Here is a 169,897-nt window from a genome sequence, read left to right as displayed (position 1 = left end):
CAATGTGCAGCACTTCGGCGATGCGCCGGCTGACGAGATCGACCAGTGGTCCGGCTTCGGTAAAGCGGCGTGCCTGCTCGGAGAGTTCGCTTAGCACCAGCTCCGCGTCGTAAGCCTCGCGAAAAAAAGCGCCGGTCCAGCGAGCGCTGGACCCGATAGCTGATGGAATCGTGAGCCGCGAACAGCCGGAGGCACCCAGCGCCGGCCAGGATCGTTGCGCCAATAGCGAGCGGCAGGTTCTGGCGATGCAGAAACAGGGGCAGCAGCAGGCGAAAGAAGATGAAGGCGATCAGCGCAATTTCTACGATCACGAGAGTCGCGCGGGCCAAGGCGTACTTCGTCCCCATGCGCAGCAGGATGCGCACGTCCAGCGCACGCTGCACCAGAACGACGTAGGCAAACGAGAACGGCGCAGCGAAGAAGAGGACGAAGCCGACCGAGGTGAGCCAAAGGTGCTTCTCCGGCTGTACACCCAGACTGGGCAGCAGGACGAAGATCACGAGCAGCGCACCGATGCCGACGAGCGAGCCCGCGGTAAGCACCTGCAACCGGCGACGCGCGTCCGCAGTCGTGGCGGAGCGAAGCTTGTCGAGCAGCGCGACGATGTACGCCGCCACGCAGACCAGGCTGAGCGGCCGGAGGATCAGGTCCAGCCAGTGGCTGAGCGCCGCCACCGTTTGACCGAATTGCACCGCCCGTTCATATTCCATCCAGATCAGCGTGCCGATTAGCACGCAACCGCTCGCGAGCGGAATCAGGACCAGCCACTTGGCCCAGGGCGCCCGCTGATCGAGGCGCCAGCGCTCCGGAAAGTAAATGCCGAAGACCATCAGGGCGGGCGCGGCGAGAAACTGCAGCAGGCTGTACCAGCCAAGCTGCCAGTAGAACAGCGGGCCGCTCCACCAGAACGGCGACGTGCTGATGCCGGACGGCACAGCAAACAGCAGCAGCAACAACCAGGCATTGGGGTCACGGATGCGCGCTGCCGCCACCCAGTAGCCGATCAGCAGGCAGGCGAGTGGAAATACCGTGGAGCTGACGATGGCTACAACGGCGACTTGAGTGGCCAGGCGCTCGGCTGCTGTTGTGTGCACGAGAAGGCGAGCGAGCGCACCGTTACGGTGGCGCACCGTCAGGTCCAGCGGGTCGCCGGGGTGCAGGTGGGCTGCGCCGCCGCCCTGGATGGCGACAAGCTGGCGGCGATTGCGATACGGCTGACCGCGCAACTCCACCAGCTTGTCGCCTTCTACCAGGCCAGCGCTGCGAGCCTCGGGTCTCAGGTTCTGAAGCGTGAGGAGATCGTCATCCACGGTGAACGGCATGCGGATGTGTTCATCGTTATGCAGGACTCGCTGCACCAAGGAAGTGGACTGGAGCACGTAGAACGTCAGGCTCCAGGCGATGAACAGGCCAAGCGCGACATACAGCAGTTTTGTGGCGGTCTTGCTGGTCATCGTTCGCTCTAGACCATCTCTCCACATTCGGCGTTGTTCAGCGCAGCGCGATCAGGTTAGCCGAACACGCATCGAGCCTTGCTCCCGCTCAGCAATACGCAACCGCGGCGAGAGCGGTTCCCGCCCCGGTTTGCCTCAGGACTGGCGAAGCAGGTCGAGAGCCATGGCCGTCATCGCGGTGACGCCGGTGCTGATGGTCGGCTCCGCCACCGGAGCGAAGAGCGCAGAGTGCGCCCCGGGGAGTGCGACTCCGGACTTCTCCGATGCTGCCAGCTTCGCCGGATCGGATGCGCCGACCCAGAACATTGCGCCGGGAATCGTGTTCGCCATGCGGAACTGCCCGAAGTCCTCCGAGCCCATGATCGCGTGTGCCTCGAGCACGTGGTCCGTCCCCAGCGCCTGCTTTGCCGCGGACTCCAGCTGTGCTTCGAAGGCGGAATCGTTCAGCGTCGCCGGCGTGATCTCGCTCTGGCTGACTTCGACCAGCGGCATCCGGTCAGGCGCAACGCCGTAGCCCGTCGCCACGCCGTTCGCGGTGCGACGCACGGCTTCGATCATCTTCAGTCGCGTGGGCTCGTCGTAGGCACGCATGGTGAGCCCCATCCGCACTTCGTCGGGAATGATGTTGCGTTTGGTGCCGCCGTGGATCTGCCCAACCGTGATCACGGCCGGCTGCTGCGGATTGATCTGCCGGCTCACGATGGTCTGCATCTGGAGGATGAACTCGGCTGCCATCACGACCGGATCGATGCTGAGCTGCGGGGCCGCGCCGTGGCTGCCCTTGCCGCGCATCACCACGTCGATACTGCTGGAGCTCGCGAGCAGTGGTCCGGGCTTCAGCGCGATGCTACCGGCCGGGTACTCGGCCGAGTCGTGTTCGGCCAGCACAAAGTCCGGCTTACCGAAGCGCTCGTAGAGGTGATCGTCGAGCATCGCGCGTGCGCCGTCGATGGTCTCTTCCGACGGCTGACCGATCAACATCAGGGTGCCGTGCCAATGGCTCTTCTCCGCTGCCATGCGCGTTGCGAAGCCGAGAAGTACGGTCATATGCACGTCGTGCCCGCAGGCATGCATCACACCGACGTCTGCGCCTTCTGCATTCGTGGAGCGTGCATGGCTGGCGAAGTCGAGGCCAGTCTTCTCCTCGACAGGCAGCGCGTCCATGTCGCTGCGGACCAGGAGCTGCTTGCCGGCGCCGTTCTTCAGAATGGCAACGATGCCGTAGGCCTGGGAGCCGTCCTTGTAGCGGCCCACGTGCTCCGTGACTTCGTAACCGAGCTTGCGCAGATCGGCCGCGAGCTTCGCCGAGGTCTGCTGCTCCTTGTGAGAGAGCTCAGGATGGCGGTGGAAGTCCTTGTAGGTGTCGAGGAGCGAGGGCATCAGCGCCGCGACGGCTGCCTGGTCCTCCGAGGACGATTGCGTTTGACCAGCAGCAGCGAAGGACGACAGCAGGCAGGCAAGTGCGCAGAGTACTGGAGCGCTGGGTAACGGAGGACGGGTCATCTGCGCCCACTCTAACCCGCAAGCCGCCCGGATTGGCAGCGAAATCCGGGCGGCTCAAAGTGAGCGGTCCGGCTTAACGACCGCCGTGAGTGGTCAAGGTGACATCGATGTTGCCGCGCGTCGCGTTGGAGTATGGACAGGTGCGGTGTGCGTCGGTCACCAGCTTCTCTGCCGCGGCCTGATCGAGATCGGCGACGTGCACATCCATCTGGACGGCGACGATGAAGCCTTCAATGCCCTGGCCTGGACCGAGCGAGACCTTGCTATCGATGCGGATGTCGCCTGGGTGGAGCTTCTGCTGGGCGGCCTGGTACTGCATCGCCCCGATGAAGCAGGCCGCGTAGCCTGCGGCGAAGAGTTGCTCCGGATTGGCGCCGGGCTTGCCGCTGCCGCCGAGCACGGGCGGCGCCGATAGGGCGAGATCGACATTGCCGTCGGAGCTGCGCACGTGGCCATTGCGGCCATTCGTGGCGGTCACTTCCGCGGTGTAGAGCGATTGGGCGAGCGCGGGCATCTTCTGGGGTTCTCCTGACAGACGTGCGTTTACGAGCACTGATAGATTCGCACAGAGACGGCATGCCTACGGTGAACCAGAGCTTTCCTGCAGCATGGAGTGCGGAGATCCTGCGCGCCCGGCCACCCATTCTGCCGCGGCGCCACCTCACCTATCCGGCAATCGTCGAGGAGGTGGAGCGAGGCGCACTCGAAGTGATGGTGCGTCCCGCGGCGGCTGAGCCGTTCCTCGCGACGTGCGCGCTCGGCTTCGCCAGCCAGTCTGTGCCGACCGGCGTCTGGACGTGTCCTGATCCCGCGGTGCTCTGCGCCGTGGCCGGGGGCTATGCGTACATGATCGACACGGCAGCGCCAGAGCGCTTTGAGCAGATCGCCTATCGCCCGGTCACGGAGGTGCGGCCGCTGGCCGATGTGGGTCTGCTGTTGTTCTCGAGCTTCCACTCGCTCGAAGCGTGGGGACCGCAGGGGCGTACGTGGCAGACGGACCGGCTCTCCTGGGAGGGCGTGCGGCTCGGCGACCTGCAGGGTGATCAACTCGAAGGCTGGGGATGGGACCTGCGCAGCGATCGCGAGGTGCCGTTCACGCTCAACCTGCGGACAGGCAAGCATCGCGGTGGTCCCTCGTTCGTTTAGACCGGCTGCTTCTGCCGGTAGAAGCTGAGTGCGGCATCGCCCTGCTCGAGCACGCGATAACGCTGCAATGCGCCATACTCCTCGCGCGGTGGCGCGCTGGTGCGCTTTGCATGCTCCGCGATGACGAGTGCACCGGCGGCCAGCAGTTCGCCATCGGGGTCGCCCAGCAGAGAAAGGCATTGCTGGTAGGCAGCGCTGTCTTCCCACGGTGGGTCGAGGTAGACCAGGGTGAATGCCGGGTTTCGTCGAGCGGGCGTGCGCAGCACCACAGGTACGCTCCGCTGTTCGAGCGTGTAGCCGCTGCGGATGCCGAGCGTCTGCAGGTTGGCCCGCAGCGCGGCGAGCGCGTCGGAAGCACTCTCCACAAATGTGACCGATGCGGCGCCACGGCTGATCGCCTCGATGCCGACTGCGCCAGTTCCGGCGTAGAGATCCGCAAAGTGCGCCCCTTCTGTTACTGCGGCGAGCACGTTGAAGAGGCTCTCGCGCAGACGATCGCTGGTCGGCCGGGTGCTGTGGCCGCGCGGAGCGATCAGGGGGCGGCTGCGATAGGTTCCGGCGATGACGCGCATACCAGACCCAAGCTACAGATCGGTCGCGACAGAGGAAAGAGCGACCGGAAAGGCCGGTCCACTACAATTCGGAAAGAACGGCGGCTCCGCGGAAGGCGCCCCGAAATTCAGCGAGGGTCATCGTCAGCATGCGGGGTTGGTCGATAGCGCTGGGCCGCTGGTGGGGTGTGGATCTGCGGGTCCATACATTCTTCATCCTGCTGCTCGGTGTCTGCATGGGCTACGCGCGCATACTGCAGCTCTCCCAGTGGGAAGGCTTTCTGCTGTGGCTGCTGGTGCTGGCGGCCGTGCTCTTTCGCGAGCTGGGGCGCGCCGTTGCGGCGACCTATCACGGGCTACAGATTCGCAGCGTGCTGCTGCTGCCCATTGGCGGACTCTTCTCGTTCAGCAATGCACAAAGTTTGGATCGAGCCAACGAGTTGCGCACGCAACTGCGCCTGGCGGTGGTCGGTCCCCTGACCAGTCTGTCGCTGGCGCTGCTCTGTGTGCTGACGATCGCGGGCGAGGTGCCCGGATTTGCGTTCCTGGCGCATCCGCTGATCACGCCGCAGCACTTGGTGCGCTCCTTCGTGTGGCTGAATATTTCGCTTGGGGTTCTGCACTTCGTGCCGGCGTACCCGCTCGATGCGGGGCGCGTGCTGCGCAGCCTGTTCTCGCGCGCGCACGGCCGCGTGCAGGCGGCCCGGGCAGCGGCCGGCCTCGGCCAGATGATCGCGTTCCTCGCGTTCCTGCTCGGCATTTACCTGCAGAATCCATGGCTCGCGACGGCCGGCTTTTTCATCTTCATCGGTTCGCAGCTCGAAGACCAGGGCGCGCTCTTCCAATCGGTCGTGGATACGGTCTATATGCGCGACATCATGCTGACGGACTTTGCGTTGCTCTCGCCTTCCGACACGCTCGACGATGCGCTCAGCAAGGCCGTCCACTCGCTGCAGGACGACTTCCCCGTGGTCCGGGGACGCAACGTTGTCGGCGTGATCAGCCGGCAGGTGATGGCAGAGGCGCTGCGCGCGGAGGGCAACGGCTACGTCCAGGGCGTGATGCAGAAGAGCTTCCACGTCGCGCGGCCGGACGACACCCTCGGGACCACCATCAGCCGCTTCAGCGGTCGTGGCATGTCGCTGGTGCCGGTCACCGACGGTGAGCGCGTGGTCGGCATTGTCACGCTGCAAAACCTGATGCACTCCATGTCGCTGTTCGCCGAGCAGCGCAAGCGCGTCGCGCAGGCGGAGTAGCGTGGCCGACGCGCCACTTGCCCCCGGGCTCTACCTGGTGGGTACGCCGATCGGCAATCTGGAAGACATCACACTCCGCGCGCTGCGCGTGCTGCGCACCGTCGACCGCGTGCTGTGCGAGGACACGCGTGAGACGGCGCACCTGCTCACCCACTTCGGCATCGCGGTCCCCACGCAAAGCTGCGATGAGCACAAGGAGCATCACTGCGCCGAAGACGCCGTGCGCCGCATCCAGGCGGGTGAGCGGCTGGCACTGGTGACGGACGCGGGGCTGCCCGGCATCTCCGACCCGGGCACGCGGGTTGCGTCTGCCGTGATTGCGGCGGGCCTGGACGTCATCCCCATCCCGGGCGCAAACGCCGCGCTGACCGCGCTAGTCGGCTCCGGACTCGATACAGCGCGATTCCTGTTCTGCGGATTTCTGCCGGCCAAGGGTGGCCCGCGGCGGACAGAATTGGAGCGGCTGCGCGCGATGGTGAACGCCGGCGGCGAGCCGCTGACGCTTGTCTTTTATGAGGCACCGCATCGCATTCTGGAAATGCTCGAAGATGTGGCCGCCGTCCTGGGCGTCGGGACACGCGTGGCGCTTGGCCGCGAACTGACGAAGCTGCACGAGGAGTTTCTCCGTGGCAGCGTGACGGATGTCCGCGGTGCTCTCGAGCAGCGGGAGCGCATCCGTGGCGAGATGGTCGTGGTGGTGGAAGCGCGTCCAGCGACGGCTTTGGGCGATGCCGAAGAGCCGGTCGCCGTCCTCATCCGCCGCTTGATTACGGACGAGGGGCTGAGCGAGAAAGAAGCACTGAAACGCGCTGCGCGCGAGCGTGGCCTGGGGAAGAGTGAGCTCTACCGGGAGTGGCAGCGCTCGAGATAGCGCTGTCTAGTGACTGGCAGGCTCTGTCGGGTCCGACGATCCGGGCCGTCCCTTAACGCGGTCGTAGACATACAGGTTGCTGACAGTGCCGAGCGACTGGTTGTACAGGCTGGGCTCGCCGATCGCCTCACGCAGCTCTTCGCCGAAGCGGTGAATGGCCTTCAGTGCGTCTGCGGTCGCGGCGACCCGCGCAGTCGGTGTTTCGAAGAGCTTTTGGTTCCCGTGATCGACCAGCTTGGCGATTGTGCCGCGCAGCAACAGGCCGGGCGACTCCGCCCAGCGGACCGGGTGCTGTGACTCGCGGGTCTTGGGGCCGTACTCCGGGTTGCGGGTCAGGATGGCTGCCGCGCCGTACTTGCTGACTGCGAACTGGCCGGCCGATCCGCCTGCGACCGCGGGCATCTCACGAACATCAAACTGAGTGTTGCGGAGGATCTGGATCACTTCCTCGAAGCTGCGGACGATCACCTTGGTGCGCATAGACGGCGGAACTTTCCTCGCTGGGCTGCCCACGGGCCGGGCTCGTGCCCTGCGGACCGACCGCATACACTAGAGAGACGCGTAGCGAGCGGCGCGGGCCTGCTGCCAGTGTCGCATACCGCACGGGAGAGAAAGCACGTTGGCCACAGTGGCACAGACAGAGCGGGGCACTTCGAAGGAGACGTATCGCCTGGGCACGACCCTTGCCGGGCGCATCGGCAATACGCCGCTGGTGCGGCTGGACCGCCTGACCGCGGCGATGCCCGGCATCACCCTGCTGGGCAAGGCGGAGTGGGCGAACCCGGGCGGGTCAGTGAAGGATCGCGCGGCCTCGGGCATCGTTGGTGCGGCGCTCGATCGCGGACTGCTGCGTCGGGATGACCCTGCGGGGCGCCGGCTGCTGGACGCGACCAGCGGCAACACCGGCATCGCCTACGCCATGCTGGGTGCGGCCTGGGGCTTCCCTGTCACGCTGTGCATGCCCTCGAACGTATCGATCGAGCGGAAACGCATCCTCCACGCTTACGGCGCCGAAGTAATCTGGACCGATCCCGCGGATGGCTCGGACGGGGCGATCCGCAAGGCGCGCGAGCTGGCAACGCAGATGGCGACGTACTATTACGCCGACCAGTACGGCAACGACGAGAACTGGCGCGCGCACTACTGCGGCACGGCAGGCAATCCGGGGACCGCGAACGAGATCTGGCAGCAGACCAAGGGCCGGATCACACACTTCGTCGCAGGTCTGGGCACCAGTGGCACCTTCGTCGGCACAACACGCCGTCTGCGCGAGTTGAATCCATCGCTTCGCGCCATCAGCATGCAGCCGGACTCGCCATTCAATGGGCTGGAAGGGCTGAAGCACATGGCGACCGCCATCGTGCCGCGGATCTATGATCCCACCCTGGCGGACAGCAACATCGATCTCGAAACCGAGGCCGCCTATGCTATGGCCAAGCGGCTGGGCCGCACCGAGGGCATGCTGGTCGGGGTGTCCTCCGCGGGCAACGTCGCGGCGGCGCTCCGCGTGGCGGAAGAGGAACACGCACATGGGCGCGAGGCGGTGATTGTGACGATCCTTTGCGACGGCGCGGATAAGTATCTGAGCGAGCGGTTCTGGAATGAGTGACGCCGTATGAGTGATAGCGAGCGAGTGATGGCGGCCGCCATCCTAACCATGCCGGGCGCGGTGTACGACGCGATCCGCACGCATGGCGAGCGTGCCTACCCGCATGAGTGCTGTGGCGTGCTGCTTGGCCGCAGCGACGATACGGGCAATGTCGTCGAGCAGGCTGTTGAGGCCGGCAATACGCGCACGGACTCCGCGCACAATCGCTATCACATTGCGCCGCAGGAGCTGGTTCGCATTCAGCGCGAGGGACGCGCTGCCGGGCTGGACATCGTCGGCTTCTACCACTCGCACCCGGATCATCCGGCGCAGTGGTCAAAAACGGACTTCGAAGAGGCGCACTGGATCGGCTGCTCCTACGTGATCACGAGCGTTGAAAAGGGAGCGTCGAAGGTGACGAATAGCTTTCTGCTGGCCGGCGTCACCGAAGAGGACAAGCGCTTCGAAGATCAGCAGGTAGTGGTGAGTGGCGCCGCCGCCCGATGTTAGCTGGTCGCGAGACATAGCTTCCTTCCCCCGAACAGAAATTCCCCTGGAATTCAGATCAAAGGAAATGTGCTGACGATGAAGATCTTCATCCCCACGCCCCTGCGGGCGTACACGGGCAAGCAGGACACAGTGGAAGTGACGGGCTCAACGGTGGGCGATGCGCTCCATGCGCTCACGACTCGCTACCCCGACCTGCGCAAGCACCTGTTTACGGACGAGGGCAAGTTGCGCTCGTTCGTGAACCTCTACCTCAACGACGAAGACATTCGCTATCTCGAGCAGAAAGATCAGACGCCGGTCACGGATGGAGATTCACTCTCGATCATTCCGTCGATCGCTGGCGGCCGTTGATCACACTGCGAGATCGCAGAGGAGGCAATCGATGCCAACCCTGACAGAAGACAAGACCACTGCACTGCCGGCGCTGACGCATGAAGAGATCGCGCGCTACTCGCGCCACCTCATCCTGCCCGAGGTGGGGATGGAAGGGCAGCAGCGGCTGAAGGCGGCCAAGGTGCTGCTGGTGGGCACGGGCGGCCTGGGCGCGCCCATGGCGCTCTATCTCTCCGCGGCCGGCGTCGGCACGCTTGGCCTGGTCGACTTCGACGTGGTGGATGCGAGCAATCTGCACCGGCAGGTCATCCACAGCACGCCCGATGTCGGTCGCAAGAAGCTCGACTCCGCGGCAGACAAACTGCAGGCGATCAATCCCAACGTGAAGGTCGTGAAGCACGAGACGATGCTCACCTCGGCCAATGCGCTCGAGATCTTTGCGGACTACGACATCATCGCGGACGGTACGGATAACTTCCAGACGCGCTATCTCGTGAACGACGCGTGCGTGCTCAGCGGCAAGCCGAATGTCTACGGTTCGATCTTCCGCTTCGAGGGGCAGGCGAGCGTATTCGCCACCAAGGACGGCCCGTGCTATCGCTGCCTGTACCCGGAGCCGCCACCACCCGGGCTCGTGCCATCGTGCGCGGAAGGCGGCGTGCTGGGTATTCTGCCTGGCCTGGTCGGCATTATCCAGGCGACCGAGGTGATCAAGCTCATCCTCGGTGCTGGCGAACCACTGATCGGCAGGCTGTTGCTGATCGATTCGCTCGGCATGCGCTTCCGCGAGCTGAAGCTGCGCAAGAATCCCGAGTGCCCCGTCTGTGGCACGCACCCGACCGTCACGGCGCTGATTGACTACGACCAGTTCTGCGGCATCGCGCCGCCATCCAAGGAGACCACCACAGTGTCCAATGTCCAAAACGGCATCTCCCAGATCGGCCCCGAGGAACTGAAGCGTCGCCGCACGGCAGGCGAGGACTTCACCTTGCTTGATGTGCGCGAACCTCACGAATACCAGATCGCGAACCTCGGTGGCCAACTTATCCCCCTCAACGATCTGCCGCAGCGCGTCGGCGAGCTCGATCGCAACAAGGAGATCGTTGTGCACTGCAAAATGGGGGGCCGCAGCCAGAAGGCAGCCGAGTTTTTGCAGCAGCAGGGCTTCAAAGTAGAGAACCTGGCTGGCGGCATCACGGCGTGGTCGGACAAGGTGGATCCCTCGGTCCCGAAGTACTAATTTCGTCGAAGAACGGGCAAGCAGCGCGGGCGGAGGCACAGGCCTCCGCCCACGCTGCGTTCACCCGTGCAGGCTGTCTCTTCGAGACGAGTCACTTGATTTAATGGAGTGAAGCGAACGTTCCTTGATGCATGGTGTGTCACTCCGATCCGTATTGACATGAGGCTTATGCGATCCGGCGACCACGGCGAGCAGCGGCTACTGCTAGGCTATGGGCCATGATGCTCACTGCTCGTCTGCATGCGCTTCGGGTACAGATCAGGGTGATTGGATCTCTCGGGTGCTGCGTGCTGAGCGGCTGCACCGTTTATTCGGCGCAGTCGAAGCCTTCGCTCGCGATGACCACCAGCGCCGAGCAGGTGCAGCGCATCTTCTGGAACGATGTTGCAGCCGGGCGCTGGGCGGAAGTGACCTCGCTGCTGGCGCCGAATGCCGTGTGGCGGGTGAACGGGCAAGTGATTCCGACGGCGCAGATTGTGCCCTGGCTCAGGGGTGTTGAGGTACACGCAGCAAATGTCAGCAACGTGACGCTGACGCCGGCGGTAAACGACATGACCGTCGTTTCCACGCTACAGATCCAGGCGCAGCGGTCGCTTCGTACTGAAACTGCCGATCCAGCGCACCAGTCGTGCGTCGGGAAGACCCAAACCCTCGCCTCTCTTGCCGTTTGGCAGCAGCCTCAGCCTACCGGGACAGCTTCTAAAGACAAGAGCTACCGCGGGTATCTGCTGACGGTTCAGGACCTGAGTCCTCCGTCGGCAGCTCAGGGTGGAGCTCCACCGACCGATGCCTGCGAATGACCCAGCCACGCTAGACCCGGAGCCGATGCGCAGTGCGCTGCTCGCCTGGTACCGTGCGCATCGACGCGATCTGCCGTGGCGTCGTACACGCGATCCCTATCGCATCTGGGTCTCGGAAGTGATGCTGCAGCAGACACGCGTAGCTGCGGCAGTCGATCACTATCAGCGGTTTCTCGAAGCCTTTCCGGATGTGCGCGCGCTGGCTGCAGCCGAGGAGCCGGCGGTGCTTGCCGTCTGGAGCGGACTCGGCTACTACCGGCGCGCCCGCATGCTGCACCAGGCAGCGCGCGTAGTGGTGACCGAGCACAGCGGTGTCGTGCCCGACAAGGGCGCGAAACTACTCTCATTGCCCGGCGTGGGCACCTACACAGCGGCCGCCGTGGCGAGCATCGCCTTCGGGGAAGCGATGGCGGTGGTCGATGGCAACGTGCAGCGTGTGCTGGCGCGGGTGGCCGGATGGTCGGCCGATGAGCGCGGATTCGACAGTCGCGTGCGCAACCTGGCGGACCGTCTCCTCGATCCAGAGCAACCGGGAGATTACAACCAGGCAATTATGGAACTCGGCGCGACGGTGTGCCTGCCGCGTGGGCCGCTCTGCCTATCTTGCGTTTGGCAGCCGTGCTGTCAGACGCGTGGCGAGCATCCCATGCCGGCGCGGCCGGCTGCGAAGCTCGAACGCAGTGCTCGGGCAGTCTGGCTGCGTCGTGCCGGGTCGCGGCAGGAGGTACTGCTGGTGCAACGGTCGGCCTCAGCATCGCTCATGGCGGGTATGTGGGAGCTGCCCTTCTACACGCCGCTTCCGCAGGAGAGCGCTGCTTTCACGCTGCGCCACGCCATCACGGTGACGAATCACACGGTGGACATCTACACGCCGCGCATGGGCTACGGGATGCGTCCTACGCGCAATGCGACAGCGTTGTCTGCCAACGGGGCTGCCGCGGCTGCTGAACAGACGACGGCGTGGGTCGCCATTCCAGAGCTCACAAAACTCGCGCTCACCGGGCTCACGCGCAAGGCTCTTGCGCGCCTGGGACTGTTGCACAACAGCATCACAGAAGCGGCTGCACCCGACACTTCGGGGGGCGAGAATGAGGCCGCCGCCAAGTGATAGGCTCGGTGTGCTGCAGATTTGCTGACGTGGGGTGAGAGTCAATAATGAAGTCACGCGGAGTGCTTTGGGTCATCGCCGGGTTGCTGGCAGGCGTGGTATCGGGTGCAGCTGGGGTGCAGAGTGCCTCGTCCGCGTTGCCGCCTCTGCCTGACGTAAGCGGCGTGCCTGCCGCGGCCCAGAAGGCGGCGCAGGGCATCGATCCGGAGCGCATTCGCGCGGCCGTCAAGTACCTGGCGGATGACAAGCTCGAGGGCCGTGGCCCGGGCACAGAAGGCGACCACATGGCCGCCAAGTACATCGCGGATCAGTTCGCCGCGGACGGGTTGTCGCCGGCCGGCGACAACGGCTCCTGGTATCAGAAGGTGCCGCTCTATTCGGTCAAGACCACGGCGGACAAGAGCACGTTCCAACTGGTGCCGAAGAGCGGCGAACCGCTGACGTTGAAATATGGCGCCGACTTTGTGACGAATAACCAGAGCGGCGCTCCTGTGGCAGATATCGATGCGCCCATTGTGTTCGTCGGGTACGGCATCAACGCGCCCGAGTACAACTGGAACGACTACAAGGGCGTGGACGTGCGCGGCAAGGTCGTGATGGTGATCGTGAACGAGCCGCCATCCGATCGCGACTCGTTCTTCAAGGGCAAAGCCCTGACCTACTACGGACGCTGGACATACAAGTTCGAAGAGGCCGCGCGCCAGGGTGCGATCGGCGCACTCATCGTTCATCGCGAGGACCTCGCCAGCTATCCATGGCAGGTGGTGCGCACGTCGTGGTCGGGGGAGAAGAGCTACCTCGTTGGCGACCCGCTCGCGAAGCTCGAGGCAGCGAGCTGGATTCAGAAGGACATCGCCGACAAGATAGCGCAGTCGCAGGGCTATGACATAGATACAGTGATCTCCGAGGCGGGGCAGAGGCACATCTCGCGTCAGCTTGACTGGCGGCTGAAGGCGCACATTGTCAGCGAGAAGCGCACCTTCGACTCCGAGAACGTGATTGGCATGGTGGCGGGCAAGTCCGCAGCGCCCGATCAGTCGGTGCTCTACACGGCACATTTCGACCACCTGGGTATGGACAAGAACGCGACGGGCGACAAGATCTACAACGGTGCGGCAGACAACGCGACGGGCTGCGCAATTCTGCTCGAGATGGCGCGCGCCTTTACGACCGCGGCGAAGAGCGGAGCACCGCCGCCGCATCGCGTGTACTTCGCCTCCGTCACCGCGGAGGAGCAGGGGCTGCTCGGTTCCGATTACCTGGGGATGCATCCGCCGGTGCCACAGAAGGATGTCACGCTCGACCTCAACTACGACATGCTGCTGCCGGTCGGGCTGCCCACATCAGCCGAAGTCTCAGGTGCCGAGCGGACCTCGTTCTATCCGACCGTTGAGCGGGTCGCCAAGGCATTTCAGCTCACGATCCAGCCGGACCAGTTCCCGATGGCGGGCCACTACTACCGGTCCGACCATTTCTCACTCGCGCGTTACGGTATTCCGGCGTTCTCAGTCGGGCAGGGCACGTTGTTTGCCGGCCACGATGAGAGCTGGGGCGAGAACCAGATGAAGGACTACACATCGGAGCGCTATCACCAGCCGAGCGATGAGTACCGGCCGGAGATGGATTTCCGCGGCAATGCGCGGATGGCGCAGTTCGGTTTCGACCTGGGCTGGCTGGCGTCGAGCGCGACCAGCGAGCAGGGCTGGCAGGCGGGAGATGAGTTCGAAACGCCGCGGAAGAAGAGCCTGTCCGGTCAGTGATCCGATGCGCGTACCAATCATCCGTAGCTCGTGCATCGCCCTCAGCCTGCTTCTGACGGTCGCGTCTGCAACGGCACAGCAGCGGCAGACTGAGCCGCAGTTGTTGCGCCGCACCAGCGACACCGCCGACCCGGATGAGTCGGGAGTCTATCGGGCAGGGCGGAGCAATCTTTCGCCGGATGCCTCCGGCTCCTACGCACTGAATCCAGATGGCAACGAGACGATCGAGCTCATTCTGAGCGGCGATGGCGGCCAACTGCGGTTGCAGGGCTATGTGACGCGACTCGGCGATGGTCCATCGGACGGCGGCACGCCACTGACTTATTTCTTCACGCGTACGGCGGTCTCACTTGCCGGCATTACCTTTGTGACGCGCCAGGTGCATGGAGCCTGGTGGAGCTTCTCCGGCACCATCGATCAGGGCACCGCGCAGATGAGCACACAGAAGGGCTTCTACTTTCTGAATGGCACATTGACAGAGCACTTCGACAGCGGCGCGGAGCAGCAACAGCGGATCAGTCTGCCTTCGCTCCCGGAAGGCCACTCCCAGCCATAGCTGGAGCAGCGTGGTGCGCCGGTTCGGGCGCTGGCTGGTGCAGGTACCAGGGAACATTCACGACCAGCACGCGCTGACTGCCCTTCACCAGCAGCAACACCTTGAGCACCTGGGCGCGCTGGTTGTGCAGGAAGTTCTGCCACCACTTCGCGACCACTAGTTCCGGCACCAGTACGGCGATCTGCCGGTCCGGGTTTTCAGCTTCGAGCTTCAGAATGTGGTCCACCAGCGGCGCCACGATGAAGCGATATGGGGAGCGCAGGATGACCAGCCGCGGTAGCTTTCGTCCTGCTGCGAGCAGCGGGGTGGCGACCATCGTCTTCCAGACGGGTATCAGCTCGTCGTCCTGATCCTTCACATCCTGGTCGTCTCCGGTGTGCACGTGCACAGCTTCGATCTCGGAGGAGAGCATCAGGGCAAAGCGCATGCCCTTCTCAGCGATGCGACTCCAGCGATCCATCGGGAGAACGACGATCGGTTCCTGGATGTGCGCAAGCGAGAGCGGCTGCTCACAGGTCACCTCCGCTTCGACGCGATCATAGTGAGCACGGACGCGCAGCATGAGGAAGATCAGCAGCGGGATGAGGACCGCAGTGATCCACGCGCCCTCGACGAACTTGGTGATCAGCACCACGACCACCGTAGTCCCGGTGGCGACAGCACCCAGCCCGTTGACGAAGATGTGCCACGCGCGGCCGCGCTCGCGGCTGCGTCGCCAGTGCACCACCATGCCGGCCTGTGACAACGTGAAGGCCAGGAATGCGCCGATGGCAAACAGCGGAATCAGACGGTCGGTGACGCCACGGAACAAGACCAGCAGGATCGCGGTGAACAGCGCCAGCAGGTAGATGCCGTGCGAGAAGAGCAGGCGACGTCCGCGGATGATGAGAATGCCGGGAAGGTATTTATTCAGCGCGATCGTGCGTGCCAGGCGCGGGAAACCGGCGAAGGCCGTGTTAGCTGAGAACGAGAGCACCAGCAGGATCGAGCCGATGGTGACGTAGTAGAAGATGCCGCGGCCCATCACTGCCGCGGTGAGTTCAGAGAGCACGCTCTGGTAGTGCGGCGATCCGGGGTCGACGGCGCCGATACCGTACGCGCGGCAAAGCAGTGCGATGCCGGCCAAGAGAACGACCAGCAAGAAGACGATGATGGTGAGCGTGCGCTTGGCCTGTTTCTCGCGTGGATCGCTGAATGCGGTCACGCCGTTCGACACGGCCTCGACTCCGGTCATCGCCGTGCAGCCACTGGAGAAGACCTTCAGCAGCAGCCACAGTGAGATGGCCGTCGCGGCCGGTGGAAGCTGCGGTGGGGCGACCACCGGGTGTGGATGACCTCCGCTCATGGCGGCTCTGGTCAGCCCGACTCCGAGCACGATGAGCAAAGTGCCGACGAACAGGTACGTGGGGATCAGGAAGGCGACGCCGCTTTCACGCATGCCACGCATGTTGATCAACGTGAGCACCGCGAGGATGCCGAGGCACATGCCGAGCGTGTGCTTCTGCAGCAGCCCGGGGTTCACGGAGACGAGTGCGCCGACACCGGCGGAGATACCCACGGCCGCCGTGAGCACGTAATCGATCATCAGGCGGCGGCTGCGAGCAGTCCGGGATAAGTGCCCAGATTTTCCGAAGCAACCGTGTACGAACCGCCGCCGCCGGGGTAGGCCTCAATGGTCTGCCGATACGAGAAGAAGACGATCAGCAGCAGAATCAGGATCGCGGCGGAGATGGGCACGATGTAGTGCACACCAGCAAGGCCGAGCGGGATCAGCAGGGTGAGCGCGGCTTCAGGACCGTACGCGGCCGAGGAGAGCGCATCCAGGCCGAAGATCGGGACGCCGGCTGTGGGTCCGATGTGTTCTTCCCGCTCTTCAACATTGGCCAGCGGGCGGCCGATGAGTAGATCTGTCAGTGACATGCAGGCTCAGGTAGCTCAGCAGCTACTCTGGCTGTGATGCGTGCTTGTCGCCTGGCAGGTAGATAGGTCAGCAGGCTTGTTTCAGGGGTGCCCCGGCTCCCTTGAGGCGAGCTCGTTGCGCTGCAGGCAGCGCATCACGGCGATCAAACGCTGGTAGATGTAGACCAGCTCACTGTCGGGCAGCGGCCCGCGGTTGTGCGAGCGTACGTTGTTGAAGATGACCTCTTCGCGGGCGGGCTCATAGACCGGCATTTCGGTCGCTTCCTTCAGCTTGCCGATGGCACGGGCTGCCTCGGCGCGCTGGTTCAGCAGCTCAACAATTTCGAGATCGAGCCGATCGATGCGGGTGCGCCAGTCGCTGATGTCCATGCGTGTGCTCGTACCTGATGAGAGTGAGTGTCAGTCTACGTGGTGCCCGCGACTATCGAACGGAGGCTGCGGGAGTGGGGCGCAGGCCGGCGATAAAGTGCGCAACCGCTGCCGGCGCCTCTGCGGGAGCGGTCTTCTCGATCAGCCCGACAACAGCGCTGCCGATGACCGCCGCATCGGCAAACTCACCCAGAGCGGCCACGTGATCGGCATTCGAGACGCCGAAACCGAGCGCAATGGGAAGCTGGGTGTAGCGGCGTAGTCGCTCGACCAGGTGTTGCGCGTCTGCTGCGAGCGAGTGCTGGGTGCCCGTGATGCCGACCCTCGAGATCGCGTAGACAAAGCCGTCACTCACCGCTGCGATGCGGCGCAGGCGCTCGTCGGTGCTGGTGGGCGCGGTGAGGAAGATGGGCGCCAGCCCGGCTGCGCGCATGGAGGTCAGGTACGCGCCGCTCTCTGCCTCTTCGACCGTGAGGTCCGTGGCGAGCACGCCATCCACACCCGCCGCACGCGCATCCCTGCAGAAGCGCTCAAGCGCTGCCGCCTGTGATCCGCCTGCCTCGCGTCCATAGCGCAGGATGGGGTTCAGATACGAGAAGAGAACCAGCCCCGCCTGCGGCCTCGCCGCGCGTAGCTCCCGGGCCAGCGCCAGCACGTCCGCCATGCTGGTGCCGCGGGCGACTGCACGGTGACTGGCGCGCTCGATCACGGGCCCGTCAGCCAGCGGATCGCTGAAGGGCACGCCCAGTTCCAGCACATCCGCGCCGGCGTCGATAGCGGCAAGCGCGATGGCGCGCGTGGTCGCAACATCGGGATCACCGACCGTGAGATAGATCACCAGGCCCGGTCGCTGCGAGAATTGAATCGGCATGAACCGACATTGTACGTCGCACACGGGTGGGCGACTGCATCCCATCATCGGCCGGAGGAGAACGCATTGAGATCGCGCGAGCGGCGTGGGCATTGGCCGCCATGGCGATGGATGGTGCGCATGGGTGGCCTGCTGCTGCTGGTCGTGCTGTGCAGCACGCCGGAGAATGGCAACGCGTACTCCGTCCTGACGCACGAGGCGATCATCGACCTGAGCTGGAACGAGGTCATCCAGCCCCTGCTGCTCAGCCGTTATCCTCGCGCCACTCGGGAGCAGCTTGAGGAGGCACACGCCTATGCGTACGGCGGCTGCGCGATCCAGGACGCGGGCTACTACCCCTTCAGTCACGAGTTCTTCAGCGATCTGACGCACTATGTGCGCAGCGGGGAGTTCGTCGAGGCGCTGCTCCGCGATGCACGCAACTTGAACGAGTACGCATTCGCCCTGGGTGCGCTGTCGCACTACATCGGCGACTCGGTCGGCCACCGTGACGCGATCAATCCCGCGACTGCGATCGAGTATCCGAAACTCGCCAGGAAGTACGGACGCATCGTGACGTTCGAGGATGCGCCACACCCGTATGTCGCGACGGAGTTCTCATTCGATATTGCGCAGCTCTCCCGCCGTCGTCTGGCCCCGGAGGCCTACCAGCGCTTTCTCGGACTGTATGTCCCGCGTCACCTGCTGGAGCGCGCGTTTTATGAGACCTATGGGCTGACCGTGCCGGAGGTTCTGGGAAAGACCGGGCGCGCGGCCATTCGCAGCTACCGCACATCCATCCGCTCGTTCATCCCGATCTTCGCGCGTGCGGAGGAGTCTATCCATGCGAAGGATTTTCCGAAGCAGGATCCGCCGGCCTTCCTTCGCATTGCGCCATATCTTCGTCGCGCGCCGTATCTGCCGGTTTGGGCTGGCGAGTATCGCGCCCCCGGCTTTGGCGATCGGCTGCTGGGGCTGCTGATTCGCGTGTTGCCGCCCATCGGGCCCATTCAAGTTGTGAAGATCCGCGGACCGCGCGCCGACACCGAGCAGCTCTACTACCTGAGTCTGCAGCGGACGCTGCTCCTCTATCGCCATCGGCTCGACACGCTGCGCCTCCTGCCGGGGATGTCACTGGAGTTGCCGAATCGTGATCTCGACACCGGCGATTGGACGAGGCCCGGGGCCTATGGGCTGACAGACCGCACCTATGCGCGGCTGCTGCACGAGATTGTCGACGAGAAGAAGCACCCGGTGCCACCCGGACTGAAGCAGGACATCCTGGATTACTACGCAGATCCAAATGCGCCGATCACCACAAAGCGGGACCGCGGCGCATGGAAGCGCGTCCAGCAGGACCTGCAGAAGCTGCATGACATTCCCGCGCGTGCTGTGCCGGCTGCCGAAGTGGGACTGGACTGATTACGCTCCTCTGAAGACAGGTTGAACTCGAAACCGCGACTGTCACCATACTGGAACCCATCGGCTTCCGTGGTTGCAGGTTTTGCCTCAAGTCAGGGCATACTCGTTCCTATTTTGGTACCGTGCAAACCTCTTTCGCGGGGAACGCATCGATTGCCTACAGTCCCGGAGCTCTTTCCACGCCGAAGGAGCTAACTGATCTCTTCCGAGATCCCGTCTCCCCCGACGGAACGGATCCTGTTCTGAACAGGGTTCCGGCCGCAATTGTGTCACCAGGTAGTGGAGCGTGTATGTCGACCAAGGGATCTCAACTCTTCCAACGAACAGCGGCAGCGATTCTGGGCTGCGGGCTGTTCTGTGCAACGGCTCAGGCGCAACTTGCGTTCCAGTCGCACCAGGTATTGCAGTCACAGACTCAACCGCAATCCACGAGCAGCCTGGAGACGCGAGTTACTGGTGACTTCAACAACGATGGCCGGCAAGATCTGATCGTCAGGGCCTATCCTTCCCAGTCGGGGATGCTCTACCTGTCCAACGCGGACGGGACCTACCAGGGCCCCTACGCTCTGCCTGTCTCGGGGATCGTCGCGGTCGGTGACTTTAATCACGATGGCAAGCTGGATGTGGCGGGATACACGTCACCAAACTCCTCCCCGCAGAGCATTGTTGTCTCGCTCGGCAACGGAGATGGCACGTTTCAGGCCCCAAAGGTGATCGCCGGCAGCGCTGTCGAGTTCCAGCTTGCAATTGTCGCGGCCGACATGAACCACGACAGCAAGACCGACCTTGTGCAACTACAGTCGGGGACCCTTACCATCTGGCAGAGCAATGGGGATGGCACGTTCACCAAGGGACAGACGGTCACGACGTACAACCCTCCGTCCAGCGGCAACCAGGATGGAGCGCTGCTCGGCGATTTCGATGGTGACGGCAATCCTGACATTGCGGTGACCTACTCCGCTGAAGGACCGACCCGGGTGCAGGTCTGGTATGGCGATGGGGCCGGGCACATCGGCAGTGCCGTCGTGGCTGCGGATCCGAATGGGTACGAAGACTCGCTCGCGGTTGCCGACCTGAATAATGATGGACATAGTGACCTGGTTGGTTCTGCCTTCATCTATGGCGCAAGCGGGACCAGCCAATCGGTTCCGAAGATCTCAATCTTCACCGGCAATGCCAACCGTACGTTGACCTATAGTGCGCTGACGACTGACCAATGTCCGTACTCTGTCGGGGTCGCCGACTTCAATGGGGACGGGCTCAACGATCTGAGTTACATGGAGGGCTCCTGCACAACAGGGGACACTGGCGTGACGCTGGTGGTGAAGCCCGGCACGGGCGGGGGTGCCTTCGGTGCCGCGCAAACCATCGCGCAAGCCCCTTACACCGCATCCGGACTACAGGTGTTGCGGAGCACGGTCGGCACCAAGCCTGATCTGCTCTACGTGGCGACCACGGCCCCGTATGACGGCTACGGGAACGGGGCGGCTGCGCAGCTCGTGCTGCTGACCAACGACAGCACCGGGAGCTTCCCAGGTTGCGGGCTGAGCGGGATGGCAGAGGGGATCAGCATCTGCACACCGCCAGCAACGGCTGACTCACCAGTAAAGTTCTCGATCGGCGCCGCGGGTCCCACCCCGATGCGCACGGCCGCTGTCTGGGTCGACGGGAAGAAGGTCGCGGAACAACTCACGCATGCCTTTTCAAACTACTCCTTCCTCGATGCGTCCGTCCCGCTCACGGCGGGCACTCACGCTGTCACGTTGTACGGCACGGGCGTGGATAACACGCTGCAGCAGAAGTCATTCACGCTGACTGTGGGTGCAGGTTCGACAAGCGGCTGCTCTGCGCCATCTTCGCCGAGCGTTCACATCTGTTCGCCGACCAACTACTCAACAGTGAACTCCCCTGTGAACGTAACGGCCACGGCCACGATTACCGGCACGCTCGCGCGCATGGAGATCTGGGTCGATGGCGTCAAGAAGTACACGGAAACCACCAGCACGTCTCTTAACCAGTCGCTTGCGCTCGCTCCTGGATCGCACGTCATCGACATCTATGCGGCGAACACCGGGGGCGGTCTGTGGAAGAGCACGGCCAACGTGACCGTGAACGGCGTTGCGTGCGCGGCTCCGTCGTCGCCGGGTGTCAACGTCTGCGCCCCAACCAGTGGCTCCACGGTGCACTCGCCTGCGACTGTCACCGCTTCAGCTACGATCGCGGGAGCGCTGGCGCGGATGGAGGTGTGGGTCGATGGCTCGAAGAAGTTCACCGAGACCACCAGCACCACCCTCAGCACCGGCGTGCCACTGTCGACCGGCTACCACCGCTTCGACATCTACGCGGTGAACACAGCGGGAACGAAGTACGAGGCGACGGTATACGCTACGGTGCAGTAGCCTTTGGTGCTCCGGTAAACGAGAGGGCCTCCATAAGGAGGCCCTCTCGTCGTTGTATCCAGCACCAGGCCTAGTGTGCGCCGTCCAGGTGCAGCTCTCGGGAGAGGATGCCCATGTCCTTATCGCCGCGGCCGGAGACGTTGATCACTAGCAGATCTTCGCTCGACATGGTGGGCGCAAGACGGATGGCTTCGGCCACTGCGTGTGCACTTTCGAGCGCGGGCACGATGCCTTCCGTCCGCGACAGCAGCACGGTTGCGTCGAGCGCCTGCTCGTCGGTGGCCGAGGTGTACTCGGCGCGGCCCGAGTCATGCAGGGCGGCGTGCTCCGGTCCGATCGAGGCGTAGTCCAGGCCGGCGGAGACGGAGTGGGTCAGCGACACTTGGCCATGATCGTCCTGCAGCACGTAGGAAAAGGTACCCTGCAGCACACCCGGTGTGCCACCCGCGAAGCGTGCCGCGTGTGCACCGAGTTCGGTCGAGCGGCCACCAGCCTCGACACCGATGAGCCGGACCTGCGGATCGCGTACGAAGTCGAAAAACGCGCCCATGGCATTCGAGCCGCCACCGACGCACGCGATGATCGCGGTGGGCAGGCGGTCTTCCTTCTCGAGGAGCTGTCGCCGAATCTCCTCCCCTGTGATGCGGTGGAAGTCGCGCACCATGGTCGGGTACGGGTGCGCGCCGAGCACGCTGCCGAGCAGATAGTGTGTCGTGCGGACGTGCGTGACCCAATCGCGCATAGCTTCGTTGATCGCGTCCTTCAGCGTCTTCGAGCCGGAGGAAACACCGCGCACTTCGGCGCCAAGCAGGCGCATGCGGTAGACGTTCAACTCCTGCCGCCGCATGTCTTCTTCGCCCATGTAGACGACGCACTCGAGTCCGAGCAGGGCGCACACCGTGGCGGTGGCGACGCCGTGCTGGCCCGCCCCTGTTTCGGCGATGATGCGGCGCTTGCCCATGCGCTGCGCGAGCAGTCCCTGGCCGAGGCAGTTATTGATCTTGTGCGCACCGGTGTGCAGCAGGTCTTCGCGCTTGAGGTAGATCTTGGCGCCGCCCAGCTTTTCCGTAAGCCGCGGGGCGAAGTAGAGCGGTGTGGGGCGCCCGGCGTAGTCGCGCAGCAGCGCGTCCAGCTCGGCGCGGAAGATGGCATCGCGGCTGGCCGAGGCGTAGGCAGCCTCCAGCTCTTCGAGCGCGGCCATCAGTGTCTCTGGCACGTAGCGGCCGCCGTAGTCGCCGAAGCGGCCGGGGCGCGAGGTGGTCTGGGGGAGTGGTTGCGACGCGGTCTGCGAGTCCATGCGCGATCCTCTGTCCTGCTAGAGTACCGCCCTGTCAGCCGTTCTGCCGGCCGGTCCGCATCGGCGCTTCGAGCGCGGCAAAGGCCTGACGTGCGTTGCGAATGAACGCGGTGACCCGCATGGGGTCTTTGCGGCCAGGCGCGCCCTCGACGCCGCTCACCACGTCCACACCCCAGGGTTCGAGTGTCTGGATAGCCTCGCCAATGCTCTCCGGGGTCATGCCGCCCGCGGCGATCATGCGGGTGCGCTGGCTCAGCTTCAGGAAGGTCGGGCGTGCGGCCTCCCAGTCATAGCGTGTGCCGGTGCCGCCGTAAGCGGTCGCCGTGCGCGAGTCGATCAGTACCGCGTCGACTGCCGGACTGCTGACAACGTTGGCAAGCTGCTGGTCGATATTGCCGGTGAAGTGGACGACGGCGACGATGCTGATCGGCTCCGGATGGCGTTGCGCGGTGTAGTGCGCGCGCAGGCGATTGGGGAGCTCTGGATCGTGGTTGCGATGGAGCTGGATGCCGTTCAATCCAGCCAGATCCACGCTGGTGATGATCTCTTCAAAGCTGGCATCGCTGAAGACGCCAAAGCGCTCCACATTGCGCGGAAGGTGCGGCGTGATCGCACGGACCTGGTCGACGCTGACGCGACGCGGGCTGGGAGCGAAGATGAAGCCGAGTGCACTGGCACCGGCACTGGCTGCCTGCTGTGCGTCCGCGAGGCTAGTGTTTCCGCAGATCTTGATCCACATGGCGAATTAGGCGGGTACGGTGCTGCCGGAGGCGAGGTGCGCTGCGGCGATCCAGTCGGCAAGCGCCTGGCCGGGTGCAGGTTGGCGCATGAAGGTTTCTCCGATGAGAAAGGCGGTGTAGCCCGCAGAATGCAACCGGCGGTAATCGTCAGGGTGCGCGATGCCACTCTCCGAGACGAGCACTGTCTGGCTGGGGAGCTCCGAGACGAGCTCGAGCGATGTCTCGAGCCGTACTTCGAAGGTGCGCAGGTCACGATTGTTCACGCCCACCAGATCACAGCCAAGGTGCCGAACCCGGCGCGCCTCCTCCGCGCTGTGAACCTCGCAGAGCACGTCGAGCAGGAGAGCATGGGCGCGCGCGGTCAGCTGTTCCAGCTCCGGATCGGTCAGCGCCGCCGCAATCAGCAGCACGGCATCCGCCCGGCTGGCTCGTGCTTCCACCAACTGGTACTCGTCCACGATGAAGTCCTTGCGCAGGCAGGGAAGGGCCGTTGCGCTTGAGGCAGCCTCGAGATTCGCGAGACCGCCCTGAAAGAACGGTTCATCTGTGAGGACGGACAGGGCGGCGGCTCCGCCCGCCTCCATTTCAGCGGCGAGCGCGGCCGGTTTGAAGTCTGCACGGATCAGTCCCTTCGAAGGCGAGGCCTTCTTGAGTTCGGCGATCACGGCGGGTCCCCGCGTCGCGCGGGTGCGCAGCGCTGCGGCGAAGCCCCGCGGCCAATGCGTCGCCGCGCGGCTCTCAAGCGTGGCCAGCGGCACCTGCTGCTTGCGTATCGCCACATCGGCGCGGGTTCGCTGAAGAATCTGGTCGAGGTGCGTAGACATAATGGGGCTACCAAGTATAGCCACTGGCGCGGGGGTGAGTGTACCTCGGGATAACCCTGGAACTTAGCTCGATCGGGAGGTCTGTTATACGATCTCGGCACACGATTCCCCTCAAATCAGGAGACCTGGTGGCCCGAAGAGAACCCTCGATCCATGTTCCACGCCGCTTGCGCGCGCTGCTCGCCGCTGCGACCGCATGTCTGGCTGCTCCGTTGCTTGTGGCGCAACCAACGACTTCGCCCGCCAGCGATGTCGTCATCTCCCATGCCACTGTGATGACCGTGACCCACGGCACGCTCGAGCATGCGAGTGTGTGGCTGCACGACGGCAAGATTGCCGGCGTAGGCGACGCCGTGAAGGCTCCGGCTGGTGCGATCGTGATCGATGGAACGGGCAAGTTTGTCACCCCCGGGATCATCGATCCGCACTCGCACTCCGCGCTCGACAACGATGTCAACGAGGCGACCAGCCCGGTGACGCCGTCGATGATGATGATCGACGCCTTCGACAATCGCGATAAGGCGCTTTACCAGGCGCTCGCGGGCGGTGTCACGACAGAGTTGCTGCTGCACGGCTCCGCCAACATGATCGGCGGCCAGGCAGTGGTGATCAAAAATAAGTTCGGGCTCGATCGTGAGGCGATGCTGTTTCCGAATGCGCCGCGCTCGATCAAGTTTGCCAGCGGCGAGAACCCGAAGCGCGTCTACGGAAGCCGCAACGAACTGCCCTCCACTCGCATGGGCAACTTCGAGGTGATGCGCCAGGCATTCGAGGATGCAAAGGCCTATTAGGCCGAGTGGGACGCCTACAACGCAAAGGTGAAGTCCGGCGAAAAGAACCTTGTGGCGCCGCGCCGCGACCTCAAACTCGAGGCGCTCTCCGAGGTACTGCAGGGCAAGATCTACGTGCAGATCCACTGCTACCGCTCGGACGAGATGCTGACCGAGGAAGCGCTGGCGCATGAGTACGGCTACAAGCTGCGCGCGTTCCATCACGCGCTCGAAGCCTACAAGGTGGCGCCGCAGCTCGCGGAAGATGGAACTGCCATTGCAACGTTTGCAGACTGGTGGGGCTTCAAAGACGAAGCGTGGGACGCGATTCCGTGGAACGCCGTGATGTCCCTGCGGCAAGGCGTGCGCGTCGCCTTGAAGAGCGACAGCAATGACCTGGTGCGCCGGCTCAACCAGGAAGCGGGCAAGATGGTCCACTACGGCGGCGCAACGGAAGAAGAGGCGCTGGGCATGGTGACGCTCGCCCCGGCGTGGATCATCGGTGTCGATGATCGTGTCGGCTCGCTCGACGTGGGCAAGGATGCGGATGTGGTCGTCTGGAGCGCCGATCCGCTCTCCACCTACGCGCACGCGGAGAAGGTCTACATCGATGGCGACTTGTTCTTCGACAGCACACTGCCTGGGTTCGGCACGCCGCATTTCGCGGGTGCCATGCACGGCGACACGGAGGGCTTCGGCTCCGAGGATGGAGACGCGCAATGAAGCAGAACCTGACCAGGCGTAAGCGCAGACTCACCGCATTGGCCGCAGCAGCGGTGCTCGCATCGATGTCGACGTGCCTCCATGCCGCCGACAAGAAGCCTACTCACGCGGACGCAGCGCATGCCATTGTGCTGACCGGCGGCAAACTGCTGACGGTTTCGCACGGAACCATCGAGCACGGCGTCGTTGTGATGAGCGGCGGCAGGATCACGGCGGTGGGCGCGGTCGGCAAGGTGAATGTGCCGAAAGGCGCAGAGGTTGTCGACACCACCGGGATGACGGTCTACCCCGGGTTGATCGACTCCGAGACCGCGCTGGGGCTGGTGGAGGTCGAGAGCGATCCGTCCAACCGTGACCTGGTCGAGCGCTCGGACGAGATCTTTCCCAACATGCACGTTTACGACGCGTTCCATGCAGAAACGGCGCGCATTCCGATCACGCGCCTCAACGGCATCACGAATGCGATCGTCGCGCCGGCTTCGGACGACACGCTGCCCGGGCAGGACATCTTCATTCAACTCGCCGGCGCCAACCGGGACGAGATGATCCTGCGCCGTGACTGCGCGCTGCCGTTGAACTTCGGCGGGGAACAGCGGCGCAATCAGCGCGGGCAGACGAAGTTCCCGGAGACCCGGATGGGGCTCGCTTCGCAACTGCGGCAAGCGTTTCTCGACGCGCAGGCCTACGGCGAAAAGCAGCGCACGTGGCAGGGCAAGCATGCCGATTGGGAGAAGGGCGGCCGCAAAGGGGAGGAGCCCTCATCCAAGCGCGACCTGAAGCAGGAGGCATTGCTGCCGTATCTCGCCGGTGAGCGGCCGGTGGTGCTTGGCGCCACGGAGGGACATGATCTCGAGGTGGCGATGGGCATTGCGCGCGAGTTTCACCTCAACGTCGTGCTGAACCATGCGAGCCATTCGCAGCAAATCCTCGATGAGATCGCGTCGTGGAAGGTGCCGGTCGTCTTCAGCTCGATCTACGACTTCCCCATGGCGAACGAGCGTTATGACTCCGTCTACACGACACCGGCAGAGATGGCGAAGCGCGGCATCCGTGTTGCGTTCTCGTCCGCGTCGGCCGGGGGCGAGCCGGGCGCGCAATTCACCCGCAACCTGCCGTACGTGGCGGGAATGGCGGTGGCGTACGGGATGCCGTATGACGAGGCGCTGCGCGCAATCACGCTCACACCTGCCGAAATCTGGGGCGTGGACAAGGAGCTCGGCTCGCTCGACGAGGGGAAGACAGCGAACGTGGTGGTCGCGAACGGCGATCCGCTCGACGTGCGCACGGACGTGAAGCAGGTCTACATCGAGGGCGTCGCTACGCCGATGGTGAGCCGTCAGACAATCCTGCGCGATGAGTACACACGCCCTGCCGTGAAGAAGTAGCCATGATTACACGAACAGAAGAGGCCGCCCCGCGGGGCGGCCTCTTCATGCTTCGTTAGCTTCGCTACCAGCGATAGACGGTGAGCTTGTGGATGTACGCATTCACTGAGCCACTGCCCCAGTTGGCGCCATCCAGCTGCACGTTTGAGGTCAGGCTGCCCGATGCCCAGCCTAGCCAGAGCCCGGCGGAACCGGCCGCGCCGGAGAACGTGCTGTGGCCGCCATCGAAGTTGACCCAGTCATGCACAACATAGCCGTTGTTATCGCGGTGCATGCCGATCTGGATGTGGTGCCAGGTCTTGGCCGACCAGCCCTTCGGATTGCAGTAGATGTTCGAATTGTGCCAGTGCGGTCTGTTGCCGCTCTGGTACGTCCACTCCCAGGAGTGGGAGTAGCTGGAGCACTGCGTGGCCAGCAGCACGGTCTCGCCGTTGCCCATCACCTGGTTGATGTCGAGCTCAAGGTTTGCGAGCTGATCCGGGTTCACCACGTAAACGTACGTGTCGAGCACGAAGTGGGTGGCGCTCGCATCGCGGCCCCAGGAAAGGTGCCAGCGCTCGCCGCCGTGGTCCGAGTAGGTCATGTAGAGCTGACGGGAGTCATCGTAGCCGGTGTAGGCAGGGAACGACGTCGAACCGTGTGAGCTGCCCGGCGTGCCCCCGTCATGCTCCCAGGCCCAGTTGCCGGCCGTGTCCAGATCGGAGCTGGCTCGGGCATAGGAGGGGACCCCGTAGCTGCTGCTGACCGAAGCCGGGGCAGGGCTGGTGTTGGTTGGCGCAGGCGCCGAACCGCCGCCGCCGACGTTGAATGTGGTGCTCACCACAGGGCAGATGCCGGCGCTGGTCCAAGACTTAAAGTGCAGCGTGTGCGTGCCGCCGCCGATGCCCTGATTCGTCAGATCGACGTCAAACGCGTTGACGCCGCGGATGAGAGTGGAACTGCCATCGATGGAGTAGCCGAATGCCGTGGGCGGCAGACCGTTGCAGCCCACGTTGTGGGCGCGTACCCACATGGGCGAACTGATCGTGGTGCCATTGACCGGACTGGCGATCGTGATATTGGAGGCGAAGGCTGCGGGTGCGCAGAGCAGTGCGACGAGCGGAGCAAAGAAACGAAGAACGAGGGAGGATGCGGTACGAGCGGGAAACAAGTGAACTTCTCCTGCAAGGCCTTTGGCCGGTTTGTAACTGTCCTTGTCCGCCGACGCAAGAAACGCATTGAGCGGAGCGAAGCGATCAGCGCAGCTGTCTCGCTTCTGTATCTGGGGCGGTGTCAAGGCGTTACAAAAACCAGCTTCGCGCAGGCGCAGGACTGGTTAAAACACTTCGGACGCAGTGGCCCAAAGTACTAAGGAGCGGTGCGTACCGGATCCCGCTTAAAGCTGGCCCGATCTGGTAAGCCCACTCTTCTTTTCTAGCCCGGGGTTGCCTCGTTACGGGCAGAACATGCGAATGACTTAGTCAGATAGTACACATCGCAATGCCCTCGGAAAGCCTTTTTCTTCAGTAATTTGGCAACGCTTTTTCGAGTGTGAAGATTGTGCTCTGTGTTGGTAACAAGGGTACGGCGGCAAAGACGGATTTACCTGTTTTCTGGACTTCTGGGGCATATCTCATCCAGATTGGTTTCGAATCGGGACAGACCAGCCTCGGGGAGACCCCGGGTGCAGTTCCGAGCACAAGCAGCGAACGCGACCCTCGGAGCCGTTTAGCATGGGGGGCGTGAACCTGCCGGTCCAGTCTCCTGTCCCGCCCATGCTGGCGAAACGTGTCGAAGAGCTGCCCAAAGGCGGCGACTGGTTCTTCGAGCCCAAGTGGGATGGCTTCCGCGCTCTCGTGTTTCGCGATCGCGATGACATCCTGATTCAGAGCCGGGATGAGAAGCCGCTGAATCGCTATTTTCCGGACCTGCTCAAGCCGCTGGAGCAGCTCCCATCGCGGTGTGTGGTGGATGGCGAGATCGTCATCGCACGGAACGGCGCGCTCGATTTCGACGCATTACAGCTACGTATTCATCCGGCGGCCTCTCGCGTGAAGCTGCTTGCAGCCGAAACTCCTGCGTCCTTCGTTCTGTTCGATCTATTGTGCGAAGGCGATGAGGACCTCCGCGCTGCTCCCTTCGCGGAGCGGCACGCACGGCTCGCGAAGCTGTACGCAAGCTTCGCCCCACCACTGCACCTCACTCCCTCGACACGCGAGCGTGGTGTCGCTGCGGACTGGTTTGGCCGCTTCGAAGGCGCAGGCTTGGACGGCGTGATCGCAAAGCCCGCGGACGGGCTCTACGAGCCTGGCAAGCGCACCATGCTGAAGGTGAAGCACGAGCGCGACTGCGACTGCGTGGTCGCAGGGTTCCGCTGGTACAAGGAAGGCGAAGGCAAGGAGATCGGATCGCTACTGCTCGGTTTGTACAACGATGCGGGAGCGCTGCAGCATGTCGGCGTGTGTGCGTCGTTCACCCGGGAAAAGCGTCGCGAGCTGCTCGAGATGCTCGCGCCTTACCGGGAGAATGCACTGAAGGGTCACCCGTGGGCTTCGTGGGCGGACGAGGCCTCCGCGGCTGCAGCTGAAGGGCACCGTATGCCCGGCGGTCAGAGCCGCTGGTCGCAGGGCAAGGACCTCTCGTGGGAGCCGCTGCGACCGGAGCTGGTGGTCGAGGTCGCGTATGAGCATATGCAGGGTGCGCGCTTTCGCCACATGGCGCATTTTCGTCGCTGGCGTGGTGACAGATCGCCGGCCGAGTGCACGTACGCCCAGCTCGAGGTGGTTCCGCCACACGAGCTGAGCCGCATCTTCGCGCACGGCCGCTAGCGGCGCGTCGGGTCGTCGTCCGGGTCGGGAGTCTCCTGCGCCGGCCGCATCCCTTCCGGCACGTGGCGCAGGTTAACGCGAATGCGCGTCCACGTCGTCGAGCGGCCACGCATGCGATCGACCAGCACATCATCGACCGCGAGGTGAGCCGCCGCATCGGGATGGCGCTGCTTCCAGCGTTCGAGCCCGGCTCGCGCGGCCTCTTCGCTGGGCGAGAGCGCAATCACCAGCAACGGCATCCTGCTGCGCGGTGCGCGCTTGGCCGGGGCCTCGGACGTGGATGTCTCTGCGGCGCTCGGGACTTCGGCTGTCGCGCCTCTGGCTTTCCCCGCGGCGCTTTTGGACCTGCGTGCGCGTGACGGCGCTACCCGTGCTGACTCGCCCTCCATTTTGCGGAAGTGCGGTGGCCACGGCGCATCACCCAGGCCGGAGGCCTCGTCACGCGCTGCGAGGTCGAGCAGGCTCTCAAGCGAGCCAACTGCGTCGTCGATGCCGGCGTGGGGATCGCCGATGGCGGCGAAGCGCGCAGGCATGGTCAACACCGTGAAGTCGGCCGGCTCACAGTCCGGCACCTCCTCCCACAGCAGTGGCGCAGACACGCGCGCGTCGGGCAGCGGCCGTACGGAGTAAGCCGAAGCGGTGGTGCGATCCTTCGCGTTCTGGTTGTAGTCGAGGAACACGCCGTGGCGCTCCTCCTTCCACCACTTGGAGCTGGCGAGCTGCGGCAGCCTTCGCTCCACCTCGCGGGACAGCGCCAGCGCGGCGCGTCGCACCTCGGTGAAGCTCCAGCGCGGCTCGATGCGAACGATGACGTGCATGCCGCGTGAGCCGCTGGTCTTGGGCCAGCCGCGCAACCCGTTCTGTTCGAGCAGCTCCTTCACGGTGAGCGAGACGGTGCGCACATCGCTCCACGTCACCCCCGGGCCGGGATCGAGATCGATGCGCAGCTCGTCGGGATGTTCGAGGTCGCCAGTGCGTACCGGATGTGGATGCAGTTCGATGCAGCCCAGGTTGACGATCCAGGCGAGACCCGCTGCGCTGTCCACGACGCACTCTTCCGCCGTGCGCCCCGACGGAAACGAGAGCGTTACGGTACGCATCCAGTCGGGGCGCTCGTTCGGAGCACGCTTCTGATAGAAAGCTTCTTCGTGCGCTCCGTTAACGAAGCGCTTCAGCACGATGGGCCGGTCGCGGATTCCGCGCAGCGCGCCGTCCGCCACATCCAGGTAGTAACGCACCAGCGCCAGCTTCGTGAGCTGCACTTCTTTCGAGAAGTACAGCTTCTCGGGATGGGTGACGCGCACCGGGTGGTCGCCTACGGTGAGTACTTCGGCATGGTCAGCCTTCGGCACGGCACCAGAGTAACGCTTCGCGATGCGGTCTGTTCTCCGTATGGAAGGCTGGGCGTGACATTCGCGTGTCCGGCACATCCCGAAGGAGCGAGAGGAATGAGGTTTGAAGCGTTTGTTGCGGGTCCCGCGTGCCACATTCGGGGCATGGCGACATGGATGCAAACACACCTTCGTGGCCTTGCACCCCCCGGGGGTATCGGCTAGATTTCTTGCCAGCGAACACTTGCTGTTCGATCTCGATCTGGGCTCTCTACGCTGTACAGGATCGGCCTCATGAATTCGAACGGACTTGTTCCCCACGCTGTGTGTTGGGCTGCATCGCCCCGGCTGATCTGGACGATGGTGGTCGCCAACTCCGTGATCTTCCTCAGCTACGCGAGTAACTGCGGCACACTTCTGTTCATTGCAAAGCGCACCTTTCGTGCCATGCTGCGCGACTGGGTGTGGTTTGTCGTGGGCTTCGCGATTTTCATCGTGGCATGCGGCTCGACGCACTTGATGGACGTGATCACCACGTGGATTCCGGTGTTCTGGATCGATGCGTGGGCCACGATCATCACGGCTGCTGCATCAGCACTTGTTGCCATCATGCTGATTCGCCGCGCATCCTCGATCAGCTTTGCGATCAATGACTACGCGCGCCGCCTGAGCGAGACGGAACAGGAGCGGCAGAACCTGCGCGACCGGCTGCTGGCCGCCCGAAAGGTTGAGGACTGGAGCCGCATGTCCGCAGCGATCACGCACGAGATCTCGAATCCGCTGGAAGCGATCCAAAACGTGCTGCACCTGATCCAGAAGGACCCGGGCCTCTCGCCAGAGACGCTGAAACTCGCCGAGATGGGTCGGGACGAGATTCAACGTGTCATCACCATTTCGCATGCAACGCTGGCGTTCCATCGCGAAACGCGATCACCGGAGCGGGTGAATCTGCGCTCGGTTGCAGACTCGGTCCTGTTCCTGCTGCGTGGAGTCATTCTGGATCGCAGCATTCATTTCGAGGTGACATCGGAAGGCGACCTGGAGGTCGAGGCGTTTCCGGGAGAGACGCGGCAGGTGATTCTCAACCTGGCGCGGAACGCCTGCGAAGCTACGACCGAGCCCGGGCGTGTGGTGCGCCTTCACCTGGACGGCACCGCGCAAGGCGTTCAACTGACGGTGACGGATCAGGGGCATGGGATCTCCCCCGAGCGGGTCGCCTCGCTGTTTGAATTTGGCCACTCCACCAAGGGCGAGCAAGGCAATGGGATGGGGTTATGGACCGTGCGGCAGATCGTGCTGCGCCACGGGGGCACCATCCGGCTCGACACCAGCTACCGTGAGGGCGCCCGGTTCATCGTGTGGTGGCCGAAGCAGTATCGGCCGGCCGCTGACTTCGACCCAGTCGCTGACTCCGCCGTGGCCCTGCGCGCTTAGCTCAACGCGCGGACGCCGGAGAAACGCGTCAGCAGTCGGCGACCCGCGGCTGCAGGAGCTTGAGGCTTGCGAGCAGGTCCGTGATCTTCTGAATCAGGATGGTCGGTCCTTCGAGCTTTGAGATGAACATGTCGGTCAGTTCAATGCCTTCGGGCATTTCGTTGACCCCGGACACCAGCACAAACGGGATGTTCGGATACCGCGCCTTGACGGTACGGGCCAACTCTGTGCCCGTAATGCCCGGCATCAACTGATCCGAGAGGATGATGTCCACGCTCCGCTGTGCGAGCACGTTCTGCGCCTCCAGGGCGGAGTTGGCGGTGACTACTTCGAAGCCTGACTTCTCCAGTACCAGCCGACGCAGCATCAGCGCGTTCTCTTCATCATCCACGCACAAGACGATCGTCTTCTGTCCCAAAACCTGCACTCCTGTGATCACTTACTGTCTGCTGTCCTTGCGTAGTCGAGCACTTCGGGTGTTCGCAAGGCAGCCATCGTCCCGGGAATGAAGATCTGGAAGCAGGTCACATTCCCAGTCGACAGCTTGAGGCTGCGGAAATCAATCGTGCCTTCGTATTTCTGAATGATGCCCTTGCTGATCCAGAGCCCGAGGCCGGTCCCCTTCGCAGCTTTGGTGGTGTAAAAGGGCTCGAACAGCCGTCGAGCGTGCTCTGGCGAGATCCCGGAGCCGGTGTCGCAGATAGTGATGGCGGTGCCCGCATGGCGGCCCTGCCAGCGTGGGTCGATCGCCCGCACGCGAATGCGACCGCCCGGGGGCGTGGCCTGGATCGCGTTCCCGATCAGGTTGAGGAAGACCTGCTTCAGCTCGCCGGGGAACCCGTGCATCATGCCGCGAGTGCGGTAGTCCTTCGCGAGCCGGATGCCGTTCAACTGCATGGGGCGGGACTGCAGCTCCAGCACGTCGTCGATCACGTCCGTAAGCGAGAGCAGCACGGGTTCCTGGCTCTCGCGATAGAACGAAAGCGTCTGTTTCGTGATGTGCGCAATGCGGGCCAGCTCCTGCTCGCCGATGCGTGCCAGGTAGCGGCCGTCCTCGTCGAGCGAAGGATGATCGCGCAGCAGGAAGAACGTATTGGTGACGGCGTCGAGCGGGTTGTTGATCTCGTGCGCCACAATGCCCGCGACCCGTCCCATGGCGGCCAGCTTTTCGGCGCGCCGCAGCGTCTCTTCCACCTGCTTCTGGTGGGTGATGTCTCGGTTGATCTCGAGCACGGCCTTGCCGTTCTTGTCGAGCGCCTTGCGGCTGGCCACGATCACTTCGTGCCCGTCGCGCGTGCGCTGACTCACATTGCCGGACCAGGTGTGCGTCTGCTTGAGCTGCCGCTCGATGTGGTCGAGCGCGTCTGGGAATTCCGTCTGCAGCAGGTCGTGCAGCTTCTGGCCAAGCGCCTCCTGGCGCGTCCAGCCATAGAGCATCTCGGCTCCGGAGTTCCAGAAACTGATGCAGCCTTCGAGATCGCGCACGATGATGGCTTCGGAGGCGAGCTCAAGCAGGTCCGCACGCTCGCGCAACGTGTCCTCCATGCGCTTGCGGCTGGTCACGTCGTAGAACGCGCCGACCGCGCCGCGCACGGAACCGTCCTCATCGAAGAGAGGGTCCGCACTGCTCAGCAGCCAGGTGGAGCTGCCGTCTGCATCCCGCACCTCGAGTTCCAGGCTCTCGACGGGCCGCCCGGTCGCGGCGGCGCGCTGCAACGGAAGCTGGTCCGGCGGAAGAGCCTCGCCATTACTGAATACGTTTTCGAACACAGCTGCGCGACGGCCCTCTTCGGTGTGGGGCTCGGCGCCGCGGAGAAAGCCCTGCAACTCAGACAGCGCGGCATTTCCCGTAACGACACCGCACTCCGGGTCCTGAGCCACGGCCACCCCGACTGGCAGCACCTGCATGATGGTTTCAAGCTCGGTGACGCGCTGACGAAGCTTCTGGTTCAGCAACCGCAACTCCTCGTTGCGGCTGGCCACGCGCGCTTCGAGCTCTTCGTTCAGCATCTCGAGCTGCCGGGTCTTGCGGTGCAGCTCGGCGAAGACCGTCACCTTGGCGCGCAGCAACTCCGGCACGACCGGCACGGAGATGTAATCCACGGCGCCGCGCTCGTAGCCGCGGATCCGGTCCATGTCCGACATGTGCACGCCGGAGATGAAGATGATCGCTGTTTTCTGGAACCGGGGATGCTGACGGATCATGTCCGCCAGCTCGAAGCCGTCGATATCGGGCATGCTGACGTCCATCAGGACCACAGCGATGTCGTTTTTGAGCAGGGCATCGAGCGCCTCCCGGCCGGAAGAGGCACTGATCAGGTTCTCTCCCAGATCGGACAGGATGACCTCATAGCTGAGCAGCTTCGCTGGCTGGTCGTCGACCATCAGGATGTTGACTTTGTCACTGCTGTTCATCGGCCGCCCTCTTGGTTGTCCTGCCCCCGCCTTGTTCCGGCGGGGGCGCCTGCATTCGCGTTCCTGCTTACCGGTGCAGCCACATCCGCAGCCCCGCGAGAAGCTGGTCCGTATTCACCGGCTTGGCCATGTACTCGGATGCGCCGGCTTCAAGGCACTTCTCGCGGTCGCCCTTCATCGCCTTTGCCGTGAGCGCGATGATCGGTAGCCGCCTGAACTGGGGCTGCCGGCGAATCACCTGCATCGTCTCGTAGCCATCCATCTCCGGCATCATGATATCCATCAGCACGATCGCGACGTCCTGCGTGGTTTCGAGGATATCGATCGCCTCCCGCCCGGTTCCAGCTGTCATCACAGTCATCCCACGCCGCTCGAGCACGCTCGAGAGCGCAAAGATGTTGCGGATGTCGTCGTCCACCACCAGCACTTTCTTGCCGACCAGCGCCTCGTCGGAGCTGTGCAGCCGGTCCAGCATCTTCCGCTTTTCGTCGGGAAGGTGCTCAATCACCCGGTGGAGGAACAGCGCCGTTTCGTCGAGCAGACGCTCCGGCGATTCGACATTCTTCACAACCACGCTGCGCGCCAGGGTATGGAGCCGAGCATCCTCTTCGAATGTTAGCTCCTTGCCCGTGAACACGACCACTGGGAGCTGCGCGAGGGTGGCGCTCTCGCTCAGCCGCTCCAGGACCTCGAAGCCAGTCATATCCGGCAGTTTGAGGTCGAGCACGACGCAATCGAAGCTGCCATCCTGCACCAGTTCGAGCGCGTCCGCCCCGGTGCTCGCGAGCGTGACATCGATGTCGTCAGAGCCCAGCAGCGTGCTGATGCTGAGCTGCTCGGCTGGATTGTCTTCGACCACGAGCAGACGCTTGCGACGCGGTGTGACATAGGTGCGGATACGGTTGAGCGCCTGGTTGAGCCCATCCGCGGTGTTCGGCTTGGTGACAAAGGAGAAGGCGCCGCGCGACAGACCGTGACGCCAGTCCTCGTCCAGCGTCAGCATCTGGACGGGGATGTGGCGGGTGCGCGGGTCCTGCTTGAGGTGGTTCAGCACCGTCCAGCCCAGCATGTCGGGCAGGAAGACGTCGAGCGACACCGCCGAGGGTAGAAACTCACGGGCCAGCGCCAATGCTTCCGCACCGCGGTGCGCGATCAGTGTTTTGAAGCCCTTTTCACGCGAGAGATCAAGCAGCACACGCGCGTAGCTCGGATCATCCTCGACGATCAGCAGCACGCTGTCGCCTTCCACGATCAACTCGCGGTCGTCTTCGATGCGCTCGACGACCTGTTCTGAAGCGCCGCTCACCAGTTGAAGCGTCTGCACAACCTTCAGCTCTGTGTGCGTCGGCCGCATCGTCGGGTTGGAGGCGCCAGCGTAGATGTTGGGCAGATACAGGGTGAACGAGCTGCCCTGACCGGGCACGCTGCGCAACTGAATCTCGCCGCCCAGCAGGCTGGCGAGTTCGCGGCTGATAGCCAGCCCCAGACCCGTGCCGCCGTACTTCCGGCTGGTGCCGGCGTCCGCCTGCTGGAACGCCTCGAAGATGATCTTCTGCTTCTCCTGCGGGATGCCGATGCCCGTATCGCTGACCTCAAATGCGATTACCGAGCTTGCCTTGCTTAACACCGGATGGTTCTCGCTCCAGCCGCTGCGTACACTGCTGACCGAAAGTGTGACGCGGCCCTGTTCAGTGAACTTGAAGGCATTCGAGAGCAGGTTTTTGAGGACCTGCTGTAGACGCTTCGAGTCCGTCGTGAGGCTGCGCCCGAGCGAATGATCCGTCCGCACCTCGAAAGAGAGCTTCTTGCGCTCTGCTTCATGGGTGAAGGGACGCCGGATCATATCGAGCAGGCTGGCGTAGAAGACCTCCTCGGCCTCGACCGAAACCGTGCCGGATTCGATCTTCGAGAGATCGAGGATGTCCGAGATCAGGGTGAGCAGGTCGGTGCCGGCGCCGTGGATGGTGCGCGCGAACTCGACCTGCCGCGGCGTGAGATTGCCGTCCGGGTTGTCGGTGAGCTGCTGGCCGAGCACCAGAATGCTGTTGAGCGGCGTGCGCAGCTCGTGCGACATGTTGGCCAGGAACTCGGATTTGTACTTCGAGGTGAGGGCCAGCTCCTTGGCCTTCTCTTCGAGCGCCATGCGGGCCTGCTCGATCTCCTGATTCTTGAGCTCGACCTCGCGGTTCTGCTCGGCCAGCTCCTGCGCCTTCTGCGCCAGCTGTTCGTTGGTCTGCTGCAGCTCTTTCTGCTGCGACTGCAGCTCGGTCGCCAACTGCTGCGACTGCTTCAGCAGCGATTCGGTCTGCATGGTGGCTTCGATCGAGTTGAGTACGATGCCGATGCTGTCCGTGAGCTGCTCGAGGAAGGCGAGGTGCGAGGCGGTGAAGTTGTTCAGCGTGGCCAGTTCGATGACAGCCTTAACGCGATCTTCGAAGAGTACCGGCAGCACGATGACGTTCTGCGGCACGGCTTCAAAAAGGCCGGAGCGGATGGGAACTGCGGTCGATGGCACTTCAGAGAGGAAGATCTGGCGCTTGTCCGCGGCGCACTGGCCGACCAGCCCCTCGCCGATGTCCACACGCTGCATGTGGCCGTCGGGCGTGTTGGCGTAGGCAGAGAGCAGCACCATTGTGCCCTCGTGCTCTGAGTCGGTCTGGTAGATGAGGCCTTGCTGCGCGTTGACCAGCGGCGCCAGTTCGGTGAGCAGCATGCGACCCACCGAGGTGAGCTCGCGCTGCCCCTGCAGCATGCCGGTAAAGCGGGCAAGGTTGGTCTTCAGCCAGTCCTGCTCCGTGTTGCGCTCCGTTGTGAGACGGAGGTTGTTGATCATCGTGTTGATGTTGTCCTTCAGCTCAGAGACCTCGCCCGACGCTTCCACCTGGATGGATCGGGTCAGATCGCCCTTGGTCACGGCGGTCGCCACTTCGGCGATGGCGCGCACCTGGTTGGTCAGGTTATCGGCCAGCAGGTTGACGTTTGCGACCAGATCGCGCCAGGTGCCGGCGGCGCCGGGCACGTTGGCCTGACCACCGAGGCGGCCTTCGACGCCTACCTCGCGAGCCACGGTCGTCACCTGATCGGCAAAGGTGGCGAGTGTGTCAGTCATGTTGTTGATCGTGTCAGCGAGCGCGGCGACCTCGCCCTTCGCGTTCACGGTCAGCTTCTGCGTCAGCACGCCGTTGGCGACCGCGGTCACGACCTTCACAATGCCGCGCACCTGCTCTGTGAGGTTAGCGGCCATGACGTTGACGTTGTCGGTGAGATCTTTCCACGTGCCGGCCACGCCAGACACCTTGGCCTGGCCGCCGAGCTTGCCTTCCGTACCGACCTCGCGGGCGACGCGGGTGACTTCGGCAGCGAAGGCGTTGAGCTGATCGACCATCGTGTTGATGGTGTTCTTCAGCTCGAGGATTTCGCCCTTCACGTCGACAGTGATCTTGCGTGAGAGATCGCCGCGGGCCACAGCGGTGGTCACCTCGGCGATGTTGCGGACTTGGGCGGTCAGGTTGCCGGCCATGGCGTTGACCGAGTCGGTGAGATCCTTCCACGTGCCGGCGACGTCGGGCACATTCGCCTGCCCACCGAGGCGTCCTTCGATGGCGACCTCGCGAGCGACGCGGGTGACCTCAGCCGCAAACGAGCGGAGCTGATCTACCATCGTGTTCAGCGTCTCCTTGAGCTGCAGGATTTCGCCGCGCACGTCCACCGTGATCTTCTTCGAAAGATCGCCGTTCGCGATGGCCGTCGCGACCTCGGCGATGTTACGTACCTGGCCTGTAAGGTTCGAGGCCATGAAGTTCACGGAGTCGGTGAGGTCCTTCCACGTTCCGGCGACACCGGGCACGTTGGCCTGACCGCCAAGGCGGCCTTCCGTACCGACTTCGCGGGCGACGCGGGTGACTTCTCCAGCGAAGGCGTTGAGCTGATCGACCATCGTGTTGATGGTGTTCTTCAGCTCGAGGATTTCGCCCTTCACGTCGACGGTGATCTTGCGTGAGAGATCGCCGCGAGCCACGGCCGTGGTCACCTCGGCGATGTTGCGGACCTGGCCGGTCAGATTGCCGGCCATCGAGTTCACGGAGTCGGTGAGATCCTTCCACGTTCCGGCGACGCCAGGCACGTTCGCCTGACCGCCGAGCCGTCCTTCGGTGCCGACCTCGCGGGCCACGCGCGTGACTTCCCCGGCGAACGCGTTGAGCTGGTCGACCATCGTGTTGATGGTGTTCTTCAGCAGCAGGATTTCACCGCTGACGTTCACTGTGATTTTGCGCGAGAGATCGCCGCTGGCGATCGCGGTTGCCACCTCGGCGATGTTGCGGACTTGGCCAGTGAGGTTCGAGGCCATCGAATTGACGTTGTCGGTGAGATCCTTCCACGTACCGGCCACACCAGGCACGCTTGCCTGACCGCCGAGTTTGCCTTCCGTGCCGACCTCGCGGGCCACGCGCGTCACTTCGCCGGCGAACGAGCGAAGCTGATCCACCATCGTGTTGATGGTGTCCTTCAACTCGAGGATTTCGCCCTTCACATCGACGGTGATCTTGCGGGAGAGATCGCCGCGAGCCACGGCGGTCGCCACTTCGGCGATGTTGCGGACCTGACCGGTCAGGTTGCCGGCCATGAAGTTGACGTTGTCCGTCAAATCCTTCCACGTGCCGGCTACGCCGGGCACGCGCGCCTGTCCGCCCAGCTTGCCGTCGGTGCCGACTTCGCGGGCCACGCGGGTGACTTCTCCGGCGAAGGCGTTGAGCTGATCGACCATCGTGTTGATGGTGTTCTTCAGCTCGAGGATTTCGCCCTTTACGTCCACGGTGATCTTGCGGGAGAGATCGCCGCGGGCCACAGCGGTGGTCACCTCCGCGATGTTGCGGACCTGCCCCGTAAGATTGCCGGCCATGAAGTTGACGTTATCGGTGAGATCCTTCCACGTTCCGGCGACGCCGGGCACGTTGGCCTGACCGCCGAGTCGTCCTTCGGTGCCGACCTCGCGGGCGACACGGGTGACTTCGCCCGCGAAGCGGTTCAGCTGGTCGACCATCGTGTTCAGCGTTTCCTTGAGCTGCAGGATTTCGCCGCGCACGTCCACCGTGATCTTGCGCGAGAGATCGCCGCTGGCGATGGCAGTGGCCACTTCGGCGATGTTGCGAACCTGACCCGTCAGGTTCGAGGCCATGAAGTTGACGTTGTCGGTGAGATCCTTCCAAGTGCCGGCGACGCCGGGCACGCTGGCCTGTCCGCCGAGCTTGCCTTCAGTTCCCACTTCGCGGGCGACGCGGGTGACCTCGCCAGCGAAGCCGTTCAACTGATCGACCATCGTGTTGATGGTCTCCTTCAGCTCGAGGATTTCACCCTTCACGTCGACGGTGATCTTGCGGGAGAGATCGCCGCGGGCCACAGCGGTGGTCACCTCGGCGATGTTGCGGACCTGTGCGGTCAGGTTGCCGGCCATGGCGTTGACCGAGTCGGTGAGATCCTTCCAGGTGCCGGCCACGCCGGGCACCACGGCCTGGCCGCCGAGCTTGCCGTCCGTACCGACCTCGCGGGCCACGCGCGTCACTTCGGAGGCGAAGGAGCGCAGCTGGTCCACCATGGAATTGATAGCGTCCTTGAGCTGCAGAATCTCGCCGCGGACGTCGACCGTGATCTTGCGAGAGAGATCGCCGCTGGCGACGGCGGTGGCTACTTCGGCGATGTTGCGGACCTGGCCGGTGAGGTTCGAGGCCATCGAGTTGACGGAGTCGGTCAGGTCCTTCCAAGTGCCGGCGACGCCGGGCACCGTGGCCTGTCCGCCCAGCCGGCCTTCCGTACCGACCTCGCGGGCCACGCGCGTCACCTCGGAGGTGAACACGCTCAGCTGCTGAATCATAGTGTTGACGATGTTGGCCGAGCGCAGGAACTCGCCTTCAAGCGGCCGTCCGTCCACGTCGAGCCGCACTGTCTGTGTCAGGTTGCCGCGTGCGACGGCGGCGATAGCCTGGGTCACTTCCGTGGTCGGGCGCAGCAGATCGTCGACGAGCGCGTTGACCGAGCTCTCCATCTCGCCCCAGGAGCCGCTGGTGCCGCGGAACTTGGTGCGCTCGCGAATGCGGCCCTTCTTGCCGACCGCGTCGCCCACCCGGCGCAGTTCCTTCGCCATCTGCTCATTGGCCGCAATGATGTCGTTGAAGGTGTCGGCAATCTTGCCGTGCAGGCCGGTCCACGTGCCGGGCAGGCGTACGGAGAAGTCGCCCTCCTGCATCCGTTGCAGGTTCGCAAGGATCAGGTCGAGCTCAGCGCCTTGCGGCGGCCCGCCATTGCCCAGGTGCGTCCCCGTGCCGTTGCCATTGCCATTTCCGTCGGGCTGCGCCGCGGGTATGCCGTCCAGGACGGTTGCGCGCGCTCGGGTTCGCTTCATGGGTGTCTCCTTCAACAGCTACCTGCCTGCATGTATGTTGCTACCTGCGCATTGCGCTGAGGAGGCAACGAAGGTGTGGCTCTTCATAGTCCTAACGGTTGGGCAAGACGCGTGCAACAACCTGGTCTCTTCCCCTGGGGAGAGGCGATGGCTGACATGCCTGCTGCGTGCCACGCTGAGATGCGCGAGGTCAGACATATGGTTGCGTGCACCGCCGCACTCCGCCTGCACCTCTCGTCACAGTGCTGGCTACCTCCGGTCCGACTGCCCAGGCCAGCCAGGCCGCCGGCTGGATCGCCGGCAGACCTTTTCGCTGCCATGTGGGGCTCTTCAGGCACACACACTGTAGCGCGTGTCAGGCCTCGCGACCGTGGCATCGTCCGAACACTCTTTACGGACGTAACCCCGCGGGCGCACAAGTTCCGATCGATTCTATGCCGGGTTCGTGAAACGGCTGATTCAAGAAGGTGGGGCGTATGAAACGTCGAAAAGAGCAGCTCTTGGCAGCCGCGACCGATTACTTCCTCGAACATGGAATTGCTGGTGTCTCACTACGCCCGCTGGGCAGCGCCATCGGCAGCAGTGCACGTCTGTTGATCTTCCATTTCAAGTCGAAGGAGCGGCTGATCGCGGAGGCACTCGACGAGCTTGAGCGGCGCCTGGAGACCTCTTTCAAGGCCATGGCCGAGGCCCATCGCCGGGAGCGCGGTGTCAGCCTGTTCGAAGAGCTATGGCTGTGGGCGACGCAGCCGAAGAACCTGCGCTGTCTACGCCTCGCCTACGAGGTGCAGGCGCTGGCCAATCGCGACGGCGTGCTCTCGAAACATCTGCAGAGCATGACGACAAGCTGGATCAAGGTGGTGATGGACTCGCTGCCGATGGACCAGAGGGATCCGGCTACACGCACCCTCTATACCGCGTTCTTTGATGGCTTGGTGCTGGACCTGTTGACCACCGGCGACCGGCGGCGTACGTCGGCTGCCTTGCGGCGCTTCGTGAGCCTGACCGGAGAAGGGAAGCAGGCGCTCCCGCGGGCAAACGGGGCCGATCCGAATGGAGAGCACCGTCGCACCGCGCGGGTGCAGACCATGCCGTCACCGAGGCAGCCCGCGGTTTGACCCGGAGCCCCGACATGAGGATGGCTCCGGGTCACGTGGCGTAGCATCGGTTGCCATGCCGGAGCTGCCGGATATCTCTGCTTATCTTGCCGCGCTCGAGCCTCGCGTACTGGGCCAGACGCTCGAGCATGTGCGCGTCGCGAGCCCATTCCTGCTGCGCACGGCTGAGCCGCGGCTCGAGAGCGCCGAAGGGCGAGTGGTGCAGGCTTTGCGTCGTGTGGGCAAGCGCATCGCCTTCGGCCTCGACGGTGACCTGTGGCTGGTGCTCCACCTGATGATTGCCGGCCGCCTGCACTGGCGCACCCCAGGAGCCAGGCTCGCGGGGCGCAATCAGCTTGCGGCCTTCGATTTTGCCACTGGCTCGCTCGTGCTCACCGAGGCCGGAAGCAAGCGTCGGGCATCGCTCTCGGTCGTGAGCGGAGAGGCGGGGCTATCCGCTCTTGATCCGGGCGGCATCGATATCTTCGCTGCCAACCTCGACGAGTTCCGTGAGGCACTGCTCGCTGAGAACCGCACCCTCAAGCGCGCTCTGACCGACCCACGCATTCTGAGCGGGATTGGCAATGCGTATTCGGACGAGATATTGCATGAGGCGCGGCTCTCTCCGATTCAGCAGACGCATCGCCTCACGCCGGAAGAGTGGGAGCGGCTCTACCGTGCGACACGCGAGACGATGCAGATCTGGATCGATCGGCTGACGAGCGAGGCAGCCGGCAGCTTCCCGGAGAAGGTGACGGCGTTTCGGCCCGACATGGCCGTGCATGGTCGTTATGGCAAGCCTTGTCCGCGCTGCGCCGCCCCGGTGCAGCGCATCCGCTACGCAGATAACGAGACGAACTACTGTCCGCAGTGCCAGACAGAAGGCCGTGTTCTTGCGGATCGAAGCCTGTCGCGACTGCTGGGAAAAGACTGGCCGCGCACGCTCGACGAGTTAGAGACGCTGACGAGTTCGCGGCGAGAGCCGCAGGCAGGTATAGGGGCTGAGCCGGCATCGCAACCGCCTACTCAATCGATTGCGAAGGCACGGCGGCGATAAATTTCCTGGCCCACCGCAACGCCGCGATGGCTATGATGGTGGCCGGATGAAAGGGTCCACATCGAACAATGAAGCACGTCTGTCTTCTTCTTGCTGCTACTCTCGCGCTCTCCTCTGGTAACGCTCTCTTCGCACAGCACAGTCACACGGCACCGGCCGATGCGCAGCCAGAACGCGCTTGGATGAAGGCGGGCCTCTCCCCCGATGACCGTGCGGCTCTCGTCCTGCAGCAGATGACGCTCGACGAAAAGATCGAACTGCTGCACGGCAATGGCATGCCCGGATGGGGCAAGCCGCGGCCGAATGCGTATCTCGGTAACGGCGGTGCTGGCTTCACGCTTGGCAGCACGCGGCTTGGTGTGCCGACGATCCAGATGAGCGACGCTGCGTATGGCGTGCGCAGCAGTGCAGAGAACGGACGCTACTCGACCGCGCTGCCGTCGAACCTGGGCTCGGCTGCCAGCTGGAATCCCGACGCGGCCTGCGACTATGGTGCGCTGATCGGCCGCGAACTGCGCGCGCAGGGCTACAACATGACGCTCGGTGGCGGCGTGAACATCACGCGCGAGCCGCGCAACGGCCGCACCTTTGAATACATGGGTGAGGACCCGGTGCTGGCTGGCACGCTGGTTGGCAATCGCATCCGCTGCGAAGGCGCGCAGCACGTCATCAGCGACATCAAGCACTACGCGATGAACGACCAGGAGAACGGCCGCACAGAGGTGGACGCGATCATCTCGAAGCGAGCCATGCGCGAGAGTGACCTGCTGGCCTTCGAGATCGGCGTGCACGTCGGCCAGCCCGGCGCCGTGATGTGCAGCTATAACTCGGTCAACGGTGATTACGCGTGCGAGAACAAGTACCTGCTCACCAATGTGCTGAAGGATGACTGGAAGTTCCCCGGCTTCGTCATCTCCGATTGGGGTGCAACGCACAGCACGGTGAAGGCCTCGGCTGCCGGACTCGATAATGAACAGCCGCTCGATGATTTCTATGGCGACAAGCTGAAGCAGGCCGCCCAGAGCGGCCAGGTGCCGATGGCGGAGATCGACGACCATGCGCGGCGCGTGCTGCGGTCGGAGTTTGCTGCCGGTCTCTTCGACTTTCCCGCGCAGAAGAGTGTCGTGGATATCGAAGGCGGCCTGAAGACGGCGCAGCGCATCGAGGAGCAGAGCATCGTGCTGCTCCGGAATCAGCAGAACATCCTTCCGCTCGACGCTGCGAAGGTGCGGTCGATCGCGGTGATCGGACTCAACGCGGATAGCGGCATGATCTCGGGCGGCGGCTCAGCCCAGGTCGACCCGCCGGGACGTCCTGCTGCCAAGTGGCAGGCGCATGTGTGGTTCCCCACGTCGCCGCTTGAGACGATCAGGGCGAAGGTGCCGAACGCGAGCGTGAACTACGGCGGCAGCGATCCGGCGAGCGCAGCCACGGCCGCGAAGTCGGCGGATGTGGCGATCGTCTTCGCATACCAATGGGAGAGCGAAGGTATGGACCTGCCGGACCTCGCGCTGCCCGACCAGCAGGAGGCGCTGATCGAGGCTGTCGCCGAGGCCAATCCGCACACCATCGTTGTGCTCGAGACGGGCACGGCCGTGACCATGCCTTGGGCGGACAAAGTCGCGGGCATTGCCGAGGCCTGGTATGGCGGCAGCCGCGGTGCTGAAGCGGTGGCGAATGTGCTGTTCGGCGATGTGAACCCCAGCGGCAAGCTGCCCATGACGTTCCCCCGCAGCGTGGCCGATCTGCCCCATCCGCAACTTGTGACGCCGCCGCCGGGGGGCCGCAGCAATCAGGCGGCGCAGGAGTCGAAGGCCGCCAAGGCATCGTTCGAGGTGCATTACGACGAGGGGCTCAAGGTCGGCTACAAGTGGTACGACGCCGAGCACAAGCCGGTGCTGTTCCCCTTCGGCTTCGGACTGTCCTACACCACCTTCCGCTACTCCGGGTTGCGGCTCGGCGAGGGGCCAGATCACAATGCCACCTTCACGGTGACAAATGCAGGTCAACGCGCAGGCGTCGAGATCGCCGAGGTCTACGCGGCGCTTCCCGCAGGTGCCGAGGAGCCGCCCAAGCGCCTGGTCGGCTGGGCGCGGGTGGACCTCAAGCCCGGCGAGAGCCGCGAGGTGAAGGTCACGATCGAGTCCAAGTACCTCTCCGTCTGGGACGAGCAGAAGGGCTGGCACCTGGTCCCGGGGCAGTACACGCTTATGGTCGGTGGCTCCTCGGCCGACCTGCCGCTGCACCGGGAGACCGCCATTCAGTAGCCCTGCATGTGGTGAAGGTCGCGCGTTGCGGATTCGCGCGGCCTTCATCGACTGCTGGCACAATACGAAGGCATACCCGAGAAGGAGCCAACCATGGCGAAGTCCCCCACGCCCGGCCACGCGAAGACGCCTAAGCATCCTCAGCCACCGAAGCAAAGGCATCCAGGTGCAACGCCCAGTAGCGGCGACCCTTCCTTCGCGCAGCCTTCGCCGTCGCCCGATCCGACCAGCTTCCGCGATCCTGTCACAGATCAGAAGCTGCGCCAGATTGCTACCGTCGAGCCATTTCCGAAGTCGCGCGGCAACACAGCAGAGCCGATTCTTCAGCTGGCCGACGCGCTGGGATCGAACGGGGCGTCGCGCGTCGCCGCGATTCAGAAGTCCGGACAGATCGTCTTCCATGCCGTGGGTGACACAGGCAGCGTCAAGGGACCGGATACGCAGTCGCTGGTCGCGGACAAGATGGTCGCCGACTTCGGCGAGGATAACGCCGCTGATGTGCCGTCGTTCTTCTACCACCTCGGAGATGTCGTCTACTTCTTTGGCGAAGCCGAGTATTACTACGATCAGTTCTACGATCCCTACCGGAACTACCCCGCACCGATCTTCGCAATTGCCGGCAATCACGATGGTGTCATCTACGCAAAGGATCCGGAGCCGACGCTCGACGCTTACCTGCGCAACTTCTGCTCTGAGCAAGCAGTGCACACGGCAGAAGCGGCGAATCTTGTTCGGACTGCGATGATCCAGCCCGGTGTGTACTTCACGCTCGAGGCGCCTTTCGTGCGGCTAATCGGGCTCTATAGTAATGCGCTCGAAGATCCCGGCGTGATCTCGACCGAAGGCGGCGCGTACCCCACTCTCAACGACGACCAGCTCACTTTTCTTGAGGCGGCACTTGCGCGCTGCAAGAGCGAGAACTACAGCGGCGCAGTATTTGTCGCGGTGCATCATCCGCCGTTCACGGGCGGCGTGAATCACGGCGGCAGCCCGCGCATGCTGAAAGACATGGACGACGCGGCGACGCGTGCCGGCTTCTGGCCCCATGTCGTGCTGTCCGCGCACTCGCACAATTACCAGCGCTACACGCGCGTGGTGAACGGCACGACGATCCCGTACATCGTCGCCGGCATGGGCGGACACAACGTGGTGAAGATGCGTCCTGCCCCGAGTGGCGCCACCATCCGGACGCCGATGGCGGCTGGCAACGACCTGACGCTGGCCAGCTACGACGACACGCACTTCGGCTACCTGCGCGTGATCGTGAGTGCGACCACGCTGCGGATCGAGTTCCATCCCGCAGAAGATGGTTCCACGACCAAGACACCGGATGACGCGTTCACGCTCAATCTGAAGACGCGCGTCATCTCGTAACTATAAAGCGTACAAACTAAGGGTCAGAGATTCAGACCTGGAGATGGTGGGCGGCTGCCACACGGCCATACCAAAGGCCAGAGTCTTTGATCGTGCGCTGCTGCGTGCCGAAGTCGACGTATGTGAGTCCGTAGCGTTGGCTATAGCCGTCCGCCCACTCGAAGTTATCGAGCAGGCTCCACGCGTGGTATGAGCGCACACGTGCGCCGTCCCGCATAGCACGCGCGAGTTCAGCAAGCACCTGGCTGAAGAATGCCGTGCGCCGCGCATCCGGCACGCGGCCGTGCACGTCCGGTCCGTCAAGGTAGCTACAGCCGCTTTCGGTGATCTCGATCATCGGGTGGTTGTACTCACGCGAGATCTGCATCACGAGATCGTAGATACCGGACGGCCATACCTCGAGTCCGGCGTCGGTGAGTGGACCTTCTGTCGGCATCTCGGCATGGAAGCGCGTATACGGGTCGCGCCCCTCACCGCCGTCGAGCTCCGTCTCGGTACCGAACTGTCCACGGCCAAACGCAGCGTCTGCATCGGACACGATGCGACGCGTGTAGTAGTGGAAGCCAACCCAATCGAGCGGTGCCTTGAGCCGCCGCTCGTCGCCACTCTGGAAGCCCATCCGGTCGAGCGGCGTCTCGCCCGCGAACGCCCTTGGGTACTCGCCGGTCATGGCAGCGTGCAGGAAGAAGACGTTGTTCATGGCGTGATAGCGCGCAGTCGCGGCGATGTCAGCGACGCTTTGCGTCTTCGGATAGGCGGGTGCCATGCCGTAGGCGCTGCCCACTGTGGCGTGCGGGCTTGCCGCCTTGATCGAGCGGAGTGCATCGCTCTGCGCGAGAGCAACCGTGTGGGCCGCTCGGAGGAACAGCCCATAGTCGGAGCGTGCCGGCGGGAACACGCCGACACCGTAGCCGAGGTAGCAGAAGGTCCATGGCATATTGAACGGTGCCCAGACGGTGATGCGATCGCCAAGGTGCTTCGCGAGCAGGCCCGCGTACTCTGCAAAGTAGCCCGCCAGATCGCGGTTCGGCCAACCGCCGCGATCTTCGAGCGCCTGCGGCAGATCCCAGTGGTAAAGCGTGCAGAACGGCCGCAGATTCGCTTCGAGCAGTGCATCCACGACGCGGCTGTAGTGATCGAGCCCCTTCATGTTCGGCGCGCCCGTGCCCGTCGGCTGAATGCGCGGCCAGGAGATCGAGAAGCGGTAGCCACGCTGATTCAGCCGACGCAGGATGCCGATGTCTTCGCGATACCAATGGTACTGGTCACACGCGATGTCAGCTGTTGCCGCGCCGCGGATCTTGCCCGTCGTGTGCGCGAAGCGATCCCAGATCGACTCGCCTTTGCCGTCCTCATTCCAGGCGCCCTCTACCTGGAACGCAGAAGTAGCCAGGCCGAAAATGAAGTCAGCGGGAAAGCGTGCCGGCGCGATCCGCTCGGCACTGACCTCGCCGGGAACGGTGGCCACCTCTGCCGCGCGGGCAAGCGAGCGTGGCAGGAGCGATGCGGCGGTGGTGCGGAGAGCGCCATCGAGAAAGCTGCGACGATTCACGGCGGGACTCCTGAGCAGCACTTTGGGGCAGCGCTGGCAGCACTGGTGTAACAACCGGGCATGTCCTTAGTCAATCGGTTGCGTAAAGCTCAGCAAAAGGCCCGGCGCCAAAGCGACTCCGGGCCTGCTGTAGTGATGGTGTGCGTTTAGAGCCGGTAACCGCCCGCGTCGAGCTGCCGCTGCGCAACCTGCCGGCCAAGCGCGATGGTGTCCTCGGGGGTGTGCTTCAGCAGGCGGCGCAGGATGGCCAACTGGGTGCGCAGCATGTCACCTTCTGCGACTGCGGCGAGGACGCGACGTGCCGCCTTCTCCGTGGTCGTCAGCGCGTCCGCCGCGAATAGTTTCACCATGGACTGCGCGGTCTTCGAGCCGGCCGCGCGGCCCAGCTTGCGTGCTCGCAGCAAGGCGGACTCCAGCGCAAACACCGCCATTGTGATGTCGGCCAGGTCGCCCATGGCCTCCTGCTGATCCGCAAGCGCCTGCATGTATTTCTGGCTGGCAGAACCAGAACAGAAGAGTGCCGCCTTTTTCAGGTTGGCAAGCAGAGCTGCTTCGGTTGCCAGCGGATCGTTCGTGTCGTCGTCACCATCGAAGGAAGGCGGCTCCATGACGTCAGCCATCAGCTTCTTGATCGCGCTCAGCAGCGGCAGTTGGCCGGTGGCCGCGCGCTTCATCAGCCAGCCGGTGATGATCAGCCGGTTGATCTCGTTGGTGCCCTCGAAGATGCGATTGATGCGAGAGTCGCGGTAGGCGCGTTCGGCCGGATACTCCTCGACATAGCCGTAGCCGCCATAGATTTGCAGCGTGTGATCGACGACCAGGTCGAGCATCTCCGATCCCCAGACCTTGAGGATGGAGCACTCGACGGCGTACTCCTCGACCTTCTTCTGGATCTCGCGCGCATTCGTGGCTTCATCGCCTTCGAGCGAGCCGAGCGCCGCGTCGACCATGCCGATGGTGCGGTAGCACATGCTCTCAGCGACGTAGATGCCGGTCGCGCTCTCGGCCAGCTTCTGCTGAATCAGCCCAAACTCACCGATGCTCTTGCCGAAGGCCTTGCGCTCTTTCGCATAGCGGACAGCGTTGGCGAGCGAGTTCTTCGCACCGCCAATTGCGCTGGCGCCCAGCTTGAAGCGGCCAATGTTCAGAATGTTGAACGCGATGTGGTGGCCTTTGCCGATCTCGCCGAGCACGTTGCCGACCGGCACCTTGCAATCCGACAGGATCAGCGGGCACGTGGAGGAGCCTCGGATGCCGAGCTTGTGCTCCTCTGCGCCGATCGAGAAGCCGGGCGTGTTGCGCTCGATCAGGAAGGCGGTGAACTTCTCACCATCGATCTTCGCGAACACGGTGTAGACATCGGCGAAGCCCGCGTTGGTGATCCACATCTTTTCGCCATTCAGCACGTAGTGCTGGCCATCCGGCGAGAGCACACCGCGCGTGCGCAGGCTCATCGCATCGGAGCCGGAGGAGGCCTCGGAGAGCGCATACGCACCCACCCATTCGCCAGTCACCAGCTTGGGCAGATACTTCGCCTTCTGCGCTGCCGTGCCGTACCAGATGATCGGCAGCGTGCCGATGCCGACGTGCGCACTGAAGGTCGTCGCGAAGCTGCCCAGGACGGAGATCTTCTCCGCCACGATGGCGGAGGTGACCTTGTCCATCGCCAGCCCGCCGTACTCTTCCGGCGCATCGGTCGCCATCAGGCCGAGCTCGCCGGCCTTCGCCAGCAAGCTGCGGATCAACTTGTAGTCCTTCGCCTCGATCTCGTCGGCGACGGGCAGGACCTCCTTCTGCGCGAACTCGGAGGCCGTCTCGGCGATCTGCCGCTGTTCATCGGTGAAATCTTCCGGGGTGAAGACCTCAGCCGGTGTTCGCTCTTCGATCAGGAAGCTGCCGCCTGCCGCTGCCTTCACTGTTGTCTCGGGATGTGCTGCCAGTGTCGCCATCATGTCGCTCCCTTGGTGACGTATCTTGTTGCGGATCCTTAATTCAGGTTCTCGAAGATGCCTGCAGCGCCCATACCGCCGCCGACGCACATGGTCACGAGCCCGTAGCGAACCTTGCGCCGTTGCATCTCGTGCAGCAGGGTAGCGGTGAGCTTTGCGCCGGTGCAGCCCAGCGGATGGCCGAGTGCGATCGCGCCGCCGTTGACGTTGACCCGCGCAGGATCGATGCCGAGTTCACGGATGACCGCGAGCGACTGCGCCGCGAAGGCCTCGTTCAGTTCGACCAGCCCGATGTCGTCCAGCGTCAAGCCGGCGAGCTTCAGCGCCTTAGGCACCGCGTGTACCGGCCCGATGCCCATCACCTCCGGCGAGCAGCCCGCCGTGGCAAAGGCGACAAAGCGCGCCATGGGCTTCAGGCCGAGCTCCTCCGCGCGCGTTGCACTCATAACGATCGCGGCTGCTGCGCCATCCGAAGTCTGCGACGAGTTGCCCGCCGTGACCGTGCCCTTGGTGTGAAAGGCGGGCTTTAGTTTGGCGAGTGCTTCGGCCGACGTGTCCGCGCGGGGCCCTTCGTCAACGCGGAAGCTGCGCGCCTCCTCCTTTGGCTTGGCCGAGCCCGGCCTCGGCGTCCGCTCGGTCCACTCGAACGGCACGATCTCTTCAGCGAAGTGGCCGTCCGCGATGGCCTGCAGTGCCTTCCGATGGCTGCTCAGCGCGAACGCATCGGCATCTTCGCGGGAGACGCTGTAGCGTTCGCCGACACGCTCCGCGGTGAGGCCCATCGAGAGATACGTGGCGGGCAGATGATCGACCAGCCAGGGGTTCGCGCTGATCTTGTGGCCGCCCATGGGAATCATGCTCATCGATTCGGTGCCGCCCGCAACCACAACCGATGCGCCACCGCCGCGGATACGATCGGCGGCTTGTGCGATCGCCTGCAGGCCAGAGGCGCAGAAGCGGTTGACTGTCATGGCGGACGTTTCGACCGGCAGACCGGCGCGAAGGCTCGCGATGCGGGCTACGTTCATGCCCTGCTCCGCCTCCGGGTGCGCACAGCCAATGATGACGTCCTCCACCTCGCGCTTGTCGAGCGCGGGAACGCGCGCAAACGCGCCCTCGATAGCTGTTGCTGCCAGGTCATCGGGGCGGGCTGCTGCCAAACTGCCACGGCCTGCCTTGCCGACGGCGGTACGAACGCTGCTGACGATCACTGCTTCCTGCATGGGGTCCTCGTTAGTTGCGCAGCGGCTTGCCGCTGTTCAGCGTGTAGGCGATGCGCTCCTGCGTTTTGCGCTCGCCGCAGAGCGAGAGGAAGGCCTCGCGCTCGAGATCGAGATAGTACTGCTCGGTGACGCGTGTGCCAGGCGCCACGCGGCCGCCACACAGAATGTGCGCGACGTGGCCAGCGACCTTGATGTCGTGCGCGCTGGCATAGCCGGATTGCTCGAGGATGTACGCGCCCAGCTTGAGCGTCGCGAGTACGCTCTCGCCCGCTGCTGGAATGTCCATCCGCCACGCGGGCGCGCTGTAGCCTGCGTCGGCCAGCGCGAGCGCCGCGGCTTTGGCCTCGAGCAGCAGCCGCTCGCGGTTGAGTGTGACGCCATCCTCCGGCGTGAGCAGGTTCAGTGTGCGCGCCTCCTCGGCAGAGGTTGAAACCTTCGCCATCGCGATGGTTTCAAATGCCTGCTTCATGGTGTCGACCAGCTCGGTCGAGATCGCAACGCGCGCCGCATCTCCGAAGGCACGAGCCGCGGCATCAGTCGCCTTCAGCGCAAATTCCTTCGTGCCGCCGCCGCCCGGAATGAGCCCCACACCTGTCTCGACCAGCCCCATGTAGAGCTCTGCGTGCGCCTGCCGGTGCGCTCCGTGCAGCGAGATCTCTGTGCCACCGCCGAGGCAGAGCGCGTACGGTGCGACAACGACGGGACGCGGGCAGAACTTGATCGACTGAGTCATGCGCTGGAAGGCGCGGATGGTCAGGTCGACGTCGTCCCACTCGCCCTCCTGCGCAGCCAGCAGCAGTTGCATCAGGTTCGCGCCGACGGAGAAGTTCTCCCCATCGCTGCCGATGACGAATGCGCGGAAGTCGCGCACCGTCTCAGACGCGGGGTCGAGCGACTTCGTGATCATGCGGATGATGTCGTCGCCGATCGCACTCTTCTTTGAGTGCAGCTCGATTGCGGCCACGCCGTCGCCGAGATCGATGAGCGACGCGCCGGGGTTCGAGCGGACCACACCGTGGCTGACGCGGAAGGCGGCGATGCGGGCCAGGCCTGCCGGGCGTGTGATGGAGTCGTAACTGCGCGTAGTGGTGTTGTACACGCGCGTGTCGTGGTCGGTGTACCAGGAGCGTGCCCCCGAGGCAAGCATCTGCTCAACTACCGGGCTGACGTGTTCACCGGCCTGCTGCATGCGGGCGACGGTCTCCGGCACACCGGCTGCATCCCACATTGCGAACGGGCCAAGCTGCCAATTGTAGCCGGCGCGCATGGCTGCATCGATGCTCGCGGCCGAGTCGGCGATCTCGGGCAGGCAATCGGCAGTGTAGTTCCACAGCCGCGTCAGCAGCTTCCAGTGAAAGCGCGCGGCTTTGTCCTTCTTCTGATCACCGGATAACAGCAGGCGCAGGCGCTCTGGCAGCGACTCGATTGTCTTCGCCATGTCGAGCGCGGGCAGCTTCGGCTTCGCGGACGGCTGATACGTGAGCGTCTTCAGGTCGAGCACTGTGCGAACATCCTTGCCATCCGCGCCGCGTTCCTTCTTGTAGAAGCCGCCGCCTGTCTTGTCACCCAGCCACTTGCGTTCGAGCATCGTCTCGAGGAACGCGGGCAGCGCGGCCTGTCCTCCAGCGTCGGTGCTGGCGGCACGTGCGAAGTTCCGCGCTACGTGCGCCAGGATGTCGAGCCCGACCATGTCGGCCAGCCGGAATGTACCCGTGCGCGGTAGCCCGATCGCTGTCCCGGTCAGCGCATCGACCTCTTCGACAGCCAGTCCCTCCTCCTCCATCACGCGCAGCGTTTCGAGGATGAAGAAGGTGCCGATGCGGTTGGCGATGAAGTTGGGCGTGTCCCGTGCGCGCACCACCTCTTTGCCGAGGTTCTGATCGAGAAACGCGGAGAGGGAAGCGAGCGATGCGGGATCGCTGTCAGGCCCAGGGATGACCTCGACCAGCCGCATGTAGCGTGGCGGGTTGAAGAAGTGCGTGCCAAACCACCGGCGCCGCAGCTCGGCCGGCAGCACGCTGGCGATCGAGCCGACCGGGATGCCGCTGGTGTTGGTCGTCAGGAACGCGTGCGGCGCGACATGCGGCGCCACTCGCTCAAGCAGCTTATGCTTGATGTCGAGGTTTTCCGTAACGGCTTCGACGATCCAGTCGCAGCCGGTGAGCGAGGCAAGGTCGTCATCGAAATTACCGGTGCGGATGCGAGCCGCAGCCGCTGGTGCGTAGAACGCAGCAGGCTTGCTCTTCTTCAGTGCATCGACCGCTGTGTCGGCGATCTGGTTGCGGGCTCCATCTGTCGACGGCAGATCGAGCAGCAGCACGTCGATACCAGCGTTCGCCAAATGCGCAGCGATGCGTGCGCCCATCGTGCCTGCTCCCAGCACCCCGGTCCGGCGCAGCAGCAGTGGCGCACTGCGGCCAGGGGAGGCGGGCGTTTGCTTCGAGGCCTGCGGTTCGTTGTTCCGACGTTCGGCGACGGCTTCCATGCCTCTGCTCCTGTATCGGTGGTGAGTGCTCTACTCGACGCGCGGCGAGGTGCGGGCTGCGGCTGATTGCGAGAGCAGGGAACCTGTTGCCAGTCCCGAGCTGTGCATGCGCAGGTACTGGTCGATGATTGCGGTCAACTCCATAGGCCCGGCCGGCTCATACCAGCTCGCCAGTCCGTGGATGGAGCCCGCCAGGATAAAGGCGGAGATCTTCGCGTCACAGGGAGCAATGGAGCCGTCCTCGATGCCGCGCTCGATCAGTGCACGCACGCGGTGATCGATCTCGCGTTTGCGTGAGCGGACCAGCTTGCGGCCGCTGCGCGACAGCTCGCCGTCATCCAGGCGAATCACTGCGCGGCCAAAATCACCAGCGATGATGCGTATGTAGCCCGCGATGAAGTCTGCTACCTTGTCCAGTCCGGTCTTCTGCTCCTGCTCGATTCCGTCCAGCATGCGATCGATCAGGTCCGTGCCCAGCCGGAAGATCTCGACCAGGATCTCTTCCTTGTTGCGGAAGTAGTGGTAGAGCGCCGGCTTGGTGATGTTCAACTGCGTGGCCACGTCGTTCATCGACGTGCGGGCATAGGAGCGCTCGAGAAACATGAGCACAGCGGTACGTAGTACGGCTTCGCGTTTGCCATCCGGATTGCGCTTGCGGTCGGCGAACAGCCGCCGGTGCGGCTGCAGGGCCGCGGACTGCCTGGCCATCGGTGCGCTCCGGCAGTGTTTGACACTGCCACTCCCGGTTGATATCTTACTCGCCGGTAGGATTTGCAGTACCCGTTCTACGCGCACCCGGCGCCATCGCGCAAGCGAATTTTCGAGCGGGCGACACCAAGGTCAGCTGCATCGCAGTGAAAGCAGCCGCCGATCCGGTGCGCTTGAGGTCAGGCCATGATGAACCCCGCAGTCGCCGCGCTCGTGCTTCCGCTTCACTATGCGGAGCCGCCCTCGTTCACCGGGCTCGAGAAGCTGCTGCTGGCGCTCGCCATCCTGCTCTCGGTGGGCGGCTTCTTCGCCCGTTTCAGTCGCGTGCTGCGCAACATCCTGACGGCTCGCAAGGACCCGGACTTTCACCTCTCGCACGTCGGCCGACGCGTGTGGGACTTCTTCTGGGAGGTGCTGTGCCAGGCGAAGGTGATCAAGGAGCGGCCGCTGCCCGGGCTCGCGCACGCCTTCGTGTTCTGGGGCTTCCTCGCGTTCGCGCTGGTCTCGCTCAATCATTTCGCGGCCGGCTTCGGACTGGGCTTCCTGCCGCCGGAGAGTGTTGTCGGCCGCTTCTACTTCTGGTTTGCTGCGATCTTCGCGCTGCTCGTGGCGGTCTCGATCGCGGGCCTGTTTGTGCGCCGCTTCTTTGTTCGGCCCATCTGGCTGGGCAAGAAGGTGTCCTATGAGTCGGGCGTGATCGCGTTTCTGATCTTTGCCCTGATGGTCACCTATCTGGCCGCCTTTACCGTAGACCCGGCATCGGTAACAGCGCGCGGCCTGTGGTGGGCGCACGCGCTCTGCATCCTCTCGTTCCTCCCGCTGATCCCGCACACGAAGCACCTGCATCTCGTGCTCAGCCCAGTGACGATCTTCCTGTCGCGCGGCGAGTTCAGCCGAATCCCGCCGCTTGCGGGCGATGAAGACTTCGGTCTGGTCAGCGGTAAGGACATCACGCAGCTGGTCTCGCTGCAGGCCTACTCCTGCGTGGAGTGCGGCCGCTGCACCGAGCACTGCCCGGCCACGAACACGGGCAAGATTCTCAACCCGAAGCAGATCATTCTGGGTGTACGCGGCTACCTCAACGACCTGGGGCCGCATGCAGAGGAGCCGCTGCTCGGCACCTACAACTCGCAGGAGGCGGCCTTCCAGTGCACCACCTGCGGCGCGTGCGAATACCAGTGCCCGGTCGGCATCGAGCATCTGCCGATCATCATCGGCCTGCGCCGCGGGGCTGTAAACACGGGCTCCTATGAGGACGATCACGGCACCAAGCTCTTCCTGAATCTCGAGCGCAATGGCAATGCGCTGGGCATGGGCGCCTCCGAGCGCGACAAGTTCATCAAGAAGCAGGAGCTGCCCATCTTCGACGGCTCGCAGGAGTACTGCCTGTGGCTCGGCTGCATGGGAGCCTACGATCCGCAGGGGCGCGAGATCATCGCGTCATTCGCACGTGTGATGCAGTACCTCGGAACCAGCTATGGCGTGCTCAAGAAGGAGAAGTGCACTGGCGATCCGGTGCGTCGCCTGGGCAACGATCTGGTGTTCCAGCAGCTCGCGGAGCAGAACCTGGAGATCATGAAGCAGCAAAAGGTCACACGCATTGTGACGATCTGCCCGCACTGCGTGCGCACGATTGCGAAGGATTGGCGCGAGTTCGGTGCGTCGCCCGAGATCGAGCATCACAGCGAGTTCATGGCGCGCTACCAAGACAAGTTGCCGAAGCTGGACGAGGGTGCCGACGCGCCAAGCATCGTCTATCACGATCCCTGCTACCTGGGCCGCTATCGTGGGACCTACGATCAGCCGCGCGAGGTGCTCGCGCGCGCCGGCAAGGTGATCGATCCGCCCCGCGCACGCGAGCGCTCCTTCTGCTGTGGCGCTGGTGGCGGCCTGGCCTTCCTCGGTGAAGAAGGCGGCGATGCCCGCATCAGCCATGTGCGCGCGCAAGAGCTCGCCGCGACCGGCGCCAGCATCGTCGGCGCTGCGTGCCCCTTCTGCAACACCATGTTCCGCGACGCGCTCGCTGCCACCAGCGATGCGCCACCGCAGTTGCTCGACATCGCGCAGATCACGGCGCAGGCCATCGCTGCGCAAACCCAGTCCGCTGCGGCGGCATCCACCGGAGCACAGAACGCATGAAAATCATCGTCGCCATCAAGCAGGTGCCGGTCCGCGACTCCACCCTGCACATCGATGGGAGCGCGCACTGGATCGAAGAGGACGATCTCAGTTTTGAGATCAACGAGCCGGACGCATACGCGCTCGAAGAGGCGCTGCAGCTCAAGGAGAAGCACGGCGGGGAAGTGGTCGCCCTGCTCGCCGGCCCGGAGCGTGGCGCGCAGACCATCCGTGAAGCCCTCGCCAAGGGCGCTGACCGTGCCATCCACATCGAGTGCGATGACCTGGCCACGCTCGACACGCTGGGCATCGCGCACCGCCTTGCCGACGCCATTCGCGAGGAGAAGGCAGACCTGATCCTGACCGGCCTGCAATCCGACGACCTCGGTCTCGGGCAGACTGGCGTCGTGCTCGCAGAACTGCTCGGCATTCCGCACGCCACCATCATCATGAAGGTCGACGTGGATGGCAGCTCGATGACCGTCAAGCGCGAGCTCGAAGACGGCTGGTACCAGAACGTCCACATGCCCTTGCCCGCGCTGCTCACCATTCAGTCCGGTATCAGCAAGCTGCGCTACGCGACCTTGATGGGCATCAAGAAGGCAAAGACCAAGGAGGTGAAGCGCATCTCCGCGAGCGATCTGCCCACGGCTGCGGCCGCAACAGCGGTGCTCGAACGCGTCTACATGCCGGAGAAGAAGAAAGAGACGCAGCTGCTCGAAGGGTCGCCGAGTGAGGCCGCGGGCAAGTTGGTCGAGAAGCTGAAGTTTGAGGTGCGAGTCCTATGAGTGGCGTTCTGGTTATGCTGGAGCATCGTGGCGGCAAAGAGTTCAACCGCATGTCGTGGGAGGCGCTCGCGGCCGGGCAGGAGATCGCAGCCGCGTCTGGCGAGCCGCTAATCGCTGCTGTGATGGGCGATGGTCTCGACACGCTCGCAGGCGAGCTCGCAACAAAGAAACTCGAGCACGGCTGGCGCGTAGAGCATCCGCTGGTCAAGGAATACACCGCAGACGGTTACGTGAACGCAGCCGAGCAGCTCATCCGCAAGCTCGAGCCCAGCTTTGTCGTCTTCCCGCACACCTACCAAGTGCGCGACTACGCGCCCCGGCTCGCCACCCGATTCGGGCAGGTGCTGCTGGCGGATCTGGTGGGACTCGCGCGCAAGGGTGACGGCTTCGTGTTTGTCCGCCAGCTCTTCCAGGGCAAGCTGAATGCCGACTATCGGCACACCGGCAGCGGTCCGTGCTTCGTCTCCGTGCAGGCCGGCGCCTTTCGCGCTGATGCGCTCGAAGCCGGTAGCACCACGGTCGAAACCTTCGCACCGCAACTCGATACATCCTCCATCCGGCAGAACCCAGAGGCGCCGTATCGCGAGGCTGCGCAGACGGTCGATCTGAACGCAGCGCCAATCATTGTGTCGGTCGGCCGCGGTATCAAGGAACAGGACAATCTGCCGATGATGGAAGAGCTGGCTGCGGCGCTGGGCGGGGAGCTCGCAGCGTCACGACCGATCTGCGACAACGGCTGGCTGCCCATGGAGCGGCAGGTCGGCAGCTCCGGCCAGACGGTCTCGCCAAAGCTCTACCTCGCGGTCGGCATCTCGGGCGCGATCCAGCACCTGGTCGGCATGAAGGGCTCGAAGACGGTCGTCGCCATCAACAAGGACGAGAACGCGCCCATCTTCGAAGTGGCGGACTACGGCATCGTCGGCGATTTGTTCGAAGTGGTGCCTGCCCTGACAGAGGCCATTAAGAAAGCGAAGGGCATGTCGTAAGCTGCTCTCCGGGACCGTCGCGGCGCGGACGCACGCGGCACCCCATGCACAATCACGGCGTTGGGGGCGAGCTCGATGGCGCAATGGAGTGACGATCTGCTACCGCTGGGCCGCGCGTACCACTGGGAGCGCGCCCGAGCCGGCGAGACTTATTTGGTACAGCCGCTGCCCGATGGCAGCGTGCGCCAGTGGACGTGGCGTGAAGCCATGGACGAGGCCCGTCGGATCGCGACGTTTCTGCGCTCGCGCGGTTGCGAGCCCGGCTCTCGCATCGCCATCCTGTCGCGCAACAGTGCGTGGTGGATCCTGGCAGAACTCGGCTCTTGGATGGCTGGCATGGTCACGGTGCCACTCTATCCGTCGCTGCGCGCGGCCTCGCTTCGTGAACTGCTGACGCATGCGGAGGTGAGCGCGTGCTTCCTCGGCGCAATGGACGATCGCGAGGCCATGCAGCAGGGCGTGCCCATGGGCGTGCTGCGTATCGGCATGCCGAACGCCTCACGCGACGTGCTCCGCGGTTGCGACCGGCGCTGGGATGAGATCCTCGCGGACTGCGAGCCGCTCCGTGAATCGCCGGTGCGCGCCGCCGACGAGTTGGCCACCATCGTCTACACCTCCGGCACCACGGGCCGCCCCAAGGGGGTGATGCACCGTTTCTCAGTCTTTCCGCAGATGGGCGACAGCATCGCCAGGCTGGTCAACATGGACAGCAATGAGCGGTTCATATCGTACCTCCCGTTGGCACATATAGCCGAGCGCGGCATCATCGAAGCCACCAGCTTGCACATTGGCTGCACCGTGTACTTCACCGCTGGGCAGGAGAGCTTTCTTCGAGATCTCAAGCGTGCGCGGCCCACGCTCTTCTTCTCCGTGCCCCGACTCTGGCTGCGCTTCCGCCAGGGCGTGCTTGAGAAGGTGCCGCAGCCGAAGCTCGATCGACTACTGCGCATCCCGCTCCTCGGCAGCTACGTGAAGCGCAAGATCCTGCGCCAGCTTGGTCTTGCGCACGTGCGCTTCGCCGCGTCCGGCGCGGCGCCGCTGCCGCTCGAAGTGCTTAAGTGGTACCGGCGGCTCGGGCTAGGGTTGGTCGAAGGCTACGGGCTGACCGAGACCGGCATCCCGACGCATGCGCCACGGCCAGAAGACTTCCAGCTCGGCTACGTGGGGCCGGCCATGCCCGGGGTCGAGGTGCGGCTGGCCGAAGAGGATGAAGTGCAGATGCGCAGCGCGATGAACATGCTGGGCTACTACAAGGATGATGAGCAGACCCGCGCCTGCTTCACAGCCGACGGCTTCCTGCGCACGGGTGACAAGGGAGAGCTCGCGCCCGACGGCCAGCTCAAGATCATCGGTCGCGTGAAGGAGCAATTCAAAACCAGCAAGGGAAAGTACGTCTCGCCCGTACCGATCGAGAAGGCGCTGAGCATTCATCCCGCGCTCGAAGCGATCTGCGTGATGGGCAGCGGCTGTCCGCGCCCCTTTGCTCTCGCGGTGCTCTCCGCTGAGGCGCGTCAGCGCTGCGAGGGCGGCGCTCTCGACGGCCAGTTCGGTACGGAGATGCATCAACTGCTCGATCGCGTGAACGCAGAGCTCGATCCGCATGAGCGACTCGGCTTCCTTGCCTTGGTGGACGGGCCGTGGGATATGGAGAGCGGCTTGATCACGCCCACCATGAAGCTGCGCCGCAGCGCTCTCGAAACGCGCTACTCGAAGCAGGTCGAGGCCTGGTTTGCGGAAGAAAAGACGGTGCTCTGGGCTAGGGGGCTGTGAGCGGCAGCATCGAGCGCGTGCGCATTGCCGGGCGCGAGCTCGAAGCGCGTTATCTCGCAACGCCGCACGTCACCGAAGCACGCGAGCCGATCGTGCTGCTGCATGAGGCGCTGGGCTCTATCTCGCACTGGCGCGATCTCCCGGAGCGGCTTGCTGCCGCGACGGGCCGCGAGGTGCTCGTCTATTCGCGCCCCGGGCATGGCTGGTCCGAGGGGCCGCCAGAGCCGCGCACGCGCCGCTACTACGAACAGCAGGCGCTTGAGGTGCTGCCGGCCATGCTGCAGCATTTCGGAATCACGCATCCGGTGCTGCTGGGTCACAGCGAAGGCGCGGCGATCGCACTGATCTATGCAGCACAGAGCGAAGCTGCACAGAGCCAGGATGCGGAGGGCCACGCTGCTCAACACCATCACGCCGCGCGTGCGCTGATCCTCGAGTCGCCAATCCTGGTGGGCGAGCCCGCAGCCGCGGCGGGAATGGCGATTGCGGAGCGTGCCTGGCACGAGACAGACTTCCGCTCGCGGCTGGCGCGTCATCATCGCGATCCGGACAGCGTGTTTGCCGCGTGGCTCAGCATCCGCGGGTCGGAAAGCCTCTTGCGAGCGCCGCTCGCGGCCGTGCTGCCCGTAATCGAGACGCCCATCCTGCTGCTCCAGGGCGAGCGCGATGAGTACGCGACGGCACTGCAGGTTGAGGCGCTGCGGCCGATCGCGCCGCACCTCGAGGCGGTCATCCTTCCCGGCCTGGGACACACGCCGCATCGCGAGCAGCGGGAGCTCTTCCTCGAGCACGTGATGGCGTTTCTCTCGCGCCTCGGGCCGCAGCTGACTATCTGACCAGTCGGTAAGATTTTAATTGCCAAGTGTCACTGTGGCTGATTAGTCTTCCCGCTGTCCTGAAATGGATATACCGCTGCGCCGCCTCGGCCGCAGCCCTCTCCCGGAGGCCCAATCCCCATGCGCACCAATTCTTTCTTGTCGGCGCACCTGTCGCGCTATGTACTCGTGCTCATGTCCGCGCTGTTCGCACTGCCCACGCTGCGCGCACAGCAGTACGTTGGCCGATACGAACTCTACAGCGGCTTCACCACGCTCGAGACGCCCCATCGCAATCTCGAGCAGCGCGGCTACCATTTCCAGGCGGGTTACAACTGGCGCACCTGGTCCTCGCTGGGATTCGATTACTCGATCAGCAGCGGGCACAACACCATCACCCCACAATACCTGCCCACCAACCTGCAGCAGGCGCTCAAGTTCGAACTCGGCCCCGCTTACGGGCTGGTGGCGGTGCCGGTGGACAGCACGACCCAGACCTTCGCCGCGGGCCCGCAGTATGTCTATCGACGCTTCGAGCGCGCCACATTCTTCGTGCGTCCGGCGCTGGGCGCGGTGCGAGAGTCTGCCACCCCAAAGCCGCACGATCCGCTCAACACTGCGGTTGTGGCTGCGCTGGCTCCCTCCGGCCACAAGGGGGACTGGCAGGGCTTCTACGGGTTCGGCGGCGGCCTCGACCTGAATGCGACGAAGCACATCTCGCTCCGGATGCAGACCGATGTCGTCTACTACCACATCTTCAATGACCTCCTGCGCGATGGCAGTTGGACGATACGCTGGTCCATCGGTCCGTCCTTCCACTTTGGACATAACGTTCGCGCCCAAACGAGCGTCCAACCGTCCAGCGGAAGCACGTTCAACCGTCCGTAGGAGACTCTCATTGAACATTCACTACACGCGGCGCGCAGCGCTGCTCGGCTGCGCGTTGCTCGCGTCGTGTTTCTCCGCTCTGGCTGCGGATGCGGGCACGGGGAACTGCTCGCTCACCATCCACGTCAGCGGATTTCGTAACACCACCGGTGATCTGGGTGTGGCGCTCTTCCGAACGCCGGACGGCTGGCCGGAGAACGTGGACAAGTCGTACCGGCATGGTCCGTTTCCAATCGAAGGGGACCACGGCACCGCCCGCTTCGACCATCTGCCGCCTGGCCGCTACGGCGTCGTGGTGCTGCACGATGAGAACGGGAACAAGAAGCTCGATCGCAACTTCCTGCTGGTGCCCAAGGAGGGGTTTGGCTTCGCCAACAATCCTCGCATCGCTTTGGTCGCTCCCGGCTTCGAGAAAGCAACGATTCCGGTTACTTGCCCGTCGACATCGATCGATGTACGCCTGATCTATAAGTAGAGTTCCGCAATAAAGCCTGCTCGTCGAGAGATAGATCTCACGTCCGCGGAAGAGTACCGCGCAACGGTGCGCCCGGGCTCTTTCGGGTGTAACTGTCGTCACAGCGCTTCCCGCGGAGAAGACCTCTCCGATAACAGTGCTCCCGGTAAAAACGGTTTCCGGGTAACCCCGCCGCTCCAGCGCTTCATACTTTCCAGGTGCGCAGACGCATCGCGCCGGATAGTATCTCCATCACGCAAGAGAGGCCGGGCGAAACAGGAATGGCACCTAAGAAAAAAGAAACTCAGTACGGAGAGAAGCCGGTCAGTCTGAAGATCTTGGCTGAGCACCTTGGACTCAGCCCCGCCACTATCTCGGTCGTGCTCAACGATGTCCCGGGCCGCTCCATCCCCCAGGTCACACGGGATCGCATCAAGGCTGCCGCCAAAAAGCTGAACTACCAGCCAAGCCTGCTGGCGCGCTCGCTGCGCAATCGCCAGACGCACACCATCGGCATCCTCGTGCCCGAGCTCGGTGAGGGCTACCACACGCAGGTGCTCAGCGGGATCGGCGATCACCTGGTGCAGGAGGGCTACTTCTACTTCACCGCTCACCACCGCCACAAACCGGAGCTGGTGGAGGAGTATGCCCGCCTGCTGGTCGGGCGCGGCGCCGAGGCTCTGATCCTGGTGGATACCAGCTTCACGCACAACTTCCCGGTACCCGCAGTAGGCGTGGCCGCGCACCGGCGCATCCCCGGGGTTACCAATGTGATCGTCGACCAGGCGCGCGCAGCAGAGCTGGCCCTCGAGCACCTGCACACGCTGGGCCACCGCACCATCGCGTTCATGCGCGGGCAGCCCTTCAGCTCGGACTCGGAGGATCGCTGGCGTGGCATCGAGCGCGCAGCCAAACGCCTGAGCCTGCGCATCGATCCGTCGCTCGTTGTGCAGCTCGACAAGGACCTCACCACGCCCGAGCTGGGCTACCCCGTGGTGAAGCAGCTTCTGACAGCTGGCAAGCGCTTTACGGCGCTCTTCTCCTTCAACGACATCGCCGCCATCGGCGCGATCCGCGCGCTGCGCGACGCCGGGCTGCGTGTGCCCGACGACGTCTCCGTCCTCGGCTTCGATGACATCCACGCCGCCGCATTCATCACGCCTAGCCTGACCACCATCCGTCAGCCGCTCGACGAGCTGGGCCGCACCGCTGCCCGGGTCATCCTGAGCCGGATACGCGGAGAAAAGGAGTATGGTGACCAGGTAGCGGTCGAGCCCACACTGATCGTACGGGAGTCGACGCGTCCCCTGGCGTGAGTGCTGTCTCCCGAACCTCCGTGTCCGCCTCTTCCTACTCGCCCGGCCCGATTGTCGGCTTGCAGGCGATCGAGGCGCTGACGGGTATTGGCCTGACTCTACCCGGCGCCGCCCTCCTCGCATTTGCCGGCACCTGGCACCTCGATGACGCCGCCTCCGGCCGTCTTCTGCTGGCGTTTTTCGCCGGCGCATCGATCGCCCCGCTGTTCATCGGGAACTCCCGTTTCCCACGATCCATGGCAACGGGACTGGCCCTCATGGCCGCGACCGCAGCAGCGCTCGCATTCGGCCATGGGCATCTGCTTTTTTTGCTGGGGCTGCTGTTCGGCATCGGGCTTGGCATCGCGATGACCGCGAACAGCCTGCTCACCGGTGAACGCTATCCGGAGCGTCGCGCCGCTATGCTCACCCTGCTCAACTTTTCCTGGAGCGCCGGCGCCGCGCTCTCGCCGTTCGTGGTCCGGTTCATCCTGCTGCGCGGCGGTGTGCGTGCTCTCTTCACTAGCGTGGCCGTGTGCTCGCTCATCGGCAGTCTGGGCGCACTGCGCTTTTCCCCAGGCGTACAGAGGATCGGCGCCGCTGCCGAGCGTTCGCCCTCCCGGATGGCCGGTTCCTCGCGGGTGGTCGTCTTCTTCTGCGTCTTCGTCCTGCTCTACTGCGGGTCAGAGGCCGTGCTTAGCGGCTGGGTGCTGACGTACGTGCATCGGCTCGGCTACCGCGCCGCTGCCCCCGCTCTCGCTGCGTCCTGCTTCTGGCTGGCACTTTTGGTCGGTCGCGCGGTCGCGCCCGCCTTGCTGCTGCGGGTCCGCGAAGAGCGCCTGCTCGTGCTGGCTCTGCCGGGCGGCCTCGCCGGCATTGGCGGACTATTGCTCCTGCGCCCGTTTCCGGCGGTGATGGCCTCGGCCGCGCTGGCCGGACTCTGCTTCGCACCGATCTTTCCCATCTGCGTCTCCATCCTGATGGCGCTGGCGGCCGACGCACGCCAGGCGCGCTGGATGTTTGCCGTGGCCGGGGTCGGCAGTGCGCTGTTCCCCTGGATCACGGGCCGCATCTCTGCGTCCACAGGCTCGCTGCAAACCGGGCTGCTGGTGCCGCTGGTCGCGCTTGGCATCATGCTGGTGATGCTGCGCTGGCCTGGCGGCGGCATGGATCTGTTTCGCCAGCTGGCGCACGATCCGAATGCGGAGCTGGCCGGGGAAGCGACCGTGCTGCCCTCAATCTGAGCGCCCCGCCGTTTGCCCCGCATCGAACCACTGGGCGCTCCGCAGAGCTTAGGCGAAGCCTCAGGAGGCACCATGAGTCGTCTCGCAGGTCGCACGGCCGTCATCACCGGTTCCAGTTCGGGCATCGGGCAGGGCATCGCCATTCGCTACGCCCAGGAGGGCGCGCGTGTCGTGATCGACTATGTTGGCCACCCGGAGGGTGCGGACGAGACGCGCGACCGGATCGTCAAGGCGGGTGGTCAGGCGGTCGTCTGCAAGGCGGATGTGACCCGTATGGACGACCTGCGCAACCTGATCGATACCGCCTGGAAGAGCTTCGGTGCCTGCGACGTCCTGGTGAACAACGCTGGGATGGAAAAGAAGGCCGACTTCTGGGAGGTCACCGAGGCCGACTATGACAAGGTGCTGGCTGTGAACCTAAAAGGGCCGTTCTTTCTGACCCAGTACTTCGTCCAGCGTCTGCTTGGCGCAAAGCAGCCTGGGCGCGTCATCAACATCTCCTCCGTGCACGAGGACATGGTCTTTCCCGGCTTCGCGAGCTATTGCGCCAGCAAGGGCGGCCTGCGTATGCTGACGCGCGATCTTGCTGTCGAGCTCGGACCGAAGCAGATCACGGTCAACAACATCGCCCCCGGTGCCATCGCGACGCCGATCAACAAGAACCTGCTCGACAACAAGCAGGAGATGAGTGCGCTGCTCGAGAACATTCCGCTTGGCCGCATGGGCACGGTCGAGGATGTCGCAGGGCTGGCAGTGTTTCTCGCATCGGATGAAGCGGCCTACGTCACCGGCTCCACGTACGTGATTGACGGCGGCCTGATGCGCAGTTATCACGAGCAGTAGCCCCGGGCCCGGGGTGCTCTGTTTGTGGTAGCTTTCGTTTCGGGGTCGGCACGGCCTCCGATGCGGGACCGTGCGCAGATTCGTCAGTTCGCAGGCACAGTTCGGGGAGATCGATGGCTTTAGGCAGCGCTTCAGGACAGGCAGTCTCCGTATCAGAGAGCGGCACCGCGAATTTCAGTCGGGCCCTCATGATTGTGACCTCGCTGTTCTTCATGTGGGGCTTTCTCACCACACTGAATGACACACTCATCCCGCAGTTGAAGCAGATCTTCACCCTGAACTACACCCAGGCCATGCTGGTGCAGTTCTCCTTCTTCGGCAGCTACTTCATCTTTGCCCAACCGGCGGGCAAGCTGATCGAGATGATCGGCTACAAGCGCACCATGGTGGTCGGCCTCGCCGTGATGGCAGTCGGCGTGTTCCTGTTCCTGCCCGCCGCCAGTGCGCAGTCTTATGGCTTCTTTCTCGCGGCGGAGATCGTGCTCGCTGCCGGGATCACGGCGCTTCAGGTCGCGGCCAATCCGTACGTCACGGTGCTCGGTCCGCAGCAGACTGCGTCGAGCCGCCTCAATCTGACGCAAGCCTTCAACTCGCTGGGTACTGTGATCGCGCCCCTGTTCGGCAGCGCCTTTCTGCTGGCGAGTGCGGAAAAGCTTGCCCACATGTCCAAGGTGGAGCAGGCAGCATCCGTCAAGATGCCGTATGCGGGCATCGGCGTTCTGCTGATCCTGCTCGCCATCGCGATCGCCCTGATCCGGCTGCCCCGGATCCAGACCACGCGCGAGTTCCGCACCACAGGCGACGCTGCAAACCCGATGGGCACCGTGTGGTCACACCGGCACGTGTGGCTCGGCGCAATTGGCATCTTCACCTACGTCGGCGCTGAGGTGGCGATCGGCAGCAGCCTGGTGAACTACATGGAGCAGCACGCGATCGGCGGCTTCTCCGCGCAGCGCGCAAACGCGTACCTCATCTTTTACTGGGGCGGACTGATGGTCGGCCGCTTCATCGGCTCTGCCGTTCTGCAGCGCGTCAGCACGGGGCCGCTGGTCGGGGCCTTTGCCGTCGCGGCCGGCCTGCTGGTCACGCTCTCTATGCTCACCTCCGGCCACTTCGCCATGTGGTCCATCCTGCTGGTCGGTCTCTTCAACTCGATCATGTTCCCCAGCATCTTTACGCTGGGTACGGCGCACATGGGCCCGCTCACTGGCAAGGCCTCCGGCCTGCTGGTGCAGGCAATCGTGGGTGGCGCGCTGATCCCGCTCGGGCAGGGCGCGATTATGGACAAGATCGGCATCCACCACGGCTTCATCCTGCCGGTGCTCTGCTACGTCTTCATCGCGTACTACGGATTCGTCGGTTCGCGTCCGACCGGCGCCTCCATGGACCTGGTCGCAGCCGAGTAGGTAATCCAGACGCAGCAAAGGGCCGGCTCCAGAGCCGGCCCTTTCTATTTGGTGCGGGACTTTTTAAGCGGCGCTGCTCTTCTCAAAAGTGAGCGCGGCGATCTGCTCCGCAGAGAACATCAGCTTACTGCCATCAGTCCGATCGACCACCTGCATCGGCACACCGGCCTGCAAGGTGCGGTGCATCGCCTTGCGGTGGAAGGGCGAACTGCTGAGCAGGGTGCACAGGCGATCGAACACGGGCAGCCACTGCCGCGCACGCGCGCGGATCGGCTGGCCGGGACCTTCCGGCTCGGCGAAGATTTCGAGCTCCATGGAGCCATCTTCTGTCGTTTGCGTTACCGGGATCGGGCGGAACTGGAGAGAGTACCGGGTCGTTTTCGTGTTCATGGCCTTTTCGTCCTGCCTCTTCGGGTCGGGTGCACTGCTTGGTACAACAGCAGTAAGACTCCGTTTCAGCCTTCTATGTTGCTTGCTCGCTGGGTTGCCTCTGTTGTATGACTCGACCCGGCAGCAAGCCCGGTTCACATCAGTTGCTCGCACGAATCGTGCGAACGTAGCAGCCAACCCGAGTATGGCATGCGGACCGCGAGCGGCCGGTGAAATTTGCCTCACTTATGCGCGCGATAGAAATCCTCCCTGCGGTATGCGTAACCATTTGCGTAACCCATGTCAGGCTGTCGGACAGGTCTGCATGCCACATCTGGTACCCTCAAGCCCGATGAATCCTCGCCGCCTCGCTACTGCCGCCTGTGCTCTCGCGTTCGTCTGCTGTTCTCTCCACGCCCAATCCGCTGCCGCGTCGGCCAAAAGCTCCGAGGACACGCACAAAGAGGCGGTTGACGTCTTCCGCCAGTTGATCGAGATCAACACGACCGACTCGGTCGGCAGCGTCACGGCTGCCGCGAAAGCCATGCAGCAGCGCTTTCTTGATGCTGGTTTTCCGGCTTCCGATATGCAACTGCTCGGGCCGAACGACCGCAAGCAGAACCTGGTCCTCCGCTATCGTGGCGCGAGCGGGCCAAAGCCGATCCTGCTGATCGGCCACCTGGACGTCGTCGAGGCACGCCGCGAGGACTGGACCACCGACCCCTTCCAATTCGTCACCAAGGACGGCTACTACTACGGTCGCGGCACGCAGGACATGAAGAACTCCGACGCCATCCTGGTCGAGACGCTGCTTCGCTTCCACCGGGAAGGCTTCAAGCCCAGCCGCGACATCATCCTTGCGCTGACCGCGGATGAAGAGGGCGGCAAGTCGAACGGCGTCGAGTGGCTGGTCAGGAACCACCGTGACCTGGTCGATGCCGAGTACGTTCTGAACCCCGATGGCGGCGGGGTGGAGTTGCGCAACGGCAAGCCGACCATCTTCTCCGTCGACGCGAGCGAGAAGCTCTACGCCGACTACCAGTTGCTCGTCACGAACCCCGGCGGCCACAGCTCACTGCCGGTGCCGGACAACGCGATCTATCAGTTGGCGGATGGGCTCGAGAGCATCCAGCACTACACCTTTCCCCTGGAGCTGAACGGCGTCACCCGCGCCTATTTCGAGGCAGAGTCGAAGATCCTCGCCGGGCAGACGGCCGACGACATGCGCGCTCTGCTGCGCACGCCGCCCGATGCCGAAGCAGCGCGACGCCTCAGCCAGGTGCCCGAGTACAACTCCACCCTGCACACCACCTGCGTAGCCACGCGCCTGGATGCAGGTCACGCGAACAACGCGCTACCGCAGCGCGCGGCAGCGAACATCAACTGCCGCATCGTGCCCGGCCACTCACAGGAAGACATCCGGCAGGACCTGATCCGCGTGCTGAATAATCCGAAGATCACGGTCAGCTACGTCGATGATGGCGGCGGCGTGCACGAACGCGGCACCGATCGCCGCGCCTTCGCTCCCGCAGCTGTCAATCCCGAGGTGATGCATGCCCTCAACCAGATCGTGCCGCGCATGTGGCCGGACACGCCGATTGTGCCGACCATGGCGGACGGCGCGTCCGACGGCGTGTACACCATGGCGGCGGGCATGCCGACGTACCAGATCTCCGGCATCGCGCTTGAGACAAGCGACGCCCGCGCGCACGGGCGCGACGAGCGGTTGCCCATCGAGTCGTTCGCACGCGGCGTGGACTTCTACTACGACTTCCTGAAGACGCTGACCACGCCGCACTAGACGGCCGGAACGACACGGCAGCCGAGGAGAAACCTGCGTGGAGCTGCACTCGATCGATGTCGTCGCGATCACGCTCTACCTCCTCGGCATTACGCTGTTCGGCCTCCGCTTTCGCGGCGGCGATCGTTCACTGCGCTCCTACTTCCTCGCGGACAGCAACATTCCGTGGTGGGCGATCGCACTCTCGATCGTCGCCGCGGAGACCAGCACGCTCACCATCATCAGCGTGCCAGGGCTCGCCTTCACCGGTGACTTCGGCTTTCTGCAGATCGCGCTCGGCTATCTGCTGGGGCGCGTCGTCATCTGCGTGTTGCTCTTGCCGCGCTACTTCGAAGGCCAGCTCATGACGGCGTATCAGTTGATGGGTACGCGCTTCGGCCCCGTGATGCACCGCTTCACCGCGGGACTGTTTCTTGCGACACGCGCCGCCGCTGAAGGCGTCCGCATCTTCGCCGTATCCATTGTTGTCACCGTTGCGTTCGGCACGGGCACCACATGGTCCATCCTGCTGCTCACTGCGCTCACGCTGGTCTACACGTTTGAGGGCGGCTTCGCGGCGGTGATCTGGACCGACGTCGTGCAGATGCTGATCTACTTCGCGGGAACTGTTCTTGCGCTATGGACGCTCGGCGCCAAAACACCGGGTGGCTGGGCCGCCATTCACCATGCAGCCGCCGCTGCGCACAAGATGACGATGTTCCACTTCGCGCTCTCCATTACGCAGACCTACACCTTCTGGGGCGGGCTGCTCGGCGGATGTTTCCTGACAATGGCGAGCCACGGCACCGACCAGCTTGTGGTGCAGCGGCTCCTCGCGGCGCGGAGTCTGCGGGCAGCACGCGCTGCGCTGCTGGTCAGCGGTGGCATCGTGTTCGTGCAGTTCACGCTGTTCCTGCTGATCGGCGCAGGCCTGTGGCGCTTCTACCCCGCAAGCATTCTCGCCACCGCCCATACATCGGACCGGCTGTTTCCGCTCTTTATCGTGCGCGAGATGCCGCGCGGTCTCGCCGGGCTGGTGATCGCCGCGATTCTCGCCGCGGCGATGTCGAACCTCAGCGCTGCGCTGAATGCGCTCTCGTCCACGACGATCGTCGACTTCTGGCTCCCGCTCCGTCCGGACACGAATGAGCGGACGCTCACGCGCCTCTCCCGCATTCTCACCGCGGTGTGGGCCGCAATTCTCTTCGGACTTGCTTTGCTCTCGCGCACTGGTGGACATGTCGTCGAGATTGGTCTCTCCATCGCCTCCGTCACCTGGGGCGAACTGCTGGGAGCATTCCTGCTGGGCACATTGACGCGGCGCGCAACCGAGCGCGCCACGATCATCGCTATGATCATCGGGCTCGCCGTGAATCTGTTGCTGTGGCGACGACCTGGTCCCTTCGCTGCACTGCCTGCGGTCGCGTACATCTGGTATGTGCTGATTGGCGCATTGCTCACGAGCGGCCTGGGTTACACGCTCAGCCTGCTGCTTCCCCCACCGCATGAGGAGCTCGCTGCATGAAGGTGCTCTCGCCTCTGCTCGCGTTGCTGCTTGCGCTGCCCCTCTCGGCACAGGCGCCTCCGCTGCCGCCTGCGTCGACGGCAGCGATCGATCAGCTGATGAACGACGCGATCGCCCACCACGAACTGCCCGGTGGTGTGGTCGTGATCGGTCACGCCGGCCACATCGTTCTTCATCGCGCGTACGGCATGCGCTCACTCGAGCCCACTCAGGAACGGATGACCGAGGGCACCATTTTCGACATGGCCTCGCTCACCAAGGTGCTCGCCACCGCCACTGCGGTCATGCAGCTTTACGAGCAGGGACGCGTACGCATCGACGATCCCGTCGCGCACTACGTCCCGGAGTTTGCGGCCGCCGGCAAGCAGGACATCACACTCCGGCAGTGCCTCACGCATTATTCCGGGCTTGCGCCGGATCTCGATCTCTCGACACCGTGGCAGGGGCGCGACGAAGGACTGCGCCGGCTCTATACATCGCCGCCCGCCGGGCCTGCCGGTGTCGCGTTCCGCTACAGCGACGAGAACTACCTCGCGCTCGCAGCAGTGGTCGAGCGTGTCTCTGGCTTACCGCTCGAGGTCTATGCGGAGCGCAACATCTTCGCCCCGCTCCGCATGACGGAGACGCGCTTCCTGCCGCCCGCCGCGTGGCGCGCGCGCATCGCACCCACGCAATACGTCGCTGACGACGAAACGTTAGCCAGTCGCGGCGCGATGCTCCGCGGCCTCGTGCACGACCCGACGGCGCGGCGGATGGAGGGCGTGGCCGGCGATGCGGGTGTGTTCAGCACAGCCCACGACGTCTCCCTCTTCGCGCAGGCGCTGCTCGACCGCCTGGCTGGCCGGCCCAGCCGCTTCCCACTAACGCAGCTTACGCTCAGGAAGATGACGCAGCCGGAGCAGCCCGCCACCGGCACGTCTCTCCGCGGCTTCGGCTGGGACATCGATTCGCCTTTCTCTTCGAACCGCGGCACGCTGTTTCCCGTCGGCTCGTTTGGCCACACCGGATTTACCGGTACATCGCTGTGGATCGATCCGACCAGCGACAGTTACGTGATTCTGCTCGCGAATGCCGTCCATCCAGATGGCGGACACGGCATCGTGGCACTGCGCGCGCGGCTGGCCGATGTTGCGGCCGAGGCCATCGGCATCAAGCCGCACCAGCCCGCGCTCGCCCTCACTGGCTACAACGAATCGCTCACCGGCGCACGCCGCTGGCCTGCTCGGAATGGTGACGTGTTTACCGGTATCGATGTGCTCGAAGCCGAGCGCTTCGCCCCGCTCGCCGGGCTGGCCCAGAAGCACGGTGGCCGCCTGCGGATGGGCCTGCTCACGAACCAGACCGGGCTCGACCGGGCAGGTCGGCGCACCATCGATGTGCTTGCGCGCGATGCCCACGCCGCCGATCCCCGCCTCACCCTGACCACGCTGTGGAGCCCGGAGCACGGCATCGCCGGTGTACAGGACATCGCAGCGATTGCAAACAGCACCGACACAGCGACAAATCTACCTGTCATCAGCCTCTACGGCGCCGCCGATGCGCAGCGCCGGCCGTCGCAGGCGTCACTCCACCAGCTCGACGCCGTCATCATTGACCTGGCCGACGCGGGTGTTCGCTACTGGACCTACGAATCCGCAATGGGCGCCATGCTCGAGGAGGCCACCAAGGCTGGCGTGGACGTTGTCGTGCTTGATCGCCCCGATCCGGTGACCGGCAGCTTCGTGCAGGGGCCGGTCAGCGACGCGGGTCGCGAGAGCTACACCGACCTTCTGCCGATGCCCGTTCGCCACGGCATGACAATCGGTGAACTGGCGCGCCTCTACGATGGCGAGCGCTCGTTGCACGCGGCACTCACCGTAGTTGCAATGCGCGGCTGGCAGCGTGGCGACTGGTTCGACTCGACCGGCCTGACGTGGGTCAATCCATCCCCCAACCTGCGCAGCCTGCGCGCCGCGACACTCTACCCCGGCATGGGCCTGATCGAGACGTCGAACATCTCCGTCGGCCGCGGCACGGACACGCCGTTCGAAGTCATCGGTGCGCCCTGGATCGCCGAGGCGGAGCTTGCGCGCACCCTCAATGCGCGGCTCCTGCCAGGCGTGCGCTTTGTGCCAGTCACGTTCACGCCCGTCGCGCCTTATCCGTATGCCGGCACATTGTGTCATGGCGTTTCGCTCGTCGTCACAGACCGCAATGCGCTTGATGCCCCGGAGCTCGGCCTTGAAATTGCTGCCGGACTCTGGCAACTCTATCCCACGCAATACAAGCTGGATCAGATCGATCGCCTGCTGGTGAATCGCGCCGTGTTGGACGCGCTTCGCTCGGGTGAAGATCCGCAGCGCATTGCGGGGGACTGGCGCGCGGATATTGACCGCTTTATCGAGCGGCGCTCGCACTATCTGCTTTACTAGCGCGCAGCGCGGTACACTCCTCGCGTGCGAATCCTCCTCGCTGCTCTTCTCCTCTCATCTGTCCTACCCGCTGTTGCGCAGAAGCCGATGCCCTTGTGGCCCGGCCGTCCGCCTGGCGCGCCGAACGTGCCCGCCAACCAGCAGGAGCACGACACAACAAAGCCAACGGATGAGCAGATCGCGGGTCGTCCGCTGCAGCGGCTCGGCTTCGTCAGCCAGCCCACGCTGACGCTTTACCCAGCGCCGTCCGGCAAGAACACTGGTGCCACCGTCGTCGTCTTCCCCGGGGGCGGCTACAACATCCTCGCCTACGATCTCGAAGGAACCGAGGTCTGCGCTTGGCTGAACAGCGTCGGCGTGAACTGCGCGCTTGTGAAATACCGTGTGCCCAACGGCGGTGCCTTTCCGAGGCGCACGCAGGATTTGGCCGACGCGCAGCGTGCGGTGCGGCTGGTCCGCCAGAATGCGGACAAGTGGCAGCTCAATTCGAAGCGTGTCGGCGTGCTCGGCTTCTCTGCTGGTGGCCACCTTGTCGCAGTGCTCGATGCGCATGCTGCGGACAAGATCTACCCGGAGCAGGATGCCGCAGACCGCCAGAGTGCGCGGCCAGACTTCGCGATTCTCATCTACCCCGGCTATCTGTCGGAGGGCACGCATGTGATCCACCCCGAGGTGAAGCCGGTGCCCCTGACGCCGCCAACCTTTCTCGTGCAGGCCGAGGATGACCCAGTAAAGGTTGAGAATGCGTGGGCCTATTACGAAGCGCTGAAGCAGGCGAAGGTGCCGGCGGAGATGCACCTGTACGCGGAGGGCGGCCACGGCTTCGGCCTGCGCCCGACCAAGCTGCCGATCACCCACTGGCCGGAGCTCGCCACCCTCTGGATGCGCCATCTCGGCGTTACGACGCCGTAGGTGCGGCGCGCATGAAGTTCAACATCCTCACCACACTGCTGCTGGCTATCGGGTTCATCTTCTTCGCCGTGCGGTATGGCGGCGGACCGTGGCCTCCGCTGCGCATTGCTGGCGCCGTGCTGATCGTGATCTCTCTGCTGGGCGTGATCGCAGCGCGCGTGCAACTGGGCGGCGCATTCTCCGTGCGGGCAAAGGCGACGCGCCTGGTTACGACGGGACTCTACAGCCGCGTGCGCAATCCGATCTACTGCTTTGGCATGCTGCTCTTTGTCGGCATGGCGCTCTTCACCCGGACATGGGCGATCCTGCTGGTGCTGCTGGTTCTCATCCCGATGCAGGTGAAGCGCGCGCGACGCGAAGCAGCGGTGCTCGAAGCAGAATTCGGCGACGACTACCGCCGCTACCGCGCGCAGACGTGGTTCTAGATCGTGGCTACTCGGCCGGGCTCTCTGCCGTGAACGACGAGCAGCACGGCTTGATCACCGGCTGGAACTCCATCAACTCCACGCGCGTGCCGTCCGGGTCATAAAGGTTCGCCTGCCACTTGCCGTCCTTGCCCATCTGCGGCCCATCGTGGCGCGGGCTGAAGCGGATGCGGTCGTCAGCGTAGAGCGCCGTCACCGCCTTCTCCATGTTGGGCACGCCGAGCGACACGTGATCGAGCACCCCGAGCTGGCGCGCATCCACCTTCGCGGCGTCCGGCGTGTCGGAGCCCGGACCCGCCATCATGTACTCGAGCCAGTCGTGTCCATCCGGCACCTGCTCCGACACCCAGTCCACCTTGTCCGGCTTCATCGCGCCATACCAGTACGGCCGGAAGCCGAGCAGCTCGCGGTAGAAACGGTCTTCCGCCGCGCGGTTCTTCACCATGTAACCGACGTGAATAATGCGCGGGCTCACCAGCTCTGCCAACGCCTGCACCGTGTGCGGCGCAGGCTGCACGAACTCGACGCGATTGTCTTCGGGGTCACGGGTGAAGAAGTGCTTCGTGCCGTCCGTCTCCGTAGTGACGGCTTCCGTGGCCTTGTAGCCGTGCGCGCCGAGATAGTCGTGCAGCGCCGCTGCATTCGCGGTCAGGAAGGCGACATGGTCCATACGCTGGATGCCTGCACCCGATGGCAGCGGCAGCACTTCCACATACTGCTGCTCGCTCAGCCGGTACACCGTGCCCTGCGGGTTTTCCGGGTCGGACTCTTTCGCCGCGCCCAGTTCCCCGGCATAGAAGTGTTCTGCTGCGGCCGGGTCGCTGGCGTAAACAGCGATGTGCGAGATGCCGGTGATCGCCGGCCGTGACTGCGCGGCAAGTGGAGCGGCGACGGCAAGGGCGGCGACTGCAATGTGTATCCGTGTTGGTGTCATGTTTAAGCGGGCCTCAGGCTGCGTGGATGCGGCACACCGACATCATCGCTGAAAGTGCTCATCCGTGCATCCGCTGCTTCCAGAGCGCCCGGACCTCCTCTGGATGCAGGCCGCGTTCTCGCAGCGCCCGCAGGCTCAGGGCGTCCGTGCGCTTGGCCAGCCGCTGTCCCCGCGCGTCGCGTAGCAGCGCGCAGTGGTGCCATGCCGGTGGCGTGAGCCCTAGCGCGCGGTAGAGCAGCAATTGCCGCGCGGTCGACTTCAGCAGGTCCGCGCCGCGCACCACCTCTGTGATGCGCATCGCGGCGTCGTCCACCACGCAGGCCAACTGGTAGGCGGGCACATCGTCCCGCCGCCACACGGCGAAATCGCCGAAGTCCATCCCTGCCGTGTAGCAGCGGCGTCCTGAGCCGCTGTCCTCGAACGCGATCGACTCGCCATCCGGCACACGAAACCGCCAGGTCACGCCAGCGCGGGCTTCGGTCAAAACCGCACCCTCTGGCGTGCTGCATGTGCCCGGCCTGCAGGTACCCGGTCTGCATGTTCCCGGATATATGGGCTCGTCATCCTCGTCCTCATGCGGCGCGCTCACGGCCGCCATCAGCTCGCGACGGGAGCAGCGGCACGGATAGATCCAGCCGCGGGCGCGCAACTGCTCCCACGCCGCGCGGTAATGCTGCGGGCGCTCGCTCTGGCGATACGGCCCGTACGCACCGCCGCCTGGCAACGCGCTCACATCCGGTCCTTCTTGCCACGCGATACCCAGCCAGCGCAGGTCCTCGATCATCGCCCGGGCAAACTCCGGCCGTGCCCGCTGCGTGTCCAGATCTTCATCGCGCAGCACCAGCGTGCCGTTGGCCGCACGCGCTCGCTCAGAAGCAATCCAGAATGTGCGAGCGTGGCCAAGGTGCAGCAGCCCGGTCGGCGACGGCGCCAGCCGTCCTCGATACGCAGCGCTCATGCGCCGAATTGCCGCAGGTGGTGGTCGCAATGCAGATAGCCCCAGCGCTGCCAATCCTTCGCGCTCATCGCCCCGAAGATCGGGTGCGGCCGGCTGGCCAGTTCGCTGAAGGAGGCGAACTCCTCAATGAGGCTGAGCAAACGCGCATGCTCCTCGGCAAAGCTGCCCGTCTTCGCCCCGGGGCGGTTTGCGTCCACCTCCGGCAACGTCTTCAATGCGTGCGGCCAGCGCATCGGCGACCACAGCGCCATCTGCTTGACGAGGCGCGCACCGGGCACGGGTGCCGGCTCCGCAGCGCGCTGGCCCAGCGCAATCTCATAGCTGTCAGCAAGGTGACACAGCATCTGGATCACGCTCATCGAGCCCCAGAGTCGTTCTGACGCAGGCGTGAGCGAAGCAAGGCGCGCGCGGATCTCCTGCTGATCTGGAGGATGAGCAAGCGTCTTCATGCGGCCAGAATACCGCTGCGTGCCGACTAGAACAGGTCGGGAATGCTGGTGAACGCGATGCGGGTGGGCGCTGCCGTGCCCGCCGGCAGCATGCTTGCGAAGAACAGCTTGGTCGTTCCGTGCTTCTTGTTGATCCGGTCCATCGTGCTCGAGACAGCGGTGCGCCGTGCCTCGGTCTCGAGCCCGGCGAACAGGTCCAACGTGTGCAGGTGATCCGGCACCAGGTTGTGCAGTGACACGCCCACGTAGAACGGCTTCTGGTAGTTGCGCCCCTTCGGCATCGCGGCCCACAGCTTGCGCAGGCCTTCGGTCAGCGTCTGGTTGTCCTGGCACTCGACCAGCGACGTGCTCTGCGACCAGGAGAGCTGCGGAATGCCGGAGTAGTGCTGCCTCGCCGCCTCGTCCTTTGACACGGCAAACTTCGCGCTCAGTCGCAGGTTGCTGGTCCACAACCGCGCCGTGCGCAGCCGCATGGCGGTCTTGTGCAGCAGCTTGCTGACCACGGCATATGCGCCGTCCAGCGTGCGCAGCTCCGGCGACAGCACGTGGCTGTTGCCGATCGACTTGGCATGCTCGAGCTCCGGGTCCTCGAAGTCTTCGCCGCGCAGCCAATGCCATAGCTTCTCTCCGCCCATCCCGCCCCACAGGTGGTTCATGCCCTCCCGATCCAGCGCCCAGAGCTGCGCCATCGTCCGAATCCCGGCCTCGTGCAGCCGCTTCTCCATGCGCGGTCCGATCCCGGGAAGATCGCGCGGTGTCAGGCGGAGCAGCGCGGGCTCCAGAATGTCGGGCGTCAGCGCCACCAGACCATCGGGCTTCTCCATGTCGCTGGCCACCTTTGACAGGTAGCGATTGGGCGCCAAGCCGACCGAGCACCGCAACGTGCTGCCGACCGCAGTGCGGATCTCCTGCTTTACCCGTTGCGCCAGGTCGAGCGCCGCGAGGAGCGGCTGCTCGCGCCCGATCAGCCGGCACGCCATCTCGTCGATCGACATTACGGACGTGACTGGCACCATCCGCTCGACCGCTTCAACGATTCGGTTGTGGTACTCGACATAGAGCTCGTGCCGCGCCTCCACCAGCACGATTCCGGGGCACATGCGTTTGGCCTCGCCCACCTGCGTGCCCGTCTTGACGCCAAAAGCCTTGGCCTCGTAGCTGGCCGCGATGCAGCAGGTCGTGTCCGCCACCACCGGCACAACGGCGACCGGGCGCCCGCGAAGAGCGGGCTCGAGCTCCTGCTCGACCGAGGCGAAATACGAGTTCAGGTCGAGAAACAACCAGCGCAGCCGCGGTTCTCCGGACTCCGGCGCGGATGGCCCGTTCGGCATGGAAGGCGGAGGTGACATCTTCGCCTTTGATTCTCCTCCTCTGCTGGCAGAGGAGCAATGGCCGTTTTGCTCATCCGAAAAGGGAGCAGCGGCGCGGAACAGCGGGGGAGCCACGCAGTTCCCAAACCGGGCTTCCACCCGTTACTCTCGCGTGCAACCTAGGGAGATCGCCGGACCACCCGTTCAGGGGGTGCTGTCAAGTGGCGAATCGGGTTATGTTTGTTTTCCCGGAAAACCACTTGAGCGCCGCTGATGTCTAAGGGTGTGCGGAGATTCATTATGTTCACAACTAATTTCTCGTTTGTGGCCCACTTCCTTCATCAAGCGCTCGCCTATCTACCGGCCGCGGTGGTCACGCTCGGAGCTGCGCTGCTGTGCGGCTGCGGCGTCAGCGCGCTGTGCTCCCCTTGCCGGGAGAAGGACGACATCTTCCAGCCCCACGTGCGCTAGGCTGCTGCGTACTCCCCCGCGCTAGCGCCGTTTGTCCGGTCCCTGCCCAGCCAGTCCCTTCCCACGTGTCCGCGCGAGTCTCTATGATGGCCCTTCCCATGGACCAGACGCTCGCCGCTCATCCGCACGCTGAATCCCTTGCAGAACTGGAACGTCGTCACGCGCAGGCCGAAGATGCCGGCGGCAAAGACCGGCGTGAGCGCCAGCACAAATCGGGCAAGCTCTCTGCCCGCGAGCGCATTGAGCTGCTGCTCGATCCCGGCTCCTTCGAAGAGACCGACGAGTTCGTTGCACATCGCGCGACGGACTTCGAGATGGACAAGCAGCGCATCCCGGGCGACGGAATCGTCACCGGCTACGGCACAATTGACGGCCGCACAGTCTTCGTCTACGCGCAGGATTTTACTGTCTTCGGCGGCTCGCTCTCCGAGGCAAATGCAGCCAAGATCGTCAAGATCATGGACGCTGCCATGCGCGTGGGTGCCCCCATACTCGGGCTAAACGACTCGGGCGGAGCGCGCATCCAGGAGGGCGTCGTCTCGCTCGCGGGCTATGCCGACATCTTCTTACGCAACACGCTGGCGTCGGGTCTCGTGCCGCAGCTCTCGGCCATCATGGGGCCCTGCGCCGGCGGAGCCGTCTACTCGCCCGCGATCACCGACTTCATCCTCATGGTCGACAAGACCGCGCACATGTTCGTCACCGGGCCCGATGTCATCCGCACTGTGACGCATGAGGAGGTCTCGAAGGAGGACCTGGGCGGTGCGATGACGCACAACGAGGTCTCGGGTGTCGCTCACTTTCTGGCGCATGATGACCAGGAGTGCCTCGCCATGCTGCGCGAGCTGTTCAGCTTTCTGCCCTCGAACAACCTCGACCCTGCGCCACGCCGCGCGACCGACGATCGCGCCGACCGCGAGGATGAATCGCTCGACACCATTGTGCCCGCCGACCCGCAGCAGCCCTACGACATCAAGCAGGTCATAACCACGCTGGTCGACGACGGCTACTTCTTCGAAGTCCAGGAGCACTTCGCGCGCAACATCGTGATCGGCTTCGCGCGCCTCGATGGCCGCAGTGTCGGCGTGGTTGCGAATCAACCCGCATTCCTTGCCGGCGTGCTCGATATCAACGCATCGGTGAAGGCCGCGCGCTTCGTGCGTTTCTGCGACGCATTCAATATCCCGCTGGTCACGCTGGAGGATGTGCCCGGCTTTCTCCCCGGCACCGACCAGGAGCACAACGGCATCATCCGACACGGCGCGAAGCTGCTCTATGCCTTTGCTGAGGCGACCGTCCCCAAGCTGCTGGTCATCACGCGCAAGGCCTATGGCGGCGCGTACTGCGTGATGAGCTCAAAGCACCTGCGCACGGATGCGAACTTCGCGTGGCCCACAGCGGAGATCGCCGTGATGGGGGCCGAGGGCGCAGTGAACATCGTCTACGGCCGCGAACTCGCGCAGGCTCTGAAGGATGCGGAAGCTCGTGAGGGGCCGCTCAGTGAAGAGCGCAAAGCCACCGTGCTGGCCGACGCCCGCAAGGAGCGCGTTGCCGAGTTCCGCGGCCGCTTCGCCAACCCGTACGTCGCAGCCGAGCGTGGCTACGTCGACGCGGTCATCCGTCCGCGCGAAACGCGCCGGCGACTGATCCGCGCGCTCGCGATGCTCGACGGCAAGCGCGAGAAAAACCCGCCGAAGAAGCACGGCAACATCCCGCTCTAACCCGCTTGCTGCCAGCAAAGGAGTCGTCACTGATGCCCAACTTCCTGCAGACGACCGGCTTCCTGCATGTGCCGCTCGCCGGATTCGAAGCAGCCGTCGCGTTCTTTCGCGACCTGCTTGGCTTTGCGGAGCTGGTGCATGGGGACGACTACGCCTACCTCGAGCGGGAGGGTTGCGGCATACGGATCTGGGGTCGCAGCGACCCGGCAGAGTCGCCGCGCGGCATTCGCAACTTTCGCTATTACTTTGACGTCCGCGATCTCGATGCGCTCTACCGTGAACTGAAGCCGAAGCTGGACCGGCTGCCGTCCGGCGATGTGCACGGGCCGGCGGACAAGCCCTACGGCCAACGTGAGCTGTTGATCCTGGCGCCCGATGGCGACCTGGTCTGCTTCGGACAGGCCATTGATCGCGCCGGGTAGCTCGCAGGCCGCGATCCGCATCTCTGCTAGCGAACCAACGCACCGAGAGAAGGAGCCCCATGTCCCCCGACCGTCCCTCGTCCTCTGCCCGTCTTGTCCCGCTGCCTTCGAGCGCACACCCGGAGCCGCGCAACTGCCGTGAACTCGGCAGAACCGCACCAGACCAGCGCATCACTGTCACGGTCGTGCTCAAGCGCGCGCAGCCGCTCGATGTGAACGGCCTTGAGGGCCGCCAGCTGAGCCGGCAGGAATATCTCAACCAGCATGGCGCGCCCGAGTCGGCACTTGAGCAGGTGCGCACGCTCGCCGCGCGCCACGGGCTCACCTTGGTGCAGGAAGACCGCGCAGCGCGCCGCGTCTGGCTGCGTGGCACCGCGTCGCAATTGGAGCAGACCTTCGGTGTGCAACTGGTCGACTTCGAGCACACCGCGCCGCCCGCACAAGGGCGCCGCTTCCACGCCTTCCGCGGGCCGCTGTCGCTGCCAGAGCCGGAGCTGGGCGTGATCGAAACAGTGCTGGGCCTCGACACGCGACCGATCGCGCGATCCCACATGCGCCGTCTGGATCAGATCGTTGCTGGCCCGTCGGCCGCGACGGCCAGCTTTACGCCACCGCAGGTCGCCCGCGCCTACGACTACCCGCAGGGCACGGGGGCGGGGGAATGCATCGCTCTCATTGAACTCGGTGGCGGCTATCAGGATTCCGATATCCAGACCTACTTCGGTCAGCTCGGCCTCACCCCGCCAACCGTCGTCGCGGTGCCGGTCGATGGTGGCAGCAATGCCCCCGGCGATCCGAACGGCGCGGATGGTGAGGTTGCGCTCGACATCCAGGTAGCCGGCGCGATCGCCCCGGGAGCCCGCATCGCCGTCTACTTCGCGCCCAACACCAATCAGGGCTTCCAGGACGCGATCTCGGCCGCTATCCACGACACCAGCAACAATCCTTCGGTGATCTCCATCTCTTGGGGCGGTCCGGAGTCGACCTGGGACGCTGCCGCGATCTCGTCGTTCGACAACACGCTGCAAACGGCAGCCGCGCTCGGCGTGACCATCACCGTCGCCTCCGGCGATTCAGGGTCGACGGACGGCGTCACCGACGGCGCCAATCACGTCGACTTCCCGGCATCCAGCCCGCATGTGCTCGCGTGCGGGGGCACCAGCCTGACCTTAAGCGGCGGCGCCCGTTCGAAAGAGACCGTCTGGAACGACCAGCAGCAGGGCGGGGGAGCGACCGGGGGCGGTGTCTCGGCGGCGTTTCCACGACCCACCTGGCAGGCCAACGCCAACGTTCCTGCGCCCGCAAACGGGCAGGGTGGCCGCGGTGTGCCGGACGTTGCCGGAGATGCCGCGCCTTCGACCGGCTACCAGATCCTGGTCGATGGGCAGCAGTCCGTGGTCGGCGGCACCAGTGCAGTCGCGCCGCTGTGGGCGGCCCTTGTCGCCTTGGTCAACCAGCAGTCTGGCCGCAAGGCGGGCTTCCTCAACCCAACACTCTATGGAAGCGGAGAGCAGGGCTTCTTCGACGTGACGAGCGGCTCGAACGGTGCCTTCCAGGCCGGCCCGGGGTGGGACGCGTGTACAGGGCTGGGTTCGCCCGATGGCGCGAAGATCGCGACCCTGCTCGGCAGCTCATAACCGAGCAGGCTATTCGTCCGACGGTTTGCGATCGTGACCGCGACGAACCCAATGCCAGAGCTTGCCGATCCCCAGCAAGTCGCGGCGGTGGTGCGAGCGGGAGGCTCCCGCTCGCAATCCGTCGGGCCGGGGCTTGAGGAGCGGAGTGCGACTTGCTGCGCGCGGCTTGAGCAGAGGGCGTGTCCCAAGCTCCGAAGAACTGGTTGCCGGCTCTGTTTCCGCTTCGACCGGTGGCAGCTCGAGCGCCGGTGAATCCGGCGGCGCGGGCACCCCAGCTTCCGGCGCGGCTGCTGCGGGTGCGGGCGGCTGGTAGTTCCACTGGCCGCCATCTTCGGGGCGGACGGGCGAGTGCGGCCAGAAGGCCCAAAGCAGCAGGCAGACAAAGCCCACCGTCAGCCCACCGCCGAGCACCTGCATCGGCCAGCCATGCCCCACCCGGGGTGCGTCGGAGTCTGTCTTGCGCGCACCCTCCGCACGAGACCTGTACGGGCGCCGGAAGACGCTGCCGTCGGCGATCCCCGCTGACGCCGCAGGGCCAGGGGCTTGCGGGTCTGTACGCCTCTCGCGCCTTCTCAGCCGCACCTTCATGCCGGCGACCCGGCGCATCTGCTCGCGCCATCCGGGCCTCCGCTCAGCGCTGGCGTCGCTCTGCTCTGCGCTCCCGGTAAAGCGGACAAACAGCGGCTGGGCGGCCATCCCGCTAACCTCGACCGATGCGGACGCAGTCTGCGCAGGGGCTGTCGGAGCCGTTCCGGTAGTCGTCGCTGCTTCCGGCGCGTTCTCACGCTCACGTAGCTCAGCAAAGCGCAGCCGCAGTGCTTCGAGATCCTTCAGCCCGCGGCGCAGCCGAACCTGACGCAAGCTCAGCCCGGCGAGCTTCACTTCAAGCTCAGTCACCGACTCGACTTCTTCGAAGGCCTCGCCAATCGTGGCACGCACCTGCGCAAGCCAGCGTTGGCGGCCGCGGTCCACCAGGCTTGCCTGCAGGTCTGCGACTGCAGACGACTCTGCCTGCGGCCCCCCGCCGTCGAGCGGCGTCAACCTGGCTTCGCCCAGACCGCAGTCGGCGAGCCTCTTCGCCAGTGACTCGCGCGCGGCCACAGCAGCGGCAGCGTTGATCGCGCCACCCTCCTCGATGAGGATCGCCAGCCGGGCGCCCCGATCGGGAAGCGTGCGGAGCAGCGCCTCCGTCCCGGGCTGCAGCGTGCACTCGGGCGCGACGATCAGCAGCCATGCATCGGCCTGTTCGAGCAGCGGCGCTAAGCTCTCCGCATTCATGGCGGCGAGCGGGGGCGTATCCACAACCGCCAGCCCGCGTTCGAGCGCCGGGCTGGGCAGGTGGGCCAGCCGGGTTGCGTTCGCCGGCAGATCCGCGCCCCGGCGCTCCAGGAACTCGCGCACCTGGTGCAGCGGCAGCACCGCCGTCAGCCCCTCGGGCAATTGCACGACGCACTCCGGTTCGCGGCCATACTCAAGCCGGCACACCGCATCGATGCACTCCGGCAACTCGGGGACGGGCCCCAGCAGTCGCTCAAGAAAGCGCCGCTTGAGATCGGCGCGCTCGGCGAGCAGGAGCGCGACCGCGCGTGGTCCGGCAAGCTGGTCCTGCGCCGCTTTGAGCGTCTGAGACAGCCCGCGGCTCTGCTCCTTCAGCCCGAGCCGCTCCACCAGCCACTGCAGGTCGCTGAGGAGCAGGCGCAGATCCGCCGCTGGATCCGCGGAAGCCTCGGCCGGGTGTCTGGGTGCGATCAGCGACGTGCTCATGCTCGTTCTTGGCGGCTTCCGGCGCTCGGGTGAACAGCGGTCAGAGGTTGGGGGAGGCGGGAGCGGTGCCCTCGCAAGCCAGTCGAGAGATCGCCGTCAGTGTAACGGCACCGGACGAGCCCGTCGTCGCCAATCATTCGCGCACTTGACCACGGCACAAGCCGAATGCCGGCTCGGAGGCGACCCAGGAGAGCTTTCCTGAGCACGTTTCCGCTCCGTTTGGAGTCCCCAGGTGGGGTTAGCGATCAGCTCTCAAGCGGGCGGAACGTCGGCTTTCCCTTTTCGTTCCAATGCACAAAGCCCATCGGCGTGTGGTGGTCGTGGGTGAACAGGACCAGCCATTGCTCCGGGATAGCGCGGCTGTAGAAGCGCTTTCGCTCCTCGATGCAGCGCAGCGGGTCCAGGTCGTAGCCCATTACCCACGTAACGTCGAGGTGCGCGCTGGTCGGCAGCAGGTCGCTGATGTAGCAGGCATGCCGGCCGCCGGAGTCGACATGCACCGCCATCAGCTGGTGCGTGTGCCCGGGGAAGAGCTCCACCGTGATGCCGGGTACGATCTCCTGCGCTTCGCCGGCCCGCAGATCGAGCAGCGTCATCTGCCCGCTCTCGATCAGCGGATCGTAGTTCGCGCTGATGTAGCTGACCGCATCCCGCTCGAGCTGCCGGTGGCCGTGCTCCACTTCGCCACGATGCGCGAAGTAGCGAGCGTTCGGAAAGGTCGGCACGATGCGGCCATCGTCGAGCCGCGTCGTGTTCCAGCCGCAGTGGTCGAAGTGGAGATGGCTGTTGATGACGACATCGACCTCGTCGGGCCGAATGCCCGCGGCCGCGAAGCTCTCCGGTAGCAGCGCCTTCGCCTCGTAGATGCCGCGCAGCTTCTCGGGCAGCTTGTTGCCGATGCCGGTCTCGATCGCGACGGTGTGCTTCCCGGTGCGCACGATGACAGCATTGGTGCCGAGCAGGATGCGGTTCTGCGCATCCGCCGGCGCACGCTTCTCCCATAGCGGCTTGGGCACGACGCCGAACATCGCGCCCCCATCGAGGTAGTAGCTTCCGTCCGTCAGCACGGTGAGCTCAAAATCCCCAAGGGCGGTGCGACCGCGGATCAGATCCGCGGTGCGGTCGTTCTCTGCTGGATGGCTCATGCGATGGCCTCTCTCGCGCGAACTACTGCCCGTGACTGGGCGCAGGCGGCTCGCCGAGATAAGCGGAAAACTGCGCCAGGATGCGGGTGAACAGATGGATGCGCGCATCTGTGCCGGCGATTGAGTGCGTCTTGCGCGGATAGACCTGCAGGTCGTAGGGCATGTGAGCGTCAATCAGCTTCTGTACGAACTGCACGGTGTTCGCGATGTGGACGTTGTCATCGCCGGTGCCATGCACCAGCAGCAGCCGTCCGCTGAGCTTGTCGGCATAGTTGACGACCGACAGGTCTTTGTAGAGATCGCCATTCTGCGCCGGCAGCCCGAGATAGCGCTCCGTGTAGATGGAATCGTAGTTGCGCCAGTCCGTCACCGGTGCCACCGCGACCCCCGCCTTGAAGCGCTCCGTGTGTGTCATCGCGTAGAGCGTGAAGGTGCCGCCCCAGCTCCAGCCCCACCAGCCCTGGCGCTGCGGGTCGAGCTGCGGATACTGGGCCAGCACCTGGTCCATGGCGCTGAGCTGATCCTTGAGCTGCACCGGGCCGAAGTCATGCCAGCAGGCCTGCGCGAAGTCGCGCCCACGGCCGGCCATGCCGCGATTGTCCACGTGCAGAACAGCGAAGCCGTGTTCCGCCAGCAACTGGTCAAAGAGCGACGTGCGCGGTGACCAGGCGTTCTCCACCGTCTGCGCACCGGGGCCGCCGTACGGGTTATTGATCAGCGGCACCGACGCCTTTGCGTCGTGCCCGGCAGGCAGCACCAGGCTTGCGTAGAGCGGTGTGCCATCCTCCGCCTTCAGCGTCAGCTCGACTGGTTTCACGTAGGTGTACTTCGTGTTTGGCGTCGTCTTCGAGAAGGTCTGGCAATCGCCATCGGCCATGCGGCACATCGCGACCGATGGCGGAGTCTGCGCATTCGAATACACATCCGCGTAGAGCAGCGAGTTGGGCGAGAACAGCGGCTTGTGCGCACCGCTCGTCTTGGACAACTGCTGCTGCCCGGTGCCGTCCAGATGGATGCTCCAGAGCTGCCGGTCGCGCGGTGCGCCCTCGTTGCTGACGTAGTAGACCAGCTTGTTCTTCTCGTCCACGCTGGCGATGGCGAAGACCTCGCCCGTGCCCTTTGTGAGCTGGCGCTCCAGCGTAAGCTCGCCCGCGAATGGCTCCTGCGGGTTGAAGCGGTAGACATAGATCTGCCGATGACCATCGCGCCAGCTTGTCCAAAGCAGGTTCGACCCGCTGATCTGAACCTCGTAGTCCTGGTCGAGGAACTTATCGTCCGACTCTTCCAGCACTTTGTGCGCTGCGCCCGTCGCGACATCGACGAAGTAGATGCGGCGATGCTTGTGATCGCGCGTGAGCGTCTCTACCCAAAGAGCGCGGCGGTCCAGCCATCCGAATCGCGGGATGTAGTCGTTGCCGGCATCGAGCGGAACCTTCATCCACGCGGTGTGACCCGACCCGGTGCTGACGACGCCGATCCGCACGTTGGGATTGGGATCACCCGCCTGCGGGTAGCGCTGCATCTCGACGCTCGCATGCGTCGGTATCCAGTCCGTGATCGGGTACTGCGTCACGGCAGTGTCGTTCATCTGCAGATAGGCGATGCTTTTTGAATCGGGCGACCAGAAGTAGTTCGAGCGCGTCTCGAGCTCTTCAAGGTAGACCCAGTCCACCTCGCCATTCAGGACGGCGGGATCGTGCGTCGTGGTCAGCCGCACCGCCGACTGCGAATAAGGCAACCGGCGCAGATACAGATCGTGGTCGTGGATGTAACTCACAGCGGAGCCGTCCGGCGCGAACTTGGGGTCGGCCCCGCTGGGCGAGCTATGCCCGAGCGAAACGCCGATGCCGTCCTTCAGCGTGTAAAGGTAGAGTTCGCCGTTCGAATCGAAGAGCAGGTGCTGTGAGTCGGGCGCCCAGAAGTACGCGCCCATGTCGTACCGGCTGCGGTGATCCTTGTCCTGCTCGCCCAGCCCCGCCGGCTGCATGCCGCCCAGCTTCTCCCGCGTGAGCAACACGCTGCTTGTGCCGGTGGCGTTGACGGACGCCAGGTTCCCGTCCCGGTCGATGTAGGTCAGGCGCGTGCCGTCCGGCGCCCAGCTCAGCCCCGTGGGAGCCTCGGCTGTTAGCGTCGGGTCGCTGAAGATGGCCGAAACCGTGAGGGGCTCAGGCGCGGACTGCGCAGCCGCCGAGATCGCAGCGACACCGAAGAGAAGGAGCAAGGCGACGTGGGAACGTCGGGGAGACAGGACGAAACAGTCGGACACGAACTGAGTGCTCCGGGGCTTGAGATGGGTAGGGGGTCGAAATGACGCCCCAGTGTACAGGAGCAGAACGCGGCTGATTGGCGCCCGTGGTGGCTTGTGTTGACGCGCTCAGCCGGGCCGCCGGGCGCGCGCTGGATGAGGTAGACTCCAGCCACGCGCAGCGTCTTTTGCACGCTCGCCGGATGGGGTCCCAACGATGGACGCGGCGCTCGAAAACCTGATTCGTTTGCAGCAGTTGGACGGAGAGATCCGGCAACTGCGCACCTCGCTCGAGGCCACGCCGCGGCGCCTGCGTCAGCTCGACGACGAGCTCGCGGCGCAGCAGCGCATCGTGACCGCGCTCGAGCAGCAGCAGCGCGAAGAAGAGGCGTTGCGCCGCCGCGCGGAGAGCGACCTGAAGGATCAGCAGGCGAAGATTGCGAAGTCTCGCCAGCAGCTCAACGTGGTGCAGAACCAGGCGCAGGCCACCGCCCTGGAGCACCAGATCAGCTTTGCCGAGCAGGAGATCCTGCGCATCGAGGATGGCGAACTGGAGAGCATGGAGCGCTCCGACGAGATCGAGCGCAAGCTCGTCGCCGCCCGCGCACTGCATGCGCAGAAGACCGCAGGCCTGGAGCACGAGCGCACCGCCGCCGTGCGCAGCACCGCGCTCGAGCAGGCGGATCTCGCGAAGTGGCAGGATGAGCGCATGGCGCTGCGCCCGCTGATCGAGGAGTCGACCCTGGCTGAGTACGACCGCATCGCCGCCTCGCGCGGCACCGCACTGGCCCGCGCGCGCGATGAGCGCTGCACCGGCTGCCAGATGGGGATTCGCCCGCAGTTGTGGAACCAGTTGCGCGATGGCCAGCGGATGAAATGCGAGAGCTGTGGCCGCATCCTTTATGTGGACAATCGCCGCGAGCCGCAGATCGAGACCGGCCGCCCCGCCGGCGTGCCGCCGCATTCGCAGACCGCATGAAGCGCAAGTCCCCGGCGCACGGCGCGCGTATCGCAGTGGACATGGATGAGGTGCTGGCCGACGCGCTCGGCGAGCTCATCCGGCGCTACAACGCCGAGTTCGGTGAGTCGCTCACCGTGGCCGAGATGTGGGGCCACTGGATGGTTGAGATGCTGCCGCCCAGCCGCCAGGATCGCGTGATGGCGTACCTACAGACGGACGACTTCTTCGACGACCTCGAGGTGATCCGGGACAGCCAGCGCGTGCTCGAACGGCTCTCCCGGCATCACGAGATCTTCATCGCGACCGCGGCCATGGAGTTTCCCCGCTCCTTCGGCCCCAAGTATCAGTGGCTGCTGCGCCACTTTCCGTTCCTGCATCCGACGCGCTTTGTCTTCTGCGGCGACAAGAGCATTCTGCATGCCGACTACCTGATCGATGACATGCCGCGACACTTCCAACGCTTCCAGGGCACCGGACTCCTCTTCACCGCGGCGCACAACGCGAAGCTCGCCGCACCGCTGCGGGTCGCGAACTGGCTGGCGGTGGAGGAATACTTTTTCCCGGACTGAGCTTTCACTGACGTTCGGCTGAACGCCAAACAGAAGACCCGCCTTGCGGCGGGTCTTCTGTTGTTGCAAGTGAATCGGAGTGGCTACAGCTTTTCGGCGGCCGCTGCGGGCGCCGAGGCGCGAACGGCTGCGCCGGGCACCGACGGACGCAGTCCGACGGGTTTGAGCGCCGGCCGCATACCAAGCGGCGCGCCCATCGGCCGCAGATTGTAGGCCGGCTGTGCTGCGGGCTGCTGGTGCATGGTCACGATGATTGCCGTCGAGGGCGTCTTGCTGACGCACCGATAGCTGTGCGGCGTGCTGGCGTCGAAGTAGACACCGTCGCCGTTAGTCAGCACCTGGCAGACCTCGCCGTGCTTCACTTCGAGCTCACCGTCGAGCACGTACAGGAACTCGTACCCCGGATGTACGTGAGGGCGGATGTCCTGTGCCCGCTTTTGGGGCAGGAACTCGGCGTAGTAGGGGTCCAGCTGCCGGTCCGGCACCTGGTAGCCCATGCTCTCGAAGAAGTAGGTTGGGTCGTCGACACCGGTCTGTGGCAGGCGGACGCGCTCGCTCTTGCGGTGCACCCGGAACAGCGAAACCGGCTCCGACTCGAAGAAGTAGGACAGGTCCTTGCTGAACACCATGGCGATGCGCGCCAGGTTGCGCAGCGTCGGCACCACGCGGCCGGTCTCGAGCTGCGACAGGAAGCTCGCGGACAATCCGGTGTGCTTGCCCAGCTCGACCAGGCCCATCGATTTTTTCAGGCGCAGCCGTTTGATGCGTTCGCCGATGCGTTTCTCGACGATCACGGCTTCGGCACTGGGGCCGTCCACCTCGGAGGGAGCGAGCTCGGCTCCCGTTGCCTCACTGGCAGTCTCGATCGGCTTGACTGCCTTCTCTTTGCGCTGTGCTGCTGTCTGCATGGTGAAATTTCCGCCTCTCGGGACGTACTATTCGCGTTGTTGATAGTTCGTTAGAGCTAAGTTTGCGCCAGGGCGTGGGAGCGCTCAGCCACGTAATCACAACATTCCATAGGTCCTGGAAGTGTCATCAACACCGCAGGGCTGGTTCTGATGAGCGCATCCAACGACTTTGTAAGGGGAAAACGGGCAAACAACGCCGACTCTAAATATTGATGACAGTGAAAGTCTTGTTGAGCGGAGGAACAGGTTTGATCGGCCGGGCGCTGACGCAGGCGCTCGTCCGGGACGGCTACCAAGTGGCTCTGCTGGTCCGCCGGGCCGCAAAATCGCGCCCCGAGGATCCCGTCCAGGAGATCGAGTGGCACCCCGAAGCCGCGGAGCCCGTCAGCGACCGCGGCGCCATCGAAGGCTGCGCTGCAGCTGTGCATCTCTCGGGTGCGAACGTCGCCGGGCATCGCTGGACTCCTTCCTACAAGAGAACGATTCTCGCCAGCCGCGTGGATTCGTCTGCGGCACTCGGCCGTGTCTTCGCGGGGCTCGCCGATCCGCCCTCTATCGTCGTGGCCGCATCCGCAACGGGCTATTACGGCGACCGCCGCAACGAGGAGCTGACGGAGAACTCTCCGCCCGGGCAGGGGTTCCTCGCGGAGGTGTGCCAGGCATGGGAGGCAGCCACTGCACCGCTGGCTCCGCGCGTGGTGCAGATGCGATTCAGCGTGGTGCTGACGGCCCGCGGCGGCGCACTGCCGCGCATGCTCCCGGTCTTTCGCGTCGGCCTTGGTGGGCGGCTGGGCAGCGGACACCAGTGGATGAGCTGGGTGTCGCTGGACGACGTCGTCGCGGCCATCCAGTTCGCCATCGTCGAGTCGTCGCTCTCCGGTCCCTGCAATGCGACGTCGCCCTTCCCGGTCACCAATGCGGAGTTCACCTACACACTGGGGCGCGTGCTGCACCGGCCCGCCTTTCTGCACGTCCCGGCCTTCGCCTTGCGCGCCGCCTTCGGCGAGATGGCCAGCGAATCCGTACTCGCCAGCACGCGTGCGATTCCGGAGCGTTTGCGTGCCGCAGGCTTTCAGTTCAGCCACGAGCGGCTGGAACAGGCGATCGCCGAGATGATCTAAGCGAGACGATCTAGCCTGCCGCTCTGCTACCCTAAGCCTCGATGAGGGAGTGCGAGGCGGCGGAGACGAGCAGGACGCCACACCTCTGCGCAGCCTCCTTCGCGCTGCTGCTCCTGCTGCTTGTTCAGGGCTGTGGCGCCCCCGCTGCACCCCAGCCACCCACGCTCAATCTGCCGCAGCCCTTGCGCTCGCTCACCGCCGAGCGGGTCGGCGACCGTGTCCGGCTGAGCTTCGACCTGCCTGAGAAGACGACTGACCGGCTGCCGATCGTGGGAGCGATCCGTGCCCAGGTCTGCCGCACCGTCGCCGCTGCACCGTGCCAGGCTGTGCTGACCGTGCCGCTTGCCCTCCAGCAAAAGACAGCAGAGATTGAAGATCCGCTGCCCGCGGCTCTCGCGCAGGGTCCCGTGCAGCTTCTTACTTATCGCGTGGACATCCTGAACAGTGCCGGCAGGGCCGCTCCGGACGCGGTCGTGGCCTATGCCGCGGCCGGCTCCGGACCGGCGCCGGTCCAGGGCTTCGCTGTCGTTCCGCAGGGCGCTGGCGTCGTGCTTCGCTGGCAGTCGATCAACTCGCCTGTGCCGACCTTCGTACGCTTCGATCGCGTGCGCGCCGGCGCTCCGGAGGCTCCCAGCTCGGATCGCACGACAGTTCCCGAATCCCCGGAGCAGAAGCTCGAGGTGCGCGAGGGTGTGTCCGCCGCGGCGCTGGACCGTACCGTGCACTTCGGCTCGAGCTACCGCTACACCGCCCAGCGCTTCACGACGGTGACGCTGGCCGAGCACACGCTCGAGATGTTTACTGCGCCCACGCCGGCGATCTTGATTGACTACAAGGATGTCTTTCCACCGCCCGTGCCCTCTGGTCTCGTGTCGGCTGTCGACACTCCGGCACACGCCATCGACCTGTCGTGGAGCGCCGAAGCAGACCCTGGCCTAGCGGGTTACATCGTGTACCGCCGCAGTGAGAGCGGCACGCCTGCGCGCATCAGCCCGGCAGGGAAGCCGGTCCCCACGCCGTCTTGGCGCGATGACACGGGGACGCCGGGCGCGCGCTACTTCTACTCAGTCAGCGCGGTCGACCAGGCCGGCAACGAGAGCGCGCGCTCCGCAGAGATTGAAGAGCAGCTCCAGCCCTAGCCTCACCAGGAGATACCCAGCATGCGTTACTGCCGCCTCCAGACATCGAATGGACCCCGCTATGCCGCCGTTGCCGAGCGTGAGGGTGCGCTCTGGGCCACGGAGCTGATCCCGCCGCCTACGGAATCGCAGGTCGCCTATGACCATGCGGAGCCGTTCTCCGCGATCTCGCTCGAGCGCGCGACGCTGCTGCCGCCAGTGGAGCCCTCGAAGATCATCTGCATCGGCCGCAACTATCGCGACCATGCGGCCGAGCTTGGCAACGAGCCGCCGCCGGAGCCGCTGATCTTCTTCAAGCCGCCGTCGTCGCTGCTCGCGCCGGGAGCCACCATTCTGCTGCCGCCGCAGTCCAGCCGCGTCGACTTCGAAGGCGAGCTCGCAATCGTGATCGGACGAGAGTCGCGCCATCTGCACTCTGCAGCCGAGGTGCGTTCGGCCATCCGCGGGTACACGATCGTGAATGACGTAACCGCGCGCGATCTGCAGAAGAAGGACGACCAGTGGGCGCGCGCGAAGGGGTTCGACACCTTCTGCCCGTGCGGGCCACTGGTTTCGGATGAAATCGATCCGTTCGCGGGTGTGCAGCTTGAGACGCGGCTTCGAGGAGAGAAGCGTCAGTCCGGCGCGACCCGGGACTTCCTCTTCGGTATCGAGCGGCTACTCACCTACATCACATCTGTGATGACGCTCTTTCCCGGCGACCTCATACCGACTGGCACCCCCGCTGGCGTGGGTCCCATGGCGCCAGGGGAGACCGTGGAAGTCGCGATTGAGGGACTGGCTGTGCTGAGCAATCCAGTCGCTGCGGCCGTCGCCGCCGGTTGATAGAATGGAAAGAGAGTCGAGGAGTTTCCCCATGGCAAAGACAGTGCTAGAGCAGCTTCGCAGCATGACCACTGTGGTGGCCGATACCGGCGATTTTCACTCCATCGAGAAGTTCAAGCCGACGGATTCGACGACCAACCCCTCGCTGATCACCGCTGCGGCGCAGATGCCGGGCTACTCCGAGATTGTCGACCAGGTGCTGAAGAACGCGCGCAATCAGCTTGGTGAGAGCGCGAACGAGAAGGACGTTGCGAACCTCGCGTTCAAGCAGCTTGCGGTGCAGTTTGGCATTCGCATCCTGAAGATCGTTCCCGGCCGCGTCTCGACTGAAGTGGACGCGCGCGCCTCCTACGACACCGAAAAGACGCTCGAGATAGCGCGGGGCATCATTGCCGATTACGAGAAGGAAGGCGTGAAGCGCGATCGCATTCTGATCAAGATCGCGTCCACGTGGGAAGGTATCAAGGCAGCCGAGCAGCTTGAGAAGGACGGCATCCACTGCAACCTGACGCTGCTATTCGGCCTGCACCAGGCGATTGCGTGCGCCGAGGCAAAGGTCACGCTGATCTCGCCGTTCGTGGGCCGCATCCTCGACTGGTACAAGAAGGACACCGGCAAGGACTACCAGGGCGCCGACGACCCCGGCGTGCAGTCGGTCACGAAGATCTACAACTACTACAAGAAGTTCGGCTACAACACACAGGTGATGGGCGCGAGCTTCCGCAATACGAGTGAGATCAAGGAGCTGGCCGGCTGCGACCTGCTGACGATTGCGCCGAAGCTGCTGGCGGAACTTGACAGCGATAACAGCGAGCTGCCGCGCAAGCTCGATCCTGAGAAGGCGAAGCAGTCCGACGTGCAGAAGATCCAGATGGACAAGGCGACCTTCGACAAGATGCACCAGGAAGACCGCATGGCCCACGACAAGCTGAAGGAGGGCATCGAGGGCTTCTCCGAAGCGCTCGAAAACCTCGAGAAGCTACTGGCAGAGCGGCTGTCGCAACTCGAGCAGAAGGAACTAGCCGCGAAGTAACGCGAGCTAACGCACAACGAAGAGGGCCGCCCGCGAGGGCGGCCCTTCTTGCGTAGCGGCTACTTTGCGACGAGCTGCCTTGTGCCGTCGTGAAGCGCGAGAAAGTGCTCGACGACCCGCGTGTACTTGTCCGGCTCTTCGTAGTACGGCAGATGGCCGCTCTTCTCGAACCAGACCAGTTGCGCACCGGGGATCATGTGCGCGACCGACCATGCCACATCGGGTGTGACGTTCATGTCGTAGCGGCCTTCGAGGACCAGCGTCGGGAAGTGAAACTGCTTCATCTGCGGCGTCAGGTCGAGCTTCTCGATCGCCTTCGACACAGCGTCGCCGGTGCCCTGCGCGAGCCCGAGGTCGTGCGCGTTCGCGAGGTAGCGATCGCATAGCTCCTGCGAGTAGAAGATCATCCGGAAGTGTGCCACCAACTCAAGCTCATCGATGCGTGCCTGCGCATGCGGCTGGCCCTTCAGCTTGCCGGTCTGCTCCTTGGTGCGCGCGATCACGTCGGGGAAGACCTCGTCGAGCCGCGGATGCAGCTTGCTGAACCCCGGCGCGGCCGAGTCCGACAGAATAAGCGCGTGCACGTGCTCGGGATGCGCTGCGGCATAGGCGGCGGCGAGCAGGCCGCCATAGGAGTCGCCGGCCACGTCGACCTTGTCCACGCGCAGCGACGCACGCACTGCGTCAAGGTCGGCCACCTGCGCGTCCATCGCTTGCGACGCCCCAGCCTTCACCGGCTGCGATGCGCCGGTGCCGCGCTGGTCATAGAAGACGACTAACCGGTGCTGCGCGATGCGCCGCGTCCAGACATCGTTCTGGAGCAGGTAGACATGCGAGAGCCCCGGCCCGCCATTGACGACGATGACGGGCGTGACACCGGATCGGGCTGTGCCGTAGCCGAACGTCGCCAGCTCAACGTCGGCAGTGTGGACGCGAGCGAGGTGGGGCTGTGCCTGCAGGGTACGGGGCTGCGGAGTCTGTGCGTGGGAGATCGCAATAGCTGTGCACATGAGAGCTGCAAGGACGATGGAGCGCATGACCCGTAGTCTATGGGGCCAAATTGGGAAGCTCCAGGCGCCACCTTCGCACTCGCTTCCCCGGAGTGCCAGAAAACTGATCTGCCGCCCTTTCGGTGCTATTGGATTTACACAACTGTCACGCTACATTCGCGTTCAAACCAGCAGAAACTCCGCGGTGTTTGCACTCCTGACGAGGAGGTCAGCCGACCGGGGTCGTACTTCTGGATACCGGACGCGGTCCATTGCTTGTCTGTCTGTGTCGCTGAAAGGATGCTGCCATGGTTCCGCAGGAACACATGCTTCGCGCACTCTTCCACGAGCTTGTAGGGGACTGCTACAACCGAGGCGCCGGAGTAGACGACGCCGAGATCACCAGCTACGTCGCCGACCTGCTCACCGATTTCACAGAGAGCGAACGCATCTACTCGCTGCGGGACGAAGTGGGCCGGCCGCTGCGGGATCTGGATGCCATGCTGGTGGCCGCGGATCCGGTGAACGGCACCGCTGCCTCGTTCGACGCCGAGCGCTCTGCACGCAAACAGATCGGCGACTATGCGCTGTTCTTCGCCGGCATGTACCCGGAGGCGATCGGAGTGAGCGCTCGCCCCATCAGCTTCGAACGCCTGGTTGCGGCAGGACGCGACTCCTACTCGATCGTGGCTGCCTTCAACCTGTTCGAGTACGCGCAGGAGGCGCCGCTGTTCGGGCGGATGTCGAACCAGTTTGAAACTTGTATCTATGGACTCAACCTGGTGCGCAAGGAGCTGGATCGCCGCCGTGCGTTGACGCCGGGTAAGCCCACACAGCAGTACCTGATGTAAGACTGGCGCCCCGGGAGGCTCACTGCCTCCCAGGGCCGCGTTCAGAGCTTGCGCAAGAATGTAACCGGACGCTCACACGTGAATGCTAGATTCCTCCCCGTCGTTCTATTTGGAGGAGTTCACGTCCATGTCACAGAGCAGCCGTTTGGTCCAGGCCACCGCCGTCCTGGCAGTCACCGCGTTGTGTTCGCTTGTGCCGGCACACGCTGAGGGTCCGAACCAGGACAAAGATGGAGTCCGGCTGCATCCGGGAAACCTTGTGGTCAGCCGCTCGGTGTATGACAACGATCCGGCCAACATCAAGGTAGGCACCGTGCTTCCTCCGGGCTGTGCCGCCACCCAGGGCGGCTGCGCCGGACCGGGTGGCGCCATCAACGACGGCACTTACCCATACGTCTTCAACAACGCAGCGTATGACGGCTCCTTCGGCATCACCTCGCGCATTTATCTGGACCAGATCACGCCTGAGGGTCGGTGGGTCGGCAGCCTGGAGGTGCCGAACAGCCTGGAGCGGGGTATCACGCCGCAGCGCGACCAGATGGTCACCAGCTTCCCATCGAAGTCCGAGCTGGCCCTGCACCTCTCGACAGACCGCCGACACCTGAGCTTCATGGGCTATCGCGCGCCGGTGAACGCGATCGACGTGTCGAATTCGAACACGCCCGGCGCGGTGGATGCGACCAATCCGGTGGGCGAGTCCTACTACCGCGTGGTGGCCGACATCAATGAGCGCGGCCAGATCCACTTCACCGAGACGAACGCATACAGCGGCAACAATGGCCGCGCCGCCATTTTGAACAACACGACAGGCGATCTCTTCTACACCGCTGGAAATGCGGGCAATGGGGCGAATCCTCAGCCAGCCGGTGTCGTGCTGGGGGCAGGTGCTCAGTTCATCGATCGTCTGCGGCTGCCCGAAGTAGCGCAGGATCCGGGAACACCGACGCCGCTTGCAAGCTTCAACGTGACACAGCTTGGCGACAAGGCCGACAAGCTCGGCAAGGACGATAACTTCCGCGGCATCACGGTGCACGATGGAGTCGTCCACTACACGAAGGGAAGCGGAGGGAACGGAGTGAACACCGTGTACTTCGTGGACACGACCGGCACTGCGTGCCCGACCGGAGTTGGGCTGCCAGTGCAGGGAGCAGCGCTGCCGACGTCGCCGCTGGTCTACGATCCCGCAACGCTGGCCACGACCGGTCTGCCTTCGAACATGTGCATCCTGGCCGGCTTTCCGACCACGCTCGCCAAGAAGGCGACCGCGTTTCCGTTCGCCTTGTGGTTCGCGGATGCGAAGACTCTGTATGTAACCGATGAGGGCGACGGCTACGCCGGCGGTGCAGACCTGTACACCCACGCCGCCGCGCAGACAACAGCAGGGCTGCAGAAGTGGGTGTTCGACAGCACGAGCAAGACCTGGAAGCTGGCCTACACGCTACAGACCGGCTTGCAGCTTGGCGCGCCGTACACGGTGCCTGGCTATCCGACTGCAAGCAACACTGCGACGAACCTGCCCTGGTCTCCCGCGACAGCAGGTCTGCGCAACCTGGAGGGAACGGTCGAGCATGGCCACGTCACTCTGTGGGCGATCACCTCCACGGTGAGCGGCAGTGGCGATCAGGGTGCCGACCCAAACCGTCTGGTTCGGATCGACGACGACCTGGAGAACACCGACGCAACCGTGGCGCTTAGCGAGCGCTTCCAGACGGTGAAGCAGGCTGGGTTTGCCGAGGTTCTGCGGGGTGTCTCCTTCACGCCCGGGACAGGCGTTGACGATCGCGACTGATTCCTCGGACGAGAACCGCCGTGCAAGAGCACTGTCGCTGTAGCAAGTGCTCAGCTGGCGCGCCTCGTGCGCGCTAGCTGAACGCGGCGGCGATGCCGACCTTCACGAGCACGTAGAGGAACCAGACGCCCAGCACCACGACGATGCCGCGCATCGGCTTCACGCGTGCGACGATCGCGCCGCCGTACCCAGCCAGCACCAACGCCCAGAGATAGAACACATCCAGCGAACTCGCCAGAGACCGCAGCCACGCGGCGCTGTCCAGATCCAGGAAGTAGCCGAGATTGGTCGGCGCGGGCATGGAGAGGTTGAAAGCCTGCGGGTCGGCCACGAGCACGGTGACGATTCCCAAAATCGAGACGAAGGCAGTCGGGAGCCACGCGTACATCGCGACCGCGAACATGCTGCGAAAGTCGGTGCTGCCGCCCAGCACGAAGCTGAAGCCGCACCACAGCAGCAGGGCAAAGAACGCGCTCGATAGCAGGATGATCGCCGGGCTGGCGACGGTGGCCACCTGCATGGACGTCCGCGTCATGCTCATGGCGCGCTCGCGCTGCTCTGGCGTGTTCTGGGCCATCTGCTCTTCGGCCTTCGGATTGTTCTTGATGACGTTTGACGCCAGCGTCGGCCAGCCCACGCGCGTCACCGTCACGCCCATGAAGCAGTAGCTCAGCAGCGAGAGAATCAGAAATGGCAGCCACCAGCTCCGGTTGCGCCGGATGTCATGAAAGGTCTTCGACGGCTCGATGAATGTGTCGACAACCCGCTCCACTTGCGAGAGCGCGGGCGATTCAGTCACTGGGAGAGACGGGGTCGCTGCCATGTACCTGACCTCCAGATGAGCGGAGTGTAATGCGCCTTGTTCGGTGTGCAACCGAAATGTGGACGAGATCGCCCCATTGCTGAGCCGGAGATGCAACTTCTGCTTTCACGGCACTATGAAGTCCTGGCGGTCTGTACCGTGCCGCCAAGCAGCGCGACCCCTGTCAGTCCGCCTTATGCCCGTTCAACCGGGGAACCACGCCGTTCGCCCCTGCTGTAACTCACTCGGCACTCGATGGTTCCAACCGGGCCGCCTGGCACGGTATTCTTAACTATCAAGCGAGATTGCTGATTGAAGGAGTAAGTGTGCCAACGACTCTCGAACAGACTGCCCCGCAGACCGCGGTTTCCGACTACAAGGTTGCTGATATCAACCTGGCCGACTGGGGCCGCAAAGAGATCACGATCGCCGAGCAGGAGATGCCCGGCCTGATGTCGATCCGTGCGCAGTACGCGGCGTCGAAGCCGCTGAGCGGTGTGCGCATCACGGGCTCGCTGCACATGACGATCCAGACGGCCGTGCTGATTGAGACGCTGGTCGATCTGGGCGCCTCCGTGCGCTGGGCGTCCTGCAACATCTTCTCCACGCAGGATCATGCCGCCGCTGCGATCGCTGCCGCCGGAGTGCCGGTCTTTGCCTGGAAGGGCGAGACGCTCGAAGAGTACTGGTGGTGCACCGCGCAGGCGCTCGATCACAAGGGCGGCCTCGGGCCGCAGTTGATCGTGGACGACGGTGGCGATGCAACGCTGCTGATCCACAACGGCGTGGAGTTCGAGAAGGGTGACCGTAGCTGGGTCGATGCGCCCGCCGACTCCGAAGAGGAGCAGGTGATCAAGAACCTGCTGAAGGAGACGCTGAAGCAGGATCCGCAGCGTTGGACGCGCGTGGCCAAGGACTGGCGCGGTGTGTCCGAAGAGACGACGACTGGCGTGCATCGCCTCTACAAGATGCTCGAGCAGGGCAAGCTGCTAGTGCCTGCCATCAACGTCAATGACTCGGTGACGAAATCGAAGTTCGACAACCTGTACGGCTGCCGCGAGTCGCTGGCGGACGGCATCAAGCGCGCGACGGATGTCATGCTCGCCGGCAAGGTCGCAGTCATCTGCGGTTACGGCGATGTGGGCAAGGGCTCTGCGCACTCGCTGCGTGGCATGGGCGCTCGCATCGTGGTCACCGAAGTCGATCCCATCAACGCGCTGCAGGCAGCGATGGAAGGCTTCGAAGTCACCACCATCGAGGACACGCTGGGCCGCGGCGACATCTACGTCACCACGACCGGCAACGTGGATATCATCACCTACGAGCACATGGCGCACATGAAGGATCAGGCGATCGTGTGCAACATCGGCCACTTCGACAACGAGATCCAGATGGATCGTCTGAACACGGCGAAGGGTGTCGAGCGGTTGAATATCAAACCGCAGGTAGACAAGTACACCTTCCCGACCGGCAATGCGATCTTCGTGCTCGCCGAGGGCCGCCTGGTGAACCTGGGTTGCGCGACCGGCCATCCGAGCTTCGTGATGTCGGCCAGCTTCTCCAACCAGACACTGGCGCAGCTCGACCTCTGGCAAAACCGCGACACCTACAAGGTCGGCGTCTACACGCTGCCCAAAAAGCTGGACGAGGAAGTCGCGCGGCTGCACCTCGAGAAGATCGGCGTGAAGCTCACGAAGCTCTCGAAGAAGCAGGCCGACTACATCGGCGTGCCAGTCGAGGGTCCGTACAAGCCCGAGCACTACCGCTACTAAACGCAGCTTCGTCGCATGCGGCGAGAACGGTCACTCCCTTTGGAGTGGCCGTTCTTGCTTTGACGGCCGGGGTAGGTCTAGGGCCCGCTTGTGATGCTGTGGAAAGGTGACAAGGTTGGACGCGCTGTAAACACGGTCGCGCGCCTGAACCGAACCTGTAAACAGCCGGCGACACACGCGTCCAGTCCGAGGGGCAGAGCGCGTTGAATCTAAACCGGATGGCCGTCGGAGCATTGGCCCCGTATTTGCAATTGAGGCACCGGACGCGCCCCGCCAGAGGCGCAGGAGCCGGTCTGTCTTGAGGCTCCTGTGTGCACCTCGCGTGGTCAGGAGACCTCCATGTTCGTTCGTTCCTATGTTCGCGCAGCATTGGTGCTGTGCCTTGGCATTGCGATGGTCGGGTGCGGTAACCCGTCGGGCCTGGACTCAATCCAGATTTCACCTGGCAGCCAGTAGCTGGCAGTCGGTCAGACGACGCAGTTCGCCGTCACGGGTACGTTCGGCAACGCCAAGCACCCCACGACGGGACTCGTAACGGCGGGTGTCAGCTGGACCTCAAGCAATCCGGCCGTCGCGACCGTGAGCAGCACCGGGCTCGTGACCGCTGCCACTGCGGGCACCACGACCATCACGGCAGAGGCCAGTGCTTTCAATGGGCCGGTGACGTCCGGCGCGCAGTTGACGGTGACGGGCACCGTTGGTGGCACAGGCGGAGGAAGCGGGGGCGGCAGTCTCGTCTCGGTCACGATCATTCCGAGTGATATCTCAGTCGGCAATCTTCAAGCCACAGGCCAATTTCTCGCGATCGGTACCTACAGTGCTGCACCTTACGTCCGTGATATTACTAACTCGCCGGGGACGACCTGGATCTCTTCTTTCCCGAATGACTTTCCTGTAAGCACAAACAGCGGCGGCAATTTAGGAGCGACTGCCGGAGTGGTGAGTGCTTACGCGAGCGGCTCGACGGTAATCACAGTAGAGGCGAAAAGCCCCACAGACGGAACACTCCAAACGTCTACTGCGAAGTTCGAGTGTCCATACGTGATGCCGACCGCGACAGTTCAGGGCTCCTGCTTTGAGGGCTCTCAGGCGACCTCACTCATCTCGACCCTCACCGTTTACCACGAAGGCTTAGGGTCCGGCGATTGGCGAGTAACTACACCCTCAGCCACGGGCACAGCGAACGTGCTCGACTGCGGGAGCAATCCGGTGGGCGGAAGCTCCGTATGCACAGCGAGCTATCCCGCATTTACCAATGGCCGAGCTACACAGGTCACTCTTACGGCTACAGGCGCCAACTTTGGGGGCTGGTCGGTCAATTGCACACAGATTTCCCCTGTAACTGCGAATGGCCCGAACACGTGTACTGTTTCGCTGGTCTCGGATGAGACAGTGGGCGTCATTTTCAACTAAGTTTCTGGTCGGAACACGAAGGCCGCTCCTTCGGAGCGGCCTTCGTCTTGCTCAAAGCGCGACTTACAGAATGTAGCGCGACAGGTCCTGATTTTTCACGATGCCCGCGACCATCTGCTGCACGTACGATGGGTCAACCACGACGACCTTCTCGACGCCGTGCTCGGTCGTGCGCTCGACTACCGGCAGCGGTACTGTGGTCTCGTTCGTCGCCGCACCCAGGTCGAGCACGCCCTCGGCGGTCTTCTGACCCTTCTGCAGGTCAGGCGCCAGGAAGCTGATCTCGTCCAGCACGCGCTCCATGATGGTGTGCAGGCGACGCGCGCCGATGTTCTCTGTCGTCTCGTTGACGCGGAAGGCGAACTGTGCCATCTCTTCCAGCGCCTCGCGCGTGAACTCGAGCTTCAGCCCCTCGGTTTCGAGCAACGCCGCGTACTGCTTGGTCAGCGACGACTTCGGCTCGGTGAGAATGCGGATGAAGTCTTCGACGGTGAGCGACTGCAGTTCCACGCGAATGGGGAAGCGGCCCTGCAGTTCGGGGATGAGGTCGCTCGGCTTGGACACATGGAACGCGCCGGCTGCGATGAACAGGATGTGATCCGTGCTCACCATGCCGTAGCGTGTGTTGACCGTCGTGCCTTCGACGATCGGCAGAATGTCGCGCTGCACACCCTCGCGGCTGATGTCCGGTCCGTGACCGCCCTCGCGACCGGCGACCTTGTCGATCTCGTCGAGGAAGATGATGCCCGAGTTCTCGACGCGCTCGACCGCGACCCGGTTCACCTGATCCATGTCGATGAGCCGCTGCTCCTCTTCCTGAACGAGGTACTCGAAGGCTTCGCTGACCTTCATCTTGCGCTTCTTGGTGCGCTGCCCGAACAGGCCGGGCAGGATGTCCTTGAGGCTGACATCCATGTCTTCCGTGTTCTGGTTGGAGATGATCTCGAAGCTTGGCGCATTGCGCTCGCGCACGTCGATCTCGACGGAGCGGTCGTCCAGCTTGCCCTCCCGGAACTGCTGGCGCAGCTTCTCTCGCGTGCGCTGCAGGCCCTCGGTGGTGGGGCGGCTCGCCTCCGCTTCCTCTGTATGCGCGGGCGTCCCCGCCGGGCTCAGCAGCTCGACCACCTTCGCGTCGGACTTGGTGTCGGTGCGCGCAGCCGGTGCGGGCGGCAGCAACAGGTCGAGCAGCCGCTCCTCTGCATTCAGCTCCGCTTTGTCCTCAACTTCTTCGAGCCGCTCCTCGCGCACCATATCGATCGCGATCTCGACCAGGTCGCGGATCATCGACTCGACATCGCGACCCACATAGCCGACCTCTGTGAACTTCGAGGCTTCAACCTTCAGGAAGGGCGAGTTGGTCAGCTTCGCCAGACGTCGCGCGATCTCGGTCTTGCCCACGCCTGTGGGTCCGATCATGATGATGTTCTTCGGCATGATCTCTTCGGCGACATCGGGCGGCAGCTTCTGCCGCCGCATGCGGTTGCGCAGCGCGATCGCAACCGCGCGCTTCGCCGCATGCTGGCCGACGACATACTTGTCCAGCTCCGCGACGATCTGCCGCGGGGTCAAATCATCGAGCGCGAGCTCCTGGTCTTCTGCAGTGCCGGGTAAATAGATGGCCATCAGCCCTCCGTAACTCCTTGGGGCGTTCGCGCGCTAGGCGCTTAGTTCTTCAATTGTGATCTGGTCGTTGGTGTAAATGCAGATCTGGCCGGCGATGCGCAGGCTCTTCTCCGCGATCTCGCGTGCGTTCAGCTCGGTGTTCTGCATCAGGGCGCGAGCGGCCGCAAGAGCGTAGGAGCCGCCGGACCCGATGGTGGCGATGCCCTCGTCCGGCTCGATCACGTCGCCTGAGCCGCTGATCAGGAAGGTCTGTGTCGGGTCGGCGACCACCAGCAGGGCCTCGAGCGAGCGCAGCATCTTGTCGGTGCGCCAGTCCTTCGCCAGCTCGACGGCAGAGCGGCCGAGATTGCCCGCGTACTGCTCGAGCTTGCCCTCGAACCGGCCGAACAGGGAAAAGGCGTCCGCAGTCGAGCCGGCAAACCCGGCCAGAATCTTGTCCTGGTAAAGTCGCCGAATCTTGCGAGCGGAGTGCTTGATGACGCTGTCGCCCAGCGTGACCTGGCCGTCCGCTGCCATGACGACGCTTTTGTCGCGCCGCACGCAAATGACGGTGGTCGACCGGATGCGCCGGCCATCGGAGAGCGAGAGGGAAGAGGAGTCGGCGGCAGCGCGCCCGGATGTGGAAAAGCGCCGCGCAGGGCCGTTCGGCGGCGTCGCAACGAACTGAGTCATGCTTTCCCCACTATACTCTTTGCCGGTCACTCCCCCATTCTCGCCATCCCAGGAACACTGTTTCGTAACGCGCTCCCGGGGGCCACTGAGCTATCCTTTGCTAGGCACAAGGGAGGCGAACTTCCTCCCGCTTTTGGGTCCCCCGAGGCATCGATGTTCGGCATTACTGTTCGTGAAACCCAGGTCGTCAGCGGCGTTGCTGTTCTAAGCGCCATGGCCGCAGCCAGCGCGGTCTACTGGATGTCGCGCAAGCGGCCGAGCCCCGATGAGTTGGAGCGTGACCGCCGCGATGCGCTGGTCCAGACGGGCCGCATCATCGACGCTACCGTGCTCGATATCGCCGAGCTCTCGCCGGAGGAGTGCGACCGGCCGCTCGGTATGCAACTGATCCTGTATCAATATGACGTGGCCGGCGTGACCTACGAGTGCTCGCAGGATGTCACCCTGCTGCAGCACCTGGTGGACATCCATAAGATCCGGCTCAGCTTTCCGGCGTCGGTCCGCTACGATCCGCACAACCCCGGCAACAGCCTGATCGTGGCGGAACGCTGGTCGGGGCTGCGCGATACGGCGAACTCCGTGCCGATCCATCCGTTGCACCGGCCGCGCCAGGCAGTCGTGTAGAGGATGCGGTTGGCTCTTGCAGCCACACGCAACCCGCCGTCCGCGGCTCTCATACAATAAATACATGCACGTCCACGGCGCGCCCGGTCCGCGCACGCAGCGCATTCTCCGCCTCTCGCTGGTGGCGACGCTGATCTATGTGCTCGTCACGTTTGTTGCTGGAGTGCGTGCACACTCACTAGCTCTCATTTCCGAGGCCGGCCACAACGTCTCGGACGCGCTGGCCCTGCTGCTCTCGTTTGTCGCGGTGTACTTCCAGGCTCGTCCCGCCTCCGATGAGAAGACCTTCGGCTATCAGCGGGCGGGGGTGTTGGCCGCGTTTCTGAATGCGCTCACGCTGATCGTGATCTCGGTGTGGATCGGCTTCGAAGCCGTCCATCGCCTGGCCAGCCCGCAACTGGTGCAGCCGCGGCTCATGATGCTGGTGGCGGCTGCCGGCGTGGTGATGAATGGCACGATCGCCGCGTTCCTGTTTCGCGGCAGCGATGACATCAATATCCGCTCGACGCTCATTCACATGCTCGGCGACACGCTGTCGACCGCGGCAGTGATCGTCGGCGGCCTCGTCATTCTGCTGACCGGCATTCGCTGGATCGATCCGGTGCTGTCGCTGCTGATTGCGGCCTTGATCCTTTCAAGCTCCATCGCGATCGTCCGCGAGACGCTGAACATTCTGCTCGAGGGCACACCGCGCGGCCTTTCCATTCCGGAGATTCGAAGCACGCTGGCGAGCATTGAAGGCGTCAACGATGTGCACGACCTGCACGTCTGGAGCCTCGGTTCGCAGACGCGCGCGCTGGCGACGCACGTCACCATCGAGGACATTCCGCCGTCCGAGAGCAATCGAATCCTTGCCGAAATTCGCGAGCACCTGCTGCATCGCTACGGCATCTATCACACCACCGTGCAGTTTGAGCATGCCGCATGCGGCGATCCGCACGGCTGCGTTGAGGTGGTCGAGCTCGCACACGATCACTCGCACGCGGGCCACCATCATCACTAAGCGCGCACCTTACAATCCAGTATGGCTGAGCCCACCCCGGACGTTCTTGAGCGCGCCAAGCGCATTCGCCTTTTCCTGATGGATATCGACGGCACGCTCTCCAGCGGCGTGTGCCTGATCTCCCTGCCCAACGATGGCGGCATCGCCGAGATGAAGATCTTCGACGCGCAGGATGGCCTCGGCCTGAAGCTGGCGCACACCATGGGTATCAAGACCGGCTTTATCACCGGCCGTAAATCACCCGCCGTGGCGCAGCGCGCCAGTGAGTTGTCGGTGGACTATGTGTATCTCGGACAAGCTACGAAGACCCAGGCTTACGAAGAGTGCCTGCAGCGCGCGGGCGTGACGGATGAGCAGACCGCGTACATGGGCGACGACCTGCCCGACATGCCGCTGAGCCGCCGCGCGGGGCTGGCCATCGCCGTTGCCAATGCAGCGCCTGAGCTGAAGGCCATCAGCCACTTCGTCACGAGCCGCCGCGGTGGTGAGGGCGCGGCGCGCGAAGTTGTTGAGCTGCTGCTGAAGGCGCAGGGCATCTGGGAGACAGCCATCCCGCAAGCGCTTGCCTGAGCGGCTCTCTCGAGGGTGCTCCGGAAGTGTGCTGAGAAACACGAGGCTCGCCGAAAGGTAACTGCTGGAGCCTAAATTCGCCATCGATTCAATCCATAGTCAACGGTTGCGTGTGCTAAGGTCACAACGCAAGTCACGAATCCGTTCCTATGGAGTCCCCCATGCGCTCTTTCTCGATCGCTATGCGGGCAGCCTTGTTGCTGCTCGTTAGTTCCGTCGCTGCATTTGCACAGATTTCTCCGACTAACCAGACTCCGCGCCCGCAGTTTGCCGTCACGAGCAGCACATTCCAGAACGAGACGGCGCTCCCTCCGTCGACGCTGTTCAATAACATCAGCAACGGGGTGAACACCTGCTCCGCCGATGGCGCGCCCGGCGGCAACGCGTCCCCGCAACTGACATGGACGCCGGTGCAGAATGCGCGCACGTATGCGGTGCTTATCTTCGATCAGACAGCCAGTTTCACGCACTGGGGCTTGTACAACATCGCGCCGAGTGTGACGTCACTGGCCGCCGGCACGGGTGTGGCAGGTACGTCGTATGGCATCCAAATCACCAACGACTTCGGCAACCCGGAATATGACGGACCCTGCCCACCGCCTGGTACGACGCATCAGTACGTCGTGACGGTGTATGCGCTGGATGGACCGATCAACCTGCCGCAAACGCCGGGGTTCGCCAACTACAGCGAGGCGCTCTATCGCGCGATGATCGGCCACGTGCTCGCGCAGACCAGCATCACGGGGCTGTCGAACTCGACCCCGTAGTAGCCGTTGCACTCCGCGGATCTTCCGGAATGTCAGCCGGCAGATGGCAGGGAGATCCGCGGTGTCGCGCGCAGCAGCGCTTCGGTATACGGCTCGCGCGGAGACGCGCAGAGCGATACGGACTCACCCTCCTCCACTACGCGGCCGCGCTGCATCACGACAATCCGATCGGCAAGATAGCGGACCAGCGGCATCGAGTGCGTGATGAACAGATAGGTCATGCCGTACTCGCGTTGTAGCCCGCGCAGCAGGTTGACGATCTGCGCCGCCACGCTCACATCGAGCGCTGACACCGGCTCGTCCAGGACCAGCAGCTCCGGCCGCAACGTGAGCGCGCGTGCGATGTTGATGCGTTGCCGCTGACCGCCCGAGAATTCATGCGGGTAGCGCAGCAGTGCCGAGTCATCGAGGCCGACCTGCTTCAGCAGCTCGGAAATGCGCGCGCGCTGCGCTGCTTCCCCTTGTGGCAGGTCGTCGTCGCTGCCGAGCGAACGAGCGTGAATCTCGAAGGGTTCGCGCAGGATCTGCTCGATGCGCATGCGCGGGTTCAGCGCGGCATAGGGATCCTGGAAGACAGGCTGCATGCGCCGTCGGATCGCTCGCATGGCTGCTCCACGCGCCTGCGCAATAACCTGGCTATCGAAGCGAACCGTGCCGGAGGTCGCCTCGACCAATCCGAGTGCAATGCGCGCCACCGTGCTCTTGCCGGAGCCCGATTCACCGACCACGCCCAGCGTTTCACCGCGCGCGATGCTGAACGAAACACGGTCCACGACCAGCGCTGCGTGTGGTGGTAAGCCATAACTCTTCGAGACGGAATCGACCTCGAGTAGCGCCATGGCGAATGCTACCATCCACAGCATTCCCGTTCGGAGATCTATGCCCAGCTCATCACTTCTGGACCGCCGCCGCTTCCTTGGTATCTGCTCCACTGCTGGTTTCGCCGGTACGCTACTGCCGGGCGCGCTCTACACGATCGCTGCGCAGGCACAGGCATCGTCGGCTTCGTCCGATGCACACGCAGCGCCCAAGCCGGTCACTGCCGAGATGATTGACGCTGCGGCTGCGATCGCGGGTGTTTCGATCACTGCCGAACAACGCAAGGACCTGCTCGAAGGTCTGAATCAGCAGCGCGCTGCCTATGCGGCGATCCGTGCACTGCACATCCCCAACGCAATCGCGCCGGCGCTCGTGTTCGATCCGGTGCCGCCCGGGATGAAGCTGCCAGCGGCAGACAATCGGCCGCCACGGCTGAGCAAGGCGCCGGCGATTGCCACAGTGCCGGCCAATCTCGAAGAGCTCGCGTTCCTGTCCGTGCGCGAGCTGGCTGAGTATGTGCGTCGGAAGAAGGTCTCCTCAGCAGCACTGACGGAGATGTATCTCACGCGGCTGAAGCGCTACGATCCGCTGCTGCACTTCGTCGTCACGCTGACGGTAGAACGCGCGATGACGAAGGCGCGTGAAGCGGATCGCGAGATTGCGGCGGGAAAGTATCGCGGACCGCTCCATGGTCTGCCGTGGGGCGCGAAGGATCTGCTCGCGGTGAAGGGCTATCCCACGACCTGGGGCGCGGGCGGGTTTGAGCACCAGAGCTTTGATGAAGACGCGACCGTGGTGCAGCGGCTCGATGCGGCGGGCGCCGTGCTGGTGGCGAAGACGACGCTGGGCGCGCTCGCCATGGGCGACAAGTGGTTTGGTGGGCGCACGCGCAATCCGTGGAATCCGAAGCAGGGCTCGAGCGGCTCCTCTGCCGGTTCCGCATCGAGCGTGGCCGCCGGGTGCGTTGCGTTCGCGATCGGGTCAGAGACGCTGGGTTCGATCTCGTCGCCTTCGACGCGCTGCGGAGTGACAGGTCTGCGGCCAACGTTTGGCTTTGTGCCGCGCACCGGGGCGATGGCGCTGAGCTGGTCGATGGACAAGCTCGGTCCTATCTGTCGTGCGGTCGAGGACTGCGCGCTCGTGATGAGCGCGATCCACGGACCCGACGGACACGATATTGCAACGCGCGACGCAGGCTTTGCGTGGGATGCGGACTACGATTGGCGCTCGCTGCGCGTCGGCTATCTGAAAGATGAGTTCGAGGCGCGTGTGGAGGAGCAGGGCCCCAAGCCGCCGGCCAGTGAGAGCGACGACGAGCGCAAGAAGCGGCTGCAGTCTGAGCAGCGTCGGGAGGCGGCGCACGCACGGCGTGCGTATGACCGGCACTATGACGATGCGGCGCTCGCGAAGCTGCGGGCAATGGGCGTGACGCTCAAGGAAGTCACGCTGCCGAAGCTGCCCTACGGTGACATGACCCCGCTGCTCACAGCTGAAGCTGCCGCAGCGTTCGATGAGCTGACGATGACAGGCCGCGATCGCCTGCTGACTGAGCAAGGCCCCTACGACTGGCCGAACCAGTTCCGCACCGCACGGTTCTACCCCGCGATCGAGTACATCCAGGCCAATCGCGCTCGTTCGCTCGCGATCCAGCAGTTCGCAAAGCTGTTTGAGTCAGTGGACGTGATCGTTGCACCGAGCAACGGTGAGCAGCTTGTCGCGACCAACCTCACTGGGCATCCAGCAGTGATTGTGCCGAACGGGCTCCGCGGCAATGACGCGCCCATGCCGCCAACGAGTGACAACGGCGATGACGATTCCATCGGCGGCCCGGGCACGCCGGTGAGCCTCACGTTTCTGGGCGGCCTTTACCAGGATGCGAAGCTCTGCGCCTGCGCGCGTGCGTATCAGGACGCTACCGGCTTCCAAAAGCTGCACCCGAAGCTCGGTTCATGAAGAGGAAGGGGCGACGAATCTCGCCGCCCCTTCTGTCCACAGGCTTTGACTTACTGCTTCCGCCAGATCTCCGTGTAGGTGACCTTGTCCTTCGAAGGTGTCACCACGTTGGTGATCGTCTTGCCGTCGGGGGACAGTGTCATGGTGTTGCGCGAGACGACCTCCCCGCTCATTTTGTCTGTCTCCTTCAGCACGGTGGGTGAAACCTTCAGCAGGGCCACAGTCAACGCCTTCGGCACCGTCGGACCATCCGGCGTGATGTCCTTGCCATCGAGCGTCGCATGGAGAGTAGCCTTCAGCGCCGGGATGTCCCAATCGACTGCGTTCGGACCGGCGTCCTTAATGCTGTAGCTCTGCGGGGAGCCCGCCTCTTCCTTCGTGGTTTTCCAGGTGCCCACCAACCCCTTGCCGCTTCCGACGCGCGCCGCTTCGCCAGTGTTGCTGAAGGTGGAGCCGTCCGGATTGGTGCCCTTACTCTCCGTCTTCAGCATCTTTCCGTCGGCTGATACCGTCCACGTTACGTTTTCGAGGTCAACACTCCCCAGCTTGTAGTTCGATTCATACGTGTTCTCATCGACCTTCTTCCAGGTGGCGTCTTCTCCGGACCAGGTCTTGTACGGCTGCCCATCGGTCTTGAACTTCGAGCTGTGGCCGTTGCCGATAAAGGCCATCTCGCCGTCAGGAGCGCCTGTGAACCGGAATGTTCCGCCGGTCAGCTTGCTTTGGGACTGGTCCATCGTCCAGGTGCCGACCCAAGGATTCGCGGCGCTATCCGCACCGTACGCAACGCCGGCCGTTGCCAGCAAGAGGCTCGCGATCGCCGCAGCCGACTGCACACTTACACGTGTTTTCATAGGGAACTCCTCATATCGAATGTGTTGCGGTGTCGACTTCGATCGGGAGGGAGCCGATTCAGAGGACGTCACAACGCCCGTCAGGCCCGCGAGGAGGATGCGCCGGCGCTGCCGGGCAACGCAAGCAAATTCGAGCTGCCCACAAGAAAACGGCCGCTGCGGTGGATCAGCAGCGGCCGTTTGCAACTTGCGATGGCGGGTTAGATATCGAGGTTCTTCACGTCCAGCGCGTTCTCTTCGATGAACTTGCGGCGCGCTTCGACGTCTTCACCCATCAGCGTGGTGAAGATCTCTTCGGTGCCGGCGAGATCTTCGAGTTTCACGGAGAGCAGCGTCCGCCGATCGGGATCCATCGTTGTCTCCCAGAGCTGCGGCGCGGTCATCTCGCCCAGGCCCTTGTAGCGCTGCACCTGGTACTCCCGGCGGCCCTGCTCGATGACGTAATCGAACAGCTCACGCGCGGTGCGCTTCTCGACCGGCTCCTGTGGCGTGCGCGGGGCCTTGCGCACAGCCTTCTCGGTCAGCGCCTTACCGGTTTCTGTGTCGGAGCCATCCTCGGCCACGGCCTCTTCGACCGCTTCCTCGGTAGTGCTTGCAGCAGCCTTGCCCTTCGCGGCGTACTCGATCAGGAACGGCGGCTGCAGCTCTTCGCGAATCTGCGCATGCTTGGCCATCATCTGCCGGTACTCCGGCGCCGAAGCCAGGGCCCAATCGATGTTGCGGACCGCACCCTGCGCATCCGCGAACGCAACGGACCAGGTCTGGTGCTCTTCATCGAGCACCGGATCGGTGACGTTCTTGAACTGATAGCTCTTGCGCATGTCGAGCAGTGCCTTGTGCAGCTCGAGCACCTTCGCGGGCGGCTTGCCGTTTTCGGATTCGAAGTCGCTTCGCTTGACCATCTCGAGCCGCGCCAGCAGCGTCGTGACCTCTTCGTTGCGGAGGCGCTTGTCCACCTTGTCGAAGAAGCCGAGGTAGTCGTTGAGCTGGCCCATGAAGCGGGTCAGTGCGCTCCCTTCGAGCTGCTTGCGATCGTTGGCGTCGGCGCCGTAGCGGATCACCATGCCGTCGGACGCGCGCTTGACCATCACCTTCACAAATTCGCGATCGTCCTTGATGTACTGCTCGAACTTGCCCTTCTTGATGCGATAGAGCGGCGGCTGCGCGATGTACACATGCCCGCGCTTGATGAGCTCCTGCATATGGCGGAAGAAGAAGGTAAGCAGCAGGGTGCGAATGTGCGAGCCGTCCACGTCGGCGTCGGTCATCAGGATGACCTTGCCGTAGCGCAGCTTGCTGGGATCGAAGTCATCCTTGCCGATGCCGCAGCCGAGTGCGGTGATCATGGCGCGGATTTCTTCGTGGCCCAGCATCTTGTCGTAGCGGGCCTTCTCGACGTTCAGGATCTTGCCCTTGAGCGGCAGGATGGCCTGGAACTTGCGGTCGCGGCCCTGGCGTGAGGTGCCGCCTGCGGACTCACCCTCGACCAGGTAGAGCTCGCAGCGATCCGGATTGCGCTCGGAGCAGTCCGAGAGCTTGCCGGGCAGGCCGCCGCCATCGAGCGCGCCCTTGCGCCGCGTCAGGTCGCGTGCCTTGCGCGCGGCTTCGCGGGCGCGGGAGGCCTCGATCGCCTTGTTGATGATGCGCTTCGCCACCGGCGGGTTCTGCTCGAGGAACATGCCCAGCCGCTCGTTGATGAAGGCCTGCACCGTGCCGGCGATATCCGAGTTCAGCTTGCCCTTGGTCTGGCCTTCAAACTGCGGCTGCGACAATTTGACGCTGATGACGGCGACCAAACCCTCGCGCACGTCGTCGCCCGAGAGGTTCTCCTTCATGTCCTTGAACAGCCCGAGCGACTGGCCCGCGCTGTTGATGGTGCGCGTCAGCGCCGTGCGAAAGCCGGAGAGGTGCGTGCCGCCATCGACCGTGTTGATGTTGTTGGCGAATGAGAAGACCGTCTCGGAGTAGCCGTCGTTGTACTGCAGCGCGATATCGATCTCGATGTTGTCGCGCGCCGCTTCCATGTGGATCGGCTTGTCGTGCAGCACCTGCTTGCCTTTGTTCAGGTGCTTGATGAACTCGGCGATGCCCCCGGCATAGCGGAACTCGGCGCGCTTCGCTTCGCCGGTCTTCGCATCGGTCACACGCTCATCGGTCAGGGTGATCATCAGGCCTTTGTTCAGAAAGGCCAGTTCGCGCAGTCGCTGCGCCAGGGTGTCGTAGTTGTACTCAGTGACAGTGAAGATGCTCTTGTCAGGCAAGAAGTGGACTTTGGTGCCCCGGCGCTTCGTCGTGCCGGTCTGCCGCAGCTTACTGATGGGTAGGCCCTTTGAGTACTCCTGCTCGTACGTGTTGTCGCGCCAGATCTCGACATCAAACGCCTGGCTGAGTGCATTCACGCACGAGACGCCAACGCCGTGCAGGCCGCCGGAGACTTTGTAGTTGGACGAATCGAATTTGCCGCCAGCGTGCAGCTTGGTAAGCACTACCTGGACCGCGGGCATCTTCTCGCCGTCCGGCAGCGTCATCTCGTCGACCGGAATCCCGCGTCCGTCGTCGATGACAGTGATGGAATTGTCGAAATGGATGACGACTTCAATGCGCGTGGCATGCCCCGCCAGCGCTTCGTCGACCGAGTTATCGACGACCTCGTAAACCAGGTGGTGCAGCCCCATCTCGCCAGTCGAGCCGATGTACATCGCCGGGCGCAGCCGAACCGCCTCCAGCCCCTCGAGTACTTTGATATTGCTTCCGGTGTAGCTGCCGTCGGACGCGGGTTTCGCGTCCCCGGTCCCGGTGGGAAGAATGGCTCGAGCGATCTCTTGAGTGGACATGAAACTCCGTGGTGAACCGGGGCCCCGGTATCCACCCTTGCAGTGGACTAAGTGCAAGTCAAATGTGAGACTTGCGAGCACCCCGTGTGTAGGTTTATTGTACCACGCCAGGGCTCGTTTTCGGGGTTTCCCAGCCGGGTGCCCGGGCCCTCGTTGCAGGGCCATCGCCGCCTCTCGCCGGCGCTCCTCCCGATTGTTCGTGTTACCGAACAACAGGCGAAAAATCCCCCTTTGGGAACCCACCAGTAATAGCCCATCGTTACTTCAAAAGGTTCAGGGAACGTTGAGACTGTCCCGCTCCGGGAGATATCTTCGAAGGAGTTCATGTTTGCGCTCTCTCATCCTTCGGTGCACGGCTGGCTGACCATCGTCACGGCTATCCAGACACTGCTCCTCGCTGCGGGCCTCATCCTCGCGTGGACCAGCGAGCGCACCTACCCGGCGATGCGCCTCTACCTGCTGGCCAGCACTGCTGCCAGCCTGATGTTCTGCGCGCTGCAGGCGAACTGGGCAAACCTCGGGCCGCACCGCACGGAGATCGCCAGCATTCTCTTCTGGTCGGGCTACGGCATCTGCGGCCTGCTTACGTACGTCGCCGCGGAGCAGATCTTCCGCGATGCGCTCACGCCTCTGCCGGGGCTTCGCCGTCTCGCTTTGGTGGCGTTCCGCTGGGTTGCGCTGATCTCGGTGGCGTTCGCGATCGTGCCCGCCATTGTGCCACTCTTCTTCCGCGCTCACTCGCTCGAGGTCAGCACGCTACAGGCGATGCGCTGCGTCAGCGTGCTCGAGTTCTGTCTCGCCGCCTTCATCCTGCTCTCCGCCCAGGCGCTTGGCATCACGCTGCGCAGCCGCATCGTGGGCATCACGCTGGGCTTCGGCGTACTCGCTGTCGTGGACACCGTTTGCTTCCTTTTCCTGTTGCGCGAGGGAACGCTGCTGTTGCCCTGGCTGCTGGTGCGGGAGAGCGGAGCCACCGTCGCTGCGCTGATCTGGCTGGTGTCACTGATGCGGCCAGAGCCGCTGCGTGTGCCGGTGCTCCTGCGCAATCAGTCCCAGCTGCACAAGTGGAATGAGATCGCGATGGCCCTGGGCAAACCGGCGCCCCATATCGTGATCGGACAGCCGGAGCCGAGCGCGTTCTTCCTGCGCGACGTCGAAGGCGTGGTCGACCGGGTGCTCAGCCGCAACAACCAGCCCCCCGCCGCCAGTTAAGCCGCACCACGCCAGCATCCAAACAGGGTATGGGCCGGCCATTCCTCACAGCACCACTCGAACGCCACGTGCGTTCCATCTGGAGCAACTTCAGCCTTTCGGTATTGCTTCTGTCACTGCTCACGCCTCTAACCGGCTGCCTCTTCGTCGCTGGACGGCGCAGCAATGGAAGCTGGTTCTTCTGGCCGTTCGGTCTGCTGCTCCTGCTGCCACTGTGGTTTGGCATGCGGCGCCGGCGCTAACGACCGTCAAAATAGGAAGGGGCCAGAGCGGATGCTCTGGCCCCTTCGGGTCTATGGTCTATGGTCGGTTCTTCGGGGAACTCGTGGTGAGCTCGTCCTAGGCGGTCGGAAGCTCTTGAGCCTCGACGGCGACGAAGCGGCCGCTCTTGCCCTTGTCCAGAAACTTCACCTTGCCGGTGATCTTGGCAAAGAGCGTGTCGTCGCTGCCACGGCCTACGTTCAGGCCCGGCTTGATCTTGGTGCCACGCTGCCGCACGATGATGGAGCCGCCGGGAACGACCTCACCCGCGAACACCTTCACCCCAAGCCGCTGTGCATTGGAGTCGCGGCCGTTTTTCGAACTGCCTAATCCCTTTTTATGTGCCATCTCAGATCCTCAAAAACTCTCGGTCGGGAGTGTGGGTCGCGCTTACTGCTGTGCGCGGAAGGTCGTCCCGTCGACCTCGATCTCGTTGATGCGCACGGAAGTGAAGGCCTGACGATGGCCCTGCATCTTCTTGTACTGCTTCTTGCGCTTGTAGTGGAAGACGAGGATCTTGTCGCCGCGTCCGTCACCGAGCACGGTCGCCGTCACCTTGGCGGTCTGCGGCTTGGCCAGTGAGCCTTCGCTGGTCAGTGTGGCGAGCACGTCGCTGAACTCGATGGTCTCGTTCGGCTCGACGCCGGTCTTTTCGATGCGCAGCACGTCGCCGGGCGCGACGCGATACTGCTTGCCACCAGTGCGGATCACCGCGTACATAAAACCTCCAAGCCTTGCCATGCAGGCCGGTCTCTTCAGATCAGTTAGCCGGATAAACGCTTCGAAAGCCCGTGACTCGAATCGCGCTCGAAAAAGCCGGATGAGCCGGTACTCGCGGGCCGTGCTCACTCGCTACCTCACTCAGGCATGCAGAGACGCACAGGCAGAATCGCCGGAACCTAGCTAGTCTATCGTCAGTGTCCGGACGGGTCAACCGCGCGCTGCGGGTCATTTGAGCGCCGCGGCTCCGCACTTTGGAACAGGAACACACTCAGGAGCGCAATCAGCGGCTCGAGCGGGTGGCGGAAGCGCGCGTGCACGGTCACGAAGTAGTAGACCAGCGGCAGGGTCAAAAACGCCCAGGCGACCAGCCAGGCACCGGGAACCCGCCGCCAGAGCGCCAGCGCGAGCCCCAGCAGGCCCGCCGTGCTGAGAAATCCGTAGTTGAGCGCTCGCGGCAGCCCCGTCCAGAGCGACCGATCGCTGCCCGAGGGCACGCCGTACCAGTAAAAGAACACCCTTTTCAGTGTGTTGCGAGCGAACAGACCGCGATCGGCCCGGATCGTCGCCATGGCCTCGGCCCCACGCACCTTTGCGTACTGGTACTCGCCGAGTTCGGCATACGCCCGGTATTGGATGGGGTCTTCGTGCGGATGCTCGTATTCCATAAGCAGACCGCGTGCCCCGGGCCCATTGCCGAGGTAGAGCTCTGCCCCGAAGTTGGCGCGCAGCGGGACGAAGTGACTGAAGACGCGCAGGTTGCGCAGCATCCAGGGTGCCAGCACGGCAAAGAAGACAATCCCGCCAAAGACAGCCGCTGGCAGCACACGCGTGCCCTGCGCAGTCCAGACGACCCACAGCCCGGCGAACGGCAGCAGGATGACCAAAGCCGGGTTCGACAGCGCGATCAGCCCCCAGACCAGCCCAAACAGCCCCCAGTCGCGCAGCAGGCGGCCCGGCGTGTAGGTCTGCTGCCGGAGCCGCATGGCGAGCGCAAGGGCACAGGTAAAAAGGAGCGTGCTGAGCGAGGTCTCCCAGATCCAGCGCACGGCGTACTGCATTGCCGCCGGGTAGAGCGCCCACAACCAGACCGACCACCGCAGGATCTGCGGGCGCCCGGCAAACATGCGCCGCGCAATCGCTGCCATGGGAAAGACGGTCAGCGCGCTGGCGAGTGAGTTCAGCGTCAGCAGCAGCCACGCAGAGAGCGGGGAGTACACCCCGGCGACCCGGAAGACCCCTGAAATCAACAGCGGATAGAGCGGCCCCACCCAGGCCGTGGGTCCGGTATGGCCGTGGAATGGATCGGCAAAGCCGTAGCCCGTGGCCAGCGCGCGGCCGATGCGGCCCATCTCCCACCCGAACTCGAAGTGATCGGGAAATGGCCGGGTGCGGTAGGTGTGGGCCAGCGTCAGGTAGGCAACGCGCACGAGAAAACCTGCCCAGAAGGCGAGCCGGACGGTGTTGCGTGACCCCACATCCTCGGCAGGGGACGAGCTGAGCGGTTGGTGGGCGGCCGAGGCCGGGGAGACGGGGCGTGCAGGCATGGGTACGGGTTGGGACCTGTCCAGTATGCCGGGAACTGCCCGGAAAGCGGTCCAGTTTGGCTCGCGGGGGAGCTTGCGGTACACTAAGCACTCGCGCGCAGCGGACTGCCGGCTATCCGTGTGTATCCTCCGCCGCGCTACAAGTTCTCAATCGAGCTCTGGAGTTACGTGATGGCACAGGTTTGTGAAGTTTGCGGCAAGGGTCCGCAGTTCGGCAACAACATCTCGCACGCGCACAACGTGAGCCGTCGGCGCTGGAATGTGAACCTCCGCCCGGTCAAGGCGAAGGTTGGCGCGGCCAACAAGCGCATTCGCGTGTGCACCAGCTGCATCAAATCCGGCAAAGTTACGAAGGCTTAAGGGGCGATTTTGTATCGCAAAAGCCCCGCCGCGGCGGGGCTTTTTGCTGCTCAAGGTAATCGTGGCGATTACCTCTTCTCCGGCTTCTCCGGATCGAAGTCGAGCGCGATCGAGTTGATGCAATAACGGAGCCCGGTCGGCTTCGGGCCATCCGGGAAGACGTGGCCCAGGTGGGCGCCGCAGCGGGCGCACATCGCCTCGATGCGCTCCATGCCGTGGCTGGTGTCGGTCTCGGTCACGACCGCGGTCGGGCTCACCGGGATCCAGAAGCTGGGCCAGCCGCTGCCCGACTCAAACTTCGAGTCGCTGCGAAAGAGTTCTGCCTGGCAGGCGACGCAGCGGTAGATCCCATCGTCGTGATTGCGGTAGAGCGCGCCTGAAAACGGCGGCTCCGTACCCTTCTGGCGCGTGACGTAGTACTGCTCCGGTGTGAGCTCCTTACGCCACTGCTCGTCGGTCTTCTCGAGCTTCGGGACCTCGCCCGTGGTTGTGTTGGTCTCTGCCATGGAACCTCCTTGTCGGTCCTGATTCGCAATCATTGGATGACGCCCGCTTACGGGAGGTGCGCGATCACTTCGATCTCGACCAAAGCGTCTTTCGGCAGGCCGGCGACGGCAACGGTCGAGCGGGCCGGCAGCACTGCTCCGTCGGTGCCGAAGTAGCGGCCGTATATCTCGTTCATGGCGGCAAAGTCGCCCATGCTCTTCAGGAAGACGGTGGTCTTGACCACCTGGCCGAGGTTGCTGTCGCCCGCCGCGAGCACGGCTTGGAGGTTCTGCAGCACGCGTTCTGTCTGCTCGGCGATGCCGCCCGCGACCAAGGCGCCGGTTGCCGGGTCCAGCGCCACCTGGCCGGAGGTGTACAGGAAGTTGCCGACGCGCACGGCCTGCGAGTAGGGGCCGATGGCGGCGGGTGCGCTCTTGGTAGCAATGGACTGCGGAATCATGCGGTGAGGTTCTCCATTTCGGCGGGTTGAAGTGTCAGAGGTTCTCAAATTCAGCCGGGGGCGTCTGTGAGAAGAGTGAGTAGCCGACGCGGGCGGCTGCGCCGGTCTCGTCGTCCTGCTTGGGCAGCACGACATCCTTCGCCATGCTGAGCACGCCGCGCGCGCCTGCCTGGTAGCCGCGCCAGGTGGAGAGTGCGCGGGCGAGCCTTGGCGCTCGCGAGGAGGGCAGCTCCAGCCGCTGGCGAAGAAAGGTGTGCTGCGCGAGGATCGCTGCGGCTGCGCCACGGGTGCGGTCGATGGGCAGCCGATCGAAGGCCGCGATGACATCCTCGAGTGCGACGCGGTGCGCATCGACCGAGGCCCACTGCCGCAATGCAAGGTTGTCGAGCGTGCTTGACCGGCGCAGCTTGCGATTGCCGAGCCCGACCTGCTGCGACGAGTGGCGGCGATAGCGCACCAGCGGCTCCGGCACGAAGCAGATGCCCGAGAGGCAGGCGATCATCAGTGCGATCCAGCCATCGTGAATCCACTCGCCGAGGATCGGGAAGAGGTACGGCCGGTGCACGGCGCGGAACATCACCGTTGCGCCCGTGATAAAGCGGAAGCGCGCCAGAGGCGTGTAGTTGCCGAGCCGCAATTGGCGCCGTAGCTGTGGCGTGAATTTGAAGTTGCGCCAGAGTGTGGTGCCGGTCGGCTGCCCATCATCGTCGATGACGAGCGCGTCCGAGAAGACGAGCCCGCACTCCGGATGCGCTGCGAGCGCTTGTTCGCTGCGGGCAAGCCGTTTGCGTGCCCAGATGTCGTCCTGATCGCTGAGCGCGATCAGGTCACCTGTGCAGAGCCCGATGGCCTGCTCGAAGTTACGATTCGATCCGAGGTTGACCGCATTGCGCACGATGCGCACGGGGAATGGAGCCGTCGCGGCGAACTCGGCGGCGATGTCGAGCGTGCGGTCGGTCGAGCCGTCGTCGCAGAGCACCAGCTCATCCGGCAGCCGCGTCTGTTCGAGCATGCTGGCGAGCTGCGCGGGGAGGAAGCGCTCGCCGTTGTAGGTGCAGAGCGCGATCGAGATGCGGGCGTCGCTCAAGCCGCGTGTGCGCCCTGGCGCCGGGTCGAAGAGAGGGTCATAGGAAACGCTGCAGCGCCGCCCGGGCGCGCGTGCGCTCCGAGGCGTCGACTGCCACCCACCATGCTAGAGCAAGGCTGGCGAGTGCGGAAATGGCGAGCAGCAAGGGCGGCCAGGGCAGCAGAGCCATGCTGCGCCAGTATGGCAGCAGCAACAGAAATGGCAGCACGCACAACGCGGGCCGCGCTACGCCACGCCACAGGAACACGGGACGCCGCACCTGGGCCGACGACCACGTGAGCGACATGCTGACCACGAGATGCAACGTGAGTCCGACAAAGGCGCCGAGCAGGGTGCCCAACGCCACTCCGATCGCACCCATGTGCCGGGCGAGCAGGATGCTGGCGACGAGATTCACCAGAGCTTCCGCGATGGGTGAGAGCGTTGCAAGCCGTTGCTTGCCCATCGCGATCACGGCCAGCGAGTAGGGGCCGCCGAGCTGCCGCAGCACATTGGCGATCACCAGGATGCGCAGGTAGAGCGCGGCATGCGTGGCGTACCCGCTGCCCACCCACGCGGTGAGCAGCGGGTACGCTCCGAAGATGAGCGGCACGCTGACAGCCCACAGCAGCAGCGCGCCATAGCGCGTGGTCTTGACGATCAGCTCGCCCATCTGCGCCGGGCTGCGTCGCAGTTGCAGCGACGAAAGCGCCGGCAGCAGCGGCGACATCAGGTTGCCGACGATCACCAGCATGAAGTTGGTGGCGCTGCCTGCTGCGGCGTAGAACGCGGTGTTCGGGAAATCGTAACGCGCAACGATCGCTGTATCGAGCCCGCTGATGCAGATGCCGCTCAACGTCCACAGGGACAGAACGCCACAGTAGTCGGCAAGCTGGCGCGCGGTCTGGCGATCGAAGAGGAACAGCGAGAAACGCACGCGATCCCGCATGAGGTGCCACCAGCCATACACCTGGAACGCGGATGTCGCGAGGTTGAACGCGGCCAGCGTGATCGCCATCTGGAGCAGCGTGCCGTGCGCGAGCAGCACCACCACCAGCGCGATGGAGGAGCTGACGCGGCTTACGGTATAGAGAACGGTCGGGAAGCCGTAGCGCTGGAGCCCGTTGAAGACGCCGGCGAACACCGACACCGGCAGCCCGAGGCAAGTGGAGATGCCGACCCAGATGAGAGCGAGCCGCACTGGATGCAAGAGCGGGGGCGGCATACCGCGAAAGATCTGCGGCACCTTCAAGACCAGAATGCCGAGTCCGAAGAGCGCGAGCAGCGAGACCGCGCAGAGGATGGTGAACGCGGTGCTGACCAGGCGTCGGCTCTGTTCGTGCTGGCCTGTGGTGTCGTACTCCGCGATGAATTTGCCGATGGCCGTCGAGAGGCCGAGGTCGAGGAAGTTGACGTACGAGCCGAGCTGCAGGATGAGCACCCACGCGCCGTACTCGGCGGTCGACATCCTGTGGACCAGGAACGGCGGCAGCGCGAGCGACACCAGCATGGACAGGAAGACGCGCAGCAGGTTCGACGCAGAACCGTGAAGGACGCGCCGGATGTGGGAGCTCGGCATCGGATATGTCTTTGCGAGAGTAGCAGAATGCGCCGGAGAGCCGGTGTGATCGAAAGAGCTAGACCTTGCTGGCGCGCTCGACATCGCGCACGCCGGCAAGTGTGCGCAGCCCGATGACCATGCGGTCGAGGTGGGCGACATCCTCGGCTTCGACGATGAACTCGACAACGGCTTCGCCATCCTGGCCGGCGCGGGAATCGACGGAGCGGATATTGGTGCCGTCGTCGCTGATGATGGCGGTCAGGTTCTTGAGCATGCCGGCACGGTCGTCGCAGTAGACCACCACGCGCACGGGGTACGTCTGGCGGCGTCCACGGTCGCCCGCGCTCTCCTTCGACCACTCGACCGTGATGCGTCGGTCGGCTTCGTAGAGCAGGTTCTGCACGTTCGAACATCGCCGCGCATGGACCGCGACCCCGCGTCCACGAGTGACGTAGCCGATGATCTCTTCGCCACGGATCGGATTGCAGCAGCGCGCACGATAGACCAGCAGATCGTTCTGGCCTTCGACCTCAAGCGCCTCGGTACGCGGATTCAGGTGCAGCCGGCGTACCGTTTCGCCGGGCGTCTTGCCGTCGATAATCTCCGGGTCAGCTGAGGGCGCCAGCAGACTGGGCTCCAGCTTATGCAGCACCTGCCGTGACGAATACTTGCCAAAACCGATGCCGGCCAGCAGGTCGCGCTCGCCGCCAACGCCGTATTCGTTGGCAACGCGAGTGTAATCGGCTTCGTTGAAGCGGGTGAGCGAGACCTTGTATTTGCGCGCTTCGCGATCGATCAGCTTGCGGCCGATCTCGATCGCGCGCTCGCGCTGGTGCTCGTTCAGCCAGTGACGAATCTTGTTGCGCGCACGCGAGCTTTTGACGAAGGTGAGCCAGTCGCGGCTGGGCGTGTGGCCGTTCTGCGTGATGATCTCGACGATGTCGCCGTTACGCAGACGCGCGCGCAGCGGCACCATGCGGCCGTTGACGCGGGCGCCGGTGCAGGCCTGCCCGACCTCGGTGTGGACGGAGTAGGCGAAGTCGACCGGGCTCGCATCCTTGGGCAGCACGACGACCTTGCCCTTGGGCGTGAAGGTGTAGACCTCTTCGGGGTAGAGGTCGATCTTCAGCGTGGAGAGGAACTCGTTCGGGTCGGACATCTCCCGCTGCCACTCGACCAGCGAGCGCACCCACGCGAGCCGCTGCTCATCCTTGCTGCTGATCGGGTCGCCGTTGGCCTTGTACTTCCAGTGGGCGGCGATGCCCTCTTCCGCGACGCGGTGCATCTCTTCCGTGCGGATCTGCACTTCGAACTGGTGGCCGCTGGTGCCCATCACGGTTGTGTGCAGCGACTGATACAAGTTCGGCCGCGGCATGGCGATGAAATCCTTGATGCGGCCCGGCACTGGACGCCACAGCGAGTGAATCAGCCCGAAGACCGCATAGCAGTCCTGCACGCTCTTGGTGATGACGCGCACGGCGAGCAGGTCATAGACCTGGTCCATGGAGCTGCGCTGCTTCTGCAGCTTCTGGTAGATGGAGTAGAGCCGCTTGATGCGCCACTCGACGCGCGCCTCGATGTGGTGCTCTTTCAGCTTCTCGGCGAGCATGCCCTCGACTTCGGCGAGGAAGTCTTCGCCTTCCTTGCGGCGCTCGTCGATCGCGGTCTGTACCTTGTCGTAGCTCACCGCATCGACGTAGCGGAAGGCCAGGTCTTCGAGTTCGCCGCGCACCTTGCCCATGCCGAGGCGGTGCGCCAGGGGCGCGTAGATGTCGAGCGTCTCGCGCGCGATCGTCTGCTGCTTTTCCGGTCGGAGATGCTGCAGGGTGCGCATGTTGTGCAGGCGGTCGGCGAGCTTGATCAGCACGACGCGCACATCGCTGACCATGGCCAGCAGCATCTTGCGCACGTTCTCCGCCTGGCGGTCCTCGGAGTTCGCGAACTGGATCTTGTCGATCTTCGTGACGCCTTCGACGATGTGCGCCACCTGCTCGCCGAAGACGCGGGTGATGTCATCTGCCGTGACCGGCGTGTCTTCGACCGCATCGTGCAGCAGCCCGGCGGCGATGGCGGTCGAGTCGAGCTTCATCTCGGCCAGCACGTGCGCTACTTCAAGCGGGTGCAGCACATATGGCTCGCCGGAGGCGCGCAACTGTCCCTGGTGATGCTTGAGCGAGAAGTCCCACGCGCGACGGATGATCTCCACGTCGTCGTTGGGGCGGTGGGCGCGAACCGTGTCGATCAGGGCGCGGAAGCGGGCGTCGGTCAACGCGCGCGTATCGCTGGCCTGGTCAGAGACCCTGCCGTCGAGAGGTCCCGCCGCCGCGCCGGATGCCTTAGCCCGGGCAGGCGTTGTCCGCGCGGTCGCCATGCCTGATTATAGGCTGATGCAGTTTCGTCGTCTCGATGGATCCGGAGTGTGTTCATGACGCGCCACTCCTCCCGCAGCGATGCGCTCGGCCGCAAAGCGCGCCCGGAGCGCTCCGCTCCCAACACCCAACAGCCCGGCCCGGGACTTCCCGCAAACGCCGCCATCGTGAGCCGCCGCGCGTCCGACCGTGTGCGCGCCGGTCACCCGTGGGTTTACGCCTCAGACCTGATCCAGTCACCAGACCCAGGCGGTAAGCACCCGCTTCGCGAGGCCGGCCTGATCGCCGTCGCCGACCAGCGCGGCATTCCGCTGGGCACCGCCCTGTGGAGCCCGGCGTCGCAGATTCCGCTGCGCATGGTCAGCCGCGACCTGCTGACGAGCGAGGCAGATTGGCTGGCGCTGGTTGAGCCGCGGCTGCGTTGCGCGCTTGCGCTGCGAGCGAAGCTGGACACGACCGCATGCCGGCTGGTCTTCAGCGAAGCGGACGAGCTGCCCGGCCTCGTCGTCGATCGCTATGGTTCGCTCGTGCTGCTGCAGATCCTGGTTCGCGGCATGGACCGGCCCGCTGTTCGCGAGTTGGTGACGCGCGTTCTAACGGAGACGATCCAGCCTGAAAGCATCCTCGAGCGCGGCGATGCGCGCATGGCAGCGCTTGAGGGGCTCGACACGCCCGCGCTTGCGACGCTGTACGCGCGGGATGCGGAGCATCCGCTGCTGCAGACCACCTTCACGCTGAACGGGCTGGACTTTCTGTACGACGCCGGGTCCGGCCAGAAGACGGGCGCCTTCCTCGACCAGCGGCTCAATTACCGCGCAGCCGCGGACTACGCCCATGGCGATGCGCTCGACGTGTGCACCTACCAGGGCGGATTTGCGCTGCACCTGGCGACGAAGTGCGCAAAGGTGACGGGCGTGGATGCGTCACATGCCGCGCTCGAAGTGGCGGAGCGAAACCTCGCAGCGAATCGCGAGCGCGTGAGCGCAGAGGTGGATTGGGTGGAGGCGGATGCGTTCGAACTGCTGCGCGACTGGAGCGATGCCGGCTCGCGCTTCGACACTATCGTGCTGGACCCGCCGGCATTTGCGAAGAGCCGTCGCGCGGTTGAAGGCGCACTGCGCGGCTACAAGGAACTGAACCTGCGCGCGTTCAAGATGCTGCGGCCCGGTGGCGTTCTGGTGACCTGCTCGTGCTCGCACCACATCTCGGCTGCGGACTTCGAGGCTACGGTGGCAGCAGCCGCCGCGGATGCCGGGCGCCGCGTGCGACTGCTGGAGCGGCGCGGTGCCGCTCCGGATCACCCAGCCGTTCTCACCATTCCTGAGACTGAGTACCTGAAGTGCCTGATCTGCGCGGTGGATGCATGAGCGCACTCTGCCGGGCATGACCGCAGCTCTCTTTGCGAACAGTAGTTGGCACCAGACAGCGTGGCTCGTCTTTGCGGCGTTCATAGCGGGCGTGTTGAACGCAGTGGCTGGCGGCGGGTCGTTCCTGTCGTTTCCTGCGCTGCTCGGCGCTGGTGTGCTGCCCATTCCGGCAAACGCCACCAACACGGTGGCACTCTGGCCAGGGCAGCTCACGTCGATCGCTGCGTATCGCGAGGACCTGGGCGTGCATCTGCGCTTGTTGTGGCCGGTGGCGCTGTCCGCGCTTGCGGGCGGACTCGCGGGAGCGATCGTGCTGCTGCACACCGGGCAGGGAACGTTTCTCCAGCTTGTGCCGTGGCTGCTCTTGTTGGCGTCCGTGCTATTTGCGGCCAGCCAGCCGATCTCGAAGTGGATCGCGCAGCGCCGGGTGTCGGAGATCGCAAGCGATGCGCAGCCTCGGTTTCTCCCGTTGTGCATCGCGCTTGCTGTGGTGTGCTTTTACATCGGCTACTTCGGCGCGGGCGCCGGGTTCCTGATCATGTCCGTGCTGGCGCTCTTCGGTATTCAGAGCGTGCGCGAGATCAATGCGCTGAAGGTCGTTGCCACTACCATCGCGAACGGCATCGCGGTCGTGGCGTTCATCGTGGATCGGCAGATCGTGTGGCATCTCTGCCTACCGATGCTGCTGACCTGCGCAATCGGGGGCTACCTCGGTGCGCGCTCCTCGCGCAGTCTCGATGCGCGGGTGATGCGCGGCTTTGTGATCGTCATCGGCTTTGGCATGTCGGCGTACTTCTTCTGGCGTCTGCATGCCCACCCGGTGTAGAGCGGTATCCTGAGAAGAGAAACGAGATGTTGCGATGAGTCACGAAGGTTTCAGAGTTGTTGATGCAGAGGAGGCGCGGCGGGCGGAGCGGCTCGACCGCAAGCTGCCCCGCGAAGCGGTGGATCCGGCGAAGGTGCGCATTCACAAGAGCGAAGGCACCGGCATCGAGATTGACTGGAAGGACGGCCACCACAGCGCGTGGACGTTTCGCTGGCTGCGTGATGCGTGTCCCTGTGCGACCTGCCACGAGGCGCGCGAAGCAGCGGGACTGGAGCCGGGCGACCGCAAGCCGGAGCCGAAGCAGCTGCTGCCGATGTTTGAGGCGCCGCCACGTCCGGATAGTGTGGAGCCGGCGGGCCGCTACGCCCTGGTCTTCCACTGGAATGACGGCCACAAGACGGGCATCTATTCCTGGGACTTCCTGCGGCGGCACTGCCAGTGCGACGCCTGCAAGCAGGCGCGCCAGGACTAGGGTTTCTGCAGCCGCTCCAACCGTTTTTTCCTGTAGTGGCGCTCGATGTCCGGCCAGAACTCGATGAGCTCGGCACCGAACGTGCCTTCTGCGGTTACAGTCATGGCAGACACCGCTGTCTTCTCGATGCCGCCGACCTCGGACGGGTAGTAGAGATTCGAGATGGCGCCGCCGATGAAATTGCCCGCAACATTCGCGTAGTTCGGCCCCCACGATCCGCTATCGCGGCGGCACCAGACCGTGGTGCTGGCGGAGTAGAGGAAGCGGCGCACGAAGGAGCCATTGCCCATGCGGTAGTACCGCGGATCTTCCTTGAGCAGCACGGGGAGCACAGCATTGCCCCAGAAGTTGCCGTCAAAGGTGTCCGCGTAGGTCGCGCCAAAGCGCTGCAGGTAGCCCTTCACGCCCTGCGGGAATCCGTAGCGCACCCGCTCGGTGGTGCCATCGGGCCGGGTCACGGTCTTTGACCCCGAGTTGGAATCGTCTGCCTGGCCGACGCCGGCGATGAAGGCATCCAGCCCGAAGATGAACGGGTCTGTGGAGCTGCGCCAGAAGAGCTGAAACTTCTGTCCCGGCCGCAGCGGCGGGATGGTCTCTGTGCGGTTCACAACGTTGAACATCGGCATCACGCCGAGCAGGCGCTGCTTCTCCTCATCGTGCAGGATCTCGTCAGTGGTGCGCTGCTTCTGTGCGGAAGTTTGCGCCGAGGAGGAAGACGTTCCTTGCTTGACGGGCGGATTGGTCGCGGGAGCAGCGGGCGTTGGCGGCGGTGTCTGCTGCTGCGCTACGGGCGCGTCAGGCAACGCAATCTCGGCGACAGACGAAGACGGCTCGGCAAGCTGCGCATGTGCGAGCGGAGTGAGCGCCAGAAGGAGCGTCACGCATGACAGACGGGCAGGAAGACCTGATGGAAATGACAGCAGCATGTGAGTCTCAGGATAGAGGACCGATTCATCTCAGGCACCCTGAGGCTGCCGCGAGCGGAACTCCGCTCTCGCTAAGACGTCTGGATGAGTCAGGAAGTTGCGGAACTTCGCTCCGTCCTTGCGTTTGTCTTGCTCCAGGCACTCTCGACAACGCGGCAGGCGGCCTCGGCATCGGGAGCGACGGCGAGTAGCTCACGATGCGCCGGCCGCAGGAATCCGCAGCGCACCGCGTTGTCGAGCAGCGTGAGGAAGCTGTCCCAGTAGCGGTTCGTGTTGATAAGGACAACAGGCTTGGCGTGCATCCCGAGTAGCGCCCAGGTGACGATCTCGCACAGTTCATCGAGTGTTCCAAGGCCGCCCGGCAGTACCAGGAACGCGTCGGCGCGGCGCTCCATCTCGGCCTTGCGTTCATGCATGGACGCGACTTCGACCAGTTCTGTCAGGCCGCGATGCGCGATCTCGCGGCTGACGAGCGCGTGCGGAATGACGCCGACGACTGCGCCGCCGTTTGCGAGTGCGGCATCGGCCAAGGCTCCCATCAGCCCCACATCCGCGCCGCCGTAGACGAGCTGCCAGCCGCGCTTCGCGACGGTTTGCCCCAGCGCGTGCGCCTCGGCGCGGAACGCGGGCTCCGTGCCGAAGGTGGAGCCGCAGTAAACGCAGACGCTCGGCGAGTGCTGCGGGCGTGCCGGGTGGGAAGGCGGCAAGGTGGACATGTCTTCCTCAGGTTAGCGGAGCGGGCAGTGACTCGCGACTGACTGCGCCACGGGCGATACACTGGAGGGGACGTTCTTTCTGCGAGACTCCGCTCCCTGTGCATCCCCTCCTTCAAAAAATGAACCCGCAGCAGCGGGCTGGTGTTGAAGCGACCGACGGCCCGGTGCTGATCCTGGCCGGTGCTGGCTCGGGCAAGACGCGCGTGATCACGCACCGCATCGCCTACCTCATCGAACAGCGCGGCGTCACGCCCGACTCGATCCTCGCGGTCACGTTCACGAACAAGGCGTCGGCGGAGATGGGCGAGCGTGTCGACAAGCTGCTGGCCGGTTCGACGCTGGCCAAGCCGCAGCTCTCGACCTTTCACTCCTTCTGCGTGCGCGTGCTGCGCCGCGACGTGGAGGCGCTGCGCATTGGCGACAAGGGGCTCACGCGCAGCTTCGCCATCTATGACGAGAGCGATCAGCAGGCCATCGTGAAGCAGGCGATGCGCCGCATGTCGCTCGATGACAAGACACTGACGCCGCGCACTGTTCTGTCGAAGATCAGTTGGGCGAAGAATCACATGATCGATCCGCAGGAGTACTACCTTGCGTCGAGCGATCCGATGAGCGAGCGCATCGCGCAGCTTTACGAGATCTATCGCAAGGAGTTGGCGAAGAACAACGCGCTCGACTTCGACGACCTGCTGCTTGAGACGGTGCGCCTGCTGAAGGCCAGTGGCGAAACGCGCGAGCGCTACAACCGGCGCTTCCGCTACATCATGATCGACGAGTACCAGGACACGAATCGTCCGCAGTACGAGCTGATGAAGCTGCTCGCCGGCGAGCACCACAACATCTGCGTGGTGGGCGATGAGGACCAGAGCATCTATAGCTGGCGCGGCGCGGACATTCGCAACATTCTCGAGTTCGAAAAAGACTTTCCCGAGGCGAAGACGATCCGGCTTGAGCAGAACTATCGCTCGACGCAGGTGATCCTCGAAGCCGCCGGAGCCGTGGTCGCGCGCAATGCGCAGCGCAAGGGCAAGAACCTGTGGACGGAGCGGCAGGGCGGCGCGCAGATCGGCTACTACGAAGCGCCCGACGGCGAGAACGAAGCGCTGTTCATTGCCGACTACATCCAGAAGTATCTGCGCAAGGCGGGCGAGACGGAAGAGATGCCGCGCGTCGCGGTGCTCTATCGCACCAACTCGCAATCGCGACTGGTGGAAGAGGCGCTGCGCCGCTACTCCATCCAGTACACGATGGTGGGCGGCTTCTCGTTCTACGACCGCGCCGAGGTCAAGGACCTGCTCAGCTACCTGAAGCTGGTGCAGAACCCGAACGACTCGATTGCGCTGCAGCGCGTCATCAACACGCCGACGCGCGGTATCGGCCGCTCCACGCTCGACACGCTGGAGCGCCTCGCGCTCGAGACCGGCATCAGCACCTGGGACGCGATCCGGCAGACGGTACGGCAGCGCCTGCTGCCGCAGCGCGCGTTGAATGCGCTCGAAAGTTTCCAGCGCATGATCGACGATGCGCGCGCGCTGCTTGGGCCCGGCTTCGCGGAGAAACTGTCGGCTGACCTCGAGGGCAACGAGGAGCAACTACCCGAGGGCGGCTACACGCAGTCGCCCGATGTGGAAGACCAGGGACCGGAGACGGACGAGGAGACCGAGTTCGCCTTCGGTGCGCAGGGCACGCTCGATCTGGGAAACAGTGATGGAGACGCGTCCTTCGCGCCCGATGCCTTCGACGCCGAGCCAGACGCATCGCAGGCTGAGGACATCGCCTTCAACCCGTTCGAGGCGGCGCCCGCAGCGTCCGCAGGCACGAAGAGCTCCGGATGGGCACTGCGCAAGGAGGCTCCAGAGGAGCCGGCGGAAGACACAGAGCGTCCGCCCTTCCGCAAGCCGGGCGATCGCGCGACCTTGCCAGAGCTGATCCGCTTCATCAATGACCGCAGCGGTTACATACGCGCGCTCGAAGACGAAGGTACGCCCGAGGCGGTCTCCCGGATCGAGAACCTGAAGGAACTTGCCAACGCTGCGCAGGACGCGGAGGAGCGCGGCGAAACGCTGGCTGAGTTCCTCGACCATGCTGCACTGGTCAGCGACACGGATCATTACAAGCCGGACAGCCGCGTCACTTTAATGACGCTGCACGCGGCGAAGGGGCTGGAGTTTCCGCTGGTGCTGCTGTGCGGCATGGAGGAGGGGCTGTTCCCGCATTCGCGCACGCTGACCGATCCGACGCAGCTCGAAGAGGAGCGGCGCCTTTGTTACGTCGGCATGACGCGTGCGATGGACACGCTGATCCTGAGCCGTGCCCGCTACCGTCGGCGCTACGGCAACGATATGCCGGATGCGGCGCTGCCCTCGCGCTTCCTCGAGGAGGTGCCGCAGCATCTGCTCGAAGACCTGAGCGGCGGCCGCAGCGAGCGCGCGTCGAGCTGGGGTGGCTACGCATCGGGTGGAAGCAGCTTCGGCAACCGCCGGAGCAACACGTCGCATGAGGACGGCGAGCGGCACTACAGCTACGAAGATGAGGATCAGAGCGGGCGTCCCGCGGCGGCGGCTGGACAGCGCGCGAGCTACGGAAATGCATCGCGCGGCAGCCAGGGTGGGGGCTCGCTGGACAACATTGCCAGCTTCTTTGCCGGTCGCGGGGGCGCCACCGCGAAGCGACCGAAGGTGCCCGTACCCGAGCCCACCGGCGTCGTCGGCTTCAAGAGCGGGCAGCGCGTGCGCCATCCCAAGTACGGCGATGGCGTGGTCTTCCGGCGCGAGGGCGACGGTGACGACGCGAAGATTACAGTACAATTCACAAAGTTCGGCGTGAAAAAGCTGGTGGAGAAGTTTGCCCAGCTGGAGCGGGTCTAAAAGCAGACGCTGCCCGCACGGAAAGCCGGACCAGACATTGAGAGGTTAGAGAGAGCATGGCGAATACGAAGAAGATCGAAAGCACCGAAGAGCGCAAGAAGGTCAAGCGCACGGCGCGCAAGAAGGCCCCAGCGAAGGCGAAGCGCACCGTGCCGCGGGGCTCCAACAAGAAGAAGACGCGTAAGCTGACGCGTGGCCAGAAGAAGCGCTAACCGGCCGATCGACAATCGAATGAGGCGCATGCCCGACCGGTATGCGCCTCATGCTTTGTGTACGGAACAGGCGCGGGATAGCTTAAGGTAGTTGTCACCCGGCCGGCCCTGGCCGCAACTTTGACCTGAGGTCCTCGACCCTGTCGCAACTCTTCGCCCGCAAGTCCATCGACAAGCTGATCAGCGACTCGGAGTGCGAAGAGCATGCGCTCAAAAAGTCGCTGGGACCAGTTTCGCTGACTGCGCTTGGCATCGGCGCAGTGATCGGCTCGGGCATCTTCACCGTGATCGGCACCGCGATTGCGGGCCAGCACTTCGACACGGCTTCGATCGGCAACACACCGCTGATCGATTACCTGATCCGCCACACCGCCATGCTGGCCGGCCGCGCGGCGCGCTGGCGCTCTCGCTAGTGCTGGTCGCGATCGTCTGCGCCTTCACCGGGCTCTGCTATGCGGAGCTCGCGTCGATGATCCCGATCGCCGGGTCGGCCTACACCTACACCTATGCGACGCTCGGTGAGCTGGTCGCGTGGATCATCGGCTGGGACCTGATCCTCGAGTACGCCTTCTCGAACATGTCGGTCAGCGTCGGCTTCGCCGCGCACATCGTGGATCTGCTGGACTGGTTCGGCATTCATCCGGCGCTGCGCTGGATCTCTCCCGCGTACCTGCCCACCGGCCTGCAGGATCTGGCTGGCAACGATCTGTATAAGCCAGGCTGGCACTTCGGCTTCAACATACCGGCGTTCCTGATCGTCATGCTGCTCACGGTCATCCTGGTGCGCGGCGTGCGCGAATCGGCAGAGACCAACAACATCATGGTGCTGGTGAAGATCACGGCAATCCTGGTGTTCGTCTTCGCCGGGGCCAGCTTCATCCAGCCGCATTACTACCGCCCGTTTTCGCCCAATGGCTGGTCGGGCGTGCTCACGGGCGGGTCGATCATCTTCTTCACGTACATCGGCTTCGATTCGGTCTCGACCGCGGCCGAGGAGTGCAAGCATCCGCAGCGCGATGTGCCGATCGGCATTATCGGCACGCTGATTGTCTGCACCGTGCTCTACATCGGCGTCGCGGTGGTGCTCACCGGACTCGTTCCGTGGAAGAGCATGATGGGCGATGCGGCGCCGGTGGTGAATGCGCTCAAGCGCCTGTCGCTGATGCCGGGCGGACACCGGCTGCACTGGGTGCGGCTGTTCGTAGTGCTAGGCGCACTGATGGGCATGATTTCGTCCATCCTGGTCTTTCAGCTTGGGCAGGCGCGGGTCTGGTTTGCCATGTCGCGCGACCGGCTGTTGCCCAGCGCGTTCAGCCGCATCCATCCGCGCTTCCGTACGCCCGCGCTGGCCACGTGGGTGGCTGGCTTCGTGGTCGGCATTCCGTCCGGACTGCTCGACATCGGCACAGTGTCGAACCTCTCGAACATCGGCACGCTCTTTGCCTTCGTACTCGTCTCGATCGGTGTGCTGATCCTGCGCTATCGCGAGCCGAATCGCCATCGCAGTTTTCGCGCGCCCTTTGGTCCGGTCGTGCCCGTGCTCAGCATCGTGTTCTGCCTGGTGCTGATGATGGGGCTCGAGGTGCTCACCTGGCTGCGCTTCTTCGCGTGGCTCGCCATTGGCCTGCTGGTGTACTTCTTCTACTCACGCCACCGCAGTGAGTTCGCGCCCACGCGTTAGATCGCGACGTGTCGACCCGCTTCAGTCGGTACACTGAGCCGGTGAGTTTGACCACGGTTGCCACCAGCAGCGACTTCCTCCGACGGCTGCCCAAGGCCGAGCTGCATCTGCACCTCGAGGGCACGGTCACGCCGGAGACGCTGGTCGAGCTCAGCGAGCGCCATCCCGCCGGCCGCATGACGCTCGAGCAGGCCCAATCGCTCTATCGCTATGTCGACTTCAGCGGCTTCCTGCTCGCATTCAAGGCGATCACCGAGCGGCTGCAGACCCCTGCCGATTACGAGCTCATCACCTACCGCATGGCGAAGTCGCTGGCCGAACAGGGCGTGGTGCACGCCGAGGTTTATGTGTCCGTCGGCGTTGTCTATTACTGGCGGCGCGTCGAGTTTGAGCCGCTATTCGCCGGCATGGAGCGCGGCCGGCTGCAGGCGGAGCGCGAGTTCGGCATCTCGATCCTCTGGATCTTCGACGCCGTCCGTCACTTCGGTATCGAGGAAGCAGCGGTCGTCTTTCGCAAGGCCGCGGAGATGCGGCGCGAGCATCCATCGATTGTCGGGATCGGTATCGGCGGCGACGAGCGGCGCATGGCGGCAGAGCCCTTCCGTGATCTCTACGCCGAGGCGAAGGCCGCCGGCCTGCGGCTGACTGTCCACGCGGGTGAGACGATCGGGCCGGAGAGCATCTGGGGCGCGCTGAACATTGGGGCAGAGCGCATCGGACACGGACTCTCGGCGAAGGATGACCCCGAACTGATGGAGGTCCTCGCCGAGCGGCAGATTCCGATCGAGATCTGCATCACCTCGAACGTGCGCACTGGCAGCTGCACCACCACGGCGCTGCATCCGGTGCGCCGCTACTTCGACGCCGGACTGATGATCACGCTCAACTCCGACGACCCCTCGCTGTTCGACAGTGATCTGCTGGACGAGTTCCACCTGGCAGAACGGTATTTCCACTTCACGGAAGAACAGGCGCGTGAGCTGGCCGCTAACTCGCTCGAGGCCAGCTTTTTAGCAGCGGACCGCAAGGTAGACCTGCTGCGCCAGGTCGAGGCTTGTTCGTGACCGGAAGGTCGCACGCTGTAACACCCTCGTAATGCAGACGATTGTGAGGAACGCTGCGCTATCATGCTGAAAAGGCGCGAGCAGGCGCGAACGACCCAGGGTCGCCGGCCCACGCAGGGAGAGAGTTATGAGCAACGTGCTGCCATTCCGGAAGAGACCGAACTACCTGCTGCGCGCGATCGGCTGGTCAGGAGTCGCAATCGGGGTGTTGAGCGTGGGGCTTGCCGTGGGCTGGGAGTTGCGTCTGCGTTACAAGTTCAACCACCGCTCCCCATACGACTTCTATTCCCACGCGGGGGATCAGGAGCCTCTCGACTCGTACGCAGTCGGCGTCTAGCGCAGGGAACAGCAGGACCATCAGCAGGGCGGAGGCGACTCCGCCCTTTGCTTTGGGCCAAGCAACCGCCGCGTGAGCATGCCGTCTCTGAACCACTGGACCAGCCGGAATCTGCGGGGGTGGTCCTGAGGAGGCCCACTCTGCGCCGGCATGCTCTCTCCGTGCTGCTGCTTCTTCTGCCGCTTCTTGCGCCGTGCAGACTGCGGGCGCAGGAGGTGCTCACCATCGATGCGCAGGCCGCGGCCACCCCGCTGCCGCATTTCTGGGAGCGCATGTTCGGCTCCGGCCACGCCAACCTGGCTCTGCGCGAGGACTACCGCAACGACCTGGTGGCGGTGAAGAACATCACGGGGATGGAGTACGTGCGCGCGCACGGCATTCTTGACGACGAGAACGGCGTCTACACCGAGGACGAGCACGGCAACCCGCAATACAACTTCACCTACGTGGACGAGATTTACGACGGGCTGCTGGCGCGTGGTGTGCGGCCGTTCGTTGAGTTGAGCTTCATGCCGAAGGCGCTCGCCTCGGATCCGAAGCCGCACATGTTCTGGTACGCGCCGAACGTCTCACCACCGCGCGGCTATCAGCGCTGGGATGCTCTGATCCGCGCGCTCGGCGAGCACCTGGTTGAGCGCTATGGCATCGAGGAAGTGGCGCAGTGGTACTTCGAAGTCTGGAACGAGCCCAACATCGACTTCTGGGCGGGCACGCCGAAGCAGGCGACCTACTTCGAGTTCTACAGCCACACCGCGCGCGCGCTGAAGGCGGCGAACCCGCGCCTCCGCATCGGCGGACCTGCGACCTCTGCTATGGAGTGGGTGCCCGAGTTTCTGCGCACGATGCACGACACGGGCGTGCCCGTCGATTTCGTATCCACGCATGGTTACGAAGACGAGAACTACGAGCACAGCCTGTCAGCGGCAGAGCTGCCGCCCATGGACGATCGCCTGTGCACCATGGTGGCGCGCGTGCACCGGCAGATCGCTGCCTCGCCCATGCCCGCGCTGCCGCTCTTCATCACCGAGTGGAACGTGATCGGCATCGACGCCGCGCGCGACACGACGTACGTCGGCCCGGCGGTCGCGAACGTCATCCGTGAGTGCGATGGCTCGGCGGCGATGATGTCCTACTGGACCTTCGACGATGTCTTTGAAGAAGACGGGCCGAAGCGAGAGCCGTTCGACGGCGGCTTCGGGCTGATCGCGCCGCACAGCATCCGCAAGCCGAGCTACGCCGCGTTCGCCATGCTCCACCGGCTCGGGACGGAGCGGCTTGCGAGTGACAGCCGGAACGCGCTGATCACGCGCCGTCCAGATGGATCGCTCGTGATCGCCCTGTGGAACCTGGTGGACCCGCCAGGAGCAAAGCAGGCCGGCCGCCCCGGACGCGCTCGCAGTATGGAGTTGCGCTTGCAGCACGTTGCGCCCGACGCTGCTGTCAGCATCACGCGTCTCGACGAATCGCACGGCAACACGCTCGCCGCGTACCGCGCGATGGGCAGCCCGCGCTATCCGACACAACAGCAGGTGCGCACGTTGAACGCAGCAGCCGGTCCGGCCGCACCGGAGCCGGCTCATCTCTCGGGAGGCCGGCTCACGGTCGATCTCCCCGTGAACGCGCTGGTGCTGCTCGAGGTGCCGCGCTAGTGGGAGTTCGCGAAGGGATTGATGGTCGCGATCTTGAACACCGCGAAATCCTTCAGGTTTCGCGTGGCTATTGTCAACCCATGGACGCGTGCTGTGGACGCGATGAATGCGTCCTGGACCAGGTCATAGCTGCGCCCCACCATGAGGCGCGCTGTCTCGCGACAGACCGCACCATCGAGCGGCAGTACTGGCATGCTCCCGGCCAGCGACTCGATCCAGCCTTCCAGGCTGGCGGCGAGCTCGACATTCTGAAGCCGCGTGCGTTCTACACCTACCTGCAGTTCGAACAGCGTCATGGCAGAGAGGCAGACATCCGCCGTACCCCTCGCATGCAACCACGCCAACACTGCCCGATGCGGGCGCCGCTTGCGTGTCTCGGAGATCACGTTTGTGTCGAGCAGGTACTTCACCTGCCCGGCTCATCTGTGAAACGCACCGGGGGCCGGAGCTTCCATCTGCCGCGCTTGGGCAGGGGCAACTCCGCTCGAGGCTCGTCTGCCAGCAGAACGTGTTTCCAGTCGGGACGAGCCCCTTTCAGCCGCTCCCATTCTTCGATCGGGACGAGCACGGCAGTCGCAACCCCGCGCCGGGAGACTACCTGCGGTCCCTCGGTAAGGGCGCGCGAGAGGAATTCACTGAACCGGGCCTTCGCTTCCTGAACCTGCCACATCGGAGAGTCCTCCTGACTAGTCAGTGTACTAGTCAGGAGGCTCTTTCCACCTCACTCAGTTTGCTGCGAGCTGGCGGAGAACGTACTGCAGGATGCCGCCGTTCTGGTAGTAGAGGATCTCCTGCGGGGTGTCGATGCGCACCTTCACCCTGAAGCTGCGGCTGTTCCTCCCGGCATCCGTGGCCTCGACCGTGAGCTCGCGTCCGTAGGCGAAGCGCGACTCCAGCAGCGCACGAAGGCCGGGGAAGCTGTAGGTCTCTTCTCCGGTCAGCCCAAGCGACTCGACCGTGTCCTCGTTCTCGAACTGCAGCGGCAGGATGCCCATGCCCACCAGATTGGAGCGGTGGATGCGCTCGTAGCTCTCCGCGATCACGGCGCGCAAGCCCAGCAGACGCGGCCCCTTTGCCGCCCAGTCACGCGACGACCCGGAGCCATACTCCTTGCCGGCGAGGATGATCAGCGGCGTGCCGCGCTCGGCGTACTTCACCGACGCGTCGAAGATGCTCATCGGCTCGCCCTCGGGCAGCAGCCGTGTGACGCCGCCCTCGGTGCCCGGCGCAAGCCGATTGCGCAGACGAATGTTCGCGAACGTGCCGCGCACCATCACCTCGTGATTGCCGCGACGCGAGCCGTAGGAGTTGAAGTCTGCCGGCTTCACGCCGTGCTCGGTCAGGTACTTGCCAGCGGGCCCATTTAGCTTGATCGAGCCAGCGGGCGAGATGTGATCCGTGGTCACCGAATCGCCCAGCACCGCCAGCACGCGTGCGTCGTGAATATCCGCAACCGCCGTCGGCGTCTTCGGCATGCCATCGAAGTACGGCGCCTTGCGGATGTAGGTCGAATCCGGCTCCCACTGGTAGACATCGCCGGTTGGGAACTTCAGGTTCTGCCAGTTCTTGTCACCGTCGCTGACGGTGGCGTACTCCTTGCGATAGCTGTCAGAGCTGATCGCGCTCGCAATCGTCTCGGACACCTCCTGCTGCGTCGGCCAGATATCGCGCAGATATACCGGGTCGCCGCCCTTCGTCTGACCCAGCGGCTGCGTATCAAAGTCGTGGTCGATGCGCCCGGCCAGCGCATACGCCACCACCAGTGGCGGCGACATCAGGTAGTTGGCGCGCACGTCAGAGTTAATGCGTCCTTCAAAGTTACGATTGCCGCTCAGCACGGAGACGGCGACAAGCCCGTGGTCTTCGATCGACTTCGATACATCCGTCGGCAGCGGGCCCGAGTTGCCAATGCACGTCGTGCAGCCGTAGCCCACGACCTGGAAGCGCAGCTTGTCGAGGAAGGGCAGCAGGCCGGACTTCTGATAGTAGTCGGTGACCACGCGCGATCCCGGCGCAAGCGACGTCTTCACCCACGGCGGGACAGAGAGGCCCTTCTCGACTGCCTTTTTGGCGAGCAGGCCGGCCGCCACCATGACCGAGGGGTTCGATGTGTTGGTGCAGCTCGTGATCGCGGCAATCACGATCGAGCCGTGGTCCAGGTACTGGTCCGGATCGCAGCCGAAGCGCTCCTTCACACTCGTCGCAATGGCAGTGGCGTGTCCGTCAATCTCGATCAGGTCCTGCGCGGATGCGGTGGGGTTGCCGCCCTCCCCCTCCCAGCGGACTACCTGCCGCACCGTCGCGGTGTTGCTGTTCGGTCCGAGCAGCGTTGGCAGCAGCTTGCGGAAGTTCTCCGGCGTCTGCTTCAGCAGCACGCGATCCTGCGGCCGCTTCGGCCCCGCGACGGACGGCTCCACCGTGCTCAGGTCTAGCGAGATGGTGGTCGTGTACTCGGCTTCCGGCGCACCCGGCGTGTAGAAGAGCCCCTGCTCCTTGTAGTACGCCTCGACCAGCGCAACCTGCTCTTCGTTGCGGCCGGTCAGCCGCAGGTAGCGCAGCGTCTCTGCGTCTACGGGGAAGATGCCGCAGGTGGCGCCGTATTCAGGCGCCATGTTGCCGATGGTCGCGCGATCCGCCAGCGGCAGCTCGGCGATGCCTTCGCCGTAGAACTCGACAAACTTGCCGACGACACCAAGCTTGCGCAGCATCTCGGTCACGGTCAGGACGAGGTCGGTCGCGGTGGCGCCTTCGCGCAGCTTGCCCGTGAGCCGGAAGCCGACGACCTGCGGCACCAGCATGGAGACGGGCTGGCCCAGCATGGCGGCCTCTGCCTCAATGCCGCCGACGCCCCAGCCCAGCACGCCCAGGCCGTTGATCATCGTGGTGTGCGAGTCGGTGCCGACCAGCGTGTCCGGGTAGGCGCGCAGCGTGCCGTTCACCTCCGTGGTGAAGACGCCGCGGGCCAGGTACTCGAGGTTGACCTGGTGGCAGATGCCCATGCCCGGCGGCACAGCAGAGAAGTTGCGGAAGGCAGACTGCCCCCACTTCAGGAAAGCGTAACGCTCGCGGTTTCGTTCAAACTCAAGCGCGGCGTTGATGTCGTAGGCGCGCGCGGTGCCGAACTCGTCGACCTGCACCGAGTGGTCGATGACCAGCTCTGCCGGCTGCAGCGGATTGATCTTCTCCGGGTTGCCGCCAAGCTGCTTCATGGCGTCGCGCATGGCGGCGAGGTCGACGATGGCGGGCACGCCGGTGAAGTCCTGCATCAGCACGCGCGCGGGCATGAAGGCGATCTCGCGATCCGCCGCGGCCTTGGGGTGCCAGTTTGCGAGGAATTCGATATCCGACGCAGTCACCGTGCGGCCGTCCTCCTGGCGCAGCAGGTTCTCGAGCAGGATGCGGAGCGAGTAGGGCAGCGTCTCAAGCTTGACGCCCTTCTGCTCGAGCGCGCGCAGGCGGTAGATCTCGTAACTCTTGCCGTTGCTGGTCAGTGTGGCTTTGCTGCCGAAGCTGTTCATGGCGGATCGAATCTCCTGGTCGGGAAAGCGGGAATCGGGGAAAGCAGTGCAGAGGGCCTGGCGGACACGCGCGGGCGCTTCGCAGCAGCGAGAGGCCGGTCCAGCGGCAGGCAGAGATTAGAAGTGGCGGCTGCGCCCGCGGTCATGCCGGCCGCGCCGGAAGCGCTCAAGCAGGGGCCGCTGCGCAAATGAAGCGCCGGCCTGGTGCGCAGGCGAAGATAGGGATCGGAGTGCCATCGCGCTCCTTAGTTTAGAGCAGCGCATCCACCGCGGAAAAGCGGCCGGCGCTCACCGTATGCTTCCGCTATGCCGACTTACCCGCATGACGGGCTGACGCTCTGGTACCAGGAGTCCGGCTCCGGGACGCCGGTGGTGTTCCTCGCTGGCACTATGGGCGACCACACGCAGTGGGACGTCGTGGTGCCGCAGTTGCGTGGCGTGCGCGCCATCACCCTGGCCAATCGCGACATCGGCCGGTCCAGCGTTGCCTCCCGGAGCTATTCCATTCGCGACATGGCCGGCGACGTCCTTGCCCTGCTCGACCATCTCCGGCTGGACCGGGCCGACATCGTCGGGCATTCGCTGGGCGGCAAGATCGCGCAGGAGGTGGCGCTTGCCGCGCCGGAGCGCGTGGGCAAACTGGTCCTGGTGTCCACCTCGGCAGAGCATGACATCGCCTCGCGTTCGCTGCTGGAGCACTGGATCCGCCTGCGCCAGCAGATCGCGGACGACCTCGTCTTCGTCGAGGCCATCTGCCTGTCTGCGATGGGGCCGGACGTGCTCGCGCGCATCGCGCTGCGGGACGCCGCAGAGCTCTGGATGATGAAGACAGAACTGCAGCAGCCCGCAGCGTTCCTTCGCAACGTGGAGGCCTCGCTGGCCAGCGATACAGCCGCGCGGCTCGCCGAGATCGGCGCACCCACGCTGGTCGTGTACGGCGATCGCGATCGCATCTTCTCGCCCGAGCATGGCGAGCGGCTGGTGAGCGGCATCCGTAGTGCGCGCGGATACCTGATGCAGGGCTGCGGCCACGCGCCCTTTGCAGAGCGCCCAGCCGACTTCGCGCGGGTGCTGCAGGGCTTTGTCGACGAACCCCGTTAGTGCCCGGTGAAGACCTGCCACACCAGCACGCCATTCAGCGACAGGATGACAGCCGTGCTCAGCCAGCCGAGCGTCTGCACGGTCCAGCCATTCGCCATGCCCTGCATCACGGACGCGCGACGTGTCAGCAACAGCAGCGGGATCAGCGCGAAGGGCAGCGTGAAGCTGAGTGCGGCCTGGGAAAGCAGCAGGATGCGCAGCGGGTCGAGCCCAATGCCGATGACGACCAGCGCGGGTAGCAGCGTGAGCAGCCGGCGCAGGAAGATCGAGAAGCGCACCTGCAGGAAGCCCTCGAGGATCATCTGGCCCGCCATGGTGCCGACCGTGGACGACGAGAGCCCGGAGCAGAGCAGCGCGACGGCAAACAGCGTTGCCGACGCGCGGCCGACGAGCGGTCCCAGCGTGGCGTGCGCGGCTTCAATCGACATGGTGGGCACTGCCTTGGTCGAGAAGGCTGCCGCGGCGACGACGATCATGGCCGAGTTCACCAGCCATGCGCCGTTCATTGCGACGATCACGTCAACCAGCTCCATGCGCACCAGGCGCAGTCGAGCGCTGAGGGGCAGCGGAGCGTCCGGGGCGCCCAGCGCCGCCTGCTCCGCGCGCACCCGCGGCTGCACCAGCGCCGAGTGCAGGTAGATGACGTGTGGCATGACGGTCGCGCCCAGCATGGCGACGGCCAGGTAGAGGCTCTGCGCGTTCAGCTCCGGCATCAGGGTGTGGTACGCGATGGCCTTCCAGTGCAGCGGCAGGAAGAAGAGCTCTGCCGCATAGCAGCCGCCAATCACGGCGACGAACACCATGATGACCAGCTCCAGCTTGCGAAAGCCGAGCTGCTGCAGCGCCAGAATCAGGAAGACACAGACCGCCGTCGCAATGGCGGCCAGTAGCAGCACGTGCGTGCGCGTCAGTCCCGCAGCCAGCAGGTGCGGACCGAGCAGGAGGTAGAAGCCGAGCGCTGCGCCAAGGAATTCTGCAAGGTCGGTCGCCAGGGCGGAGATCTCTGCCGCAATCCAGAGCGCCACGGTCGTTGGCCGGGAGAAGTGCAGGCGGCAGTTGTCCGGCAGCGTGTGGCCGGTCGCGATGCCGAGCTTCGCCGACAGGTACTGGATCAGGATGGCCATCGCGTTCGACCACAGCAGCACCCACAGGAGCTGGTAGCCGAAGCGTGTGCCGCCTTCGAGGTTGGTGGCGAAGTTGCCGGGATCGATGTAGGCAATGCTCGCGACAAAGGCGGGCCCGAGGTAGTACAGGAAGTTGCGCTCTCGGGTGCCGGACGACTCGGCCGCCCGGGCTGTCGCGGTGGCCATACAACGAGTATACGGCTAATTTAGGTAAGCCTGAATCTGGGGGAAACCCGGGGAAAGGCAAGTTGGCGAGGCAGCGAGTCCGCGACAGGAGCGGCTCCGCCGACTAGCTGTCCCTACTCCTCGTAATACAGGTAGCGCCGCCACTTCGGGTCGGAGTGGCCGATCATCCGCATGATGTGCCGGCTGGTGTGCAGCGAGAAGGGCCGCGGCTCGCGCAGCAGCTTCATCTCTGTCAATTCGCTGAGCAGGTGGTTGCCCTTGCGCCGGTTGCAGCTATGGCAGCAGGCGACCAGGTTCTCCCAGGTCGAGGCGCCGCCACGGGAGCGCGGATGCACGTGATCGAGCGTCAGCTCACCGGAGTTCAGCACCACCCCGCAGTACTGGCAGGTGTTGCGATCCCGCAGCAGGATGTTCTTGCGCGACAGGGCGCGCGTCTGGTGCGGGATGCGCCGATACTCGAGCAGCCGGATCACGGATGGCATGGGCACGCGGGTGCGCGCGGCGTGCAGGATCGCGCCCTGCTCCTCTTCCGTGCGGGCCACGCCCTTGAGCACCAGCACCAGGGCGCGTCGCGCCCCGCAGATGTTGATCGGCTCATAGGAGGCATTCAGCACCAGCACCGGGCGCTGCATGCTGATGGGTTGCGCCACCCGGATCTCGACCGGGGGCATGTGCGTCAGCTTGGTCTTGCGTGAGTGCGCGGTTGCCTTCACTGGCGACATGGCTAGCCTCTGTCCTCTCGTCGTGCTGGTTCGGTCCCCGACCCCGTACTGCGTACGCCCTGGTCCCTATCGCGAGCCCGGGCGCCTCTACCGTTCGACCGCTGCGCTGACGGTCGCCGTTGCTCCTCCGTCCCACAGGGCAACGCCTTCGCGCTGCGCCCGGGCCACGGTTGCGACCCACACGCGCGTTGCGCCTGCCCGCAACAGCACCCGCGTACAGGCTGCGGCGGTGGCTCCTGTGGTGTAGATGTCGTCCACCAGCAGCACCTCACGTCCGCGCACCAGGGCCGCATCGCGCACGCGAAAGGCGTGGCGCAGGTTGCGTGCGCGGCCGGCCGGGCTCAGCCGGGACTGGCTCTCGGTCGAGCGCTGGCGTCGCAGCACGGAGCGGGCGATTGTCCAGCGCCGCCGCTCCCTGGCCCGCTCTTGCCCGACACGGCTGCGCTCCGCCTTTCGGAGCTGCAGCGTCAGGGCATGCGCGATGCGCTCGGCCTGGTTGAAGCCGCGCTGGCGCTGCTTGCCGCGATAGAGCGGCACCGGCACAACCAATATGTCGGTGCCGCCGGCGATCGGCAGCTCGGTGACAGGCTGCGCCAGCAGCGAGCCCAGCCGTGCCGCAATCGGGGCCAGGCCCTCGTACTTCATCAGATGGATCAGGCGGCGCAGCGTGTCGTCGTAAGCGCCGTAGGCGACAGCCTTGGTAAAGGCGGGCTGTTGCACGCGGCAGTCTTCGCACTGCTGTTCGGTATCTGCCAGCCAGGCGAGTGAACTCTGCGGCACGCCCAGCGCCTCGCCGCAGCACAGGCACAGCGCCGCGTCCTGGGGCGTGACACGCGACCAGCAATCGTCACAGATGGGCAGGGAAGAGAAGCGCAGGAGAGACTGCGTACAGACAGAGCAGGAGGCGGGGTAGAGCGCAGTGCTGAGTGCGTCGAGGAGCGGACGCAGAGGACTTCGCAGGAAACGAGCAGCCGCGCGCCATGACAAGGCCACTGCCGCTGGAACGTCCGATGTCAGAACCGGCTGACTGCGGAAGACCCACCTCTCTCAACCGCTGGCCACCCTGGGTGGCACCGTGCCGATCCCGCTTCTCCGGCCAGCGATGCACAGAGTATAGAGCAGGCGTCGCACCCGCGCCACAACGTGTTGCTTGTCACCGTCCTGTGACACAACAAACCGCCGGTGATCCGGGACGAGAGCCATCCGCGTCTGCGTGGGCGCGGGGCCCCCGACCCGCTCCGCTAAACTAAGGCCATGCCCCGAGCCAAGCCAACCAGCACTCCCGAACTGCACGAGGTTCTGGCCGCTCTGGGCGATCCGGTACGCCTGGCCATCGTGCGGCAACTGGCGACGCGGGGCGAAGTGCCCTGTGGCGGGTTCGAGTTCGATCTTGCCAAGTCCACCCTGTCGCACCACTTCAAGGTGCTGCGCGATGCGGGGCTGGTCGGCGCCCGCTCCGAAGGCACATCGCTGATGAACTACCTCGACCGGGAGGCGATCGACCGGCGCTTTCCCGGGCTGCTCGAAGGTGTGCTCGGCGCTGCGCCTGCCACCGTCCGTCGCCGCCGCGCGTCCTGAACCGCCGCGTCAGCGAACAGCGGCGCGCTCGCCGGCCACCGGCTTCGATGTGCGCTGCCTCGCGGTCAGGGTCGCAATCACCCCCGCAATGATGAGCGCCGCCCCGGTCAACTGCAGACCGGAGACGTGCTCGCCTCCCAGCGTGACCCCGATCAGCAACGCGACCAGTGGATTGACGTACGCGTAGCTCGCGACGCGTGTCGCCGGCTCGTGGTGGATCAGCCACGTGTACGCCGTGAACGCCAGGATGGACGCGAAGCAAACCAGGTAGACGAACGAAACCGTCGTGTGCCAACGCCACGCGGCGAAGGCGGCCGGCACCCGCGCGTACTCGCCTGTCACAGCGCTCAACGCGAACTGCCCCATGCCGCCCAGTGCCATCTGCAATCCGGAGCGTTGCAGTTGATCCTCCGGCAGCGTCAGCGAGCGGCTCCACAGCGTGCCGAACGCAAACAGCAGCGCCCCTGCCGTCAGGGCCGCCGCCCCGGCGAGCATGCTGGGGCTGAAGCCGATCGAGCGTGAGACCAGCGCCACCCCGGCGAGTCCCATGGCAGCGCCTGCAATCACCGAGGCATTCAGCGGCAGCGTGCGCAGCACCAGCGACTCACCGAGCAGGATCCAGATCGGAATCATCGCCATCAGGATGGCCGCGGTTCCCGAGGCGATGCGCGTCTCCGCCCAGAACAGCCCGGCGTAGCTGCTGGTGAACAGAACCATCCCGAGCGCAAGGGAGTGCAGCAGTTCGAGCTTGGAAGGTCGCGCGGTGCCGCGAAGCCGCGACACGATGTAGAGCAGCACGCCCGCCAGCGTGAAACGCAGCGCGGCCGCAAAGAATGGGGGCGTGGTCGCGACCAGATCACGAATGCCCAGAAACGAGCCGCCCCAGAAGACGTAAATCGCGAAGTACGCGAACAGGCGCAACGCGCGCGATTGCCCTGGGGTGGCGGTGGACATAGCCGCAGAATAGCCGAGAGTTCGTTGCCGCATGCCGCGCCCAGCGCGCGCGACCGCTGGTACACTCGCCATTTCTGATCGCCCCCGCTGCAAGCCAAGCCCGTACTGCTGGAGCCGACACCCGTGCCCGAGACGACCGAAAAAGCTCTCACTACCTTCCGTCCCTTTGTAGCTGCGTCCGATACGCGGCCGGAGTTGACCGCCCGCGCGCTGCTGCTGGGCTCGCTGTTTGGCATCCTGTTCGGCGCCGTGACGGTCTACGTCGGGCTGCGCGCAGGGCTTACAGTTGCGGCGTCGATCCCGATCTCGGTGCTCTCGATCAGCGTGCTGCGTGCGCTTGGCCGCGCATCGATCCTGGAAAACAACATCGTCCAGACCACGGGCAATGCCGGCCAGTCGATCGCCTCCGGCGTCATCTTCACGCTGCCCGCGCTCGTCTTCCTCGGCTTCGATCTTGAGTACGCCCGCATCTTCTTCCTCGCGCTGCTCGGCGGCTGGCTGGGCGTGCTGTTCATGATCCCGCTGCGGCGGCAGTTGATCGTCGAAGAGCACGGCACGCTCACGTACCCCGAGGGCACGGCCTGCGCCGATGTGCTTCTCGCTGGCGAGCGGGGCGGCTCCTTCGCCAGCCGCGTATTCTTTGGCCTCGGTCTGGGCAGCCTGTACACGCTCTTTCAGAACGACAATCTCTTCGCCGCATGGCCGGGCACGCCGGACTATCAGCCGAAGTGGCTGAAGGGCTCCGCGATCCGTGCCGACGTGACGCCGGAATACCTGGGCGTCGGTTACATTATCGGGCCGCGCGTGGCTGGCGTCATCTTCGCGGGCGGCGTCTTCTCCTGGCTCGTCGTCATGCCGCTCATCCACTTCTTCGGCTCGCATGTGCCCACGCCGATCTACCCCGGCACCAAGCCCGTGGGCCTGATGTCACCCTCCGAACTCTGGTCGAGCTACGTGCGGCCGATGGGCGCGGGTGCCGTGGCCGCCTCCGGACTGATCACGCTGCTCAAGACCATGCCGACCATCTTCGGCGCGCTGCGCTCCGGCGCAAAAGAGTTCGGCAAGGGAGCCGCGGCGAGCAGCGCGGAGCGCACGGACCGTGATCTGCCGATGAGCGTCGTGCTCGGCGGTTCGCTGGTGCTGGTGATTCTCACCGTGATCTTTCTCACCTTCAAACCAGTGCCGGGCGCACAGACCTCCGTGCTGGCAAACATCGCTGCGGCGCTGCTTGTGGTGATCTTCGGCTTCCTGTTCGTCACGGTCGCGTCACGCATTGTCGGGCTCATCGGCAGCTCCGCGTCGCCCGTCTCCGGCATGACCATTGCCACCCTGATGGCGACAGCAGCGATCTTTCTTGTGAGCGGATGGACGGCGCCGGCCTTTGGTGCACTCGCGATCACCATCGGCGGTGTGGTCTGTATCGCTGCCTCGAATGCGGGCGACACGTCGCAGGATCTGAAGACCGGCTTCCTGATCGGCGCAACGCCCTGGAAGCAGCAGGTCGCGCTGATGATCGGTGTCGTCGTCTCGACCGTCATCATCGGCTTCACGCTGAACGTGATGAATCGTGGCCTCGAAGAGTTCCGCGACGCGCCGAGAACCTGGGACATCAGCGCTCCGCATGAGGGCGTTCACGTCCAGCAGGAGCACTTCCAGCATGCGCGCATTCACGTCCTGCACGCAGGCGCGCAAGGTACAGCGGCGGCGACGAAAGATGAGCGCGATGCCGGCCAGTACACACTGCTCAACGCGCTTGGTTCGCCCGAGCTCGCCGACGGCAAGTACCTCTACAGCCCCGCCACGCACCAGATCGAGATCCAATGGGTGCAGGGCATCGGCAGCGAGAAGGCGGCGGCTCCGCAGGCCCGCCTGATGGCGACCGTGATCAGCGGCATCCTCAGCCGCAAACTGCCATGGGGGCTGGTGCTGCTGGGTGTCTTCGTCGTGATCGCGGTCGAGCTGCTGGGCATCCGCTCGCTCTCATTCGCGGTCGGCGCCTACCTGTCGATCGCGACCACCCTCGCCATCTTCTGCGGCGGCGTGGTGCGCTGGCTGGTCGACCAGGCAGCGGCGAAGTCCGGCGCAGCCGCCGACTCGGACAGCGAGATCAGCCCCGGCTCGCTCTACGCGTCGGGACTCATCGCGGCTGGCGGCATCGTGGGCCTGCTCGGCGTGGCGCTGCGCGCGTACGAGAACCTGTTCGACAAGGGCGACCTGCTGCAATTCCCGCAGACCAACTTCCTGCACCATGACGGCGTGTCGGTCTTGATGTTCGGGCTGCTGGCCTTCTCGCTCTACTACTTCGCACGCAAGCCGCTCGCTAATGTGCCGAGCGCGCCGGCAGATGCCGCGGACATCGCCGACATCAAGGAATAGCGACTTGCACGCATGCGCCTCGACGGCCGCGCTGGATTCGTGTAGGCCAGTGCAACCGAAAGCACCTGTCAAAAATTTGAGCGGCACCGCACACTGCAACGTGCAAGCGGACGACTTATCCGAGAGCGATTCACACGCTTTCAACAAAGCAGCGCAGCGGGAACCACAGAAGAGACGGGGGAAACGCACTTTGCTGCGAAACGCAACAGCAAATATGTGCTTAAGCTTCGCCACTTCTTCTCCGTTGCGTGCACCTCGGTGAGCCCGTAGTCTCGGCTTCGTTGTCGCGGTGATTCGTACCGTTCCGCACAACAAAAGATTCGCTAAATCCGACAATTTGAGTTAGAGCGAGGCGCGATATCGGGTGTGTGCGTTCGCTTGTCCTGACTGGATGTCGTCTGGCATCTCCGGCAGTTGCATTGCCGGTCGACCGGACCCAGTCCCCACAAGCAAGCGCTGGCAAGCACACTTCGGGCGTATCCCGCTCTCCGCAAACCGGGCCCCAGTGTGCCCGGACAAAGCGGCACCGCGCACAGAGCGTGTTCTGGATGCGGACGGAGTGACCTGCAACTGCTTCGCCCTTGGAAGCAGTCAACGCGGATCGCCTCACCGTTCTCTCCTCATCCTCGCGCTTCTTGAAGACAGGCTGTGATGCTGCAGTCTCTCCTCAATCGTGAATGGCGTCAGCCTTGTCCTGCATGCCGGGGCCGGCATGCGGCGACCACAATCAGCTCTGCCGCACTCGCTCGCCCGGCGGGTGCAGACAGGCGCAGTACGGTCCCCGAAGAGGGACAGAAGGACATTCTGGATGCGGCCTCGTAAGACGATTCTCTGCGTGGATGACAATGAGCAGGCACTCTCGGTTCGCAAGTTCATGCTGGAAACACGCGGCTATCGCGTCGTCACCGCGCACACTGCCGCGGAGGCGCTGGAGATCTTCTCCGCCGGCAATGTCGACCTGGTGCTGAGCGACCTGATCATGCCGCAGATGGACGGCAACGAACTCATCCGGCGCATGAAGGCGATCTCGCCCGAGGTGCCGACGATCATCCTGAGCGGGAGCGTCAAGAACTTCGAGCGCGCGTCGAGCGCCGACGCCTTTCTGCCCAAGGGCGCCTGCACCCCGCTCGAGGTGCTGGAGCGCATCCGCGTAATGATCGCGCGCAAGCGCGGCCCGCGGAAGGCGCAGCCGGCAGACGCCGACGTGGCCGCCCTGAATGCGCGTGAGGCGAACGGAACCGCGATCGCGATGGGCAGCCCGCGGCCGAACCCCGTCTCGGCAGCCGGCTAGCCGACCGACGACGTCAGAGAAGCGCTCAGCGTATAGGTGGCTAGTCACGGATTCTGCTGGCTGCCTTTCCGCCGACCGCTTCTCCGCCGACAGCTTCACCTCTGGTCGCTTCTTCGCCAACGGCCCCGACGCCGTGCGCTCTCCCGGCAGCGCAAGCGACGATACAATCGGCAGGTGCCGCCCATCATCGTCGCTCAGGGTCTCAGTAAAACTTACCGCTCCGGACGCATCACCGTTCCGGCGCTGCGCGAGGCCACCTTCTCGGTGGAGCGCGGTGAATTCGTCACCATCGTTGGTCCATCCGGCAGCGGCAAGTCCACACTCTTTTACCTGCTTGGCGGGCTCACCCGCGCCACCGCGGGCACGATTCTTATCGACGGTGTCGATTTCGCCGCGCTGCCGGACGCGGAGCGCACCGCGTTGCGCGGCCGCAAGATCGGGTTTGTCTTCCAGAAGTTCAACCTGCTGCCCACGCTGAGCGCGCGCGACAACATCGAGATCGCCTACGAGATCAGTGCCCGTCAGGCTGGCGGACTTCCGCCGCTCGATCGCGGTTACTTATCGCAGCTGGCGCAGATGCTTGGCGTCGAAGCACGGCTCGATCATCGGCCATCCGAGCTCTCGGGCGGAGAGCAGCAGCGCGTCGCCATCGCCCGCGCCTTGATCACGCGGCCCGCCCTGGTGCTGGCGGATGAGCCGACCGGCAATCTGGACACGGCCAACTCGGACATCGTGCTGGGTATGCTGCGCCACTCGAATCAGCAGCTCGGGCAGACGGTGTTGATGATCACGCACAATCCCGAGGCGGCTGTAATCGGTGACCGCATCCTGCACATCCGTGACGGTCAGCTGATCGAGAATGACTTCCGCGTGTCCCCGGCAGACGCCGTCCGGCACTAGCTCAGGCTGTAGCCTGCGTGGCTGGAGCAGGACGCAGATGGGCCGCGGTAATCGTCTTTCGATCGATCCGGGTCTCCCCCTTCATGGCGCGGCGGATCGTCTCGCACAGCTCGAACGGATGGAATGGCTTCAGCACCAGCCCGGCAATGGGAAGCTGCCGCAAGAGGTGGCGCTCCGAAGCATGCGCCGTGAAGAACACCACAGGAATGTCTTTGGTCCAGGGATCGGCCTTGAGTAGCTGAAGCACGGTCTCGCCCGACATGTCGGGCAGCTTGAAGTCGAGCAGGATGACGTCAGGACGCTGCTGGCGTGCCCTCTCCAGGCCCTCCTGGCCGTTCGCGGCTTCGTGCACCACGCCCATGCCATTGGTCAGCAGCACGAGCGAGGTAACGGTCCGAATGTCGCAATCGTCATCGATCATCAGAATGTTCGGGCGAGCGGTCACTTGTGGAATGCGGTTCAAGAGAAATTTCAGCATGATTCCTGGGCCTCTCCCATTTGGGCTGTTCTGGACAGCTCTCACAGGCAAGATCGTGTCATTTTTACGCGACCATGCGGAATTTATTTACCCGATTCGGGCCACTGTAGTAATCCGGGGCAGGGTACCCCACGACTTTCGAGTGATGAACATCTCCGCCCTGCCGATATACCTGTTCTCCCGAACTCCGGAACAGCCCGCTCCCGGAGGCGCTTCTGACCCTTGGTGCGCTCACGTTGCTCAGGTTTGACCCATATCCCGGCCGTCGCTATACTCAGCAAGTACTTCAGCGGGAGTAGCTCAGTGGTAGAGCATCGCCTTGCCAAGGCGAGGGTCGCGGGTTCAAGTCCCGTCTCCCGCTCCAGTGAGCAAGCCTGATCGAGGCTTGTTCCGGGTGAGCGGTTCCGTCAACGCAACCGCACCTCATCCTCTCCGCAAGACGGCGCGGTACCCAAGTGGTAAGGGAGAGGTCTGCAAAACCTTTATGCGTGAGTTCGATTCTCACCCGCGCCTCCACTCCCCTCGATAGATTGCCCCCATAAATGCAATCGCTGCTGCCCTGTGCATGCCAGCCCGGAACTCATTTCTAAACTTGAGTCCGTGGCAAATCGCAACATCTTGTACTTCCCGCGGGAGTTTGACCTCCAAGTTGTGCCCTTCATCGGATTTGAGTAAAGGAACTTTACGGTCAATCTCTTTGTGTAAAGAAAACAGGCTCTTTATTTACGTAAAGAAGATGAAGTTCTAAACTCGCAAGATGCGTCCGGCCAGCCCCCTCGACCTGCCAATCCTGACGAAAGCAGACTGGCTCGCATTAATCCCAGCATTGGGTCGAGCGAACCGCAGTGTGGCCGAGTACAACGGCATGCTGCGACGCCTCCCCAACAGTGATCTGCTTCTCTCGCCTTTGCGCTTGCAGGAGGCCGTGTTGTCCTCTCGCATCGAGGGAACGTTGGCGACCATGAGTGAGGTCCTACAGTTCGAAGCTGGTGAGCCACCGCAACGAGAGTCACGACGTCATGACATCGAAGAAATTCTGAACTACAGAACTGCGCTCGATGCAGCCACGGAGGAGCTAAAAAGGCGCCCTTTTAACCTTAACTTGCTCCTCGAACTCCATAGAATTCTCTTGTCGAGCGTTCGAGGCTACAACAAGGCTCCGGGTGAATTCAGAAGGCAGCAAAATTATATAGGTTCTCGCGTGGGAGGTATTGAGCAGATCCGGTTTACACCGCCGGATTGGACAAAACTTCAGCATTCATTGCGAAACTGGGAAAGCTACTACCACTCTGATGACGATCCGTTAGTACGCCTAGCGTTGATACATGCTCAATTTGAGTTCCTTCACCCTTTTTTAGATGGCAACGGCCGCATCGGTAGGATCCTCATTCCGATCTTCCTATTTGAGAAAGGGCTCCTTTCTCAACCGAATTTCTATATGTCTGAATATCTTGAGGAGCATCGTGAGACTTACATAGGCAGGCTGAATGATCTAGGCCGCACAAAGACCTCCTGGCGCAATTGGACCGAGTTCTTTCTGGAAGCAATCACCTCGCAGGCGGTGAACAACGTTAAGACGGCAGACGCTATCCTGACACTGTATGAAAGCCTGAAAGAGCGTTTTATCTTAATAACCAATTCTCGATATGCAGTGCCTTTGCTCGACTGTGTATTCCAGATGCAGTATTTTCAGGCGAGTCAACTGCGATGGAAAGGAGATGCTCCCAGTAAGCCGACGCTCATGAGCATGTTGCAAGCTCTAGAACGAAAGCAGGTAATTATGGTCTACAGAGGAAGTTCTGGAAGACGTTCGTCTATCTGGTGGGTTCCTGAGTTGCTTCAGCTAGTCGGACGCTGATTTCGCCACCCTGCTTACTGGACTTGCAATTTCTGTCCTGTGTGAACGACCACACGAAAAGACTGGCGGCGTCGCTCGCCGACCGCTACAACGGACACATGGTCTTCGTCAGTCTGACGCGCCTCCGGGTCCGCGCCCTCCGCTTTCTGCCCCTGTTCGCCATTCATGCCGTTCGCTCACGACGCCAGGCGAGCAAGGCCGCAGGCTTTCTGAATGGTTCGCTGCTTGCCGACCGCAAGTGGACTTTCTGGACACTGACTGCGTGGGAGAGCGAAGCCGCCATGCGCGCCTACATGGTGAGCGGCCCGCACAAGCAGGCGATGCCCAAACTGATGAACTGGTGCGATGAGGCCTCCGTCGCGCACTGGACGCAGGAGAACCCGGTGCTGCCCACGTGGAAAGAAGCCGACCGCCGCATGCGCGAGCAGGGCCGCATCTCGAAGGTGCGGCACCCCAGCCCGCATCACGCCGATCTGACCTATGCCGAGCCGCAGGGGAGCAGCGGCGCCTCAATCACGCCAGTCGCGCCAAGAGAGAAAGTGTCGCAGTCCTAGCGACGTGCCGTGTATCTGCCGCGAAGCCGGTCTGGGTGCTCAGCGCGAGCACCCGCCGCCATTCACCAGGTCCAGCTTCTCGCGTGCGCGGGTCGAGGCTGGGCTGAACTTGAGGACCGTGCGTAGCACTTCCTGGTCATCGCTGGTCCGGCCCAGCATGCAGTCCGCGATGGCCAGGTTCTCGCCGATGGCTTCGCGATCCTGCGCTGCGGTGAACGCACGCTTCCACATTGTTTCCGCCGTGGACAAGTCGCCTTGCCGTGCCAGCAGAAGCGCAAGGTTGTTCGTGGCTTCCACGTCGTCGGGGTGAGCCTTCAGCGCGGCATCGTAGAGCTGTCGCGCATCGTTCAGACGCCCCCGTCCCTGGTAGAGGAAGGCGAGAGCGGTCGCGACCTGCGCATCGGAGGGGTCCACCCTCCATGCCTGATCGAGGGATGCCGTCGCGCGCTCGGCCCACTGCGGCTCTCCCTTGAGCAGAAGATCGTAGTAAGCCAGTCCGAGTTCCCGGGGCGTCACGGTCTCTCCCGGAAGGATCGGCTTTACATCCTCTAGATGCGTATCCGCGCTGGTGACATGTTCCGGGAGCCGCAAAATCCGGTGATCCGTCCAGGCGACGTGGGGCGTGTCGCGCACTTCGGACTTGGGCATATGACACGAGGTGCAGTCCCGGTTCTCCGGGTGGTGGCTCTGCGCAAAGCCAGCGTCGCTATGGCACGCGAGACATTTGCCGCGGTAGAAGCTGACACGCTGCTCGGGATCGGGGCGCATGTGCGGATCGTGGCAGCTTGTGCAGGACATCCGGTCGCCACTGGCTCGCTTGCACTGGCTCTGGCTGAGTTGCTCCACCTCGGTCACGCTTCGTCCTGAGTTCGAAGGCACGACAAAGTAGCTGAGGTAGTGCCGTATGTCGTCACCGGCCTTGTAGTCCAGCACGGACTGGCCGGGAAGCTCGACGCTGGTATCGCCTTCGAGGTGACAGCGGATGCACACCGAATCCCGCGCCGCCGCATTCAGGGTGGCAGGATTCACCGTGCGCTGCTTGCCTTTGCTCTGCACATGGCGCGTGCTCTCTCCGTGGCACTCTTCGCAGGTGATGCCGCCATGCAGAAATGGCAGGCCCGCGAAGTGATTGCCGTCGCCTGGCAGCGGCTTGTGTACACCGCTCATGTGGCACCGCATGCAACGCGCCTTCATCGGCAGCGCGTCCGGCACACTCGACACCCCCGCGAGCCCGGGCGCCATTGCGTAGCCATGCAGCGACGAATAGTAGGCGACCGGAGACTCGAGCAGATAGCCATCGATCGTGTAGAGGTAGGTGCGGCCGAGGTTGCCGGAGCCCAGGTAGTAGAGCAACGGCTGCTGGGCTGAGAACCCCTTCCGCGCAACCTGGTAGGAGAGAACGGGACCATGCGCGCCGGGCTGCAGGTGATACGACGCGCCGGATGCGGCATGGACGAAGTCGCCCGGCAGCAGGGCGTCCGCGGCGAGCCCGCTTCCGTTCGCCATGGGTGTGCGGAGATACGATTCGAAGATGGCGCGATGGCATCCTGCGCAGGATGCGTCTGCGGAGCGAACCGGTGTCGGCTGCGCTGCTGGTCTTGCTGGCTGTGCCCCGGCAGAGCTGCTGAGCGCTATCCAGACCGCGAGCAGTCCCCACGCCAGCCAGGCGGGGACGACACGCGTTGCTGTTCGGGAAGCGGGAAGGCCCATCCTCATCAACCGCAAACCAGCCATTGCCCTCGCGGACTCAAGCGCAGGGCGCGAACCCCCGTAGCGGACCCGGAGCGCACCCGGAGCGCACCCCGGGGCGGCTGAGCAGGAGAAGCATAGCATCGCCCGCAGGCTCGCCTTCGTCGCCGCCCATCCAGCAGGTCCTGCCTAGACAGCTTTGCTGCGTCGCCCTTTGCCGGGAGCCTTCTCCGTGCCGCCGTCCTTGGCAGCGCGCTGCGGCTCTTTCTTCTGTGCAGCCGGCGGGACCAGTGCCGGTCCCGCCGCTGGTCCGGCCGTGTCCTTCGCGGCTTCTTTGGCCGCGAGGCTCTGCTTCAACGCAGTCATCAAGTCGACCACCGGGGCGAGCCGCCGCTTCTCTTCGCCTGCCTCGGGAGCCATGCCGGCGCGCTTGCTTTCGACCAACGAGAGCACCTTGTCTTTGTATGCATCGATGAACTGCTCCGGCGCGAAGGGCGCGCGCAGCGCCTCCATGAACTTCTCGGCGAGCGCGACCTCCTGCTCCGGCACCTCGGCCTCTGTGTCATGGCCGTATTCGGCGACCTCGCGCACCTCGGCAGCGTAGTAGAGGGTGTGCAGCAGCATGCCGCCGTCGTACGGCCGGATTAGCACCACCTGCTCGCGTCCGCCCATCGTCACCCGGGCGATGGCCGCGAGCTTCTCCCGCACCATGCCGCGAAACAGCAGGTTGTAGGCGCGCTTGCCGCTCTCTTCGGCGGCTGAGTAGTACGAGGTCTGAAAGTAGATCGGGTCGACCTCTTCAAGCGACACGAACTGCTGGATCTCCATCACGTCGGACGAGCTCGACTCGAGCGCCTTGAGCTCATCCGGGCTCACGATCACATACGTGCCCTTGTCGACCTCGTAGCCTTTCTGTAACTCGTTGCGTTCCACAACGCGGTCGCACTGTGGGCAGAAGATCTGCTGCTTGATGCGGCCGCCGCACTCGGAGTGAATCTGGTTGAAGCTGACATGCTCCTCGCGCGCGGCCGCGTACAAGCGCACCGGCACGGAGACCAGTCCGAACGAGATAAAGCCCTTCCAAACCGTCGATGCCATTCGCGTCCTGCCTCGTGTCGAGTGAGCCCGGGACCGTGAGTATAGAGCACAGGATTCAGTGCATTGGCTGACTCAATCGTCACCTTCGCCATCTCATCGCCTAAAAGCGCGCGCCTAACTCAATCACGAGGCATGAGGGAGCGAGTACTCGAACGAGTAGGAGTGCTGCCCCGCGTCCATGCGGATGAGCATCACGCCCTCGAGTCCGGCCAGTTCGCCGGTTCCGGACGCAGGCACGACCCGAACCTCCATCACCGCGGAAGACGGGTCCCGCTTGAGCATCGAGGCCCGATGGGCCAGTAGAAAGCTGCCGCTGCGGCCGTCCACGGTCCCGGTAAAGCGCTCGAGTGCGACATAGGCCATCGCGCCCGACTCCTCAGTGTTCGCGGTCAGCATTTCACCGCGACTGGCCCCGGTCAGCGCCCCGGCGAACGTCTTGTCGAGTGTCATGCGTCCGAGGTCGCCCTGTTTGCCGATCGGTGACGCCTCGACTGGCGTTACTTTTACTTCGAACGTGCCTTCCGCTTGCTGAGCCACCGCTGCCCTCCCCGAAAACGTTCTGTTGCAGGTTACAGGTTCACCATCTGCATACCCCCAACGCCATAGCGCTCCCCGGCGGCTGCACCGCGCGGTGAAATCGCATCGAGGGCGGCGAGTTCGTCGCGTGTGAGCTGGACGTTGACGGCGGCTGCATTCTCTTCGAGATAGCTGCGCCGCTTTGTGCCGGGGATCGGCACAATATCGTCACCCTGCGCCAGCACCCAGGCGAGCGCCAACTGCGACGCCTCCACCTGCTTGCTGGCAGCGATCTCCCTCACCTTGCTGACCAGGGCCAGGTTGCGATCGAAATTCTCGCCCTGGAAGCGCGGCGAGTTGCGGCGGAAGTCGTCCGCCGCCAGGTCCTCATAGCGCTGGATCTGTCCGGTCAGGAAACCGCGGCCAAGCGGCGAGTACGCCACAAAGCCGATGCCGAGCTCACGCACTGTCGGCAGAATCTGCTCCTCCGGGTCACGCGACCAAAGCGAGTACTCCGTCTGCAGCGCACTGATCGGATGGGTGCGGTGCGCCCGCCGGATCGTCTCCGCACCGGCTTCCGAGAGCCCGAGGTAGCGCACCTTGCCCTCGCTGACGAGCTCGGCCATGGCGCCCACCGTCTCCTCAATCGGCGTCTTCGGGTCGACTCGGTGCTGGTAGTAGAGGTCGATCGTCTCGATGCCGAGCCGACGCAGGCTGGCCTCGCACGCTTGCCGCACGTACGCGGGGCTGCCGTCGATCGCGCGGAAGGACGGGTCCTCCTTCTTGCGCACGATGCCGAACTTGGTCGCGACCTTCACCTTGCTGCGGTGGGGAAGCAGCACGCGGCCGACAAGCTCTTCGTTGGTGAACGGGCCGTAGATGTCGGAGGTATCGAAGAAGTCGATGCCGAGCTCGATCGCGCGCTCGATCGTCGCCTCCGACTCGTACGGATCGGCCGTGCCGTAGAACTCGGACATCCCCATGCACCCCAGTCCCAGCTCGCTCACCTCGAGCCCCTGCGATCCCAGCTTGCGACGCTTCATGCTCATGCTCTCCATGCTTATGTCTCCGAACAGTTCGATACTTCGCTCACGCGAAAGATGCCCGAGGCCGAAAGATAGCCCGCCACTGTGAATCGTGAGGCAAAGTCCGCAGCGATCGCGTCTACTATCAGACGCGCCTGCGCGAAGCATCGACCGCGGAGCGAAGCGGATGCCCGGGCCTGGCCGCGGCGGCTGGAATTGGCTCGCAACCGCATAGCGCCTTGTGAGGAGTACGGGTTTGGGGCCAGCGATACGCGCAGTCATCCGTACGGCCATCCTGCTCATGGTGTGCGCCTGCGCTGGCCTGCTGCATGGGGCACCGCGCCGCCACATTATGTATCTGCGCGTGGACCCCGGCGTGCTCGACCGGCGGCTTGCGACCTTCCCCACCGGGGCGGCCCAGCAGATGCAGACGATCGAGCACCAGTTCGACCAGATCGGCTTCGGCAAGGGTCTCTGCAAACCGCAGGACACGCCCAAGGGCCTCGTGTGCACCGTCCCGGGCCAGACCTCGGCCGTGGTCCTGGTCGTCACGTTCCTGCCCAAAGCGGGGAAGCATCGCGAGATCCAGGTCGAAAATGCGCCACTCGTCCTGCTGCCCCTGCTGGCGGAGTCGGCGTTCGGGGTGGAGAGCAAATCCACGCACATCTTCGCTGCACTCGACAGCGATCCGGACGACCAGGCGGCGCTGCGCGGACTCATCGACAGGATCCAGGGCGTCGGGCAGCGGACGGTTTCGGCTGTGCTGCTGGTGTCGCAAGTGGGGCGGGCGGACCCCATCGTTGCCTGCGCCAAGCGCCGTTCGCCGCTGCAGCAGGCGCTGGCTGGAACCGCCTCGACCATGGGCGTCCCGATCATGTCCGAGAGCTCCCTGCCCTGTCCGAGTGTCCTGAAGGGGCTGGATGCGACCTTCTCGGACAAGCGCGTGCTGATCACCTCGCCCGGGTCGAAGCCCGCTCCGAACCCGGCCGGCTTCGGTTATATCTCGCAGGAACTCACGGCGCTCGATCCCAAGGCGTACTACACGACCTACCAATACCTGTGCACGCTACTCGCCTACCTCGACAGCCCGCTCCACGACGGCAGCCCCGCCAAATCGGCCAGCACGCGGGGCGACGAGGACATCACCGCGGAGCTGCGCGCGTGCTTCGAGCAGGCGCGCGCCGTGCGAGGGCTACCTGCCTTCAGTTCGAGCGAGCCATTGAACGCGTTCGCGCAGCAGCGCACGGCCAAATTAGTCGCCGGGGCGGACGCGGCAGCCTCCGAGCCGCAGAGCGACCTCGACCAACAACTACAAGCCGTCGGATTCACCGCCCAGGACGCGAGCGAGACGGTGAACTCGGTGGCCGAGTCTGATCGATCGCAGCTCTGCGACACCTTGCTCCGCAATCGCCTGCTCGCCTCCCCAGGACCGGTGGCGCTCGCCGTGACTGCTCAAGCCAGCAAGCAGCGCATCGTCGCGGTGGCTGAGCTTGCCATTCCGGCAGAACTCCCCGACATGCCTGCGCTCAAGCGAGACGTGCTCGACCAGATCGACAAGGCGCGAAGTGCGGTCGGCAGGCCTGTGCTGCGATCGATCGATAGCAGCTATATAGACAGCGTGGCCTGCGAAGTGAGCGCACTGCGGGAGCCTTCCCTTGGGCCAGTCCAGGCTCGCCTGAAGCGCGAGCACCAGAGCGGGCACATCGTGGTGTTCCGTGGCAGATCAGCCGCGATCCCGGACGAACAGCTTGTGACTCTGCGCGAAAGCACAGACGATCAGGTCAGCGTCGGCGCCTGCCGCAGCAGTTCCAACGGTGAAGCGTCTGTCGTGGTCGTCACCAGCCGCCACGAGTGAGTCCTGGCTTCGTCTTGCACGAGCGTCATGCGATGCTGGTGCGGTCATGTCTGCTCCCGTCCTCGCTCCCTTCCGTGTCGCTCCCTTTTTCAGCCCCCGCCCCTGGGGCACAACGGACCTGTCGCCCTGGTACGACTACCATCCGGTCGAGCCAGTGGGCGAGGCGTGGCTGACCGGGCCGCAGTGCACTGTCGAGAGTGGCCCGGAGCAGGGCCGCACACTGGCCGACGTGGCCAGCTCCTACCCGGACGCGCTGCTCGGGCCGCATCGCAACGAGGTCGGCGATTACCCGCTGCTGCTGAAGATACTGTTTCCGCATGACAAGCTCTCGGTCCAGGTGCATCCGGACGACACACTGGCACAACAGAGCGGCCAGCCACGCGGCAAGACCGAGTGCTGGTATGTGCTCGATGCGGCGCCCGGCGCAGCGGTCGCGCTCGGCATGAAGCCGGGCAGCACGGTCGAAGCGATGCGGGCCGCCATTGCCAACCACACGCTCGAGGCGATGGTGGAGCAGGTGCCGGTCGAGCGCGGCGACATGATCTTCGTCGATGCCGGCACCGTCCATGCCATCGGGCCCGGCGTCGTGCTGCTCGAGACGCAACAGACCTCCGACATCACCTACCGGCTCTACGACTACGGACGCCCCCGCGAGCTGCACATCGAGCAGGGGCTGGGGGCGACGCGGCTGCGTACTGCCGCCGGCAAGGTCGCTCCGCAGGTCGAGGGCGCCCGGACCCGGCTGATCGCCCAGCAATACTTCACCGTCGATCGCCTCGAGGTCCGGTCGGATCGGCCGTTCGTCTCCGAATTGGCCACCCACGTGCCCCACGCCCTGGTGGCGGTCGAGGGCAGCGCCGTCATCCAGGTGGCGGGAGCCGCCCCGGTGGAGCTGGTCGCCGGGCGAGCGGTCGTAGTGCCCGCGTCCGTTGATGCGTATCGCCTGGAAAGCGAGCGCCCGGCGGTGGTCATCCGGTCGCAGCCGCCGGCCTGAACACGTCCCCGCAGCCGTTACTTTCCTGTCATTTCTGCTAGTTACGAAACAGATTCGGTACCCGCATCTGGCGCGATAGTTGCATACTCTCGTAACTCCCCGTGTGCTTGAATAGGGCGAACTTCCCACTACCGGAAGATTTATGCCCATTTCGGGACAGATCCTTCCTCGTCTCTCCCCTACGGATGACGAACAGTGGAAGCCATACAGGCGGCCAGCCCTAACCCGGGCCGGCTGTCTCCCGGCTGGGTGCAGAGGGCGCCGCTGATGAGCGCTCCGTCACCCCGACGGCAGAAGGATGCGGAGCGGACGATGACACAGTGGCAGCACGGGTTTGGCAGTGATGCAGGTGGCCCCCAGGCAGCGCACCCCCGGACGTGGGTCCGGCGTGCCGCTGTTCTGGCCGTGGCTGCCGCGCTTACGGGCGTTGCTGCCGTGGGTCAGTCCATCCGCCTGGTGCCCAGCGTCGTTCGTTTTGCCGGTGCCAGCAATCGGAGCGCTTCGCCGGTCGCGGATACGGGGCTGGCCGCCAACACTGCATTGAATGCCCCGACCTACGTCACCGCCGACCCCAGCGGAAACCTGCTGATCGCCGACACCGGAAACAACTGCATCCGTCGCGTGGATTCGAGCGGCCAGATGACGGTGCTGGTGGGCCAGCCCGGGGGCGGTGGAGACACCTGCACCAATGCATCGGGCGTGACTGCCGATCCGACGACCGGAGTCCTGGGCCCGCTCGGTATTGCGGTTTCGAGCACCGGCAAGGTCTTCGTCGCGGACACAGGACACAACTGCGTGCGTGTCCTCTCGGGCAGCGGCATCGGATCGCTTGCGCCGCTCGTGGGCAACTGCACCCAGGCCAGCACAGCTTCGCCGGCACCGGCGCCAGCGGGCCTGGCGGTCGACGCGGCCGACAATCTCTACATCGCGATCAGCGACACAACGGACGGCGTCTTCCAGGTGCTGCGCGCCGATGCGTCGAGCGGTTACAGCTCCGTGTGCCTGCTCAGCGGGGCACCGTCTCCGGTCGTCTCCAACCAGTGCGCCGGGATTGCGGGCGGCACCATCCTGAACGCGCCGCTGGGTCTGACGGTTGACCCGGTCGGCGATCTCTATATCGCCGACTCCGCCAATGCGTGTGTGCGCGAAGTATCCAGCGCGGGCGTGCCCCTGGTCGCAGCCGGCAAATGCGCCAACGATGGCCTGGGCAATGCCGCGACGGCACTGCAGAAGCCGGTCAGCGTGGTCTCGGATGCGGTCGGGCGCCTCTTCATCATGGACAACGCGGCCGCGAAGCTCTTTGAGCTGCAGGGCACATCGTTGATCCCGACCGGTGGCAACGGGCTCACCGGCGCCTACAACTTTAATCAGGAAGGGCTTGCCGCGGTCGGGGTGCCACTCGCAAATGCGAATGGCCTGGGCGCCGACCGCGCGGGCAACCTGTACCTTGCCGATCCCGGGAACAACAACGTACGCATCCTCTCCGGACTGAGCTTCCCTGAAGTCAATGTGGGCGGCACCAGCCAGCTCCAGCCGATCTACTTCGAGGTGCTGAGCGCCGTAAACCTGGCGAGCTCCGTCGCCGGGGACTTTTCGGTCGTTGGCAACACCTGCACCGGGGCCTTGCCGGCGCCGAATCCAGGACAGGTAGAAACCTGCGAGATCTCGGTCAAGTTCCACCCCGTGCTGCCTGGGTTGCGCACAGCGCCGCTCACCATCACGGATGCGACGCCATCGCCGGCGAAGACGTACCAGTTCGGCCTCAGCGGCGTGGGCCAGAGCGCAGAGGCACTGTTTCTGCCGGGCAAGATCAACACCGTGACCGGCTCGCTCGCCTCCCCGGTCGCTGTGGCGATCGACGGCGCTGGCAACGTCTACTACGCGGACAGCGGCACCGGACCGGGGAACGGCTCGGTCTCCGAGCTCGCCGCCGGCTCGTCCACCCCTGTGCAGTTGATTGCGCCCGGTGGCGTAGGCTCGCCGACCGCGCTGGCTCTGGATGCCGCCGGCAACCTCTACATCGCGGATGCAGCCACCAACTCCGTTTTGCGCTACGACCCGCAGGCGACTCCGACGACCTCCGCAGTGGTCACCGGCCTCGACCATCCCGTGGCGCTGGTCATTGATCCGCTTAGCAATATCTATGTCGCCGAAGACGGCGCCGTCCGGGTCGATGTGCAGAAGATCTACGCCGGCGGTCAGCGGGCGATTGTAGCCGGCGGCGGTACCCGTGCACCGAACAACGTGCTCGCCACCGCGGCCCAGTTTGTCCATCCTTCCGCGCTTTATCTCGACGCGGCAGGCGATCTCTACGTTGGCGATCGCGGCGCGTATCGCGTCTACGTGATCACGCCCGGCGGCTTCATCCGCTACTTCGCCGGCAATGGCACGACGACCGATGTCGACCAGACGACTCCGGGCGGTATCGCGCTCCCCGGCATTAGCGGCGTGAGCGCCGACCCGGCCGGCGACATCTTCATCGCGGATGCGGCCACCAGCCGCCTCCTGCTGGTCTTCAAGGGAAGCGCGCAGAACCCTGGCGTGCAGATTTTGGCCGGCAGCGGCACTCCGGGGTACACGGGCGATGGCGGTCCCTCGAACGTAGCCACGCTAAGCGGTCCGCTCGCGGTGGCGGTCGATGGCTCGGCCAACGTCTACCTGGCGGACAGCGGCAATGGTGCGTTGCGCGCGATCACCTACGCCTTCCCGACGCTCGACTTCGGCACCGTGAAGATCGGCATGACCAGCCCGCCGCAGCTCACCACGCTGTGGAACGCCGGAAACTTCGTACTGAACCCGCTGGGACAGCCCGGTCTCGATGACACGACGAACTTTTCGGTGTACACACCGTCGAGTCTCTGCGGTGGCGCTCTGACAATCGGCGCGACCTGCAACGCTGCATTCGTCTGCAATCCGCAGGTTCCCGGCACCCTGACGGCTCATTACTTCGACAAGGGCGACAGTTCAGTCACCCCCGATCAGCAGATCACCCTGCTCTGCACGGCGCCGCCGCCGCCGCAGACCACAATTACGAACCAGGCAGTCACGGTCGTCTATGGCGACGCCTACACGCTGAGCTCGAGCATCACCGGCAACCAGACCACCGCGCCCACCGGCACCGTGACCTTCAGCATCGGCGGCGTGAATCTGTGCGCCGCGCAGCCAGTCCCGGCGAATGGGCCGCTGAGCTGCTCGCCTTCGCCAACGCTTGAGGACGTGGGCACCTACTCGGTGACCGTGAGCTACTCGGGCGATGCCAACTACCCGGCGAGCACCGTGACGATCGCACTCACGGTGGTACCGCGCCCGGTGACGATCACGATCGATAACCAGACCCGGCCTATCAATACGCCGAACCCGACTCTCACTGGCACCGTTGCCAACGTCGTGGTCGGGCAGAGCATCACGGCCAGCTTCAGCACCACGGCGGTTCTGACCAGCCCGGCGGGCGGCTACCCGATCACGGCAACCTACGCCTTTGGCGCGAACACCAAGCCCGGCAATTATGCCGTGACCGTCGTGGACGGCACCCTGACTGTGACGGATAGCACCGGCACAGGCGGTGGTGGAGGCGGCGGAGGCGGTGGTGGGGGCGGTGGCGGTGGTGGTGGTGGTGGCGGGGGAACGCCCGGCGGTAGCTTCACGATCGCCAGCACGCCACCCGAGCAGGAGATCGATCGCAACGGCACCGTCCACTATCCGGTGACGCTGACCCCGACCGGCGGCTTCACAGGCGCCGTCACCCTCAGCTGCTCTGGTTTGCCGGCGGGCGCAAGCTGTGCCTTTGAGCCTGCGAGCGTCAGCCTTGCCGGCACGGCGGCCAGTGCCTCGACCATGACCATTACGGCGACGGCGGATAAGACGAATGTGCCGAACGTGATGAGCCGGCTTAGACCCGGAACGCTGCCGTCGCAGCAGCCGGCGAGCCCGCTGCTGGCATGGACGATGCTGCCGCTCGGACTGGGCGGCTCGCTGGGCTCCTTCTTTGTCGGTCGCGGAGCACGCCGCCGGCGTCTGTGGCTGCTGGCCTCATGCACTGTGTTGTTGGGCCTTGGCATCAGCGGTTGTGCGGGTCCGAACCACTACAAGATCTACACCGTCACCGTCTCGGCCAGTGGCCTCAACGGCGGTACAACGATCACGCAGTCCACCACGGTTGACCTGGTTCTGGCTCGGTGATGTTGCTGCCTGGCCTGCTGTCCTCCTTCACCCCCGGACCGGCGCCTCAAGAGCGCGGCCGGCAGGCAGGCTCGCTCGCCCGCGCGCGCTGCTGCTGAGGAATGTTCATGCGTCTTTGCTCCAGAGCTACGCTTCGTTCGTTGGTCCCCGGTCTGCTGCTCGCCGGCCTGTGCGCCGGTTCCGGTCTCGCGCAGCAGTCCGCCCCGGCGGACACGAGCGCTGCCTCGGCCCCGGCCGCGCCCGCCAGCCCGAAGCAGAAGCGCAAGCACGCCAAGCCGTCCGCGGTGAAGGCCGCCAAGGTGCAGGACGGCTCCGCCACAGCGCCCGCCGGCCCGGCAAAACCCGCTGTCATGCAGGATGCTGTTGCAGCGCCAGCGCAGGCCAACCAGCCCGTAACGACCTCGTTTGGCCCGGTCATCCGTGCGCCCCAGGCCACCGGCACCGTTGCCCAGGGGGGTGAATCATTCCCGACAGTGAAGCCGGACACGGAAGCAGCGCCGCTGGCCGGACGCCGCTCCTCCCCTGACGCCCCCCCCGGGCAGTGACACCGGCGATACGAATCAACCAGAAGCGCCAGCGGCCGATGCCACGCTCTACCTGGTGCCGGCCAACGCTCCCGCACCGGCCGCGCCAAGCCAGACGTTATCTGCCCCGCCGGAGAACGTCCCGTCGTCGGCGAGCGCTCCCGCACCGGCAGCCGAAACGCCTGCACCAGCTCCTGCGCCTGTCGCGGCAGCAGCGCCCGCGGCCGAGACTCCCGCCCCGTCGGCGAGTCCTGCCCCGTCGGCAGCAGCGTCCGCAGCAAGCGAAGCGCCGGCAGCAGCCTCTCCCGCCGCGTCTCAGCCCGAACCCTCTGCCACGGGTGTCGCCAACCCGGAGCCAGTCACGCCAGAGTCGGAGACCTCGCCGGACGGGAAGCCTGCCGCAGCGTCCAGCCCGGCAGCGGTCAGTGCGGATGCGGCGCCCGCGCCCGCAGCCGCGCAGGCGGCAGCCACGGAATCGACCCCTGCTACTGCCCCGTCAGCGCCGGCAACCGTCGCCCCAGCCGCTGAGACGACCGCGCCAGCCGACAGCCCTGCAGTTCCGGCCACCCCGCAGACCGCCACACCGCCGGCACAACAGACCCCCGCACCCGGTGCACCAGCACCCGATGCGGCACCCGCAAACCCGACGCCGGATGCGTCTGCCGCGCCCCAGGCGCCGTCCACTCCGGCACCAGCGCCGTCCACACCTGCCGCACCGGACGCGACCCCTGCTCCGTCTGCCGCCCCGTCTACTCCTGCTCCCGACGCTCCGGCTCAGCCCCCCGCTGGGGCACCCGCGCCCGACCAGAACGCGCCGGCAACGCCCTCGCCGGACAGTGCCGCACCGGCTCCCGCTGGAGACGCTCCGAGCACGTCCCCGACGACTGCGCCGGCTGGTGAGAACCAGGCCACCAATCCATCGCTGCCCTCCCCGCAGGTCAACGATGCGGAGCCACCGCCGGCATCGCGCGTCGACATCTTCGGCGGCTACAGCTACCTGCGCCCCAGCGGCAGTGTCGGCACGTACAAGTTCCCCGAGCAGAACACGCGCGGTTACATCGCCAGCGGCACCTACTATTTCAGCCGCCACTTCGGCGTGCAGGCCGAGTTCTCGCACAGCGAGTACCCGCTCGGCACGACCGGCGTCTCGCCTGCGCCGCCCTTCGTGCAGCTCGGTGGCCTGACTGACTCGTTCTATACCGCCCAGGCCGGTCCGGTGTACCGCTTCTTCCTCGGCCAGCGAGTGATCCCGTTTCTGCACTTCACCGCCGGTGGAGCGGACATCGCCGGGCCCAAGTTCCAGCCGCTCAAGTGGGGCTACGGCTTCAACGGCGGGGGCGGCGTGGATCTGCTGATCCCGCACACGCATGAGCATCTCGCGTTGCGCGCCGTGCAGGCCGATTACGGCTACATGCACGCTGATCAAGGCAAGCTGCTGCCGTACGATCTGGCCGGGGGCACGCAAAGTCCGAGCGCACTCCGCCTCTCTGCCGGGCTGGTCTATCGCTTCGGCGAGATGAACCCGATTCCCTCGAAGAGCCTGGCCTGCGACGCCACTCCGGCCGACGTCTTCGCCGGTGAGCGGGTCACCCTCGCGGCGACTCTTCGCAATTACAAGGACCGCACCAAGCACCCCTTCTTCTTCACCTGGCAGCTGAATGGCGGCAAGCAGCAGGGCTTCGGTCCGGTGATCTTCGTCGACACCACCGGGCTTGCCGCGGGCACGTACCACGCGACCGCCCACATCTCCCTGAAGGAAAAGGGCAAGCAGTTTGCCCAGTGCTCGGCCAACTACACGGTGAAGGAATCGCCTGCGCCGACTCTGAAGTGCTCGCCTGACCCGTCCACGGTGACGCCAGGCCAGGTGTCCACCATTACCGCCTACGCGACCAGCGTTGCGCAGCGCAAGCTCACGTACAGCTACACGACGTCTGAAGGCCAGATCAGCGGCACGAACGATACCGCGCAGCTGCACACGGACGGCCTGCCGCCGGGTGTCGCGAACATCACCTGCAAGGTGCAGGATGACCTGGGCCGCACAGCCGTGGCGACCACCGAAGTGACGATCGCGCCGCCCGCGCTGCCGCCTGCTCCGAAGGCTCAGCCGCTCTGCACGGTCTACTTCAACCGCGATATGCGGCGTCCGGCGCGTGTGGATAACGAAGGCCGCGCCTGCCTGGACGACATCGCGCTCACCCTGGAGCACCAGCCGGATGCACGACTGGTTCTGATCGGCGAGCACTCTGACAGCGAGGCCGATGGCCAGCTCACCGCGGCGGAGCGCGCCATGAACACACGCGCCTACCTCGCGGCCGAGAAGGGCATTGACCCGAGCCGCGTGGACGTCCGGACGAGCACTACATCGGGACGCCAGGTGCAGACGTTCCTGCTCGCCCCCGGAGCGATCTTCGACCAGCCGACCGAAGGCCGGATCGACGAGACGAAGATCAAGATCCACGGCCAGCAATACGCCAGGCAGCAGCACCGGGGGACCGATCAGAAGGGACCTGTCGGCGAAGGAGTGTCGCACCCGCCGAAGCACTAGATTCTGTAGAGCGGGCGAGCCGCTGCCTTCATAGGGCAGCGGCTCGCGCTGTTTTCTGGCAGCTATACCTCATCAGTAACCAAGGAACTGGGACCCAAGGTTATGTCCTTCAGCAGCTTGGAACTTTCGTGATATTGAGACTGATGGGAAGCCCGGTTACCGTCGAAATACTTCACAGGCCTCGGTTGTGGTCCGCCCGCTGTGTCGGGTACCGAGTTCGCCCGGTCACTGGTTGGGGTACAGGTCACGGATGAGCGGAACTCTGGATCTACTCTCACTGGGCGCGATGGTGCTGCTGTTCACCTCCGTCTACAGGAAACGACCTTCACTGCGGGTGCGCTACTGGCTGATCGCCTGGTGCCTCATCCTGGTCCACTTCGCGGGCCTGCTGTTGCGCCCGGCGACGCCGACCGGCCACGCCCTGCAGGACTTCGCCGTCTTGGGCTCGCTGGTGCTGGGCGGCATCTTCTTCGTTCTTTCCACCAGCTATGTGCGCTATGTGACGGGTCGCTGGCTGGCTGTCCTGGTCTGCCTTGGTGTGCCGTGGCTGGCCGCGCTGGCCGCTGCCTGCTTCCTGCCGGCGGGAAATCGCTTCCTGCCGCTCTGGGCCATTGCCGGTGAGGGCGCTACCCTGCTGGTGGCATGGCGCGTTGCGGTGCATCGGCGCCGCTTGTTCCTCGTGCTCTGCCTGTGCGTGCTGGGCTGCTCGATCTGGCTGGGCTACGCCATCCAGCACCACCAGGACGATGCCATCATCAGCGTCATCCTCACGCAGGTGTTCGCGCTGCTGGCGCTGCTCTACAGCTTTGACGTCACCCGCTACACCGCCGGGGTTCGGACGGTGGTGCTCAGCCTGTATACCTGGGCCGGCGTGTGGAGCACTGCCGGCATGCTCGCGGCGCTGCTCCCCGCCCTTCAGCTTCCCGCTGAGCTCTGGAACCTGCCGAAGTACATGGCGGCGGTCGGTATGATCCTGACGCTGCTTGAAGAAGAGATCCGCAATGCGGAGGCCGCCGGCGCGCACTACCGCATGCTGTTCGAGTCCAACCCGCACCCGATGTGGATGTATGACACCGAGACGCTCGCCTTTCTCCAGGTGAACGAGGCGGCGCAGCGTCAGTACGGGTACACGGCCGAGCAGTTTCTGCAGCTCACAATGACGGACATCCGGCCGGGTGAGGAGTTCAACCGGCTGGTTGCGGAGCTGCGCCGCACCACCGACAGCACACTGAACGGCCCGTGGCGACACCAGCGCAAGGATGGCAGCTTTCTGCTCGTCGACATCGCCTCGCACCAGATGGAATTCGAAGGCCGCACGGTGACGTTTTCGCTGATGCAGGACGTGACTGAGCGCGATCGCCTCCACGAGCAGCTGGTCTACCAGGCGAACCACGATGTGCTGACCGGGCTGCCGAACCGCGCCCTGCTCGAAGACCGCATGACCCAGACCTTCGCCTACGCGTACCGGTACGGGCAGCGTGCCGCTCTCATCTGTCTCGACATCGACCGCTTCAAGCAGATCAACGACACCTACGGCCATGGGATCGGCGATGTCTGCCTGAAGGAGATCGCGCGGCGGCTGAGCTCGCGGGTGCGTGCCGTCGACACGGTCTCCCGCACCGGCGGCGAGGAATTTACGGTCCTGCTGCACCAGATTGCGGAGTTCGATGACGCCGAGCGGCTGGCGGCTGAAATCCTCCAGAGCCTGTCCGAGCCGTACCGCCACAACGGCATCGAGCTGGAACTTGGGGCCAGCATCGGCATCGCGGTCTATCCGGACCACGGCAAGGATGCCGCGCTGCTCTGGCGCGACGCCGACACCGCCATGTACCGGGCCAAAAAGGCTGGCGGCAACCAGTACATGCACGTGACCCAGGAGATCTCGGCGGCGACCCTCGAGGCGACCGAACTCGAGAAGTACCTGCGCCGCGCGCTCAAGGATGGCGGCCTGGAGCTGCACTACCAGCCGCAATATATGCGCGATGGTCAGCTCTGCGGGCTGGAGGCACTGGTCCGCCTGCGACACCCGCAACTCGGCATGATCTACCCGGATCGGTTCATCCCGATCGCGGAAGAGAGCGGATTGATCGTGCCACTCGGCAACTGGGTGCTCGATGAGTGCTGCCGGCAGGCTCGGGAATGGCAGGACCTCGGCTATCACCCCGTCCGCATCGCCTTCAACGTGTCGCCGCTGCAGCTCTCGCGCTTCGACTTCTCAAGCTATGT

General features: G+C 64.5%; 142 protein-coding genes, 2 tRNA genes and 2 pseudogenes (1 of these 146 running past the window's edge). 85 read left to right on the top strand and 61 right to left on the bottom strand.

Annotated elements, in window-relative coordinates; translation table 11 throughout:
* From AC5IJH_RS00975 to AC5IJH_RS00965, 3 genes are all read right to left on the bottom strand, one after another.
* A partial coding sequence (locus AC5IJH_RS00975) for a hypothetical protein (protein WP_491900909.1) occupies positions 1 to 1,454 on the bottom strand: 1,454 nt, incomplete at its 3' end.
* A 135-nt stretch (positions 1,455 to 1,589) separates the two neighbouring features.
* Positions 1,590 to 2,957 (bottom strand): amidohydrolase, encoded by a 1,368-nt coding sequence (locus tag AC5IJH_RS00970; protein ID WP_491900908.1) that lies wholly within the window; start codon positions 2,955 to 2,957, stop codon positions 1,590 to 1,592.
* Between the two features lie 73 nt (positions 2,958 to 3,030).
* Positions 3,031 to 3,471 carry an organic hydroperoxide resistance protein gene (locus AC5IJH_RS00965; RefSeq protein ID WP_491900907.1) on the bottom strand — a complete coding sequence of 147 codons (441 nt, stop codon included), beginning with the start codon at positions 3,469 to 3,471 and terminating at the stop codon, positions 3,031 to 3,033.
* Between the two features lie 62 nt (positions 3,472 to 3,533).
* Between AC5IJH_RS00965 and AC5IJH_RS00960 the strand changes: the two genes are divergently transcribed.
* Positions 3,534 to 4,103 (top strand): hypothetical protein, encoded by a 570-nt coding sequence (locus AC5IJH_RS00960; protein ID WP_491900906.1) that lies wholly within the window; start codon positions 3,534 to 3,536, stop codon positions 4,101 to 4,103.
* On the opposite strand, the gene rsmD is transcribed toward AC5IJH_RS00960, so the two are convergent.
* On the bottom strand, positions 4,100 to 4,675 hold the full coding sequence (gene rsmD, locus AC5IJH_RS00955) for a 16S rRNA (guanine(966)-N(2))-methyltransferase RsmD (RefSeq protein ID WP_491900905.1): 576 nt from the start codon (positions 4,673 to 4,675) through the stop codon (positions 4,100 to 4,102). The two genes, AC5IJH_RS00960 and rsmD, sit on opposite strands and share 4 nt — an antisense overlap.
* Before the next feature lie 128 nt (positions 4,676 to 4,803).
* Here rsmD and AC5IJH_RS00950 point away from each other — a divergent pair, with 128 nt between their 5' ends.
* Both AC5IJH_RS00950 and rsmI read left to right on the top strand, forming a co-directional pair.
* Complete coding sequence (locus AC5IJH_RS00950; protein ID WP_491900904.1) at positions 4,804 to 5,910, top strand: CBS domain-containing protein; 1,107 nt, start codon at positions 4,804 to 4,806, stop codon at positions 5,908 to 5,910.
* Between the two features lies 1 nt (position 5,911).
* Positions 5,912 to 6,781 carry a 16S rRNA (cytidine(1402)-2'-O)-methyltransferase gene (gene rsmI, locus AC5IJH_RS00945; RefSeq protein WP_491900903.1) on the top strand — a complete coding sequence of 290 codons (870 nt, stop codon included), beginning with the start codon at positions 5,912 to 5,914 and terminating at the stop codon, positions 6,779 to 6,781.
* A 6-nt stretch (positions 6,782 to 6,787) separates the two neighbouring features.
* On the opposite strand, the gene AC5IJH_RS00940 is transcribed toward rsmI, so the two are convergent.
* Positions 6,788 to 7,261 carry a hypothetical protein gene (locus AC5IJH_RS00940; RefSeq protein WP_491900902.1) on the bottom strand — a complete coding sequence of 158 codons (474 nt, stop codon included), beginning with the start codon at positions 7,259 to 7,261 and terminating at the stop codon, positions 6,788 to 6,790.
* A gap of 139 nt (positions 7,262 to 7,400) precedes the next feature.
* Here AC5IJH_RS00940 and AC5IJH_RS00935 point away from each other — a divergent pair, with 139 nt between their 5' ends.
* The 8 genes from AC5IJH_RS00935 to AC5IJH_RS00900 all read left to right on the top strand — a co-directional run bounded on the left by AC5IJH_RS00935 (position 7,401) and on the right by AC5IJH_RS00900 (position 14,676).
* Positions 7,401 to 8,390 (top strand): PLP-dependent cysteine synthase family protein, encoded by a 990-nt coding sequence (locus tag AC5IJH_RS00935; RefSeq protein WP_491900901.1) that lies wholly within the window; start codon positions 7,401 to 7,403, stop codon positions 8,388 to 8,390.
* A 6-nt stretch (positions 8,391 to 8,396) separates the two neighbouring features.
* On the top strand, positions 8,397 to 8,879 hold the full coding sequence (locus AC5IJH_RS00930) for a M67 family metallopeptidase (protein ID WP_491900900.1): 483 nt from the start codon (positions 8,397 to 8,399) through the stop codon (positions 8,877 to 8,879).
* 75 nt (positions 8,880 to 8,954) lie between these two features.
* Complete coding sequence (locus tag AC5IJH_RS00925; RefSeq protein WP_491900899.1) at positions 8,955 to 9,230, top strand: ubiquitin-like small modifier protein 1; 276 nt, start codon at positions 8,955 to 8,957, stop codon at positions 9,228 to 9,230.
* Positions 9,231 to 9,261: 31 nt separating this feature from the next.
* Positions 9,262 to 10,452, top strand: a complete 1,191-nt coding sequence (gene moeB / locus AC5IJH_RS00920) for a molybdopterin-synthase adenylyltransferase MoeB (RefSeq protein ID WP_491900898.1) — start codon at positions 9,262 to 9,264, stop codon at positions 10,450 to 10,452.
* A gap of 338 nt (positions 10,453 to 10,790) precedes the next feature.
* Entirely contained in the window at positions 10,791 to 11,252 is a 462-nt protein-coding gene (locus AC5IJH_RS00915; RefSeq protein ID WP_491900897.1) for a hypothetical protein, read from the top strand.
* Entirely contained in the window at positions 11,239 to 12,360 is a 1,122-nt protein-coding gene (locus AC5IJH_RS00910) for an A/G-specific adenine glycosylase (RefSeq protein ID WP_491900896.1), read from the top strand. The genes AC5IJH_RS00915 and AC5IJH_RS00910 overlap by 14 nt, the downstream gene beginning before the upstream one ends.
* Before the next feature lie 47 nt (positions 12,361 to 12,407).
* The gene (locus AC5IJH_RS00905; RefSeq protein WP_491900895.1) at positions 12,408 to 14,120 is read left to right on the top strand and encodes a M28 family peptidase; all 1,713 of its coding nucleotides are present in this window, start codon (positions 12,408 to 12,410) and stop codon (positions 14,118 to 14,120) included.
* Positions 14,121 to 14,124: 4 nt separating this feature from the next.
* On the top strand, positions 14,125 to 14,676 hold the full coding sequence (locus AC5IJH_RS00900; protein ID WP_491900894.1) for a hypothetical protein: 552 nt from the start codon (positions 14,125 to 14,127) through the stop codon (positions 14,674 to 14,676).
* Here the strand turns inward: AC5IJH_RS00900 and AC5IJH_RS00895 are convergent.
* The 4 genes from AC5IJH_RS00895 to trpA form a co-directional block, all read right to left on the bottom strand.
* Positions 14,636 to 16,261, bottom strand: a complete 1,626-nt coding sequence (locus AC5IJH_RS00895) for an APC family permease (protein WP_491900893.1) — start codon at positions 16,259 to 16,261, stop codon at positions 14,636 to 14,638. The two genes, AC5IJH_RS00900 and AC5IJH_RS00895, sit on opposite strands and share 41 nt — an antisense overlap.
* A complete protein-coding gene (locus AC5IJH_RS00890) occupies positions 16,261 to 16,596 on the bottom strand; it encodes a hypothetical protein (protein ID WP_491900892.1) in 336 nt (111 codons plus the stop codon). Before AC5IJH_RS00890 ends, AC5IJH_RS00895 begins: the two co-directional genes overlap by 1 nt.
* 81 nt (positions 16,597 to 16,677) lie before the next feature.
* The gene (locus tag AC5IJH_RS00885) at positions 16,678 to 16,965 is read right to left on the bottom strand and encodes a chorismate mutase (RefSeq protein WP_491900891.1); all 288 of its coding nucleotides are present in this window, start codon (positions 16,963 to 16,965) and stop codon (positions 16,678 to 16,680) included.
* A gap of 52 nt (positions 16,966 to 17,017) precedes the next feature.
* Positions 17,018 to 17,836: a tryptophan synthase subunit alpha gene (gene trpA / locus AC5IJH_RS00880; RefSeq protein ID WP_491900890.1), complete on the bottom strand. Its 819-nt coding sequence runs from the start codon at positions 17,834 to 17,836 to the stop codon at positions 17,018 to 17,020.
* 66 nt (positions 17,837 to 17,902) lie between these two features.
* Between trpA and AC5IJH_RS00875 the strand changes: the two genes are divergently transcribed.
* Both AC5IJH_RS00875 and AC5IJH_RS00870 read left to right on the top strand, forming a co-directional pair.
* Positions 17,903 to 19,237: a zinc dependent phospholipase C family protein gene (locus tag AC5IJH_RS00875; protein ID WP_491900889.1), complete on the top strand. Its 1,335-nt coding sequence runs from the start codon at positions 17,903 to 17,905 to the stop codon at positions 19,235 to 19,237.
* 290 nt (positions 19,238 to 19,527) lie between these two features.
* Positions 19,528 to 21,636, top strand: coding sequence for an FG-GAP-like repeat-containing protein (locus AC5IJH_RS00870; protein WP_491900888.1), 2,109 nt, complete (start codon positions 19,528 to 19,530; stop codon positions 21,634 to 21,636).
* A 70-nt stretch (positions 21,637 to 21,706) separates the two neighbouring features.
* Here the strand turns inward: AC5IJH_RS00870 and trpB are convergent, their stop codons facing one another.
* From trpB to trpC, 3 genes are read right to left on the bottom strand one after another with little or no spacing between them, the layout of a single operon-like run.
* A complete protein-coding gene (gene trpB / locus AC5IJH_RS00865) occupies positions 21,707 to 22,933 on the bottom strand; it encodes a tryptophan synthase subunit beta (RefSeq protein ID WP_491900887.1) in 1,227 nt (408 codons plus the stop codon).
* A gap of 34 nt (positions 22,934 to 22,967) precedes the next feature.
* Positions 22,968 to 23,672, bottom strand: coding sequence for a phosphoribosylanthranilate isomerase (locus tag AC5IJH_RS00860; protein WP_491900886.1), 705 nt, complete (start codon positions 23,670 to 23,672; stop codon positions 22,968 to 22,970).
* 6 nt (positions 23,673 to 23,678) lie between these two features.
* Positions 23,679 to 24,497 carry an indole-3-glycerol phosphate synthase TrpC gene (gene trpC / locus AC5IJH_RS00855; RefSeq protein ID WP_491900885.1) on the bottom strand — a complete coding sequence of 273 codons (819 nt, stop codon included), beginning with the start codon at positions 24,495 to 24,497 and terminating at the stop codon, positions 23,679 to 23,681.
* A gap of 128 nt (positions 24,498 to 24,625) precedes the next feature.
* Here trpC and AC5IJH_RS00850 point away from each other — a divergent pair, with 128 nt between their 5' ends.
* From AC5IJH_RS00850 to AC5IJH_RS00840, 3 genes are read left to right on the top strand one after another with little or no spacing between them, the layout of a single operon-like run.
* Positions 24,626 to 25,288, top strand: coding sequence for an amidohydrolase family protein (locus AC5IJH_RS00850; protein ID WP_491900884.1), 663 nt, complete (start codon positions 24,626 to 24,628; stop codon positions 25,286 to 25,288).
* A 27-nt stretch (positions 25,289 to 25,315) separates the two neighbouring features.
* The gene (locus AC5IJH_RS00845) at positions 25,316 to 25,990 is read left to right on the top strand and encodes an amidohydrolase family protein (protein WP_491900883.1); all 675 of its coding nucleotides are present in this window, start codon (positions 25,316 to 25,318) and stop codon (positions 25,988 to 25,990) included.
* On the top strand, positions 25,987 to 27,375 hold the full coding sequence (locus AC5IJH_RS00840; protein WP_491900882.1) for an amidohydrolase family protein: 1,389 nt from the start codon (positions 25,987 to 25,989) through the stop codon (positions 27,373 to 27,375). The genes AC5IJH_RS00845 and AC5IJH_RS00840 overlap by 4 nt, the downstream gene beginning before the upstream one ends.
* A 64-nt stretch (positions 27,376 to 27,439) precedes the next feature.
* Here AC5IJH_RS00840 and AC5IJH_RS00835 read toward each other — a convergent pair whose 3' ends face one another.
* Positions 27,440 to 28,525 (bottom strand): hypothetical protein, encoded by a 1,086-nt coding sequence (locus AC5IJH_RS00835; protein WP_491900881.1) that lies wholly within the window; start codon positions 28,523 to 28,525, stop codon positions 27,440 to 27,442.
* A 571-nt stretch (positions 28,526 to 29,096) separates the two neighbouring features.
* Between AC5IJH_RS00835 and AC5IJH_RS00830 the strand changes: the two genes are divergently transcribed.
* Complete coding sequence (locus tag AC5IJH_RS00830; RefSeq protein WP_491900880.1) at positions 29,097 to 30,182, top strand: ATP-dependent DNA ligase; 1,086 nt, start codon at positions 29,097 to 29,099, stop codon at positions 30,180 to 30,182.
* Here AC5IJH_RS00830 and AC5IJH_RS00825 read toward each other — a convergent pair.
* On the bottom strand, positions 30,179 to 31,534 hold the full coding sequence (locus AC5IJH_RS00825; RefSeq protein WP_491900879.1) for a DNA polymerase domain-containing protein: 1,356 nt from the start codon (positions 31,532 to 31,534) through the stop codon (positions 30,179 to 30,181). The two genes, AC5IJH_RS00830 and AC5IJH_RS00825, sit on opposite strands and share 4 nt — an antisense overlap.
* A gap of 273 nt (positions 31,535 to 31,807) precedes the next feature.
* Between AC5IJH_RS00825 and AC5IJH_RS00820 the strand changes: the two genes are divergently transcribed.
* The gene (locus tag AC5IJH_RS00820) at positions 31,808 to 32,947 is read left to right on the top strand and encodes a sensor histidine kinase (protein WP_491900878.1); all 1,140 of its coding nucleotides are present in this window, start codon (positions 31,808 to 31,810) and stop codon (positions 32,945 to 32,947) included.
* A 28-nt stretch (positions 32,948 to 32,975) separates the two neighbouring features.
* Here the strand turns inward: AC5IJH_RS00820 and AC5IJH_RS00815 are convergent, their stop codons facing one another.
* The 4 genes and pseudogenes from AC5IJH_RS00815 to AC5IJH_RS00800 all read right to left on the bottom strand — a co-directional run bounded on the left by AC5IJH_RS00815 (position 32,976) and on the right by AC5IJH_RS00800 (position 41,603).
* Complete coding sequence (locus AC5IJH_RS00815) at positions 32,976 to 33,365, bottom strand: response regulator (RefSeq protein WP_491900877.1); 390 nt, start codon at positions 33,363 to 33,365, stop codon at positions 32,976 to 32,978.
* Positions 33,366 to 33,382: 17 nt separating this feature from the next.
* Positions 33,383 to 34,855 (bottom strand): PAS domain S-box protein, encoded by a 1,473-nt coding sequence (locus tag AC5IJH_RS00810; RefSeq protein WP_491900917.1) that lies wholly within the window; start codon positions 34,853 to 34,855, stop codon positions 33,383 to 33,385.
* 24 nt (positions 34,856 to 34,879) lie between these two features.
* Positions 34,880 to 35,362, bottom strand: a pseudogene (locus AC5IJH_RS00805) (response regulator); the annotation flags it as partial.
* 67 nt (positions 35,363 to 35,429) lie between these two features.
* On the bottom strand, positions 35,430 to 41,603 hold the full coding sequence (locus AC5IJH_RS00800) for a HAMP domain-containing protein (RefSeq protein ID WP_491900916.1): 6,174 nt from the start codon (positions 41,601 to 41,603) through the stop codon (positions 35,430 to 35,432).
* A 632-nt stretch (positions 41,604 to 42,235) separates the two neighbouring features.
* Here AC5IJH_RS00800 and AC5IJH_RS00795 point away from each other — a divergent pair.
* The 4 genes from AC5IJH_RS00795 (at position 42,236) to AC5IJH_RS00780 (ending at position 47,554) form a co-directional block, all read left to right on the top strand.
* Entirely contained in the window at positions 42,236 to 42,877 is a 642-nt protein-coding gene (locus tag AC5IJH_RS00795) for a TetR/AcrR family transcriptional regulator (RefSeq protein ID WP_491900876.1), read from the top strand.
* Positions 42,878 to 42,932: 55 nt separating this feature from the next.
* Positions 42,933 to 43,913: an Fpg/Nei family DNA glycosylase gene (locus AC5IJH_RS00790; protein ID WP_491900875.1), complete on the top strand. Its 981-nt coding sequence runs from the start codon at positions 42,933 to 42,935 to the stop codon at positions 43,911 to 43,913.
* Positions 43,914 to 43,981: 68 nt separating this feature from the next.
* Positions 43,982 to 46,180, top strand: a complete 2,199-nt coding sequence (locus tag AC5IJH_RS00785; protein WP_491900874.1) for a beta-glucosidase — start codon at positions 43,982 to 43,984, stop codon at positions 46,178 to 46,180.
* 93 nt (positions 46,181 to 46,273) lie between these two features.
* The gene (locus AC5IJH_RS00780) at positions 46,274 to 47,554 is read left to right on the top strand and encodes a metallophosphoesterase family protein (protein ID WP_491900873.1); all 1,281 of its coding nucleotides are present in this window, start codon (positions 46,274 to 46,276) and stop codon (positions 47,552 to 47,554) included.
* A 31-nt stretch (positions 47,555 to 47,585) separates the two neighbouring features.
* On the opposite strand, the gene AC5IJH_RS00775 is transcribed toward AC5IJH_RS00780, so the two are convergent.
* The 5 genes from AC5IJH_RS00775 to AC5IJH_RS00755 all read right to left on the bottom strand — a co-directional run bounded on the left by AC5IJH_RS00775 (position 47,586) and on the right by AC5IJH_RS00755 (position 55,471).
* Positions 47,586 to 49,106: a glycoside hydrolase family 1 protein gene (locus AC5IJH_RS00775; RefSeq protein WP_491900872.1), complete on the bottom strand. Its 1,521-nt coding sequence runs from the start codon at positions 49,104 to 49,106 to the stop codon at positions 47,586 to 47,588.
* 146 nt (positions 49,107 to 49,252) lie between these two features.
* Positions 49,253 to 51,055, bottom strand: coding sequence for an acyl-CoA dehydrogenase FadE (locus AC5IJH_RS00770; protein ID WP_491900915.1), 1,803 nt, complete (start codon positions 51,053 to 51,055; stop codon positions 49,253 to 49,255).
* A gap of 38 nt (positions 51,056 to 51,093) precedes the next feature.
* Complete coding sequence (locus tag AC5IJH_RS00765) at positions 51,094 to 52,278, bottom strand: acetyl-CoA C-acyltransferase (protein ID WP_491900871.1); 1,185 nt, start codon at positions 52,276 to 52,278, stop codon at positions 51,094 to 51,096.
* Positions 52,279 to 52,288: 10 nt separating this feature from the next.
* Entirely contained in the window at positions 52,289 to 54,763 is a 2,475-nt protein-coding gene (locus AC5IJH_RS00760) for a 3-hydroxyacyl-CoA dehydrogenase/enoyl-CoA hydratase family protein (protein ID WP_491900870.1), read from the bottom strand.
* A 30-nt stretch (positions 54,764 to 54,793) separates the two neighbouring features.
* Positions 54,794 to 55,471 carry a TetR/AcrR family transcriptional regulator gene (locus AC5IJH_RS00755; RefSeq protein WP_491900869.1) on the bottom strand — a complete coding sequence of 226 codons (678 nt, stop codon included), beginning with the start codon at positions 55,469 to 55,471 and terminating at the stop codon, positions 54,794 to 54,796.
* Between the two features lie 186 nt (positions 55,472 to 55,657).
* Between AC5IJH_RS00755 and AC5IJH_RS00750 the strand changes: the two genes are divergently transcribed.
* The 11 genes from AC5IJH_RS00750 (at position 55,658) to AC5IJH_RS00700 (ending at position 68,078) form a co-directional block, all read left to right on the top strand.
* On the top strand, positions 55,658 to 57,610 hold the full coding sequence (locus AC5IJH_RS00750) for a heterodisulfide reductase-related iron-sulfur binding cluster (RefSeq protein WP_491900868.1): 1,953 nt from the start codon (positions 55,658 to 55,660) through the stop codon (positions 57,608 to 57,610).
* Positions 57,607 to 58,377 carry an electron transfer flavoprotein subunit beta/FixA family protein gene (locus tag AC5IJH_RS00745; RefSeq protein ID WP_491900867.1) on the top strand — a complete coding sequence of 257 codons (771 nt, stop codon included), beginning with the start codon at positions 57,607 to 57,609 and terminating at the stop codon, positions 58,375 to 58,377. The genes AC5IJH_RS00750 and AC5IJH_RS00745 overlap by 4 nt, the downstream gene beginning before the upstream one ends.
* Positions 58,374 to 59,363 (top strand): electron transfer flavoprotein subunit alpha/FixB family protein, encoded by a 990-nt coding sequence (locus AC5IJH_RS00740; RefSeq protein ID WP_491900866.1) that lies wholly within the window; start codon positions 58,374 to 58,376, stop codon positions 59,361 to 59,363. The genes AC5IJH_RS00745 and AC5IJH_RS00740 overlap by 4 nt, the downstream gene beginning before the upstream one ends.
* A gap of 60 nt (positions 59,364 to 59,423) precedes the next feature.
* The gene (locus AC5IJH_RS00735; protein WP_491900865.1) at positions 59,424 to 61,133 is read left to right on the top strand and encodes an AMP-binding protein; all 1,710 of its coding nucleotides are present in this window, start codon (positions 59,424 to 59,426) and stop codon (positions 61,131 to 61,133) included.
* Positions 61,130 to 61,969 (top strand): alpha/beta fold hydrolase, encoded by an 840-nt coding sequence (locus AC5IJH_RS00730; protein ID WP_491900864.1) that lies wholly within the window; start codon positions 61,130 to 61,132, stop codon positions 61,967 to 61,969. Before AC5IJH_RS00735 ends, AC5IJH_RS00730 begins: the two co-directional genes overlap by 4 nt.
* Before the next feature lie 120 nt (positions 61,970 to 62,089).
* Entirely contained in the window at positions 62,090 to 62,836 is a 747-nt protein-coding gene (locus AC5IJH_RS00725; RefSeq protein WP_491900863.1) for a hypothetical protein, read from the top strand.
* Positions 62,837 to 62,846: 10 nt separating this feature from the next.
* A complete protein-coding gene (locus tag AC5IJH_RS00720) occupies positions 62,847 to 63,311 on the top strand; it encodes a DUF2141 domain-containing protein (protein WP_491900862.1) in 465 nt (154 codons plus the stop codon).
* Between the two features lie 317 nt (positions 63,312 to 63,628).
* Positions 63,629 to 64,606, top strand: a complete 978-nt coding sequence (locus tag AC5IJH_RS00715; protein ID WP_491900861.1) for a LacI family DNA-binding transcriptional regulator — start codon at positions 63,629 to 63,631, stop codon at positions 64,604 to 64,606.
* Positions 64,607 to 64,626: 20 nt separating this feature from the next.
* Positions 64,627 to 65,829 (top strand): MFS transporter, encoded by a 1,203-nt coding sequence (locus AC5IJH_RS00710; RefSeq protein WP_491900860.1) that lies wholly within the window; start codon positions 64,627 to 64,629, stop codon positions 65,827 to 65,829.
* Between the two features lie 72 nt (positions 65,830 to 65,901).
* Positions 65,902 to 66,672, top strand: a complete 771-nt coding sequence (locus tag AC5IJH_RS00705; protein WP_491900859.1) for an SDR family NAD(P)-dependent oxidoreductase — start codon at positions 65,902 to 65,904, stop codon at positions 66,670 to 66,672.
* A gap of 188 nt (positions 66,673 to 66,860) precedes the next feature.
* Positions 66,861 to 68,078 (top strand): sugar MFS transporter, encoded by a 1,218-nt coding sequence (locus AC5IJH_RS00700; protein ID WP_491900858.1) that lies wholly within the window; start codon positions 66,861 to 66,863, stop codon positions 68,076 to 68,078.
* A 63-nt stretch (positions 68,079 to 68,141) separates the two neighbouring features.
* Here the strand turns inward: AC5IJH_RS00700 and AC5IJH_RS00695 are convergent, their stop codons facing one another.
* The gene (locus tag AC5IJH_RS00695; protein ID WP_491900857.1) at positions 68,142 to 68,468 is read right to left on the bottom strand and encodes a hypothetical protein; all 327 of its coding nucleotides are present in this window, start codon (positions 68,466 to 68,468) and stop codon (positions 68,142 to 68,144) included.
* A gap of 331 nt (positions 68,469 to 68,799) precedes the next feature.
* Between AC5IJH_RS00695 and AC5IJH_RS00690 the strand changes: the two genes are divergently transcribed.
* The 5 genes from AC5IJH_RS00690 (at position 68,800) to AC5IJH_RS00670 (ending at position 75,500) form a co-directional block, all read left to right on the top strand.
* Positions 68,800 to 70,248, top strand: a complete 1,449-nt coding sequence (locus AC5IJH_RS00690) for a M20/M25/M40 family metallo-hydrolase (RefSeq protein WP_491900856.1) — start codon at positions 68,800 to 68,802, stop codon at positions 70,246 to 70,248.
* A gap of 37 nt (positions 70,249 to 70,285) precedes the next feature.
* Positions 70,286 to 71,752 carry a sodium:solute symporter gene (locus AC5IJH_RS00685; protein ID WP_491900855.1) on the top strand — a complete coding sequence of 489 codons (1,467 nt, stop codon included), beginning with the start codon at positions 70,286 to 70,288 and terminating at the stop codon, positions 71,750 to 71,752.
* Positions 71,749 to 74,163 carry a serine hydrolase gene (locus AC5IJH_RS00680; protein ID WP_491900854.1) on the top strand — a complete coding sequence of 805 codons (2,415 nt, stop codon included), beginning with the start codon at positions 71,749 to 71,751 and terminating at the stop codon, positions 74,161 to 74,163. The genes AC5IJH_RS00685 and AC5IJH_RS00680 overlap by 4 nt, the downstream gene beginning before the upstream one ends.
* Before the next feature lie 87 nt (positions 74,164 to 74,250).
* Entirely contained in the window at positions 74,251 to 75,075 is an 825-nt protein-coding gene (locus tag AC5IJH_RS00675) for an alpha/beta hydrolase (protein ID WP_491900853.1), read from the top strand.
* Between the two features lie 11 nt (positions 75,076 to 75,086).
* A complete protein-coding gene (locus AC5IJH_RS00670) occupies positions 75,087 to 75,500 on the top strand; it encodes a methyltransferase family protein (protein ID WP_491900852.1) in 414 nt (137 codons plus the stop codon).
* A gap of 7 nt (positions 75,501 to 75,507) precedes the next feature.
* On the opposite strand, the gene AC5IJH_RS00665 is transcribed toward AC5IJH_RS00670, so the two are convergent.
* Genes AC5IJH_RS00665 through AC5IJH_RS00650 form a run of 4 tightly spaced genes read right to left on the bottom strand, consistent with a single transcriptional unit; the run spans position 75,508 to position 79,190 of the window.
* A complete protein-coding gene (locus tag AC5IJH_RS00665) occupies positions 75,508 to 76,434 on the bottom strand; it encodes a VOC family protein (protein WP_491900851.1) in 927 nt (308 codons plus the stop codon).
* A gap of 58 nt (positions 76,435 to 76,492) precedes the next feature.
* Positions 76,493 to 77,392: a tRNA glutamyl-Q(34) synthetase GluQRS gene (gene gluQRS / locus AC5IJH_RS00660; protein ID WP_491900850.1), complete on the bottom strand. Its 900-nt coding sequence runs from the start codon at positions 77,390 to 77,392 to the stop codon at positions 76,493 to 76,495.
* Positions 77,389 to 77,841, bottom strand: coding sequence for a DinB family protein (locus tag AC5IJH_RS00655; RefSeq protein WP_491900849.1), 453 nt, complete (start codon positions 77,839 to 77,841; stop codon positions 77,389 to 77,391). The genes gluQRS and AC5IJH_RS00655 overlap by 4 nt, the downstream gene beginning before the upstream one ends.
* A 26-nt stretch (positions 77,842 to 77,867) precedes the next feature.
* A complete protein-coding gene (locus AC5IJH_RS00650; protein ID WP_491900848.1) occupies positions 77,868 to 79,190 on the bottom strand; it encodes a DNA polymerase Y family protein in 1,323 nt (440 codons plus the stop codon).
* 261 nt (positions 79,191 to 79,451) lie between these two features.
* On the opposite strand from AC5IJH_RS00650, the gene AC5IJH_RS00645 reads away from it, so the two are divergent.
* From AC5IJH_RS00645 to AC5IJH_RS00630, 4 genes are all read left to right on the top strand, one after another.
* Positions 79,452 to 79,622: a hypothetical protein gene (locus AC5IJH_RS00645; RefSeq protein WP_491900847.1), complete on the top strand. Its 171-nt coding sequence runs from the start codon at positions 79,452 to 79,454 to the stop codon at positions 79,620 to 79,622.
* 98 nt (positions 79,623 to 79,720) lie between these two features.
* Complete coding sequence (locus AC5IJH_RS00640) at positions 79,721 to 81,343, top strand: acyl-CoA carboxylase subunit beta (RefSeq protein WP_491900846.1); 1,623 nt, start codon at positions 79,721 to 79,723, stop codon at positions 81,341 to 81,343.
* 32 nt (positions 81,344 to 81,375) lie between these two features.
* Complete coding sequence (locus tag AC5IJH_RS00635) at positions 81,376 to 81,765, top strand: VOC family protein (RefSeq protein ID WP_491900845.1); 390 nt, start codon at positions 81,376 to 81,378, stop codon at positions 81,763 to 81,765.
* A gap of 59 nt (positions 81,766 to 81,824) precedes the next feature.
* Positions 81,825 to 83,402, top strand: a complete 1,578-nt coding sequence (locus AC5IJH_RS00630) for a S53 family peptidase (RefSeq protein WP_491900844.1) — start codon at positions 81,825 to 81,827, stop codon at positions 83,400 to 83,402.
* Between the two features lie 9 nt (positions 83,403 to 83,411).
* Here the strand turns inward: AC5IJH_RS00630 and AC5IJH_RS00625 are convergent, their stop codons facing one another.
* From AC5IJH_RS00625 to AC5IJH_RS00615, 3 genes are all read right to left on the bottom strand, one after another.
* The gene (locus AC5IJH_RS00625) at positions 83,412 to 85,166 is read right to left on the bottom strand and encodes a hypothetical protein (protein ID WP_491900843.1); all 1,755 of its coding nucleotides are present in this window, start codon (positions 85,164 to 85,166) and stop codon (positions 83,412 to 83,414) included.
* A 245-nt stretch (positions 85,167 to 85,411) separates the two neighbouring features.
* Entirely contained in the window at positions 85,412 to 86,311 is a 900-nt protein-coding gene (locus tag AC5IJH_RS00620; protein WP_491900842.1) for an MBL fold metallo-hydrolase, read from the bottom strand.
* 22 nt (positions 86,312 to 86,333) lie between these two features.
* Positions 86,334 to 88,532: an alpha/beta fold hydrolase gene (locus tag AC5IJH_RS00615; RefSeq protein WP_491900841.1), complete on the bottom strand. Its 2,199-nt coding sequence runs from the start codon at positions 88,530 to 88,532 to the stop codon at positions 86,334 to 86,336.
* Between the two features lie 241 nt (positions 88,533 to 88,773).
* Here AC5IJH_RS00615 and AC5IJH_RS00610 point away from each other — a divergent pair, with 241 nt between their 5' ends.
* Both AC5IJH_RS00610 and AC5IJH_RS00605 read left to right on the top strand, forming a co-directional pair.
* A complete protein-coding gene (locus tag AC5IJH_RS00610) occupies positions 88,774 to 89,535 on the top strand; it encodes a zinc ribbon domain-containing protein (RefSeq protein WP_491900840.1) in 762 nt (253 codons plus the stop codon).
* Positions 89,532 to 90,086: a 5' nucleotidase, NT5C type gene (locus AC5IJH_RS00605; RefSeq protein WP_491900839.1), complete on the top strand. Its 555-nt coding sequence runs from the start codon at positions 89,532 to 89,534 to the stop codon at positions 90,084 to 90,086. The genes AC5IJH_RS00610 and AC5IJH_RS00605 overlap by 4 nt, the downstream gene beginning before the upstream one ends.
* A gap of 83 nt (positions 90,087 to 90,169) precedes the next feature.
* Here AC5IJH_RS00605 and AC5IJH_RS00600 read toward each other — a convergent pair whose 3' ends face one another.
* A complete protein-coding gene (locus AC5IJH_RS00600) occupies positions 90,170 to 90,994 on the bottom strand; it encodes a helix-turn-helix domain-containing protein (RefSeq protein ID WP_491900838.1) in 825 nt (274 codons plus the stop codon).
* 212 nt (positions 90,995 to 91,206) lie between these two features.
* On the opposite strand from AC5IJH_RS00600, the gene AC5IJH_RS00595 reads away from it, so the two are divergent.
* Genes AC5IJH_RS00595 through AC5IJH_RS00580 form a run of 4 tightly spaced genes read left to right on the top strand, consistent with a single transcriptional unit; the run spans position 91,207 to position 95,112 of the window.
* Positions 91,207 to 92,115, top strand: a complete 909-nt coding sequence (locus tag AC5IJH_RS00595) for a TIGR01777 family oxidoreductase (protein WP_491900837.1) — start codon at positions 91,207 to 91,209, stop codon at positions 92,113 to 92,115.
* A gap of 41 nt (positions 92,116 to 92,156) precedes the next feature.
* The gene (locus tag AC5IJH_RS00590; protein WP_491900836.1) at positions 92,157 to 93,254 is read left to right on the top strand and encodes a fibronectin type III domain-containing protein; all 1,098 of its coding nucleotides are present in this window, start codon (positions 92,157 to 92,159) and stop codon (positions 93,252 to 93,254) included.
* A gap of 21 nt (positions 93,255 to 93,275) precedes the next feature.
* On the top strand, positions 93,276 to 94,079 hold the full coding sequence (locus AC5IJH_RS00585) for a fumarylacetoacetate hydrolase family protein (RefSeq protein ID WP_491900835.1): 804 nt from the start codon (positions 93,276 to 93,278) through the stop codon (positions 94,077 to 94,079).
* 31 nt (positions 94,080 to 94,110) lie between these two features.
* Entirely contained in the window at positions 94,111 to 95,112 is a 1,002-nt protein-coding gene (locus tag AC5IJH_RS00580; RefSeq protein ID WP_491900834.1) for a transaldolase, read from the top strand.
* A gap of 59 nt (positions 95,113 to 95,171) precedes the next feature.
* On the opposite strand, the gene AC5IJH_RS00575 is transcribed toward AC5IJH_RS00580, so the two are convergent.
* Positions 95,172 to 96,149, bottom strand: a complete 978-nt coding sequence (locus AC5IJH_RS00575) for an alpha/beta fold hydrolase (RefSeq protein WP_491900833.1) — start codon at positions 96,147 to 96,149, stop codon at positions 95,172 to 95,174.
* Positions 96,150 to 96,409: 260 nt separating this feature from the next.
* On the opposite strand from AC5IJH_RS00575, the gene AC5IJH_RS00570 reads away from it, so the two are divergent.
* The gene (locus tag AC5IJH_RS00570) at positions 96,410 to 96,952 is read left to right on the top strand and encodes a hypothetical protein (RefSeq protein WP_491900832.1); all 543 of its coding nucleotides are present in this window, start codon (positions 96,410 to 96,412) and stop codon (positions 96,950 to 96,952) included.
* A 127-nt stretch (positions 96,953 to 97,079) separates the two neighbouring features.
* A complete protein-coding gene (locus AC5IJH_RS00565) occupies positions 97,080 to 98,741 on the top strand; it encodes a hypothetical protein (protein ID WP_491900831.1) in 1,662 nt (553 codons plus the stop codon).
* Positions 98,742 to 98,814: 73 nt separating this feature from the next.
* Here AC5IJH_RS00565 and AC5IJH_RS00560 read toward each other — a convergent pair whose 3' ends face one another.
* On the bottom strand, positions 98,815 to 99,564 hold the full coding sequence (locus AC5IJH_RS00560) for a YIP1 family protein (RefSeq protein ID WP_491900830.1): 750 nt from the start codon (positions 99,562 to 99,564) through the stop codon (positions 98,815 to 98,817).
* 305 nt (positions 99,565 to 99,869) lie between these two features.
* Between AC5IJH_RS00560 and ahcY the strand changes: the two genes are divergently transcribed.
* A complete protein-coding gene (gene ahcY, locus AC5IJH_RS00555; RefSeq protein ID WP_491900829.1) occupies positions 99,870 to 101,315 on the top strand; it encodes an adenosylhomocysteinase in 1,446 nt (481 codons plus the stop codon).
* A 456-nt stretch (positions 101,316 to 101,771) separates the two neighbouring features.
* Positions 101,772 to 102,728: an Ig-like domain-containing protein gene (locus AC5IJH_RS00550; RefSeq protein ID WP_491900914.1), complete on the top strand. Its 957-nt coding sequence runs from the start codon at positions 101,772 to 101,774 to the stop codon at positions 102,726 to 102,728.
* Positions 102,729 to 102,791: 63 nt separating this feature from the next.
* Here AC5IJH_RS00550 and hslU read toward each other — a convergent pair whose 3' ends face one another.
* Both hslU and hslV read right to left on the bottom strand, forming a co-directional pair.
* A complete protein-coding gene (gene hslU, locus AC5IJH_RS00545) occupies positions 102,792 to 104,351 on the bottom strand; it encodes an ATP-dependent protease ATPase subunit HslU (RefSeq protein WP_491900828.1) in 1,560 nt (519 codons plus the stop codon).
* Between the two features lie 33 nt (positions 104,352 to 104,384).
* Positions 104,385 to 105,023 (bottom strand): ATP-dependent protease subunit HslV, encoded by a 639-nt coding sequence (gene hslV, locus AC5IJH_RS00540; RefSeq protein ID WP_491900827.1) that lies wholly within the window; start codon positions 105,021 to 105,023, stop codon positions 104,385 to 104,387.
* A gap of 153 nt (positions 105,024 to 105,176) precedes the next feature.
* Between hslV and AC5IJH_RS00535 the strand changes: the two genes are divergently transcribed.
* The 4 genes from AC5IJH_RS00535 (at position 105,177) to AC5IJH_RS00520 (ending at position 107,987) form a co-directional block, all read left to right on the top strand.
* The gene (locus AC5IJH_RS00535; protein WP_491900826.1) at positions 105,177 to 105,647 is read left to right on the top strand and encodes a hypothetical protein; all 471 of its coding nucleotides are present in this window, start codon (positions 105,177 to 105,179) and stop codon (positions 105,645 to 105,647) included.
* A gap of 64 nt (positions 105,648 to 105,711) precedes the next feature.
* Positions 105,712 to 106,650 (top strand): cation diffusion facilitator family transporter, encoded by a 939-nt coding sequence (locus tag AC5IJH_RS00530; RefSeq protein WP_491900825.1) that lies wholly within the window; start codon positions 105,712 to 105,714, stop codon positions 106,648 to 106,650.
* A 21-nt stretch (positions 106,651 to 106,671) separates the two neighbouring features.
* Positions 106,672 to 107,220 carry a KdsC family phosphatase gene (locus AC5IJH_RS00525; RefSeq protein ID WP_491900824.1) on the top strand — a complete coding sequence of 183 codons (549 nt, stop codon included), beginning with the start codon at positions 106,672 to 106,674 and terminating at the stop codon, positions 107,218 to 107,220.
* Between the two features lie 161 nt (positions 107,221 to 107,381).
* Positions 107,382 to 107,987 (top strand): YbhB/YbcL family Raf kinase inhibitor-like protein, encoded by a 606-nt coding sequence (locus AC5IJH_RS00520; RefSeq protein ID WP_491900823.1) that lies wholly within the window; start codon positions 107,382 to 107,384, stop codon positions 107,985 to 107,987.
* A gap of 32 nt (positions 107,988 to 108,019) precedes the next feature.
* Here AC5IJH_RS00520 and AC5IJH_RS00515 read toward each other — a convergent pair whose 3' ends face one another.
* Positions 108,020 to 108,841 carry an ATP-binding cassette domain-containing protein gene (locus AC5IJH_RS00515; protein ID WP_491900822.1) on the bottom strand — a complete coding sequence of 274 codons (822 nt, stop codon included), beginning with the start codon at positions 108,839 to 108,841 and terminating at the stop codon, positions 108,020 to 108,022.
* Between the two features lie 25 nt (positions 108,842 to 108,866).
* Here AC5IJH_RS00515 and AC5IJH_RS00510 point away from each other — a divergent pair, with 25 nt between their 5' ends.
* Complete coding sequence (locus AC5IJH_RS00510; protein ID WP_491900821.1) at positions 108,867 to 110,759, top strand: amidase; 1,893 nt, start codon at positions 108,867 to 108,869, stop codon at positions 110,757 to 110,759.
* A gap of 50 nt (positions 110,760 to 110,809) precedes the next feature.
* Here the strand turns inward: AC5IJH_RS00510 and AC5IJH_RS00505 are convergent, their stop codons facing one another.
* Positions 110,810 to 111,613, bottom strand: a complete 804-nt coding sequence (locus AC5IJH_RS00505) for a hypothetical protein (RefSeq protein ID WP_491900820.1) — start codon at positions 111,611 to 111,613, stop codon at positions 110,810 to 110,812.
* 200 nt (positions 111,614 to 111,813) lie between these two features.
* Positions 111,814 to 114,447: a DNA topoisomerase (ATP-hydrolyzing) subunit B gene (gene gyrB, locus AC5IJH_RS00500; protein WP_491900819.1), complete on the bottom strand. Its 2,634-nt coding sequence runs from the start codon at positions 114,445 to 114,447 to the stop codon at positions 111,814 to 111,816.
* A gap of 324 nt (positions 114,448 to 114,771) precedes the next feature.
* On the opposite strand from gyrB, the gene AC5IJH_RS00495 reads away from it, so the two are divergent.
* A complete protein-coding gene (locus tag AC5IJH_RS00495) occupies positions 114,772 to 115,659 on the top strand; it encodes a hypothetical protein (RefSeq protein WP_491900818.1) in 888 nt (295 codons plus the stop codon).
* A gap of 29 nt (positions 115,660 to 115,688) precedes the next feature.
* Complete coding sequence (locus AC5IJH_RS00490; protein WP_491900817.1) at positions 115,689 to 115,901, top strand: hypothetical protein; 213 nt, start codon at positions 115,689 to 115,691, stop codon at positions 115,899 to 115,901.
* A 97-nt stretch (positions 115,902 to 115,998) separates the two neighbouring features.
* Here the strand turns inward: AC5IJH_RS00490 and rpmA are convergent, their stop codons facing one another.
* The 3 genes from rpmA to AC5IJH_RS00475 form a co-directional block, all read right to left on the bottom strand.
* Entirely contained in the window at positions 115,999 to 116,268 is a 270-nt protein-coding gene (gene rpmA, locus AC5IJH_RS00485; protein ID WP_491900816.1) for a 50S ribosomal protein L27, read from the bottom strand.
* Between the two features lie 42 nt (positions 116,269 to 116,310).
* Complete coding sequence (gene rplU / locus AC5IJH_RS00480; protein ID WP_491900913.1) at positions 116,311 to 116,640, bottom strand: 50S ribosomal protein L21; 330 nt, start codon at positions 116,638 to 116,640, stop codon at positions 116,311 to 116,313.
* Between the two features lie 194 nt (positions 116,641 to 116,834).
* Entirely contained in the window at positions 116,835 to 118,187 is a 1,353-nt protein-coding gene (locus AC5IJH_RS00475) for a glycosyltransferase family protein (protein WP_491900815.1), read from the bottom strand.
* A gap of 171 nt (positions 118,188 to 118,358) precedes the next feature.
* On the opposite strand from AC5IJH_RS00475, the gene rpmB reads away from it, so the two are divergent.
* Entirely contained in the window at positions 118,359 to 118,547 is a 189-nt protein-coding gene (gene rpmB / locus AC5IJH_RS00470; RefSeq protein ID WP_491900814.1) for a 50S ribosomal protein L28, read from the top strand.
* A gap of 68 nt (positions 118,548 to 118,615) precedes the next feature.
* Here rpmB and msrB read toward each other — a convergent pair whose 3' ends face one another.
* Genes msrB through AC5IJH_RS00445 form a run of 5 tightly spaced genes read right to left on the bottom strand, consistent with a single transcriptional unit; the run spans position 118,616 to position 124,491 of the window.
* Positions 118,616 to 119,053, bottom strand: a complete 438-nt coding sequence (gene msrB / locus AC5IJH_RS00465) for a peptide-methionine (R)-S-oxide reductase MsrB (RefSeq protein WP_491900813.1) — start codon at positions 119,051 to 119,053, stop codon at positions 118,616 to 118,618.
* A gap of 47 nt (positions 119,054 to 119,100) precedes the next feature.
* The gene (locus tag AC5IJH_RS00460) at positions 119,101 to 119,493 is read right to left on the bottom strand and encodes a RidA family protein (protein WP_491900812.1); all 393 of its coding nucleotides are present in this window, start codon (positions 119,491 to 119,493) and stop codon (positions 119,101 to 119,103) included.
* A 34-nt stretch (positions 119,494 to 119,527) separates the two neighbouring features.
* Entirely contained in the window at positions 119,528 to 120,580 is a 1,053-nt protein-coding gene (locus AC5IJH_RS00455; protein WP_491900811.1) for a glycosyltransferase family 2 protein, read from the bottom strand.
* Between the two features lie 37 nt (positions 120,581 to 120,617).
* Complete coding sequence (locus AC5IJH_RS00450) at positions 120,618 to 122,138, bottom strand: MATE family efflux transporter (RefSeq protein ID WP_491900810.1); 1,521 nt, start codon at positions 122,136 to 122,138, stop codon at positions 120,618 to 120,620.
* A 58-nt stretch (positions 122,139 to 122,196) separates the two neighbouring features.
* The gene (locus AC5IJH_RS00445; RefSeq protein ID WP_491900809.1) at positions 122,197 to 124,491 is read right to left on the bottom strand and encodes a RelA/SpoT family protein; all 2,295 of its coding nucleotides are present in this window, start codon (positions 124,489 to 124,491) and stop codon (positions 122,197 to 122,199) included.
* Positions 124,492 to 124,545: 54 nt separating this feature from the next.
* On the opposite strand from AC5IJH_RS00445, the gene AC5IJH_RS00440 reads away from it, so the two are divergent.
* Genes AC5IJH_RS00440 through AC5IJH_RS00430 form a run of 3 tightly spaced genes read left to right on the top strand, consistent with a single transcriptional unit; the run spans position 124,546 to position 127,154 of the window.
* Positions 124,546 to 125,856 (top strand): class I SAM-dependent rRNA methyltransferase, encoded by a 1,311-nt coding sequence (locus AC5IJH_RS00440; RefSeq protein WP_491900808.1) that lies wholly within the window; start codon positions 124,546 to 124,548, stop codon positions 125,854 to 125,856.
* 16 nt (positions 125,857 to 125,872) lie between these two features.
* Positions 125,873 to 126,682: a sulfite exporter TauE/SafE family protein gene (locus tag AC5IJH_RS00435; RefSeq protein WP_491900807.1), complete on the top strand. Its 810-nt coding sequence runs from the start codon at positions 125,873 to 125,875 to the stop codon at positions 126,680 to 126,682.
* Between the two features lie 34 nt (positions 126,683 to 126,716).
* Positions 126,717 to 127,154: a gamma-butyrobetaine hydroxylase-like domain-containing protein gene (locus AC5IJH_RS00430; protein WP_491900806.1), complete on the top strand. Its 438-nt coding sequence runs from the start codon at positions 126,717 to 126,719 to the stop codon at positions 127,152 to 127,154.
* Here the strand turns inward: AC5IJH_RS00430 and AC5IJH_RS00425 are convergent.
* Together AC5IJH_RS00425 and AC5IJH_RS00420 are read right to left on the bottom strand one after the other, a co-directional pair.
* Positions 127,151 to 128,035: a hypothetical protein gene (locus AC5IJH_RS00425; RefSeq protein WP_491900805.1), complete on the bottom strand. Its 885-nt coding sequence runs from the start codon at positions 128,033 to 128,035 to the stop codon at positions 127,151 to 127,153. The two genes, AC5IJH_RS00430 and AC5IJH_RS00425, sit on opposite strands and share 4 nt — an antisense overlap.
* 134 nt (positions 128,036 to 128,169) lie before the next feature.
* Positions 128,170 to 128,796, bottom strand: a complete 627-nt coding sequence (locus tag AC5IJH_RS00420; RefSeq protein ID WP_491900804.1) for an LOG family protein — start codon at positions 128,794 to 128,796, stop codon at positions 128,170 to 128,172.
* A 119-nt stretch (positions 128,797 to 128,915) separates the two neighbouring features.
* On the opposite strand from AC5IJH_RS00420, the gene AC5IJH_RS00415 reads away from it, so the two are divergent.
* From AC5IJH_RS00415 to AC5IJH_RS00390, 6 genes and pseudogenes are all read left to right on the top strand, one after another.
* Positions 128,916 to 131,663 (top strand): ATP-dependent helicase, encoded by a 2,748-nt coding sequence (locus tag AC5IJH_RS00415; protein WP_491900803.1) that lies wholly within the window; start codon positions 128,916 to 128,918, stop codon positions 131,661 to 131,663.
* A gap of 56 nt (positions 131,664 to 131,719) precedes the next feature.
* The gene (locus AC5IJH_RS00410) at positions 131,720 to 131,875 is read left to right on the top strand and encodes a hypothetical protein (RefSeq protein ID WP_491900802.1); all 156 of its coding nucleotides are present in this window, start codon (positions 131,720 to 131,722) and stop codon (positions 131,873 to 131,875) included.
* Between the two features lie 176 nt (positions 131,876 to 132,051).
* Positions 132,052 to 133,556: pseudogene (locus AC5IJH_RS00405) on the top strand (amino acid permease).
* Between the two features lie 41 nt (positions 133,557 to 133,597).
* On the top strand, positions 133,598 to 134,620 hold the full coding sequence (add, locus tag AC5IJH_RS00400; protein WP_491900801.1) for an adenosine deaminase: 1,023 nt from the start codon (positions 133,598 to 133,600) through the stop codon (positions 134,618 to 134,620).
* Positions 134,621 to 134,747: 127 nt separating this feature from the next.
* Positions 134,748 to 134,957 (top strand): hypothetical protein, encoded by a 210-nt coding sequence (locus tag AC5IJH_RS00395; protein ID WP_491900800.1) that lies wholly within the window; start codon positions 134,748 to 134,750, stop codon positions 134,955 to 134,957.
* A gap of 161 nt (positions 134,958 to 135,118) precedes the next feature.
* The gene (locus AC5IJH_RS00390) at positions 135,119 to 136,606 is read left to right on the top strand and encodes a GH39 family glycosyl hydrolase (RefSeq protein WP_491900799.1); all 1,488 of its coding nucleotides are present in this window, start codon (positions 135,119 to 135,121) and stop codon (positions 136,604 to 136,606) included.
* Here AC5IJH_RS00390 and AC5IJH_RS00385 read toward each other — a convergent pair.
* Genes AC5IJH_RS00385 through acnA form a run of 3 tightly spaced genes read right to left on the bottom strand, consistent with a single transcriptional unit; the run spans position 136,603 to position 140,124 of the window.
* Positions 136,603 to 137,016, bottom strand: a complete 414-nt coding sequence (locus AC5IJH_RS00385) for a type II toxin-antitoxin system VapC family toxin (protein WP_491900798.1) — start codon at positions 137,014 to 137,016, stop codon at positions 136,603 to 136,605. The two genes, AC5IJH_RS00390 and AC5IJH_RS00385, sit on opposite strands and share 4 nt — an antisense overlap.
* Positions 137,013 to 137,276 (bottom strand): type II toxin-antitoxin system Phd/YefM family antitoxin, encoded by a 264-nt coding sequence (locus tag AC5IJH_RS00380; protein WP_491900797.1) that lies wholly within the window; start codon positions 137,274 to 137,276, stop codon positions 137,013 to 137,015. Before AC5IJH_RS00380 ends, AC5IJH_RS00385 begins: the two co-directional genes overlap by 4 nt.
* Positions 137,277 to 137,331: 55 nt before the next feature.
* Positions 137,332 to 140,124, bottom strand: coding sequence for an aconitate hydratase AcnA (gene acnA / locus AC5IJH_RS00375; protein WP_491900796.1), 2,793 nt, complete (start codon positions 140,122 to 140,124; stop codon positions 137,332 to 137,334).
* A gap of 306 nt (positions 140,125 to 140,430) precedes the next feature.
* Here acnA and AC5IJH_RS00370 point away from each other — a divergent pair, with 306 nt between their 5' ends.
* Positions 140,431 to 141,225, top strand: a complete 795-nt coding sequence (locus tag AC5IJH_RS00370) for an alpha/beta fold hydrolase (RefSeq protein ID WP_491900795.1) — start codon at positions 140,431 to 140,433, stop codon at positions 141,223 to 141,225.
* Here the strand turns inward: AC5IJH_RS00370 and AC5IJH_RS00365 are convergent.
* From AC5IJH_RS00365 to AC5IJH_RS00355, 3 genes are all read right to left on the bottom strand, one after another.
* On the bottom strand, positions 141,222 to 142,535 hold the full coding sequence (locus AC5IJH_RS00365) for an Nramp family divalent metal transporter (RefSeq protein WP_491900794.1): 1,314 nt from the start codon (positions 142,533 to 142,535) through the stop codon (positions 141,222 to 141,224). The genes AC5IJH_RS00370 and AC5IJH_RS00365 overlap by 4 nt on opposite strands.
* Before the next feature lie 113 nt (positions 142,536 to 142,648).
* On the bottom strand, positions 142,649 to 143,167 hold the full coding sequence (locus tag AC5IJH_RS00360; RefSeq protein ID WP_491900912.1) for an HNH endonuclease: 519 nt from the start codon (positions 143,165 to 143,167) through the stop codon (positions 142,649 to 142,651).
* 177 nt (positions 143,168 to 143,344) lie between these two features.
* Entirely contained in the window at positions 143,345 to 144,250 is a 906-nt protein-coding gene (locus AC5IJH_RS00355; protein WP_491900793.1) for a ComFC family protein, read from the bottom strand.
* Positions 144,251 to 144,511: 261 nt separating this feature from the next.
* On the opposite strand from AC5IJH_RS00355, the gene AC5IJH_RS00350 reads away from it, so the two are divergent.
* The gene (locus AC5IJH_RS00350; RefSeq protein ID WP_491900792.1) at positions 144,512 to 144,835 is read left to right on the top strand and encodes an ArsR/SmtB family transcription factor; all 324 of its coding nucleotides are present in this window, start codon (positions 144,512 to 144,514) and stop codon (positions 144,833 to 144,835) included.
* Between the two features lie 9 nt (positions 144,836 to 144,844).
* On the opposite strand, the gene AC5IJH_RS00345 is transcribed toward AC5IJH_RS00350, so the two are convergent.
* Positions 144,845 to 145,789 (bottom strand): EamA family transporter, encoded by a 945-nt coding sequence (locus tag AC5IJH_RS00345; RefSeq protein ID WP_491900791.1) that lies wholly within the window; start codon positions 145,787 to 145,789, stop codon positions 144,845 to 144,847.
* A gap of 123 nt (positions 145,790 to 145,912) precedes the next feature.
* On the opposite strand from AC5IJH_RS00345, the gene AC5IJH_RS00340 reads away from it, so the two are divergent.
* The 3 genes from AC5IJH_RS00340 (at position 145,913) to AC5IJH_RS00330 (ending at position 150,356) form a co-directional block, all read left to right on the top strand.
* Entirely contained in the window at positions 145,913 to 148,165 is a 2,253-nt protein-coding gene (locus AC5IJH_RS00340) for an OPT family oligopeptide transporter (RefSeq protein ID WP_491900790.1), read from the top strand.
* A gap of 808 nt (positions 148,166 to 148,973) precedes the next feature.
* On the top strand, positions 148,974 to 149,456 hold the full coding sequence (locus AC5IJH_RS00335; protein ID WP_491900789.1) for a response regulator: 483 nt from the start codon (positions 148,974 to 148,976) through the stop codon (positions 149,454 to 149,456).
* 174 nt (positions 149,457 to 149,630) lie between these two features.
* Positions 149,631 to 150,356, top strand: a complete 726-nt coding sequence (locus AC5IJH_RS00330; RefSeq protein ID WP_491900788.1) for an ABC transporter ATP-binding protein — start codon at positions 149,631 to 149,633, stop codon at positions 150,354 to 150,356.
* Between the two features lies 1 nt (position 150,357).
* On the opposite strand, the gene AC5IJH_RS00325 is transcribed toward AC5IJH_RS00330, so the two are convergent.
* Positions 150,358 to 150,834: a response regulator gene (locus tag AC5IJH_RS00325; protein ID WP_491900787.1), complete on the bottom strand. Its 477-nt coding sequence runs from the start codon at positions 150,832 to 150,834 to the stop codon at positions 150,358 to 150,360.
* 289 nt (positions 150,835 to 151,123) lie between these two features.
* Here AC5IJH_RS00325 and AC5IJH_RS00320 point away from each other — a divergent pair.
* The 4 genes from AC5IJH_RS00320 (at position 151,124) to AC5IJH_RS00305 (ending at position 153,246) form a co-directional block, all read left to right on the top strand.
* Positions 151,124 to 151,198 (top strand) — tRNA-Gly (locus AC5IJH_RS00320).
* A 77-nt stretch (positions 151,199 to 151,275) separates the two neighbouring features.
* Positions 151,276 to 151,350: transfer RNA gene (locus AC5IJH_RS00315), tRNA-Cys, on the top strand.
* Between the two features lie 241 nt (positions 151,351 to 151,591).
* A complete protein-coding gene (locus AC5IJH_RS00310) occupies positions 151,592 to 152,692 on the top strand; it encodes a Fic family protein (protein ID WP_491900786.1) in 1,101 nt (366 codons plus the stop codon).
* 41 nt (positions 152,693 to 152,733) lie between these two features.
* Positions 152,734 to 153,246: a DUF3291 domain-containing protein gene (locus AC5IJH_RS00305; RefSeq protein WP_491900785.1), complete on the top strand. Its 513-nt coding sequence runs from the start codon at positions 152,734 to 152,736 to the stop codon at positions 153,244 to 153,246.
* Between the two features lie 39 nt (positions 153,247 to 153,285).
* Here the strand turns inward: AC5IJH_RS00305 and AC5IJH_RS00300 are convergent, their stop codons facing one another.
* Positions 153,286 to 154,752: a tetratricopeptide repeat protein gene (locus AC5IJH_RS00300; protein ID WP_491900784.1), complete on the bottom strand. Its 1,467-nt coding sequence runs from the start codon at positions 154,750 to 154,752 to the stop codon at positions 153,286 to 153,288.
* Between the two features lie 25 nt (positions 154,753 to 154,777).
* Between AC5IJH_RS00300 and AC5IJH_RS00295 the strand changes: the two genes are divergently transcribed.
* On the top strand, positions 154,778 to 155,020 hold the full coding sequence (locus tag AC5IJH_RS00295) for a hypothetical protein (RefSeq protein WP_491900783.1): 243 nt from the start codon (positions 154,778 to 154,780) through the stop codon (positions 155,018 to 155,020).
* Between the two features lie 104 nt (positions 155,021 to 155,124).
* Here the strand turns inward: AC5IJH_RS00295 and ku are convergent, their stop codons facing one another.
* The 3 genes from ku to AC5IJH_RS00280 form a co-directional block, all read right to left on the bottom strand.
* Complete coding sequence (gene ku, locus AC5IJH_RS00290) at positions 155,125 to 156,033, bottom strand: non-homologous end joining protein Ku (protein WP_491900782.1); 909 nt, start codon at positions 156,031 to 156,033, stop codon at positions 155,125 to 155,127.
* A gap of 123 nt (positions 156,034 to 156,156) precedes the next feature.
* Complete coding sequence (locus AC5IJH_RS00285) at positions 156,157 to 156,570, bottom strand: DUF3224 domain-containing protein (RefSeq protein ID WP_491900781.1); 414 nt, start codon at positions 156,568 to 156,570, stop codon at positions 156,157 to 156,159.
* Between the two features lie 32 nt (positions 156,571 to 156,602).
* Positions 156,603 to 157,592, bottom strand: a complete 990-nt coding sequence (locus AC5IJH_RS00280) for an aldo/keto reductase (protein ID WP_491900780.1) — start codon at positions 157,590 to 157,592, stop codon at positions 156,603 to 156,605.
* A 238-nt stretch (positions 157,593 to 157,830) separates the two neighbouring features.
* Here AC5IJH_RS00280 and AC5IJH_RS00275 point away from each other — a divergent pair, with 238 nt between their 5' ends.
* The 6 genes from AC5IJH_RS00275 to AC5IJH_RS00250 all read left to right on the top strand — a co-directional run.
* Positions 157,831 to 159,429 (top strand): hypothetical protein, encoded by a 1,599-nt coding sequence (locus tag AC5IJH_RS00275; protein ID WP_491900779.1) that lies wholly within the window; start codon positions 157,831 to 157,833, stop codon positions 159,427 to 159,429.
* 46 nt (positions 159,430 to 159,475) lie between these two features.
* A complete protein-coding gene (locus tag AC5IJH_RS00270; protein ID WP_491900778.1) occupies positions 159,476 to 160,423 on the top strand; it encodes a type I phosphomannose isomerase catalytic subunit in 948 nt (315 codons plus the stop codon).
* Between the two features lie 312 nt (positions 160,424 to 160,735).
* The gene (locus AC5IJH_RS00265) at positions 160,736 to 164,602 is read left to right on the top strand and encodes an Ig-like domain repeat protein (RefSeq protein WP_491900777.1); all 3,867 of its coding nucleotides are present in this window, start codon (positions 160,736 to 160,738) and stop codon (positions 164,600 to 164,602) included.
* Positions 164,603 to 164,742: 140 nt separating this feature from the next.
* Positions 164,743 to 165,147: a hypothetical protein gene (locus AC5IJH_RS00260; protein WP_491900776.1), complete on the top strand. Its 405-nt coding sequence runs from the start codon at positions 164,743 to 164,745 to the stop codon at positions 165,145 to 165,147.
* Positions 165,148 to 165,202: 55 nt separating this feature from the next.
* On the top strand, positions 165,203 to 167,671 hold the full coding sequence (locus tag AC5IJH_RS00255) for a hypothetical protein (protein ID WP_491900775.1): 2,469 nt from the start codon (positions 165,203 to 165,205) through the stop codon (positions 167,669 to 167,671).
* Between the two features lie 250 nt (positions 167,672 to 167,921).
* Positions 167,922 to 169,897 carry the 5' portion of a putative bifunctional diguanylate cyclase/phosphodiesterase gene (locus AC5IJH_RS00250; protein WP_491900774.1) on the top strand. It continues 517 nt past the right edge of the window, so the window shows 1,976 of its 2,493 coding nt (coding positions 1-1,976); its start codon is at positions 167,922 to 167,924; its stop codon lies beyond the right edge, outside the window.

The organism is Candidatus Dedyshia acidiphila, from assembly GCF_051025295.1.
GTDB lineage: Bacteria > Acidobacteriota > Terriglobia > Terriglobales > Acidobacteriaceae > KBS-83.
The sequence above is the reverse complement of the archived record's forward strand: the minus strand, read 5'-3'. Positions and strand labels throughout refer to the sequence as shown.

Coding starts and splice junctions, on each gene's coding strand:
- msrB (WP_491900813.1), bottom strand. CDS start 119,053: ATGGCAGAGACCAACACAACCACGGGCGAGGTCCCGAAGCTCGAGAAG.
- AC5IJH_RS00620 (WP_491900842.1), bottom strand. CDS start 86,311: ATGAGCCATCCAGCAGAGAACGACCGCACCGCGGATCTGATCCGCGGT.
- AC5IJH_RS00965 (WP_491900907.1), bottom strand. CDS start 3,471: ATGCCCGCGCTCGCCCAATCGCTCTACACCGCGGAAGTGACCGCCACG.
- rpmA (WP_491900816.1), bottom strand. CDS start 116,268: ATGGCACATAAAAAGGGATTAGGCAGTTCGAAAAACGGCCGCGACTCC.
- AC5IJH_RS00860 (WP_491900886.1), bottom strand. CDS start 23,672: ATGTGGATCAAGATCTGCGGAAACACTAGCCTCGCGGACGCACAGCAG.
- rsmD (WP_491900905.1), bottom strand. CDS start 4,675: ATGCGCGTCATCGCCGGAACCTATCGCAGCCGCCCCCTGATCGCTCCG.
- trpA (WP_491900890.1), bottom strand. CDS start 17,836: ATGCCGATTCAATTCTCGCAGCGACCGGGCCTGGTGATCTATCTCACG.
- AC5IJH_RS00380 (WP_491900797.1), bottom strand. CDS start 137,276: ATGTGGCAGGTTCAGGAAGCGAAGGCCCGGTTCAGTGAATTCCTCTCG.
- AC5IJH_RS00960 (WP_491900906.1), top strand. CDS start 3,534: ATGCCTACGGTGAACCAGAGCTTTCCTGCAGCATGGAGTGCGGAGATC.
- AC5IJH_RS00370 (WP_491900795.1), top strand. CDS start 140,431: ATGCCGACTTACCCGCATGACGGGCTGACGCTCTGGTACCAGGAGTCC.
- AC5IJH_RS00940 (WP_491900902.1), bottom strand. CDS start 7,261: ATGCGCACCAAGGTGATCGTCCGCAGCTTCGAGGAAGTGATCCAGATC.
- AC5IJH_RS00475 (WP_491900815.1), bottom strand. CDS start 118,187: ATGCCTGCACGCCCCGTCTCCCCGGCCTCGGCCGCCCACCAACCGCTC.
- AC5IJH_RS00760 (WP_491900870.1), bottom strand. CDS start 54,763: ATGGAAGCCGTCGCCGAACGTCGGAACAACGAACCGCAGGCCTCGAAG.
- AC5IJH_RS00635 (WP_491900845.1), top strand. CDS start 81,376: ATGCCCAACTTCCTGCAGACGACCGGCTTCCTGCATGTGCCGCTCGCC.
- AC5IJH_RS00360 (WP_491900912.1), bottom strand. CDS start 143,167: ATGCAGCGCCCGGTGCTGGTGCTGAATGCCTCCTATGAGCCGATCAAC.
- AC5IJH_RS00665 (WP_491900851.1), bottom strand. CDS start 76,434: ATGACACCAACACGGATACACATTGCAGTCGCCGCCCTTGCCGTCGCC.
- AC5IJH_RS00745 (WP_491900867.1), top strand. CDS start 57,607: ATGAAAATCATCGTCGCCATCAAGCAGGTGCCGGTCCGCGACTCCACC.
- AC5IJH_RS00970 (WP_491900908.1), bottom strand. CDS start 2,957: ATGACCCGTCCTCCGTTACCCAGCGCTCCAGTACTCTGCGCACTTGCC.
- AC5IJH_RS00900 (WP_491900894.1), top strand. CDS start 14,125: ATGCGCGTACCAATCATCCGTAGCTCGTGCATCGCCCTCAGCCTGCTT.
- AC5IJH_RS00300 (WP_491900784.1), bottom strand. CDS start 154,752: ATGGCGAACGGAAGCGGGCTCGCCGCGGACGCCCTGCTGCCGGGCGAC.
- AC5IJH_RS00905 (WP_491900895.1), top strand. CDS start 12,408: ATGAAGTCACGCGGAGTGCTTTGGGTCATCGCCGGGTTGCTGGCAGGC.
- AC5IJH_RS00585 (WP_491900835.1), top strand. CDS start 93,276: ATGCGTTACTGCCGCCTCCAGACATCGAATGGACCCCGCTATGCCGCC.
- AC5IJH_RS00410 (WP_491900802.1), top strand. CDS start 131,720: ATGGCGAATACGAAGAAGATCGAAAGCACCGAAGAGCGCAAGAAGGTC.
- AC5IJH_RS00495 (WP_491900818.1), top strand. CDS start 114,772: ATGTTTGCGCTCTCTCATCCTTCGGTGCACGGCTGGCTGACCATCGTC.
- AC5IJH_RS00740 (WP_491900866.1), top strand. CDS start 58,374: ATGAGTGGCGTTCTGGTTATGCTGGAGCATCGTGGCGGCAAAGAGTTC.
- ku (WP_491900782.1), bottom strand. CDS start 156,033: ATGGCATCGACGGTTTGGAAGGGCTTTATCTCGTTCGGACTGGTCTCC.
- AC5IJH_RS00505 (WP_491900820.1), bottom strand. CDS start 111,613: ATGAAAACACGTGTAAGTGTGCAGTCGGCTGCGGCGATCGCGAGCCTC.
- AC5IJH_RS00890 (WP_491900892.1), bottom strand. CDS start 16,596: ATGTCACTGACAGATCTACTCATCGGCCGCCCGCTGGCCAATGTTGAA.
- trpC (WP_491900885.1), bottom strand. CDS start 24,497: ATGTCTACGCACCTCGACCAGATTCTTCAGCGAACCCGCGCCGATGTG.
- AC5IJH_RS00675 (WP_491900853.1), top strand. CDS start 74,251: ATGCCCTTGTGGCCCGGCCGTCCGCCTGGCGCGCCGAACGTGCCCGCC.
- AC5IJH_RS00910 (WP_491900896.1), top strand. CDS start 11,239: ATGCCTGCGAATGACCCAGCCACGCTAGACCCGGAGCCGATGCGCAGT.
- AC5IJH_RS00270 (WP_491900778.1), top strand. CDS start 159,476: ATGTCTGCTCCCGTCCTCGCTCCCTTCCGTGTCGCTCCCTTTTTCAGC.
- AC5IJH_RS00570 (WP_491900832.1), top strand. CDS start 96,410: ATGGTTCCGCAGGAACACATGCTTCGCGCACTCTTCCACGAGCTTGTA.
- AC5IJH_RS00800 (WP_491900916.1), bottom strand. CDS start 41,603: ATGCAGGAGGGCGACTTCTCCGTACGCCTGCCCGGCACGTGGACCGGC.
- hslV (WP_491900827.1), bottom strand. CDS start 105,023: ATGACTCAGTTCGTTGCGACGCCGCCGAACGGCCCTGCGCGGCGCTTT.
- AC5IJH_RS00930 (WP_491900900.1), top strand. CDS start 8,397: ATGAGTGATAGCGAGCGAGTGATGGCGGCCGCCATCCTAACCATGCCG.
- AC5IJH_RS00460 (WP_491900812.1), bottom strand. CDS start 119,493: ATGATTCCGCAGTCCATTGCTACCAAGAGCGCACCCGCCGCCATCGGC.
- AC5IJH_RS00560 (WP_491900830.1), bottom strand. CDS start 99,564: ATGGCAGCGACCCCGTCTCTCCCAGTGACTGAATCGCCCGCGCTCTCG.
- AC5IJH_RS00925 (WP_491900899.1), top strand. CDS start 8,955: ATGAAGATCTTCATCCCCACGCCCCTGCGGGCGTACACGGGCAAGCAG.
- AC5IJH_RS00420 (WP_491900804.1), bottom strand. CDS start 128,796: ATGTCCACCTTGCCGCCTTCCCACCCGGCACGCCCGCAGCACTCGCCG.
- rplU (WP_491900913.1), bottom strand. CDS start 116,640: ATGTACGCGGTGATCCGCACTGGTGGCAAGCAGTATCGCGTCGCGCCC.
- AC5IJH_RS00640 (WP_491900846.1), top strand. CDS start 79,721: ATGGACCAGACGCTCGCCGCTCATCCGCACGCTGAATCCCTTGCAGAA.
- AC5IJH_RS00335 (WP_491900789.1), top strand. CDS start 148,974: ATGCGGCCTCGTAAGACGATTCTCTGCGTGGATGACAATGAGCAGGCA.
- AC5IJH_RS00595 (WP_491900837.1), top strand. CDS start 91,207: ATGACAGTGAAAGTCTTGTTGAGCGGAGGAACAGGTTTGATCGGCCGG.
- AC5IJH_RS00445 (WP_491900809.1), bottom strand. CDS start 124,491: ATGGCGACCGCGCGGACAACGCCTGCCCGGGCTAAGGCATCCGGCGCG.
- AC5IJH_RS00645 (WP_491900847.1), top strand. CDS start 79,452: ATGTTCACAACTAATTTCTCGTTTGTGGCCCACTTCCTTCATCAAGCG.
- AC5IJH_RS00605 (WP_491900839.1), top strand. CDS start 89,532: ATGAAGCGCAAGTCCCCGGCGCACGGCGCGCGTATCGCAGTGGACATG.
- AC5IJH_RS00680 (WP_491900854.1), top strand. CDS start 71,749: ATGAAGGTGCTCTCGCCTCTGCTCGCGTTGCTGCTTGCGCTGCCCCTC.
- moeB (WP_491900898.1), top strand. CDS start 9,262: ATGCCAACCCTGACAGAAGACAAGACCACTGCACTGCCGGCGCTGACG.
- AC5IJH_RS00280 (WP_491900780.1), bottom strand. CDS start 157,592: ATGAAGCGTCGCAAGCTGGGATCGCAGGGGCTCGAGGTGAGCGAGCTG.
- AC5IJH_RS00625 (WP_491900843.1), bottom strand. CDS start 85,166: ATGAGCACGTCGCTGATCGCACCCAGACACCCGGCCGAGGCTTCCGCG.
- AC5IJH_RS00395 (WP_491900800.1), top strand. CDS start 134,748: ATGAGCAACGTGCTGCCATTCCGGAAGAGACCGAACTACCTGCTGCGC.
- AC5IJH_RS00610 (WP_491900840.1), top strand. CDS start 88,774: ATGGACGCGGCGCTCGAAAACCTGATTCGTTTGCAGCAGTTGGACGGA.
- AC5IJH_RS00705 (WP_491900859.1), top strand. CDS start 65,902: ATGAGTCGTCTCGCAGGTCGCACGGCCGTCATCACCGGTTCCAGTTCG.
- AC5IJH_RS00655 (WP_491900849.1), bottom strand. CDS start 77,841: ATGAAGACGCTTGCTCATCCTCCAGATCAGCAGGAGATCCGCGCGCGC.
- AC5IJH_RS00430 (WP_491900806.1), top strand. CDS start 126,717: ATGAGTCACGAAGGTTTCAGAGTTGTTGATGCAGAGGAGGCGCGGCGG.
- AC5IJH_RS00325 (WP_491900787.1), bottom strand. CDS start 150,834: ATGCTGAAATTTCTCTTGAACCGCATTCCACAAGTGACCGCTCGCCCG.
- AC5IJH_RS00350 (WP_491900792.1), top strand. CDS start 144,512: ATGCCCCGAGCCAAGCCAACCAGCACTCCCGAACTGCACGAGGTTCTG.
- AC5IJH_RS00690 (WP_491900856.1), top strand. CDS start 68,800: ATGAATCCTCGCCGCCTCGCTACTGCCGCCTGTGCTCTCGCGTTCGTC.
- AC5IJH_RS00310 (WP_491900786.1), top strand. CDS start 151,592: ATGCGTCCGGCCAGCCCCCTCGACCTGCCAATCCTGACGAAAGCAGAC.
- AC5IJH_RS00565 (WP_491900831.1), top strand. CDS start 97,080: ATGTCACAGAGCAGCCGTTTGGTCCAGGCCACCGCCGTCCTGGCAGTC.
- AC5IJH_RS00785 (WP_491900874.1), top strand. CDS start 43,982: ATGAAGCACGTCTGTCTTCTTCTTGCTGCTACTCTCGCGCTCTCCTCT.
- AC5IJH_RS00885 (WP_491900891.1), bottom strand. CDS start 16,965: ATGGACATCAGCGACTGGCGCACCCGCATCGATCGGCTCGATCTCGAA.
- AC5IJH_RS00525 (WP_491900824.1), top strand. CDS start 106,672: ATGGCTGAGCCCACCCCGGACGTTCTTGAGCGCGCCAAGCGCATTCGC.
- AC5IJH_RS00755 (WP_491900869.1), bottom strand. CDS start 55,471: ATGGCCAGGCAGTCCGCGGCCCTGCAGCCGCACCGGCGGCTGTTCGCC.
- AC5IJH_RS00365 (WP_491900794.1), bottom strand. CDS start 142,535: ATGGCCACCGCGACAGCCCGGGCGGCCGAGTCGTCCGGCACCCGAGAG.
- AC5IJH_RS00790 (WP_491900875.1), top strand. CDS start 42,933: ATGCCGGAGCTGCCGGATATCTCTGCTTATCTTGCCGCGCTCGAGCCT.
- AC5IJH_RS00870 (WP_491900888.1), top strand. CDS start 19,528: ATGTCGACCAAGGGATCTCAACTCTTCCAACGAACAGCGGCAGCGATT.
- AC5IJH_RS00600 (WP_491900838.1), bottom strand. CDS start 90,994: ATGCAGACAGCAGCACAGCGCAAAGAGAAGGCAGTCAAGCCGATCGAG.
- AC5IJH_RS00520 (WP_491900823.1), top strand. CDS start 107,382: ATGCGCTCTTTCTCGATCGCTATGCGGGCAGCCTTGTTGCTGCTCGTT.
- AC5IJH_RS00895 (WP_491900893.1), bottom strand. CDS start 16,261: ATGATCGATTACGTGCTCACGGCGGCCGTGGGTATCTCCGCCGGTGTC.
- AC5IJH_RS00510 (WP_491900821.1), top strand. CDS start 108,867: ATGCCCAGCTCATCACTTCTGGACCGCCGCCGCTTCCTTGGTATCTGC.
- AC5IJH_RS00530 (WP_491900825.1), top strand. CDS start 105,712: ATGCACGTCCACGGCGCGCCCGGTCCGCGCACGCAGCGCATTCTCCGC.
- AC5IJH_RS00265 (WP_491900777.1), top strand. CDS start 160,736: ATGACACAGTGGCAGCACGGGTTTGGCAGTGATGCAGGTGGCCCCCAG.
- AC5IJH_RS00535 (WP_491900826.1), top strand. CDS start 105,177: ATGTTCGGCATTACTGTTCGTGAAACCCAGGTCGTCAGCGGCGTTGCT.
- hslU (WP_491900828.1), bottom strand. CDS start 104,351: ATGGCCATCTATTTACCCGGCACTGCAGAAGACCAGGAGCTCGCGCTC.
- AC5IJH_RS00750 (WP_491900868.1), top strand. CDS start 55,658: ATGATGAACCCCGCAGTCGCCGCGCTCGTGCTTCCGCTTCACTATGCG.
- AC5IJH_RS00295 (WP_491900783.1), top strand. CDS start 154,778: ATGGCGCGATGGCATCCTGCGCAGGATGCGTCTGCGGAGCGAACCGGT.
- AC5IJH_RS00415 (WP_491900803.1), top strand. CDS start 128,916: ATGAACCCGCAGCAGCGGGCTGGTGTTGAAGCGACCGACGGCCCGGTG.
- gyrB (WP_491900819.1), bottom strand. CDS start 114,447: ATGTCCACTCAAGAGATCGCTCGAGCCATTCTTCCCACCGGGACCGGG.
- AC5IJH_RS00810 (WP_491900917.1), bottom strand. CDS start 34,855: ATGCAGGTGCTGCCAGTCGGGGTGGCCGTGGCTCAGGACCCGGAGTGC.
- AC5IJH_RS00915 (WP_491900897.1), top strand. CDS start 10,791: ATGACCACCAGCGCCGAGCAGGTGCAGCGCATCTTCTGGAACGATGTT.
- AC5IJH_RS00840 (WP_491900882.1), top strand. CDS start 25,987: ATGAAGCAGAACCTGACCAGGCGTAAGCGCAGACTCACCGCATTGGCC.
- AC5IJH_RS00820 (WP_491900878.1), top strand. CDS start 31,808: ATGAATTCGAACGGACTTGTTCCCCACGCTGTGTGTTGGGCTGCATCG.
- AC5IJH_RS00440 (WP_491900808.1), top strand. CDS start 124,546: ATGACGCGCCACTCCTCCCGCAGCGATGCGCTCGGCCGCAAAGCGCGC.
- AC5IJH_RS00695 (WP_491900857.1), bottom strand. CDS start 68,468: ATGAACACGAAAACGACCCGGTACTCTCTCCAGTTCCGCCCGATCCCG.
- AC5IJH_RS00770 (WP_491900915.1), bottom strand. CDS start 51,055: ATGGCGACACTGGCAGCACATCCCGAGACAACAGTGAAGGCAGCGGCA.
- rpmB (WP_491900814.1), top strand. CDS start 118,359: ATGGCACAGGTTTGTGAAGTTTGCGGCAAGGGTCCGCAGTTCGGCAAC.
- AC5IJH_RS00700 (WP_491900858.1), top strand. CDS start 66,861: ATGATTGTGACCTCGCTGTTCTTCATGTGGGGCTTTCTCACCACACTG.
- AC5IJH_RS00670 (WP_491900852.1), top strand. CDS start 75,087: ATGAAGTTCAACATCCTCACCACACTGCTGCTGGCTATCGGGTTCATC.
- AC5IJH_RS00725 (WP_491900863.1), top strand. CDS start 62,090: ATGCGCACCAATTCTTTCTTGTCGGCGCACCTGTCGCGCTATGTACTC.
- AC5IJH_RS00515 (WP_491900822.1), bottom strand. CDS start 108,841: ATGGTAGCATTCGCCATGGCGCTACTCGAGGTCGATTCCGTCTCGAAG.
- acnA (WP_491900796.1), bottom strand. CDS start 140,124: ATGAACAGCTTCGGCAGCAAAGCCACACTGACCAGCAACGGCAAGAGT.
- AC5IJH_RS00795 (WP_491900876.1), top strand. CDS start 42,236: ATGAAACGTCGAAAAGAGCAGCTCTTGGCAGCCGCGACCGATTACTTC.
- AC5IJH_RS00580 (WP_491900834.1), top strand. CDS start 94,111: ATGGCAAAGACAGTGCTAGAGCAGCTTCGCAGCATGACCACTGTGGTG.
- AC5IJH_RS00435 (WP_491900807.1), top strand. CDS start 125,873: ATGACCGCAGCTCTCTTTGCGAACAGTAGTTGGCACCAGACAGCGTGG.
- AC5IJH_RS00630 (WP_491900844.1), top strand. CDS start 81,825: ATGTCCCCCGACCGTCCCTCGTCCTCTGCCCGTCTTGTCCCGCTGCCT.
- gluQRS (WP_491900850.1), bottom strand. CDS start 77,392: ATGAGCGCTGCGTATCGAGGACGGCTGGCGCCGTCGCCGACCGGGCTG.
- AC5IJH_RS00765 (WP_491900871.1), bottom strand. CDS start 52,278: ATGCAGGAAGCAGTGATCGTCAGCAGCGTTCGTACCGCCGTCGGCAAG.
- AC5IJH_RS00950 (WP_491900904.1), top strand. CDS start 4,804: ATGCGGGGTTGGTCGATAGCGCTGGGCCGCTGGTGGGGTGTGGATCTG.
- AC5IJH_RS00450 (WP_491900810.1), bottom strand. CDS start 122,138: ATGCCGAGCTCCCACATCCGGCGCGTCCTTCACGGTTCTGCGTCGAAC.
- AC5IJH_RS00650 (WP_491900848.1), bottom strand. CDS start 79,190: ATGTCACCTCCGCCTTCCATGCCGAACGGGCCATCCGCGCCGGAGTCC.
- trpB (WP_491900887.1), bottom strand. CDS start 22,933: ATGGACTCGCAGACCGCGTCGCAACCACTCCCCCAGACCACCTCGCGC.
- AC5IJH_RS00490 (WP_491900817.1), top strand. CDS start 115,689: ATGGGCCGGCCATTCCTCACAGCACCACTCGAACGCCACGTGCGTTCC.
- AC5IJH_RS00780 (WP_491900873.1), top strand. CDS start 46,274: ATGGCGAAGTCCCCCACGCCCGGCCACGCGAAGACGCCTAAGCATCCT.
- AC5IJH_RS00590 (WP_491900836.1), top strand. CDS start 92,157: ATGAGGGAGTGCGAGGCGGCGGAGACGAGCAGGACGCCACACCTCTGC.
- AC5IJH_RS00345 (WP_491900791.1), bottom strand. CDS start 145,789: ATGTCCACCGCCACCCCAGGGCAATCGCGCGCGTTGCGCCTGTTCGCG.
- AC5IJH_RS00575 (WP_491900833.1), bottom strand. CDS start 96,149: ATGCGCTCCATCGTCCTTGCAGCTCTCATGTGCACAGCTATTGCGATC.